This is a genomic window from Cellulomonas xylanilytica (assembly GCF_007989805.1).
GTDB classification, from domain to species: Bacteria; Actinomycetota; Actinomycetes; order Actinomycetales; family Cellulomonadaceae; genus Cellulomonas; species Cellulomonas xylanilytica.
In genome coordinates, this window is the sequence record NZ_BJUB01000003.1 from 1 (window position 1) to 230,686 (window position 230,686).

Here is a 230,686-nt window from a genome sequence, read left to right on the forward strand (position 1 = left end):
TCCTCAAGATCTTTCGATCTCGTCCGAGAGGCTTTGTCGTTCTGAATCTTACCTGGCTTTCCGGCCGCTTCCCGCCACCTGTTCGGGCAGCATCTGCGGGCCGGGAGCCCGTCCCCGTCCTGCTTCAGGGCGCACGAAGCGCCTGTCAGCACGAGCGGGGGTGGCCACCCTAGGGACCAGCCACCGTGGTTCGATCCGCGGTGTCCGTTCCTCCCTCTCGGGCGACATCGAGAACATTACGCGCGTGTTGCGGCAGGTGGCAAATCCCGTCCCGGTGACGCCGGTCACCAGACCTCCGCTCGGCACCAGATGCGCAGGTCAGTGGGCCGAAACGGCGACGACGGGCCCTCGTCGCCCCGGCGGGGACGAGAGGCCCGTCGTCGATCACGGCTCGCTCAGGCCTGCGCGTCGACCACCGCGAGAGTGCGCTTGCCGCGGCGCAGGACCGCCCAGCGACCGTGCAGGAGGTCGTCGGCTGTGAGCACCGCGTCCTCGGCGGCCACCCGGACGTTGTTCACCGACGCCCCGCCCTCGGCGATCGCTCGTCGCGCCGCACCCTTGCTCGCCACCACGCCCGTCGCCGCCAGGAGGTCGGCGATGCCGTCGCCCGCAGCGCCCGGCGCGGACGGCAGCTCGGCGACCGCGGCGGCGAGCGTCGTGGCGTCGAGCTCCGCCAACGAGCCGCGGCCGAACAGGGCCTGGCTCGCCGCGACGACCTGGTCGGCGGCCGCGGTGCCGTGCACGAGGGACGTCACCTCGTACGCGAGCGCGCGTTGGGCCTCACGGGCCGCCGGCCGGTCGGCGACGGCCGACTCCAGCTCCTCGATCTGCTCGCGCGAGCGGAAGCTGAACACCTTGAGGTAGCGCACCACGTCGGCGTCGTCCGCGTTGAGCCAGAACTGGAAGAACGCGTACGGCGTGGTCAGCTCGGGGTCGAGCCAGACGGTGCCGGACTCCGTCTTGCCGAACTTGGTGCCGTCGGCCTTGGTGATCAGCGGGGTCGTCAGAGCGTGCACGGCGACACCCTCGGCCTTGCGGATCAGCTCGACGCCCGAAAGGAGGTTGCCCCACTGGTCGCTGCCGCCGGTCTGCAGGGTGATCCCGTGGCGGCGGTGCAGCTCGAGGTAGTCCATGCCCTGCAGGATCTGGTAGCTGAACTCGGTGAAGCTGATGCCCGCGTCGCTGTTGAGGCGCCGGGCCACGGTGTCCTTGGCCAGCATGGTGCCCAGCCGGTAGTGCTTGCCGATGTCGCGCAAGAAGTCGATGGCCGACAGCGGGGCCGTCCAGTCCAGGTTGTTCACCATGGTCGCGGCGTGCGGGCCGTCGAACCGGAGCAGGGGCTCGATCTGCTTGCGGATGCGCTCCACCCACACGGCGACGACGTCGCGCTCGTTCAGGGTGCGCTCCCCCGCCATCTTCGGGTCGCCGATCAGGCCGGTGGCACCGCCGACGAGGCCGTACGGCGTGTGGCCGGCGTCCTGGAGGCGGCGGACGGTCAGGATCTGGACGAGGTTGCCGATGTGCAGGCTCGGTGCCGTCGGGTCGAACCCGCAGTACAGCGAGACGGGCCCGGCGGAGAGCGCGTCGCGGAGGGCGTCGAGGTCGGTGGTCTGGGCGATCAGCCCGCGCCACTCGAGCTCGTCGAGGATGTGGTTCACCAGGTCTCCAGGCAGTAGGCCGGCTCGGCGCCGGCGACGAGGGTGGGCAGGTGCGTACGGCCGGCGTCGTCGTCCCTCACGGGACGTCTACCGACGCCGGCGCGCGATACGCCGGGCGGTACGCCGAGACCGTGCGCTCGTCCGTCAGCCAGTAGCGCCAGGGGAACCTGCCGCCCTCGCCCCCGGCGCCGGAGACGCCGACCCGGGGACCGGTCTTGTGCGTGGGCTGGGCCACGACCTGGTGGCGGTGCAGCACGATGTCGCCGCCCGCCTCCGTGATGTCGGCGCCGTTGGCGCGCAGGTCGATCCCCAGTGCCACGGCGAGCCGCCCGGGGCCCCGGGCGAGCTGGCGCTCCGAGTCGACGACGCCGACGGACTCGCGCCGTCGCCAGGCCAGGTCGGTGCCCTCGACGATCTCCCCCGCACGCAGCAGCACGGCGGACGGGCTGCCGGTGGGCTGGGTGACGATGTTGAGGCAGTGGTGCAGGCCCAGGTGGCGGTAGACGTACAGGCGGCCGGGCTCGGCGAACATCACCGCGTTGCGGGCGGTCCGGCCGCGGAAGGCGTGGGAACCCGGGTCGTCGGCACCGCCGTAGGCCTCGACCTCGGTGATCCGCAGCGTGACGTCGCCCTCCGGCGAGCGGGCGGTGAGGTAGGCGCCCAGCAGGTCGCGCGCGACGGCGTGCACCGGCCGGCTGAACCAGACCCGCGCCGGGACGACCACGGGCGCGCGCCGACCGGCGGCATCCGGGCTCTCGAGCGGTTCCGACGGGCTCACCCGCTCATCTTGCCGCACGCCCCGGCTCATCTGCCGCCGGAATCCGTCGATGCCCCGGGTACGGACCCGTCCGTCAGGACGTCACCGAACGCGTCGAGGCGGACGTCCGCGCGCTCCCGCGTGCGTTCGCGGGCGAAGTGGGCGGCCTCGTCGGCCATCCACCTGACCCAGTGCGCACGCATCTCGGCGCCGTCGCGGGCGAGGCCGCGCGCGAGCCGCAGGTCCGCCGGTGCCTCGACCCAGACGCGGAGCACGGCGACCGGGTCGACCTGCCGGCGCGCCGAGCCGCAGCCCTCCAGCACGAGGACGTCGGGGACCGGGACGTCCACCCACTCGGCGAACGCCTCTAGGGACCAGTCGTAGCGCTGGTACCGGCCCGGGACGCCACGGCGCAGCGGCTCCAGGACCTGGACGGAGAGGCGCGGCCACAGCGAGCCCTCGAGGCCCGACCAGCCCTCGTAGAGGTCGTCGAGGTGCAGCACGGTCGCGCCCGCCGACGCCAGGGAATCCGCAAGGGTCGTCTTGCCGGAGCCCGCCGGACCGTCGACGGCCACGACCTGCACCCGGCCCAGCCGCGGACGGGCCGAGCGTGCTCGAGCGAGGAGCTCGTCGGCGATCACGACGCCCAGGTGCGCAGCTCCGCCGCGCGTGCGCGGGCACGTCCCAGCTGCTCCGCGACCCGGACCGGGGCCGTACCGCCGTACGCGGAGCGCGACGCGAGCGACCCCTCGACGGTCAGCACGGCGCGGACCTCGGGGGTCAGGTGCGGTGAGATCGCGGCGAGCTCGTCGTCGGTGAGGTTCCACAGCTCGATGGCCGGCTCGTGCTCCTCGCACGCGCGGACGCAGGCACCCGCGACCTCGTGCGCCACCCGGAACGGCACGCCGCTGCGGACCAGCCACTCGGCGATGTCGGTCGCGAGCGAGAAGCCCTGCGGTGCGAGCGCCGCGAGCCGGTCCGTGTCGAACTCGAGCGTCTCGATCATCCCGGCGAACGCCGGCAGGAGGACGGAGAGCTGGTCCACCTGGTCGAACACCGGCTCCTTGTCCTCCTGCAGGTCGCGGTTGTACGCGAGCGGGAGGCCCTTGAGCGTGGTCAGCAGGCCCGTCAGGTCACCGACGAGGCGGCCCGCCTTGCCGCGCGCGAGCTCCGCGACGTCGGGGTTCTTCTTCTGCGGCATGATGCTCGACCCCGTGGAGTAGGCGTCGTGCAGCCGGACGAAGCCGAACTCCTTGGTCGCCCACAGGATGACCTCCTCGGCGAGCCGGGAGACGTCCACGGCGAGCATCGCCGCGACGAACGCGAACTCGGCCACCACGTCGCGCGACGCGGTGCCGTCGATCGAGTTCTCGACCGGACCGTCGAAGCCGAGCTCCGCGGCGACCGCGGCGGGGTCCAGACCGAGCGACGAGCCCGCCAGCGCACCCGACCCGTACGGCGAGCGGGCCGCCCGCGCGTCCCAGTCGACCCAGCGCTCGACGTCGCGCAGCAACGGCCACGCGTGCGCCAGCAGGTGGTGCGCGAGCAGGACCGGCTGGGCGTGCTGCAGGTGGGTGCGGCCCGGCATCGGCGCCTCGCCCGCCCGGTCGGCCTGCGCGACCAGCGCGTCGACCACGTCGAGCACCAGGCGCGCCAGACCACGCGCCTCCTCGCGCAGGTACATGCGCACGAGCGTCGCGATCTGGTCGTTGCGCGAGCGGCCCGCGCGGAGCTTGCCGCCGAGCTCCGTCCCCGCACGGTCGATCAGCCCGCGCTCGAGGGCCGTGTGCACGTCCTCGTCCTCGAGCACCGGCAGGAAGGCGCCGCTCGCCACGTCGGCGCGCAGCCGCTCCAGCGCGTCGACCATCCCGGTCAGCTCGTCGTCCGTGAGCAGCCCGGCACCGTGCAGGACCCGGGCGTGCGCGACGGAGCCGGAGATGTCGTGCCCGGCGAGCCGCCAGTCGAAGTGGGTCGACTGCGACAGCGCCTGCAGCGCCTCCGACGGGCCGCCCGCGAACCGGCCGCCCCAGAGCGAGACGCCGGGGGTCGTCGTGACGTCGTCAGCCACTGATCCCGCCCTGGGTGCCGAGGTCCACCCCGTTGCCGAAGCGCACGTCGCGCGCCGCGGCCAGCTTGGAGGACAGGCCGTAGATCTCGATGAAGCCCTTGGCGGCCGACTGGTCGAACGAGTCGCCCGTGTCGTACGTCGCGAGGTTGAAGTCGTACAGGCTCGCGTCCGACCGGCGGCCCGTGACCGTCGCGCGACCGCCGTGCAGCACGACGCGGACGTCGCCGGAGACGTAGCGCTGGGTGTCGTCGACGAACACCTCGAGCGACTTCTTCAGCGGCGAGAACCACTGGCCGTCGTAGACCAGCTCGGTCCAGCGCTGCTCGACGCCCCGCTTGAACCGCGCCTGCTCGCGCTCGACCGTGACGTTCTCCAGCTCCTGGTGCGCGGCGATGAGCGCGATCGCGCCCGGCGCCTCGTAGACCTCGCGGGACTTGATGCCGACCAGGCGGTCCTCGACGATGTCGATCCGGCCGATGCCCTGGGCACCCGCGCGGCGGTTCATCTCCTGGATGGCCTGCAGCGGCGTGACCGGGATGCCGTCCAGCGCGACCGGCACGCCGGCCTCGAACGTGATGACGACCTCGTCGGCGACGGGCGGGAACGTCGGGTCGTCCGTGTAGGTGTAGACGTCCTTGGTCGGGCCGTTCCAGATGTCCTCGAGGAAGCCGGTCTCGACGGCGCGGCCCCACACGTTCTGGTCGATGGAGAACGGGTTGTGCTTGGTGGTCTCGATGGGCAGCGCGTTGCGCGTCGCGAACTCGATCGCCTTGTCGCGGGTCAGCGCGAGGTCCCGGACGGGAGCCAGGCACGTCAGGTCGGGCGCGAGCGAGGTGATGCCGACCTCGAAGCGGACCTGGTCGTTGCCCTTGCCGGTGCAGCCGTGCGCGACGGTCGTCGCACCGAACTGGCGGGCCGCGCGGACGAGGTGCTTGACGATGACGGGTCGGGACAGCGCCGAGACCAGCGGGTAGCGGTCGAGGTAGAGGGCGTTGGCCTTGAGTGCCGGCATGCAGTACTCGGTGGCGAACTCGTCGCGCGCGTCGGCGACGTACGCCTCGACCGCGCCGCAGTCGAGCGCACGCTGGCGGATCACCTCGAGGTCCTCGCCGCCCTGGCCGACGTCGACCGCCACGGCGATCACCTCGGCGCCGGTGGCCTCGGCGATCCAGCCGATGCCCACGGAGGTGTCCAGGCCGCCGGAGTAGGCGAGGACGACGCGCTCAGTCATTGTTCTTCTCTCTTCGGGGGTGCGTACGAGGGTGCGGAGGAGTGCGGGGTCAGTCTGACGGACGGGTGCGCGACGGCGTGTCGGTGGCCAGCGCGAGGAAGCGGGCGGCCAGCGCGGCGCCGGTCTCCCCCTCGCGCGCGATGACCAGGACCGTGTCGTCGCCGGCGATCGTGCCGAGCACGGCGGGCAGGACGGAGTGGTCGATGGCCGACGCGAGGAACTGCGCGGCGCCGGGTGGCGTCCGCAGCACGACGAGGTTGCCCGACGCCTCGGCCGTCACGAGGAGCTCGGCGCACAGCCGGGCGAGGCGGGCGGCGAGCATCTCCTCGTCGGGCCCGGCAGCGGCCGGGCGCAGGCCGCCCTCGGCGGGGACGGCGTAGGCGAGGGCCCCGGACGGGGTCCGGATCTTGACGGCGCGCAGCTCGACGAGGTCACGCGACAGGGTGGCCTGGGTGACCGTCACGCCCTCCGCGGTGAGCAGCTCGGCGAGCTGCTGCTGGGAGTGGACCGTGCCGCGCGTGAGCAGCGACGTGACGAGCGCGTGGCGCGCCGCCTTGGTGTGCGGGACCGTGACGCTCATCGGCCCTCCACCAGCCACGACAGGAGGGCCTTCTGCGCGTGCAGCCGGTTCTCGGCCTCGTCCCACACGACCGACTGCGGTCCGTCGAGCACCTCGGCGGTGATCTCCTTGCCGCGGTAGGCGGGCAGGCAGTGCAGGACGAGGGCGTCCGGCTCTGCGAGGGCCATTGCGGCGGAGTCGACGCGGAACGGCACGAACGGCGTCTCGCGGTCGGCCGCCTCCGACTCCTGACCCATCGACACCCAGGTGTCCGTCGCGACGACGTCCGCTCCGGTGACCGCCTCCGCCATCGTGTGCACGACCGAGACCGAGCCGCCGGTGTCGGCGGCGATCGCGGCGGCGTCCGCGAGGATCGCCGCGTCGGGCAGGTAGCCGTCGGGCGTGCCGATGCGCACGTGCATGCCCGCCGTCGCGCCGCCGAGCAGGTACGAGTGCGCCATGTTGTTGGCACCGTCGCCGACGTAGGCGAGCGTCAGCCCGGCCAGGTTCCCGACTCCCCCGCGGTGCTGGGCGACCGTGGCGAGGTCGGCGAGGATCTGGCACGGGTGGAAGCTGTCCGTGAGCGCGTTCACGACCGGCACGCCCGCGTTCGCGGCCATCTGCTCGAGCCGCTGCTGGGAGAACGTCCGCCACACGATCGCGGCGACCTGCCGGCCGAGGACGCGCGCGGTGTCCTCGATCGACTCCCGCTCACCGATGCGCGCGAGCTTGCCGTCCACGCTCAGCGGGAACCCGCCGAGCTCCGCGATGCCGGCCGTGAACGAGACCTGGGTGCGCAGGGTCGGCTTGTCGAAGATGACGGCCACCGCCCGCGGTCCCGTCAGCGGCGTGCGGATGAACCTGTCGTCGCGGAACGCGAGGGCGAGCTCGAGGACGTCCCGCTGGTCGCGGGGGCTCAGGTCGTCGTCCCGCAGGAAGTGCCGGGTCATGACAGGTCCTCGGGGACGGCCGCGAGGAAGGCGACGAACTGCGCCGCCTGGTCCGCGGTGAGCAGGAACGGAGGCGCGAGGCGGAGGGTGCTGGGCGTGCAGGGGTTGACGATGAACCCCGCCTCGAGCGCGCGGGCGGCGACCGCAGCGGCCACCGGCGCGGTCAGCTCGATGCCGATGAGGAAGCCCTCGCCGCGCACCTCGCCGACGAGCGGGTTGCCGGTGCCGGCGAGCCGCTCGCGCAGCGTCGCGCCGAGCGCGCTGACGTGGTCGAGGAGCCCGTCGCGCTCGATGACGGCGATGGTCGCGAGCCCGGCGGCCGACGCGACAGGATTGCCGCCGAACGTGGTGCCGTGCTGGCCGCGGCCCAGCAGGGTCGCCGTCTGCTCGCCGTAGGCGATGAGCGCGCCGACGGGGAACCCGCCACCGAGCCCCTTGGCCACCGTCACGGCGTCGGGCACGATCCCACCGCCGACGTGCGGGAGCTGGTGGGCGAACCAGGTGCCGGTCCGGCCCATGCCGGTCTGCACCTCGTCGAGGACCAGCAGGGCGCCGTGCTCGGCCGTGAGCCTGCGGGCCAGGGCGAGGTAGCCGGGCGGCAGCGGCCGAACCCCGGCCTCGCCCTGGATCGGCTCGACGAACAGCGCCGCGACCCGGTCGCCGTCCACCGCGAACGCCGCCTCGAGCGCCTCGGTGTCGCCGAACGGCACGAACTCCACCCCCGCGGGCAGGGGCTCGAACGGCTCGCGGTACGCGGCCTTGTGCGTGAGCGCGAGGGCGCCCATCGACCGGCCGTGGAACGAGCCCTCCAGCGCGAGGATCCGCGGCCGGTCCGGGCCGCCGTTGCGGCGGGCCAGCTTGAACGCCGCCTCGTTGGCCTCGGTCCCGGAGTTGGTCAGGAAGACCCTCGACCCCTGGGGGGCGCCGGCGAGCGCGAGCAGCCGCTCGGCGAACGCGATCTGCGTCGGGCTGCCGAAGAAGTTGGAGACGTGCCCCAGCGTGCCGAGCTGCGCGCTGATCGCGGCGGTCAGGGTCGGGTGGGCGTGACCGAGCGAGTTGACCGCGATCCCGCCGAGCAGGTCGAGGTACCGCGTGCCGTCGGCGTCCCACACGTACGGGCCCTCACCGCGGACGAGCACGCGCTGCGGGGCGCCGAACGTGTCCATGACGGCGTGGCTGTAGCGGTCGGTCCACTGCGCGACGGAGCCGTCCGCGGCCAGGACCGGCAGCGACGCGTCGGCGCTCTCGGCGGACCGGTGCCGGGCCCGGGCAGTATCGAGGGTGCCCCTTTCCATGGTCATGCGGTCACCTCGGGGTCGGCGTGCGGCACCACAGGGATCGGTGCGGTGAAGGGGGCGTCGGCAGGCTCCTCGTCGGGCAGGACCATGGTGCCGATGCCGTCGGACGTGAAGACCTCGACCAGGATCGAGTGCGGTGCTCGGCCGTCGATGACGTGCGCGCGGCCGACTCCGCCCTCGACCGCCCGCCAGCAGGCCTCCATCTTCGGGCGCATGCCGGCGTCGAGGCCGGGCAGGAGCTCCGCCAGGGCGCTCGCGCCGATCCGGCGCACGAGAGAGCCCGTGTCCGGCCAGCTGGTGTAGAGACCCTCGACGTCGGTGAGCACGATGAGCTTGCGCGCTCCCAGCGCGACCGCGAGCGCGGCGGCCGCGGTGTCCGCGTTCACGTTCAGCACCGTGGTCGGGTCGTCCAGGTCGGGGGCGACCGTCGAGACCACCGGGATGCGACCGGCGTCGAGCAGGTCCAGCACGGCGCCGGGGTTGACCTTGACGACGTCGCCGACGAGGCCGATGTCGACGTTCTGGCCGTCCACGAGCGCGGTGCGCCGGCGGGCCTGGAACAGCCCGCCGTCCTCGCCCGACAGGCCGACGGCGTGGGGTCCGTGCGCGTTGAGCAGACCGACGAGCTCCCGGGACACCTGCCCCGTGAGCACCATCCGCACGACCTCCATCGCCTCCGGGGTGGTGACGCGCAGCCCGCCGCGGAACTCCGACTCGATGCCGAGCCGGTCGAGCATGGCGTTGATCTGGGGTCCGCCGCCGTGCACGACGACCGGCTTGAGCCCGACCTGGCGCAGGAACACCATGTCCTCGGCGAACGCGCGCTTCAGGTCCTCGTCGATCATCGCGTTGCCGCCGTACTTCACGACGACGAGCGCGCCCGAGAACTTCTGCAGCCACGGCAGCGCCTCGACGAGGACCTCGGCCTTCTGGTCCGCGCGCAGGTCGGTGCGGGTGTTGAACGTGAAGTCGCTCATGTGGAGTACGCGCTGTTCTCGTGGACGTAGTCGTGCGTGAGGTCGTTGGTCCACACGGTGGCCACCTCGCCGCCCGCGTGCAGGTCGATGAGCACGTGCACCTCGCGGTTCGCGGCCAGGTCGACCTCGGACCGGGGCCGGAACGCGCCGCCGGCCTTGCACACCTGGACGCCGTTGATGGTGACGTCGAGCTGGTCGGGGTCGAACGCGGCGACGCTCTCCGGCACCGTCCCCACCTGCGCGAGCACGCGGCCCCAGTTGGGGTCGTTGCCGAACATCGCGGCCTTGAAGAGGTTGGAGCGGGTCACCGCACGGGCCACCGCGAGCGCCGCGTCCTGCGTCTCGGCACCCATGACGGTCACGGCGATGTCGTGGGTCGCGCCCTCCGCGTCGGCGACGAGCGCGCGGGCGAGCTCGCCGCACACCTGCGTGAGCGCGGCGGTGAAGCCGGCGGGGTCCGGGACCGCGCGGCTGGCGCCCGAGACCATGAGCGTGACCGTGTCGGAGGTCGACATGCAGCCGTCGGAGTCGACGCGGTCGAACGTCTCCGAGACCGCCGTGCGCAGGGCGGCTGCCGCGGTCTCGGCGTCGATGACCGCGTCGGTGGTGATCACGCAGAGCATGGTGGCCAGCCCGGGGGCGAGCATGCCCGCTCCCTTGGCCATCCCACCGACGGTCCAGGCTCCCCGGTCGCCGTCGACGTGCAGGTGCGCGGTCTTGGCGACGGTGTCCGTGGTCATGATCGCGACGGCTGCGTCCGGACCGCCCTCGGAAGAGAGCGCCTCCACGGCGACGCCGATCCCGTCGAGGATCTTGTCGATGGGCAGCCGCTCCCCGATCAGGCCGGTGGAGCAGACCACGACGTCGCCCGCGGAGACCTCCAGGGCCGCACCGACCGTCTCGGCGGTCAGGTGCACGTCGAGGAAGCCCTCGGGTCCGGTGCACACGTTGGCGCCGCCCGAGTTGAGCACCACGGCGCTGACCACACCGTCGGACACCGCCTGGCGCGACCAGACGACCGGCGCGCCCACGACCCGGTTGGTGGTGAACACGGCCGCGGCAGCCTGCGAAGGACCGTCGTTGACGACCAGCGCGAGGTCCGGTCGGCCGGAGGCCTTGAGGCCCGCCGTGATCCCGGAGGCGCGGAAGCCGGCCGCCGCGGTGACGCCGGGTGAGGGCAGGTCCGTGGTCTCGATGGTCACGGTGCGACTCCGTCCAGGGGAAGGCCGAGCGTCTCGGGGAGCCCGAGCGCGAGGTTGAGGGACTGCAGCGCGCCACCGGCGGTGCCCTTGACCAGGTTGTCGATCGCCGTGACGGTCACGACGCGCCCGGCGCGCTCGTCGACCGCGACCTGCACGAGGGCGGTGTTGGCGCCGAGCGTCGCCGCGGTGGTCGGCCAGTGGCCCTCGAGTAGCAGGTGCACGAACGGCTCGTCGGCGTACGTCTGCTCCCACGCGGCCCGGACGGTTGCCGGGTCGACGTCGGGTGCGAGGCGGGCCGTGGCGGTCGCGAGGATGCCGCGCGCCATGGGCACGAGCGTGGGCGTGAAGGAGATGGTCACGTCGGCCGCCCCCGCGGACCGCAGGTTCTGCGCGATCTCGGGGATGTGCCGGTGCGTGCCGCCGACCGCGTACGGCTGCGCGGCGCCGAGCCCCTCGCTGGCGAGCAGGTGCGTCTTGAGGGACTTCCCCGCGCCGGAGTAGCCGTTGGCGAGCACGGCCACGAGGTCGGTGGGCTCGATCAGCCCGGCCGCGATGCCCGGCTGGAGACCGAGCGAGACGGCGGTGACGTTGCAGCCCGGGACGGCGATGCGCCGCGCACCGGCGAGCGCGGCCCGCTGCCCGCTCGCGGTCCGCTCCCCCGGGTGCAGCAGCTCCGGCAGGCCGTACGGCCACGTGCCGGCGTGCGCGCTGCCGTAGAACTGCTCCCAGTCGGCGGCGTCGACGAGCCGGTGGTCCGCGCCGAGGTCGACGACGACCGCGCCGTCGCCCCGTGCCTCGAGCTCCGCGGCGATCGCCCCGCTGGCGCCGTGCGGCAGGGCGAGCACGACGACGTCGTGACCGGCCAGCTCGTCGACCCCCGTGGGCGCGAGCACCCGGTCGGCGAGCGAGCGCAGGTGCGGCTGGTGCGCCCCGAGGAGCGTCCCGGCGTTGGAGTGCGCGGTGAGGGTGCCGATCCGTGCCTCGGGGTGCGCGAGCAGCACGCGGAGCATCTCCCCGCCGGCGTACCCGCTGGCACCCGCGACCGCGACCGTGAACGTCATATGCATGAACATACACAAGGCTGCACGAAGATACGAACGGCATCCCGGGGAAGATCGCCGCGCGCGTTCGCGTTCCTCCCGACGTGCGCGCCATCCGAGCCACCGCCGCGGGCGGTCCCGACGTCCTCGAGCTGACCGAGCTCCCCGACCCCGAGCCCGCGGCCGACGAGGTCCTCGTCCGCGTCGCCGCGGCGGGCGTCAACTTCATCGACACCTACCGACGGTCCGGCGTCTACCCGATGCCGTTCCCGCACGTCGTGGGCTCCGAGGGCGCCGGGACGGTCGTCGCCGTGGGTGCCGACGTGAGCGAGATCGCCGTCGGGGACCGTGTCGCGTGGTCGTCGGCACCCGGCTCCTACGCCGAGGTGGTCAACGTCAAGGCGTCGAAGGCCCTGCTGGTGCCCGACGGTGTCTCCGACCAGGTCGCCGCCGCCCTCCCCCTCCAGGGTCTGACGGCGCACTACCTCGTCACCTCGACGTTCCCCGTCCAGGCCGGTCACGACGTGCTCGTGCACGCGGCGGCAGGCGGTGTCGGCCTGCTGCTCACGCAGCTGGCGGCGCAGCGCGGTGCCCGCGTCATCGCGACCGTGGGCAGCGCCGAGAAGGAGCGCCTGGCCCGCGAGGCCGGTGCCACCGACGTGATCCGGTACCGCGAGCTCGACGACCTGACCCGCGACCTCCCGGCCGAGGTGCGCTCGCTCACCGACGGCCGCGGCGTCCACGCCGTCTTCGACTCCGTCGGCAAGGACACGTTCGACGCATCGCTGGGCTCCCTGCAGCGACGCGGGATGCTCGTCCTGTTCGGCGGCTCGTCCGGCCCCGTCCCGCCGGTCGACCCGCAGCGCCTCAACGCGGGCGGTTCGCTGTTCCTGACCCGCCCCACGCTCGACGACCACGTCGCCACGCGGGACGAGCTGACCTGGCGGGCCCGTGAGCTCTTCGACGCCGTCCGTGCCGGCGAGCTCGACGTGCGCGTGGGCGCCACGTTCCCGCTGGCCGACGCGGCCGACGCCCACCGCGCGCTCGAGTCGCGCTCCACCACCGGAAAGGTCCTGCTGCTCCCGTGACGACCGACGTCCTCCGTCCTGTCCGTACGCTGAACGTCGAGATCTGGTCGGACATCGCGTGCCCGTGGTGCTACATCGGGAAGCGACGCTTCGCGACGGCGCTGGCCGACTTCCCGCACCGCGAGCACGTCGAGGTGACGTGGCGCGCCTACGAGCTGTCGCCCGGCACGCCCGCGGGCCCGGGCATACCCGAGATCGAGGCGCTCGCCCGCCACAAGGGCATCCCACGCGACCAGGTCACGAGGATGTTCGCGCAGGTGACGGGCGTGGCCGCGGGCGACGGCCTGGCCTACGACTTCGACCGGGCGATCGCGGCCAACACGTTCGCGGCGCACCGTCTGGTGCACCTGGCGCGCACGACCGGCGGCGCAGAGCTGGCGGAGCGGACGCTCGAGGCCCTGTTCTCGGCGCACTTCGAGCACGGCGCCGACCTCGGCGACGACGAGACCCTCGTGCGGATCGTCGGCGACGCCGGTGTCGACGCCGACGCGGCACGTGGCGTGCTGGCCGGTGACGCGGGAGCCGACGCGGTCCGCGCCGACGAGGACGAGGCACGTGCCCTGGGCGTCACCGGCGTCCCGTTCTTCGTCGTCGACCGCCGGATCGCGGTGTCCGGCGCCCAGCCGGCCGGCGTGTTCACGCAGCTGCTGGAGACGGCGTGGCGCGACGCCCACCCGATCCAGACGCTGGCCACCGCCGACGGCGCCGACGGGGCGGCCTGCGTCGACGACTCCTGCGCCGTCTGACCCCTCGACAGCCGGGACGAACCGGGCGATACGGTGACGCTGCGCACAGACGCGCGCCGCCCACCCGGAGGCTCTGATGACGACGTCGCTCCTCGACACGCTCGGCGTGACCGTCCCCTCGACTGTCCCCACGCACTGGTACAACCTGGCGGCGGACCTGCCGTCACCGTGCCCACCGGCGCTGCACCCGGGCACGCGTGAGCCGCTGGACGCCAGACGACCTGGCGCCGCTGTTCCCGATGGCGCTGATCATGCAGGAGGTCAGCACCGAGCGGTGGATCGAGATCCCGGAGCCGGTGCGGGAGATCTACGCCCTGTGGCGGCCCTCCCCGCTGATCCGGGCGCGTCGCCTCGAGCGGGCGCTCGGCACCCCGGCGCACATCTACTACAAGTACGAGGGCGTCAGCCCGGTCGGGTCGCACAAGCCGAACACCGCCGTCGCGCAGGCGTACTACAACGCGGCCGAGGGCATCACGAAGCTGACCACCGAGACCGGCGCCGGGCAGTGGGGCGCGTCGCTGGCCATGGCGTGCGCGCTGCTCGGGCTGACGTGCGAGGTGTGGCAGGTCCGCGCCTCGTTCGACGCCAAGCCGTACCGGCGCATGCAGATGGAGACCTACGGCAGCATCTGCCACCCGTCACCGTCGGACCTCACGAACGCCGGCCGAGCCATGCTCGCGGCCGATCCCGGGACCACGGGCTCCCTGGGCATGGCGATCAGCGAGGCGGTCGAGGCGGCGGCGACCGACCCCGACGCGCACTACTCGCTGGGCAGCGTGCTCAACCACGTGCTGCTGCACCAGAGCGTCATCGGCCAGGAGGCCCTGGCCCAGCTCGACACGATCGAGGAGACCGCCGACGTGGTCTTCGCGTGCGCCGGGGGCGGTTCGAACCTCGGCGGGATCGCCTTCCCGTTCCTGGGCCGCAACCTCCGGGACGGCACCTCCACCCGCGTCGTCGCCTGCGAGCCGGCGGCGTGCCCGTCGCTGACGCAGGGCGAGTACCGGTACGACTTCGGCGACGTGGCCGGTCTGACGCCCCTGCTGAAGATGCACACGCTGGGCAAGGACTTCGTGCCGCCGCCCATCCACGCGGGTGAGCTGCGCTACCACGGGATGGCACCGATGGTGTCGCACGCCGTCGAGCTCGGCCTGATCGAGGCGATCGCCGTCGACCAGCAGACCGCGTTCGCCGCGGGGATCGAGTTCGCCCGGGCCGAGGGCATCATCCCGGCGCCGGAGTCGACGCACGCCGTCGCGGGAGCCATCGCGCACGCCCGCGCGGCCACCGACGCCGAGACCATCGTCATCGGCCTGTCCGGCAACGGTGTCCTGGACCTGCCCGCCTACCACGACTACGTGTGACGACGACGAAGGCCCGCGCCCCGTCAGGGACGCGGGCCTTGGTCGTGCGGTCAGCGGGTGCTGACCGGCGCGCTCGTGCTCGGGCTCACGTTCGCGGCGTCGCTCGGGACGAACGTCGCCGTGTACGTGTGCCGGCCCGACGGGACGGTCCCGATCGCGATGCCGAGCACCACGTTCAGGCGCTTGACCACCGTCGTGCCCTCCCGGATCTCGACCGTGCCCGACGGCACCCGCCCGTTGTCGGTCGCGACCGTCACGAACGCGACCGACGGGATGAACAGGAACCCGCGGGTGACCGACAGCCCGGTCGTCGTGGTGACCTTCTCGACGACCACCGTCACCGCGTCCGACTCGGACCCGGACACGGTGTCGTCCCCGGCGAACCGGGCGACCACGTCGTAGCTGCCGGCCGGCGTGGACGACGGGAGCCGCAGGGTCGCCGTGCCGCCCCGGAGCGACGCCGTGCCGAGCACGGTGTCTCCGGCGACGAACTCGACGGTCCCTGCCACGGCCACGTCGGCCGTCACCGTGGCGGTCAGGGTGACCCGCGACGACGAGCCGAACACCTGGCTCGACGGCGCTGCCGTCAGCGTGGTGGTCGACGACGGGGTGCCCGCCTCGACGGTGAGCGGGAGCGTCACCGTGGTGTTGCTCGGGCTCGCCACGAGCGTGAGCGTGTGAGCCCCTGCGCTCGTGCCCGCCGGGATCGTCACCGAGACGTCGGCGTTGCCGCCGCTGACCGGTGCGGTGCCGATGGACGTCCCGTCGAGCCGGACGTCGAGGCTGGCGTTCTGCGGCGAGCCGATGCTCGTCAGGTCCAGCTTGGTGACCGGGAACGCCAGCGTGTCACCCGCGGTGACCGTCGACGGGACCGTCGGCACCCCGACCGCCTGGCGGGCGTAGTCCGGGGCCAGCCCGGGGTGCGTCTGCAGGTAGGCGATCCAGCCGTCGCGGTCGACGAGCCCCGAGTCCTGCTGGTCCGTGCTCTGCGTGAACACCCGGAAGTTGTCCCCACCGGTGAGCAGGAACGAGAAGGTGCCCACCCGGTAGCTCGCGGCCGGGTCGATCGGTGCACCGTCCACGGTGATCGACGTGATGTGCGACCCCAGAGGTGCGGCGGCGTCGTACGTGTACGTCACGTTGTCCGACAGCCCGAGCTGCAGGTACGACCGGCTCGGGACCGTCCCGTCGGGGAGCGTCTGCCACTGCTGCTCGAGCATCGTCTTGAACTGCGCGCCCGTCAGTGACGTGGTCCACAGGTTGTTGGCGAACGGCAGGACGCCGTTGGCCTCGGCCGTCGTCACGACGCCGTCCGGCGCGTAGTACAGCTCGTCGCGCAGGCCGCCGGGGTTGACCACCCCGATCTCGGCACCGCCGAGCTGCTCCGGGGCCAGCGTGTCCCGCAGGGCGTTCGCCACGAGGTCACCCAGGGTGGACTCGCTCGCCCGGTCGTCGCGGGCGGTGGCGGGCGCCGTGTAGCCGGTGGGCCCGTAGGTGCCGCCGGTGAACGCGGTCGTGATGTCGCCCACGACGGAGCCGACCGGGACCGCGCCGACCTCCTTCGCGTACGCCAGGGCCGCCTGGACGATGGTGTTCACCTCGGCCACGCGCGGGTACGTCGCGACCAGCTGAGCCGCGAACGCCGCCTCGTTCTGCGCCGGGGTGTTGCCGGCGACGACCGGTGCGACCAGGCGCGGGACGTTCTGCTGGGTGTGTGCGACGACCTCACCGCTGGCCGGGTCGAACGTCAGGACGACCTTGCCGATGAACTCGCCGTAGCTTCCCGTCTGCACGACCGGGCGCGTCGCGCCGGCCTCGCCGGGGACCGGCGCCTCCCACGCGTACTGCTGGTGCGTGTGGCCGGTGAAGATCGCGTCGACGGCCGCTGCGGTCTCCTCGACGATCTTGGTGAACGCGCCACCCTCGGCGAGCTCCTCCTCGAGCGTGCCGCCCGGCAGACCCTCGCCTGCGCCCTCGTGGTAGCTGGCGACGAGCACGTCGGCCTCGCCGTTGGACTCGTCCCCGTCGCTCAGCTGCGCGGCGACGCGGTTCACGGCGTCGACCGGGTCGCCGAACTCGATCTGGGTGATGCCGCCGGGCGTGACCAGCGAGGGGGTCTCCTCGGTGACCGCGCCGATGACACCGACGGAGACGCCGGCCATGTCGAGGATCGCGTACTCCGGCAGCGCCGGCGTCGTCGTCCCCGTGAGGTAGACGTTCGCGCCCAGGTAGTCCCACTCGGCGTTGGTGCCGCCGGCGATGACCCGGTCGGTGAGGTCCTGGAACCCCTTGTCGAACTCGTGGTTGCCCACGGCCGACGCGTTGAGCTCCAGGGCGTTCAGCACGTCGATCGTCGGCTGGTCGTCCTGGACGGCCGAGGCGAACAGCGAGGCGCTGATGTTGTCACCGGCCGAGATGAACGCGACCGGGCCGCCGGCCGCGATGGCGGCCGCCTTCTCCTTCTCGACGGTGCCCGCGAACTTCACGGTGTTGGCGTCGATGCGGCCGTGGAAGTCGTTGATGTCGAGCAACGTCAGGTCGACCGGCACGGCCGCACCCTCGACCAGCCCGACGACCACCGGGTCGTGGTCGGAGGAGCGGTACACGTCCGGCGCGTAGAAGAGCGTGCCGTGGTAGTTGTACCGGTCGTACTCCAGGGCGATGGCCTCTTCGGCGTTGATCTCCCAGATGTCGGCGCCGGTGGCGCGCTGCATGGCTGCCTCGTTGAGCAGCACGTGGTCCAGCGAGCCCGACAGGCCGCTGAACGAGTACGAGAACTGGCCGTCGGCGAGCGCCGTGGCGGCGTCGGTGTACCCGGCGTCATACAGCGTCTGCAGGGGGTCCTCGAGCGTGTACGCGTTGAAGTCACCGACCAGCGCGACCGCCTCGGCGTCGCCCTGGACCGTCGGGACCCAGTCGCGCAGCGCGGTGGCCTGCCGGACCCGGGACTCGTTCGAGGCGCCCTGGCCGTCGCCCGCGTCGGCGTCGCCGGGCCACGGGCCCGCCGATCCCTTGGACTTGAAGTGGTTCACCGCGACGAAGAACGGCTCGCCGCCACCGACCGGCGTGAACACCTGGCCGATGGGCTCGCGGGCGTTGCCGAACGCCTGGTCGTCGCCGCTCTGGTCGCCCAGCGCACGCGACTGGCCCGTCCGCTCGACGGCGGCGGGCTTGTAGATCAGCGCGTTGGTGATGACGTCCTGCCCGGCGGCCGGCGGCAGCTCCGCCGACGACGGGACGAACGCCCAGACGTCGGAGCCTGCCGCGGCGTTGAGCGCGTCGACCAGCGTGCCGAGCGCCTCGTCGGCGACCCCGTCCACGCGCGCCGAGTTCTCGATCTCGAGCAGCCCGACGACGTCCGCGTCGAGCGCGTTGATCGCGGCCACGATCTTGTCCTGCTGGCGCTGCAGGTCGTCCGGGTCCCAGGCGCCACGCGGGTCGCAGCCGCCGTTGACCGTGACGGGGTCACCGGTGCGGTCCTTGAAGGACGTGCAGCCGGCGGTCGTCGCGCCGAGGGTGGTGAAGTAGTTGAGGACGTTGAACGACGCGACCTCGAGGTCGCCGCCGACGGCCGACGGGGCTGCCGTGCGGTCGTTCTCGAACGTCACCGACGCCGGCCCGGGGGCCGTGGGGTTCAGCTTCCACACGTTGTTGCGGAAGTCGACGACCACGGGCGCGGTGATGGTCGCGGCCGCACCCACCCGGACGGGGTTGGCGAGGGACACGTAGGGCGGGGTGAGGCCGGAGTTCGCCGCCGTGAGGAAGTTGGTGGACGACCCGTCGTCCAGGACCACTCCGCGCGCCGCGTTGTCCGCCGCGGCGGCAGCCGCCTCCGCGGAGCCGGGGCGCCCGACCTCGGTGGGCTGCAGGAGCGGCAGCGTGCCGGCCGCGAGGCCGACCTCGCCGTACTGGTTGGTGGAGAACGTGTTCGTGATCGTGAGGTCGCCGGTCGGCTGGAACAGCATCGACTCCAGCGCCTCGCGCGCGGCGTCCGTCGTGGGCCACGACGCGGACACCGGGGTCACCGGGTCGGCCGCGGGCAGGTCGACCAGGTCGGCCGTCGACGCCACCGTGATCTCGGTGAGGCCGTTGAACTCGGAGACCGCGCCGGTCACGCGCACGTGGTCACCGACGGCCACGGCACCGGCCGTCGCCGACGAGAACACGAAGACCGCGTCGGAGGCGCCCGGCGTCGCGTCGGTCGCGCCGCCCGTCCCGGGCGTCTGGATGACGTACCCGTTGAGGCCGCCCGTCGGGTACGCCGCCGTGACGACGCCCTCGGTGGTGACGGTCTGCCCGGCCAGCGGAGACGTCGCGCCCGCGCCCTGGACCTCGGCGATCGTGGCGGCGACGGGGGTCGGGTCCACGGGTCCGCTGCCGGCGACGCCCGGGGTCGGGGTCGCGCCGGCGAAGTCGGCCGCGTTGCTCGCGGTGTTGGTCAGCGTGGCGTTGCGCGTCACGGCCTGGGTGTTCGAGGCGCCGAGGGCGGGCCCGCTGCCCGCGTACCCGGATGCGGTCGCGCCGTACCCGACGAGGTCGACGACGGGGTCGAGAGCCGCGCACTCGACGCCTCCGCACGCGAGGGCGGTGGTCGAGGAGACGAGGGCGACCTTGCCGGCCGTCCCGCTCATCGGGATCGTGCCGGTGACGTTCCCGGTCACGGGCGTCGTCCCGCCGGCACCCGCCGCCTCCACGACGACGTAGGCGGCGCCGGGCGCGATCACGCCCGTCAGCGGCGTCGTCTGCCAGGTCGCGCCCGCGGCGGACGCGTACTGCACGGACCACCCGGTGACGTCCACGGGGGCCGGGCTCGCGTTCACCAGCTCGACGAAGTCGTTGGTGTAGGTGGCGCCGCTGTTGCCGCCGCCGCCGTACACCTCGTTGATCAGGACGCGTGGCGTGGTGCCGACCGCGGCCTGCGCAGCGCCCGCCGTGATCACACCGCCCGTCAGGGCGAGAGCGAGGGCTGCGACGCCCCCGCTGATCGACTTCATCGCAGGACGCACGTCGAGCTCTCCTTCGTCGGAAACGCAAAGTGGCCGCTCGTGACGGCCTGGACAACTGTCGCGGTTCGTCCGGATAGAGGCAACTACTACCTGGTAACTATTGAGTGAACACATCCGATGATTTGTCCGGGTACGACGCAGCCCTCGCCGACCACGGGTCGACGAGGGCTGCGGACCGGCCTCAGGCGCGCAACGACGCCCCGAACCGGCGATGGGCCTCCGCCACGATCGACTCCCGCACGGCCGCCGCCTCCTGCGCGGTCAGGGTCCGGTCGGCGGCGCGCAGCCGCAGCGCGAACGCCAGCGACTTGTGGTCCTCGCCGACCTGCGGGCCCGTGTACACGTCGAACAGCCGGACCTCCTCGACGACGTCGCCGACCGGGCTGCCGGCAGCACCGACCCGGACCGCGTCGAGCACGTCGGCCGCCGGGACCTCGGACGGGACGACGAGGGCGACGTCCTCCTTGTTCACGGGGAACGTCGAGACCGGCACCGCCTGCACGGGCTCGGGTGACGCCGCGGCGAGCACCACGTCGAGGTCCAGCTCGAACGCGGCGGCACGTGCCGGCAGGCCGAGCGCCGTCACGACGTTCGGGTGCAGCTCGCCCGCGTGGCCCGCGAGGGTGCCGTCCGCCGTGCTCAGACGCGCGCACCGGCCCGGGTGCCAGGGCGCGTGGTCGGCGTCCGCGGACACGACGAGCTCCACCCCGACGACCTCCGCGACGAGCAGCGCGGCCGCGATCGCGTCGGAGTGGTCGACCCGGCGCCCCGGTCCCCACCAGCCTGCGGGCTCGCGCAGGCCGGCGAGGACCCCCGCGACCCGCCGCGGCTGCGGCGGCACGGCGGCGTCGATCGCCGCGAGCTCCTCGTCGGACGGGCGGACCCCTCCGGGCAGGCGCGGGGCCACGGGTGCACCCGGTTCCGGTCGCGTGACCAGGCCCAGCTCGAAGATCGCCACGTCGCTCTCGCCCCGGCTCACGTTGCGCCGGGCCGTGTCGAGCAGCGTGACCAGCAGGTTGGTCCGCAGGTACGGCTGCTCGTCGGAGAGCGGGTTGACCAGCCGCACGGCACGACGGCGGGCGTCGTCCGCGGGCAGGTGCAGCGCGTCGAGCTGGTCCGTCCCGACGAACGGGTAGCTGAGCACCTCGACGAGACCCGCCTCGGCCAGGGCCCGGGCGATCGAGCGCCGGGCACGCTGGCCGTCGGTGAGGCCCGTCCCGGCGGGCGCGACGGGCAGCGTCGACGGGATCGCGTCGTACCCGCGCAGGCGGGCCACCTCCTCGACCAGGTCCACCCCGGCGACGAGGTCGGGTCGCCACGACGGCGGCGTCACCGTGATCGCGTCGGCGCCGGCGTCGGCGACCTCGCAGCCGATCGACCGCAGCGTCGCGCGCACCTCGTCGGCCGAGAACGGCAGGCCGACGAGCCGGGTCGGCAGGTCGAGAGCCAGCTCGAACGACGCGACGGGAACGCGGCGGTCGACGTCGGTCAGCGGCCCGGCGACGCCACCGCCGTGCTCGACCAGGAGCGCGACCGCGCGTGCGACCGCCACCGGCGGCAGCTGGGGGTCGGCGCCACGCTCGAACCGCTTCGCCGCCTCGCTGGGCAGCTTGTGCCGACGTGCCGTGCGCGCGACCGTGATCGGGTCGAAGTGAGCGGCCTCGACGAGCAGGTCGGTCGTCGTCGCGCTCACCTCGGTGTCCCCCCCACCCATCACGGCCGCGAGCCCGATGGGCCGCGCACCGCGCACCCCGTCCGGGCTGTCGGTGATGAGCAGGTCCTCCGGGTCCAGCGCACGGTCGACGTCGTCGAGGGTCCGGATCCGCTCGCCGGGGTTGGCCCGTCGCACGACGATCGGCTCGGCCAGGTGCGCCAGGTCGTACGCGTGCAGCGGCTGGCCCAGGTCGAGCATGACGTAGTTCGTGACGTCGACGGCGAGGCTGATGGGCCGCATGCCCGCCTGCTGCAGCCGACGCTGCATCCACGCGGGCGACGGGTCGTTCGCCCGCACCCCGCGGACGACCTGCGCGACGAAGCGGTCCGCCCCGGGCACCCCGTGGATGGGCGCCGCGTCGTCGATCTCGACCGCGAAGCCGCCGCCGGCGGGACGCTCGTCGCCCGAGGGCAGGCCGTGGTCGGTGAACGCGGCGCCGGTCGACAGCCCGTACTCGCGGGCGACACCGCGCATCGAGAAGCAGTACCCACGGTCGGGGGTCACGTTGATCTCGAGGACCTCCTCGCCGAGACCGAGGAGGTCGCGCGCGTCCGTGCCGACCGGAGCGTCCAGCCCGAGCTCGGACAGCACGATGATCCCCGCGTGGTCCTCGCCCAGGCCGAGCTCGCGCGCCGAGCAGATCATGCCGTCGGACACGTGCCCGTACGTCTTGCGCGACGCGATGGGGAACGGCCCGGGCAGCACCGCACCCGGCAGCGCGACGACGACGCGGTCGCCGACGACGAAGTTGTGCGCGCCGCAGACGATGCCTCGTGGTTGGCTGCGGCCCTCCACAGCGGGCTCGTTGTGCTCCGGACCCACGTCGACCCGGCACCAGTTGATCGTCTTGCCGTTCTTCTGCGGCTCCGGCGACAGCTCCACCACCTCGCCGACGACCAGCGGACCGGTCACGGCGGCGGCGTGGATCGCCTCCTCCTCGAGGCCGACGCGGACGAGGTCCACCGCCAGCTGCTCGGCGGTGAGTCCCGCAGGGAGCTCGACGTGCTCGGCGAGCCACGTCAGGGGGATGCGCGGCATCAGATCTCCGTCCCGAACTGCGTGGAGAAGCGGACGTCGCCCTCCACCATGTCGTGCATGTCGGCGATGCCGTGGCGCAGCATCAGGGTGCGCTCGATGCCCATGCCGAACGCGAAGCCGGAGTAGACCTCGGGGTCCACGCCGACGGCGCGCAGCACGTGCGGGTTGACCATGCCGCAGCCACCCCACTCGATCCAGCCTGGCCCGCCCTTCTTCTGCGGGAACCAGAGGTCCATCTCCGCGCTGGGCTCGGTGAACGGGAAGAACGACGGACGCAGGCGCGTGCGGGCCTCGGGGCCGAAGATCGCCTGCGCGAAGTGGTCGAGCGTCCCCTTGAGGTGCGCCATCGTCAGGCCCTTGTCGATCGCGAGGCCCTCGACCTGGTGGAACACCGGGGTGTGCGTGGCGTCGAGCTCGTCGGTGCGGAACACCTTGCCGGGGCACGCGATGTACACCGGGAGCTCGCGCTCCAGCAGCGTCCGGGCCTGCACGGGCGACGTGTGCGTCCGCAGCACCAACCCCGAGGGCGACCCGTCCTGCCCCTCGACGAAGAACGTGTCCTGCATCTGCCGCGCCGGGTGGTCCACGCCGAAGTTCAGCGCGTCGAAGTTGAACCACTCGGCCTCGAGCTCCGGCCCCTCGGCGATCTCCCAGCCCATCGCGACGAAGATGTCGGCGATGCGCTCGGACAGCGTCTCCAACGGGTGCCGGGCGCCGCGGAGGCGACGGTCGGTGGGCAGCGTGACGTCGACGGACTCCTCGACGAGCACGCGCTGGTCACGCTCGGCCTCGAGCTCGGCCTGCCGCTCCGCGAGCGCGCGGGCGAGCCGGCCCTTGGCCTGACCGAGGAGCTTGCCGGCGACGGCCTTGTCGGCGGGCGCGAGGCCGCCGATGGCCCGGTTGGCGAGCGCCACGGGGCTGCGCTCCCCCACGTGCTCGAGGCGGGCGGACTTCAGGGCGTCGAGGTCGGTGGCGGCCGCGAGGGCCTTCAGCGCGTCCTCGACGGCGGACTCGATGCCGTCGGCGTCGAGCGGGGACAGGGCGGTGTCGTCGGACATCCTGACCTTCCAGTGCGTTCTGGGCGGCCTGCACGCGAGGGCGCACGGCCATGGCGCGCGCACGACGGCGCGGCCAGCGGACAAGTCTAGAGGCGCCCGATCCGGGTCGTGGCGGCCGGTCCGTCGGCGGACGGCCTGCTCACGTGCGCGTCAGTGGCGCGGCCCGGGAACGGGCCCGGGAAATCGGCGACCGCCGGCCGCCTGCGCACGCGCTGTCATGGTCGCCATGATGCCACGGCCCGCGCTATCGCCCGAGCGCAAAGCGCTGCACCCGCTCGTACAGCGGTCCCCCGCCGCGACCCGCACCCGGCTGCGACGAGACGAGGGTCAGCTCGTCGACGAGCCAGCGCGGACCCTCGTAGACAGCCAGGGCGCGCACGAGGCTCGCCGCGACGTCCTCGTCCTCCGGGCCCGACCCGTGCAGGTCCGGCCGCTGCCCCGGCCGGTCCGGTCGCGACGAGCGCCGTCGCGGTGGCCGGCTCCCCGGACGCACCCGCCCGACGGTGAGGTGCGGACGGTCGCGCGGCCGGTTGTCGGTCACGCCGACCGCCGCCTCCCCCGCCTCGACGCACCCGCGCGTCACCGCACGCTGCGTCTCCACGTCGCCACCGACACCCACCCACAGCGTCCGGTGCGAGAACACACCTGCGCCGCGCAGGGCCAGCTCGTACGGCTCGACCCCGACGGCGAGCTCCGCCAGGTCGGCCGCCAGGGCCGGGACCGCGCCGTCCGGGACGTCGCCGTAGAACGCCACGGTGAGGTGCCACGTCTCCCGGGCGGACCAGCGCACCGCCGACGAGGAACCGGCCGGCGCACCGCGCACGGAGGCGAGCGCAAGGTCGAGGTGGTCGAGGACGTCCTCGGTCGGCCACACCGCCGTGAACAGCCTCATCGCTGGCCCGTCATCGCTGGGCCCGCGAGCTGGCGTACAGACAGACCGTCGCCGCCGTCGCGAGGTTGAGCGACTCCGCCCGCCCGCGGATGGGTACCCGCACGACGGCGTCCGCCAGCGCGCGGTCCTCGTCGCGCAGACCCCACGCCTCGTTCCCGAACAGCCAGGCCGTCGGCCGCGCGAGGTCGGGCACACCGTCCGGGGCCCGACCGGCGACGTCGAGCAGGTCGTCGAGGTCGTGCTCACCCGCGCCGTCGGCCGCGAGCACCGCCAGCCCCGCGGACCGCAGTGCGGTGACCGCCGCCGCCAGGTCGGCGCCGGTGACGACCGGCAGGTGGAAGAGGGAACCGGCCGTGGACCGGACGACCTTCGGGTTGTGCACGTCGACGCTCTCCGCGGTGAGCAGCGCGGCATCGGCACCCGCGGCGTCGGCGGCCCGGATGACCGTCCCGGCGTTGCCGGGGTCCCGCACGTTCGCCAGCACGGCGACCAGCCGGGGGCCGACCAGCTCGGACAGCGTGTGAGACATCAGCGACGCCACCGCCACGACCTGCTGCGCGTCCGGGCTCATGGCGTCGAGCACCTCGACCGTCCCGACCGACACGCGGATGCCCCGCTGGTGAGCACGGTCCACGATCTCCGCGTAGCGCTCCGCCGCCTCGACGGTCACGTACACGTCGTGCACCTCGGCGGCGAGCACCGCCTCACGGACCGACTGCGGCCCCTCCACCAGGAACCGACCCGCCCGCCTCCGGGCAGAGCCGCTGGTGAGGGACCGGACCGCCTTCACCCGCTCGGCCCGCGGGTTGGTCAGGGTGGGTTCGCTCACCGGGACATCATCGCGTGCCCGCGGACGCGACCGCGTCCATCAACGTGCGCCGGGACGGGTCGAGCAGCGCCCGGAGCACAGCGAGCACGTCGAAGCCCCCGCGAGCCAGTGGCTCCGGGGGCTCCGGGTTCACCGAGCCACCGCCCGGCCCCGCGGCGAGGCGGGTCGGGCGGTCGGGCTCAGCAGCGAACGAGGGTCACGCAGCCTTCGGCGCGTTGACGTCCTCGGGCAGCGCGGCCTTGGCGGCCTGGACGAGCGTCGCGAACGTCGCGGCGTCGTTCACGGCCAGGTCGGCCAGCACGCGGCGGTCCACCTCGATGCCGGCGAGCTTGAGGCCCTGGATCAGGCGGTTGTAGGTCAGACCCTGCTCGCGGGACGCAGCGTTGATGCGCTGGATCCACAGCTTGCGGAAGTCCTGCTTGCGCACCTTGCGGTCGCGGTACGCGTAGACGAGGGAGTGGGTGACCTGCTCCTTCGCCTTCCGGTACAGGCGCGACCGCTGACCGCGGTAGCCCGCAGCGCGCTCGAGGGTTGTACGGCGCTTCTTCTGGGCGTTGACCGCCCGCTTCACGCGTGCCACGTGATGCTCCTTGCTTGTCTCAGGCTCGGGCCGGGTGACCGGGGCGCAGCAGCGCCCCCGGGGTCACTTGCCGAGCAGCTTCTTGATACGGGGGGCGTCGGCAGGGGAGACGACGAGGTCGCCGGCGATGCGGCGGGTGCGGCGGCTCGACTTGTGCTCGAGCAGGTGGCGACCGCCGGCCTGCTCGCGCATGACCTTGCCGGTCCCGGTGACCCGGAAGCGCTTCTTGGCACCGGAGTGCGTCTTGTTCTTCGGCATGGCTGCCGTGTCTCCTTGTCCTTCACATCGCACGGGTTCGTACGACTCGTCTGGTGCGGTCCGACCGGAGGCCGGTCCGTCCGTTCGTGCGGGCTAGCTCGCCTCTTCCGAGGCGGTCGTGCTGGTCTGTGCCTTCGCCGGAGCGGCCGGACCAGGTCGCGGCGCGGGCCGCGGCGTGGCGGTCGGCCGGGGTGTGGCCGGCTTCGGTGTCGCCGGCTTCGGGGCCGACGACGCCGCGGGCTGCGGAGTCGCCGCCGGGGCGGGCGTGGGTGCGGCTGCCGGTCGCGCGGCGGCGGGACGCGGTGCTGCGGCGGCCGGACGTGCAGCCGCCGCGGGACGCGGCGCTGCCGCGGGTCGTGCAGCAGCGGCCGGACGGGGTGCGGCGGGACGAGAGGCAGCCGGACGCGGTGCGGCGGCGGGCTTCTCGGCCGGAGCCGCGGCGTCGGCCGGGGTCTCGACCGGAGCCGACGTCTCGACCGGAGCCGACGTCTCAGCCTGCTCCGGGGCGACCTCGGCCGGTGCCTCGACCGCAGCAGCGGGCTCGACCACCGGGGCTGCCTCGGCGGCAGCCGGCGCGACGGGCTCGACCTGCTCGACCGGGTTCGCTGCCGCGGCGGCAGCAGCGGCAGCGGCCGCCGCGTTCTGCTCACGGGCGGCAGCAGCCTGCGCCGCGCGGCGCTGCTCCTGCTTCTGGTCGGCCTTCTTCTTGTTCGGGCCGAGCACCATGATCATGTTGCGCCCGTCCTGCTTGGGCATGCTCTCGATGAAGCCGAGCTCGGACACGTCGTCCGCCAGCCGCTGCAGCAGGCGCACGCCCATCTCCGGGCGCGACTGCTCGCGGCCACGGAACATAATCATGACCTTGACCTTGTCGCCGGCGGTGAGGAACCGCTCGACGTGGCCCTTCTTGGTGCCGTAGTCGTGCGGGTCGATCTTCAGCCGGAAACGGATCTCCTTGAGGACCGTGTTCGTCTGGTTCCGCCGGGCCTCACGGGCCTTCATGTCTGCTTCGTACTTGAACTTGCCGTAGTCCATGATCTTGCAGACGGGCGGACGAGCGTCAGGCGCCACCTCGACGAGGTCGAGGTCGGCGTCCTGGGCCAGGCGCAAGGCGTCCTCCACGCGGACGATGCCGACCTGCTCGCCGTTGGGGCCGACCAGGCGGACCTCGGCGACGCGGATCCGATCGTTGATGCGGGGCTCGCTGATGTGGTGCTCCTCAGGTTCGTCGTCGGTGACCGCCGGGAACGAGGAAGGCCCCCGTCCTGGTCACAGGAGGAGGCCTCGAGGTCCGCGCGGTCGCATGGCCGGGGGCCATGCTCACGCCACCGGGGGCGGCTTGCGCCGTCCGGTGCGGACTGTGACCCGGTCTCTGTCGACGATGCACGTCCAGCGCATCGCACGGTCGAGGCCCAGGTGGGAGGGACTCCACTTGTGAGCCTGGGCCGCGTGCGTCGAGTCTCTCGCGAGATCGGCTCAGCACCACCCAGGTCAGTCGACTGCCAAGGTTACCAGAGGACGACCGAACACCCGAATCCACGTCGGGTGCGCGGCGACGGCCGCCGGTGGATGCCGGCGCCGGTGAGAGGATCACCGCATGAGCGAGACCAGCCCGGGCACCGACCCCACCACGACCGCCACCCGCGACATCGCGGACGTCGCCGCCGTCGAGGTCATCACGACCGCCGCCGTCCACCTCATGAGCGCGGCGGCGGTGAAGTGCGGGCTCGCGGAGGACGGCCCGACGGGTGCCGGCGCCGACTTCCTCGACCTCGACGAGGCCCGCAAGCTCATCACGGCCCTCGCCGCGCTGGTCACGGCCTCGGCGCCCGACATCGGCAACCAGCACGCACGGTCGCTGCGCGACGGGTTGCGTTCGCTCCAGCTGGCGTTCCGCGAGGCCTCGCCTTTCCCCGACGCGCCCGGCGACGGGCCGGGCGAGAAGTTCACCGGCCCGGTCGTCTGACCCCGACGCGTCGCGTCGACGCGGTCCCGCGTCGACGGACGGCACGCACCGTCGGCACGTGCCGCGGTGCGGGACGGTCCACGACCTCGGCGACGGCCCGGCCGCGCCGCCCACGGCTCAGCGCGAGCACGACCAGGCCGCCGACCGCGAGCCCACCTCCGACCACGGCGGCGGTGAGGAAGCCCGCACCAGGGCTCACGCGGTCGATCACGGCACCGCACAACGGGGCGCCGAGCGCGTTGCCGACCGTCGACATCGTGCCGCTCCACCCCATGACCTCGCCCCGCCGGTGCTCGGACACCAGCCGCACGAGGCTCGCGTTGATCGAGGAGAGCGCCGGCGCGCACGGCAGCCCGGCGACGACGACCGCGACCGCCAGCCACACCGGACCCGTGGCGAACGCGGCGGGGACGGTGGCCAGCGCCAGGAGGGCGACGAGCAGCAGCGGCGACGGGTTGCGGTGGCCGGCGCCGTGGACCAGCCCGCCGACGACCGAGCCGCCCGCCCACAGCGCGATCATCCAGCCGACGTCGGCCGACCGGCCGGAGTCGTTCAGCGTCGCGACCAGGGCCACGTCGGTCCCGACCAGCACGAACGACGCCGCCACCCCCGCCAGGAGCAGGACGACGAGGGCGGGACTGACCAGCCGCTGCTTCGGGAGCGTCGCGACGGGCTCGGACGGACGCGCGCTGCGGGTCGGCGGGTTCGCCCACATGAGCAGCACCCCGCCGCCGACCGTCAGTGCCCCGACGACCGTGAGCGCGACCGAGGTGGATGCCTGCGTGGCCAGCAGCACGCCGACCACCGGCGAGAGCATGAACGTCAGCTCGACGGCCACCGAGTCCAGCGAGAACGCCGCCTTCTGGTGCGCGATCGGGACCAGGACGGACAGCGACTGCCGGCTGACGGAGAAGACCGGGACGAGGAACAGCCCGGCGACCGCGGCAGCCACGATGAGCAGCTCGTACGACAGGTGCGGCGCGAGCAGCCACACGGCCGACTCCACGACGACCGACGGCGCGAGCGCACGCCGCAGGCCGAGCCTGTCGACCAGCCGACCTCGCCAGGGTGCGCCGATCGCCATGCCGACGGTCGCGGCCCCGACCACGAGACCCGCCTGGCCGTAGCCGCGGTCGAGCGTCGAGACCACGTGCAGGGTCAGGACGACGCCCACCATCGCCGCGGGGATGCGGGCGAGGAAGGAGACGACGAAGAGCCGCGCGACGCCGGGCAGGCGCAGCACGGCTCCGTAGGTCGTCGAGAGCATCCGACGATTGTCCGTGCTGGGGCCTGGCGTCCTCGCCCTGATATCTGCCCCGCAGTCGGGCTCGGCCGACGAGGCACGCCCGAGGAGGTGCGCGGACGTGCCTCGTATCCTGGGCAGATGCAGCCCGACGAGCCGCAGCCTCGTGACCCGATGCCTCCCCGCGCGGACCCCCCGGTGACGGAGATCACCCGCGTGAGCCCGGCCACACCGTCCGGTTCGTCGTGGTATCCGGGGGCGTCCGTCCCACCGGTGTCGGTCCCGGCGGAGCCGCCGGGCGTCACCCGACGGCGCCGTCCCGGCGCGGCGACCGTCGTGCTCGCCTCCCTTCTCGTCGTCACCCTCGTCGGCGCGGGCCTCGTCCTCGCCCGCATGCTCACGACGAACGAGGCCTGGCAGGACTCCGCCCAGCAGTGGGAGAGCCTCGCCCGCTCGACGGGAGACCAGCTCGCGACCGCGCAGGCCGACCTCGCCGCGACGCAGGCCGAGCTCGACGCCACGACGACGCAGCTCGCCACGGCCCAGGAACGGATCACGCAGCTGGCGGACGAGAAGGCCCAGCTCGGGGACACCAGCGCGTCCCAGCAGCAGCTGGCCGACTACCAGTCACGCGTGTCCCAGGCCGCCGGCCAGGTGGCGACGGCGCTGGCCAGCTGCGTGGACGGTCAGCAGCGGCTCATCGGCTACCTGCAGAACTCCGACCAGTACGACGCGGCCGACCTCGAGCGGTTCACGACCGACGTGCAGACGGTGTGCGCCCGGGCGACCGACGCCAACGCCGCCCTGCAGAGCGAGCTCGAGCGATGAGGACCCGCACCGGGCGGGCGGTCCTCGTCGCCACGCTCCTGCTCCTCACCGGCGGCTGCAGCATGCTCCCCGGGATGCCGGCACCGGTGCCGACCGACGTCGTGCCCACCGACCTGCCGCAGCAGACCCCCACCTCGAGCGGCAACCTCTCCCCCGACGGCTTCGACGCGGCCCAGCGGATGGCGGTGCGGATCCGGAACATCGGCTGCGGCACGCTGTCGACCGGCTCCGGGTTCGCGCTCGACGACCACACCCTGGTGACCAACCGGCACGTCGTCAGCGACTCCTCGACGCTCCAGCTGAGCACCTACGACGGTCGCGACATCACGGCGGCAGCCGCGAGCACGGCGGCCCTGGCGGACCTCGCTGTCGTCCGCACCGACGACGCGCTGCCGGCCGCGCCCGAGCTCGCCGAGGCCGACCCGGCCCTCGGCGACCTGGTCACCGTCGTCGGGTACCCGCTCGGGCGCGCGCTCACCGTGACCACCGGGCACGTCCTGGCGAGCCAGACCGACCCGCTCAACGCGAACCTGGGTGCCGTGCTCGTCACCGACGCACCCGTCGAGCACGGCAGCTCCGGGTCGGCGGTGCTCGACAGCGAGGGGCGCGTGGTCGGCGTCGTGTACGCGAAGGACCTGAACGGGCACAGCTTTGTGGTGCCCGTGAGCACGCTGCGGTCCATGCTGGACGACGAGGCGTCGTTCACGCCCACCGCGCCGTGCTCCGGCTGACCGATCCCGGGAGGATCCCATGGCTGTTCCGCACTTCGACCCCGCCACCCTGACGCACGCCGCGAACGACACGTTCACCGTGCGCCGGGTCTTCGGGGAGGCGTACGAGCGCGACGGGACCCTGGTCATCCCGGTCGCACGGCTGTGGGGCGGGACCGGCTCCGGGTCGGGCGGCGGCGAGGCCGGGGCGCCGTCCGGTGGCGAGGGCGGCGACGCCGACCGGACCGGCGCGACGGAGGGCCACGGCGGCGGCGGTGGCTACGGCGTGCACGTCAAGGCGGTCGGCGTGTTCGTCGTCGACGAGACCGGTGCGCACTGGCAGCCGGCGCTGGACCTCAACCGGGTCATCCTCGGCGGTCAGCTGGTGCTGGCCGCGGTCCTCAGCACGTTCGCGCTCGCGTGGGCGGTCAAGAGGCGCGGCTAGCGGGCGGGGTCCGACGGACGCAGCCGGAGCTCGAGGGAGTCGACGCGCACCGCGACGAGCTCCGAGTCGGCCAGCGCAGCGTTGACCTGGGCGAGCACCGCGTCCAGCGCGGTCCGGTCCAGGCCGGCGACCAGCCCGACGACGACCGCCACCTCCGCGCGCGTCCCCGGCACGGCGGCGGCCGTCACCACGCCCGCCACCGGGGTCACGGCCGCGACGATCGCGTCGCGCACCTCGGGGTCGACGCCCTGGGCGGTGACCGCGGCACGCCACGGCACCTGCTGCGCGAGCGCCCACACGGCCGGTCGCGGGACGAGCACGGTGGTGGGGCCGCCGGGGTCGACGACGAGCACCGCCCAGCCCTCGGTCACCGCGGACAGCGCGGCGCGCGCGACGTCCGACGGCACCGGCCGGGCGTCCGTCCGCCACGCGGCCATCGTCGCGACCGACGTGAACACCGGCAGCGCGGTCCTGCCGTCGGGTGCGCGCAGTGCGACGATGCCTGCGGACGCCTCCTTGTCCACGGTGTGCTCGTGGCCGCCGTGCACCACGACGTCCTCGACCTCGAGCTCCGCGAGGACCGGGACGAGCACCCGGGTGCCGGCCAGGGCGTCGACCAGCCCGCGCACGGTTCCCGAGCCGTCCTCGATCGCGGCGAGCGCGGCAGCGACCGCCGGGGCCGCGGTGCCGTCGTCGCCCGCGAACGGGGACGACGGCGGGAGCTCACGTCCCGTCACGGGCGTCCGGCGACGTCCAGCGCCTCGGGCAGGGTGAACGCGCCCGCGTAGAGCGCCTTGCCGACGATCGCGCCCTCGACGCCGAGCGGCACGAGGGTCCGCAGCACGCGCAGGTCCTCCAGGCTGGACACGCCGCCGGACGCGATGACCGGGGCGTCCGTGCGCGCGCACATCTGCTGGAGCAGCTCGACGTTCGGGCCGTTGAGCATCCCGTCCTTGTTGACGTCGGTGACCACGTAGCGGGAGCACCCGGCGTCCTCCAGGCGCGCGAGCACCTCCCAGAGGTCACCGCCGTCCTTCGTCCAGCCCCGGGCGGCGAGCGTCGTGCCCCGCACGTCCAGACCCACCGCGATCTGCTGACCGAACGACCCGATCACGCGCGCCGTCCACTCCGGGTTCTCCAGCGCGGCCGTGCCGAGGTTGATCCGGGTCGCCCCCGTGCCGAGCGCCCGCTCGACCGACGCGTCGTCGCGGATCCCGCCCGACAGCTCGACCTTCACGCCCTTGCCGACGAGCTCGGCGGTCACCTCGGCGAGCAGGTCGGCGTTGGACCCGCGGCCGAACGCGGCGTCGAGGTCGACGAGGTGGATCCACTCCGCGCCGCCCGTGAACCAGTCGAGCGCGGCCGACAGCGGGTCGCCGTAGCCCGTCTCGGTGCCGGCAGCCCCCTGGGTCAGGCGGACGGCCTGACCGTCGGCGACGTCGACGGCGGGCAGCAGCTCGAGGCGGTCGGTCATGCGGTGGCTCCAGGGGTGTCGGGGGTGTCAGGGGGGCTGTCGTCGGGGGTGGAGAGGGCGACTGCGGGCAGGGACGAGACCCAGCGGGCCAGCAGCTCGGCGCCGGCCGGGCCGGACGACTCGGGACGGACCTGGAGCCCGACCAGCGGGCCGTTCTCGATGGCGGCGACGTAGCGCACGTCACCGGCCGTCCAGGTGACGACCGGGACGACGAGGCGGGTCTCCGCGGGCCAGTCGTCCAGGAGCGGGAAGGTGCGGGCCGCGTGCGCGTGGACGACGTCGAACCGGGAGCCGCCGAGACCGGCGAACAGGGCGGAGCCGTCGTGGACGTCGACGGTCGCCGCACCGGGAGGTGAGCCGAGCGCGTCGACGACGCCCGCCCACTCCCCCAGTCCCTCCGTGACGGTGCCGTCCTGGACGACCTCGGCGAACATCAGGTGCATCCCGACGCCGATCGCGAGCACCGCGCGGCCCCCGGCGAGGCGGCGGTCGACGACCTGGTCGGCGCCGATCGCCCGCAGCGCGGGCATGACGTCCGCCGCCGGGGCGCGGCCGGCGATCACCAGACCGTCGGCGAGGAGGGCGGTCCGCTTGTCGGCGGTGACGACCACCCGCGCGCCGGCGCTCGTGAGCGCCTCCGCCAGCGCGGTGTGGTCGTCGGCGCCGTGGTCGAGCACGACGACGAGAGGCTGAGCAGGCACCGGCCAACGGTACCCGTGGCCGCGGGGCTGACCGGAACGGGCGCCGGTCCGCGAGACGACCGTGGGCTCACAAGAGCTCGCGGGCGGCTACTTGCGCTTGGCCGAGCTCGCGATGGTGCGCATCGCCTGCCAGCGGGACATGCCGACGCTCGTCACGACACCCTCGACGTCGCTCGCCTGCACCGACCCGAGGAGCAGGTCCTCGAGGACGGGCGGTGCGTCGGACAGCACCAGCCCGGCGGGCAGGTCGCCGTCGCGGTCCCCGGCCACCCAGCGCGACGCGGAGATCTGCCCCTCACGCCGCTCCAGGAGGATCACCGGGACGGTGCGCAGCAGCTTCGAGATCGCGGCCGCGCCGTCCGCCGCAGCCCGCGGGTCACGCAGGGCCGCGATCGCACCGATCGGCGTCGGGACGACGTCGACCTCCACCTTCGCGATGGCGCAGGCCGCCGCGAGGGGCGCGGGCGCGGCGACCTGCGTGACCACCAGGACCACCGACGGGTCCTCCGCCGGGCCGTCCAGCAGCGACGACAGGTCGTCGGGGACCTCGAAGTCGTCGGGCAGGTTCTCGTCGGCCATCACAGCGCGCCCTTCGTCGACGGGATGCCCTCCACCCGCGGGTCGAGCGCGACGGCGAACCGCAGCGCCCGGGCGAGGGCCTTGAACTGCGCCTCGACGATGTGGTGCGGGTCCCGGCCGGCGAGCACCCGCACGTGGATGCTGAACGCCGCGTGGTGCGCGATGGACTCGAGCACGTGCCGGGTGAGCGAGCCCGTGAAGTGCCCGCCGATCAGGTGGTACTCCTGCCCGGGAGGCTCTCCGGTGTGCACCAGGTACGGACGGCCGGACACGTCGACGACCGCCTGGGCGAGCGCCTCGTCGAGCGGCACCGTGGCGTCGCCGAACCGCGAGATCCCCCGCTTGTCGCCCAGCGCCTGCCGCAGCGCCTCACCGATCGTGATCGCGACGTCCTCGACGGTGTGGTGCGCGTCGATGTGGGTGTCCCCGGTGGCCTTGACCGTGAGGTCGATCAGCGAGTGCTTGCCCAGGGCCGTGAGCATGTGGTCGTAGAACGGCACCGTCGTCGAGATGTCCGTGCGACCGGTGCCGTCGAGGTCGAGCTCGACCAGCACGCTCGACTCGCTCGTCGCACGCTCGATGCGCGCGGTACGCCCCTTCGCTGCACTCACAGTCCCGCCACCTCGCTCAGGGCGTCCTTGAACGCCGTCATGTCCTGCGGCGTGCCCACCGACACCCGCAGCCACCCGTCCGGTCCGACCTCGCGGATCAGCACGCCACGGTCGAGCAGACCCTGCCAGATCGCGTGGCGGTCGTCGAACAGGCCGAACAGCACGAAGTTCGCGTCGGACTCGGCGACGGTCAGGCCGCGCTCCCGCAGCCAGACCACGAGCGCGTCACGCTCGTCACGCAGCGAGCCGATCTGAGCCATGAGCGCGGGCGCGTGCCGGAGCGCTGCGCGCGCGACCGCCTGCGTGACGCCCGACAGGTGATAGGGCAGCCGGACCACGCGGAGGGCGTCGACCAGCGCGGGCGACGCGGCGAGGAAGCCGACGCGCGCCCCGGCCAGGCCGAAGGCCTTGGACATGGTCCGGCTCACCGCGAGGTGCGGGTGGTCGGCAAGCAGCTCGAGGGCGGACGGGACACCCGTCCGCCGGAACTCGCCGTAGGCCTCGTCGACGACGACCACGCAGCCGCCCGGCACCTGCGCCGCGGCGTCGAGGACCGCGAGCACCGTCGCGGCGGGCAGGGCCGTCCCCGTGGGGTTGTTCGGGCTGGCCAGCAGCACGACCGACGGCGCGTGCTCGGCGATCGACGCGCGGGCGACGTCGGGGTCGAGGGTGAAGTCCGCCTCGCGCCGGCCGGTGACCCACCCCGTGAACGTGTCGCGGGCGTACTCGGGGTACATCGAGTAGGTGGGCGCGAAGGAGAGCACGGTGCGACCCGGGCCACCGAACGCCTGCAGGACGTGCAGCATGATCTCGTTCGAGCCGTTGGCTGCCCACAGCTGCTCGGGAGCCAGCTCGACGCCGGACTCCACCCGCAGGTAGCCGGCCAGGTCGGCGCGGAGGTCCTCGAAGTCGCGGTCGGGGTAGCGGTTCAGGCTCGACGCGGCCGTCGCGACCGCCGCTGCGATGTCGGCGACGACGTCCGGGGCCGGCGCGTACGGGTTCTCGTTGACGTTGAGCAGGTGCGGCACGTCCAGCTGAGGGGCGCCGTAGGGCTCGAGCCCGGCCAGGTCCGGGCGCAGCGGCAGCGCGCCGCGGGCGAGGTCAGAGGTCACCCGGCAGAGTCTAAGGAGCCACGGCGGGAGCCTGTCGCGCCGTCCACCCCGCCAGCCGCTCCAGTCCCTCGTCCAGACCGACCAGGGGCGTCCAGCCGAGCGCGTCGCGCGTCCGACGCTGGTCGAACCAGTGCGCGGTGGAGAGCTGCTCGGCGACGAAGCGGGTCAGCGGCGGCTCGCCGGCCAGGGGGAACGTGCGCCACGCGACGTCGAGGACCGACCCCGCGGCCCGTGCCAGGCCGGCGGGGACGTGCCGCCGCGGGACCGGCACGCCGCTCGCCGCGCAGATGCCCGCGAGGAGCTCGACGACCGGACGGGGCTCCCCGTTGGTGACGACGTACGGCGAGCCGTAGGCGGCCACGTCGGCGTCCAGGGCCGCCACCAGGGCGTCCACCGCGTTGTCGACGTAGGTCGTGTCGATGAGCGCGGCACCGTCGCCGAGCACCGGCAGGCGGCCCGACCGGGCCCGGTCCACGATCCGACCGACCAGCTGGGTGTCGCCCGGCCCCCACACGATGTGCGGTCGGACGGCGATGACACGCAGACCGGCCGGGTCGTCCGCCGCGAGCGCCAGGAGCTCGGCGGTGGCCTTGGTCCGCGCGTAGCTGCCGCGCGCGTGCCCGGGGTCGGCCGGGCCGGCGCCCGCACCCGTCAACGACCGGCCGTGGTGCGCGACCGACGGCGTCGAGACGTGCACGAAGCGCGCCACGCCCGCGGCCCGTGCCTCGTCGAGGAGCAGCCGGGTCCCGCCGACGTTGACCTCCTCGAACTGGGCGAGCGGTCCCGTGATCGTGACCTTGGCCGCCAGGTGCACGACCGCGTCGCGGTCACGCAGCGCGGACCGCACGCACCCGGCGTCGGTGATCGAGCCGCCGATGTCGTGCGCACCGGCGACCCGCGACGCGCTGCGCTGCAGCGTGCGGACGTCGTGGCCGTCCGCGACGAGCCGTGCGGCGACCGCCCGCCCGAGCATGCCGCTCGCCCCCGTGACCAGCAGGCGGCTCACAGCCGCGCCCGCTCCCCCGCCAGGACGCGCTCGGCCCACGCCGCCACCCGGGTGCGGTCGATCTTCGAGCTGTGCCGGACGTCCGTCGGCAGCTGCTCCACGACCAGCACCGCGGCGACGGCGGTGCCGTCGAGCGCCGCGCGGACCGCGGCGGCCAGGACGGGGTCCGCGACGACCGGGCCGTGGGACCAGACCTCCGGCTGGACGACCACGACGACCTGCTGCGCGCCGCGCGGCCCCACCCCGACCACGGCGGCGGACACGACCTGGTCGACCGTCTGCGCCCGCTGCTCCAGCCCGACGGGGGTCCGGACGCCGTCGGCCGTCACCAGCACGTGCGCGAGCCGGCCCTCGATCCAGAGCCGGCCGTCCGGGTCCAGGTGACCCACGTCGCCCGTGCGGTGCCAGCCCGCGTCCCGGGCGGACGCCTGCTGGGTGACCCAGAGGGCGTCGTACCGGTCCTTGACGTGGGCGGCCGCGACGAGCACCTCCCCGGTGACACCGGCCTGGTGGTCGGGCGCGCCTGTCGGCTCGCCGCCCGCGTCGAGCGCGCTGAGCGCGACCCGGACGCCCGCGACCGGTCGCCCGACGCACACGCCGTCCCCGGCGCCGAGGTCGCGCAGCTCGTCGAGCGACATGTCGGCGACGACGAGCGCCTCCGTCATGCCGTACGGCGTGTGCGCGTGCGCCGACGGCATCAGGGTCGCGGCGGCCTCGAGCAGGTCCAGACCGACGGGCGCACCGGCGGACAGGAACAGCCGGACGTCCGCGAGCGCGGCGAGCTCCGACCCGTCGGCGGTGCGGACCACCGAGCGCAGCGCCGCGGGTGACGCGAAGACGACCGCGGCGTCGATCGCGCGGACGGCCTCGGCCAGCGCCCGGGCCGTGAGCGTGCCGGGCGACGTGACGTCCATGTCCGGGCTGGCGCTCGTCGCGCCCAGCGCGGGACCGAGCAGCACGAACGGCGCGAAGGCCGCGACGAGCGGGCTGTCCGGGCCGATGCCGTAGGTACGGGCGACGACGTCGCGCATCGCGGCGAGCCGACGGTGCGTGTAGACGACGCCCTTGGCGGGACCGGTCGACCCCGAGGTGAACAGGACCGCCGCGTCCGCGTCGGGGTTGGGCCACGCGAGCTCTTCGGTGGAGCTTCGGCCGAGGGCGGCGAGGTCGTCCAGGGACGCGCTGACCCCCAGCGACCGGGCCACCCCGGCGCGCAGGGGTCCGGCGCTGACCAGGGTCGGGGCCCAGCGCAACCATCGCGCGGCCACCAGGGCCCTCTCGATGCCGATGACGACGGTCGGGTCCGCGGCGCGGACCGCGCGGGTCAGCCCTTGGACCCCGAGCCCGGCGTCAGCGACGACGACCACCGCCCCGAGCCGCAGGCACGCGTAGAGCACGGCCGTCAGGTCCGCCCCCGGCGGCACGAGGAGGGCGACCCGATCGCCCGGTCGCACGCCGCTCGCCGCGAGCCCGCGGGCCAGCTGCTCCGTCCGGGCCGCGAGCGCCGCCCACGTCACCCGGCGCGACCGGGGGCCGGCCAGCTCGATCAGGGCGGTGCCGTCGTCGCCGGCCCGCTCCTCGAGGGTGGCCCCGAGTGCTCGGTAGGGCTCGTCGGACGCCGTCGGTGCGTCAGGGGCGTCGCGCGTGTCCAGCCAGCGCAGGACCGCGCCGGCGACGTCCGCGTCCTCGACCACCAGGTGGCCGGCGCCCTCGAAGCGGTGCACGTCCGCGTGCGGCAGGCGTTCGCGCAGGTCCCGCAGGTACCGGGCGGAGAACACCGGGTCGCGCGGACCCCACAGCAGGAGGACCGGGACGTCGAGGTCCGGGATGCCCGCGGCGATCCGGTCGAGCTCCGGGCGGCTCGGGTGGTCGGCGGCGGCGGGGATGTCGGCGACGAACCCGCCGATGCCGGAGCGCCGCTCGGCGGTCCGGTAGGGCGCGCGGAAGCCGTCGGCGACCGCGGGCTCCAGCCGCGGGTGGGCGAGCGCGAGCGTGGTCTCCAGGAACGCCGGGGTGGTGACCGTGCCCACCGGCAGGACGCCGCGTGCCGTCGCGACGCGCAGCGGGGCCGGCAGCGTGTCGGCGGGCTCGTGGTGCACGGCCGTGTTGGTGAGCACGACACCGGCCAGCAGGTCGGGGTGGTCGAGCGCCCAGCCGAGGCTGACCAGACCGCCCCAGTCGTGCCCGACCGTCACGACGGGTCCGGCGAGCCCCAGGTGGTCGGTCAGTGCGCCGAGGTCGGCGACCCGGCCGGCCAGGCGGTGCTGCTCGCCGGTCCGCTCCGAGTAGCCCATCTCGAGCTGGTCGACGGCGACGACGCGCCAGGGGCGCTCCGCCCGCGCACCGGCGGCGAGCAGGCGGCGCCACAGGAACGACCACGTCGGGTTGCCGTGCACGCACAGCAGGGTGCCGACGGGTTCGGCGTCCAGCGTCGGGCCGTTGTCGAGCAGGTGCCACGACCGCGGTCCCACCTCGAGGGTCCGGGACCAGCGCGGGTCGATCCCCCCGGCTGCCAGGACGTCCGCGGGTGGTCTCGACGCCCCCGTCACCAGACGATCTCGGCCATCGCGGTGTGCAGGCCGGAGCCGACGCCCATGCACAGCACCCGGTCCCCCGTGCGCAGCGAGTCCGCCTGGGCCGCCAGCGTCATCGGCAGCGCGGCCGGACCGACGTTGCCCCAGCGCGGGAACGTCGTCGGCACCTTGTCGACGTCCAGGCCCAGCGCGTCGACGATCGAGCCGGTGTGCACGGAGGAGACCTGGTGCGTGACGATGCGGTCGACGCCCGCCCAGTCCCACTCCGGCTGCGCCTCGTTCCAGGCGTCCACCACGAGCTCGAGCCCGCCGGCCAGGAGCCCGGCCGGATCCGTCTTCATGCCCTCGACGCCACCGACGCACAGCTCGTGGTGCTGCGTCGCGGAGCGGGCGACGCCGCCGACGAGCCGGTGCGCTCCGGGGTGCAGGTGCGCCGGACCGAGGACGGCTGCTGCGGCGCCCGCGCCGAGCGTGAGCGTCGCGAACTCCTCGAGGAACTGCTCGCGGGTGGTCCCCGGCGCGGTGAGCCGGTCCAGCGTGGCCTCCTGCGTCGGGCGCGGGTCCTCGCCGTTGACGATGACCGCGTACCGGACCTGCCCCGAGTCGATCAGCTGCGCCGCGAGCGTCATGCCGTTGACGAAGCCGAGGCACGCGTTGGTCAGGTCGAAGCCGAGCGCGCTCGACGGCAGGGACAGGCCGGAGTGGATGCGGGAGGCGACCGACGGCTCGAGGAACGTCCGGGTGACGGACGTGTTGATGAGCAGACCGACGTCGCCCGCGTCGATGCCCGCCTCGGCCAGCGCCTTCGCACCGGCCGCGGTGGCGGCGTCGTCGAACGTCATCTCCTCGTCCCACCAGCGACGCTCGTGCACGCCGGCCACGCGGGAGAGCAGGCCGCGCGGGAGGCGGAGCCGCTGCAGGGTCGGTGCGAGGCGCTCGTCGAAGACCGTCGAGGGCACCACGACGGGTGCCTCGATGCCGACGACGGCCAGGAGCGCGACGTCACGATGGCGGAACGTCGCGTTGCCTGTCACAGGCTGTCCTCTCGACGATGGGCGGTGGTCGCGGGTGCGAGGTCGGGGCGTACGGCCACCGGCGCGCGGGTGGAGTACCTCAGAATCTGGCCCGCACCGCCTCGCCGTGCGCGGGGAGTCCTTCGGCGTCGGCGAGCGCGACGATCTTGTCCGCGACGTCCGAGAGCGCGTCGGCGTCGTACTCGATCACCTGGACGGCGCGCAGGAACGAGTGCACCCCGAGACCGCTCGCGAAGTGCGCGCAGCCCCCGGTCGGCAGGACGTGGTTGGACCCGGCCATGTAGTCGCCCAGCGAGACGGGCGAGTAGGCACCGACGAAGATCGCCCCGGCGCTGGTCACGCGCTCGGCGAGCGCCGCCGCTCCGACCGTCTGGATCTCCAGGTGCTCCGCGCCGTAGGCGTTCACCACGTCGAGGCCCTGCTCCAAGTCGTCGACGAGGACGATCGCTGACTGCTCGCCGCGCAACGCCGTCGAGACGCGCTCCCGGTGCATCGTGGCGTCCACGCGGTCGACGAGCTTGGCCTCGACCGCGCCCGCCAGCTCGACGGACGGCGTCACCAGCACGGCGGCGGCCAGCGGGTCGTGCTCGGCCTGGGAGACGAGGTCGGCGGCGACGTGCGTGGCGTCGGCGGTGCCGTCAGCCAGGATCGCGATCTCGGTCGGGCCCGCCTCGGCGTCGATGCCGACGATCCCCCGCACCAGCCGCTTGGCGGCGGCGACGTAGACGTTGCCGGGTCCGGTGACGACGTCGACCGGCTCGCAGAGGGTGTCGCCGTCGACGGCGTCCGAACCGGCGGCGCCGTAGGCGAACATCCCGACCGCCTGGGCCCCGCCGACGGCGTAGACCTCGTCGATCTCGAGCAGCGCGCACGTGGCCAGGACGACCGGGTCCGGCAGACCGCCCTGGTCCTTCTGCGGGGGCGACGCCACGGCCAGCGACCCGACACCGGCTGCCTGGGCGGCGACGACGTTCATCACCACGGACGAGGGGTACACGGCGAGCCCGCCCGGGACGTAGAGGCCGACGCGGCGCACGGGCAGCCAGCGCTGGCGCACCTGCGCACCGGGGGCGAGCTCGACGGTGAAGTCGGCCGGTCGCTGGGCGCCGTGCACCTGCCGGACGCGGCGGATGGTCTCCTCGAGCGCGGACCGGACGTCCGGGTCGAGCGCGCCGACCGCGGCGGTGATCACGTCCGCGGGGACGCGCAGGTGCTCCGGGCGCACGCCGTCGAAGCGCTCCGCGAGGTCGCGCAGCTCCGCTGCCCCGCGGGCACGGACGGCGGCCAGGATGGGTGCGACGATCTCGGCAGCGTGCTCGACGTCGACCTCGGCACGAGGAAGCTCGTCCAGGAGCTCGCGACGCGACAGGGCGCGACCGCGCAGGTCGATGCGGGTGATCACGTTCCCGAGCATAGGACGGACGCCAGCACGTGGCCTGACCACGACCACGGGCCGGGCCGTGCGCTGCGCCACAGTGCTGCGGGGAGGCAGACTGCTCCCATGACTGCTTCCTCGGCCGAGGTCCCCATCTCCGACGACTCGATCCGGCTCGGCCAGTTCCTCAAGCTGGCGGACCTCGCCGACTCCGGCGCGCACGCCCGCGAGCTCCTGGAGGACGGGGCCGTCACGGTGAACGGTGAGGACGAGACCCGGCGCGGCCGTCAGCTGGTCAAGGGCGACGTGGTCGAGGTCGACCTGCCGACGGGCTACAAGGAGGCCACGGTCGGCTGACCTCAGGCCTGCCGGTACCGCGGCAGCGCGGCGGCGAAGAGGTCGTCCCAGTCACGGACCGCCCGGCCGGCGACGTGGTCGTCGAGCTGGTCCAGCGAGGCGTGCCACCCCCCGCCGTAGCCGCGAGCCGCCGCCTCCTCCAGGTCCAGGTGCTCCAGCACGAGGAGCGCTCCGTCGTCGTCGCCGGCGATGTCGACCGTCACCCTGCTCTCGGGCTCGCCGGGGAACTGCCACACCAGCACCATCCGGCGCGGTGCGTCGCACGCGAGGATCTCGCCGGTCGCGTTCTGGTCCGACCCGGCGACGTCCTCGCCCATCCGCAGCTCGTACCGGCCGCCCACGACCAGGTCCCCGTAGACCGGGCCGAGCCAGCGGGCCAGCCGCTCGGGGTCGGTCACGCACGACCAGAGGTCCTCGGGCGTCGTGGCGTACCGCCGCTCGAACCGGACCGTCGTGCCGGTCGGCGTCGGTGTCAGCACCCCCCACAGGTCAGTCGTCATCTCGCATCCTCCGCTTCCGCGCCCCGCGGGCGACCTCGGTCTCCAACGCGTCCAGGTGCCCGTCCCAGAACCGGCGGATGCGCCGCGCCCAGACCTCGACCTCGTCGAGCGCCTCGGGCCGGACCGAGTAGAGCCGGACCGCACCGTGCGGCACCGAGTCCACGACGCCGGCCTCGCGCAGGACGCGCAGGTGGCGCGACGCGGCGGGCTGGCTGATGCCGAACTCCGCCCCGACCGCGCTGGCCAGCTGCCCGGCGCTGCGTCCACCGTCGGCGAGCAGCTCGACGAGCCGCCGCCGGACCGGGTCTCCCAACGCATCCATCACCTGCACACGGCCGATACTTCCACTCTCGGTTATATAACGCAACTGCTATATGAACAGGCCCGTTAGCCTCGGCCCGTGGACCTCAGCCGCCTCCCGGACGACCTGCCCGCCCCCGCCGCAGACGGCGCGGCCGACCACCTGGCCGGAGCACGGCTGCCGGCGCTCGGCCTTCCCGCGACCGACGGGTCGACCGTCACCCTCGACACCCTGGGTCCCGGCCGCACGGTCCTCTACGCCTACCCGCTCACCGGCCGACCGGGCACCGACCTGCCCGACGACTGGGACGCCATCCCCGGTGCGCGCGGCTGCACCGCTGAGGCGTGCGCGTTCCGCGACCACCACGCCGACCTGCTCGCCGCCGGTGCGGCAGCGGTCTACGGGCTGTCGACGCAGGACACGGCGTACCAGCGCGAGGCCGTAGAGCGCCTGCACCTGCCGTTCGCGATGCTGAGCGACGCGGCCCTCGCCGTCACGCGCGCGATGGACCTGCCCACGTTCGACGCCGCCGGCCGGACGCTGCTGCGCCGGCTCACGATGGTGGTGCGCGACGGCGTCGTCGAGAAGGTCTTCTACCCCGTCTTCCCGCCCGACCGGCACGCGGCCGAGGTGCTCGCGTGGCTGGTCAGGACGCCAGGCAGCTAGGCCCGAGCAGCGCCTTCAGATCCCCGAACAGGGACGGCGACCGTTCGACGCGCAGCCCGTGGTCCAGTCGCATGACGGTCGCCCGACCGGGGCTGGTCAGGCGCAGGTGAACCTCCGTCACGCCCGGGTGCGTGGACAGCACCTCCCGCAACCGCTCCACCACCGGCGGCGTGCACCGCGAGACCGCCATCGACACCACGACGGGTGCGTCGGCCGCCTGCGACACGTCCGGCAGCGACACCTCCATGGCCTGCAGCTGCATGGTCTCGTCGCGCCGCCGGACCCGACCGCGGACCACCACGACCGCGTCCTCGGCCAGCGCCGTGGAGTACGCCAGGTAGGTCTCGCCGAAGAACATGATCTCGACCGAGGCCTCCATGTCCTCGATCGTGACCGCGGCCCACGGGTTGCCTTGCTTCGACATCTTGCGCTGCAGCGACGTGATGAGGCCGGCGATGACGACCGTCGAGCCGTCCGGGCGCTGCTCGTCCTGCAGCAGCGTGGCGATCGACACGTCCGCCGCGGCGGCGAGCACGTGCTCGAGCCCCGACAGCGGGTGGTCCGAGACGTACAGGCCGAGCATCTCCCGCTCGAACGCCAGGCGCTGCTTCTTGTCCCAGTCGGGGAGGTCCGGCACGACGACCGCGAAGCCCTGCCCGCCGTCGTCACCGCCCATGAGGTCCGCGAACAGGTCGAACTGGCCCTCCGCCTCCTTGCGCTTCACCCCGATCACCGAGTCGACAGCCTGCTCGTGGACCAGCAGCAGCGCGCGCCGCGCGTGGCCGAGCGAGTCGAACGCCCCGGCCTTGATCAGCGACTCGATGGTCCGCTTGTTGCAGACGACCGCGGGCACCTTGTCCAGGAAGTCGGTGAAGGACGTGAACGCGCCCTTCTCCTCGCGCGCTCGCACGATCGCGTCGACCACGTTGGCGCCGACGTTGCGGATAGCCGTCAGCCCGAAGCGGATGTCCTTGCCGACGGCCGTGAAGTTGGCCGACGACGAGTTCACGTCCGGAGCCAGGACGGTGATGCCCATGTGCCGGCACTCACCCAGGTACAGCGCCGACTTGTCCTTGTCGTCGCGGACGCTGGTGAGCAGTCCCGCCATGTACTCGGTCGGGTAGTTCGCCTTGAGGTAGGCGGTCCAGTAGGAGATGACGCCGTACGCGGCGGAGTGCGCCTTGTTGAAGGCGTACCCGGCGAACGGCACCAGCACGTCCCAGACGGCCTGGATGGACGCGTCCGAGTAGCCGCGCTCGCGCATGCCGGCCTGGAAGGGGACGAACTCCTTGTCCAGGACCTCCTTCTTCTTCTTGCCCATCGCGCGGCGCAGCAGGTCGGCCTGGCCCAGCGTGTAGCCGGCCAGCTTCTGCGCGGCGCGCTGCACCTGCTCCTGGTAGACGATCAGCCCGTGGGTGATGCCCACGACCTCCTCGAGCGGCGCCTCCAGCTCGGGGTGGATGGGCTCCACCTTCTGCAGACCGTTCTTGCGCAGCGCGTAGTTGATGTGGGAGTTCATCCCCATCGGGCCCGGGCGGTACAGCGCGATGACGGCCGAGATGTCCTCGAAGTTGTCGGGACGCATCTGGCGCAGCAGCGACCGCATGGGACCGCCGTCGAGCTGGAACACCCCCAGGGTGTCGCCGCGGCCGAGGAGCTCGTAGGTCGCCGGGTCGTCGAGCGGGACCTCTTCGATCTTGATGGCCGGCTTGCCGTTCATCTCGATGTTCTCGAGCGCGTCGTCGAGGATCGTGAGGTTGCGCAGACCGAGGAAGTCCATCTTGATCAGGCCCAGGGCCTCGGACCCCGGCTGGTCGAACTGCGTGATGATCGCGCCGTCCTGGGGGCGCCGCATGATCGGCACGATGTCCACGAGGGGCTCGCTCGACATGATGACGCCGGCCGCGTGCACGCCCCACTGCCGCTTGAGGTTCTCCAGCCCCTTCGCGGTCTCCAGCACGCGCTGCGCCTCGGGGTCGGCCTGCACCACCTGGCGGAACTCGTCGGCCTCCGCGTAGCGGGCGTCCTGCGGGTTGTAGATGCCCGACAGCGTGATGTCCTTGCCCATCACCGCGGGCGGCATCGCCTTGGTGAGCTTCTCCCCCATCGCGAACGGGAAGCCGAGCACGCGGGATGCGTCCTTGAGCGCCTGCTTGGCCTTGATCGTGCCGTACGTGACGATCTGGGCGACGCGGTCCTCGCCGTACTTGTCCGTCACGTACCGGATGACCTCACCGCGCCGACGCTCGTCGAAGTCGACGTCGACGTCGGGCCAGGACACGCGCTCGGGGTTGAGGAACCGCTCGAAGATCAGGCCGTGCTCGAGCGGGTCCAGCTCGGTGATGCCCATCGCGTACGACGCCATCGAGCCGGCGGCGGACCCACGGCCGGGGCCCACGCGGATGCCCTGGTCCTTGGCCCAGTTGATGAAGTCGGCGACGACGAGGAAGTAGCCGGAGAACCCGAGCTGGGTGATGACGCCCGTCTCGTACTCGGCCTGCGTGCGGACGTCCGACGGGATCGTCCCGTGGTACCGCTTCTGCAGGCCGGTCTCGACCTCCTTGATGAACCAGGAGTCCTCGCTCTCCCCCGCCGGGACGGGGAAGTTCGGCATGAAGTTGGCGTCGGTGTTGAACTCCACCTCGCACTGCTCCGCGATGAGGACCGTGTTGTCGCAGGCCTCCGGGATCTCCGCCCACGTGCGCCGCATCTCCTCGGCGGACTTCAGGTAGAACTGGTCGGTGTCGAACTTGAACCGGTCGGGGTCGGCCAGGGTCGAGCCCGACTGGACGCACAGCAGCACCTCGTGCGCGTGGCTGTCCTCGTGCTTCGTGTAGTGCAGGTCGTTCGTCGCGACGACGGGGGCCCCGATCGACTCGGCGAGCCGCCGCAGGTCCTTGATGACCCGCGTCTCGATCTCGAGCCCGTGGTCCATCAGCTCGACGTAGTAGTTCTCCTTGCCGAACAGGTCCTGCATCTCGCCCGCGGCCCGCACGGCCTCGTCGAACTGGCCCAGCCGGATGCGCGTCTGCACCTCGCCCGACGGGCAGCCGGTGGTCGCGATGAGCCCGTCGCTGTAGGTGCTGAGCAGCTCGCGGTCCATGCGCGGCCACTTGCCCATCTGGCCCTCGAGCGACGCCAGCGACGACATCCGGAAGAGGTTGTGCATCCCCTTCGTGGACTTGGCCAGCAACGTCATGTGCGTGTACGCGCCGCGCGCCGAGACGTCGTCGGCCGCCTGGTGCGACTCGCCCCACCGCACGCGGTTCTGGTCGAACCGGCTGGTGCCCGGCGTGACGTACGCCTCGACGCCGATGATCGGCTTGATGCCGTGGCTGCGGGCCTTCTGCCAGAAGTCGAACGCCCCGAACAGGTACCCGTGGTCGGTGATGGCGACAGCCGTCTGACCGAGCCGGTTGGCCTCGGTGAACAGGTCGTCCAGGCGCGCCGCGCCGTCGAGCATCGAGTACTCGGTGTGCACGTGGAGGTGGACGAAGTCGGAGCCTCCAGCTGATGCCATGCGGGCGATCCTACGTGCCCGCACCGACACCCAGACCGCCGCCGACCGTGTCGCCAGGGTGCACGGCGTGTCGCCCTGAGGCGTGTCGTGACCTACGCCGGAGCCGACACGACCTTCACCGCGTCGCGGTGCCAGATGGCCTCGTCGAGGTACCGCTCCTCACGCGCGACGTAGCCGAGTCTTGCGTAGAAACCGAGCGCCTGCTCCTGCGCGCTGAGCTCGACCGACACCGTGCGGACGCCGTCCACGACGTCCCCGAACCGCTCCAGCGCCGCGGCCTCGAGGGCGGTCATCAGCACCGCACCGACGCCGAGGCCCCGGGCGGTGGCGCTCACGGCGACCCGACCGATGTGGGCAGGCTCACCGGCGTGGTGCGGCGGCAGGAGCCGGGCGGTGCCGAGCGCCGAGCCGTCGTCGCCGAGCGCAAGGACGTGCAGCGTCGCCGGGTCGTCGTCGAGCGCGTCCATCTCGCGCTCGGGAGCCACGTTCTGCTCCTGCACGAACACGGCCATGCGGATCGCGGTCATGGCCGCGCGCTGCTCGGGCGTCTCCACCCGGACGACGCGCACGCTCACGCGTACCCGTCCTGCAGCACCGCCAGCGACCGCGACAGGTCCTCCGGGTACTCGCTGGTCAGCTCCAGCCACTCGCCGGTGGTCGGGTGGTGGAACCCGAGGCGCATGGCGTGCAGCCACTGCCGTCCCAGCCCCACCCGTGCGGCGAGCGCCGGGTCCGCCCCGTACATGAGGTCACCGACGCAGGGGTGCCTCGTCGCAGCGAAGTGCACGCGGATCTGGTGGGTGCGACCCGTCTCCAGGTGGACCTCGACCAGGGAGGCCGCGGGCAGCATCTCGAGCACCTCGTAGTGCGTGACCGACGGCTTGCCGTCCGCGACGACCGCGAACTTCCAGTCCGAGCTGGGGTGTCGGCCGATGGGGGCGTCGATGGTGCCGGTGGTCGGCTCCGGATGGCCCTGCACGAGCGCGTGGTAGACCTTCTCGACCGTGCGCTCCTTGAACGCCCGCTTGAGCACGGTGTACGCGTGCTCGGACTTGGCGACGACCATCAGGCCGGACGTGCCGGCGTCCAGACGGTGCACGATCCCCTGCCGCTCCGCGGCCCCCGACGTCGAGATGCGGTAGCCGACGGCCACGAGCGCACCGACGACGGTCGGGCCCGTCCAGCCCGGCGACGGGTGCGCGGCGACGCCGACGGGCTTGTCGATGACCACCAGGTCGTCGTCGTCGTACACGATCCGCATGCCGGGCACCGGCTCCGCGACGACCTCGATCGTCTGCGCCGGGACGACGTCCGGGATCTCGACCTCGAGCCACCCGCCGGCGGACAGCCGGTCGGACTTGCCCAGCTCCTTGCCGTCGAGCTGCACGCCCCCGGCCTCGGCGATCTCCGCGGCCCGCGTGCGCGACAGGCCGAGCAGCCGGGCCAGCGCCGCGTCGACCCGCTCGCCGACCAGCCCGTCCGGCACGGGCATCGCGCGCGTGTCAGGCATTCTGCTCGGTGCTCGTCGGGGGGGCGACGGCGGTCGCGGCGGTCGGCGCGGCGGCGTCCTGGTCGAGATCGGCCGGGTCGGTCGCGCTCTCGTCGTCAGTCTCCGGCTGCTGCTGACCGTCGCGCGTGCCGTCGATGTGCACCCCCCGCGCGGCGAGGATCACGACGAGGACGGCCGCGGACACGATCGCGATGTCCGCGACGTTCCCGACGAACCAGTCGGCGTACGCGATGAAGTCGACGACGTGCCCCCGGGCGATCCCCGGCTCGCGGACGAGCCTGTCGACCAGGTTCCCGAGCGCGCCTCCGAGCAGCAGGCCCAGCGCGACGGCCCAGGCCCGCGACCCGATACGCCGGCTCGCGCGGACCACCACCACGATGACCGCGGCCGCCACGATGGTGAGCAGCCAGGTCATCCCCGTCGCGATCGACAGCGCCGCGCCGGGGTTGAACACCAGCTGCAGACCCAGCAGGTCGCCCACCAGGTCCCGACGCTCACCCTCGACCAGCGAGCTGATCGCCCACGCCTTCGACACCTGGTCGAGGACCAGCACGACGGCGGAGATCGAGAAGAGCGTGATCAGCAGGGCGCGCCGACGGGTGCTCGCAGGCGCGTCAGGCTGGTCGTCCGTGGTGGTGGGCACCGCAGGAGTCTACGTGCGCGTCAGCGACGCTCTTCGCGCTGCTTGCACTCCACGCAGAGGGTCGCCCGCGGGAATGCCTGGACGCGCGCCTTGCCGACGGCCTTGCCGCACGACTCGCACGTGGCGAACGTGCCGGCGGAGATCCTCGACAGGGCGCGGGTGGTCTGCGCGAGCAGGTCCCGGGTGTTGTTCACCAGCGTGAGCTCCTGCTCACGCTCGAGCGCCGACGAGCCGGAGTCGGCCTGGTCGTCCCCCGCGCCGTCGCCGGAGTTGCGCAGCAGGTCCGACAGCTCCGCGTCGGCGGCGGCGAGCTCGCTCGTCAGCCGGTCGATGTCGCTGGTCAGCTCGTCGGCGATGTCCTTCACCTCGCGGGCGGTCCACGGCTTCTCGCCGTCCCGCACCGGGAACTGCTTGACCAGCTTGGTCAGGTCCTTGATATCCGTGCTGACGTCGACCGCGCTGAGCGCGTCATTCATGGCCACGAGCGGGCCCCCCTGTCCTCGAAGTCACGCGACTGTATGCGGGTGAAGTCAGGGACACAACACGCCACGCCGGGTGAAACCCGGCGTGGCGTGTCGGAATTGTCGGCCTGACCTGTGGTGATGCAGGGCGCATCAGTTCCGGCGGGTGGTCGCCGGGGAAGGCTGTCAGAGGTTCTGGCCGTCTCCGACCGTCTGCGGCTGACCCGAGCGGGGCGGCAACGCGTTGCCCCGGTTGTCCAGGTCGCCCAGCAGGTTCTCCAGGTAGCTCTTGAGGCGGGTCCGGTAGTCGCGCTCGAACACCCGCAGCTCGTCGATCTTGCGCTCGAGCAGCGACCGCTCCTGCTCCAGCTGGCCGAGCGTGCGCTGCGACGTCTCCTCGGCCTCGCGGACGATGCGGTTGGCCTGGCTCTTGGCCTCGCCGACCAGACGGTCGGACTCCTCCTGGCCGCTGCGCACGTAGTCGTCGTGCAGCTTCTGGGCCAGGGCGAGCATCCCGGTGGCGGACTCCGGCTCGCTCGTGCGCTGGCCGCCCTGCACCGGCGCGACGACGGGCGCCTGCTGCGCGACCGGCGCGGCGAGCACCGGGGCGGGAGCGGGGACCGGCTCGGGCGTGGGCTCGGGCTTCGGGGCCGGCGCGGCCTGCTGGGCGCCTGCACGGCTCAGCTCGGCGATGCGGCGCTCGGCCGCGGCGAGCTTCGTCTTCAGGTCGTCGTTCTCACCCTGCAGGTCGCGCAGCGTGTTGACGACCTCGTCCAGGAAGTCGTCGACCTCGTCCTGGTCGTAGCCCTCGCGGAACTTCGTGGCCTGGAACTTCTTGTTCAAGACCTCGTCTGCGGTCAGCAGAGCCATCGTCATCACCTCAGTCGGTAGTGCTGGGTCGGGCCGGCGGCAGTCCACCGACCGCCTCGGGCCACGGTAGCGGAGAATGCGGCGCCCGCACGTCCCCGCGACACGCGCAGAGACGCCGTGGGGGTCGGATCAGATGCTGCTGAGGATGCTCATCAGGATGGAGCAGCCGAGCACCAGCACGAGGAAGGCCAGGTCCAGGCGGATAGACCCGATGGTCAGCGGCGGGAGGATCCGTCGCAACGCCTTCAGCGGCGGATCCGTCACCGTGTAGGTCGCCTCGGCGATCACCAGCGCGACGCCGGAGGGGTGCCAGTCCCGCGCGAAGAACTGCACCCAGTCCAGCACCAGCCGGATGAGCAGCAGGATGAAGAACGCGAGGACGACGTAGAAGAGCAGTGCTGCGACGAGTTGCACGCGTCAGCTCTGGTTGTAGAAGCCTGCGCGCGTCGGCGGCTCGGCGACCGGACCAGCGGCCTCGCCGGCGACCTCGACGTGGGCGGGCGAGAGCAGGAACACCTTGCTCGTCACACGCTCGATCGCGCCGTGCAGCCCGAAGATCAGGCCCGCGGAGAAGTCGACCAGACGCTTGGCGTCCGCGTCGTCCATGTCCGTGAGGTTCATGATCACCGGGGTGCCCTCGCGGAACGCCTCACCGATCTTGCGGGCGTCGTTGTAGGACCGCGGGTGGATCGTGGTGATCCGCCGCAGCTCACCGGCGACCGGAGCGGCCTGCGGCGCGGCCTGCGTGGGCAGGGTCGTGCGCGTCGGCCGGTGCAGCGGCGTGACCTGGGCCTCGTACTCCTGCGGCACCGCGACCTCCTGGTCGTCGAACTCCTCGAGGTACTCCTCGTGCTCCGACCGGTCGTCGGCCAGGCCGAGGTACAGCATCGTCTTGCGCAGCGCTCCGGCCATCGCGTTGGCTCCCTCCCCGGATCCCTCCGGACCATCCCGGAGCCCGTGCCGGTCCAGCCGGCGACGATGGGCTCCCTCTGCCGGTCACGCTAGCAACGCCGCCGTTCCGCCCGCCTCGCGACACGCCCGACGGCCACGCGTTGTTCCGTGTTCACCTCAGGGGTGCTCCACGCGGCGGCCGGACCACACCGGCGAACCGCCCCGTGCGCTGCGAGCGCCGGAACGAGAAGAGGGCCGGGTCCGTCCAGGTGTCCCTCGCCAGGTGGACGACCTGCTCGACACCGGCGGCGCCCAGCACCGCCGAGACGCCGGCGGGCAGGTCCAGCGCGGGGGTCCCCCATGACGTCGTCGCCCTCGTCTCCGGGACCGAGGCCGTGACCTCGTCCTGCAGGTCCGCGGGCACCTCGTAGGACCGTCCAGCGATCGCCGGACCGATCGCGGCACGCACCCGCTCGACCGAGGCGCCGTGCTCGACCATCGTCGCGACGGCCGCCTGCACCACCCCGGCCACGAGCCCCCGGCGGCCGGCGTGCACGGCGGCCACGACGCCCGCCCCGGGATCCGCGAGCAGGACCGGGACGCAGTCGGCCACGAGCACCGCGACCGCGACGTCCGGCGACGTCGACACCAGCGCGTCGGCCTCGCCCACGGACGTGGACCCGGGTGCGGGCGGCCGCGACAGGACCAGGACGTGGCTGCCGTGCACCTGCGTCGCGTACGCCACCGGCGCACGGGCCCACCGCTCGACCCCCGCCCGGTTGCGCTCGACGGCCGACGGGTCGTCGCCGACCGCGTAGCCGAGGTTCAGCGCGTCGTACGGCGGTCGGCTGACGCCGCCGCCCCGCGTGCTGAACCCGGCGCGGACGCCCGCACCGAGGTCGACCTCGACGACGGGCGGGACGTCCGTCCCCGGCGGGCGACCGCTCACTTGAGGAAGTCGGGCACGTCCAGCTCGTCGCGGTCCCGGTCGCGACGGGGGGCGTCCTCGGTGAAGATCCGGGGCACCTCCAGCGCGCCGGTGATGGGCGTCGGCTCGGCCTCGGTGGACAGGAAGGCCGGGACGTCGGGCTGCGTCGGCGCGGCGTGGTTCGGCGTGTACGCGCCGACGGGCACCAGCTGCTCCTCCGGGTCGAGCACCGGGCGCGGCGCCGGGACGCGCGGGGCAACCGACGGCACCTGCCGGGCGGCGGAGGAGTTGCCGCTCACCTGGCCGAGCGCGCGCGCGTCGCGTCGGACCGTCGGTGAGCCCGAGTCGAACCCGGCCGCGATCACCGTGACCCGCACCTCGTCGCCGAGGGCGTCGTCGATGACCGCGCCGAAGATGATGTTGGCCTCGGGGTGCGCGGCCTCCTGCACCAGACGGGCCGCCTCGTTGATCTCGAAGAGGCCGAGGTCGGAGCCGCCCTGGATCGACAGCAGGACGCCGTGGGCGCCGTCGATGCTGGCCTCCAGCAGCGGTGAGGAGATCGCCATCTCGGCCGCCTGCACCGCGCGGTCGTCGCCGCGGGCGAAGCCGATACCCATGAGGGCCGAGCCGGCACCCTGCATGACGGACTTCACGTCGGCGAAGTCGAGGTTGATGAGGCCCGGCGTGGTGATGAGGTCCGTGATGCCCTGGACACCGGAGAGCAGGACCTGGTCCGCCGAGTGGAACGCGTCGAGCACCGAGACGGACCGGTCGGAGATCTGCAGCAGCCGGTCGTTCGGGATGACGATGAGCGTGTCGACCTCGGCACGCAGCGCCTCGATGCCGCTGTCGGCCTGCACGGAGCGGCGGCGGCCCTCGAACGTGAACGGCCGCGTGACCACACCGATGGTGAGGGCGCCCAGCGAGCGAGCGATCCGAGCGACGACCGGCGCGCCACCGGTGCCCGTCCCGCCGCCCTCGCCCGCGGTGACGAAGACCATGTCGGCGCCCCGCAGGACGTCCTCGATCTCGTCCTTGTGGTCCTCGGCGGCCTTCTTGCCGACCTCGGGGTCGGCGCCGGCGCCGAGGCCGCGGGTGAGCTCGCGGCCGACGTCGAGCTTCACGTCGGCGTCCGACATGAGCAGGGCCTGGGCGTCGGTGTTGACGGCGATGAACTCGACACCCTTGAGGCCGACCTCGATCATGCGGTTCACGGCGTTGACGCCGCCGCCGCCGATGCCGACGACCTTGATGACCGCCAGGTAGTTCTGCGGAGCTGCCACGGTGGGTGCCTCTCGTTCTGTGCCGGTCGCGGCCGGGGCCACGGGGTCCGTCCGCGACCCGCGGGGCGGCGGGTCGGCGTCGGGGTGAAACCTTCACCCTCTACTTGAGGGTTATAGTTATGTCAGGTGTGCTGTCAGTGCGTGACGCTAGGTGTCGTCCGCACCGCGATCAACGACCGCGCCGCGCGTGTCGGGACTTGCCGGCGAAACTCGCCCGCGGGCCTACTTCGTGATCGGCAGCCGAGGGGCGGACACGTCGATGACGGTCGCACCCGCGGCCGCCGGCGACGTGCGCAGGGCCGAGAGCACCGCGATCTTCAGCGGCGTCTCGCTCGCGCTCCCCCAGTCGACGCGGACCCCGTCGCGCAGGTTCATCGTCACCGTGTCCTGCGTACGGGCCGACACGTCGCCCACCTGCGCGAGCAGGTCGGCGGGCAGCCGCTGGAGCACGCTCAGCACGGCACGCAGCGTCCGCTTGTCCCCCACCGGCACGTCCACCACCGGCAGCCCCTCGGGAGCCGCGTCCACGCGGCCCACCTGCACGCCGTCCATGTCGAGGAGCGCGAAGCCGGGCTGGGCCGGCACGGCCCCCGGCGTCGCGGGGTCGACCTGCTCCGGCACCGCGGCCACGGGTTCCCGGGCGACGAGCACCACGGCGAGACCGTGCGGCCACTCGCGCGTCACCCGCGCCTCCCGGACCCCGGGCACCTCGAGCACCTCGTCGCGCAGCCCCACCGTGTCCAGCCGCGGCAGGGGTGTCGTCGCGTGCGCACCGACGACGCCGAGCACCTGGTCGACCGCGACCACGGTGCCCGCGCCCTCGACGCGCACCTTCGCCGGGTCGAGGGCGAGCACCGGGGAGAAGAACAGCAGCCACCCGAGCGCGGCGACCACGACCGTCGAGCCCGCGACCAGCAGCACCTGGCGCCGGGCGAGGTTGCGGCGCGCGCGCGAACGCTCGGCGAACCGGGCCGCCGAGCTGGTGGACACCACCGGCGCGGCCACCGGACCGGCGTACCGCCGGGCGCCACCGGCGCTGTACGTCGTGACCGCGCGGCTGAACGGCGCCTGGTCCTCCTCCGGCACGGCGGGGGTCGGAGCAGTCACCGGCTTGCCGCGGGGCGCCGGCGTCGGCTTCGAGGCCGGGGTCGGCCTGGCGACGGGTGTCGGGGCCGACGCCGGTGCGGTCCGACGCGGGGCGGCGGGGCGGCCGGGCGCCGGGCTGCGTGGACCGGCCGGGCGCGACGGGCTCATGCGCTGCGTCCTGCCTCGCCGGCGAGCGCGTCGAGCACCACGGACGCCAGCAGCGTCACGTCGCCGGCCCCCACCGTGAGCACCAGGTCACCGGGGCGTGCCGCCGCCGCGACCGCGCGGGCCGCCTCGAACCGGTCGGGCACGAACGACGCCTTGCCGGGCGTCGGGACGTTGTCCACGATCAGCGCCCCCGTCACGGACGGGTCGGGGTCCTCCCGGGCCCCGTACACGTCCGTGACGACCACCACGTCCGCCAGGTCGAACGCGGCTCCGAACTCGACGGCGAACGTGCGGGTGCGCGAGTACAGGTGCGGCTGGAACAGCGCGACGACGCGGCCGTCACCGACCACCGAGCGCGCGCCGCGCAGCAGCGCCGCGACCTCGGTCGGGTGGTGCGAGTAGTCGTCGACCACGCGGACGCCGTTGACCGTCCCGCGGTCCTCGAAGCGCCGCCCGGTGCCGCGGAACGCCGCGAGACCGTCGGCGGCGTCGGGCACCCCCAGGCGCCGGGCCGTGGCCCACGCCGCCGCCGCGTTCAGGGCGTTGTGCGCGCCCGGGAACGCGAGCCGCACAGTGGTGGTCACGTCGCCCGCGGCGAGGTCGAACGCCCATCGCCCGGCGTCGGCACGCAGCTCGCCCACGACCACGTCGGCGGCCGGCGCCGTGCCGTAGGTGACGACCGAGACGTCCCGGGCAGCGAGCGACTCGCGGACGCGCTCGACCAGCCGCACCGCGCCGGCGTCGTCGGCACAGGCGACGAGCGTGCCACCCGGCCGGATGCGCTCGGCGAACCGCACGAACACCTCCTCGAACGCCTCGGCCGAGCCGTAGTGGTCGAGGTGGTCCGGTTCGACGTTGGTGACGACGGCCACGAGCGGCGCGTACGCGAGGAACGAGCCGTCGGACTCGTCCGCCTCCGCCACGAAGGCCGGGCCGGCGCCGTCGCGCCCCCCGCCGAGCGGTCCGTCGGCGGAGAACACCGTGCCGCCGATCGCGAATGAGGGGTCGGCTCCCGCGTGCAGCAGAGCCGTCGCGATCATGGCGGACGTCGTGGTCTTGCCGTGCGCGCCGGCCACCGCGACCGCGTCCCGGTCCACCATGAGCGAGGCCAGCGCCTCGGAGCGGTGCAGCACCCGCAGGCCCCGCTCGCGGGCCCGGGCCAGCTCGGGGTTGGACTCCCGGACGGCCGACGAGATCACGACGGTGTCGACCTCGTCGACGAGCGACGCCTCGTGGCCCACGTGCACGTCGACGCCCGCCGCGCGCAGTGCCGGCAGCGCGGGGCCGTCGGCGGCGTCGGACCCGCTGACGGCCACGCCCCGGGCGGCGAGCAGCGCGGCGATCGCCGACATGCCGGCACCCCCGACGCCGACCAGGTGCACGCGGCCGAGGTCCGCGGGCCGCAGCCCGCCCGTCACGGCAGCTCCTTCTCGACCAGCCGGGCGACCCGCGCCGCGGCGTCGCGGACGCCGACGCCCGCGGCGGCGCGGCCCATGCGCTCCCGCGTCTCCGCAGCCGCGTCGCCGACCAGCAGGACGGGCAGGTGCGCACGGATCCAGGCGGGGTCCAGGTCGGCGTCGTCGACCAGGAGCCCGCCACCGGCCGCGACGACCGCCGCGGCGTTCAGCCGCTGCTCACCGTTGCCCACGGGCAGCGGGACGTAGACCGCCGGGATGCCGAGCGCCGCCTGCTCGCACACCGTGCCGGCGCCGGACCGGCCGACGACCACGTCCGCGACCGCCAGCGCGAGCTGCATCTCGGTCAGGTACTCCCGTACGTGGTACCGCTCCGCACCCGGCACCCCGACCAGCGCGGCGCGGACCGCGTCGGCCTTGCCGGCACCCGTGAGGTGCAGCACCTGGACGCCGGCCGCCAGCAGGTCGGCAGCGGCCCCGGCGACCGCCGTGTTGACGCTCACCGCACCGAGCGACCCCCCGGACACCAGGAGCGTCGGGAGGGCCGGGTCGAGGCCGAGCTCCGCCGCGGCGGCGGCACGCGTCCCGGCGCGGTCATCGAGGCGCTGCTCCACCAGCCGCGCGATCGGCGCGCGCAGCGGCAGGCCGGTGACCTGCGCGCCGGGCAGCGCCGTGCCGGGGAAGGTCACCGCGACCGCACGGGCCCACCGGGCACCCAGCCGGTTGGCCAGCCCCGCGCGGGCGTTCTGCTCGTGGACGACGACCGGGATCCCCCGGCGGCGCGCCGCGAGGTAGGCCGGGGTCGCGACGTAGCCGCCGAAGCCGACCACCACCTGCGCGCCCGAGTCGTCGATCGCGGTGCCCGCCGCGCGGACCGCGTCGCGCAGGCGCGTCGGCAGGCGGAACCAGTCGAGGGTCGGCCTGCGCGGCAGCGGGACGCGCGGGACGACGGCCAGCGGGAGGCCGTGCTCCGGGACCAGGCGGGACTCCAGGCCCTCGGCGGTGCCGAGGACGGTGAGCCGGATGGTCGGGTGACGCCGGACGAGCTCGTCGGCGACGGCGAGCAGCGGGTTGACGTGTCCCGCGGTGCCGCCGCCGGCGAGGAGCACGGCGGGTCCCGTGGGCACGGCGGGGACGGGGTGGGGCTCAGCCACGGGACCGCCCGATCACGGCCAGCGACCGACGGACCACCCCGGGCCGGGCCGCTAGGGCCTCCGCCGCACCGGGCTCCGAGCGCGCGAACGAGATGAGCACGCCCAGGGCGGCCATCGTCATGATCAACGCCGAGCCGCCCGCCGAGACGAGCGGGAGCGGGACACCGATCACCGGTGCCAGGCCGATGACGACCGCGACGTTCACCAGCGCCTGGCCGATGATCCAGCACAGGATCGCGCCCGTCGTGATCTGGACGAACGGGTCGGGGTGCCGGCGGATCACCCGGATCATGGCGAACGCGAGCAGGCCGAACAGCCCGAGGACGAGGAGGGTGCCGATGAGACCGAGCTCCTCACCGAGGATCGCGAAGATGAAGTCGTTGTGCGCGGCCGGCAGGTAGGACCACTTCTCGCGGCTCTCCCCCAGACCGAGCCCGCCCCAGCCACCGCTGGCCAGTCCCCAGCCGCCGTGCAGCGTCTGGTAGCACGACGACGCGGCGTCGCACTCGTCCGAGAGCCAGGACAGGATGCGCGCCGTGCGGTTCTTGCTGCTGACCGTCAGCAGGAACGTCAGCCCGCCCGCGAGCAGCGCGGCGAGGCCGAACATCCGCATCGGCACGCCGGCGACGAACAGCGCGCCCGCCACCAGCATGATGAGCACGAGCGCGGTGCCCAGGTCGTGCCCGGCGAGCACGACGAGGATCGCCAGACCGGCGACCGGGACTGCCGGGATGAGGGCGTGCTTCCACTCGCGCAGCAGCGACAGCTTGCGGGTCAGGACCGCCCCGAGCCAGATGGCGAGCGCGAGCTTGATCGTCTCGGACGGCTGCGCGGAGAAGCCCGGCAGGCACACCCAGTTGCGGTTGCCGCCCGTGCCGCAGCCGAGACCGGGGACGAACACGAGCAGCTGGAAGACGATGGCGAGGCCGAGCGCGGGCCACGCGACGGCCTGGAAGAACTTCACCGGCGCCCGCGACAGCCCGAACAGCAGGGGCAGGCCGATGAGCGCGTACTTCGCCTGGTCGAGGAACACGGCGTAGGGCGAGTCCCCGTCGTCCAGCGACTCCACGCTCGAGCTGGACAGCACCATGACGAGACCGATGACGAGCAGGAGCGCCGTCGCACCGATGAGCACGTAGTAGCTGGTGACCGCGCTGTTCCACTGCCCGAGCAGCGAGCTGGTCGGGGGTGCGGGCTCCGCCGGTCGGCGCGCGTCGGGGCGCGGGGTGGTCGTCGTCATCGCTCCCCCTCCCGGCGGGTCACTCGTCCCCGCCGAGCGCACGCACGGCAGCGGCGAACGCCTCGCCGCGGGCGGCGTACGACGTGAACTGGTCCATCGACGCGCACGCGGGGGCGAGCAGCACGGTGACCGGCGCGGGCGCGCCCGGCTCGGCGGCGAGCCGCCTGGCCTGGTCCACGGCACGGGTCATCACCGAGCCAGTCTCACCGGCCTCGACCTCGACCACGGGGACCTCGGGTGCGTGTCGGGCGAGAGCGTCGCGCAACGGCGCCCGGTCGGCACCGATCAGCACCACGGCCCGCAGGCGGTCGCGCCGCGCGGCCACGAGCTCGTCGAAGTGCGCGCCCTTGGCCAGGCCGCCCGCCACCCACACGACGCTGCCGGACGGGAAGGCCCCGAGCGCCGCCGCCGCCGCGTGGGCGTTCGTGGCCTTCGAGTCGTCGACGTAGGCCACACCGTCCACCACGGCGACGGCGGCGAGCCGGTGCTCCCCCGGTCCGTAGGCGCGCAGGCCCTCGCGCACCGCGGCCGGCGTGACGCCGTGCGCGAGCGCGAGCGCCGCCGCGGCCAGCGCGTTCGCCACGACGTGCGGCGGCACGGTCCCGTCCGGCCCGGCCAGCTGCGCCAGGTCGTCGAGCGTGCCGAGCTCGGCCGCGTGCGTGTGCCGCAGCCGCGTGAACCCGCGGTCGACGAGCACGTCCTCGACCAGGCCGACCTGCCCGACCAGCGGCGTGCCCGTGGTGAACCCGACGGCGACGCAGCCGTCGACGACGTCCGCCTCCCGGACCAGGTCCTCGGTCGCGCGGTCGGCGAGGTTGTACACGCAGGCGACCTGGGCGCGCTCGAAGATGCGCCCCTTGTCGGCCGCGTAGGCGTCGAGGGAGCCGTGCCAGTCCAGGTGGTCGGCGGCCACGTTGAGCACCGCGGCCGCCTCCGCCGACATCGAGGACGTGTGGTGCAGCTGGAAGCTCGACAGCTCGACCGCCAGGACGTCGAGGGTCGGGTCGGTCGCGGCGAGCACCACCGGGGTGCCGACGTTCCCGACCGCTGCGGCGTTCTGTCCCGCCGCACGCAGGATCGACTCCAGCATGCCCACGGTGGTCGTCTTGCCGTTGGTCCCCGTGACCGCGAGCCACGGCGCCGGTCCGCCGCCGGCCGCACGGTCGACCCGGACGTGCCAGGCGAGCTCGACCTCGCTCCAGACCGGCACGTCGTGCTCGCGGGCCGCCACGAGCAGCGGGTGGTGCGGCGCCAGCCCCGGGGACGCGACGACCAGGTCCGCCCGGTCCAGCACCGAGCCCGCGAGCAGCTCCGCGGTCCCGATGACCTCGTCGGCGTGGTCGTCGACGGGGACCACGCGCGCCCCGCGGGACGCCAGCACCTCGGCCGCGGCGCGACCGGAGATCCCGAGCCCGGCGACGACCACCAGGGCGCCCTCCAGCACGAGCGACGCCACCTACCCGGCCACCCACTCGGCGTAGAAGATCCCGACGCCGAGGGCGACGAAGAGCCCGGCGATGATCCAGAACCTGATGACGATCGTCACCTCGCCCCACCCCGACAGCTCGAAGTGGTGGTGCAGCGGCGCCATCTTGAAGACCCGTCTCCCGGTCATCTTGAAGAAGCCGATCTGGATGACGTCGGAGAGCACGACGAGCACGAACAGGCCGCCGATGATCGCGGCGAGGATCTCGGTCCGGGACAGGATCGACAGGCCGGCGAGGGCTCCGCCCAGCGCGAGCGAGCCGGTGTCCCCCATGAAGATCTTGGCGGGGCTGGCGTTCCACCACAGGAACCCGAAGCACGCGCCGGTGATGGCGGCCGCGACGACCGCGAGGTCGAGCGGGTCCCGCGCCTCGTAGCACCGCGGTCCGGCGCTGGCCAGGAACTGGCAGCTCTGGTTGAACTGCCAGACGCCCACGATGACGTAGGCACCGAAGACGATGAGCGAGACGCCGGTGGCCAGCCCGTCGAGGCCGTCGGTGAGGTTCACCGCGTTGGACCAGGCGGTGATGAGGAAGTTGGCCCAGATGACGAACAGGATGGTGCCGACGGTCACGCCCCAGAACGCGAGGTCCAGGTTGGTGTCGCGGATGAACGAGATCCGCGTCGACGCCGGCGTGCGGAACTTGTCGTTGGGGAACTGCAGCGCCGCCACCGCGAACGTGATGCCCACGATGCCCTGGCCGATGATCTTCCAGCGCGCGTTGAGGCCCAGGCTGCGCTGCCGCGAGATCTTGATGAAGTCGTCGAGGAACCCGACGACGCCCAGGCCGGTCATGAGGAACAGGACGAGGACCGCGGACGCGCTGGGCGGCGTCCCGGTCGCGATCAGGCCACCGACCCAGCCCGCGAGCGTCGCGCCGATGATGACGACGCCACCCATGGTCGGCGTCCCGCGCTTGGTGAAGTGCGCGGTCGGACCGTCCTGGCGGATGAACTGGCCGTACTGCTTGTGGACCAGGAACCGGATGAACAGGGGCGTGCCCAGCAGCGCGATGAGCATCGCGAGGCCGCCGGAGATCAGGACCGCCCTCATCGGGCGCCCCCCTCGACCAGGGCGTCGCCGAGCCTCCAGAGCCCGGCGCCGTACGACGACTTCACCAGGACCACGTCACCGGGGCGCAGCTCGCTCTCGAGGAACGCCGTCGCCGCGGCCAGGTCGTCGGCGAGCACGACCTCGTCGCCCCAGGACCCCTCGTGGTTGGCGCCGTCGCGGATCGCCCGCGCACCCTCGCCGACCACGATCGTCAGCCCGATGTTCAGCCGGACGCAGAGCCGGCCGATGGCGTCGTGCGCCTCCCGCGCGCCGGGCCCCAGCTCGAGCATCTCCCCGAGCACCGCGATCGAGCGCCGGTCCCGCCCGGCCAGGACGGCCAGCGCCTTGAGCGCGGCGCGCATCGAGTCCGGGTTGGCGTTGTAGGAGTCGTCGACGACGGTGACGCCGTCGGGCCGGTCGACCACGTGCATGCGGTGCGGGCTCAGGGCGTCGGCGGCGCTGAGCCCCGCGGCGACCTCGTCCAGGTCGAGCCCGACGGCGAGCGCGGCGGCCGCGGCGCCGAGGGCGTTGTGCACGTGGTGCTCGCCGACGAGGCGCAGCGACACCTCGGCGGTGCGCTCGACCTCACCCCGGCGCACGAGGGTGAACGTCGCCCGACCCGTGCGGTCGAGGCGGACGTCGCGCACCCCGACCGTCGCGTCGGGCGCCGCACCGAACGTCACGACGTCCCCCGGGGCCAGCGCGGCCATCGCGGACACGCGCGGGTCGTCGGCGTTCAGGACGGCGACGCCGTCGGCCACCAGTCCCTGCACGATCTCCGCCTTCGCGACGGCCACGGCCTCGATGCCGCCGAAGCCGCCGAGGTGCGCGTGCCCGACGATCAGGACCACCGCGACGTCCGGCGGCGCGATGTCGGTCAGGTAGGTGAGGTGGCCCGGGCCGCTGGCGCCCATCTCGAGCACCAGGAAACGCGTCGACTCGTCGGCACGCAGCACGGTGAGCGGCAGGCCGATCTCGTTGTTGAACGAGCGCACCGGCGCGATCGTGGGCCCGACGCTGCCGCAGAGCTGGGCCAGCAGGTCCTTGGTCGTCGTCTTGCCCACCGACCCGGTGATCCCCACGACGCGCAGGTCACTGCCGCCCGGCTCGAGCGCCGCCTCACGCAGCCGCTCCAGCACGACGCGCGCGAGGTCGCCGAGAGCCTTCTCGACGTCGTCGACCACGACGCTGGGCAGCACGGCCCCGCCGGCCCCGACGACGTCGCGCGCGGCCAGGACGAGCGCGGCCCCGGCGGCGACCGCCACGGCGGCGTAGTCGTGCCCGTCGACGTGCTCACCGGGCAGGGCGACGAACAGGCCCCCGGAGACGTCGTCGCGCGAGTCGACCACGACCGGTCCGCTGACGACGAGGGCCGGCTCGGTGGCCGCAGCGCCGCGCAGCACACCACCGGTCGCGGCCGCGATCTCGGCCGCCGTGAGGGCGATCACGCGTGCTGCTCCCGCCGGCTGGTGCGCGCTGCGATCAGCACGTCGCGGTCGTTGTACCGGTGGAACACGCCGGCGATCTCCTGTGTGGGCTCGTGCCCCTTGCCCGTGATGATCACGGTGTCCTGCTCGGAGGCGAGGTCCAGGGCGTCGCGGATGGCCTGCGCACGGCTGGTGGCCTCGTGCACGTCGACCAGGTCCGGTCGCACCGACCGGACACCGTCGAGGATGGCGGATCGGATGACCGCCGGCTCCTCGGACCGGGGGTTCTCGTCCGTGACGACGATCACGTCCGCGAGCCGGGCCGCGATCTCGCCCATGATCGGGCGCTTGCCCTGGTCCCGGTCGCCGTCCGAGCCGAAGACGAGCACGAGCCGGCCGGGGGTGATCGGGCGGACGGCGTCGAGCGCGAGGACGAGCGCGTCAGGGGTGTGGGCGTAGTCGACGATGGCGAGCGGGAACCCGTCGCCGCGCTCGATGACCCGCTCCATGCGCCCGGGGATCTCGTGCGCGACCGCGACGGCCGAGATCGCCACGTCGAGGTCCACGCCGGCCGCGTGCGCGAGCACGATGGCCAGCGCCGCGTTCGACACGTTCACCATGCCGGGCAGCGGGCTCGCGGCGGTGTGCAGGGTCCCGTCCGGGCCACGCAGCGTGAACGTGGAGCCGACCCCGTCGAGGCCGATGTCGGCCGCGACCACAGCCCAGTCAGCGTCGACGCCCTCGGGAGCCCCGACGTGCGTCGCGACGGACTCGACGGGGATGGGTGACTCCGCCGCCAGCCGGCGGCCCCACTCGTCGTCCACCACGACCACGCCCCGACGCGCCTGACCGACGGCGAACAGCCGGGACTTGTCCCGGAAGTAGCCCTCCATGTCGCCGTGGAAGTCGAGGTGGTCCCGCTGCAGGTTGGTGAAGCCGACGACGTCGAACGTCAGCCCACCGACCCGGCCCAGCGCGAGCGCGTGCGAGGAGACCTCCATGGCGAGCGCCGTCGCGCCGCGCTCGACGGCCAGCGCGAGGATCGCCTGCAGCGCGGGCGCCTCGACCGTGGTCCGGGGGCTCTCGACCGCGTCCTCGCCGATGCGGAGCTCGACCGTGCCGAGCACGGCGGTCGTCGGGTGCGCGGCACGCAGCGCCGCGTCGAGAAAGTACGCGGTGGTGGTCTTGCCGTTGGTGCCGGTGACGCCCACCGCGACCAGCCGCTCGCCGGGTGCCTCGTGCGCCCAGGCGGCGACCGGTCCGGCGATCGCGCGCGGGTCGTCGGCGACCAGCACCGGGACGCGTCGGGCGACGCCGGACTCCTCGAGCAGCGCGGCGCCCGCCTCGTCCGTGAGGACCGCCACCGCCCCGGCGTCGACCGCCTGCGGGGCGTACGCGGCGCCGTGCACCGTGAACCCGGTGACCGCGATGAACACGTCGCCGGGGACCACGTCGCCGCTGGCCAGGCTCACGCCGGTCAGCACGGCGTCGGCGGGGAGCGCTGCACCGCGCGCGACCAGGCCGAACGTGGAGACGAGGTCGGCGACCAGGTGGGCCGCGGGATGCAGCGGACGCATCCGAGCGGGGGTCGTCATGGGGAGAATCTACCCTGCACGGGGCGCCCCGCCGCTCGTTCGCGGCGGCTCACGGCTCCGTCACCACGTCGTCGGGAAGAGCGTCCCCGTGGTGCCCGACGGCGCGACGCCGAGCTCGCTGAGCGTGTACCCGGCGACGTCGCTGAACACCGGCGCGGCGACCGTCCCGCCGTAGACTGACGTCTTCGGGTTGTGCAGGATCACGGCCACCGCGATGCGGGGGTCGTCGGCCGGTGCCACCCCGATGAACGACGACGTGATGCCCTGCACCCCGCCGACCCAGTTCTGCGCCGTGCCGGTCTTGCCGGCCACCTGGTAGCCGGGGATCGCGGCGTTCGAGCCGGTGCCGTCGTCGACGACGCTCTGCATCATGGTGAGCACCGTCTTGGCGGTCTCCGGCGACACCACCGGGGTGGCCGCCGCGGCGGGAGCCGGCGTGTAGGTGCCGTCCGGGGACGTCCAGCCCTTGACGATGTGCGGCTGCACGCGCACCCCGCCGTTGGCGATCGTGGCGAACACCTGGGTGGCCTGCAGGGCGGTCACGGACACCGCCTGGCCGAACAGGACCGCGAACTTGTCCCGTCGCTGCCAGCTGTCGACCGGGTGCAGGATGCCCTTGGACTCCCCCGACATCTCGATCCCGGTCAGCGCGCCGAAGCCGAACTTGGCCAGGTAGTCGTACCGCGTCTGCACCGGCAGGTGCTGCCCGATCATCACGGTCCCGGTGTTCGAGGACTCCGCGAGCACCCCGGTCGTCGTGAGCCGCTGCACGTCGTGCTCGTGGGAGTCCTTGAACGTCTCCTTCCCGTCGGGCGAGTACGTGTACGGCACCTCCCACTGCGAGAGCGGGTCGGCGATCTTGTTGTCGAGGATGGCCGCCATCGTGATGACCTTGCCCGTCGACCCCGGCTCGAAGACGTCCGAGACGGCGCTGGACAGCGAGCCCGCCGCCTCGCCCGGGTGGTTCGGGTCCACGGACCCCGAGTCGGCCAGCGCGTAGATCTCGCCCGTCCTGGTGTCCATCACGATGAGCGAGCCGGACGACGACCCGGTGGCGGCGACCTGCGCGTCGAGCGCGGACTGGGCCTTCCACTGCACGTCGGACAGCAGCGTGAGCTGCACGGAGTCGCCCTCCGTCGCCGGGGTGTCCTCGGAGTACCCGCCCGGGATGGCCTGCCCCTTGCGCCCACGCTCGTACGTCTCGCTGCCGGCGGTCCCCGTGAGGCGGTCGTCGAGCGACGCCTCGAGGCCGGCGAGGCCGACCCCGTTGGAGTTGACGAAGCCGATGACGTTCCCGGCGAGGTTGGCGTTGGGGTACACCCGCTCCGTGACCCGGTCGACGTTGACGCCGCTGAGGCCGAGCTTGCGGACCTCGCGCGCCACCTCGGGCAGCACGCCCTTGCGGATGTAGACGAACTGCCGGTCGCCGACGAGGGCACCGCCGAGCTCGGCGGCGTTCATGTCGAGCAGGGGCGCCAGGATCGCCGCGACACCGGCGGCCCCCGGCGGGACCGGCGGGTTGTCGGAGCCCTTGAAGCTCGCGACGAGCCGCTGGTTGACGGAGATCTCGTACCGCTCGACCGACGTCGCCAGCGGTGAGCCCTTCGCGTCGGTGATCTCGCCGCGCCCGCCCAGCAGCTCGACGGAGGTGAGGCGGGCGTTCCGGGCCTCCTCGGCGATGGCGGCCCCGCGCAGACCCTGGACATACACCAGACGCCCGCCGAACACGGCGAGCGTCACGATGATCAGGGCGGTGAGGAACGCCATCCGCCCGCGCGACCCCGGCTGGACGGTCCGCGTCGGCGGCCGGCCACCGCCGGTGCGCGACGGCACGACGACCGTCCGCGGGCCCGTCGTGGGCCGCGGACGCGGGACCGTCGTGCCGGTGGTGCCCCCGACGCGGTTGCCCGCCGCCGGACGACGGGTCTGATCGGTGCGCACGCGCGGGCGCGCGACCGGTGTCGTCATCCCCCGGCTCCCGCCGGCTCCGGGACACCCTGCACGCTGCCGTCGGAGAGCCGCAGCCAGCCGGTCCCGTTCGTGGGCACCATGCCGAGCGCGGCGGCGGCCGCCGCGAGCTGGGTGGGCGACGCCTTGGCGTCGAGCTGCGCGGTGAGGTCCTGCTGGTCCTGGTTGAGCTGCCCGAGCTCGTTGGACAGGTCGTACTTGGCGTACGCGCTGGCCGCCATCGAGGTGTTCAGGAGCAGCGCGGACAGGAGCGCGCCGGCGAGGACGGACATGCAGGCAAGGATGAACGGCACCCGCGTCCTGGCGTGCTCCGGCGCGCGGACGACGCGAAGCCGCGGTGCGGGCGCCGGGGTCGCCGTCGTCGGGCGAGGACGGGACGGTGCCGGGTAGGCAGTTGCTCGGGCAGCGGTCTGGGCGCTCATGCTGCCCTCCTTCCGGTCTGGCGTGGCTTGAGGTGGTCGGGAGTGGGACGGACGCGCTCGGCGGCACGGAGCCGGACCGACTGCGAACGGGGGTTGTGCGCGAGCTCGGCCTCGTCGGCCTCCTCGGCGCCGCGGGTCACCAGGCGCAGGAACGGGGCGTGCGTGGCGGGCTCGACGGGCAGGTCCGGCGGGGCGCTGGACGTGGCCCCGACGGCGAGCGCGCGCTTGACCGCGCGGTCCTCCAGCGAGTGGTACGCCTCGACGACGATCCGGCCGCCGACGGCGAGCGCCTCGATCGACTGCGGCAGCGCGCGCTCCAGCACCTCGATCTCGCCGTTCACCTCGATCCGCAGCGCCTGGAACGTGCGCTTGGCCGGGTTGCCGCCGGTCTTGCGCGTCGCCGCAGGGATGTTCGCGCGCACGATGCTGACCAGCTCGCCCGTGCGGGCCAGAGGACGCGTCGCCCTCTGGGCGACGATCGCCCGGGCGATGCGCGGCGCGAACCGCTCCTCGCCGTAGACCCGCAGGATCCGCGCGAGCTCGCGCTCGTCGTACGTGTTGAGCACGTCGGCCGCGGTCTGGCCGGTCGTCGCGTCCATGCGCATGTCGAGCGGCGCGTCGGCCGAGTAGGAGAACCCTCGCTCGCGCTCGTCGAGCTGCAGCGACGAGACGCCGAGGTCCATGAGGACGCCCTGCACACCGGGGATGCCGAGCCGGTCGAGCACGTCGTTGATCTCGTCGTAGACCGCGTGCACGCCGGTGAAGCGCTCCCCGAACGGGGCCAGGCGCCGGCCCGCGAGCTCGAGCGCCTGCGTGTCACGGTCCAGGCCGATGACGCGCACGTGCGGGAAGGCCTGCAGGACGCCCTCGGTGTGGCCGCCCATGCCGAGCGTCGAGTCCACCAGGACCGGGTTCTCGACGTCGAACGCCGGGGCGAGCAGGTCGAGGCAGCGCTGCAGCAGCACGGGGGTGTGCCGGGAGGCGGCGTCGTTCCCGATGTGCTCAGGCGTGCGCTCGTTCAGCTCCTCGGTCATCGCTGCTCCCCTCCCCAGGCGGCACGGATGAGTGTGGTCAGGCGGCCCCTCCGCCGTCCGACCAGATCCCCCACCGACCCTCTGACACCGGGGAAGTGCGTCAGAGATTCGGGAGGAGGTCTGGCCGGGCGGTGCTGCGATCGGGACCTGATCTCTAGAACGGACCGTTCGGGAAGACCTCCTCCGCGGTGTCGGCGTACCCGGCCTCCTGCTCGGCCAGGTACGTCTCCCACGCGGTGAGGTCCCAGATCTCGACCCGGGTACCGGTGCCGATCACGGCGACGTCGCGCTCCAGCCCCGCGTACTTGCGGAGCATCGGCGGGATGGAGATGCGTCCCTGCTTGTCGGGCAGCTCGTCGCTGGCACCGGACAGGAAGACACGGAGGTAGTCGCGGGCCTGCCGGCTGGTCACCGGCGCCTGCCGGAGCTGGTCGTGCATGCGCTGGAACTCCTGCATCGGGAGCAGGAAGAGGCAGCGCTCCTGCCCACGCGTCATGACGAGACCCGGGGCGAGCTGACCGCGGAACTTGGCCGGGAGGATGAGCCGGCCCTTCTCGTCGAGACGGGGTGTGTACGTGCCCAGGAAGGGCGCGAAGGAGCCGAAGACGCCGGCAGACGACTCATGCGACACCTCGCCTCCCTCCGGTCCCTCGGTGCGGCTCCAGCCGCGACTGCTGGTGCGACTTTCCCCGCCTCACCACGTGCCTCCACGCTACTCCACTTCACTCCACCAGCAACCTCAGATAAGCACTATTCACCCGATCGTAGGGCTATAACTGCAGGTCACAGCGGTGGTGCAGAGTGGAGGGAAAGTCGCTCCGCCGGCAGCGCCGGGGCGTGTCGGCAGGCAGACGGGAGCCCCGATCCAGGAGAGACCGGACGATTCGCCCAGGCCCACCGGCCAGCCGCTGCTGCGCCGCGCGGGTGGTGGAGGGAAGTGGGGGCGCCGTGGGCGATGAACTCCTGGCGCCCGACCTTTACGATCGGACCCAGATCCGCCAAAGGAGGCGTCATGCTGCAGGCCGTCCCGTCGTCGAGTGAGCTCGAGGACGTCGTCGACACCACCCACCGGATGCGCACGGCCGTGGAGGGCGTCGTCACCGGTCGTCCCGAGCTCGTCCGGGTCACCGTCGCCGTCCTGCTCGCCGAGGGGCACCTGCTCCTCGAGGACGTGCCCGGGGTCGGCAAGACCACGCTCGCCAAGGCGCTGGCCAAGACGATCGACTGCACGGTGGGCCGGATCCAGTTCACGCCCGACCTGCTGCCCTCCGACCTCACCGGCGTCAACATCTTCCGGTCGCAGACCCACGAGTTCGAGTTCCGGCCCGGGCCCGTGTTCGCGCACGTCGTCATCGGCGACGAGATCAACCGCGCCTCGCCCAAGACGCAGTCCGCGCTGCTGGAGTGCATGCAGGAGGCGCAGGCGACGGTCGACGGCCGCACCTACCCGCTGCCGCGACCGTTCCTGGTCGTCGCCACCCAGAACCCTGTCGAGATGGAGGGCACCTACCCCCTCCCCGAGGCGCAGCGCGACCGGTTCATGGCGCGCCTGACGGTCGGCTACCCGAGCGTGGAGTCCGAGCTCGACATGCTCGACCTGCAGGAGACGTCCGACCCGCTCGACACCCTGCGGCCGGTGACCGACGCCGCGCAGGTCAAGGAGCTCATCGAGACGACGCGCCGGCTGTTCGCGGCACCGGGCATCAAGCGGTACGTGGTCGACCTCGTGACCGCGACCCGTGAGGACTCGGGTCTGCGCCTCGGCGCCTCCCCCCGCGCGGCGATCCAGCTGTTGCGGGCCGCGAAGGCACTGGCCGCGATGGACGGTCGCGACCACGTGCTGCCCGACGACGTCCAGCAGCTCGGGGTGCCGGTCCTGGCGCACCGCCTCCTGCCGAGCACCGAGTCGCGGCTGTCCGGGCGCAGCACGTCCGACATCGTCACTGACATCCTCGACCGGGTCCCGCTCCCCTCCGCGGCGGCCACCACGCGCTCCCGCCGCGCGATCGGCTGATGCGCCTCCGGCCCACCCCCCGCGGGATCGCCCTCGGGATCGCGGGGATCGTGGCTCTGCAGCTGGGCGTCGCGCTCGGCGCCGTCGACCTGGTCCGCATCGGCACCCTCGCGCTGCTGCTCGTCGTCGGTGCCGCCGTGGCGGTCGGTGTGCTCGACCCGGGCCGCGGCAGGCACCGCCTCAGCGTGCAGCGGCACGCGATCCCCAACCCGGTGCACGCCGGCGAGGAGGCCCTGATCGAGGTCGTGATCACCGCGACCGACCCCGCAGCCCGCGTCCGACTGGCGGGACTGAAGTTCGCCGAGCAGGCGGCCACCGAGCTCTCCGGCGGGAGGCCGCTGCGCGCCCGCGTGACCCGGGCACCGCGCCGCGTCACGGTGACCTACTCCGTGCAGGCCGCCCGGCGCGGTCGCTGGCCCCTCGGTCCGCTCGTCGTGACCCGCGGCGACCCGTTCGGCGTCGTGCGGACGTCCGCCACGCTGGGCGAGCAGGCCGAGGTCTCCGTGTGGCCCGCCGTCGTCCCGCTGCCGACGCCGAGCGACGTGCTGGTGGGCGAGCCCGACCGCGTCGCCCTCGGCGCCCGCAGCCCGTCCACCGACGACGCGTCCCTGCGCGACTACCGCGAGGGCGACGACCTGCGGCGCGTGCACTGGAGCAGCAGCGCCCGCAAGGGCGCCCTCATGGTCCGCTCCGACGAGCGCGCCGGGATGCGGCCCGTCTCGGTGCTGCTCGACCTTCCCGTGCGCGCGACCAGCCTCGAGTGGTCCATCTCGCTGGCCGCCTCCATGTCGCTGGCCATGCTCGACGGCGGCCACCCCGTCCGGCTGGTCAGCGGCGGTCGGGACAACGTCGCCGCGTCGCCGCTCGGCTTCGTCCACGACCGTTCCGGCCCCGGCGCCCGCAGCGCCCTCCTCGACCGCACCATCGACCTGGAGGCGCCGCGCTCGGCGGTCCAGGGCGAGGCCGCCCTCGTGTCGGCGGCGCACCTCCTGCACACCACGGAGGCGGGGGGCGAGATCGTGCTCGCGGTGCTGGGGCCCCTCGGCGCCTCCGCGCGCGCGGCCCTCGCCCACGTCGCCGACACCGCGCTCGCCTGGGCGGTCGTCCGCGCCGACACGCCCGCGCAGGAGGCGGAGGCGGAGCACACCGTCAAGGCCCTGCGCCGCGCCGGCTGGCGCGCGTGCCGGGTGACGCCCGGCGAACCGGTCGTCGACTGCTGGCTGCGCCTCCTGGGGTCGGCCCAGTGACCGGCCGCGTGCAACGCATCCCCCGCGGCCCCCGGTCCGCGCTCGGCTCCGCCCTGTGCGCGGCCGCGACCTGCGCGAGCCTCTTCGCGCTCACCGGCCTGATCGTGCGCGGCAGCTGGCTCGTCGCGACGTGGTTGCTCGTCCTCGTCGTCGCCGCGGTCGTGATCGGTGTCCGCGCCGTGACGCGGTCCTGGTGGGCTCCCACGCTCGCCGGCACGCTCGTCGCCGCCGGCATCGTCCTGGTCCGGTACGGGGCACCTCCGGGGCGTCTCCAGGTGCTGCCCGACGCCGACTCGTTCGACCGGACGCTGGCGACCGCACGCGAGGGCGTCGCCGTCATCAACGCGTCGCTGGTGCCGATGCTCGGGGTGCGGCCCACGGAGCTCCTCGTCGCCGTCGGTGCGGTCGCCGTCTTCCTGGTGGCCGACCTCCTCGCGATCGGCCTCGGCGCGCCCGCACTGTCGGGGCTCGCGTTCGCCGCCCTGTGGACGCCCGCGATCATCCTGGGGTTCCCGGCCAGCGGCTGGTCGATCGCGTGGACCAGCCTGTTCTACCTGCTCCTGCTCGCCCTCAGCGCCGCGCCCCCCACCGCGCACAGCGACCGGGGCCGTCGGACGGGCGTGGCGGTGCTGTGCTCGGTCTCCCTCATCGTGGCCACCCTCGTGGCCGGTCCAGCGGTCGCCGCGTTCCCCGGCTGGGCGACCATGCGGATGCCCACCTTCGGCACCGGCCCCGTCGGGCCCATGTCCCTCAGCGACGACCTCGACCTGCGCGAGAGCCTGGGCACCCGGTCGGGGCAGATCGTGCTGCGGTACTCCGTCACCCCCGTGGAGGGCGCACCGCAGGAGGACACGGCGACCGACCCGTCGGCCTCGCCCAGCGCGTCCAGCGCACCCGCCGTGTCCGCCAACGACGTCGGACCGCTGCGTGCCTTCACGCTGACCACGTTCGACGGCGCCACGTGGGACCGGTCCGACTCGCTCGACCTGACCACGTGGGACCCGGCGACCCTCCTGTCGTCCGACCCGGAGATCCGCGGGACCTCACCGGACGCCGACCGCGGGTCGCTCGCGGACGTCCAGGTCGAGGTCGCCAACCTGCGCGAGCGGCGCCTGCCGGTGAGCACCTTCCCGCGCACCGTGGCCGTGACCGGCGGCTGGGAGTACGACCCGGCCCGCGACGAGGTCGTCGGCCGGCGCGGCACGTTCGACGGCATGACGTACGCGATGCAGGTCGAGGTCCCCTCGCTCACCAAGGACGACCTCGCCGACGCCGAGGTGGGCGACCCGGACGACGGCGGTGCGTCGCTCGAGGTGCCGCAGACCTCCCGCACGGACGACGTCGCCGCGCTGGCGCGCGAGATCACCGCCGACGCCACGACCCCCTACGAGCAGGCCATGGCGCTGCAGACGTTCTTCCGCGCCACGACGAACTTCACGTACGACACGCGCGTGGCCCCCTCCCGGTCCGACGACGCCGTCTGGGACTTCATGCAGTCGACCCGCGGGTACTGCGTGCAGTTCGCCACCTCGATGGCGATCATGGCGCGCACCCTCGACATCCCCGCCCGGGTGGGCGTCGGGTTCCTGCCGGGCGAGTCGGACCGCAACGGCAGCTACGTCGTCTCGGGCCAGCGGTCGCACGCCTGGCCGGAGCTGTTCTTCGAGGACTACGGGTGGGTCCGGTTCGAGCCGACGCCCGCCGTGCAGACGAGCGCGCCGCCCACCTGGGCCGACCCGTTCACCGGCGTCTCCGCGCCGGACAGCCGACCGGACGAGATGATCCCGGCGCCCGCACCCGGCGTCACATCGTCGGCCGCGCCGGGTGGGCAGTCGACGTCCACCGGCACGCAGGACGAGGAGCAGGCCTGGCTGCCGGTCGCGATCACCGTCGCGATCGTGCTGGCGGTCGCGTCCCTCGGTCTGGCGCTGGTCCGTCGCCGCTCCCTGCTGCGCGGCGACCTCACCCCGGAGCGTGCGTGGCTGCGTGCCCGCCGCCGGCTGGGTGCGCGCGGGGTCACCTGGACGGACGCCGACTCACCGCGCACGGTCGTCGCGTCCGTGCACGAGCAGCTGCGCCAGGCGGCGGGGGCACCGCTGACGGGCGCGTCGGCCGAGGCTCTGGAGTCGTTGGCCCGGACGGTCGAGCGCGAGCGCTACGCGCGGGTCCAGCCCGAGGTGGACCCGGCCGTCCTGGCTGGGTGGGTCGACGAGGTGATGAGCGGGGTGGAGACCCTGCTCAGCGACCGCTCTCGCCGCGGCGCCGTTCCCAGCGCTCCTCGAGACGGGACATGAAGCCCGGCTTCTGACGTGCCGTCGGCTTGACCTTGCCGTCGCTCTGCACGACGCCGTGCGGACCCGACCGGGGGCCGGACGCGCGGTGCGGTGCGGCGAACGCGAACGCCACGGCGGCGAACATCACCACGAAGCCGATGACCCCGAGCCACGGCAGGCTGTTCGCAGCGCCGAGCACGAGCAGCAGCAGACCGACGGACGCACCGACTCCCGCGATGACGTATCGGCCGAACGGGCGGTGCCCGCGCTGGGTCAGCGTGTTCGCGAGCCGAGGATCGTCAGAGGTCAACTGCCGTTCCATCTGCTCGAGCACGCGCTGCTCGTACTCGGAGAGAGGCATCCTGACCCCCGTTGTCAGCTAGTGGACCTGTCTTCCGGCTCAGGATAGATCCGCCGGAACGAAGGTGGTAGTCGAGCGGGAGGATACTCCACCTGCCTGGGAGGCTCCGGCGCGGACCGGTCGGCTCGAGGGCACCCCGCGCACCCGGTCCACGGGCTGTCCTGCCGTCCTGCGCTCCCCCGCCGGCTCCTCCGCCGCCTCGTCCCACCGGGGCCGCCGGACGGTCGTCGGGACCCGGGAGAGCTCGCCCGCACGCACCCCCACGAGGCGGACGTGCAGCCCGCGCAGGTCGACGCCCGCCATCAGCTCACGGGCGACGAGGAACAGCTCCCTGCCGCCGTCCGTCGGGGTCACCAAGGTCCGGGAGCGCGCCAGCGTCCGGGCGTCGCTGGTGCCGATCTGCACGATGATCGTGCGCGTGACCAGGCCCTTCGCACGCATCCGGGCGGCACACCGGTCCGTGAGCTCCCGCACCTTCTCCTCCACGACGGTGAGGTCGGACACGTCGGTCGGGAAGGTCTCGTCGACGCCGATCGACCGCTCCCGGCAGCCCGGGGTGACCGGGCGCGGGTCCCTCCCCCACGCCAGGTCGACGAGGTGCGCACCCGCCACCGTGCCGACTGCGCGCTGGACGATCGACACCTCGGTGTCCGCCAGCTCCGCGAGCGTCGTGATCCCCCGGCGCGCCAACGCTGCCTCCGTCTTTTCACCCACGCACCAGAGTGCCCCGACGGGCAGCACGCGCAGGAACGCACGCGTCGCCGGTCGAGGGACCACCAGGACGCCGTCCGGCCGAGCGTGCGCCGACGCGAGCCGGGCGACCAGCTTGGTGGAGCCGATCCCGACGGAGCAGGTGATGCCGAGCTGCTGCCGGACCCGGGTCCGGATCAGCTCCGCGATCGCCGTGGGTGGTCCCCACCGGCGGCGGGCTCCCGTCACGTCCAGGAACGCCTCGCCGACACCCACGTGCTCGACCAGCACCGTGATGTCACCGAGCAGCCGCAGGAAGCCCGCGGAGACCTCGGCGTACGCGTGGTGGTCCGGGGTGACGACGACCGCCTGCGGGCACAGCTGCAGGGCCGTCGCCATCGGCATCTCCGGCCGGACGCCGAACGCCCGCGCCTCGTCCGTCGCCGCGACGACGACGCCTCGGGAGGCCTCGCCCACGATCACCGGCCGGCCACGCAGCTGCGGCCGACGAGCGAGCTCGACCGAGGCGACGAACGCATCGAGCTCGACGTGCAGGATGGCGCGACCCGGAGTGCCGCCTGTCCCCTCGCCCTGCTGCCCCGAGGCCTCTGCCCGGGGTCCGCGGCTCATGGCGCGGCGGGAACGTCGGACCCGGCACGGAGACCGCTCCTGGCGCTCACGACGCCCGGGAGACGCGCATGCTCAGCGTGCGGCCTGCGACGGCACCCGCCCCACCGAGCACGAGGTCGCGGACCGCGTCGACGAAGTCCTCGGCCGCGCAGACGGCCTCCTCGGCCCGGGCCGGCCCGACCAGCTCGAAGCGTCCGGCATCGACCGCCGCACGAAGGGCCGCCGCCTCGGCGAAGTACGTCGACCAGGAGCCGAGCTCCGGCGCGACCGCTCCGAGCATGCTCCAGACCGTGCGTGGCGCACGCCGTCCCGACGGCGTCCCGCGGGCGGCGACGACCGCCGCCCCGGCGCGCAGCGCCGCGAGGTGCGCGTGCGAGAGCTGCTCCCACGGTTCGGGCGAGAACTGCGCGGCGACGAGCTCGGCGTCCGCACGGGCGAGGAGCTCGATGACGCGCGCGGGAAGCGGCGCGACGATCGACTCTGCCGAGTCCCGCCGCTCGAGCTGCTGCTGCATCTCGACCTCTCCTCTCGCCGTTGCCGTCGTGTGTCTCACCAGTATCGAACACCTGTTCGATCGCGTCAAGCGCCCGGTCGGGCGCCGTAGCGTGGGGTCATGGCCGCCCGCGACCGCTCCGCCCGACGCACCTCAGCCTCGCACCGGCCACCCACACGCACCGCGGCCAGAGGGCTCTGGCCGACCGGCCCGGTGACCATTCCCACCGGCACCGTCGAGCTGGTCCGCGACCTCGACGACCCGGACGGCGTCACCGTGCTGGTCAACGGGGTGCCCAGCTCCTACCTCGACCTCGTCGACCCCACCCGGCTGGTGTTCGAGTACATGCAGCAGATGGCGGCGGTCATCGACCGGGTCGGCGACGCGGGCGGCGCCCTCGACGTGGTCCACCTCGGCGCGGCAGGCTGCGCACTGGCGCGCGCGGTCGATGCCACACGCCCCGGCTCACGTCAGCTGGCCGTCGAGCTCGACACCGGTCTGCCGGAGCTGGTGCGCGGCTGGTTCGACCTGCCACGCTCCCCCGCGCTGCGGATCCGCGCCGGCGACGCCCGGGCCGAGCTGTCGGGGCTGCCCGACGCGTCCGCGGACGTGGTCGTGCGGGACGTCTTCGCGGGCAGCACGACGCCGGACCACGTCCGCACGCGCGAGATGGTCGCGCAGGTGGCACGGGTGCTGCGCCCCGGTGGGGTCTACCTGGCCAACTGCGCGGACCGGCCGCCGCTGGCGGGCGCCAGGTCCGAGGCCGCGACGCTGCGCGAGGCGTTCGCCGACGTCGCGGTGATCGCCGAGCCGGGGCTCCTGCGCGGTCGTGGCTACGGGAACGTCGTCCTCGCGGCCACCGACGACCTCGACGTCCTGGGCACGGCAGCGCTCGCGCGCGCCGTCCGCAGCCTCCCCGCACCCGCGCGGCTGCTGCACGGCGACGAGGTCATCGCGTTCGTCGGCAGCGCCGTACCGCTGAGCGACCCACCGGCATGACGAAGGGCCGCACCCGGACGGGTGCGGCCCTTCGACACGAGATCAGATCGGGCGGACGCTCTCGGCCTGCGGCCCCTTGGCGCCCTGCGTGATCTCGAACTCGACGCGCTGGCCCTCGTCGAGGCTGCGGTAGCCCGAGGAGTCGATCGCGGAGTAGTGGACGAAGACGTCGGCACCGCCGCCGTCCTGGGCGATGAACCCGAAGCCCTTCTCAGCGTTGAACCACTTGACAGCACCCTGTGCCATGTTCGTTTCCTTCTGTCCCACCGGTGACGGCGCGGACCTTCTGCCTACGCCGTGCCGCAATGCCTCACGTCCTGCACCGGGTGGCCCAGCCGAGGACGACTGGTCGGAACCGACCCCCGGGCGTGGCCCGGATCGCGGCGCCTGTCGAGCGTGCCGGTCAAGCGAGTACGTCACTGCAACGTGTGCATCCTTCCATCGGGGCTGCGGCCTGCGCCACGCTTTCGCCCTGTCGGCTCACACGCTTTGACAACGATCTGGTAAAGGTCCGGCCTCAGGCGGGGCCGCTGTCGTCGCCCTGCTGGGCCAGGAACCGCTCGAACTCGGCCCCCAGCTCGTCGGCGGTCGGCAGCTCGGTCGAGCCCGCGAGCAGGCTGGTGCGGCCGATGTTGCGCGTGAACGAGTCGTACTGCTCCTCCAGCGCGTGCACCACGGCGGCGACGTCCTCCGAGCCGGTGACCTGCCGGTCGATCTCCTGCATCGCCTCGTCGGCGGCCGCGGTCAGCGCGGCGACCTGCAGGTCCAGACCCGTCGCACGCTCGACGTTGGTCAGCGCCGCCTGGCTGGCCTGCGGGAAGGCGGACTGCGCGAGGTAGTGCGGCACGTGCACGGCGAACCCGACGGCGTCGTGCCCGGACTGGCCCAGCCGCAGCTCCAGCAGCGCGCTCGCGCTGGCGGGCACCTGGACCGTGCCGAACCATGACGTGTGGTCGGCGACGAGCTCGGGCCGCGTGGCGTGCGCCGTGACGGAGAGCGGCCGCGTGTGCGGGATGCCCATGGGGATGCCGTGCACGCCGACGGTCAGCGGGACGTCGAACCGCTCGACGATCTGCCGGACGGCGGCCACGTATCGCTCCCACTGCACGTCGGGCTCGACGCCGTGCAGCAGCAGGAACGGGACACCGGCGGCGTCCTGGACCAGGTCGACGACCAGCTCGGGCTCCGCGTACGACGACCAGGTGGTCTGGTCGAACGTCATGACCGGCCGTCGCGACCGGTAGTCCAGGAGCTGGTCGACGTCGAACGTCGCCAGGCGCGTCGTGGGCAGCTCGTCGACCAGGTGCTCGGCGGCCAGCTGGCCGGCGTTCCCTGCGTCCACGAACCCGCGCACGGCGTGCACGAGCACGGGACCGGCGCCGTTGACCGTCCGCGCCTCGACCTGGGCGGCGACCTCGGGGTCGACGTCGTAGATCTCGCTCGGGTTCAGCATGGGTGTGCGCTCACTTCCGTCCGGGTTACCCGGGACAACGCCCACCCGCCACGAGTTCTTCCCGCTCGACCGGTTCCGGTCAGCGACCGGGCAGGCGGACGACCTCGACGAAGAACTCGTCGATCTGCCGGACGACCTCGATGAACCGGTCGAAGTCCACCGGCTTGGTGACGTAGGCGTTGGCGTGCAGCGAGTAGCTGCGCACCACGTCCTCCTCCGACTCCGAGGTGGTCAGCACGACGACCGGGATCGAGCGCAGGTTGGCGTCCGCCTTGAGGGCCTGCAGGACCTCACGGCCGTCCATCTTCGGCAGGTTGAGGTCGAGCAGCACGAGGTCCGGCGTGGGCGCGTCCGCGTGCTCTCCCTCCTTGCGCAGGAACTGCAGGGCGCTGACGCCGTCGGAGACGACGGAGAGGCGGTTGCGCAGCTTGTTGTCCTCGAACGCCTCGCGGGTCATGAGCACGTCGCCCGGGTCGTCCTCGACCAGGAGGACGTCGATGATCTTGGTGCTGTTCGGCACGGGGGTGTCTCCGTTCACGGCTCAGTCGGCAGCCGCGGGGAGGGTCCAGTGGATGCTGGTGCCCTCGCCGTCGGGCTGCTCGATCCAGATGCGACCGCCATGGAACTCGACGATCTTCTTGCACAACGAGAGACCGATGCCGGTGCCCTCGTAGATGTCCTTGGCGTGCAGTCGCTGGAAGATGACGAACACCCGTTCCGCGTACTGCTGGTCGATCCCGATGCCGTTGTCTCGACACTCGAGCTCCCAGGAGTCTGCCACGCGACGCGCGCTGAGGTGCACGGTCGGAGGACGCGAGGGGTCCCGGAACTTGATCGCGTTCCCGACGAGGTTCTGGAACAGCTGCACGAGCAGCGGGTGCTCGCCGCGCACGACGGGCAGCTCGTCGTGCGTCACCACGGCCCCGGACTCCTCGACCGACTCGCTGAGGTTCACGAGCGACTCCGTGAGCGCCGACGCGAGGTCGACGTCGCTGACCTCCCCGCCGACGCGACCCACCCGGGAGAAGCCGAGCAGGTCCTGGATGAGGCGCTGCATGCGCTTGGCGCCGTCGACGGCGAACGCGATGTACTGGTCGGCCCGCTCGTCCATCTGGCCGCCGTAGCGCTTCTGCAGGAGCTGGGTGAAGCTCGCGATCTTGCGCAGCGGCTCCTGCAGGTCGTGGGACGCGACGTAGGCGAACTGCTCCAGGTCGCGGTTGGACCGGCGCAGCTCCTCGGCCTGCTCCGTGAGCAGCTCGTGCGCGAGCGCGATCTCCGCGCGCGACGCCTCGAGCACCTGCACCTGGTCCACGAGCGCGACCCGCATGCGTTCGACGTCGCCGGCCAGCGCGGCGATCTCGCCTGGCCCCACGGTCGCGACGGCGTGCTGCAGGTCGCCCGACGAGACCGCGCGCGCGTCGGCGGCGAGCGAGTCGAGCGGCTCGAGGATCCACCGGCGCAGGGTGACCCACAGCGCGACGCCCAGGGCGATCGCCGCCAGGACGAGCAGCGCGACCGTCCCCGCTGCCACGTACGTCCAGGCCCCGAGCTCGGCGACGGCGTCGTCCCGGCGGTCCCGCAGCAGGTCGATGTAGTCCTGGGCCGCCGCGCGCGCGTCGTCGAAGATGACCCGGCCGTCCTCGATCTCCTCGGTCGTCACCGCGCTCACCCCGCCGGTACGGACCTGGTCGATCACCGGCGTGGCGAACTCCTCGTGCCAGCGCCGGCCGGCGTCCGCCGCGGCCTTCGCGGCGGACGCCAGCTGCTCGTCGTCGCCCTCCGCCTCGCGTTGCGCGAGCGTGCGGAACGAGAGGTCGTCGGCCGCCGCCCGCTCGTACGGCTCGAGCGTGACGGGGTCACCGGTCAGCGCGAACCCGCGCACCGCCGTCTCCGCGTCGATGAGCTGGATGAACGCGCCGTCGGCCTGCGTGATCGCCGTGAAGTACGTCTCGGTGACCGCCTCCTGGCGGTCGACGAGGCGGACCAGCACGAGCACGGTGCCCAGGACCACCACGGCGAGCGCGGCGCCGGACGCGATGATGACGGTGCGCAGGCGTCGGCGCAGCGTCGAGGTGCGCCTCTGCGGCGCGGGGGCAGCAGCGCTCACGCACGCCACCCGAGCACGACGACGGCCGCGTCGTCGACGAGGTCCCCGCCGTGCAGCTCCCGCACGTCGTGCAGGACTCTGTCGACCAGGTCACCGCGGGCCGCGACGGCGCCGTCCACGATGCGCAGCAGGCCGGTCTTGCCCACGCGGTCGGAGCTCTGGCCGATCGTGGCCTCGAGGACCCCGTCGGTGTACAGCAGGATGCGCCACGACGGCGAGAGCTCGAGCCGCACCGGCGCCCAGCCCCCCGGAACCGGGATGCCGAGGGCGCGACCACGGCCGTGGGTCGGCAGCAGCGTGGAGGGTTCGCCGAGCAGCAGCGGCACGGGGTGCCCGGCGAGGTAGAGGTCGACCGAGCTGCGGTCCGCGGTGACGTCCAGCATCGAGACGGTGGTGAACACCTCGGGCCGCGCACGCTCGGAGATCAGAACGCGCTCGAGCAGCCCGAGGATCTCGACCGTCGGCACCTCGGCGAGCACCAGGGTCCGCCACGCCGTGCGGAGCGTCGCACCGAGCGCGGCCTCGTCGGGCCCGTGCCCGCAGACGTCGCCGACCAGCGCCAGGACGGAGCCGTCGGGCCGTTCGACGACGTCGTAGAAGTCCCCACCCAGCACCCCGTCGCGGCCGGCGCGGTAGCCGACGCGCACCTCGAGCCGCTGGTCGACCACCGACGGGGTCGGCAGCAGCGCCCGCTCGAGCCGGTTGACCTCCTCAGCGCGCACCAGGCTCCGGTACAGCGCACGGTCCGTGTCCTCGAGGCGACGGCGCTGGATGGCGTAGCGCACCGAGCGGCCGAGCATCTCACCGTCGACCTCGCCCTTGACGAGGTAGTCCTGCGCGCCGGCGGCGACGGCCTGCAGCCCGATGTCCGTGCCGGCCAGGCCGGTGAGCACGACGACCGCGGGTGCGCCGGCGGCCAGCAGCCTCTCGAGCGCGGCGATGCCCATCGCGTCCGGCAGACCGAGGTCGAGCAGCACGAGGTCGACGCTCAGCCTGTCGATGGCCTCGTCGAGCGTGCGGGCCCACACCAGGTCGACGTCCAGGCCCGCGTCCGCGAGGTGCTCACGGACCAGGACCGCGTCACCCTCGTCGTCCTCGACGAGCAGCAGCCGGATGGGGGTCGGTCTCGTCACCGTGCCGCCGCGGATGTCGTCGGGGGCGGTGCGTGCGTCGCTCAACGGGCCTCTCCTCCCGACGGTCCACCTGCCTCGTCTCGACAGGTCACCCGAAGCGTAGGGGGCTCGAACCCCTCTCGCGCGCCATCTCACCCGCCTGCCTCACGGCCCACCCGGTCGGCTGTGTGCGGCAGGGCCGCGCAGGCCGGATAATGGACGGCCGCTCCGAGCGCCACGTCGTCCCTCGACGTGCGCCGTGGCGGAGGTACGCGCGGCCGGTGTCCCGGCGGAACGGAGATCGCCCAGGTGGCAGGCATGGACAACGAGCTGGCCGTCGAGCAAGGCGTCGTCGACCAGCTGTACGGCCGGCTCGACGACCTGCGCGCGCAGACGCGTGCCCGGCTGGCCGACGTGCGGCGGGAGGGCCCGTCGGGCTCTCCCCAGAACCGCAGCGAGCGGGACGCGTTCGCGACCCTCTACGAGGACCGCATCGCCCAGCTCGAGGCGGTCGAGGAGCGACTCGTCTTCGGGCGTCTCGACCTGGACGACGACAGCCGCCGCTACATCGGCCGCCTCGGTCTCACGGACACCGAGCAGACCCAGCTGCTGACCGACTGGCGCGCACCGGCTGCGCAGGCGTTCTACCGGGCCACCGCTGCGCACCCCGACGGGGTGGTCCGTCGCCGGCACGTCGTCACGCGCGGACGGACGGTGACCAGCGTCGAGGACGAGGTGCTCGACCTCGACCTGCTGACCGGCGACTCCGACGCGCGCCTGAGTGGGCTCTCGGGCGAGGGCGCGCTGCTGGCCGGGCTCGCCGCGGGCCGCACCGGCCGGATGGGCGACATCGTCGCGACGATCCAGGGCGAGCAGGACGCGATCATCCGCTCCGAGCTGGGCGGGGCGCTCGTCGTGCAGGGTGGCCCCGGCACCGGCAAGACGGCCGTGGCCCTGCACCGCGCCGCGTTCCTGCTGTACGCCCACCGGCGCCTCCTCGAGCGCTCGGGCGTCCTGCTCGTCGGCCCGAGCCGCACGTTCCTGCGCTACATCGACCAGGTTCTGCCCTCCCTCGGCGAGACGGGTGTGGTCACGACGACCGTCGCGGAGCTGTACCCGGGCATCCAGGCGACGGCCACGGAGGACGAGGCCGTCGCCGAGCTCAAGGGCAGGGCGCTGTGGGGCAGCGTCATCGCCCGGGCGGTGCGCGACCGCGAGCGCATCCCCGCGCAGCCCGTGCACGTGCGCGTCGACGGGCACGACCTGGTCATCCGGCCGAACGACGTCGCGTCGGCGATGGCGCGGGCTCGTCGCAACCACAAGCCGCACAACCAGGCACGCGTCTCGTTCGTGCGCGACATGCTCGGCCGGCTGGCCGAGCAGTACGTGCAGCAGCTCGGGCAGGAGGTGCCCGCCGACGAGCGCGGCGAGATCGTCGAGGAGCTGCGCACCACCCGGGAGATCCGGATCGCGCTGAACCTGGCGTGGATGCCGATCACGCCGCAGAAGCTCGTCTCCGACCTGTGGTCCAAGCCGCACCGGCTCGCGTCGGCGGCCCCGCAGCTGAGCGCGCAGGAGCGGGCGATGCTGGTGCGGGAGCCCGACGCGCCGTGGACGCCCGCGGACGTGCCGATCCTCGACGAGGCCGCAGAGCTGCTGGGCGAGGACGACCAGGCCGCCCGGGCCGAGGCGCGGGCCGCCACCGAGCGCCGGGCCTCCGAGCTCGCGTACGCCCGCCAGGTGCTCGAGTCGACGGGCAGCGGCGGGATGGTCTCCGCGGAGATGCTCGCGGACCGGTTCGCGACCACGGGCCCGACGCTGACGACGGCCGAGCGCGCCGCCGCCGACCGGTCGTGGACCTACGGTCACGTGGTCGTCGACGAGGCGCAGGAGCTGTCGGCCATGGCGTGGCGGTCGCTGCTGCGACGGGTCCCGACGAGGTCGCTGACCATCGTCGGCGACGTCGCGCAGACCACCGCGACCGCCGGCGCGCGTAGCTGGGCGGCCCAGCTCGACCCCGTGCTGCGCTCGTCGTGGCGCCTCAACGAGCTGACCGTGAACTACCGGACCCCTGCCGAGGTCGCCGACACGGCCCGTCGGGTGGCCGTCGCGGCGCACCTGCCCGTGAGCCCCCTGACGTCCGCGCGGGACGTCGAGGACTCGCTCGTGGTGCAGCGGGTCGGCAGCTTCCCGGAGGCGGTCGCCGAGACGACGGAGAAGCTCGTCGCCGACGTCACGGACGCCTCGGGCGCCGGCCGGATCGCCGTGATCGCCGTGGACGCGCGCCTGGACGTGCTCGCCGGCGCCCTGCGCGAGGCCGGCCTGCGTCCGGCGCTCGGCACCGGGTCGAGCGCCGCGGACCTCGACGCGCCGCTCGTGGTGCTGAGCCCGCGCGAGGCCAAGGGGCTCGAGTTCGACGTGGTCGTCCTCGTCGAGCCCGCCGAGGTGATCGAGGCGAGCGCGGGCGACCTGTACGTCGCGATGACCCGCCCGACGCGTGCGCTGCACGTGCTGCACGACCGCCCGCTGCCCGCCGGCTGGGCCTGAGCCGCACGTCACGCGCGTCTCACGCGTGTCCGAGGGCCGGACCGCAGTAGGCCCGGGGGGCCGTGGGGCGCACCATAGGGGCGTGCTGAAGGCCCTGCTCCTCGAGAACCTCCACCCTCAGGCCCGCTCGATCCTCGAGACGGCCGGCTTCGACGTGACGACCCGCACCGGGGCGCTCGACGAGGCCGAGCTGATCGAGGCCCTCGACGGCGTGCACCTGCTGGGCATCCGCTCCAAGACGCACGTCACCGCGGAGGTGCTCGCGGCTGCCCCCTCGCTGGTGGCCATCGGTGCCTACTGCATCGGCACCAACCAGATCGACCTCGCGGAGGCCGCCGCGCGGGGCGTCGCCGCGTTCAACGCGCCGTTCTCCAACACCCGCTCGGTCGTGGAGATCGCGATCGCGGACATCATCTCGTTGACGCGCCGCCAGACCGAGCTCGACCGGGCCATGCACGACGGCATCTGGAACAAGTCGGCCACGGGCGCGCACGAGATCCGCGGCCGCACGCTCGGCATCATCGGCTACGGCAACATCGGCACCCAGCTGTCGGTGCTGGCGGAGAACCTCGGCATGTCCGTCGTGTTCTACGACACCGCCGAGAAGCTCGCCCTGGGCAACGCCCGGCGCATGAGCACGCTCGACGAGCTGCTCGAGACCGCGGACATCGTCACGCTGCACGTCGACGGCCGCAGCGGGAACGCCGGGCTGTTCGGCGCCAAGCAGTTCGCGCGCATGCGCCCGGGTGCTGTGTTCCTCAACCTGTCGCGCGGGTTCGTCGTCGACTACGCCGCCCTGCGGGACGCCATCGTCGCCGGGCACGTGGCCGGTGCGGCCGTGGACGTGTTCCCGGTCGAGCCCAAGCGCAAGGGCGACCCGTTCGAGTCGGAGCTGCGCGGGCTGCCCAACGTGATCCTCACGCCGCACACCGGCGGGTCCACGGAGGAGGCGCAGGAAGCCATCGGGCAGTTCGTCTCGAACAAGGTGCGCGACTACCTGGCCACCGGCTCCACCACGCTGAGCGTCAACGTGCCGAACCTCGCGCTCGAGCAGCAGCCGGGCGTGCACCGGCTCGCCTACCTGCACCGCAACGTGCCCGGTGTGCTGGCCGCGGTCAACGCGACCCTCGCCGAGCACGGCGTGAACATCGAGGGTCAGCTGCTGGCGACCCGGGGCGAGCTCGGCTACGTGGTCACCGACGCCGGTGCGCGGGTCGACCCCGCCGTCGTCGAGGCGCTCTCCACCCGCCCCGAGTCGGTGCGGCTGCGCCTGCTGTCCTGAGCGGACGACCGAGGGGCCCGACCAGCACCTGGTCGGGCCCCTCGGTCATCGGGCTCAGGCGGAGCCGGACTTGCGCTGGAAGCGGCGCTGCGACGGTCCTGCGGTCTCGGACCCGTGCACCTGTCCCGTGTTGGTCGAGCCGTCCGCGGTGCGGTGCTGGTTCGACTTCTTGCGCTCGAGCGCCTCGCGGAACTTTGCCTTCGTGTCCTCGCTCACCGCCGCCTCCGTGGTCGCCGTGTCGTCGTCCTGGGCCATGGGCGTCTCCTTCGATGCTGTGTGCCGGCGGACGTCTGCGCCCGCGACCTGCTCAGCCTGGCCGACTCGGGGCCGCCGCGCCAACTCTTCTCGCTGCCGGGTAGCGTCGGGACGTGCTCGCCGCCTCCGACCTCCCGCACCGGCGCGCCGGCGGACTCTCGTGGCCGGTCGTGTCGCTGGGGCTGTGGCAGAACTTCGGCGCGACGACGCCGTTCGCGGACCAGCGCGCCCTCGTCCTGCACGCCGTCGACCGCGGGGTGGTGCACCTGGACCTCGCCAACAACTACGGCCCACCCCCGTTCGCCGCCGAGGAGTCCGTGGGCCGGCTGCTCGCCCGTGACCTGCGCGGCCACCGTGACGAGCTGCTCCTCACCACCAAGGCGGGGTACCGCGCATGGCCCGGTCCGTACGGCGAGCACGGGTCGGCGAAGTACCTGCGGGCGTCCCTCGACGAGTCGCTGCGCCGGCTGGACGTCGACAGCGTCGACGTGTTCTACAGCCACCGGTTCGACCCCAGCACTCCCCTGGAGGAGACGCTCGGTGCGCTCGACCGTGCCGTCCGCGCCGGAAAGGCCCGGCATGCGGGCATCTCGTCGTACTCGGCGGACCGGACGGCCGAGGCGCTCGCCGTCGCCCGGTCGCTCGGCCTGCGGCTCGCGGTGCACCAGCCCGCCTACTCGATGCTCAACCGGTGGGTCGAGCAGCCCGGCGCGGACGGGCGGTCGCTGCTCGACGTCGCCACCGACGCCCGGATGGCAGTCGTCGCGTTCTCCCCGCTGGCGCAGGGCATGCTCAGCACGCGGTACCTGCACGGGGTGCCGGCCGACTCCCGGGCGGCCCGCGGAGGTCCGCTGCGCCCGGAGTGGCTCACCGACGAGGCGCTCGGGCACGTGCGGGCGCTCGACGCGATCGCCCGGGCGGGTGGCCGGACCCTGCCCCAGCTGGCGCTCGCGTGGGTGCTCCGGGACCCGCGCGTGGCGTCGGTCCTGGTCGGGTCGCGCACGACCGCGCAGCTCGACGAGAACCTGGCCGCCGTCGCCCTCCCGCCGCTGACGGACGAGGAGCTGGCCGCCATCGAGCCGCACGCCGTCGACGCGGGCATCAACCTGTGGGGCTCGCGCTCGAGCGACCGCTGACACAGCCGGCCACCGGCAGGTGCGTCGACCACCACCGCAGCACGTGCTCGAAGCGCACCGCGCGGTGCTTCGGGTTCCCCGACCGGGTGAGCTCGTGGCCCTCCCCCGGGAACAGCAGCAGCTCCGCGTGGACGCCGCGGCGCTTCAGCTCCACGAACCACCGCTGCCCCTGCTCGACCGGGCACCGCCAGTCCTGCTCCGAGTGGATGACCAGGGTCGGCGTGCGGACCGTGCCGACGTGCGCCATCGGCGACTGGGCGGCCACGGCGGCCGCACCGCCCCCGGGCGTCTCGTCGCCGGCGTCCCCGAGGTACTCCAGCCCGAAGAACCAGCCGATGTCGCTCGACCCCACGAAGCTGACCGGGTCCAGGAAGCCGCGCTCGACGATCGCACCGACGAACCTGTCCGTGCGCGTGGTCAGCCAGGCGGTGAGGTAGCCGCCGTACGAGCCACCCATGACGCCGACCCGCTCCCCGTCGAGCGCGGGATCCTCCAGCGCCGTGTCGAGCAGGGCGAGCACGTCGTCGGTGTCGACGGTGCCGAATGCGCCGCGGATGGCGAGGCCGTGGGCACGCCCGTACCCGGACGACCCGCGGGGGTTGCCGAAGACCACCGCGTACCCGGCCTCGGCCAGGACCTGCACCTCGTCGAAGAGCGCGTGCGTGTACTGCGCGAACGGGCCGCCGTGGATCATGAGGATCGTGGGGTGAGGGCCGGAGCCGTACCGCTGCGGGTCGGGCGTCACCACCCAGCCGTGCACCTGGTAGCCGTCCGGCGACGTGGCGGCGAGCTCGACGGGCACCCGGGTGCGGCCCGTCGCACGCAGCGTGGCCGAGAGGTCGGTCCGGGGCTCGACCGCACCCGACGACACGTCGACCAGGACGACCTCACCGGAGGACGTCGGGGTCGCCACCGTCGCGACGAGCCGACCCGCCGAGGCGGCGACCGCCGCACCGATCGTGACGTGCGTGCCGCCGACGAGCGTGGTCGCCGTGCCGTCGGCCGCGACCCGGACGAGGTGCGCCGCGCCACGTCGCTCGACGACGACCAGCGGGTCGCCGTCGAGCTCGGCCAGCACCGCCGTGACCTGGTCCGCCTCCGGGTCCGTCAGACGCTCGGGCACCGCGTCGTCGCGGTCGAGCGCCAGCCGGTAGAGGCCCGACTGGCTCGCGACGAAGTCACGGCCGCTCGGTCCGAGGTCGCTAGCCAGGAGCCAGAGCGTGCGGGCGTCCGCGGACGGCAGGACCGCGTCGACGCCGAGCGTGCTCCCCCCGTCGGCGTCGGTGAGCGGCACGGGCGCGACGGGCTCGCCGCTCGGCGACGCATCGATCCGCACCGCGTCGCTGCGCAGGTCCGACTCCCGCGCCGCGTGCCGCGACGAGACGGCGACCAGGGCGTCGCCCGACGGCAACCACCGGGGCCCGCTCACCGCGACGTCGCCGGCGGTCAGCGCGACCGGCTCGGGAAGCGTGGACGGACGCTCGGCGTCCTGCGGGACGTCGACGACGAAGACGTGCTGGGGCCGGTCGCGGAAGAAGCCGACGCCGTCCGACCGGTACTTCAGCTCGGTGACGTGGCGGGGGGCCTCGGAGCCGGGCTTGCCGTCGGGGGCGTACCGACCGTCGTCGGGCACGCGTGCCACGTACGCGATCCGGGTGCCGTCCGGGGAGAACCGGGGCTCGGACGCCCCCAGGGGCGCGTCCGTCAGCCGGATCGGCTCACCGCCCGTGGACTCGACGACGTGCACCTGTGGCTTGCCCTCGGGCTCGGCCCGCAGGAACGCCACCCACCGGCCGTCGGGGCTGACCTCGGGCGACGTGTCCCGGTGACCGCGGGTCAGCGGGCGTGGTGCGTCGGCGCCGTCGAGGGCGACCGACCACAGAGGGCCGACGTACTCGTCGGCGGCCAGGTCGGGGTGGAGGACCGACACGACGGCGCGGGTGCCGTCGGGCAGGACGGCGGGCGGACCGGGGACACGGAGGAGCTCGAGGTCGTGAGGCTGCACCCGACGAACCTACGTGGTGCCGCAGGCACGCGCAGTCCGCCCGTCACCCCGTTCAGACGGTGCGTACGTCCTCGCCGGTCGGCGCGCTCTCGTCGTCGCCCCCGTCCAGGTCGGCCTCCGACCCCGGGTCCTGCCCGGAGTCGCGCTCGGCGCGCAGCACCGTGATCGCCGCCTCGAAGTCCTCGAGGGAGTCGAACGCCTGGTACACGCTCGCGAAGCGCAGGTAGGCGACCTCGTCCAGCTCCCGCAGGGGGCCGAGGATGGCCAGACCGATCTCGTACGCGTCGATCTCCGCGGAGCCGGCCCCGCGAAGCGTCTCCTCGACCTTCTGCGCGAGCAGAGCGAGGTCGTCCTCGCTCACCGGCCGACCCTGGCACGCCTTGCGCACGCCGCCGGCGATCTTCTCCCGGCTGAACGGCTCGGTGGCTCCGGAGCGCTTGACCACCGAGAGGCTCGCCGTCTCCACCGTCGTGAACCGGCGGTTGCAGTGCGGGCACTGGCGACGGCGCCGGATGGTGGAACCGTCGTCCGAGGTCCGCGAGTCGACGACCCGCGAGTCCGGGTGGCGGCAGAACGGGCAGTGCACGGTGGGCCCCCTTGGTGCTGGCGCGTCGAGACCGCGACATCTGGCCAGACGTCTGTCGGCGGCGATCGCGTCGTGAACGCCTCCGTGACGCTAGGCCACCGGCCCCGGCGTCGCAAGGCGCCTCGTCGAGCGCCCTGCACCGGATCTGTCGTGACGTCGGCAGCGCGCCGCGCGTCTGATGCGTACTGTCACCGGACCGCCTGCGATGAGGCGGACCGGGACGCACGAGGGCGGCCACCCGAAGATGGCCGCCCTCGCGGGGACGCCCCCGTCCCTGGTCACGGACCGACTCGCCTCGGCCGCGCTGTACAGCGCGTGACCTCACAGATGTGTACCCGTGGATCGCGCACCTCAGGCAAGCCCCCCAGCTCGCCGTGTGAGGTAAGCCTAACCTAGCCGGAGGACGTCGGCGATCGCAACATCGACTCCGACCGTCCCTCAGTCCGCCGGGACGACGATGACCTGACCGGCCATCAGACCGGCGTCCGGGAGCTCGTTCAGGGCGACGAGCTCGACCACCACGTCGCGCACGTCCTGCGACGGCGCCGAGACGGACTCGGCGATCTGCCAGAGCGTCTCCCCCGGCTGCACCACGTGCCGCACGACCTCCTGCGCGGCGACGGGGGCGTCGGCGGAGGCCTGGCTGGCGAACAGCGTGACGGCGGCGACGACGACCGCGGCCAGGATCCACAGCACCGCACGACCGCGCGCCGTCAGGTGCAGGTGCGCGGTGGCCGGCCCGGTCGTCGCGGCCGGTGCAGGGTTGACGGCGCGCGCCGGCACGACGGGGCCGCCACCGGTCCGCCGACCGCTCGACCTTCCGACCGACACCTGGCTCCGCACTGCCGGTCCCACGACCATCGCGCTCATGAGTCTCTCGTTCCTGCTCGGCCCGGTTTCCCGGGGTACCGCCCTGTCGACGCATCGCCGTCGAACGCCTGTTCGTCGAACGTCTGTACGATGTCTACCAGCATCCGGTGACACTGTCGAGACACGATCGAACAGATGTTTGATCTTCAGCCGCGACTTCCCTAGGCTGGCGATGCAGCACAAGCGCACCACGAGGCACTGACACGGCCGCCGGGATCCTCCGTCGTCGCTGGTCAGGACGTCGCGGGCGTGAGCTGGTACAGGCGGAGAAGGCCGGGCGCGCTGCGCGGCGGCCGCCGGACGGAGGAGGAGCGCAGTGACGGACTCAGGGGACGCGTCCCAGCCCGAGAAGGACCTGGCGACGGTCCACACGCTCCCGGACGGAGCGCCGGGCGCCGACGGCCTCACCGCGCGCCAGCGGCTCGTCCTCGACACCATCCGGACGTCCGTCGAGTCCCGCGGCTACCCGCCCAGCATGCGAGAGATCGGCGAGGCGGTCGGCCTCACCAGCCCGTCCAGCGTCAAGCACCAGCTCATGGCGCTCGAGCGCAAGGGCTACCTGCGCCGCGACCCCAACCGGCCCCGGGCCATCGAGGTCGTGCAGGCGGACGACTCCCGCGGCGTCGGCACCTGGACGGCGCCCGACGGCAGCCGGTCCGCGTTCCCGGACCAGGGCGACGGCGAGCGCCTGCCGGCACCGTCCTACGTCCCGGTCGTCGGCCGGATCGCGGCGGGCGGACCGATCCTGGCGGAGCAGGTGGTCGAGGACGTCTTCCCGCTCCCCCGTCAGCTCGTCGGCGACGGCGACCTGTTCCTGCTCAAGGTCAGCGGCGAGTCCATGATCGACGCCGCCATCTGCGACGGCGACTGGGTCGTGGTCCGGCGTCAGCCCGTCGCCGAGAACGGCGAGATCGTCGCGGCGATGATCGACGGCGAGGCCACGGTGAAGACCTTCAAGCGCGTCGACGGGCACGTCTGGCTCATGCCGCACAACCCCGCGTACTCCCCGATCCCGGGCGACGAGTCCACGATCCTGGGACGTGTCGTCAGCGTCCTGCGCAGCCTCTGACCGACCCTCCTCGGGCCGCACCTCGCCGGAGGTGCGGCCCGAGGCGTGTCAGAACCCGAACCGGCGGGCTACCGACCGCACCGCGTCCGCGGAGGCGCGCAGCCCGGCGAGCTCCGTGTCGGACAGCGGGACCGGCAGCCTCTCCCCCACGCCGTGCGTGCCGACGATGGCAGGCACGGACAGGCAGACGTCGCTGATCCCGTAGTAGTCGTCGAGCAGCGACGACACCGGCAGCACGCGCTGCTCGTCCTTGAGCACGGCCTCGATGATCCGCGAGCCGGCCAGGGCCACCGCGTAGTTCGTCGCGCCCTTGCCCTCGATGATGCGGTACGCGGAGTCGACCACCTCGTGCGCGATCCGCTCCCGCACCTCCTCGGTCAGGGGCCCGCTGCCGCCGGTCCCGGTCCACTCCAGCAGCGGGACGGAACCGATGCTCGCCGAGCCCCACAGCGGGAGCTCGGTGTCACCGTGCTCCCCGGCGATGTACGCGTGCACGTTCTGCACCGCGACCCCGGTGTGCTGCGAGATGAGGTAGCGGAGCCGGGACGAGTCCAGCACGGTGCCGGAACCGAACAGCTGCGAGGGCGGCAGCCCGGAGATCTGCAGGGCCGCGTACGTGACCACGTCCACGGGGTTGGTCACCATGACGTAGACGGCGTCCGGCGCGACCTCCACGAGCGCCGGAAGGACCGTGCGGACCAGCCCGATGGTCGCCTCGGCGAGGTCGAGGCGCGACTGGCCGGGCTTCTGCTTCGCGCCGGCCGTGAACATGACGACGTCGGCGTCGGCGCACACCGCGATGTCGTCCGACCCGAGCACCTCGGCCATCGGCATGAACTGGATGCCGTGGCCCAGGTCCAGCGCCTCGGCCCGGACCTTCGCGGCGTCGATGTCGTAGAGCGCCACCGTCCGGGCCGCACCGCGCAGGAGCGCCGCGTAGGCCATCGTCGAACCGACGGCACCCGCTCCCACGATCGCGAGCTTCGAGGTGCGCCGGCTGCTGCGGAACGGGGGCATGCCGACGTCTTCGGAGTCCAGGCTCTCGGTCATCTCCCGAGGCTAACCAGGCGGGCCGGGCTCAGCGAGCCGCTGCAGGGCGGAGATGGCCACAGCACGGTCCGTCGTGCGCCAGAACGCCGGCAGCGAGCGGGTCAGGAAGCTCCCGTAGCCGGCCGTCGCCAGGCGGGGGTCGAGCACGGCGACGACGCCGCGGTCCTCCGCGGTGCGGATCAGGCGGCCGGCACCCTGCGCCAGGAGCAGGGCCGCGTGCGTCGCGGACACCGCCAGGAAGCCGTTGCCACCGGCCTTCTCGATCGCGTCGGACCGTGCGGAGCTCACCGGGTCGTCCGGCCGGGGGAACGGGATGCGGTCGATGATGACGAGCCGGCAGGTGGCGCCGGGTACGTCGACGCCCTGCCACAGCGACAGCGTCCCGAACAGGCACGTGGCCTCGTCGGCGATGAACTGCGAGACGAGGGTGGGCAGCTGGTCGTCGCCCTGCACGAGGATCGGGACGTCGAGGCGCTCCCGCATCGCGGCGGCGGCGGCGTTCGCGGCCCGACGCGACGAGAACAGGCCCAGGGTCCGTCCACCGGCCGCCGTGACGAGGTCGGCGATCTCGTCGAGCTGGGCGTCCGTCGCGGGCTCACGACCGGGCTTCGGCAGGTGCCGCGCGAGGTAGAGGATCCCCTGCCGTGGGTAGTCGAACGGGCTGCCGACGTCGAGCCCGCGCCACGGTGCCCCGGTCGGGGCCGCAGCCGGCTTTCCCGCCAGGGACGTCGGACCGACGGGCTCGGCGTCGGGGCGGACCTCGAGGCCGACCGCCCGGGCGATCGGGTCGAACGAGCCGCCGAGCTCGAGCGTCGCGGAGGTGAGCACGCCCGAGCGCCCGGCCAGCAGGTTGGTGCGGATCAGGCCGTTGACCGCGAGAGGTGCGGCGTACAGACGGGTGAGCACGGAGCCCCGACGATCCTCGCTGCGGCTGCACCACAGCACGGTGTGCCGGTGGTCCTCGGGGTCGGCCGCCATGCGGTCCGCCACCTCGTGCAGCGCGAGCATCGTGGCCTGCGCGACCTTGCGGCCCCCTTCCGCCGGGGTGTTCGGACCGCTCTCGGGCTTGAGCACGGTGAGCAGCGCGCGGGTGGCGTCGCGCACGCTGGCGACGGCGTCCCGCGCCGCCGGGGGCAGGCCGTCGCGGAAGCGGGTCTCCGGCAGCCCGACGAGCACGGACGCGAGGGCCTGGCTGGCCGAGTCGAGGTCGGTGGTGGGCACCCCGCCGTGCCGACGCGCCAGCCGCGCGGCGTGCTCGATGGTGGCGACGGACAGCTCGGAGGTCGCCTGCGCCGTGACACGGTCGGTCAGCTCGTGCGCCTCGTCGACGATGATCACCTGGTGCTCCGGCAGCACCCCCGGGGAGCCGGAGGCGGCGATGCCGAGCATCGCGTGGTTGGTGACGACGACGTCGGCCTCCCGCGACGCCGCCTTGGCCCTCTCCGGGAAGCACTCGGCGAGCATCGGGCACTTGCCGCCCAGGCACTCCAGGGACGTGACGGACACCTGCCGCCACGCGCGGTCGGTGACACCGGGCACCAGGTCGTCACGGTCGCCGGTGTCGGTCTCGTCGGCCCACTCCCGCAGCCGCAGGACCTGCTCGCCGAGGCTCTCGGACAGGGCCGAGGCTCCCGTCCGCGCCGGCGCGGGGTGCTCGGCGGCACCGGCGTGGTCCCCGAGCTCGAACAGCGTGCCGGCGTCGTCCTCGGGGTAGCCCCCGGCGACCTTGTGCACGCACACGTAGTTGTGCCAGCCCTTGAGCAGGGCGATCGCGGGCGTGCGGGGCAGGTGCGGCTCGAGGGCCTTCGCGACGAGCGGCAGGTCGCGCGTGATGATCTGGCGCTGCAGCGCGAGGGTCGCGGTGGAGACGACGACGTGCTCGTTCTCGAGGACGGCGTGCCGCAGGGCGGGCACCAGGTAGCCGAGCGACTTCCCGGTGCCCGTGCCCGCCTGCACGAGCAGGTGCTCGCCCTTGTCGATGGTCTCCGCGACCGCCACGGCCATCTGGTGCTGGCCGTCACGACGGACGCCGCCGAGGGCGCCGACCGCGACGTCGAGGAGGTTCTCGACGGAGGGGTCGGCGTCTGGCACCGCGTCAGCCTAGTGGCGGTCGAGCGGCGTCACGGACGGCTCACCGACGGTGCTGCGCGACCGCTTCCAGCTCCGCGGCGAGCCCGGCGTCGACGCGCGCCCGCAGCGCCGTGCCGTCCGCGGTGTGCTCCTCGGCCTGGATGTCACCGTGCTCGTGCACCCGGCTGACCAGGTCTCCCCGGTCGTACGGGATGACCAGGTCGACGGTCACGCCGGGCCGCGGAAGCTGGTCGGCGACGAGCGCCTGCAGCTCCTCGATCCCCTCGCCGCTGTGCGCCGAGACGACGATGGAGTGCACCTCACGCGAGCGCAGGCGAGCGATCGCCTCGGGCGACGCGAGGTCGGCCTTGTTGAGCACGATGATCTCGGGGACGTCCATGGCGCCGGGGATGTCCGCGAAGACGTGCCGGACGGCCGCGATCTGCCCCTCGGGATCGGGGTGGGAGGCGTCCACGACGTGCAGGATCAGGTCCGCGTCGGCGACCTCCTCCAGCGTGGACCGGAAGGCCTCGACCAGCTGGTGCGGCAGCGCCCGGACGAACCCGACGGTGTCCGCGAGCGTGTAGACGCGCCCGTCGGCGGTCTCCGCCCGGCGGACGGTCGGGTCGAGGGTCGCGAACAGCGCGTTCTCGACGAGCACGCCCGCGTGCGTCAGCCGGTTGAGCAGGGACGACTTGCCGGCGTTGGTGTAGCCGGCGATGGCGACCGACGGGATCGCGTGCTTCTTGCGCGACGCACGCTTGGTCACCCGACCGGGCTCCATCGCCGCGATCTCGCGACGCAGCTTGGCCATGCGGTTGCGGATGCGCCGCCGGTCGAGCTCGATCTTGGTCTCACCGGGACCACGCGACCCCATGCCCGCGGCCGCACCGCCCACCTGGCCACCCGCTTGCCGGGACATCGAGTCGCCCCAGCCGCGCAGGCGCGGGAGCAGGTACTCCAGCTGCGCGAGCTCGACCTGCGCCTTGCCCTCACGGGACTTGGCGTGCTGGGCGAAGATGTCGAGGATCAACGCGGTCCGGTCGATGACCTTGACCCGGACGATGTCCTCGAGCGCGCGGCGCTGCGACGGGGCGAGCTCGCCGTCGACGACGACCGTGTCCGCGCCGACGCTCGCGACGAGGGTGGCCAGCTCGGCGGCCTTGCCCGAGCCCAGGTACGTGCCCGGGTCGGGCTTCTGGCGGCGCTGGAGCAGGCCGTCGAGGACCTGCGAGCCCGCCGTCTCGGCGAGCTGGGCCAGCTCGCGCAGCGAGATCTCCGCGTCGGCGACGGTGCCGGAGCCCCAGACGCCCACGAGGACGACCTTCTCCAGGCGCAGCTGGCGGTACTCGACCTCGGTGACGTCCTCGAGCTCGGTGGACAGGCCCGCGACGCGGCGCAGCGACGTGCGCTCCTCGAGCTCGAGCTGGTCACCGTCGTACGAGGAGTGCACCGTGGCGCCGTCGTGCAGCGTGGCCCCCGCCCGGGCGAGCACACGGGCCACGACGTCGTCGGCCACCTCCTGCGCGGAACGCGCCTGCGGGGTGTCCTCGGTCTGGCTGGTGGTGTGCTGCTGGTCGGTCAAGGTGCTCTCTTCTTCGTCGAGGGTCCGTCGGGTGTTTCCAGGGTCGCACGGGGTACCGACGAGCGCCGAGGTATTTCGCTGCGGGCCGAGACGGTCGGCGTCGGTATCGTCGGCGCCGTGAGCGAGCAGGACCACTACTTCACCGCACAGCCGGCCTCCCCCGACGAGCGCCGGCTGCTGCACGTCCACCTGGCGGGCCGGGAGGTCCAGGTGGAGACAGCGGGAGGGACCTTCTCCCCGGACCACGTCGACCTGGGCACGCGGGTGCTCCTCGACCACGTCCCGGCGCCGCCGGCGTCCGGGGACCTGCTCGACCTGGGCTGCGGGTGGGGTCCGATCGCGCTCACGCTCGCCCTCGAGTCTCCGGGCGCGCAGGTGTGGGCCGTGGACGTCAACGAGCGCGCGCTCGACCTGACCCGACGCAACGCGGAGCGCCTCGGTGCGTCGAACGTGCGCGCGGTCCGTCCGGAGCAGGTCCCGGACGACGTGCTGTTCGCCGCCATCTGGTCGAACCCGCCCATCCGCGTGGGCAAGGTCGCGCTGCACGCGATGCTCACGCGCTGGCTCGGCCGTCGGGCACCGGGCGGCGAGGCGCACCTGGTGGTCGGCAAGAACCTGGGCGCCGACTCGCTGCAGCGGTGGATCGCCGCCGAGCTCGACGTCGCCGTGGACCGGACCGCGAGCGCCAAGGGGTTCCGCGTGCTCGCCGTGCACGACCGATGAGCGACTGGCGGGAGCTGCGCACCACCACCTGGAGCATGGTCGCGCTGATCTTCATGGTCGCGTTCGAGTCGCTGGCCGTGACGACCGTCATGCCCACGGTCTCCGACGCGCTCGACGGCGCCTCCCTGTACGCGTTCGCCTTCGCGGGTCCCCTGGCGACCGGGGTCGTGGGCATGGTGCTGGCGGGCCCGTGGAGCGACCGCAGCGGGCCCCGGACGCCCCTGCTGGTCGCGGTCGGGCTGTTCACGGCGGGCATCCTCGTCGCCGGGGCGGCCCCGTCGATGGAGCTGCTCGTCGCGGGACGGCTGCTCCAGGGGTTCGGAGGCGGGGCGATGACCGTCGCGCTGTACGTCGTCGTCGCGCGGCTCTACCCGCCGATGCTGCACCCCCGCGTCTTCGCGTGGTTCGCGGCGGCGTGGATCATCCCGTCGCTCGTCGGCCCGGCGGGTGCCGGTGCGGTCGCGCAGCACGTCGGGTGGCGCTGGGTGTTCCTCGGCGTCGCGCTGCTCGTGGTCCCGACGACCCTCATGCTCGTCCCGGCGCTGCGCCGGATCGGACCACCGCAGTCGCCCGGTGAGCCCGCTCCGCGCGGTCGGCTCCCCTGGGCCGCGCTCGCCGCGGCCGCGGTGCTCGGGCTGAACCTCGCGGCGCAGGTGCGGCTGCCGTGGTCCGTGCTCGTGGCCGTGGGAACAGGGGTCGTCGCCCTCGTCGCGCTCCGTGCGGTGGTGCCCGCCGGCACCCTGCGCGCGGCGCGCGGGCTGCCGAGCGTCGTCGCGACCCGCGGCCTGGTGTCGGGCGCTTTCCTCGGCGCGGAGGTGTACCTGCCGTACCTGCTCACCGAGCGGTACGCGTTCTCGCCGACGACCGCCGGCATCGCGCTCACGTTCGCCGGTGTCGCGTGGGCGGCCACGTCGTGGCTGCAGGGCCGCCTCGGCGACCGTCTGCCGCACCGGACGGCCGTGGTGGCCGGGTCGCTCCTCGTGGTCGTCGGGGTCGCCGGTGTCCTCGTCACCGCCGCCGGGCATCTCCCGCCGGTGGTCGCGATCTCGTCGTGGGCCGTGGCGGGAGCCGGGATGGGGCTCGTCTACTCCCGCCTGACCGTCCTCGTCCTGGCCTGGTCGCTGCCGGGCACCCAGGGCGTGAACAGCTCGGCGCTCTCCATCGCGGACTCGATCGGCGCGGCCCTCGCGCTGGCGCTGACGGCGCTCGCGTTCGCGGCCGCGGACGCCGGTCCGGACTCGCCGTTCGTCGCGGCCCTGGCGGTGGCGGTGCTCTTCGCGCTCGGCGCGGCTGCGGTCGGACCCCGGGTGGGCGCCGGTCGGCGTCAGGCGGAGGGGTCCACCGACGACGCGGAGTCGAGCGCGCTGCGCAGCTGAGCGAGCGTCGGCACCCCGGTCGCGCGACGGACCACGTCGCCGCGGGCGTCCAGCACGAGGACCGTCGGCGTGACGTCGACCGCCAGCCGCTCCCCGAGCGCGAGGTGGTCCGCGATGTCCAGGTCGGCGTACGCGACCCCGTCCCTGGTCGCGACGGCACGCTCCACGACGTAGCGCGTCGAGCGGCAGGGGGCGCAGAAGGTGCTGGAGAACTGGACCACCGTGGCGCGCTCACCGAGCGGCACGCCGAGGTCCGACGGGGCCAGCCGCACGGCCGTCAGCGTCCGCCGACCAGGACCGCGAGGTCCACGTCGGCAGCGGCGACGAGGACGGCCGGCCCGGCGAGCTCGACGTGCCCGTCCGGCAGGACGCTCACCCGGACCGTCCCGCCCGGCACGTCCACGAGCCAGACGTCGGGGGCACCCACGCCGGCCCACGTGCGGACCGCCAGCGCCGCCGCGCAGGCCCCCGTCCCGCAGGACCGCGTCTCGCCGACGCCACGCTCGTGCACGCGCATCCGGACGCGACCGACCAGCGACCCGTCCGGGGCCTCGTGCTCCCCGAGGGGGACGACCAGCTCGACGTTGGTGCCGTGCGGCGGCTCCGGCGTCACCTGGGGCGCACGGGTCAGGTCGGCCGCGGTCAGCTCGTCCTCGTCCCCGAGCGCGAGGACGACGTGCGGGTTGCCGACGTCCACGCTGAGCCCGGCGCGCGCGACCTCGAGCCCCGCGACGTCCACCTCCGCGTCCGCGCCGGCGCGCACCGCCTCCGGTCCGCCGGGCAGGTGCCAGCGCCCCATGTCGACCGCGTACCAGACGTCGTCGCCGACGCCCGCGGGCACCGGGACCCTGCGGACGCGTCGCACCCCCGCGCGGGTGCCCAGCGCGAGCTCGCCGTCGGCGGCGTCCCACAGGCCGAGGCGCTCCAGGTAGGCCGCGAACACCCGCACCCCGTTGCCGCACATCTCCGCGACCGAGCCGTCGGCGTTGCGGTAGTCCATGAACCAGCGGGCGTCCGGGTCGTCGACGAGCGCCGCGACACCCTCCGGCAGGTGCTCGCTGGCGACCACCCGGATGACCCCGTCGCCACCGACGCCGGCGCGGCGGTCGGCGAGCCCGCGGACCAGCACGGCGGACAGGTCCACGAGGCCGTCGCGGTCGTCGAGCAGCACGAAGTCGTTCTGGGTGCCGTGACCCTTGGTCACGTGCAGGGTCGGGGCGGCCACCACGGTCATGAGCCCAGGCTACGTCGTGGGGCGGGGTCGTCGGTGGCCGGGCCCAGGTCGCCGGCGTCGGCGGCGGCGACGAGCCGGAGCGCCCGGTCGAGGAGGTCGGGGTCCCGGGCGTCCAGCCAGTGCACGCGCGGGTCACGGCCGAACCAGCCCATCTGCTTGCGTGCGAGGCGCCGGGTGCCCGCGGCGACGGCCGCCCGCGCCTCGTCCTCGGAGAGCTCGCCGCGGAGCATCGCGAGCACCTCGGCGTAGCCCACGGCCCGCGACGCCGTCCGCCCCAGCCCGTGCGCCCGCAGGTGCTCGACCTCGTCGACGAGACCGCGCGCCCACATCCGCTCCACGCGCTCCGTGATCCGCGCGTCCAGCACGCCCCGGTCGCAGTCCAGGCCGATCTGGACGGCCGGCACCTCGTAGACGTGCTGCGGGAGGCTCGCGGAGTAGGGGCGGCCGGTGAGCTCGATGACCTCGAGCGCGCGCACGATCCGTCGGGCGTTGCGCGGGCCGATGCCCTCGGCCGCGACCGGGTCCGCGCCCGCCAGCTCGGCGTGCAGCGCCCGGGCACCCTCGGCCTCGACGCGCTCCTCGAGCCGCGCCCGGACCTCGGCGTCCGTCCCGGGGAACTCCATGTGGTCGAGCAGCGCGCGGACGTACAGCCCGGAACCACCGACGGCGACGGCACGGTGGCCCCGACCCTCGATCTCGCCCAGCGCGGAGCGGGCCCGCACCTGGTAGTCCGCCACGGACGCGTCCTCGTGCACGTCCAGGACGTCCAGGAGGTGGTGCGGGACCCCCTCCTGCTCGTCGGGGGTGAGCTTGGCGGTGCCGATGTCCATGCCGCGGTACAGCTGCATCGCGTCGGCGTTCACCACCTCGCCCCCGAGGGCGTGCGCGAGCGCCAGCCCCAGGTCGGACTTGCCGGTCGCCGTCGGGCCGACGACCGCGACGACGAGCGCCACCCGGTCAGTCCAGGGTCGGTCGGGCGGGGTCGTGGTACGCGATCGGCGCGGCGGGCGGGTCGGCGGGCCGCTCGACGGGCACCGTCGGGACCGCCTCGGGGTACCGCTCGTCGAGCTGGGCGAAGAACCGCAGCGCGCTGGCGATCCCGATGGTCAGGTGCAGGTCGAGCTGCTCGTCGGTGACGCCGTGCTCGTAGTCGACCGTGTGCTCCGTGTAGACGGCGACCTGCTCGGCCTCGATCCGCACGAAGACCTTGGGCCACACCATGGTCTCCGACCAGGCGTTCGCCCCGAGGAGCACGTTCCCGAACTCCGTGCCGGGCACCTGGCGCGCCCAGCGGCCGCGGACCTGCAGGTACTCCTTGCTCTGGCCCAGGGTGATGAACCAGAACGGGTGACCGTCCCAGCGGCCCACCAGGTCGCCGTCCTTGTCGGTGCCGTAGACCGACCCGCGGGCGTCGAGCCGCTGGGCGATCCGCGCCGCGGTGAGGGCGGGCAGGGAGGTGGGCTCGTGCTCGGCGGATGACATCGGTACCTCGGCGTGTCGGGGGCGGACCAGCGAGACCCTACCGGGCGTCCCACACGAGCACCGCGTGCTGCGCGCCGAGCTCCGTCGACTGCGCCAGCAGGCGCGCGCGCACGGGACGCTCGCCCGTCGCGCCGAGCAGCACCTGCCATGGCGCCCACCCCCGCACGGCCAGCGCGTCGGCGAGCTCCCCGTCGTCGGCCGCGAGCCTGGCCCGCGCCTCGGTCCCCGCGTCCGCGAGGTCGGCGAGCACGCGCGCGTCGTGGTCGGGCGCCCGTGGGTCGTCGGCGAGCGGGGCGTCGGGGCCGTGCCGGGCGCTGCCGGAGCCGACCACCACCAGCCCGGTCGGGCCGTCGTCGACCAGGGCACGTCCGAGGGCCGCCAGCGTGGCGACACCCTGGTGGCCGGTCACCTCGACCACGCGCAGGCTCCGGCGTCGCCCGGCCTGCAGCAGGAGGTGCAGGCCGACGGCGCTCGGGACGGACGGGACGTCGACACCCTCGCCCGGCAGCGTCACCGCGTCCGCCGCCCACCCGACCAGCCCGTCGGGAACGCCGGCCGCCGCGAGCGACGGTCGCACCGTTCCCCGGAGCTCACGCGGCACCGGCCCGGGCGCGACGACGACGATCGCTTCGACGTCCGCCGCGACCACGTCGGCCACGGCGGCGACGGCGGCATCACGGACGTCGACGAGCACCTCCGCGCCTCCCGCCACGCCAGGAACCAGCAGGGCGGTGTCCGGCACGAGGGCGGCGACGACGAGCATGCCCCGAAACCTACGCCGGAACCCCGCCACCCGATTGACGGCACCCCTGTGTGGCCGACCGCCGGTACTGTCGTGCGCATGGGGTCGCTCGGGGATCGTGCACGGCGCTGGTGGCAGGGGCGTCCACGCCCCGGCGCCGTCCCGGACGCGGGTACCGGCTCCGAGCCCGCCGACGACGAGCTGCACGACCGTGTCGCGGAGCTGCTGGCCCGTGAGCTGGGCGTCGCCGAGCCCGCCGCGGACCTCCCCTCCGACGTGACGCCGGCGCGGATCGCCGCGTGGATGACGAACAACCAGTTCAGCTACTTCGTGGACAACGACGGCGACCTGGGCGGCCTGTGGCGCGGCCGGCTCTTCTACTTCTTCCTGTTCGGTGAGAAGTCGGAGATCCTCCAGGTGCGCGGTCAGTGGCACCGGGAGGTCGCGATCGAGCGGCTCGAGGAGGTGCTCGACGTCTGCAACGAGTGGAACGCCGACCGGATCTGGCCCAAGGCCTACGTGCGCGTCCGGGACAACGGCCGTGTGCACGTGGTCTCCGAGGTGGCGACCGACCTCGAGCACGGCGCGACGGACGCCCAGCTGAGCCAGATGCTCTTCTGCGGACTCTCCACCGGCAGCATGTTCTTCGACGCGCTGGACGAGCGGTACCCCGACCCCGCGGGGGTGGCACCATGAGCGGGCCCGGGTGGCTGCTGCGGGTGCTCGGCGGGCTGCCGAAGCCGACCAAGCGACCGACCCCCGACGACGAGCCGCCCCGTGCGCTGACCCGGGAGCGGATCGCGGACTACCTGGTCGCCCGCGGCTACCGCTTCGTCGTCGACGACGACGGTGACCTGACGGGTACGTGGGACGGCAGCCGGTTCTGGTTCCTGCTCCTCGGCGAGCAGCAGGAGATCCTGCAGGTGCGCGGCCGCTGGCACCGCAGCCTGCAGCTGGACCAGCGCGAGATCGCGTCCCTGGCGGTCAACGACTGGAACCGCGAGCGCATCTGGCCCAAGGCGTACCTGCGCGAGGAGGAAGGCGTGCTGGCGCTGTACAGCGAGGTGTCCGCCGACTTCGAGCCGGGCGTGACCGAGCCGCAGCTGGCTCAGCTGCTGGCCTGCGGGCTGGGCACGGGCGTGCAGATGTTCTCGTCGCTCGAGGCGGTGCTCCCCCGCGACGACGTCGCGCCGCCGGACGTGCCGGACAACTGACGCGTCAGCGGCGCACGAGCGTCGGCAGGCCGAGGACCACCGGACCGGTCGGTCCACCCGTCCCGCAGGCATCGCCCGCACCGCCGTGGCTGTGCTCGTCGGTGCCCGTGCGGCGCCGGTCCCACGCGTCGCCCGACGCGGTGCGGCGGACGAGGAACGTCCCCCCGGTCAGGGCGGAGTCCGCGACCAGGTGGTACGGCGCTGCGTGCGTGACCTCGACCGTCACCAGGTCGCCCGGGCGCGGGGCGTCCGACGCATCGGCCGGCAGGGCGAGGTGCACGAGGCGGTTGTCGGCGGCGCGGCCCGTGACGCGGTGCGTCGAACCGTCCTTGCGCCCCTCGGTCTCCGCGACGAGCACCTGGACGGTGCGGCCGACCTGGGCCCGGTTCTCCTCGTGGGAGATGCGGTCCTGCAGGGCCGTCAGCCGCAGGAACCGCTCCTGCACGACGGCCTTGGGCAGCTGGTCGGGCAGGTCGAACGCGGCCGTCCCCGGGCGCGGCGAGTACTGGAACGTGAACGCCGACGAGAACCGCGACGCCTCGACCACGCGCAACGTCTCCGCGAAGTCCTCCTCGGTCTCCCCCGGGAAGCCGACGATGATGTCGGTCGTGATCGCGGCGTCGGGCATCGCGGCCCGCACCCGGTCGAGGATGCCCAGGAACTTCTCCGAGCGGTACGAGCGGCGCATGGCCCGCAGGATGCGGTCGGAGCCCGACTGCAGCGGCATGTGCAGCTGCGGCATGACGGTCGGCGTCTGGGCCATCGCCTCGATGACGTCGTCGGTGAACGCGGCGGGGTGCGGAGACGTGAAGCGGACCCGCTCGAGACCCGGCACCGCACCTGTGGCGCGCAGCAGCCGGGCGAACGCGCCGCGGTCCCCGAACTCGACCCCGTAGGAGTTGACGTTCTGGCCCAGCAGCGTCACCTCGATCGCGCCCTGGGACACGAGCGCCTCCACCTCCGCGAGGATCTCCCCCGGCCGACGGTCCCGCTCCTTGCCGCGCAGGTGCGGGACGATGCAGAACGTGCACGTGTTGTTGCAGCCGACGCTGATGGAGACCCAGCCGGCGTAGACCGACTCGCGCCGGGTGGGCAGCGTGCTGGGGAAGACCTTGAGCGACTCCTCGATCTCGACCTGCGCCGCGGCGTTGTGGCGTGCGCGCTCCAGGAGGGCCGGCAGGACGTCGAGGTTGTGCGTGCCGAACACGACGTCGACCCACGGCGCGCGCTCGACGATGCCCGAGCGGTCCTTCTGGGCGAGGCAGCCCCCGACCGCGATCTGCATGCCGGGCCGCGCCCGCTTGGCCGCGGCGAGCCTGCCGAGGTTGCCGTAGAGCTTGTCGGCGGCGTTCTCGCGGACCGCGCACGTGTTGATGACGATGACGTCCGCGTCCTCGTCGGCGGCCTGGGCCGGGCTCGCCGCGACGTAGCCCGCCTCCTCGAGCATCCCGGCCATGTGCTCGGAGTCGTGCACGTTCATCTGGCAGCCGAGCGTCTTGACCAGGTAGGTGCGTGCGGCGTCGCCGGAGGGCACCGGGTGCAGGTCCGGCAGGGCGGCGGGCAGGGTCGTGGACATCACCGACAAGGGTACGGCCGCTCGCCGTGAGCCCCTCACCTGGGATCTTGCTTGACGGGTGCGTTGCCGAACCGTGACCCTCGCGGCTCGCCAGATCAGGCGATCCCCCCATAGGTTCATCCAATGGTGGACATCTCAGCCGCACCGCCCGCCCCGACCGGCACGACGACCGACGCCCTCGTCGAGCTCCGCGGGGTCGACAAGCACTTCGGCGCCCTGCACGTGCTCCAGAACATCGACCTGACCGTGCGACGCGGTGAGGTCGTGGTCATCATCGGGCCGTCGGGGAGCGGAAAGTCGACGCTCTGCCGCACGATCAACCGGCTCGAGACCATCGACTCCGGCACCATCGTCCTCGACGGCGTGCCGCTCCCGGCCGAGGGCCGCGCGCTCGCCCGGCTCCGGGCGGACGTCGGGATGGTCTTCCAGTCGTTCAACCTCTTCGCGCACAAGACCGTGCTGGACAACGTCGTGCTGGGCCAGGTCAAGGCCAAGGGCGTGAAGCCGGCCAAGGCCAAGGAGATCGCGCTCGCCCTGCTCGACCGGGTGGGGGTGCGCAACCAGGCCGACAAGCTCCCCGCCCAGCTCTCCGGCGGCCAGCAGCAGCGCGTCGCGATCGCGCGCGCCCTGGCCATGCAGCCGAAGGTCATGCTGTTCGACGAGCCGACGTCGGCGCTGGACCCCGAGATGATCAACGAGGTGCTCGACGTCATGGTCGGCCTCGCCAAGGACGGCATGACGATGATCGTCGTCACCCACGAGATGGGCTTCGCCCGCCGGGCCGCGAACCGCGTCGTCTTCATGGACGGCGGCCAGATCGTCGAGGAGTCCGACCCCGAGACGTTCTTCACCGCCCCGAAGAGCGAGCGCGCGCGTGACTTCCTCTCGAAGATCCTGACCCACTGACCCTCACCCCCACTGAGAACGACCCGACACTGCACACCACACGAAGGGGACACACCATGCGCAGAGGACGACTGGTCCTGGCACTCGCTGCCGCGGCCACGCTCACGCTCGCCGGCTGTTCGAGCGGCGACGGCGGCGACACCGACACCGACGCCGGCGCGACCAGCGAGGAGACGGAGGCGACCGGCGGCGCCGAGGGCACCATCAAGATCGGCATCAAGTTCGACCAGCCCGGCATGGGCTTCCAGGACGGCAGCGAGTACACCGGGTTCGACGTCGACGTCGCGAAGTTCGTGGCGGGCGAGCTGGGGTACGGCGAGGACCAGATCGAGTGGGTCCAGGCACCGTCGGCACAGCGCGAGACGCTGCTGCAGAACGGCCAGGTCGACATGATCTTCGCGACCTACTCGATCACCGACAAGCGCAAGGAGGTCGTCTCCTTCGCCGGTCCGTACTTCGTCGCCGGGCAGGACCTCCTGGTCGCCGCGGACGACGACTCCATCAGCGGCCCCGAGGACCTCGAGGGCAAGAACCTCTGCTCGGTCACCGGCTCCACGTCCGCCCAGCGCATCAAGGACGAGTACGCCGCGGGCACCAACCTGCTCGAGCAGCCGGGCTACGCCGAGTGCGTCACGGCCCTGACCGCCGGCACGGTCGACGCGGTCACGACGGACGACATCATCCTGGCCGGCCTGGCCGCCGTCCCCGCCAACGAGGGCAAGGTCAAGGTCGTCGGCAACCCGTTCTCCGAGGAGAACTACGGCGTCGGCCTCCCCAAGGAGAGCGACCAGTGCGAGGCCATCAACGAGGCCATCACCAAGATGGTCGACGACGGCACCTGGCAGGAGCTGCTCGACAAGAACGTCGGCGCCTCCGGCTACAAGGCGAACGAGGACCTGAACCCTCCGACGCCCGCCGCCTGCGCCTGACCCCCTGACGGACCGGTGGCTCGCGCGTCAGCCGCGCGAGCCACCGGTCCCTCCAAGAGCAAGGAGCGTCGGTGGACGACGGCTACTTCCAGCAGTTCCTGTCGCTGTTCGACGAGTTCGACGTACCCGCGGCGTTCTGGGTCAACATCCAGCTGACGTTCTTCGCGGGCATCCTGGCGCTCATCCTCGGCACCGTCCTGGCGACGATGCGCATCTCCCCTGTGCCGAGCCTGCGCTGGGCCGGGTCGACGTACGTGACGCTCCTGCGGAACACCCCGCTGACGATCATCATGGTCTTCTGCGTGCTCGGGCTCTGGGGGCAGCTGGGCGTCACCCTCTCCCCCGACTTCCAGACCAACTTCTTCCGGCTCGCGGTCGTCGGCCTCACCGTCTACCACGCGGCGTTCGTCTGCGAGGCCCTGCGCTCGGGCGTCAACACGGTGCCCGTGGGACAGGCCGAGGCAGCCCGCGCCATCGGGCTCTCGTTCTGGCCCGCCGCCCGGCTGATCATCCTGCCCCAGGCCTTCCGCGGCTCGGTGGCCCCCCTGGGCAACGTGCTGATCGCGCTGACCAAGAACTCGACCGTCGCCGCTGCCGCGTCCGTCGCTGAGGCCTCCGGGCTCATGCGCACCATGATCGAGTTCCGGCCCGACGTGATCCTCGCGATCTTCCTCACCTTCGCCTTCGGGTTCGTCCTCATCGTCGTGCCGATCGGCCTGGCGACCACCGCACTCTCGCGACGACTGGCGGTGGCCCGATGAGCACCCTGTTCGACGTCCCCGGACCCGTCGCCCGCCGACGCATGGTGTGGGTCAACATCGCCGCGACCATCGTCGTCGCCGGCATCGCCGTGTGGGTGCTCCTGCGCCTCCAGGAGAAGGGTCAGCTCGACCCCGCCCTCTGGAAGCCGTTCCTGACGGCGAGCCCGTGGGTCAACTACCTGATCCCCGGGCTGATCGACACCCTCACGGCTGCCGGCATCTCCATCGTCACCTCAGCGGTGTTCGGGTTCGTCTTCGGGCTGGGTCGCCTGTCCGGATCCCGCGCCGTGCGCGCGGCCAGCGGCGCGATCGTGGAGTTCTTCCGCGCCGTCCCCGTGCTCCTGATGATGATCTTCTTCTACCTCGGTCTCGGTCAGCTGAGGATCCTCGACCCGTCCGACGTCCCGCTCGTCGCCGTCGTGCTCGGCCTGACGTTCTACAACGGCTCCGTGTTCGCCGAGCTGGTGCGCTCCGGCGTGCACGGCCTGCCCCGCGGTCAGCGGGAGGCCGCCCTCGCCGTCGGGCTGCGCGACGGTCAGTCGCTGCGCCTCGTCGAGGTGCCGCAGGCCCTCATCGCCATGCTCCCCGCGATCACCAGCCAGCTGGTCGTCATCCTCAAGGACACCGCGCTCGGCGTCATCATCACGTACCCCGACCTGCTCGACGCGGCCCGCCGGTTCGGCTCCGGCAACGGCAACATCCTGCAGTCGCTCGTCGTCGCCGCGCTGATCTTCATCGTCATCAACTACGCCATCACCAAGTTCGCCGACCGGCTGGCGGGACGCGTGGGTCGCCGCACGGCGGGCAAGCCGCGGGCGGAACCGCCCAGCCTGGTCGTGGCGACCGGGAACGACTAACCAGCGGTCGCGCTGGCGCGCATCTCCCGGACGACGGTCACGGTGATCTCGCCCGGGTACGCCAGGTCGGCCTCGATGTGGCGGGCGATCGCGACCGCCAGCTGCGGCAGGGCACGGTCGTCGACCTCGGACGGCTCCACGATCACGCGCACCTCGCGGCCCGCGGACATCGCCAGCGCACGCCGCACACCGGCGTGGGCGGCCACGAGCTGCTCGAGCTTGTCGATGCGTTCGACGTACTGACCGAGCTCCTCGCGCCGGGCTCCAGGGCGAGACGCCGAGATCGCGTCCGCGACCTGCACGAGCACCGCCTCCACCGTCTCCGGTGGCACCTCGTCGTGGTGCGCGGCGATCGCGTTCACGATCGACGCGGACTCCCCGTGCCGGCGAGCGAGGTCGGCGCCGAGCTTGGCGTGCGTACCGGGCAGCTCCGCCGTCAGGGCCTTCCCGAGGTCGTGCAGGAACGCGCCCCGACGGGTGATCTCGACGTCCGCACCGATCTCCGCGGCGAGGGTGGCGGCGAGCTGTGCCGTCTCCACCAGGTGCTCCAGCACGTTCTGCCCGTAGGACGTGCGCAGACGCAGCCGGCCGAGCGTGCGGACGAGCGTCGGGTGCAACCCGCTCACGCCGGCCCGCTCGGCGGCGTCGTGACCCGCGGAGTCGGTGCGCTCGTCCGCGCCGGCGAGCGCCTCGGCGTACGCCTGCTCGATCCGCTGCGGGTGGATGCGACCGTCCGCCATCAGTGCTTCGAGGGTGACCTGGGCGACCTCGCGACGTTCCGTGTCGAAGCACGAGAGGACCACCGCGTCGGGCTGCTCGTCGACCAGGACGTTCACGCCGGTGAGAGCCTCGAAGGACCGGATGTTGCGGCCCTCCTTGCCGATGATCCGGCCCTTCATCTCGTCCGTGGGCAGCGCCAGGACGGTCAGCGGCGACTGGGTGCTCGTCGGCACGGCGAGGCGCTGCACGGCCGTGGTGACGATCCGTCGCGCACGGGCGTCCGCGGTCCGCCGGGCCTGCGCCTCGGCGCGTCGCACCTGTGCGGCGGCGTCGTTCTGCGCCTGCTCGACGAGCCGGCGGGTCAGCTCGGCGCGGGCGTCGTCGGCGGTGACGCCGGTCACCGACTCCAGCTCGGCGAGCGCCTCCCGTTCCGCCGCGGCCGCGCGTGCGGCTGCCGCGCGCTCCGACTCCTCCAGGACCCGCGCGCTCGTCCGGCGTGCCTCGGCTGCGGCCTCGAGCTCGACCCGGGCCCGCCGCTCGAGCTCGTCGATCTCGGCCCGGTCGCGGGCAGCCGACTGCTCGCGCTCGGTCAGCCGCTTCTCGCGCCGTTCGACGTCCTCACGCATCGCGCGTGCGGCGTCCTTGATGGAGGCGACGTCGGCCTCGGCACGGGAGCGCTGCAGGCCGGCCTCCCGCCGGGCGACGAGGACGAGGACGAGGGCCACGAGGCACGCGCCGAGCAGTCCGACGATCGTGCCGATGGCGCCTGCATCCACAACGTCCTCCTGGTCCGACCGCACGTCGCGCAGCGGTGCCGGTGCGCGGGGTGCGGCCATTGTCGCGCACAGTCACCGCCGTTCGGTCACACGGCCCTCGGAGTCGGGACCGGTGTGTCCCGAGCCGTCCGAAAGGTCACCGTGTCTCGTCGAACCCGTCCACGTCGAGGTCAGACGGCGCGTCCTGCGCCGCGAGCTCCTCGCGCACGAGCTGCGCCACGAGCCCCGGTGGGTAGCCCCTGCGCCCGAGCGCCGCGAACGTCCGCCGGGACCGCGTCTGCGGGTCCAGGCCGGCGGTCGAGGCGAGCTTGCGCCGGACGAGGGCCCGCGCGGCCGACTCCTCGTCATCCGCGTCGACCTGCGCCAGCGCGTCGCCGGCCACCTCCTCGTCGATCCCCCGACGCCGGAGCTCGACCGCGATCGCCCGGCGGGAGAGCCCGCGCTCGGCGTGCCGCGTCCGGACGACCATCCGGGCGTACTCGACGTCGTCGATCAGCCCGACCTCGGTGAACCGGTCGAGCACCCGCTCCGCGACCTCGTCGGGAACGTCCTTGCGTGCCATCGCCTCGGCGAGCTGCGCGCGGCTGCGGGGCGAGGAGGTCAGGAGCCGCAGCGCGATCGCCCGCGCCACGGACTCCTGGTCCGGCTCCGCATCCTGTGCCGCTGCACCCGTCGAGGGCGGCTCGGTGCCGAACCGCCCTCGACGTCGGGTACTGCTGGTCATGAGGCTGCTCAGAAGTCCACGGCCGGCACGGCGTCCGCGGGCGCGTCGACCCGGGCACCGATGCCGAGCTTCTCCTTGATCTTCTTGTCCAGCTCGATGGCCAGGTCGGGGTTGTCACGCAGGAACCCGCGGGCGTTCTCCTTGCCCTGGCCCAGCTGGTCGCCCTCGTACGTGTACCAGGCGCCGGACTTGCGCACGAAGCCGTGCTCCACGCCCATGTCGATGAGGCTGCCCTCGCGGGAGATCCCGACCCCGTAGAGGATGTCGAACTCCGCCTGCTTGAAGGGCGGGGCCATCTTGTTCTTGACGATCTTCACGCGGGTCCGGTTGCCGACGGCCTCCGTGCCCTCCTTGAGCGTCTCGATACGACGGATGTCCAGGCGCACCGACGCGTAGAACTTCAGCGCCTTGCCACCCGTGGTGGTCTCGGGCGAGCCGAACATCACGCCGATCTTCTCGCGGAGCTGGTTGATGAAGATGGCCGTGGTGCCGGACGAGTTGAGCGCCCCCGTGATCTTGCGCAGCGCCTGGGACATGAGCCGGGCCTGGAGGCCCACGTGGCTGTCGCCCATCTCGCCCTCGATCTCGGCCTTGGGCACGAGCGCGGCGACCGAGTCGACGACGATGATGTCGATGGCGCCGGAGCGGATCAGCATGTCCATGATCTCGAGCGCCTGCTCGCCGGTGTCCGGCTGGGAGACGAGCAGCGCGTCGGTGTCGACGCCCAGCTTCTTGGCGTACTCCGGGTCCAGCGCGTGCTCCGCGTCGATGAACGCGGCGATGCCACCGGCCTTCTGCGCGTTGGCGACCGCGTGCAGCGCGAGCGTGGTCTTGCCGGAGGACTCCGGGCCGTAGATCTCCACGACCCTGCCGCGCGGCAGCCCGCCGATGCCGAGAGCGACGTCCAGGGCGATGGAGCCGGTGGGGATGACCTCGACCGGCGCGCGGCCGTCGTCCCCGAGCCGCATGATCGACCCCTTGCCGAACTGGCGGTCGATCTGGCTGAGCGCGGCCTCGAGGGCCTTCTCGCGATCCTTCGGTGCGGGCATGTCGACCTCGTCTGTCTCGAGCAGCTGCTGCTGCGGTACGGGGGCTGGTCTTTGTCACGAGCGACGCTATGTCCGACCACCGACATACCGACCGCTCCGCCCGCACCCCGGGGGCCGGCGGCTGCCGGCGGGGGCTGTGGGCGGGTCGGTCGTGCACCCGCGTCCGTCAGCCTAGCCGAACAGGTGTTCGATGCACGCGACACGCCGTCAGCGTGTCGGCACCAGCTCGATCTGGTCGCCGGGCTCCACCACGTGCACCTGCACGGACGGCGCGACCCGTGCGGCCGCGTGCGCGAACGCCGGCCCCGCGCGGTCCATCCAGCCGGGCGGGAGGCGTCGCGACACGGGGGCGTGCAACGTCCCCCAGTGCACCGGGACCGCGGCCCGCGCCCCGACGACGGCACAGGCGCGCGCCGCCTGCACGGCATCCATGTGCCCCCCGGACAGCCGCGGTCCCCAGCCGCCCACGGGCACCAGCGCGAGGTCGATCGGACCGCCCGCGAGCGCGGGGATGTCCGCCATCGCCGCGAACGGCGCGGTGTCCCCCGCGAACCAGACACGGAACGACCTGGTCGCCACCACGAACCCGTGCGTCGCGTTCGGCCGGTGGGGCATCGGCCGGTGCACGTGCACGGCGGGGACCAGCCGCAGCCGGACGTCGGAGCCCGGGACCTGCCACCAGTGCGTGTCGGAGAGCCCGACGGCCGCGCCGACGCCCCGGCCGCGCAGCCACCGGGCGTTCGCGGGTGCGGTCAGCACCGGGACGTCGGGCAGCAGACGCAGCGAGCCGAGCTCGGCGTGGTCGTGGTGCAGGTGGGACAGCAGGACCGCGTCGGCGCCCTGCCAGTCCTGGCGCCGGGGTGCCGCGCCCCGGCGGCGCAGCAGCCCGGCGTGGCGGAGCAGGAGCGGGTCGGTGAGCAGGCGGACGCCGTCGACGTCGAGCACGGTGCTCGCGTGCCCCAGCCAGCGCAGCCGCAGGGTCATGGGCGCAGGCCGGCGGCGTCCGCCCAGCGGACCAGCTGCTCGTGCACCAGCTCGGCGCCCACCAGGATCTCGACGTCGCCGACGGGCTCGCGCAGCTCGTCGGCCATCTCCCAGCGGGTCGGGTGCAGCAGGAAGGCGTGGTTCTGCGCGCCCCCGATGCCGCCGTGCGACCCCACCTGCCCCTCGAAGGCGTGCACGTGGCCGCTGCCCGTGACGGTGGAGATGAGGAGCAGGTCGCCGGTGTGCGGCAGCCGTGCCGCCCGCAGGAGGTCCGCGTGCCCGCGCGGACCGTACGGCAGCAGCGGGTCCTCCCCCTCGGGCACCGCGCCGTCCTGCTCCAGCAGCACCAGCCCGCGCGGGCCGATCGCGACGAGGCCCTGCTCCTCGGTGTCGACCACGACGACGCCGACCCCCGGCCGGGCGGCGAGCCCGGTCACGAGGCCGGGCCAGCGCTCCTGGAAGTCCTCGAGCGTCAGGCGGTGCGGCACCTGCGGGAACCAGACCAGCCCGAGGTTCCCCGAGCCCACGGTGACCACGTCGGGCAGGTCCCCCGGCCCGGACGGCTGCTTGGCACGGCCCTGGTCGGGACCGAGGACCGCCGACCCGCGGGAGAGGTTCAGCGCGCTGTTCACCAGCGCGTTCAGCAGCCCCCAGTCCTCGCCGGTGTCGCTCTCGACACCGTCGGCGGCAGGCTCCGCCATGAGCGCGCGCACCGAGTCGAGCAGGGTCTCGCCCCCGAGCTGCTCGTAGGTCGCGCCCAGAGCCTGGCCGTGGTCGGAGACCACGACGATCTCGTAGTCACGGGGAGCGACCGCCACGACGCGCTCCAGCGTGCCGAGCACGCGGTCGAGGCCCTCGAGCGACCGGAGCGACTCGGGGCGCGTCGGTCCGGCGTGGTGGGCGATCTCGTCGTAGTCCACGAGGTCGACGTAGATGGTGGGGGCACCGCGCAGCAGCGCCTCGGCCACCAGGGAGGTGTTGAGGTCCCGCAGCAGCACGTTGGTGATCCCCCGGAGCACCACGTACCAGCCGGCGCGCGAGATGCGCGGCTGAACGTCCCGGATGCGCTGCCGGTGCGCCTGGTAGAGCTCCTTGAGCATCTCTCCCACGGACAGGGTCACCGCGCGGGCCAGCACGAACGGGCTGGCGAAGAAGCGCACGTACGCCGGCCCCGGGCCGAGGCCGCCGTCGGGGCCCTTGGTCCGCGACCGGCTCATCACCACGAAGCTGGTCTCGGCATCACCGGAGAACATCGTCGAGACGGCCGTGCCGCCGCCCGCGAGCAGGCCCTTGCCCGTGGTCAGGCGCTGCTCGACCAGCGCGGCGTCCTCCGGGTGGTTGGTCACGACGAGCCGACCGAGGTCCCGGTCCCACCAGCGGAACGCGGGGATCTGGGAGGAGTCGCCGTGCAGCAGACCGGCCTGGCTCGCCGGCGTCGTCGACGGGATCCGGGCCCACCAGTCCTCGAGCGTGTGGCTGCCGCCTTCGACCCAGCGCTGCACGTTGGGTGCCAGGCCCGCCTCGATGGCCTCGCGCAGCACCGGTGCGGCGACGCCGTCCAGCTGCACGACGAGCATCCCGGCAGCGCGCGGCTCGCCCGCGGACGGCGCACGGACGCCCTCGCGACGGGCCTGCCGACGCGCACGCCGCACCAGGTCCGAGACCACGTAGTCGCTGTTGCTCGCGCCGATCAGCCACCGCCCGACCGCCATGACGAGCGCCGTGAGCACCAGGACGCCGAGGACGGACCACAGGTTGTCGGCACCGATGCCGGGGACGAACGAGAGCGCCAGCCACAGCACCGCGACCTGCGCGAGCAGACCGAGGCCGAGGGCGAGCGCGGCGCTCCCCCGACGGGCGAGGAACCGCAGCGGAGCCCGCAGGAGCAGGTCGCCGACGGCCACCACGACGGCGGCGAGCACGACCGCCCACGCGGTGTCGGAGTCGACGCCGTCGATGATCGCGACCGCGACCGCGAGGCCGAGGGTGGTCGTGAGGAGGGTGAGCACCGCCTCGCCGACGTCACGCAGCGTGGGCATCCAGGCGGGGGTGCGTGGTCGGCTCGGCGACGTCATCGGTCCTCTTTCCTAGGCCCGTGGTGGCGCGGGGCGGCGGGCGTCGGCACCCCAGCGTGCGTTCTCCGGTATCTCGAGCTCGTCGCAGAGGGCGTGCCAGACGGTCCGGGGCTCGACGCCGTCGTCGAGCGCCCGGACCGCGGTGCGCTGGTCGAGCTTGCGGAGGACGAGCTCACGCGTGAGCTCGCGGCCGTGCGCGCTGCCGAGGACCTCGTCCACCAGCAGCCAGAACTCTCGTAACCTCACGCCCCCCAGCCTGCCACCCCCCGACGGCTCTGCGGGCGCGCAGCTGTCAGTGGGCACCGACACAATGGCCGGGTGGTGCTCGAGCGGTTCTCCGACCCGACCAGGTCCTGGTTCACGGGGGCGTTCGCCGAGCCCACGACCGCACAGCTGGGCGCGTGGACCGCGATCTCCGGTGGCGAGCACGCGCTCGTCGTCGCGCCCACCGGTTCCGGCAAGACGCTCGCCGCGTTCCTGTGGGCCCTCGACGGCCTGCTGACGGGCGAGCGACCCGACGACCCCGTCGAGCGCTGCCGCGTCCTGTACGTCTCGCCGCTCAAGGCGCTCGCCACGGACGTCGAGCGCAACCTGCGCTCACCGCTGGTGGGCATCCGGCAGGCGGCGACCCGGCTCGGCCTGGAGCTGCCGGACGTGACGGTCGGCATCCGCACCGGCGACACGCCCCCGAACGAGCGCCGGGCCTTCGCGACGAAACCGCCGGACATCCTCATCACGACGCCGGAGTCGCTCTACCTGGTGCTCACGTCCGGTGCGCGGGCCGGGCTGACGGGCGTGCGCACGGTGATCATCGACGAGATCCACGCGGTCGCGGGCACCAAGCGGGGCGCCCACCTCGCCGTCTCCCTCGAGCGCCTCGACGCGCTGCTCGACCAGCCCGGCGGCCCGGGTCCGGCCCAGCGGATCGGGCTGTCGGCCACCGTCCGGCCGGTCGACGCGGTCGCGGAGTTCCTGGGCGGCGCGCGGACCCAGGAGGACCGTGGCCGCACCGTCACCGTCGTCCAGCCGCCGTCGACCAAGAAGATCGTCGTCGACGTGGTGGTGCCCGTGCCGGACCTGTCCGACCTGCGCGGCAACGACGTCACGCCCGACGACCTCGACCTGTCGGGCGCCGCCGCCGGACAGCTGCCCCGCCCGTCGATCTGGCCGCACGTCGAGGAGCGGGTCGTCGACCTGGTCGCGGAGCACCGGTCGACGCTCGTGTTCACCAACTCCCGCCGCGGCGCGGAACGCCTGACCGCGCGGATGAACGAGGTCTGGACGGAGCGGTCGGGCGAGGACGTGCCCGACCCCGCGACGCTGCGCGCGGCAGCCGTCCCGGCGCAGTCCGGCACGGCCGTGGGCATCGACACGCGGCACGCCGCGACGATCCTCGCGCGGGCGCACCACGGCTCCATGAGCCGGGCGGAGCGCACACGGACGGAGTCGGAGCTCAAGGCCGGGCTGCTGCCCGCCGTGGTGGCCACCAGCTCCCTCGAGCTCGGGATCGACATGGGGGCCATCGACCTGGTGGTGCAGGTCGGGTCGCCGCCGTCCGTGGCGAGCGGGCTGCAGCGCGTCGGTCGGGCGGGTCACCAGGTGGGCGCCGTGTCCCGCGGGATCGTGTTCCCGACGTTCCGCGGCGAGCTGGTGCCCGCCGCCGTGACGGCCCAGCGCATGCGGGACGGCTCGCTCGAGGCGATGCGGATCCCGCGCAACCCGCTCGACGTGCTCGCGCAGCAGATCGTGGCGATGGTCGCGGTCGAGGACTGGTCGCTCGACGAGCTGTCCGCCGTGGTGCGTCGCGCGTCGCCGTTCTCCGGGCTGGGAGAGGCCACGCTGCGCGCGGTGCTCGACATGCTGGCCGGTCGGTACCCGAGCGAGGAGTTCGCGGAGCTGCGACCCCGGATCGTGTGGGACCGGGTGCGGGACGTGCTCAGCGGGCGGCCGGGGGCGCTGCGGCTCGCGGTGACCAGCGGGGGCACCATCCCCGACCGCGGGCTCTTCGGCGTCTTCCTGGCCGGCGGCGCGACCACCAGCGACGTGCCGGTCGACTCCGAGCGCTCGGGCGGCACGGTCCGCGGCGGCAAGCGCGTCGGCGAGCTCGACGAGGAGATGGTCTACGAGTCGCGCGTCGGCGACATGTTCACGCTCGGCTCCAGCACGTGGCGGATCGACGACATCACGCCCGACCGCGTCCTGGTCACGCCCGCCCCCGGGGTGCCGGGCCGGCTGCCGTTCTGGAAGGGCGACTCCCCCGGCCGGCCTGCGGAGCTCGGCCAGGCGATGGGAGCCTGGGTCCGCGAGCTCGGCGCGCTGTCCGACGACGACGCCCGCCCGCGCGTCGAGGCGGCGGGGCTGGACCCCTGGGCCGCGGACAACCTGCTCACCTACCTGCGCGAGCAGCGCGAGGCGACCGGTGAGCTCCCGTCGGACGTCGTGCTGGTGGTCGAGCGGTTCCGGGACGAGCTGGGCGACTGGCGGGTGGTCCTGCACTCGCCCTACGGCGCACGCGTGCACGCGCCGTGGGCCATCGTCATCGGGGCGCGGCTGCGCGAGCGGTACGGCGTGGACGCCGCCGCCATGCACTCCGACGACGGCATCGTCCTGCGCCTGCCGGACATGCTGGACACCGGCGACGGCTCGCTGGTCGACGACCCCTGGGCGGAGTCCACGGGCCCGGGCGTCGACCTCGCGGACCTCATGATCGACCCCGACGAGGTGCTCGACTCGGTCAAGGCCGAGCTCGGCTCGTCGGCCATGTTCGGCGCCCGGTTCCGCGAGGCTGCGAGCCGCGCCCTGCTGCTCCCCCGGCGTCGGCCGGACCGCCGCCAGCCGCTGTGGCAGCAGCGCCAGCGGTCCGCACAGCTGCTGTCGGTGGCCTCCGAGTACCCGGACTTCCCGATCCTGCTCGAGGCCGTGCGCGAGTGCCTGCAGGACGACTTCGACACCGAGGCGCTGACCACGCTCATGCGCGACGTGGTGGCGCGCCGTGTCCGGGTCGTCGAGGTGACGACCACGCAGCCGTCGCCCTTCGCGCAGTCCCTGCTGTTCGGCTACACCGCGCAGTTCCTCTACGACGGGGACGCCCCGCTGGCCGAGCGCCGCGCCGCCGCGCTGACCCTCGACCCGACGTTGCTGGCCGAGCTGCTGGGTCAGGGCGGTGAGTCGCAGCTGGCGGACCTCCTCGACCCCGAGGCCGTCGTCCGCACCGAGGCCGAGCTCAGTGGTCGCGCCCCGGACCGGCAGGCGGGCACGCTCGAGCAGCTGGCCGACGCGGTGCGCCGGCACGGCCCGCTCACCACGTCCGAGGCGGCGGAGCGGGTCAAGGCCGAGGTGCGCGACGAGGTCCCCGGCTGGCTGGTCGAGCTCGAGGGCGCCCGTCGCGTGATCCGGGTGCGGCTCGGCGGTGTGGTGCCCGAGCGCGCCGAGCAGTGGGCGGCGATCGAGGACGCCGGCCGCCTGCGCGACGCCCTGGGGGTCGCGCTGCCCGTCGGCGTGCCCGAGGTCTTCACGGAGGTGGTGCCGGACCCGGTGGGCGACCTGCTGCGCCGGTACGCCCGCACGCACGGGCCGTTCACGGCCGCGCAGGCCGCTGCGCGCTACGGCTGGGGCGTCGCCGTCGTGACGGAGACGCTGCGCCGCCTGGAGGGCCGCGGCGTGCTGGTCCAGGGCCGGCTGCGACCGGACGTCCTGGGCGGCACGGGCGACGAGTTCTGCGACGCGGACGTGCTGCGGACGCTGCGCCGCCGGTCCCTGGCCGCGCTGCGCGCGGAGGTCGAGCCGGTCGACCCGCAGGCGCTGGGGGTGTTCCTGCCGCGCTGGCAAGGCGTGCAGCCCGTCGGACGGTCGGGCCGCGGCTCGGCGACGGGGACCCTGCGCGGGGTCGACGGCGTCGCGCGCGTCGTCGAGCAGCTTGCGGGTGCCGTCCTGCCGGCGTCGGCTCTCGAGACGCACGTCCTGCCCGCGCGCGTGACGGACTACCAGCCCGCGATGCTCGACGAGCTGACCGCGGCGGGCGAGGTCGTCTGGGCCGGTCACGGCGCGCTCGCCGGGCACGACGGGCTGATCTCGTTGCACCCGACCGCCGTCGCGGACCTCACGCTGCGTGCCGCGGAGGCCGCCCCGGACACACCGCTGCACGAGGCCCTGCTCGAGGCGCTCGGTGGCGGCGGTGCCTGGTTCCTGGGCGCGCTCACGGACCGCGTCCGCCAGCTGCGCCCGGACGAGGCCTTCCCGAGCCAGGCGGACGTCGCGGACGCCGTCTGGGACCTGGTGTGGACCGGGCACGTCACCAACGACGGGCTCGCGCCCCTGCGCGCGTGGCTGGGCAGCGGGAGCACGGCGCACAAGACGCGCGCGGCCGCACCGCGCGGCCGTCCGCTGCGTCCGCGGCTGGGCCTGCGGGCGGCGGTCCAGCTGGCCGGGGACCCGGGCACGCGGTCGAGCTCCCTCGGGCTCAACGGTGCCGCGAGCGGTGGGCGATGGTCGTTGCTGCCCGGCCGGGAGCCGGACCCGACGCTGCGCGCGCACGCGCTGGCCGCCCAGCTCCTCGACCGGCACGGGATCCTCACGCGGGCGGTCGCTCCGGCGGAGGGCATCGGCGCCCGGTTCACCGACGTCTACCGCGTGCTGTCGGCGCTGGAGCAGGGCGGGCAGGTGCGCCGCGGCTACTTCGTCGAGCGGCTCGGCGGGTCGCAGTTCGCGCTGCCCGGTGCGGTCGACCGGTTGCGCGTCGACGCCCAGGTGGTCGAGCGGTCCGCCGACGAGGACGGCCCGACCGACCTGCAGGTCGTCGTGCTCGCCGCCACGGACCCGGCCAACCCGTACGGCGCCTCGCTGCCGTGGCCCGTCGCCGGACCGGACCCGACGGACGCCGGCGCGGGTCGGCACCGACCGGGCCGCAAGGCCGGCGCGCTCGTGGTGCTCGTCGACGGGGCGCTCGTGCTCTACCTGGAGCGCGGCGGGCGGACGGTCCTCACGTTCGGCTCGGACGCGGGCGTGCTCACCGCCGCAGCCGAGGGACTCGCCTCGACCGTGCGCACGCGGCGCACCGGCCGGCTCACCATCGTCCGGATCGACGGGGTGGAGGTGCTCGACGGTGCCCTGCGGGGCACGCTGTGCCAGGCGCTGGTGGCCGCAGGGTTCGCCGCAACGCCCCGCGGGCTGCGTCTGCGGGACCGACCGTGACGGCGAGCAGCCGTGCCTGAGGGCGACGTCCTGAGGCGCACCGCCGACCGCTTCCAGCTGGCGTTCGCCGGCAAGACCCTCGTCCGGTCCGACCTGCGCTGGCCGTCGGCCGCCACGGTCGACCTGGTCGGCAGGGCCGTGGTGGAGACCGTGTCCTACGGCAAGCACCTGCTGACGCGGTTCGACCACGGCTGGACGCTGCACACGCACCTGCGGATGGACGGCTACTGGCGGATCTGGCGGACGGGGACGTCGGCAGCGGCGGGCCGGGCGACGAACGTCCGGGCGGTGCTGGCGACCGCCGAGTGGACGGCGGTCGGGCACCACCTCGGCATGCTCGACGTCGTGCGGACGCGGGACGAGCGCACGCTCATCGGCCACCTCGGGCCGGACATCCTCGCCGACCCGGTCGACGCCGACGAGATCCTGCGCCGGTGGGCGGCGCGCGGGTCGACGCCGGTCGCCGAGGTGATGCTCGACCAGACGGTGGTCGCGGGGATCGGGACGCTCTTCGCAGCCGAGTCCCTGTGGGCGGAGCAGCTCTGGCCGTGGACGCCGGCCGACCAGGTCGACGCATCGCGCCAGCTCGCCGTGGCCCGTCGGCAGATGCGGCGCTCCGTGATCGACGGGCGCTCCCCCGAGCGCGTGCACGCCCGGACGCGTCAGCCGTGCCACCGCTGCGGGACCCCGATCGCGGTCGGCCAGGCGCGCAAGCCGCCCATGGAGAGGCCGATCTTCTACTGCCCGCGCTGTCAGGCCGCGCGGGACTGACCCCGGCAACCGCCGAGGTCCCGCCGGCCTGCCTCAGCACTGGCAGCGCACGGCGCCACAACGAGCAACGGCCCGCGGACGGGGAGTCCACGGACCGTGCAGGACGACGACCGGACATCGCTGTCCGCCGTCGCGGGCGCAGATCGGCGCCCGCCGACCGGACCGACACACCGGTCCGGTCATCCAGGGATGGGCGATGCCATCCGATCAGCTGATGGCAGCGAGCTCCGACCGCGACCGCGCCCATCCGAGGTCGGCGGCACCGGCCACCGACGCCGCGAGGTCCGCGGGCACCGTGTCGGGGATCAGCAGACCCTCGGCGACAGCGACCCGGTCACTGACCTCACGCAGGACGAGCGACATCGGGACGTCGAGCGCCTCGCAGATGCTGTTGAGCAGCTCCGACGACGCTTCCTTCTGACCCCGCTCCACCTCGCTCAGGTACCCGAGCGAGACACGGGCTGCCGACGACACCTCGCGCAGGGTGCGCCCCTGGCGCTGTCGCGCGTCCCGCAGCACATCGCCGATCTCTCGACGGAGTACAACCATTCGGGCTCCCCCTCTCGCGTCACGTGCCACATCCGGTCCGGGAACCGAGGTCCGTCGCGGACCCTGCTCCCCGGAGCTCTTCATCGCGGGACTCTTGACTGCCGAAACCGCCCCCGGCTGTCCCTGTGCCGGGAGGATTCCACCGTACCTTGCACCGCCGACACGCGAAGGCATGCGTCGTGCCGGGGGTCGAGTGCTCATCACGGTGGTTCCAACGATGTGACTCTCCACAGTGTTCCCGCTCGCGGGCGCACTACCCAGCCGATGCCGCAGATTCACCCCGATCGGCTCTCAGCAGGTCCACAGCCAGGGTGAGCACGGCGTCGACCGACCGGGCGCGGACCTCCCCGCGGTCGCCCGGCAGGAGCAGCGACCGCACGGTCGTGCCGTCCGGCGTGCACACCGCGACGTGCACGGTGCCCGGCGGGTTCCCGTCCTGCGGGTCGGGCCCGGCCACGCCCGTCGTCGCGAGACCGACGTCGGCCCCCAGACGCGCCCGGACGCCGGATGCCATCGCGCGGGCGACGTCGGGGTCGACGGCTCCGCGTGCGTCGAGCAGCCCACCGTCCACGCCGAGCAGCGTGCCCTTCAGCTCGGTGGCGTACGCGACCACCCCGCCCCGCAGGACGCTCGAGGCACCCGGCACGTCGACCAGCGCCGCCGTGACGAGCCCGCCGGTCAGCGACTCGGCGACGGCCACGGACCAGCCCCGGGCGCCGAGCGCCGCCAGGAGGTCCGAGGCCGTGGACACGTCAGAGCCCGGCCGCGGGTGGGCGGCTTGCCGTTCGCCGGATCCGGAGGCCCGTCCGCGCGTAGTCGAGCCCGGTCACCACCGTCACCACCAGGGCGGCGGCCATGAGGACCACCGCGACCACGGAGACGAACCCGGGCAACGCGTCGAGCGGGAGCAGGTACAGGCCGATCGCGACCGACTGCAGCACGGTCTTCAGCTTGCCGCCGCGCGACGCGGGCAGCACCACGTAGCGCAGGAGGAAGAACCGCATCGCCGTGATGCCGAGCTCGCGCACGAGGATGACGACGGTCACCCACCAGGCCAGGTCCCCCAACCACGACAGCAGCACCAGGGCGGTGCCGATGAGGACCTTGTCGGCGATGGGGTCCAGCAACTTGCCGAGGTCGGTGACCTGGCCCGACCGGCGGGCGAGCCACCCGTCGAGGCGGTCCGTCGCGGCGGCCGCCACGAACAGGGCGGTCGCGATCAGCCGGCCCGAGGTGGTGTGCCCGCCGTCGGCGAGGAGAGCCCAGGCGAAGAACGGCACCAGCGCGATGCGCAGCACCGTGAGCACGTTCGCCAGGTTCCAGGCGGAGGGTACGGCGTCGACCACCCGGACAGCCTAGATGCGCGCAGGAGATGCCCCGTCCACCCCATAGAGTCCGCTCGTGACCCGCCACGTCCGCGCCGGGCGGCAGACTCCCGTCGTCGTCGCCCTCTCGATCCTGCTGCTGCTCGTCGCCAGCCTCGGCGCGGTGGCAGCGGCACTCCGACCGCCGGTCGGGCAGGACGAAGCGGCGCCGGTCACGTCCCGGTCGTCGAACCCGAGCCCCACCCCGACCCTGACGCCGACCCCCACCCCCGATCCTGATGTGGAGCTCTCGCTGGTGGCCGCCGGCGACGTCCTGCCCCACCTGCCGGTGCTGTCGAGCGCCCGTTCGGCGGACGGCGGCTACGACTTCGGGCCGCTGCTCGAGCCCCTCGATCCCTGGGTCCGGGGCGCCGACCTCGCGCTGTGCCACCTCGAGGTACCCGTGGCACCGGCCGGCACCGCGCCGAGCGGCTACCCGATGTTCGCCACGCCGGCGGCGATCGCCTCGGGGCTGCGGGACCAGGGCTGGGACGGCTGCTCGACGGCGTCGAACCACTCCGTCGACCGCGGGTTCGCCGGGATCACGGCGACCATCGACGCGCTCGACGCCGCGGGGCTCGGGCACGTGGGCACCGCCCGGAGCGCCGGCGAGCAGACCCAGCCGCAGGTGTACACGCTCGACCGGGCCGGCCGGACGGTCACCGTCGCGCACATCGCCGCGACCTACGGGACCAACGGGATGCCGGTCGACAGCGACAAGCCGTGGTCGGTGGACCGCATCGACGTCCCGGCGATGGTCGCGCAGGCCACCGCGGCCCGGGCCGCCGGGGCCGACGTCGTCATCGCGAGCGTGCACTGCTGCGTGGAGTACCGCATGGAGCCGTCGCCCGAGCAGGTCGCCGTCGACCAGGAGCTCGCCGACTCGGGGGTGATCGACCTGGTCATCGGGCACCACGCGCACGTCCCGCAGCCGGTGACACACCTGCCCGGCGGCCCGGACGGAGCGGGGATGTGGGTGGCGTACGGGCTCGGGAACTTCCTCTCCAACCAGGACGGCGAGTGCTGCACGGAGAGCACGGACTCCGGGCTGCTGCTGTCGGCGCAGCTCCGCGGGGAAGGAGCCTTCCCCGCGCAGGGGCGCCCCGCCGGGCCCGTGCGCGTGACCGGCGTGACGTGGACCCCGATCACGGTCGACCGGCTGGGCGGCCACCGGGTGTACGCCCTCACCGACATCCTGGCCGGTGCCGGGTCGCTCAGCGGAGGCCAGGTGGCGGACCGGAAGGCGCGCGCGACGGCCGCAGCCGGGACCGAGGCGCCCGAGCGCACCACCCCGCTGGTCGCGACCGGGCCGGACCCCGTGGTCGTCCGACGCGTCAGCGGGTGATGTCGCCCGGCTGGGCGCTGCCGTACAGCCAGCCCTGCCCGTAGCGCCAGCCGTTGCGGTGCAGGTACTCGGCCTGCTCCTCGTGCTCGATCCCCTCGGCGATCGTCACCATGGCGAGCTCGCGCGCCAGCGCACCCAGCGCGCGGGCGACCTTGCCGGCGGTCGGGTCCTCGGGGATGCCGGAGGTGAACGACATGTCGAGCTTCACCCCGGCGACGGGCAGGTCGCGCAGGTAGGACAGCGGCGACACGCCGGTACCGAAGTCGTCGAGCAGGATCGGCACCCCCGCCGCGGACAGCTGCGTGAGCTCGTGCCGGATCCGGGTGCCCGACGCGACGAGCGACGACTCCGTGAGCTCGACGACGATCCGGCCCGCGGTGAGCCGGTGCCGGGAGATCTCCGACAGCAGGGTCGTCGCGAACTCCCCGTCGCCGAGCTGGTCCGCGGACACGTTCACCGAGACCCACCGGGTGCGGTCGTGGATGGAGGCGACGAACTCGACGACGCGCCGGGCGACCAGCTGACCGAGGGCGACGGACATGCCGGCCTCCTGGATCAGGCTGAGGAACGACGCGGGCAGCAGGAGCCCCCGGTGCGGGTGCTCCCAGCGCACGAGCGCCTCGTACCCGACCACCCGGGCGTCGGCCAGGTCGACGATCGGCTGGTAGTGGACGACGAGCTGGTCCTCCGCGATGGCGGCGACGAGCTCGCGGTGCAGGTCGGACGGCGAGCCCATGGCCATCGACGCGTCGTAGACCTCGGTCCGTCCGCGGCCCGCGCCCTTGGCGCGGTAGAGGGCGGCGTCCGCGGCCGCCAGGAGGCCCGGGGCCCCGCCCTCGATCGACTCGGGGTCGGCGAGCGCGATCCCGATGCTGGCGGCGACGTTGAGCCGTCGGCGGGCCACCCGGACGGGCTCCTGCAGACCGGCGTGGATGGCCGCCGCGACCTCGAACACCGCGCGGGGGCCGTCGAGGTCCTGCACGACGACCACGAACTCGTCACCCCCGAGCCGTGCCACGGTGCCCCGGCGGGCCGTCGCCGCGCGCAGCACGCCCGCCACGTGCACGAGCACCTCGTCGCCGGCGGCGTGGCCGTAGCGGTCGTTGATCTCCTTGAACCCGTCGAGGTCGCACGCGAGCACCGCCACGCGGTCGACGACGCCGGGCTGCTCCAGCACCGACTGGAGCACCTCCTGGAGCAGGGTGCGGTTGGCCAGCCCCGTCAGTGGGTCGTGCATCGCCCGGTGCGTGAGCATCTCCGCCTGGAGCCGCGACTCCGTCGAGTCGCGCACCTGGACGACGAAGTGGTCCGGGGCGCCCGTCGGGGTGCGAACGAGCGCGGCGTCGAGCGCGACCCAGACCTGGTGGCCGTCGGCACGCTGGTACCGCTTCTCGAGCGAGAACCGGTGCTGGCCGCCGCCCAGCAGGTGGTCGACCTCCAGGCGCTCCGCGGGCCTGCCCTCCGGCGTGCTGAGATCCTCCATGCGGTACCCGCGCAGGGCACCGACGCTGGTGCCCAGCAGCTCGGCGAACGCGGCGTTGGCCTCGACGATCCGCCACTCCAGGTCGACGAGCGCCATGCCGATCGGCGCGTTCTCCATCGCGACCCGGAACTGCATCTCGCTGCGCGTCAGCGCCGCCTCGACCTCCCGGCGCCCGGTCACGTCGACCAGGGTCGTGAGCACCGCCGCCGCGTCCCCGTCGCCGGCCGGCACCAGCTGGCTGGCCACCTGGACCATGCGTGCCTGGGTGGTGTCGGTGCCGGGCAGGGCCACACCGACGAGCTCGGAGTCCACCGTCCACCCCGCGCGCGCCACCCCCGTGCGGTGGCCCAGCACGGCCGCCGGGTTCATCGCGAGACCCATCTCGTTCACCAGCACCACCGGCAGGTCGGCGACGGACCTGCCCACCGACGACGTCGCGTCGATGCCCAGGATCGCCGCCGCGCGCTCGGAGATGTCGAGCACCCGCCCCGCCAACGACTGGACGAGCACGCCCTCCTTGGTCACGGCCTGCAGCGCGTCGTAGCGGTGCCGCAGCTCGCGCGACAGCTCGAGCAGCTCGTTCGCCCGCCGGACCTGTGCGCGCTGCCTGCCGAGCAGGATGAGGACGGCGACGAGCGCCAGGATCGCGACGGCGGCGATCACCACGCTGACGACCCCCCAGGGGCCGGGGAACGCGGCGCTCACCGACCCCCGCCGGACCAGCGTCCGGCGTCGTCCTCCTCAGCGCCGTCGAAGTAGTCGGTCGCCACCGGCGGCTCGCCCGGCAGGGCACCGTCCGTCGTGGCGTACCGGTCGTCCTCGTCCTCGCCGGGCGCCCCGCGCAGCATGGCGAGGGTGGCCGGCAGGTCGTCGGCCTGCACCATCACCTCGCGTGCCTTGGACCCCTCCGACGGACCGACGATCTCGCGCGACTCGAGCAGGTCCATCAGCCGGCCCGCCTTCGCGAACCCGACCCGCAGCTTGCGCTGCAGCATCGACGTCGAGCCGAACTGGGTGGTGACCACGAGCTCCGCGGCCTGCAGCAGCAGGTCGAGGTCGTCGCCGATGTCCTCGTCGACCTGCTTCTTTACCGGTGCCGCGGCCACGTCCTGGCGGTACACCGGCTTGAGCTGCTTCTTGACGTGCTCGACGACGGCGTGGATCTCCGACTCGGACACCCAGGCACCCTGCGTGCGCATCGGCTTCGCGGCACCCATCGGCAGGAACAGCGCGTCACCCTGGCCGATGAGCTTCTCGGCGCCCGGCTGGTCGAGCACGACCCGGGAGTCCGTCAGCGAGCTGGTCGCGAACGCGAGGCGGGACGGCACGTTCGCCTTGATGAGGCCGGTGACGACGTCGACGCTGGGGCGCTGCGTGGCGAGCACCAGGTGGATGCCGGCGGCGCGCGCCAGCTGCGTGATGCGCTGGATCGAGGCCTCGACGTCACGCGGCGCCACCATCATGAGGTCGGCCAGCTCGTCGACGACCACCAGCAGGTACGGGTAGGTCGCGATCTTGCGCTCGGACCCCGGCAGCGGCTTGACCTTGCCCGCGCGCACCGCGGTGTTGAAGTCGTCGATGTGCTTGAAGCCGAAGTTCGCCAGGTCGTCGTAGCGCGCCTCCATCTCGCGCACCACCCACTCGAGCGCCTCGGCGGCCTTCTTCGGGTTCGTGATGATCGGCGTGATGAGGTGCGGGATGCCCTCGTAGAGCGTGAGCTCGACGCGCTTCGGGTCGACGAGCACCAGGCGGACCTCGTCGGGCGTCGCCCGCATGAGGATCGAGACGATCATCGAGTTGACGAAGCTCGACTTGCCCGCGCCCGTGGCGCCGGCGACGAGCAGGTGGGGCATCTTGGCCAGGTTGGCGACGACGTACCCGCCCTCGACGTCCTTGCCGACGCCGATGACCATGGGGTGCTCGGTGCGCTTGGCGGCGCTGGAGCGCAGCACGTCGCCGAGCGAGACGGTCTCGCGGTCGGTGTTGGGGATCTCGATGCCGATCGCGGACTTGCCGGGGATCGGCGACAGGATGCGGACGTCCGCGCTGGCCACCGCGTACGCGATGTTCTTGCTCAGCGCGGTCACCCGCTCTACCTTGACCGACCTGCCGAGCTCGACCTCGTACCGGGTGACCGTCGGCCCTCGGGTGAAGCCGGTGACCTGGGCGTCGATCTCGAAGGCCTCGAGCACGGAGGTGAGGGACTCGACGACGCGGTCGTTCGCCGCCGAGCGCACCTTGTGCGGCGCTCCCTTGGCCAGGGCGTCCTCGGCGGGGAGCGTGTAGAGGACGTCTCCCCCGAGCATCGGCTGCTCGCCGCGCGGGACGGGGGTCGGCTCGGGCGCGCTCAGGGGCGCCTTGCTCACCACGGTCGTCGGCACGGTGTCGGGTGCGGCGTCGCGGGCCGCCTGGGCCTCCGCCTCGGCCTCGGCGGCCGCGACGATGGCGGCGCGCTCGAAGGCCTCGTCGCCGTCGTACGCGTCGAGGCGCGTGTCGTCGGGGTCGTCCGGCTGGTCGGCGCGCTTGCGTCGACGGCCGATCAGCTTGCGCTTGGCGGGCGGCGCCTCGATCTCGGCGACGGCCGTGTGCCCGGCGTTGATCACCAGGGGCGCGTCGTCCTCGGCCTCGTCGGCCGGCGCCCGGGTGTTCCCCGTCAGCCTGTCGTACACGCCGCGCAGGCGCGGGACGATCTGGTGCACGGGGGTCGCCGTGACCACGAGCACGCCGAAGAACGCCAGCAGGATCAGGAGCGCGACGGCGACCCCGGGGGTCAGCAGGCTCGCCAGCGGCGTGCCCACGAGGAACCCGACGATCCCGCCGGCCACGCGCAGGGCCGCCATGTCGTCCGTCCCGGGCAGCCCGGCGCCGATCTGGACGAGGCCGCAGACGGCCAGGGTGATGGCGCCGATCCCGATCGTGATGCGCCCGTTGGCCTCGACGCGCTCCGGGTGCCGCATGAGGCGCACCGCCAGCCCGAGCAGGACCAGCGGCACCGCCACGCCGACCTTGCCGAACGTCCCGGCCACCACGTTGTGCACGACGGCACCGGCGGTCCCCGACAGGTCCCACCACTCGCGCGCGGCGATGACGATCGCGAGCCCGAGGAGCGTGAACGCGAGGCCGTCACGGCGGTGCGCGGGGTCGAGGTCGCGGGCACCGTGACCGACGCGCCGAGCCGTCCCGCCCACGAGGTGGGCGGTCCCCATGAACATGCCCTTGACGATGCGGACCGGGAGGGCGGGTCGCGGCGGCGGCGGTGCGGGCCGTCGCCCCTGCGGACGGGAGGAGCCGCTCGTCTTGCCGGTCGCGCGCGACGTCGCCGGCGCACCGGCGCGGGCGCGTGGGGTGGACGTGCGAGTGGCCATGGTCCTCAAACTAGTCGGGGCCACCCGCGACACGTCGGCGGTCGGGCGCGTGTCGGGCGCCCGTTCACCCGAGCAGCAGGCCGACACCCAGGGTGACGACCCCGGCGGCGAGCAGGACGGCGCCCACGCCGAGCAGGATCACGGCCCGGTTGGGCTGCTGGCGACCGCGTCCGACCGCCGCGAGGAAGAACCCGGCCGACATGACGATGGCGGCGAGCAGCACCCCCGTCTGCGCGAGCCACCGCCAGAAGCCCGTCAGCGTCGTCGCCTCGCCGAGCACCAGGCACACGAGCCCCAGCGTCACCAGCACGCCCGCGTGGGCGTGCCCGGCGCGGAAGAAGCTCTTCTGGAACTCGGTGACCTCCTCCTTGCCCGTCACGACGCGCAGCAGGAACGCGCCACCGGACTCGATGGCGACCACCGACAGGGCGACGATGCCGGCGGTGACCCGAGCGGCCTCGGTGAGCTCGATCATGGCATTCCTCCTCGTTTGCGAACGGTGTTATAGAACACTGTGCGGAAACCGGGGTCAAGAGCCTAGACTCGCCGCATGGCCCGTCCCCGCGTGCACGACGACGCCCTCCGCGCCCGCCTGCTCGAGGAGGCCTCGGCGGTCGTCGCCACCGCGGGAGCGGTCGCGCTGACGGTGCGTGACCTCGCCGTCCGCGCGGGCACCTCGCCGTCCGCCGTGTACTCGCTGTTCGGCAGCCGCGAGGACCTCGTCCGCGCCGTCGGCGACGAGGCGTTCGCCCGGTTCGCCCAGCGGCTCGCCACCGTCCCCCGCACCGCCGACCCGGCCGCCGACCTGCTCGGCCTCGGGCTCGCCTACCGGGAGAACGCCCTGGCCGACCCGCACTTCTACCGCGTGATGTTCGGCGCGGTGGGCGCGGGCCTGCAGGACGGCACCCGCGGCCCCGCCACCGCGAGCGCGACGTTCCTCGTCCTGCGTGACGCCGTCGCCCGGGTGCTGGGCGACGAGACCACGGCGCAGGAGCCGGCGCTCGGCCTGTGGGCGCTCGTGCACGGCCTGGTGGAGCTCGAGCTCGACGGGCTCCTGCCCGACGGCGCGGATCAGCGGTACGTGCAGGTGCTGCGCGCGGCGGGCCAGGGCATCCTCGACGGCTGACCTGCCCGTGTCGGTCCTGCGTGCCACGGTGGGTCCATGACCGTGAGCCGATCCCAGGTGCTTCGGTACCGCGTGCACGCCCAGCAGCTCGACCGGCCGGTCCGGGAGGACCGACGGCCCGACGACGCCGCGGTCCTCGACCTGGGGGTGCAGGACACCGGTCCCGACGGGGCGCTCTGGGCGCTGGCGCTGCGGGGCGTGCCGGTCCGCGCCACGCAGTGGCCGAGCGAGCTCGCGCTGGCCTGGACCGTCCGCATGTCCCCGCACGCCTACCGTCGCGCGGACCTGAGAGCGGTCGAGAAGGCCGTGCGCCCCTACTCCGAGGCCGATGCGGCCAAGCGGGTCATCAACGCGTCGGCTCCCCTGGCGGCTGCCGGCATCTGCGTCCTCGACGCGCTCGCGACCGCGTCCCGGACCATGCACGAGGTGGTCGACGAGCCGATGGTGAAGGGCACGCTCTCCACCCGGATGACCGCGCGGATGAGCGAGCCGTACCTGCGCTGGTGCCCCGGCTGCCAGGCCACCCACATGTACGAAGGGATGTTCCGGCTCGCCGCGCTGCACGGGGGTCTGGAGCTGGAGCCCGGCACGTCACCCCCGGTCCTGCGTCGCATCGCGCGCTGGCCCGCGAGCCAGGTGGGCGACCTCGAGCGCGCGGACGACGGCGACGACGGACCCGTCGACCTGCTGCGCGGCCTGCTGCACCTGCTGGGTCCGCTGACCCCGAAGCAGGCCGCCGAGTATCTCGACTCGGCCGTCCGGGACGTCAAGGAGCGGTGGCCGAAGGACGCCGTGGAGGTCGAGGTCGACGGGACGCGCGCCAGCATCCTGGCTGCCGACCGCGCTGCGCTGGAGGACCCACCGGACGAGCCGCTCGTCCGGCTGCTCGGCCCCTACGACCTCTTCCTGCAGGGACGGGACCGCGAGCTCGTCGTCCCCGACAAGGCGCGCCACAAGGCGCTCTGGCCGAGCATCGGCCGGCCGGGTGCCGTGCTGGCCGACGGCGAGGTCGTCGGCACGTGGCGACCGCGCGCGAAGGGCAAGCGGCTCGCGCTCGAGCTCGACGAGTGGGTGCCGTGGACCAGCAGGACCCGGGCGGCGGTCGAGGTCGAGCACGAGCGGCTGGCGGAGTTCCGGGGCGTGACGCCGGACTGACCGGACCCGCTCGAGACCTCCCGGGCACGGTGTCGGCGGGCGGTCCTACGGTGGGCGCATGCGTCCTCGTCGTCCCCTGCCGACGTCCTCATGAGCCGCCGCGGCTGGTTCCTGCTCGTCACCGTCGGGATCATCTGGGGCGTCCCCTACCTGCTCATCAAGATCGCCGTCACCGACGTCACGCCCGTCATGGTCGTGTTCGTGCGCACCGCGCTGGGGGCCCTGCTCCTCCTGCCCTTCGCGCTGCGCGGTGGTGGCCTGCGGGTGCTGCGCGGCCACTGGCCAGCCGTCCTCGGGTTCGCCGTGCTGGAGATCGTGCTGCCGTGGATCCTGCTGTCGAACGCCGAGCGCACCCTGTCGAGCTCGACCACGGGGCTGCTCGTCGCGACCGTCCCGATCGCCGCGGTGATCCTGGGCCGCCTGGTGGGCGACCGGCGGCCGGTCGCGCTCGTGCGCTGGATCGGTCTGCTCGTCGGCCTCGGTGGCGTGGCGCTGCTGCTCGGGCCGGGCGCGGCCGGCGGAGACCCCTGGGCCGTCGCCCAGGTGCTCCTCGCGGCGCTCGGGTACGCGGCCGCACCGATCATCGCGGACCGGTCGCTGCGCGAGGTCCCGGCCATCCCGCTGACGGCCACGTGCCTGGGCATCACCGCGCTCGCGTACGCACCCGTCGTGCTGGTGACCGGCCCGCACGCGTGGCCGCCGGTGGACGCGGTCCTGGCACTCGCCGGCCTCGGCGCCCTGTGCACCGCGCTGGCGTTCGTGCTGTTCTTCCGGCTGATCGTCGAGGTCGGGGCCGCCCGGTCCACCCTCGTCGCCTACCTCAACCCCGTCGTCGCGGTCGCCCTTGGCGCCCTGGTCCTCGACGAGGTGATCACGATCACGGTGCTCGCGGCGACCGGCCTGATCCTGGCCGGCTCGGCGGCAGCGTCACGGCGGACCGGCGATGCTGACGGGACGCCACCCACCGCCGACGACGACGTTCCTACGGCCGACGAGGTCACCGGGGTGACGCCGGCCTGACGAGCGACGGCCCCCGGCCTGCGGACAGGGCGGGGGCCGTGCAGGCCGAACGGCGGACCGAGCGTGCTCAGGCCTCGACGACCACCGGGATGATCATCGGACGACGACGCAGCCGGTTGGACACCCAGCGGCCCACGACCCGGCGCATGACCTGCTGCAGGACGTGCGCGTCGGAGTTCCCGTTGCGTGCGGACTCCTCCAGCGCGGCGGTGAGCTCGGGGAGGATGTCGTCGAAGACGGCGTCCTGCTCGGCGAACCCGCGGGCGTGGATCTGCGGTCCCGCCAGCACCTTGCCGTCGGCGGAGCTGACGACGGCGAAGATCGAGATGAAGCCCTCGTCGCCCAGGATCCGGCGGTCCTTGAGCTCGACCTCGGTGATCTCCCCGACGCTGGAGCCGTCGACGTAGACGTACCCGCACGGCACGGCGCCGACGATCCGGGCGCGGCCGTCGATCAGGTCGACGACGACGCCGTCCTCGGCGAGCACCACGCGGTCGGCCGGGATGCCGGTCTGCACCGCGAGCGCCGCGTTGGCCACGAGGTGCCGGATCTCGCCGTGCACGGGCATGACGTTGCGCGGCTTGAGGATGTTGTAGCAGTAGAGGAGCTCACCGGCGCTGGCGTGGCCGGAGACGTGCACCTTGGCGTTGCCGGAGTGCACGACGCGGGCGCCGAGCCGGGTGAGGCCGTTGATCACGCGGAAGACGGCGTTCTCGTTCCCGGGGATGAGCGACGACGCCATGATCACGGTGTCGCCGGGGCCCACGGAGACCTTGTGGTCGTTGTTCGCGATCCGGGACAGGGCAGCCATCGGCTCGCCCTGCGAGCCGGTGCACATGAGCACGATCTCGTCGTCGCGCAGGGAGTCGACCTGCTTGAGGTCGATCAGCACACCCTCCGGGACCTTGAGGTAGCCGAGATCCGCGGCGATGCCCATGTTCCGCACCATCGACCGGCCGACCAGGGCGACGCGGCGCTGGTGGGTGTACGCCGCGTCGAGCACCTGCTGGACCCGGTGCACGTGGGACGCGAACGACGCGACGATGATGCGCTTGGTCGAGTCGGCGAAGACCTGGTCCAGGACCGGGCCGATCCCGCGCTCCTGCGCGACGAACCCGGGGACCTCGGCGTTGGTGGAGTCCACCATGAAGAGGTCGACACCGCGCTCACCGAGGCGTGCGAAGGCCCGCAGGTCGGTGATCCGGCCGTCGAGCGGCAGCTGGTCCATCTTGAAGTCGCCGGTGTGCAGCACGGTCCCGGCGGCGGTGTGCACGGCCACCGCGAGCGCGTCGGGGATGGAGTGGTTGACGGCGACGAACTCGCACTCGAACCCGCCGAACGTCGCGGTCTGCCCCTCGCGCACCTCGCGCGTCACGGGCTGGATGCGGTGCTCCTTCAGCTTGGCCTCGATGAACGCGAGCGTGAGCTTGGAGCCCACCAGCGGGATGTTCTTGCGCAGGCGCAGCAGGTACGGGACGGCGCCGATGTGGTCCTCGTGGCCGTGCGTGAGGATGATCGCCTCGATGTCGTCGAGACGGTCCTTGATGTACTCGAAGTCGGGGAGGATCAGGTCGACACCGGGCTGGTGGTCCTCGGGGAAGAGGACGCCGCAGTCGATGACGAGCAGACGTCCGGCGTGCTCGAGGACGGCCATGTTGCGGCCGACCTCTCCGAGCCCTCCCAGTGCGACGACGCGCAGGGCGCCGGCGGGCAGCGCCGGCGGCAGGGTGAGCTCGGGATGCGGGTGACTCATGTGGCTCCTGGTGGGATCAGATGCGATCGCCGACGCTGAGCTCGAGCAGCCCGGCGGCCCGCAGGCCGTCGCGGATCTGCGCGAGCTCGTCGTCGGTCGCGGGGACGAGCGGGAGGCGCACCGAGCGCTCGGGCAGGACGCCCAGCACCTGGAGCGCGGCCTTCGCGGAGACGGTCTGGAAGCCGGCACCGTTGAGCGCGTCGATCACGGAAGTGATCGATCGGAAGGTCTGGAGGGCAGCGGCGTGGTCGCCGGCGTCGAACGCGGCCACGATCTCGGACACCTGCCGCCCGACGACGTGGGTCGAGACACCCACGATCCCGACGGCGCCGTGCGCCAGCAGGGTCAGCAGGGCGCTGTCGTCGCCGGAGTACCAGGCCAGGCCCGTCTCGGCGATCGACTTGGCGGCGGCGTACGCCTCACCGCCGGCGTCCTTCATGGCGACGACCCGGTCGTGGCGCGCGAGCGCGGCGATCGTCGCGGGGGCGAACCGCACGGCGGTCCGGCCGGGCACGTCGTACAGCATGACGGGGAGCTCGGTCGCGTCGGCGACCGCCTCGACGTGCCGGCGGATCCCCTCCTGCGAGGGTCGCGAGTAGTACGGGCTCACGACGAGCAACCCGTGCGCGCCGGCCTCGGCGGCCTGCTCGGCCATGCGGACCGCGTGCGCGGTGTCGTTGGACCCGGCACCGGCGACGACCCAGGCGCGGTCGCCGACCGCCTCGACGACAGCCTGGACCAGCTCGGCCTTCTCGGGCGCGTGCGTCGTCGACGCCTCTCCCGTGGTGCCGTTGAGCACGAGCCCGTCGTTGCCGTGGTCCACCAGGTGCTTCGCGAGCTGCACGGCCCGGGCGAGGTCGACCGCGCCGTCCGCCGTCATCGGCGTGACCATCGCGGTGAGCACGGACCCGAACGGGCGGGCGGGCGTGGAGGTGCGCGGCATGGGGCCACGGTACCGCCCCGCGTGCGCACGTCGCGGTGCGGTTCCGCCCCTCAGGCGCGCAGGTACGACTCGAACCGGTACCGCGTGCCGCCGGCCGACGAGACGTGCCACCCGTGGTCGGGGTCGACGTTCGCGCGCCGCCAGGTGCCGCGGTCGAGGGCCGGGGCACGCGTGTCGCCGCCGACGTCGAGCGACACGACGGTGAGCTCGACGCGCTGCGCGAGCGGGAGGAACGTCCGGTAGACCTCTCCCCCGCCGATGACCCAGGCGTCGCGGTCCCCGACCAGCCGGAGCGCCTCGTCGATGCCGTGCACGACGAGCGCACCGGCGGCCTCGAACCCGGGTGTGCGGGTGAGGACGACGTTGTCGCGGCCGGGCAGCGGCCGGAACCGGGCCGGCAGCGACGCCCACGTGGCCCGGCCCATGATCACGGGGTGCCCGCGGGTGAGCTCGCGGAAGTGGGCCATGTCCTCGGGGACGTGCCACGGCAGGGTGCCGTCGCGCCCGATGATCCCGGTGGGGGTCTGGGCCCAGACGAGCGCCAGGCTCACACGGCCACCGGCGCCTTGATGGCGGGGTGGTACCGGTAGTCGACCACCTGGACGTCGTCGAACGTGTAGTCGAACAGCGAGTCGGCCTGGCGCAGCTCGAGGGTCGGCGCCGGGTACGGCGTCCGGCTGAGCTGCTCGCGGACCTGGTCGACGTGGTTGTCGTAGATGTGGCAGTCCCCGCCGGTCCACACGAAGTCGCCGACCTCGAGGCCCACCTGCTGGGCGACCATGTGGGTCAGCAGCGCGTAGGAGGCGATGTTGAACGGCACGCCGAGGAACAGGTCCGCGGACCGCTGGTAGAGCTGGCAGGAGAGCCGGCCGTCGGCGACGTAGAACTGGAAGAACGCGTGGCACGGCGCGAGCGCCATCGAGGGGATGTCCGCGACGTTCCAGGCCGACACGATGTGCCGGCGGGAGTCGGGATCACGGCGCAGGTTGGCCAGCAGCTCGCTGATCTGGTCGATGTGCCCGCCGTCCGGCGTCGGCCAGCTGCGCCACTGCACGCCGTACACCGGCCCCAGCTCGCCGTCGGCGTCCGCCCACTCGTCCCAGATCGTCACGGCGTTCTCGTGCAGGTAGGCGACGTTCGACTCGCCCCGCAGGAACCACAGCAGCTCGTGCACGATGGAGCGCAGGTGGACGCGCTTCGTCGTCACGAGCGGGAACCCCGCCGACAGGTCGAAGCGCATCTGGTGGCCGAACACGCTGCGGGTCCCTGTGCCGGTGCGGTCCGCCTTCGGGGTGCCGGTCTCCAGCACGAGCCGCAGGAGGTCCTCGTACGGCGTGGGCGTCTCCGTCATGCGCGCCATCGTAGGTCGCCGCCGGCGGCGGCTCGTCGCGCCGACGCGCCGTGGACGACATACTGCTGGGTATGACGCCGCCGTCCCTGCCCCCGACCGTCGCCGCCCACGTCCCCACCGGGGTCCTGATCGACGGGGCATGGCGCCCTGCGTCCTCGGGCAGGACGTTCGAGGTCGCCGACCCCGCCACCACCGAGACGCTCTTCGACGTGGCCGACGGCGGTGAGCAGGACGCGCTCGACGCCCTCACCGCGGCGTCCGCTGCGTTCCCGCAGTGGCGCGCGACCGCCCCCCGCGTGCGCGCCGAGCTGCTGCGGGCGGTCTTCGAGACGCTGACCGCGCGCACGGAGGACATCGCCGCGCTGGTGACGGCCGAGGGCGGCAAGCCGCTCGCCGAGTCGCGCGCCGAGGTCGCGTACGGCGCCGACTACGTCCGGTGGTACTCCGAGCAGGCCGTCCGCTTCGAGGGTCTGGCCCGGCGTGCACCGTCGGGGACGAACCACCAGCTCGTCCTGCGGCGCCCCGTCGGACCGGCGCTGCTCATCACGCCGTGGAACTTCCCGATCGCGATGATCGCGCGCAAGGTCGCCCCGGCGCTGGCCGCGGGGTGCACCGTCGTCATCAAGCCGGCCCAGCTCACCCCGCTGACCACCTCGTACGTCGCGGAGATCATCCGCGAGGAGCTGGAGGGACGCGGCCTGCCGACGGGCGTCATCAACGTGGTGCCGTCCGCGTCGGCGCGCACGATCTCCGGTCCCCTCCTGGCGGACCCGCGGCTGCGCAAGCTCTCCTTCACCGGCTCCACCGAGGTCGGTGCCGCGCTGCTCAAGGCGTCGGCCGACAACATCCTGCGCACGTCGATGGAGCTGGGCGGCAACGCGCCGTTCCTCGTGTTCGAGGACGCCGACATCCCCGCCGCGGTGCAGGGTGCCGTGCAGGCCAAGATGCGCAACGCGGGCCAGACGTGCGTCGCCGCCAACCGCTTCCTCGTGCACGCGTCCGTCGCGGAGGAGTTCACGGCGGGGCTCACCGAGGCGTTCGACCGCCTGGTCGTCGGGCACGGTGCCGACGAGGGCACCACGGTCGGTCCCCTCATCGAGTCCTCGGCCGTCGACCGCGTCGAGGAGGTCGTCGCCGAAGCCGTCGACGCGGGCGCCCGCGTCCGGATCGGCGGCGACCGGCCCGACCGCCCGGGGTACTTCTACGCGCCGACGGTCCTCGACCGGGTGTCCGCCGACCTGCGCGTGATCACCGAGGAGACGTTCGGCCCCGTCGCCCCCGTGGTGACGTTCGGCTCCGAGGAGGAGGGCGTCTCGCTGGCGAACTCGACCCCGTTCGGCCTGGTGGCGTACGCCTACACGCGGGACATCGCCCGGGTCATGCGGCTCGCGGAGTCGGTCGACACCGGGATGCTCGGCGTGAACCGCGGGATCGTCTCCGACGCGAGCGCACCGTTCGGCGGTGTGAAGTCCTCGGGCCTGGGCCGCGAGGGCGGCGAGGCGGGCCTCGAGGAGTATCTCGACAGCGTGTACGTCGCGATCTGAGGACGAGAGCCTGTGTCACAGTTGCCCGCGTGACGCAGGACGCGGAGGGACGGGCAGCCATCCGGCAGGCCGTCTCGGTCTCCCTGGCCACCGGCCTGTACGGCGTCTCGTTCGGCGCCCTGGCGGTCGCCGCCGGGCTGTCCGTCCCGCAGGCCATGGCGCTGAGCCTCCTGATGTTCTCGGGCGGCTCGCAGTTCGCGTTCATCGGCGTCGTGGGCGCAGGTGGTCTGCCCGGCGCAGCCATCGCGACCGCCGGGCTGCTCGGCGTCCGCAACGGCCTCTACGGCCCGCAGGTGGCACCGCTCATCGACTCGCGCGGCTGGCGTCGTCCGCTCGCCGCCCAGCTGACCATCGACGAGTCGACGGCCGTGGCGACCGCCCACGAGGCACCGCACGCGGCCCGGCTCGGCTTCTGGTGGACGGGCGTGGGTGTCTTCGTGCTCTGGAACGTGTTCACGCTGGTCGGCGCCCTCGCCGGCGACCGCATGGGTGACCCGGCGCGGTACGGGCTCGACGCCGCCGCGGCCGCCGCGTTCCTCGGCCTGGTCTGGCCGCGCGTGACCGGCCCGGCCTCGCGCCTCGCGCAGACCGTGGCCGTCGGCGCCGTCGTCGTCGCGCTCGCGCTCACTCCCCTGGTGCCCGCCGGGATCCCCGTGCTGCTGGCCGCCGTCGTCGCGATCGTCGCGGGCCTCGTCGCCCGCGAGCCGGAGCCGGCCGCATGAGCGCGGCCGCGACCTGGGTCGCGCTGATCGTCGCCAGCGCCGTCGTCTTCGCGCTCAAGCTCGCGGGGCACCTCGTGCCCAAGCACTGGCTCGCCGAGCCGCGCGTCGCCCGCACCGCCGCGCTCGTGACCGTCGCCCTGCTGTCGGCGCTCGTCGCCGTGCAGACCGCCACGCGCGGCAACGAGCTCGTGCTCGACGCACGGCTGCCCGCGCTCGTCGTCGCCGCGATCGCGCTGGCCCTGCGCGCACCGTTCATCGTCGTCGTCCTGCTCGCCGCGGTCACCGCAGCGGTGCTCCGCGCACTCGGCATGCCCTGAGACCATGGGCACCATCGACGGCCGTCGGCCGTTGGGTGTCCGAACCCGCCTCGTCGGGCGCTGCAGTCGCGCGTCCGCACCTCGTCACCCCGGAGGAACCCCCTCGTGGCCACTGCCGCCCAGCGCAGCTCGCTCGGCTCCATCATCTTCCTGTCGCGCTGGCTGCAGGTGCCTCTCTACCTCGGCCTGATCGTCGCCCAGGCGATCTACGTCTGGCAGTTCATGGTCGAGCTGGCGCACATCTTCGACGAGGTGTTCCTGCACGGCGGGATGGACGAGTCCGCGATCATGCTCGCGGTCCTGGGCCTGGTCGACGTCGTCATGATCGCGAACCTGCTGATCATGGTGATCATCGGCGGCTACGAGACGTTCGTGTCCCGGATCAAGCTCGACGACCACCCGGACCAGCCGGAATGGCTCTCGCACGTCAACGCGAACGTGCTGAAGACCAAGCTCGCCATGTCGATCATCGGCATCTCCTCGATCCACCTGCTGGCCAGCTTCATCCGGGCCGAGGCCATCCTCGAGGAGCCCCAGGGCAACGCCGTCCTCCTGTGGCAGACGGCGATCCACCTCGCCTTCATCCTGTCGGCGGTCGCGCTGGCCTGGATCGACAAGATCTCGGCCAAGCACCCGCCGAAGTCCGTCCCCGTCGCCGGCGACGCCCGCGGGCCGGTCACCAACCCGCCCAAGGCGTCGGACGACCAGCGCGAGACGGTCGGCGTCCTCTAGTGCCCCTGTTCACCGACAACGCCGACGTCTCGGTCCGCCCCGCGGTCCGGGGCGACGAGCACGCGATCGCCCGCATCCAGGTCGAGGCGTGGCAGCTGTCGCACGTCGAGGTCCTGGGGCAGGGCGCGCTGGACCTGCTCGACGCGTCCGCGATCGAGGCGCAGTGGGCGTCGGCGGTCTCGTCCCCGCCCGGTGCGGGCTACCGCGTGCTGGTCGCGTGCGACGGACCGACCGTGGTCGGCGTCGTGTCGGTCGCGCCGGTCCCCGCCGCGGAGGACCGGCCGTTCGACGCCCCGGGCGGCGCGATCCTCGCGCTCGAGGTCGAGCCCGCCCACCAGCGCGTGGGCCACGGGTCGCGACTCCTCGCCGCTGCCGTCGACACGCTGCGTGAGGACGGCGCCGACCAGGTGCACACGTGGGTGCTCGACGGCGACGACGCGCGCGCGCAGTTCCTCGCCTCCGCCGGGCTCGGTCCCGACGACGTGGTCCGCGAGCTGGTCTCGGGCCGCATGCCCGACGGCTCGGTGCGGACCGTCACCGAGCACCGCTGGTCCGCCTCGATCTAGGCGCGGTGCAGCCGGCTGGCCGTCCGCAGCGACTCGCGGGCGCGCCGCCGGTCCCCCGCCGCGTCGTAGGCGAACGCCAGGTGGTACCAGGAGCGCCAGTCGTCGGGCTGCGCCTCGGCCTGCGCGCGAGCCGGCTCGAACGCCTCCCGTGCGGCGGCACGGTCGATGCGTCCGCCCGGCGACCGCGGCAGGTCGTCGACGGGCAGCTCGTCGGCGTCAGCCAGCTCGTCGGCCATCCGCTGCACGTCGATGGCGAGGCGCCATTCGCGGGCGACCAGCCAGATGACGAGCGGCGGCAGGATCCAGAACGCGATGCCCAGGCCGACCCCCACGGGCTCACCGGTGCGGATGAGCGCGGTCGCGCGGCTGGCCACCAGCCACACGTACAGGCCGAGCAGCCCGGTGAGGGCGACGGCAGCGGCGACGGACGTCCAGCGCAGCCGGCTCGATCGGGCAGCCACGGTCACGCCAGGTCGAGCAGCTGCTCGAGGCCGACCGTCAGCCCGGGCCGCGCACCCACCTGGCGCACGGCCAGCAGGACGCCCGGCATGAAGCTGACGCGGTCGAAGGAGTCGTGCCGGATGGTCAGCTGCTCGCCGGCGTTGCCCAGGAGGATCTCCTCGTGCGCGACGAGCCCGCGCAGCCGCACCGAGTGCACCCGCACGCCGTCGACGTCGGCCCCGCGCGCCCCGTCGAGGCTCTGCGTGGTCGCGTCCGGCACGGGACCGAGGGCAGCGGCGGCGCGCGCGGCCGCGATCGCGGAGGCCGTGTGACGCGCGGTCCCCGACGGCGCGTCGACCTTGTCCGGGTGGTGCAGCTCGATCACCTCGACCGACTCGAACCAGCGCGCGGCCCGCGCCGCGAACGCCATGGCCAGCACGGCGCCTAGCGCGAAGTTCGGGGCCACCAGCACGCCGACCCCGGGCCGGTCGGCCAGGTGGTCCCGCACCCGCGCGAGCGAGTCGTCGTCCCAGCCCGTGGTGCCGACCACCAGGTGGACCCCGGCGTCGACGAGCGCGTGCACGTTGCCCTCGGTCGCCGACGGGACGGTGAAGTCCACCGCCACCTGCGCCCCGGCGTCGACGACCGCCGCCAGGTCCGCGCCGGCGTCGACCGCGGCGACCAGCTCCAGGTCGGGAGCGTCCTGCACCGCGCGGACCACCGTCGACCCCATGCGTCCCGCCGCACCCAGCACGGCCACCCTGATGCGCTCGCTCACGAGGTGAAACCCTAACGTCAGGCGGCGACCCCGAGCGCCGCAGCGATGCCCGACTCCAGCCGTCGCAGCTCGAGGTGGCTCAGCCCCGTGAACCGCTCCACCTCCCGGGGCGGGTAGCCGGCGCGCAGGTACCACTGCAGGACCGCGAGCACGTCCTGGGGCCGCACCGGGCCGGGCCCGACGGCGTCCCGCACGAACGCCGAGAACCGCACGGCCGCCAGGAACGCCTCGGGGGTGATCCCGAGAGTCTCGACGACCTCCCGGTGCAGGACCCCGACGGCGAGGTCGGCGTGCCGGGCCAGGTCGGAGGCCCGGACGAGCCCGCGCTGCTCGACGACGCTGCGCAGCACCGGGCCGAGCGCCTCGAGCGGCGACCCCACCGGCACCGGCACGGCGTGCGCCACGAGCGTCGAGCCGAGGAGAGCGGCGGCATCAGCGTCCCGTCCCTGCTCCAGAGCGGTCGCGCACACGTCCTCCACCTCCGCGCCGAGCACCGCCGACACAGCGACGGGCTCGTGAGCGCCTGCGCGCACGCCCATGCGCGCGAGGCCCACCGGGTCCAGCTGCGCCCCCAGACGGACCGACGGACCGCGCTGCTCCCGGACGAATGCGCGGTCGGCCAGCCCCCGGATTCCGCTGCGGTCCGGCGTCCGCGCCTGCGTCAACGGGTCGATGTGCTCCCCCGGCACGCCGACGGACACCGTCACGAGCCCGTGCCCGTCCGGCAGCAGCACCTCGCGCTCGACGACGCCGTCAGGCAGCCGGACCACCCACAGGTGCTCGACGATCCCGCGGGCGCTCGGCGGGGGCGCGTAGCGCCGGTAGACGACCTGGTCGGGAGCCACGCCCCATCATCGCGCGCCGCACGTCGCTGCGGGTCAAGATCGTCCCTGCACGTCCCGATGTGGTCTGGATGGACCCGGCCCGCCAGCTCATCGACCTGCGACGGCGACCGGAGGCTCTCGTCGCGGCCGTGGGCGTCGTCGTCCTCGCACTGACGTACGCGATGGTCGTCTGGAACAACGTCCTGGAGAGCCGCTCGTCGGCCGGGTACGGCTGGCCCGAGGACCAGGTGGTCCTCGTCACGGTGCGCTGGACGCTGACCGTCGTGCTGTGGTGCTCGGTCGTGTGGGTCGCGTCCCGCCGCCAGGCCCGGCTGGGCCACCCGTGGCGGGTCCCGGCGATCGCCCTGGGCGTGATCGCGCTCTGGGTCGTCACGTCGTGGAGGTCGGACTATCAGCAGGGCCTGCTCGCGATCGCCGTCCCCTGGCCCGGTCCGGTGCCGGGCGTCGTCAGTCTCGTCCTCCCCGAGAACGACCTCCTGTCGTCCTGGGCCGTCCGACCCGGGATCGTGACGCCGTTCCTCCTCGCCGTGGCCGTCACCGTCGTCGCGCGCGCGGCGGCCCGACGCGCGACCGCGGACGGCCGACCTGACCCGTCGGTCCCGTCGAGCGCAGCGACGCGTACCGCCCTGGTGGTCCTCGCTCCGCTCACCGTCGCCGCCGTCGTCACAGCGACGTCCCTGCTGTGGTCCCGCTCCCGCCGCGAAGGGACGTCGGACCTCGTCCTGAGCATGCTCGTCGACCCCGGCGCCCGCCTGGCCGTCGCGATCACTGCCGCGCTGCTGCTCGGCGGGACCGGACGGGTCGGCAGGGTGCTGACCGGTCTGGTCACGGTCGTCGCTGTCGGTCCGCTGGTGCTGACCTGGTGGGCCGGGGCTCCCGGCGAGAAGCTGGCGGGCGCGGCGCTCGGAGCGCTGGCCGTCTGCCTGGCGGCGGCCGTCCATCCCGTGTCGACGGCCCTGTCCCGGACGGACCGCGTCGAGCCCGGGTCGGCGCCCATCGACGCTCAACCGGTGCGGGGCCGGCAGGTCGGCCCTGCTCACACGGCTCCCGACCTCGTGCAGCCCGTCGTCGGCCTCGTCCTCGCGCTCGTGGTCGCCGCGTTCGCGATGCTGGCCGCAGAGCCGGTCCTCCGGGCCGCGGCGGGCGACCACGCGGACAGCGTCACGCGCGGCATGGTCTGGGACGAAGGTTCCGGCTGGGCGTGGTCCATCGGGGTGTGCCTGCTGCTCACCTGGTCCGCGACCCGGGGGCTCGCCCGCCGCGGCTCCCGCTTCACGGCGGCGCCCCTCGTCCTGGCCCTGGCGATCGTCGTGAACGACGCCCTGGTCTGGCACACGAACGAGCTCGACGTCCGCACGCCGCTGTCCACGGCGATCGACCCCGGCAGGTACTACGGCTCACCGTCGTGGGCCTTCACTGCAGCCGCCCCCTTCGTCGTCGGCGCGCTGCTGGTGGTCGCCTGGTGGCTCGGTCGCCGCGTCGCGCCGGTCGCCCCACCGCCACGCTCCGCGCTCGTACCCGCCGCCATCGTCGTCGCGCTTCCCGCGCTGGCGGCCGCCGCACTCGTCGTCGCCGTCCTGGCGGTGAACGCAGGCGACGTGATCACGGACGCGCAGCGCGGGCAGCTCCTCACGCTCGCGCTGATGGCTCTCCTGGTGCTCGGGTTCCCGCTCCTCGCGTCGGGCGGGGGTCGCGCCGGCGTGGTGGCGACGCTCGCCGGGGTCCTCGCGATCCCCGGCATCATGACGATCCCGCTGTCGTCGGCGCCCCTCGCCGCGCTCGCCGTGACGGGGTCCTCGCTGTCCCTGGTGCCCCTGGCTCGGGCGATTGCCCGGGCGCGATCTCGACGAGCGACGACGACACGAGAGATCGCACCGGTGCCCGACCGGGCGCCTGCCGCCAGATGACGGCACCGTCGACGGTCGCACGGCCCGCAGATGGCCGGCAACTGCTGCGACGCTCGCCATCACGCTGGCGACTGCCGTCCATCCGCTCGCCTCGGTCTCACGCCTCGACCTCCGGGACGACGTCGCGGGCGACCGCGCCGGACCTGGCCGGGCCGCGTCGTCGTGACGTGACGTGACGGGACGTGACGTGACGTGACCTCAGACGAACCGCCAGAGGTGGTCGGCGGTGCCGCTGTCGTCCCAGACGAGGACCTGGGCACCCTGGGTCGTCGACATCGCGTCCACGCCCAGGACACGACCCGTCGCGTTCTGCAGCCGGAAGTACCCGTCGGAGCCGTACCGCAGGCGCCACCGCTGGGTCGTGGCGCCCGTGTCCGTGGTGGACACCGCACGGCCGCCGTTGCCGGTGCCGTCGACGGCGAGCACCTTGCCGGTGTGCTGGTTCCGCAGCCGCAGCAGCCCGTCGGTGCCGAGGACGGCCGACCACAGGTGGTCCGCCGTGCCGGTGTCGACCCACTGCACGACGAGCGCCCCGTCCGCGGTCGACATGCCGGACACCCCGAGCACCAGGCCGCTGTTCCGGTTCTGCAGTCGTCGCGCACCCGTGGGCACGACGCGCCAGCGGTTGTCGGCGCTCCCGTCGTCGCCCGACATGACGGCCTGGGCCCCCTGCGCGGTGGCGTTGCCCTGCATCCCCAGGACCCGTGACGTGTGGACGTTGCGGACGCGGTGGGTGCCGTCGCCGGCGTCCACCAGCACCCAGCGGTGGTCGGCCGTCCCGGTGTCGCCCCACTGCAGGACGCGAGCGCCGTCCGCGGTGGACATGTTCTCGACCCCCAGCACCTTGCCGCTGTGCACGTTGCGCAGCTTGAGCGCGCTTCCGTCGGGCACGAGCACCCAGTCGTGGTCGGCGGTGCCGTTGTCGGCCCACTGCAGCGCCAGGCCTCCGTCGGCCGTGGACATGGTCGAGATGCCGAGCACCATGCCGCTGGCGGCGTTGACCAGGCGGTACGGTCCCGACGTCCCCGCGGCACCTCCACCCTGGCCGCTGGTGCGCCAGTACACCGTGTAGTTGTGGCCGTGGGCGTCGTAGAACGGGCCGAGCCCGACGTCCTGGCCGTCGGCCCGCGCGGTGAACGCCAGCGAGGAGGCGCCGGTGCGCGTGACGGACGCGACGTCGAGCGTCGGCGGCCCGGACAGCGCGCGGTCACCGTAGTTGCCCGAGAGCACGACCGGACCGTAGAAGACCGCGCCCGTGCGCGGGTCGTCGTTGGTCGGCTCGACCCGGACGCTCATGGGGAGCCGGACGGTGAGCGCGTCGCCCGCCGCCCACGTGCGGGTGACCGCCGCGTAGGTGCCGGGTGCCGCCGCCGTGCCCAGCGGGGTCCCGTTGAGGGTCATTGAGGCGCCCGCGGCCCAGGACGGGATCCGCACCCGGACCGTCCAGGACCCCGACGGGCTTCCACCGATCGTCAGGGTCGTGGTGTCCGCGACGGGGTACGACGTGGCCTGGGTGACCGTCAGGTTGCGGGACGTCCACGTCAGGGTGGACGGCATGAACAGGTTGACCGTGAGCGTGGTGCCCTCGGAGAAGTAGATGGAGTCCATGAGCTTGGTGCTGGTCTCGATTCCGGTGCCCTGGCAGCACCAGAACGTCGTGTACGGCGTGGAGAACGTGCCGCCGCCCCAGGCCGGTCCCGCGGACACACCGCGCCGGCCGCCGGGACGCAGCGGTGTGAAGTAGGAGAAGCCGCCGAGGGGGTCGCTCGGGTTCTGCGCGCCGAGCAGGTGGTTGAGCAGCGCCCGTTCGTAGAAGTCGAAGTACCGCGGGTCGTCGGGGTCCAGCGACCACAGCTCGCGCGTGAGCTTGAGCATGTTGTACGTGTTGCACTGCTCGCACGTGTCGGTGTCGAGGTACGTCGAGATCGCCCCCGCGGGCCGGAAGTGCTCGGCCTCGCTGTTGCCGCCGATCGCGTACGTGTGCGCGCCGACGGTGATCGCCCAGGCGTTGCGGGCGATGTCCCGGTAGCGCGTGGTGCCGGTGGACTTGTACTCGCGCGCCGCGCCCACCCACTTGGGCACCTGCGTGTTGGCGTGCGAGCCGTTGAGCTGGTCGCGGTTCGCGGCGAGGGGGTCGAACGACGACGCGTGGTCGAAGCGCTGCGCGACGGTGAGCCAGCGCCGGTCGTCGGTCATGAGGTAGAGGTCGGCCAGGACCGCGTTCATGCCGCCGAACTCGACCCGCAGACAGGTCTGCATCTGCGTCAGGGACAGCCGGGCGGTGCGGACGTCCACCCAGGCGGCGAACCGCAGCAGGACGTCGCGCGCCTGCGTGCTGCCCAGCAGCCGCCAGACGTCCAGCAGCCCGGCCAGCGTCTTGTGGATCGCGTAGTACGGCACGTTGCCGTTGCCGGTCCCCGTCTCGACGACGGAGAACTCGGACTCGGGGAAGCCCGACAGGTACCCGGCGGCGAACCCGGCGGCGCCGTTGTTGGCCTGGCACCTGGCCAGCTCCGCCACCATCGTCGCGGCCCTGTCGCGGCACGTGGTGTCGCCCAGCACCGCCCACGCCTGTGCCCAGGCCGTGAGGAAGTGGCCCTGGCTGTGGCTGCGGAACGGGAACGTCGGGGCCTCCCAGCCGCCGAGCGGCTGGGCGTTCTGCGTCGGGAGCCGGTGGTTGGCGCGGAAGTTGTAGAGCAGGCGGTCGACGTCGACGCTGCGCAGGTACGCGAGCGTCCGGTCCTGGTTCTGGGTCCAGCGGCTCGCAGCAAGGCGCACCTGGCCGAGCTCGAAGGGCCGGGCGCGGGTGCCGATCTCGGCACGGGCCTGGGCCAGCTCGGCGGCGTACGACCGGGCTGCCGGGCCCAGGTGCGGGCCGGCGGCGGCGGCCAGTCCCGCCACGCCCGCCAGCTGCAGCAGCCGGCGACGGGAGAGGGACGTGCTCGGGCGGGGGTGTTCCGGTCGTCCCGGCTCCTGGCTCATGCCGAACCTCTCCGTCGAGGTGATGTTAGCGCTCACAATTCGTACCGGAGCGACGCTAGGTGGTGCGCGGCCCCGCGTACACGGCCTCGACGGTTGCGAAACGCTTCGTATTCGCGCACGGGGGCGCGAGCCACGGGCACCGTCCACAGCGGGACGCGACGTGGCAGAGACGGACGGCGCCGACCTGTCAGGAGCCGGTCGGAGGGCGACGGCCGGCGCGGACGACCGGTCGGGTCACGAACACGTCGCGCCGGGCCTGCGCGGACGAGCACGCGTCGACGGACGGGAGGTCGATCAGTCCCCGAACGGCCCGACGCGGACGATCGAGCGCGGACGGGATGCCAGCTCCCCGGCCAGCTCCTGCACGTCCTGCACCGTGACGGCGCGGATCAGGTCGAGCGACTCGTCGATGCTCAGCAGCGAGCCGTGGACCAGCTCGGACTTGCCCAGCCGGCTCATCCGCGACCCGGAGTCCTCCATGCCGAGCACGAGGCCGCCGGCCAGCTGACCCATCGACCGTTCGAGCTCGGCCTGCGTGATCGGCGCGTCGGCCATCCGCTCCCACTCCGCGACCATCAGGGCGACGACCTCGTCGACCTTGCCGGGGGTGCAGCCCGCGTAGAGACCGAAGACCCCGGTGTCGGCGTGCCCGGACGCGAACGAGTACGTGGAGTAGGCCAGACCGCGGCGCTCCCGGATCTCCTGGAACAGGCGCGACGACATGCCGCCACCGAGCACCGCGTTGAGCACCGAGAGCGTGAACCGCTTCGGGTCCGTCGCGGTCAGCGAGGTGCCGCCGATGATGACGTTCGCCTGCTCGGTGTGCCGGCGGATGGTCAGCTCGACGCCCTCGGCGGGGATGCCGCCCTGTCCGGCCTGCACGGCGACGTCCGTCGGCACGCGGCGGCTGCGGGGCTCGGCGCCGGCGTCGAGGGACCAGCCACCCGTGGTGAGCGCCTCGCTGACCTGCGCGCAGAGCACGTCGTGGTCGACTCCCCCGGCGGCGGTCACGACGAGCGTCGACGGACGGTAGTGCTCCCGGTAGTGCTCCCACACCGCGTCACGCGGGACCGCGCGGATGGTGTCGGGGGTGCCACCGATGGGTCGGCCCAGCGCGTGGGCGCCGAGGACCGCGGCGGCGAACTGCTCGTGGACGACGTCGCTGGGGTCGTCGTCGTTCATCGCGAGCTCTTCGAGGATCACGCCGCGCTCGGTCTCGAGCTCGTCGGTGTCCAGGCGCGCGGACGTGACCATGTCCGCGATGACGTCGACCGCCATCGGGAGGTCCGTGTCGAGCACACGGGCGTAGTAGCAGGTGTGCTCCTTGCCGGTGGCGGCGTTGGCCTCACCACCGACGGCGTCGAACGCCTCCGCGATGTCCATCGCGGTCCGGCGTGCGGTGCCCTTGAACAGCAGGTGCTCGAGGAAGTGCGTCGAGCCGTGGTGGCCGTCGGACTCGTCGCGCGAGCCGACCCCCACCCACGCGCCCACGGTCGCCGAGCGCAGGCCCGGCATGTGCTCCGTGAGCACCCGGACCCCGCCGGGCAGGACGGAACGACGCACGATGGCGTCGCCGTCCTGCCCGACGGACTGCTCGGCCCCGGGCTGACCCGGGCGGACGAGCGGGAGGTCCAGAGGCATCGTCAGGCGTCGACCGGCTCGGACGCGGGAGCGGCCTGCTCGTCGCCACCCTCCGTGCCCTCGTCGATGACCGCGTGCAGCGACAGCTTGCCGCGCGGGTCGATCTCGCCGATCTCGACCTGGACCTTCTGGCCCACGGCCAGGACGTCCTCGACGTTCTCGACGCGGCGACCGCCGACGAGCTTGCGGATCTGCGAGATGTGCAGCAGGCCGTCCTTGCCCGGCGACAGGGAGATGAACGCACCGAACGTCGTGGTCTTGACGACCGTGCCGACGAAGCGCTCCCCGATCTCGGGCATGTGCGGGTTGGCGATCGCGTTGATCGCCGCCCGCGCGGCCTCCGCCGACGGACCGTCGACGGCGCCGATGTAGACCGTGCCGTCGTCCTCGATGGAGATGTCGGCGCCGGTCTCCTCCTGGATCTGGTTGATCATCTTGCCCTTCGGCCCGATGACCTCGCCGATCTTGTCGACCGGCACCTTCACGGAGATGACGCGAGGAGCGAACGGGCTCATCTCGTCGGGCACGTCGATCGCCTCGGCGATGACGTCGAGGATCGCGAGGCGAGCCTCCTTGGCCTGGGTGAGCGCGCCGCCGAGCACCGAGGCGGGGATGCCGTCGAGCTTGGTGTCGAGCTGGATGGCCGTGACGAACTCGCGGGTACCGGCGACCTTGAAGTCCATGTCACCGAACGCGTCCTCGGCACCGAGGATGTCCGTGAGGGCCGCGTAGCGCGTCTCACCGTTCACCGTGTCGGACACGAGGCCCATCGCGATGCCCGCGACCGGCGCGCGCAGCGGCACACCGGCGTTGAGCAGCGACAGCGTGGACGCGCAGACCGAGCCCATCGAGGTCGAGCCGTTGGAGCTCAGCGCCTCGGAGACCTGGCGGATGGCGTACGGGAACTCCTCGCGGCTGGGCAGGACCGGCATGAGCGCACGCTCGGCGAGCGCCCCGTGACCGATCTCGCGACGCTTCGGCGAACCGACGCGGCCCGTCTCGCCCGTGGAGTAGGGCGGGAAGTTGTAGTTGTGCATGTAGCGCTTGCGCGTCTCCGGGGAGAGCGTGTCGAGCTGCTGCTCCATGCGGAGCATGTTCAGCGTGGTGACACCCAGGATCTGGGTCTCGCCGCGCTCGAAGATCGCGGAGCCGTGCACGCGGGGCAGGACCTCGACCTCGGCGGACAGCGTGCGGATGTCCCGCAGGCCACGGCCGTCGATGCGGAAGCCGTCCGTGAGGATGCGCTGGCGGATGAGCTTCTTCTGCACCGAGCGGTACGCGGCGGAGAGCTCCTTCTCGCGACCCTCGAACTGCGCGGAGAGCTGCGCGACGACCTCGGCCTTGATCTCGTCGAGGCGGTTCTCGCGGGTCTGCTTGTCCGCGATGCTCAGCGCGTCGCTCAGCGACTGCGTCGAGGCGCCCTCGACGGCGGCGTAGGCGTCGTCCTGGTAGTCGGGGAACGTCGGGAAGACCTGGGTCTCCTTGGCGGCCTTCGCGGCCAGCTCCTGCTGGGCCTGGACGAGCACCTTGATGAACGGCTTCGCGGCCTCGAGGCCCTGGGCGACGATCTCCTCCGTGGGGGCCACGCCACCCTCGAACTTGATGATGTTCCAGGACTTCTCGGGCGCCTCGGCCTCGATCATCGCGATGGCCACGTCGTCGCCCACGACGCGGCCGGCGACGACCATGTCGAACGTGGCGCGCTCGCGCTCGGAGTAGCGCGGGAAGGCGATCCACTGGCCGTCGACGAGCGCGATGCGCACGCCACCGACGGGGCCGGAGAACGGCAGGCCGGACAGCTGCGTCGAGATCGAGGCGGCGTTGATGGCCAGCGTGTCGTACGCGTCGTCCGGGTGGATCGACAGGACGGTGATGACGACCTGGACCTCGTTGCGCAGGCCCTTGACGAACAGGGGGCGCAGCGGGCGGTCGATCAGGCGGCACGCGAGGATGGCCTCGGTGCTCGGGCGACCCTCACGGCGGAAGAACGAGCCGGGGATCTTGCCCGCGGCGTACTGCCGCTCCTCGACGTCGATCGTCAGGGGGAAGAAGTCGAACTGCTCCTTCGGGTGCTTGCCGGCCGTCGTGGCGGCGAGCAGCGTCGTCTCGCCGTCCAGGTAGGCGACAGCGGCACCGGCGGCCTGCTTGGCGATGCGGCCGGTCTCGAAGCGGACGGTGCGGGTGCCGAAGCGACCGTTGTCGATCACTGCCTCGGCGAACTGGATCTCGGGACCCTCCACGGGTGCCCTCCTCTGTGGTGAAGGCGCCGGCCGTCCGCGAGCGATCTTCGATCGAGGCCACCGGACTCCCCTCGCGGAGCTTCCGGAAGCCACTACCGAGGACCGAACCGAGCGGACCGACGCGGTGTGGTGGTACTGGTCGTGCTGGGTGGGCCCGTGCGGGCCCGACGCGGCACCAGCCCGGACCCTGAGCGGGTCCGGGCTGGTGCGAGGCGTTATCGGCGCAGGCCGAGCTTCTCGATGAGGCTGCGGTAGCGGTTGATGTCGACCTTCTGGAGGTACCCGAGCAGGCGACGACGCTTCCCGACGAGCAGCAGCAGTCCGCGGCGGCTGTGGTGGTCGTGCTTGTGGGTCTTGAGGTGCTCCGTGAGGTCCTTGATGCGCTGCGTGAGCATCGCGATCTGGACCTCGGGGGAACCGGTGTCACCCTCGTGGGTGGCGTGTTCGGTCATGATGGACTGCTTGACGGCACTTTCGAGCGGCACGGTTCTCCAGGTTGTCTCGTTGCGCGGTGCGCCGGGGCATGTCCACCCGGGCTCTCTCTGTCCGCGGCCGTTCGTACGGCGCCCATAGACTATCAGGCTGCGGGCGCGCCCCCGGCCCCCGTGGTCGTGCCGGCCGGCGTGACGAGGATCTCCCGCACCCGCTCGACGTCCTCGCCCATGCGCACCAGCAGCTCGTCCACCGAGTCGAACCGCAGCGTCGGCCGCAACCGCTCCACCAGCTCGAGCACCACCACCTCGTCGTAGAGGTCGAGGTCCGTGCGGTCCAGCACGTACGCCTCGACGCGGCGCTCGACGCCGTCGAAGGTCGGGTTGGTGCCGATCGAGACGGCGGCCGGGAGGACGTCGCCGGCGCCGGACGTGCGTCGCAGCCAGCCCGCGTACACGCCGTCGGCGGGCACCATCCCCGTCGCGTCGGCCGCGAGGTTGGCCGTCGGGTAGCCGAGCTCGCGACCACGCGCGTCGCCGTGCACGACGACGCCGCGGATGCGGTGCGGCCGGCCCAGCACCCGTGCCGCCTGGACGACGTCACCGGCATCCAGCAGCTCGCGCACCCAGGTCGACGACCAGCGCCGCCGCAGCGGGTCCGCAGCCCGGTCCTCGGCGCTGCCCGGGTCGGCCGACTCGGCGGGGGTCACGTCGTCGATGACCTCGACGTCGAACCCGTGCTCGCGGCCGAGCGCGACCATCGTCGACAGGTCCCCGGAGTTGTTCCAGCCGAACCGCACGTCGCGGCCCACCACGACCGTGCGTGCGCGCAGCACGTCGACCAGGTAGCGGCGGACGAAGTCCTCGGGGGTCTGCCGCGCGAACTCGAGCGTGTACTCCAGCAGCAGCACCGCGTCCAGGCCCGTCTGCTCCAGCAGCTCGAGCCGGTCGGCGTCGCCGGTGAGCAGCGGCGGCGCGGTGTCCGGCCGGTGCACCTGCTGCGGGTGCGGGCTGAACGTCACCGCGACCGACTGCGCACCCACCGTCGCGGCGTCCGCGCACATGCGGCGCAGCACGCTCACGTGACCGCGGTGGACGCCGTCGAAGTTGCCGATCGTCACCACCGACGGACCGAAGTCCGCGGGCACGTCGGACAGCTCCCTCCAGACCTGCACACCTGCTCCTCGTCGTCCGTGCCCCGCTCACGATCGAGGGCTCGACGGACAAGCCTGCCATCCCGGCCACCCGGCGCACGCCATCGAGGCGCGCGCCGGGTGCCGGACCAGGTCCTACGAGGGGTTGCGGTGGTGTCCCGGCAGGGTGAGCGTGAGCCGCGCGGGCTTCGTCGCCGTCGAACCCGCCGAGTTGCTGAACACGGCCCGGTACTCCGTGCCGAGGCTCAGCACGGTGGCCCTGAAGCTCAGCGTGGTGCTCTTCGCGCCCGGCACCGTGACCCACGGGCTGCCGAACCAGCGCACCTGCCACTTCACCGTCGGAGCCGGGTAGCCCGTCGCGGCCGCCGTGAAGGTAACGGTCTTGCCGAGCGCCACGCGGGCCGGAGCCGGGTGCTTGGTGATGACCGGTGCGGACTTCGCCACCGTCAGCGTCGCCCCCTGCGTCGTGGCCGAACCCGCCGCGTTGGTGAACACGGCGCGGTACGAGGCACCGGCGGTGACCACCACGTCGAGCGTGGTCCCCGTGGCGCCCACGACGTCCTGCCACGGCCCCGCCTGCTGGACCTGCCACTGGACGGTCGGTGCCGGGGTGCCGGACGCCGCCGCCGTGAAGGTCGCCGTCGACCCGTAGGCCGCCGTCACCGACGCGGGCTGCTGCGTGACGACGGGAGCCACCTGCACCGGCGCACCTGCACCCAGGTCGGCGACGAACGACGCCACCCAGGACATCGACGAGTTCCAGTTGATCGTGATCTCGTTGGACGCCCAGGACGAGATGACGTCGAGGTAGCACATCGAGGGCGCGCAGCCCTCGGTGAACGTCGCCTGCATCGTCGGGTCCCACGTGCCCGTGACCGAGTTCGGGCCGCCCGCCAGCGAACCCGGCGGGGGCTCGGGCAGGCCCGGGTCGAGAGAGTTCGCGAACCAGCGGCTGTGCTGCTGGTGCGAGGCCACCTCGCCCCACCCGGTGACGTAGGACTGGTTGAGGCCGTTGCGGCCCAGCAGGTAGTCCATGCCCTCGAGCACCGCGCGGCTGTACGTCGTGTCCCCGGTGAGGTCGTAGGCCACGCCGAGGACGACCAGGTTGTTCGTCACCGACGAGTTGGAGCCCCAGTCGTAGGTGCCCGAGACGGGCGAGTAGACCGAGCCCCACGGCTGCGCCGCCTGGCTGGCGACGTACTCGTCGGCACCGGCGACCACCGAGGCCTTGACCTCGTCGAGGCCGGGCAGGTCGTTGGGCACCGTGGCCAGGTCGATGCGGCCGAGCGCCGCGACGCTTCCCCAGTTGAACCCCCCGGCCGTGAACACGTCCGCGGTGTGCTGCGGGCTGGCAAGGACGTACTCCTCGAACGCGTCCTCACCCGTGGTGAGGAACAGCTCCGCGGCCGCCCAGTAGAACTCGTCCGTGACGACCGCGTCGTCGTACGGGCCACCACCGTCGGAGCCCGCCGCGGCGGGTGCGTAGACGGCCGGGTGCTCGAGCGCGGCGGCCCAGGTCGACCGCGCCGTCGCCAGCAGGGAGTCGGCGAACGCGGCGTCGTACTCACGGAACAGGCGGGCACCCTGAGCCGCTACCGCGGCGACATTGAGGGTCGCGGCCGTGGACGGGCGGTGGAGCGAGCGCACCTGCGGGTCGTCCGCAGGAGCCAGCGGCAGGCCCGTCCAGCCCTCGTCGTGGACCTTGTGGTGCACCATCCCGGCGTACTCGCCGGAGGGCGCGATCATCTTCTGCATCCACTCGAGCTCCCAGCGCGCCTCGTCCAGCACGTCGGGCACGTCGTTGCCGTGCTCGGGAACGTCGAGGGTGCCGTCGCCGAGCGCCCCGGGCGTCGCCGACGACGCCGTCAGGGTGCGCTCGTACGTGCTGAGCAGCTGCGCCACCGAGATGCCGCCGTTGACCACGTACTTGCCGTGGTCGCCGGCGTCGTACCAGCCGCCCGAGACGTCGAGCGTGTAGTCGCAGGTCCAGCCGTCGTAGTAGTCGCGCGGCCCGATGCACGGCACCTCGGTGTCGCCCTGGTTGGGTGCGAGGCCGACGTGGCCGGCCTCGCGGGCGTACTCCTCGCCGACGATCGCACCGTCGATGGGTGTGCCGGAGCGAGCGAGGTAGAAGTAGTCGAGCGCGTCCTGGCGGAGCTGCTGGTAGAGGTCGGCGTCGATGTCGAACGGACGGCTCGTCTCCCCGTCGGCGACCAGCGTGTAGCCGGCACCGGCCGTGGTCACCTCAGAGAAGTCGATGACATGGACGTTGAGGTCGGTCGACGCGTCCGTGCCGGCGGGAGCGGTGGTGCCGGACGTCACGACGGCGTCGGCCGCATCGTGCAGCTCCCACGGCAGCGCCTCGGTCGACTCGGTCACCAGGGTGGCCCGCTTCGGGCCCTCGGGCACGTAGCCGACCTGGTTGACGCGCACGCGCGGCCCGGTCTCGGGTTCGTACGGCGGCGGCGGGCTGGCCGTCGTCCGCAGCGACACGTCAGTGATGCAGAACTCGTACCCGACCGACTTGCCCAGGTGGAAGGCCAGCTGGCCGGGCGCCGTGCCGTCGGCGGGGAACGTGAGGTTCGCCGTGAACGGGTAGGTGTACGTGGTCAGCTCGCTGGTCAGCGGCGCGGACGCCTGCTCGAACGTGGTGCGGTAGGCACCGCCGCCCTCACCGACGATCACGCGCACCGGGGTGTCGGGCGTCGCCTTCGCGGTGAAGGTCAGGACGTAGTTCTGGCCCTCCTCGATCGGGATCCCCGTGAAGGCCAGGCCCGCGTCCCAGGGGTTGGGCTGGCCGCCCGGCAGGGTGGTGCAGACGCCGCCGTCGACGAACACCGGGTCCGACCCGCCGTACAGGCCCCACGGCCCGAGCGACTCGGCGAACGAGGTCTGCGGCAGGAGCTCGACGTCGGAGGACAGCGACACGTCGTCGAGGCAGAAGGTCCAGGCGTCGGGGCTGAACCCGCCGAGCTGGAAGGCGATCTGGCCCTCGGGCTCGTCCGCGGTGGCGGTCGCGGGGTAGCTGTCGGCCGCGGTGAACTCGTAGGAGAACTCCGTCAGGTCCGAGGTCAGCGCCGGGCTCTTGTCCACGACGGTGCCGTACGGGGCGCCGTTCTGGCCCACCAGCGCCCGGACGGTGACGTCGGTCGTCGCCGAGGCCGAGAACGCGAACGTGTAGGTCGACCCCTCCTCGACCTCCACGCCGTTGAGCAGCACACCGACCCCGTACTGCGCCGAGCCGGCGGGCACGTCGACGCAGAAGCTGCCCCCGCTGGTGTCGATCGCCCCCTCGTGCCCGTACGCGACCCACGATCCCGGGCCGTCGTCGAACGACTCGGTCGGGACGGCGGCGACCGTGGGAGAGATACCCACGATCGCGAGTGCGGCTGTAGCGGTCAAGACGGCGCCTGAGCGCCAGGTGCGACGAGAAACCACGGTGTCTCCCTTGGTAGGAGCGCTCCCACAACCCTGTGGGACGCTGTGACGCTCCGCGCAGAGTAGCCCCGGAAGCGGACATATCGGAAGAGCCTCGAAACGGTTCGTCCGAACGAGCGGCCCGGCACCGCTCAGGCGGGCGAGAACACCAGCGCCGGGCGGACCGTGCCGCCGCGCTCCTCGAGCAGGGCCACGAGCCGGCCGTCGGGACCGATACCCGCCACCGTGGTCCCGGGCGCGTCGTCGGCCACCCCGATCGACTGGCCGTAGGACAGGGCGCGGGCCTCGTCGTCGGTGAGCTCCCGCACGGGGAACGTCGCCCGCGCGGAGTCCGCCAGCGACACGACGTCGATCGGCTCGTCCACCGGCAACGCACCCAGGTCGTCGAGCGACCTGGCGACGTCGAGCGAGTAGCCGCCGACCCGCGTGCGCCGCAGCGCGGTCAGGTGGCCGCCCACTCCCAGCGCCGCTCCCAGGTCACGCGCGAGCGCGCGGACGTAGGTCCCCGAGGACACCACGACGGTCACGTCGACGTCGAGCACCGGCGAGCCGTCGGCGGTGAGCGCCGGGCGCACGTCGTGCACGTCGAACCTGCTGACCGTGACCGGCCGCGCCGCGAGCTCGACGTCCTCGCCCGCGCGCACGCGCGCGTAGGCGCGCTGGCCGTCGACCTTGATGGCGGACACGGCGCTGGGCACCTGCTGGATCGCACCCGTGAGGGCGGCCGCGCCCGCGGCGACGTCGGCCGTCGTCACCCCCGAGGCGTCGACCGTGGCGACGGCCTCGCCATCGGCGTCGTCCGTGGTCGTCGCGACGCCGAGCCGGATCGTCGCGGTGTACTCCTTGTCGGCGCCGACGACGTACGTCAGCAGCCGCGTCGCTCGACCGATCCCCACCACGAGGACGCCGGTCGCCATCGGGTCGAGGGTTCCGGCGTGCCCGACCTTGCGGGTGCTCGCCAGGCGGCGCATGCGCGCGACGACGTCGTGGCTGGTCCACCCGGCGGGCTTGTCGACGACGACCACGCCGTCCGCAGCGGTCGGCCGCCGGGGTCCCGGCTCCCCCGACCTCGTCACGCGGTGCGCCGCTCGGAAATGCCGTCCTCGACGCACTGCACGAGCGCGTCCAGGCCGGCGTCCTCGCCGCGGTGCGCCGGCGCGTCGACCGCGAGGAGCACGTTGATGAGCATGCCCTGCGCGACGAACGCGCGAGCGGTCTCGTCGTCGGCTCCCGACCGCTCGCGGAAGAGACGGAACGCCTCCCCCAGCGTGTGTCGCGCGACGCGCCCCACCTCCTCGTCGGCGCCGGCGATGAACCCGTGCATGACCAGACGCAGCAGGTCGCGGTCCGCCAGGAGGCCGACGTAGGCGTCGCCCATCGCGTGCCCGGCGTCGGGCCCGGCCGGGACCGCGCCGAGCGTCGCGAGGATCTGCGCGCTGGCCTCGGAGTACGCCTCGAGGAAGAGCTCGCGCTTGGTGCCGAACAGCCGCACCACGTAGGGCTGGGAGACGCCTGCCGCGCGGGCCACCTCGTCCGTGCTGGCCGCGTACCCGCGCTCCGCGAACACCCGGCGCGCGGCGACCAGGATCTCCGCACGTCGCTGCGCTCCGGACATCCGCTGTGCCGGCTTCTTCGCCGCCCACGCGACCTGCTGCTCCTGAGACATGGTTGACATGTTATCAGCCGATGCCTACGGTCCGTCTTGTTAGTAATCAGTCAATGCCAACAAGGAGACCTCCCGTGACCGCCACGTTGCCGGCACCGGCCCAGCTGCCCGTCGCGCCACCGTCCGCGCGCCGCCGGGGCACCGCCGTCGCGCTCATCGCCGCGTCCGTCCCGATGTTCATGGCCACGCTCGACAACCTGGTCATGACCACCGCGCTGCCCGTCCTGCGGACCGAGCTGTCCGCCACCCTCGAGCAGCTCCAGTGGATGGTGAACGCCTACACGCTGAGCTTCGCCACGCTCATGATCGCCGCCGCCACGCTGGGCGACCGGTGGGGGCGCCGTCGTGTGTTCGTCGCCGGGATCGTGGTGTTCGCCCTCGCCTCGATCGCGTCCGCCCTGGCCACCAGCGCCGAGCTGCTCATCGCCGCCCGCGCGGTCCAGGGTGCCGGCGCCGCGGCGATCATGCCGCTGTCCCTCACCCTGCTCGCCGGCGCGGTCCCCGCGGCTCGGCGCGCGATGGCGATCGGGATCTGGGGCGGGGTCTCCGGCCTCGGCGTAGCCCTCGGACCGGTCATCGGCGGCGCCGTCGTCGACGGCATCTCGTGGGAGGCGATCTTCTGGATCAACGTCCCCGTCGCGGTCGTCGCCATCCCGCTGGTGTTCTGGGCGCTGCCCGAGTCGCACGGCCGGCGCCAGCGGCTCGACCTCGCCGGGCTCGTCCTCGCGGGTGCCGGCATCCTCTCGCTCGTCTGGGCGATCATCCGCGGCAACGACGACGGGTGGGGCTCCCTCACCGTGGTCGGCGGCATGGCGCTCGGCGCCCTCCTGATCGTCGCGTTCCTGTTCCGCGAGTCCCGCACCGACCACCCGCTCATCCCGCTGCGCCTGTTCCGGGTGCGGTCGTTCGCGGTGGCCAACGGAAGTGCGCTGGTGTTCTCGTTCGGCGTCTTCGGGCTCGTGTTCCTGCTGGCCCAGTACCTGCAGATCGGGATGGGCTACACGCCCCTGGAGGCCGGGATCCGCACCCTGCCGTGGACCGCCGCGCCGATGGTCTTCGCGCCGATCGCCGGCATGCTCGCCCCTCGCGTCGGGGTCCGTCCGCTGCTCGCCGCCGGTCTGGCCCTGCAGGCCGCCGGCCTGGCGTGGATGGGGCTCGTCGTCACCAGCGACACCCTGGTCTACACCGACCTGGTCCCTGGGCTCGCCCTCGCCGGCATCGGCATGGGCCTGACGTTCGCGCCGAGCGCCACCGCCGTCCTGTTCGACATGGCACCCGACGACCACGGCACCGCCAGCTCGGTGAACTCGACCATCCGCGAGATCGGCGGCGCCCTGGGCGTCGCGGCGCTCGTCGCGGTGTTCACCGCGTCGGACGGCACCCTGACACCCGAGGGCTATGTCGCGGGCCTGCAGCCGGCCGCCCTGGTGGCCGCGGTCGTCGTGGCGCTCGGCGCCCTGATGGTGCTGGCGTGGATGCCGCGCGAGACCGGCCGCCAGCGCGCCTGACCGACAGCACGACGGCGCCCCTCCGACATGTCGGAGGGGCGCCGTCGACTGTGTGCGTCAGTCGTCCGACTCGTCCTCGTCGGGCTTCTTGTACGGGTCGGCGTCCCCGGCGAAGCTCGCCTGGGCCGCCAGCGCGGCGACCTCGCGGTCCCGGCGTGCCGCCTCGAGCAGCGCGGCGTCCAGCTGGGCCGAGGTGTCGGGCAGTGCGTCCAGGTGGAAGTCCAGCGACGGCGTCAGCCGGATGCCGGTCTGCTTGCCCACCTCGGAGCGGATGATGCCCTTCGCGCTCTCCAGCGCGGCGGCGGTGTCGGTGCGCGCCGCGTCGTCGCCCAGCACCGTGTAGAACACGTCGGCGTGCTGGAGGTCACCGGTGACGCGCACGTCGGTCACGGTGACGAACCCGAGCCGCGGGTCCTTGATCCGGGTGTCGAGCATCTGCGCGACGACCTGCTGGATGCGCTCGCTGAGCTTGCGGGCGCGGGCGGTGTCCGCCATCGGGGGCAACCTTTCTTCCTCGTGAGAGACCGCGGGGCGGGCGAGGAGCATTCCTCGCCCGCCCCGCGGGCGTTGATCACCGGGTCAGGCGCGAGGCTTCTCGCGCATCTCCCAGGTCTCGATGATGTCGCCGGTCTCGACGTCGTTGAACGACCCCAGGCCGATACCGCACTCGAAGCCCTCGCGGACCTCCGTGGCATCGTCCTTGAACCGCTTGAGCGACTCGATCGACAGGTTGTCGCCGATGACCTTGCCACCACGCGTGATGCGCGCCTTCGAGTTCCGTCGGATGAGGCCCGACCGCACGATCGACCCGGCGATGTTGCCGAACTTCGACGAGCGGAAGACCTCGCGCACCTCGGCGGTACCGAGCTGCGTCTCCTCGTACTCCGGCTTGAGCATGCCCTTGAGGGCCGCCTCGACGTCGTCGATCGCCTGGTAGATGACCGAGTAGAAGCGCACGTCGACGCCCTCGCGGTCCGCCAGCTCCTCGACGCGCTCCGCGTACTTGACGTTGAACCCGATGATGATGGCCGAGTCGACCGTCGCCAGGTTGACGTCGTTCTGCGTGATCGCACCGACGCCGCGGTGGATGACCCGCAGGTCGACCTCGTCGCCCACGTCGATCTTGAGCAGCGCGTCCTCGAGCGCCTCGACGGCACCCGACACGTCGCCCTTGAGGACCAGGTTGAGGGTCTCGACCTTGCCCTGCTGGAGCGCCTGCGTGAAGTCCTCGAGGCTGATGCGCTTGCGACGCTTGGCCAGGAGGGCGGCACGCTCGGCCGCCTCGCGCTTCTCACCGATCTGACGCGCGGTGCGGTCGTCCGGCGCCACGATGAACGTGTCACCGGCGCGCGGCACCGAGGTCAGACCGAGGACCTGCACCGGACGCGACGGACCGGCCACCGTGACCGGCTCGCCGTGCTCGTCGAACATCGCACGCACGCGGCCGTAGGCCGTGCCCGCCACGACGGCGTCGCCGACCTCGAGCGTGCCCGACTGGACGAGCACCGTCGCGACGGCACCGCGGCCCTTGTCGAGGTTCGCCTCGATGGCGACACCACGAGCAGCCTTGTCGGCGTTGGCCCGCAGGTCGAGCGCGGCGTCCGCCGTGAGGAGGACCGCCTCGAGGAGCTGGTCGATGCCCTGGTTCTGCTTGGCGGAGACGTCGACGAACATCGTGTCGCCGCCGTACTCCTCGGCCACCAGGTTGTACTCGGTGAGCTGCTGGCGGATCTTGGCGGGGTTGGCCCCCTCCTTGTCCACCTTGTTGACCGCGACCACGATCGGCACGCCGGCCGCCTGGGCGTGGTTGAGCGCCTCGATGGTCTGGGGCATCACGCCGTCGTCGGCCGCGACCACGAGGATCGCGATGTCGGTCACCTGCGCACCACGGGCACGCATGGCGGTGAACGCCTCGTGGCCCGGGGTGTCGATGAACGTGACGGCACGGTCGGCGCCCTCGTGCACGGTGTGCACCTGGTAGGCACCGATGTGCTGGGTGATCCCGCCCGCCTCGCCCGCGACGACGTCCGTCTGGCGGATGGCGTCGAGGAGCTTGGTCTTTCCGTGGTCGACGTGACCCATGACGGTGACGACCGGCGGCCGCGCCGTCAGGTCCTCGTCGCCCTCGGCCTCGAGCTCGGCGTCCAGGTCGATGTCGAAGGCCCCGAGCAGCTCGCGGTCCTCCTCCTCGGCCGAGACCATCTCGATGGTGTAGCCCAGCTCCGCAGCGAGCGTGCCGAACGTGTCCTCGTCGAGCGACTGGGTCGCCGTGGCCATCTCACCGAGGTGGAACAGCACGGTGACCAGCGAGGCCGGGTTGGCGTCGATCTTGTCGGCGAAGTCGTTCAGCGACGAGCCGTGGCGCAGGCGGACGACGGTCTTGCCGTTGCCGCGAGGAACCTGCACGCCACCCAGCGAGGGGGCCTGCATCTGCTCGAACTCTTGACGCTTCGCCCGCTTCGACTTGCGGCCACGGACGGGACGACCCCCCGCGCGACCGAAGGCACCCTGCGTGCTGCCACGACCGGCACCACCGGGACGACCGCCGCCGCCACCGGGACGACCGGCGAAACCGCCACCGCCACCGGGAGCGCCACCGGGCGCACCGCCGCCGCCACCGGGACGACCGGCGTAGCCGCCGCGCGCACCGCCACCGGCGCCGCCGGGGCCACCACGGCCGCCACCGGGACCAGCAGGACGCTCGCCGGGGCGACCGACACCGCTGGACGTGCGACCGGGCATCATGCCCGGGTTGGGACGGGGGCCACCGGGACGGGGACCTCCGGGACGGGGACCGCCCGGACGCTCGCCGGCCGAGGCGGCCGGAGCACCCTCGGCGGCAGGACGACGGTCACGGTCACCCGGACGCGGCATGCCCTGCGAGGGCGCGAACGGGTTGTTGCCCGGACGCGGCGGACGGGGACCGCCGCCACCGGGGCGCTCGCCCTGGCGGGGCATGCCCTGCGACGGCGCGAACGGGTTGTTGCCCGGACGGGCGGCAGGCGGGGCCTGACGCGGGCCGGGACGGACGGCCGGGCTCGTGGAAGCGGCCGGTGCCGCAGCAGCGGGCGCCGGAGCCGGACGCGCCGGAGCCGGTCGGGCCGGAGCGGGAGCCGCCGGGGCCGCGGGGGCGGCCGGCGCGGGAGCCGCGGGGGCTGCGGCGGCGGGGCGCGGGGCCTCGACCGGTGCCGCAGGAGCGGGTGCTGTGGGGGCGGCAGCGGCCGGGGCGGGCGCCGGACGTGCCGGTGCCTTCGGGGCGGGTGCTGCTGCGGGGGCGGAACCTCCGCCACCGACCGGGTAGGTGTCGCGCAGCTTGCGGACGACCGGCGGTTCGATGGTCGAGGATGCCGAGCGGACGAATTCACCGAACTCGTTCAGCTTGGTCATGATGGTCTTGCTGTCGACCCCGAGCTCTTTGGCGAGCTCGTAGACGCGGACCTTGGCCACATCTCTCCTGTCTCGGTCCGCCCGGACAGGGTCGGACCGTCGTTAGTGCTGGGTACTCATCGCTGGGTACTCATCGGTGCGTGCTCATCGGGCAGCCATCGGCTTCCAACCCGCTTTCCGTATCGACGATCGGCCTCGCCGCCGGGAACTACCCGACGACGTCCTGCTCCTGCTGCTCCTCGAGGTGGCGGTGGACCGCGCTCGTGCCGGGCTGCCCCGCAACTCGCAGGGCGCGCCCGAACGCTCGTCGGCGTTCGGCCTTCTCGAGACATCCAGGATCGGGGTGCAGCCATGCCCCCCTGCCCGGCATCCGGCGGGCGACGTCCACGACGAGCACGGGTTCTCCCGTGACCTCCTGGTCGACGACCACCCTCAGCAGGGCTGACCTCGGGCCGGTGGCTCGGCACCCCACGCACGTGCGCACCGGACCCATGCCAGAGACACGTTCGGGTGTCTGTGGGGTCCGCCGGCTCGACGGGAGGAGCCGGACATCCGGCCCAGCCGCAGCAAGTCTACCGCGCCGAGGCTCCGGCGGCGTCACACGTGAGGTCACTCACTGCCGTCCGCTCCGTCACGACCGCCCGAGGAGGCCGTCTCGGGCACCTCGGCGTCCGAGCGGATGTCGATGCGCCAGCCGGTCAGCTTGGCGGCGAGGCGGGCGTTCTGCCCCTCCTTGCCGATGGCGAGCGACAGCTGGTAGTCCGGCACGATCACGCGGGCCGCGCGCGCCACCGGGTCGACGACCGTCACGGACAGCACCCGGGCGGGCGACAGGGCGTGCGCGATCATCTCCGCGGGGTCGTCGGCGTGGTCGACGATGTCGATCTTCTCGCCGTGCAGCTCGGCCATGACGGCACGCACGCGGCCGCCCATCGGGCCGATGCAGGCGCCCTTGGCGTTGACGCCGGGAACGGTCGCGCGGACCGACATCTTGGTGCGGTGGCCCGCCTCCCGTGCCATCGCCGTGATCTCGACGGTGCCGTCCGCGACCTCGGGGACCTCGAGCTCGAACAGCTTGCGCACGAGGTTGGGGTGCGTGCGGGACAGCGTCACCTGCGGGCCACGCTGACCGCGGGCGACCTCGAGGACGTAGCCGCGGATCCGGTCGCCGTGCACGTACTCCTCTCCGGGCACCTGCTCGTGGGCGGGCAGCACGGCCTCGGTGCCGCCGACGTCGACGAGCACGGTGCGCGGGTCCCGGCCCTGCTGGATGACTCCCCCCAGGACCTCGCCCTCCTTGCCGCGGAACGCACCGAGCACCTGGTCGTCCTCGGCGTCGCGCAGGCGCTGGACGATGACCTGGCGGGCCGTCGCCGTGGCGATCCGCCCGAAGCCGGCCGGGGTGTCGTCGAACTCGGGCCCGTCGGGACCGGGCGGCGGCATGACGCCCTCGTCGTCGGGCTCGCCCGCCGGCGCGGCCTCGCGCGCCCAGACGGTCACGTGGCCGGTCTTGCGGTCCACCTCGACGCGGGCACGCGTCTGCGCGCCCGGCGTGCGGTGGTAGGCGGACAGCAGCGCCTGCTCGATCGCGGAGACCAGCACGTCGAGGCTGATCTCCCGTTCGCGCTCGAGCAGCCGCAGCGTCTGCATGTCGATGTCCATCTCAGCTCTCCTTGCCGGCAGCGGCGTCGGGGCCGGCCATCTCGTCGTCGTCCACGCCGTCCACAGGGCCGATGCCCGACAGGTCCACCTCGACGTGCGCGTGCCGCACGTCCGACAGGGGCACGCGCACGGGCGCGCCCACCACCGGCTTGCGCCCCTTGAGGCCGGGTGTCACGGGCACGACGACGATCGCGTCGTCGGAGCGGTCCACCTCCGTCAGCCGGCCGGCGAGCGACCCACCGTCCGCGAGCGACACCGTGACCAGGCGGCCGACGGCGTGCGTGAAGTGACGGCGCTCCGTCAGGGGACGGTCCACGCCCGGGCTCATCACGTCGAGCGTGTACTCGCCGACGATGACGTCGGCGGCGTCGAGCGCGTCGGAGACTGCACGCGTGGCCTCGGCCACGCGGTCGAGGTCCAGGCCGCCCTCGTCGTCCTCCGTCACGTCGAGGACCACCTCGACGACGGAACGCGGTCCCGCCTTGCGCACGGTGACGTCCTCGAGCACGAGACCCCCCGCCACGACGGCGGGTTCCACGACGTGCCGGACCCGGTCGGCGTGTGTCGGGTGTGCTGGCGCGACCATGTCAGCCTCCTGTCGGTCCAGCGGGTCGTCGGCGAGCGACGGTGCGACCCTGTGATGTTGTGGGACCACAGTAACGAGTCCGGGCGTGCCCGACGGCCGCGGCCCCGCGGCATGGCAGGATCACCGGCGATGAGCATGGACCAGAACGCTGCAGGCCACCGGGATCACACGCGGGAACATGCGCGGGATCACGCGCGCCGGGGCCGGCGACTCGTGCGCGCGCTGGCCGCGGCAGTGACGGTTCTCACGCTCGGGGCGTGCGGTCTGCGGGCGGAGACGCCACCGCCCGTCGAGCCCAGCCCCGACGCCGTCGAGCAGGTCCGCGCCCGGACGGTGGCCGACTCGCTCGCCCTGTCGGCCGCGGCGAGCGCGGCCGCGGTGCTCCCCGACGGCGCCGCCGAGCCCGTCGCCCCGGTGCTCGCCGACGTCACCGGCTTCTCCGACCAGCACGCCGACCAGCTCGGTGGCGTCTACGTCTCGGGGCTCCCGGCGCCCACGGGCTCCCCCACCGCGACCGCGACGACGACCGCATCCGTCGCCGAGGTCCTGGACCGGCTCGCGGAGGCGACGCGCACCGCGCGCACCGACGCCGACGCCGTGACCGACGGCCCGCTGGCCCGGCTCGTCGCGTCGGTCGCCACCTCCCGCGGGGAGCTGGCGACGCGGCTCGCGCTCGCCACGGGTGCCGAGGTGCCGGTGCTCGTCCCCGACGAGACGACAGCGGAGCCCGACCCGACGCCGAGCCCGAGCACCTCCGCAGCCGAGGGCGACAGCCTGTCCACCGCCGAGGTCGGTGTGCTCGCCCTCGTGCACGACGAGGCCGGGTACGGGTTCGAGGTGATCGCCGCGAAGCTCTCCGGGGACCAGCGCGCGGCGGCGCGGTCCGCCGCGGCCGCGCACCGTTCCCGGAGCGAGGACTGGGCTGCGGACGCGGGGATCGACGGCTCGGCGCAGGATCCCCGCCGCGCCTCGTACACGCTGCCCGCCGGCCTGGACGACCCGGCCGTCGCGACCGCCCTCGGACGCACCCTGGAGACGGCTGTCGCCGACGCCTACGCGAACGCGGTGGCCCAGGCGCCCGCGGGTGCCCGGTCGCCGCTGGTCGAGGGTCTGCGCCGGGCCACCGTGGACGCCGCCGTCTGGGGCGCGACGCCGGTCCCGTTCCCGGGCCTGCCGGAACGCGCCCAGCAGCCCACCGGCTGACGATCGCCAGGGACGTCCGCGCCCGCACGACGCGGACGTCCGAGCACCAAGGTCGCCGTGGCGACCGGGTGCTCGGACGTCGCGGAGCGATCAGGCGGTGAGCAGGGACGTGACCAGCGCGGACACGTGGTCGGCCGCCTCCGTGACCGGGACCTGCTCGGTGGAGCCGCCGACGCGCGGACGGACCTCGACCACGCCCTCGGCCAGCCCACGACCGACGACGACCACCAGGGGCACGCCCAGCAGCTCGGCGTCGGCGAACTTGACCCCGGGCGAGACCTTGCCCGGCCGGTCGTCGTAGAGCACCTCCACGCCGCGCGCCGACAGCTCGGTGGCGAGCGCGTCGGCGGCCTCGAACACCGCCGGGTCCTTGCCCGTGGCGACGACGACGACGTGCGCGGGCGCCACGTGGGCGGGCCAGGCGAGCCCGCGCTCGTCGTTGTTCGCCTCGGCGAGCGCGGCGAGCACGCGGGTCACACCGACGCCGTACGAGCCCATCGTCACGACCTGCGCCTTGCCGTTCTGGTCGAGCACCGTCAGGCCGAGCGCCTGGGCGTACTTGCGCCCGAGCGCGAAGATGTGGCCGATCTCGATGCCGCGCGCGAGCTCGAGCGGACCGGACCCGTCGGGAGCGGGGTCACCCGCGCGCACCTCGGCCGCCTCGACGGTGCCGTCGGCGGTGAAGTCGCGGCCCGCGACGAGGTCGAACACGTGCTTGCCGTGCTCGTTCGCGCCGGTGATCCAGCGGGTGCCCGGCACGACCCGCGGGTCGAGCAGGTAACGGATGGCGACGCGCTCGGCGCCCTCGGCGACCGGGACGTTCGGACCCAGGACCCCGGGTCCGAGGTACCCACGGACGAGCTCGGGGTGCGGGGCGAAGTCGGCGTCACCGGCGGCCTCGACCTCCGACGGCGCCACGGCCGCCTCGAGGCGCTTGAGGTCCACCTCGCGGTCACCGGGCAGCCCGACGACGAGCAGCTCGCGCTCGCCGCTCGGGTGCACGAGGGCCAGGACGACGTTCTTGAGCGTGTCCGCGGCGGTCCACGGCCGGTCGGGGCGCGCGAACCGCTCGTTGGCGACGGCGACCAGGGTGTCGATGGTCGGGGTGTCCGGGGTGTCCTCGACGTGGGCCGCCGGCGCGTCGTCGAACGGGATCGCGTCGGGCACGACCGTGGTGACCGCCTCGACGTTCGCCGCGTACCCGCCGGGCGAGCGCACGAACGTGTCCTCGCCGATCGCGGTCGGCGTGAGGAACTCCTCCGAGCGCGAGCCGCCCATCGCACCGGACGTGGCCGCCACGATGACGTACTCGAGACCGAGCCGGTCGAAGATGCGCTGGTAGGCGTCGCGCTGCGCCTGGTACGAGGCCTCGAGCCCGGCGTCGTCGACGTCGAACGAGTAGGCGTCCTTCATGATGAACTCGCGCCCGCGGATGAGCCCGGCGCGCGGACGCGCCTCGTCGCGGTACTTGGTCTGGATCTGGAAGAGCGTCAGCGGCAGGTCCTTGTACGACGAGTACAGGTCCTTGACCAGCAGCGTGAACATCTCCTCGTGCGTCGGCGCGAGGAGGTAGTCGCCGCCCCTGCGGTCCTTGAGCCGGAAGATGTTGGGGCCGTACTCGGTCCAGCGGCCCGTCGCCTCGTACGGCTCCTTGGGCAGCAGCGCCGGGAAGTGGACCTCCTGCGCGCCGGCCGCGGTCATCTCCTCGCGGACGACCTGCTCGACCTTGGCGAGCACCCGCAGGCCCAGCGGCAGCCAGGTGTAGATGCCGGGCGCGGCGCGACGGATGTAGCCCGCGCGCACGAGCAGACGGTGGCTGGCGACCTCGGCGTCGACCGGGTCCTCACGCAGCGTGCGGAAGAAGAGCTGGGAGAGGCGGATGAGCATGGGAGGGAGCCTAGTGTGGAGGTTCGGTCCCGGAGTGCAGCGGAGGGTGGGGGCGCGCCAGCGCACCCGCCCGGAGCGGAGCGCAGGGCCGAACCGACCGAAGATCCAGCTGTACGCGATTCCGTGGGGTTGGATGGTGCCCGTGCCAGAGCTGCCCGAGGTCGAGGCGCTCGCGCAGTTCCTGCGCGGGCGCGCGGACGGCCACGCCGTCACCGAGGTGTCGATCGGTGCGATCAGCGCCCTGAAGACGTTCAGGCCCCCGCCGGACGCGCTCGTCGGCGGCACCGTGGTCGACGTGCAGCGGCACGGCAAGTGGCTGGACCTCATGGTCGCCACGCCGACGGGTGAGCCGCTGCACCTGGTCTGGCACCTGTCCCGCGCGGGCTGGGTGCGCTGGTCGGAGCAGCTGTCGACCACCCCCGTGCGGCCCGGCAAGTCACCGCTCGCGCTGCGGGTGCGGCTCGACGACGGCTCCGGGTTCGACCTGACGGAGGCCGGCACCCGCAAGAGGCTCGCCGTGCACGTGGTCGAGGACCCGACGGACGTCCCGCAGATCGCGACGCTGGGCGTGGAGCCGCTGTCCGACGAGTTCACGGAGGACCGCCTGGCCGAGCTGCTGGCGTCCCGCAACCAGCAGGTCAAGGGTCTGCTGCGCGACCAGGGGACGATCGCCGGCATCGGCAACGCCTACTCGGACGAGATCCTGCTGGCCGCCCGGATGAGCCCGTTCGCGATGACCAAGTCGTTCGACGCCGACCGCACCCGCATCCTGTGGGAGGCGATCCGCGAGGTCCTCACCGGTGCCGTCGCGTCCGCGTCGGGGAAGCCGGCCGCCGAGCTCAAGGACGCCAAGCGTCGCGGCATGAAGGTGCACGGCCGGACGGGTCAGCCGTGCCCCGGGTGGGACGACGTGCCGTGCGGGGACACCGTGCACGAGGTGTCGTTCGCGGACTCGTCCTTGCAGTACTGCCCGACCTGCCAGACCGGCGGCAAGCCCCTCGCGGACCGGCGGATGTCGCGCCTGCTCCGCTGAGCGGGTCAGAACAGGACGGTCGCGTAGGTGCCGACCTGCCGGAAGCCCACCGCGCGGTACGCCGCGAGCGCCCGCGTGTTGTAGCTGTTGACGTAGAGCGACACCAGCGGCGCGACCTCCCCGCGGGCGATCTGGACGACGGCAGCCATCCCGGCCTCCGAGAGCCGCTCCCCGCGCCGGTCCGGTGACACCCAGACGCCCTGCACCTGCGCCACTCCCCCGGCGACCGCGCCGAGCTCGGCCTTGAACACGACGCCACCGGGCTGGTCGATGCGCACGAACGACCGGCCCTGGCCGATCAGGCCGTGCACCCGCGTCTCGTACGGCCCCCCGGGTCCGCTGACCGGCGAGTAGCCCACCTCCTCGGTGAACATCCGCACGCAGGCCGGGAGCACGGCGTCGAACTCCTCCGGCCGGGACCGGCGGACGCGGGGGTCGGCCGTGACCAGCGGCGCGTGCTCGATCACCATCGAGGGCTGGTCGTCGCGGACCTCACGGGCGGCCGGCCAGTAGTAGCGGAGCCTGCCCCACAGTCCCAGCACCGCCTCGGCGGGTCCGACGATCGACGAGCAGCGTCGACCCTGGCCCCGGGCGAGCCCGGCGAAGGCGTCGAGCGCGCGGCTCGCCACCTGGGGGTCGTCCACGGGAACGATCGGGACCATGTTCGCCCCGGCGTAGCAGACGGCGACCAGCTCGCCCGCTTCCTCGTAGCCCCAGAGCGTCCCGCCCGCCGCGCGCAGCGTCCGCCCGACGGCCTGCTCGAGCCGGGCGGTCGCGAGGACCGACCCGACGGCGTCGCGCGCGCAGACGGCGAGGGCTGCCGTGAGGTCGACGTCCCCGAGGACCCGGCCTCCGGTCCGCCCGTCGAGCAGAGCAGCGCGGCGTTGCACCATGGGTAGATCCTGCACCACTGGCGTCCGCTTCACCCCCTGCACGACACGACGATCGAGTGAACGCTGGGCGCCAGCACCCTGTCAGCCGACGGTGACGACCGGCGCACCGTCGCCGGACTCGACCGGGTCCATGGTCTCGGCGAGGCGCATGGCCTCCTCGATGAGGGTCTCGACGATGAGCGCCTCGGGCACGGTCTTGATGACCTCGCCCCGCACGAAGATCTGCCCCTTGCCGTTGCCGGACGCGACCCCGAGGTCCGCCTCGCGGGCCTCGCCGGGTCCGTTGACGACGCAGCCCATGACGGCCACGCGCAGCGGCACCTCCATGCCCTCGAGGCCCGCGGTGACGCGCTCGGCGAGGGAGTAGACGTCGACCTGCGCGCGCCCGCACGACGGGCACGAGACGATCTCGAGCTTGCGGGGGCGCAGGTTGAGGGACTGCAGGATCTGGATCCCGACCTTGACCTCCTCGACCGGCGGCGCGGACAGGGACACGCGGATGGTGTCGCCGATGCCCTTGCTCAGCAGCGCGCCGAACGCGGTCGCGGACTTGATGGTGCCCTGGAAGGCCGGCCCGGCCTCGGTCACGCCGAGGTGCAGCGGCCAGTCGCCGCGCTCGGAGAGCAGCTCGTAGGCGCGCACCATGATGACGGGGTCGTTGTGCTTGACGGAGATCTTGAAGTCGCGGAAGCCGTGCTCCTCGAACAGCGACGCCTCCCAGACGGCGGACTCGACGAGTGCCTCCGGGGTGGCCTTGCCGTACTTGGCCAGCAGGCGCGGGTCGAGCGAGCCGGCGTTGACACCGATCCGGATCGACGTGCCGGCGTCGGCCGCCGCGCGGGCGATCTCCTTGACCTGGTCGTCGAACTTGCGGATGTTGCCGGGGTTCACGCGGACGGCCGCGCAGCCGGCGTCGATGGCGGCGAAGACGTACTTCGGCTGGAAGTGGATGTCCGCGATCACGGGGATCTGCGACTTGTGCGCGATGGCGGGCAGCGCGTCGGCGTCGTCCTGCGTGGGGACGGCGACGCGGACGATGTCGCAGCCGGCGGCGGTCAGCTCGGCGATCTGCTGGAGGGTCGCGTTGATGTCCGTCGTCTGCGTGGTGCACATGGACTGGACGCTGACCGGGGCGTCGCCGCCGACGTCGATCTTGCCGACCTTGATCTTGCGCGTCTTGCGCCGGGGGGCCAGGACCAAGGGGGGCGCCTCCGGCATGCCGAGGCTGATCGGGATGCTCACGCGTTCATCATCGCACCCGGCACGCGCCTCGCCGGCCCCTGGAGGCCGGTGTGCACGAGATCACCCCAGGGTCCCCACGCGGCTGCTCCGGTCAGATCTGCACCGGGTTGACGATGTCCGCGTAGATGAGCAGCAGCCCGACGGCGCCGAGCAGCACGAACACCGAGTAGGCGAGCGGGACCAGCTTGGCGGAGTCGAACGGCCCGGGTCGGGGCAGCCCGCGCAGCCGCGCCACCTGCCGGCGTGCCCCCTCCCACAGGGCAGCGGCGACGTGCCCCCCGTCGAGCGGCGGCAACGGGATGAGGTTGAAGACGAACAGCGCGACGTTGAGCGCGGCGAGCATCTGCAGCAGCGAGGCGGCCTTGAGCTGCCACTCGACGCCGTCCGTGGAGGCGATCTCGCCGGCGAAGCGGCCGATGCCGACGACGCCGATGATGCTGTTCACGTCCCGCGGCGTGCCGTTCACCTGGGACTCGACGAGGTCCGTGACCCGGGCGGGCAGCGTGGCGACGACCTTGATCGTCTGCCAGGTGGTGTCCGCCACGACGCCGGGCACGCTCAGCGGGGACTGCCGGACCATCTCCTGCGCCGGGGTGATGCCGAGGAACCCGACGGGCTTCGTCACGGGGTCACCGGCGCTGTCGACCACCAGCTCGTCGTTCTCGTCGTACACAGCACGGTCCGCGACGACCGGCGTGATGGTGAGGTCCACGAGCTCGCCGTCCCGCTCGACGACGATCGGGACCTCCTGCTCACCCGTGCCACGGATGAGGCCCGAGAGCTGGTCCCAGGACGTGACTTCGGTGCCGTCGTAGGAGACGACGGTGTCCCCCGGCTCGATGCCCGCCGCGGCAGCCGGCGCCGCCTGGTCGGACGGGGTGCACTCGCGCAGCTCGTCGGCGCCGACGGGGATGACGCACTGGGAGACGCTCGACAGGGTGGTGGTCAGCGTCGGTAGACCGATCCCGACGAGCACGATCGCCATGAGGAACACGGCGATGAGCAGGTTCATCACCGGCCCGCCGAGCATCACGACCAGCTTCTTGGGCGTCGACAGGTGGTAGAAGGCGCGCGCGTCCTCGCCGGGGCGGATCTCCTCCGCGCTCGCCTGCCGGGCGTCGCGCGCGAGCCGCCCCAGCCAGGAGCGGGCCGGCGGGTTGCCGACGGCGGCGTCGGGCGGGTACATGCCGACGAGGCGGACGTAGCCGCCCAGGGGGATCGCCTTGAGGCCGTACTCGGTCTCGCCGCGGGTGCGCGACCAGAGCGTCGGACCGAAGCCGACCATGTAGTGGCTCACCCGCACGCCGAAGCGCTTGGCGGGCACCATGTGGCCGACCTCGTGCAGCCCGATGGACAGCAGGAGCACGACCACCACGATGAGAACAGCGACCAGGTACTCCATCGACCCCTCCGTCGGAAGCCCGCGCACGCGCGAGGACGGGCTCTCGATCGACTCCCGCGGGGGACATCTTGCCTCCTGCGGCTGGGAACCACCTGGACGCACGCCCGGCTCACCCGATCAGCAGACGCGCTCCGGACCCGCCGGGCGACGGATCTCGTCGTGCCGTGCTTTCCCGGGCACGGGATCGGCACTAGCGTCCCCTCATGACCACCGTTTCCGCCCCGACGGCTCCGCTCGAGCAGCGCCGTGTCCTGCGCACACCGATCCCGGGGCCGCGGTCGGTCGCCCTGGGCGCCCGGCGGGCCGCGGCGGTCGCGGCCGGCGTGTCCTCGACGCTGCCGGTGTACGTGAGCCGGGCGGCGGGTGCGGTGATCGAGGACGTCGACGGCAACGTGCTGATCGACCTGGGCTCCGGCATCGCGGTGACGTCCGTCGGGGCGAGCGCGCCCGAGGTCGCCGCGGCGGTCGCGGCGCAGGCGGCCGACTTCACGCACACCTGCTTCATGATCAGCCCGTACGAGGAGTACGTCGCCGTGTGCGAGGCGCTGGCGCGGGTCACGCCCGGCACCCACGACAAGCGGTCCGTGCTGGTCAACTCCGGCGCCGAGGCCGTCGAGAACGCGGTGAAGATCGCCCGCCGCGCCACCGGGCGCCCGGCGGTCCTGGTGCTCGACCACGCCTATCACGGTCGGACCAACCTCACGATGGCGATGACCGCGCGGGCCATGCCCTACAAGACCGGCTTCGGCCCGTTCGCCGGCGAGGTCTACCGCGTGCCCGCGTCCTACCCGCTGCGCGACCCCGCCGGGATGACCGGCGAGCAGGCGGCGCTGCGGGCCATCGACGTCGCCGAGCGCCAGGTGGGTGCCGACCAGGTGGCCGCGCTCGTCGTCGAGCCGGTCCTCGGAGAGGGCGGCTTCGTGGTCCCCGCGCCCGGGTTCCTGTCGACCCTCGCGCAGTGGGCGGCCGACCGCGGGATCGTGCTGGTCGCCGACGAGGTGCAGACCGGTTTCGCCCGGACCGGCGCGATGTTCGCCCTCGAGCACGAGGGCGTGGTGCCCGACCTCGTCGCGATGGCGAAGGGCATCGCCGGCGGGCTGCCGCTCGGTGCCGTCACCGGGCGCGCGGAGCTGCTCGACGCCGTGCACGCCGGCGGGCTCGGCGGCACGTTCGGCGGCAACCCGCTCGCGTGCGCAGCGGCCCTGGCGGCGCTCGAGATCTACGAGCGCGACGACCTGGCGGCTGCCGCGCGGGCGATCGAGGCGATGGTCGTCCCCCGGCTGACGGCCCTGCAGACCGAGGTGCCGGCCGTGGCGGACGTGCGCGGACGCGGAGCGATGCTCGCGCTCGAGCTGGTCCTGCCCGGGACCCTCGAGCCCGACAAGGCGGCCGCCCAGCGGGTCGCCGCGGCGTGCGCGGCGCAGGGCGTCCTGGTGCTCACCTGCGGCACGTGGGGCAACGTCCTGCGCCTGCTCCCGCCCCTGGTGATCGGGCACGACCTCCTCGACGAGGCCCTGACCGTGCTCGAGGACGCGCTCCGCGCGCTCTAGGCCGGGTCGCGCTCCTCCATCCCCCACGGCGAGCCGTAACCCTCCGGGGTCGGGGCGGCGAGGAGCTCGAGGAACGGGACGGCGTCGAACGCCTCCGGGCCCAGCACGCCCGCGCCGGACCAGGTGCCGGCCGCCAGGAGCTCGAGCGCGACGACCGGGTTGACGGCGGTCTGCCACACGACGCACTGGGCGCCGTACTCGGCCATCGACCACGCGTTGTCGACCAGGTGGTAGAGGTACACCTCGCGCGGTGCGCCGTCCACGCCGGTGCCCGTCACCAGCAGGCCGGCGCACGTGGACCCCGTCATGCGCGGGCCGATGGTCGCCGGGTCGGGCAGGGCCGCGGCCACCACGTCGCGCGGGCTGACCGGCACCCCCCGAACCGTCACCGGCTCCGTCCGGTCCAGCCCCAGACGGTGCAGCGTGCGCAGCACGCCGATGAACTCCTCGCCCAGCCCGTACTTGAACGTCACCTTCCGCGCGTCGACCCACCGGGGCATGAGGAGCACCTCCTCGTGCTCGACGTGCACGCACTCCACCTCCCCGACCGGCTCGGGGAACCGGAAGACCTCCGGCTCGTGGAACGGCTCGACCGTGAACCAGCCGTCCGCCAGGCCGGCACCCGCCTCCGCGCGGTCCGCGGACCAGATGACCGGCGGGTTGAGGCACTCCTCGATCGTCGTCCAGATGGAGAAGGACGGCGCGAAGATCGGCTGGCCCTCGTCGTCGAGCACCTCGAGGTTGGCACCGTCGCGCACGCCGAGCTCGTCGATCGCCGAGAACAGATGGTCGGCGGCGTACCGGGCGAACACGTCCGACAGGCCCGGCTCCACGCCGATGCCCACCAGGGCCAGCTGCCCGTCGGCCTCCCAGCCGGCGGCCTGCGCGAACTGCTCGTCACCCAGCTTCACGCCCGGCAGCTCGTAGGGGCGCTCGGGGTGCGCGCGCGACAGGGACATCGCCATGTCGAGGTAGTGCGCACCCGCCGCTCGTACCCCCTCGAAGATGGGCAGCACGAACCGCGGGTCGACGGCGTTGAGCACGTGCGTCGCGCGGTGCTCACGCACGAGCGCCTCCACGGCGGACGCGCTCGACGCGTCGACCTCCACCGCCTCGAACCGACCGCCCACGACGTCGTGCGCGCTCGCCGCCTCGACCGTGCGCCGCGACCGGCCCAGGTCGACGTCGGCCACGACGAGCCGCTCGAAGAAGCGCCGTCGCGCCGCGATCCGGGCGACCGCGTCGCCCACCCCGCCACTACCCACCACGAGGATCCGCACCAGACCGCCTCCGACCTATCGAGCCCCGAGCCGCTTGCTCCGGGCGTAGCCGAGCACCTGGACCAGGACCACGATCACGAGGGCCAGGACGAACATGAACGAGCTGATGACGTTGGCCTGCGGCGGGATGCCGCGGGTGGCCGACACGTACACGAACTTGGGGAACGTCGTGTACGAGCCGGACGTGAAGCTGGTGACGATGAAGTCGTCGAAGCTGAGGCTGAACGCGAGGAGCGCCGCGGCGGCGATCCCCGGGACGAGCAACGGGAACGTCACCCGCCAGAACGCCTGCCACGGCGACGCGTACAGGTCGGCGGCGGCCTCCTCCAGCGCGGGGTCCAGGCCGGCGACGCGCGCCTTCACGGTGACGACGACGAAGCTGATGCAGAACAGGACGTGCGCCGCGACCACCGTCCCGAACCCGAGCGGGACGCGCAAGGTCAGGAACTGCGCGAGCAGGGCTGCACCGAGCACGACCTCGGGCGTCGACATCGGCAGGAAGATCAGCAGGTTGGTCGTCGCGCGCCCGCGGAACCGGAACCGGACCAGCGCGATCGCCACGAGAGTGCCCAGCGCGGTGGCGATGATCGTCGAGACCACGCCGACCTGCAGGGAGTTGGCGAACGCCTCGCACACCTGGGGAGCGCCGCAGGGGTTCTGCCAGTTCTCCAGCGTGAAGCCCTGCCACACGAGGTTGGTCTTGCCGGCGTCGTTGAACGAGAACACGACGGTGTAGGCGACCGGGACCAGCAGGTAGACGAACGCCAGCGCGGCGAAGACCGGCACGATCACGTCGCCGAGCCGGCGGCGTGCACGACGCGGCGTGCGCACCGGGGCATGCGCGGACGTCGACTCCCCGGCCCGGTCGAGCACCGCCGTCACAGCAGGTCCTCCGTCCCCGAGCGCCGGATGTATGCGCCCACGAGCAGCAGGATCGCCACCATCAGCACCACCGACAGGGACGCCGCGGTCGGGTAGTCGAGGACCTTGAAGAACCGGGCGTCGATCACCTGCCCGATCATCGTGGTGTTCGTGTTGTTCCCCAGCAGCGACGCGTTGACGTAGTCGCCGGCGGCCGGGATGAACACGAGCAGCGTGCCGGCGACGACCCCGGGCAGCGACAGCGGCCAGGTGACCGTGCGGAACGTCGTGGCGGGCGACGCGTACAGGTCGGCCCCGGCCTCCAGCAGCCGGGAGTCGAGCCGCTCCAGAGCCGCGAAGATGGGCAGCACCATGAACGGCAGGAAGTTGTAGGTCAGGCCGCTGACCACCGCGAACGGGGTAGCCGTCAGCCGGGCGTCGGCGGGCAGCAGGTGCAGGACGTGCAGGGCCGTCACCACGAAGGCGTCGTCGGCGAGAATCTGCTTCCACGCGATCGTGCGCAGGATGAAGCTGGTGAAGAACGGCGCGACGACGAGCACGAGCAGCAGCCCCTGGAGCAGCCTGCGCCCCCGGGCACGCACCGCGATGACGTAGGCCATCGGGTAGCCGATCACCAGCGCGGCGAGCGTGGCCAGGAACGCGAACCAGAAGGACCGCAGGAGCGCCGGCCAGAACTGGGCGAGCGCGTCGACGTAGTTCTGCCAGTGGAACGCCGGCTGGTACTCCCCCACGTCCCCGCCCGGCACCGGGACGTACAGGGACGTCGCCAGCAGCGCGCCGACCGGGACCACGAAGAAGAGGACGAGGTAGACCACGCCCGGTCCGAGCAGGACCAGGTGGGCACGACGCGCGCGGCGGCGCGGCGGCTCGGCAGCGACCCCCGCGACGCTGTCGCCGAGCGCGGCCGCGATGCTCACCGGAGCCTCACAGCTCGTCGTCCAGGTCGACGGCGCCCTCGTCGGGGGCCTGCGCGCCGTCGAGCCCGAACGTGAAGTCGACCGCCCAGGCCAGCCGCACGGACGTCCCGACGGAGACCGTCGCACCCCCGAGCAGGTTCTGCGCGAACACGCCGAACGTGCCCAGACCGGGGATCTCCACCTGGTACTGCGTGCTCACGCCCATGAACGACACGTCCGTCACGGTGCCGGGACCGAGCACGTTCTCGGCGGGTCCGGGCTCCTGGTCACCGACGAGCAGCCGCATCTTCTCCGGTCGGGCCCCGACGAGGACCGCGCCGTCGGTGCGCACGGCGCGGTCCTCCGGGACCAGGACGCGGGTCCCGCGCACGTCCACCCCGAGCAGCCCGCGCTCCGTCAGCCGTTCGGTCACCGTGCCGGCGACCAGGTTGGACTGGCCGAGGAAGTTGGCGACGAACGCGGTCCGCGGCAGCTCGTAGAGGTCGGCGGGCGAGCCGAGCTGCTCGATCCGCCCGTGGTTCATCACGGCGACCGTGTCGGCCATCGTCATGGCCTCCTCCTGGTCGTGCGTGACGTGCACGAACGTGAGGCCGACCTCCGTCTGGATGCGCTTGAGCTCGAGCTGCATCTGGCGGCGGAGCTTGAGGTCGAGCGCACCCAGCGGCTCGTCCAGCAGCAGGAGCGCCGGGCGGTTCACCAGCGCGCGGGCGAGGGCCACCCGCTGCTGCTGCCCGCCGGACAGCTGGGCGGGCTTGCGGTCGGCCAGGTGACCGAGCTCGACGAGGTCGAGGCCGTCCGCCACCCGGGTCGCGACGTCCTTCGCCCGCGAGCGCCGGAGCCCGAACGCGACGTTCTCACCGACGGTCAGGTGCGGGAACAGCGCATAGCTCTGGAACACCGTGTTCACCGGGCGCTGGTGCGCGCGCGTCCCGGTCACGTCCTGACCGGCGAGCGAGATCGTCCCCGCGGTGGGCTCCTCGAGCCCGGCGACCATCCGCAGCGTCGTCGTCTTGCCGCAGCCGGACGGCCCCAGCAGCGCGAAGAACGAGCCCGACGGAACCGTCAGCGTGAGGTCGTCGACCGCGACGAACGAGCCGAAGGCCTTGGTCACACCCTTGACCTCGAGCGCGGCTCCACCGGCGGACGTCCGGTCCGCCGACGACGCCCGCGGACCGGGGTCGACGGTGGTCGTCATGCGCCGATCACGGTGAGGAACTCGCCGTTGTAGCGCTCCTCCTGGTCGGGGCTGAGCGTCCGGAACACGCTGACCCGGGCCAGGATCTCGTCCGTAGGGAAGATCATCGGGTCCTCGGCGAGCTCGGGGTCGATCGCCGCCATCGCCTCCTGGGCGCCCTGCACCGGGGTGATGTAGTTGACCCAGGCCGCGACCTGCGCGGCGACCTCCGGGTCGTAGTAGTAGTTCATGAGCTCCTCGGCGTTGCCCAGGTGCGGGGAGCCGACCGGCACCATCAGGTTGTCGCTCCAGAGCGTCCCGCCCGCCTCCGGGATGGCGAACTCGAACCGGTCGTCCGACTCGTAGTTCAGCGACGTGATGTCGCCCGACCAGCCGATGACCGCGACGGCGTCGCCCGAGGCCAGGTCCTGCGTGTACGCGTTGCCGCGCACCTGCCGGATGTGGCCGGAGTCGATCTTCTCCTTGAGCACCTCGAGCGCCGCGTAGAAGTCGTCGTCGCTCCAGTCCCCCGACGGGTCGACGCCCTGGTCGAGCATGATGAGGCCCATCGTGTCGCGCATCTCCGAGAGCACCTCGACGCGGCCGGCCAGCTCCGGCGCCCACAGGTCCGACAGCGTGTGGAGACCGCCGGGCACCTTCTCCTTGTCCCACGCCAGCCCCGCGAAGCCGGACTGCCACGTCAGGGAGTGCTTGCGGCCCGGGTCGAAGTCGACGTTCGCCAGCCCGGGCAGGATGTTGTCCGCGTTCGGCATGCGCGTCCTGTCGAGCGCCTGGGTGTAGCCCAGCCGGATCATCCGGGCAGCCATCCAGTCCGTGAGCGTGACGATGTCGTAGCCGATGTCCTGACCGTTCTTCAGCTGCCCGGAGACCTTGCCGAAGAACGCGTCGTTGTCGTCGATGTCCTCGGCGTAGGTCGCCTCGAGCCCGGACCGCTCCTCGAACGCCCGCAGCGACGGGTATCCGGTGCCCTCCTCGTCCTGGTCGAGGTACTGGGTCCAGTTGGCCCAGCGGACGAGCCTGTCGCTGTCGGAGAGGTCCTGCGCGGACGACGCGGAGGCGGACGGCGACCCGGTGCCGCACGCGGCGAGCAGCGCGCCGGCGCCTGCGGTGCCCAGGGCGCCGACGAGGAAGGATCGCCGGGACAGACCGCCACGGTGCGACGCCTGCGCGACGAGCGCCCGGACCCGCGGGTCGGCGGGGGCGGTACGACGGTGGGGGCTCATGGGGCTCCTAGGTGCCGACGGGCGCGCCGCCGGGCGCGGCGGATCGTCGGATCTTCGCAAACGGACGGCCGTCCAGCAAGGAATCCGTCGCACCAACCCTCGCCCGCAACGAAAATGTTGCACGGATGGAACATCCAGCCCCGGGATCCGTCGACTTACGCGTCGAAAGCAGACATCACGTGCTTGATCCGGGTGTAGTCCTCGAAGCCGTACATCGAGAGGTCCTTGCCGTACCCCGAGTGCTTGAAACCGCCGTGCGGCATCTCCGCGACGAACGGGATGTGGGTGTTGATCCACACCACCCCGAAGTCCAGCGCACGGGACACCCGCAGCGCCCGGCCGTGGTTCTGCGTCCACACCGAGCTGGACAGCCCGTACCGCACGCCGTTGGCGAGGGTGATGGCCTCGTCCTCGTCGGTGAACGTCTGGACCGTGATCACCGGGCCGAAGATCTCGTCCTGCACCGCCTCGTCGTCCTGCTTCAGCCCGGCCACCACGGTCGCCTCGACGAAGTAGCCGACGTCACCGACGCGGTGCCCACCGGCCACGACCGAGGCGTGGTCCGGGAGCCGGTCGAGGAAGCCGGTGACCCGGTCGAGCTGCAGCGCGTTGTTCACCGGTCCGAACGCGACGTCCGGGTCGTCCGGCACGCCCGTGCGCTGGCCTCTGGCCGCCTCGGCCAGGGCCGCGACGAAGTCGTCGTGGACGCTCGCGTGCACGAGCACGCGCGTGGCCGCCGTGCAGTCCTGCCCGGCGTTGTAGTACCCGGCACCTGCGATGCCCTCCGCGGCGGCGGCGAGGTCCGCGTCGGCGAACACGATGACCGGCGCCTTGCCGCCGAGCTCCAGGTGGACGCGCTTGACGTTCGCCGCCGCGGCGGCGGCCACCTGGGAGCCGGCACGGACGGACCCGGTGATGGCGACCATGTCGGGCCGCTGGTGGGAGACGAGGGCGCGACCCGTGTCGCGGTCACCGCAGACGATGTTGAGCACGCCCGGTGGGAGCACCTCGCTGGCGACCTTCCCCAGCAGCAGCGTCGAGGCCGGCGTGGTGTCGGACGGCTTGAGGACGATCGTGTTGCCGGCCGCGAGCGCGGGGGCGATCTTCCAGATCGCCATCATCAGGGGGTAGTTCCACGGCGTGACCTGGCCGACGACGCCGACGGGCTCCCGGCGCACCCACGAGGTGTGGCCCGCCATGTACTCCCCCGCGCTCAGCCCGTCGAGCACGCGGGCGGCGCCGGCGAAGAACCGCAGCTGGTCGACGCAGGGCGGCACCTCGTCGGTGGCGGTCAGGTGCAGCGGCTTGCCGGTGTTGCGGGACTCGACGGCGACGAACTCGTCGGCCCGCTGCTCGATCGCGTCCGCGAGGCGCAGCAGGGCCAGCTGGCGCTCCGCCGGGGTGGTCCGGCCCCAGCCGACGAACGCCTCCGACGCAGCCCCGTAGGCCGCATCCACGTCCTGCGTCCCGGACAACGGCGCGCGGGCGTACTCCTGGCCCGTGGACGGGTCGACCACCGACGTGGTGCGGCCGTCCGCGGCGGGCCGCTCGGCGCCTCCGATCACGTTGCGCAGCTCGATCAGGTCGGCGGTCTGGCTCACGGGTGATCTCCTCACAGTCGGTGCGCCGCACGCTACGCCGCAGAACGTCCGTGCGGGAGCCCCGGGTGGTCCGTTCGGCGTGCTGGGCGACCGCCGACGCCGGAATCAGAAGTTTCTGCCGCCTCTCACGACGAAATCCTTCGCTCCATGCGGGGTCGTCTCTTGCCATGGGACCCGCCGCGCACCACCATCGGCACGTGGGCACACGTAGACCGGCGCCGGGGCACCCGGCGCTCGACGACGTCTCGAAGGCGATCGTCGAGCAGCTCCAGGAGGACGGTCGGCGACCGTACGCCTCCATCGGCAAGGCGATCGGGCTGTCCGAGGCCGCCGTCCGTCAGCGCGTCCAGCGCCTGACCGACTCCGGCGTCATGCAGATCGTCGCCGTGACGGACCCGTTGCAGGTCGGGTTCTCCCGGCAGGCCATGATCGGGCTGAAGTGCGAGGGTGACCTCTCGCTGGTGGCGGACGCGCTGGCCGCGATGACGGAGGTCGACTACGTCGTGATCACCGCCGGCGGTTTCGACCTGCTGTGCGAGGTCGTCTGCGAGGACGACGACCACCTGCTCGAGGTGCTCAACCAGAAGATCCGCACGCTCCCCGGGGTGCGGACCACCGAGACGTTCGTCTACCTGAAGCTGCGCAAGCAGCTCTACAACTGGGGGACCAGATGAGCACGACTCCCGCCGGAACACCGCGTTCCGAGGCGGCTCGCTCACACCTGTGGGGCCACTTCACCCGGCAGAGCGCGTGGGAGGACGGCGTCCCGACGATCGTGCGCGGCCAGGGCCACCACATCTGGGACGACCAGGGCCGCCAGTACATCGACGGGCTGTCGGGGCTGTTCGTCGTGCAGGCCGGGCACGGTCGCACCGAGCTGGCCGAGGCGGCACGGGTGCAGGCCGAGCAGCTCGCGTTCTTCCCGCTGTGGTCCTACGCGCACCCGCAGGCCATCGACCTGGCGGAGCGCCTGGCCGCCTACGCGCCGGGCGACCTCAACCACGTGTTCTTCACCACCGGCGGCGGCGAGGCCGTGGAGACCGCCTGGAAGCTGGCGAAGAACTACTTCAAGCTCACGGGCAAGCCGAACAAGTACAAGGTGATCTCCCGGTCGATCGCGTACCACGGCACCACCCACGGTGCGCTGTCGATCACCGGCCTGCCCACCCTCAAGCACCCGTTCGAGCCGCTCGTGCCCGGCGCCCACAAGGTGCCCAACACCAACGAGTACCGCGCGCCAGACCACCTGCGCGACGACCCGAAGGCGTTCGGGCGGTGGGCGGCGGACCGCATCGCCGACGCCATCGAGATGGAGGGCCCCGAGTCGGTGGCCGCCGTGTTCCTCGAGCCCGTGCAGAACGCGGGCGGCTGCTTCCCGCCGCCACCGGGGTACTTCGAGCGGGTCCGTGAGATCTGCGACGAGTACGACGTGCTGCTGGTCTCCGACGAGGTCATCTGCGCGTTCGGGCGGATCGGGTCGATCTTCGCGTGCGACGACTTCGGCTACGTGCCGGACATGATCACGTGCGCGAAGGGCATGACGTCGGGCTACTCCCCCATCGGCGCCCTCATCGCCTCCGACCGGCTGTACGAGCCGTTCGCGACGGGCAGCGCGTCGTTCGCCCACGGCTACACGTTCGGCGGTCACCCGGTGTCCGCCGCCGTGGCCAACGCGAACCTCGACCTCTTCGAGCGCGAGGGCATCACCGCGCACGTCAAGGAGTCGGCGCCCGCGTTCCGGCGCACCCTGGAGACCTTGCTCGACCTGCCCATCGTCGGCGACGTGCGCGGCGAGGGGTTCTTCTACGGGATCGAGCTGGTCAAGGACAAGGTCACGCGCGAGACGTTCGACGACGACGAGAGCGAGCGGCTGCTGCGCGGGTTCCTGTCGGGCGCCCTCTTCGACGCCGGCCTGTACTGCCGCGCGGACGACCGGGGTGACCCGGTCATCCAGCTCGCCCCGCCCCTGACGTGCGGGCAGGCCGAGTTCGACCAGATCACGGGCATCCTGCGCAGCGTGCTGACCGACGCCTGGGCGCGTCTGTGACGGGACGGTCGCTCTGGTCCGACCAGGTCGAGGAGCGTTCCCCGCACGACCCGCTCGACGGGGACGCCCAGGCCGACGTCGTCATCGTCGGGGCCGGCCTGACGGGTCTGTGGACCGCGTACTACCTGCTCGAGGCGGACCCGTCGATCGACGTGCTGCTGGTCGAGGCGCAGGTCGCCGGGTTCGGCGCCAGCGGCCGCAACGGCGGGTGGTGCTCCGCCCTCCTGCCGGTCTCGGCCGACGAGCTGGCCCGTCGCCACGGCCACGACGCCGCGTCGGCGATGCGCGCCGCGATGCGGGACACGGTCGTCGAGGTCGGCGGGGTGGCCGCCGCGGAGCTGATCGACTGCGGGTTCGCGTTCGGCGGCACCGTCACCGTCGCGCGCAACCGCCCCCAGCTCGAGCGCGTGGCCGAGGCCGTCGCCGCCGACGCCCGGTGGGGCGACGAGTCGCACCTCCTCGACGCGGACGGGGTCGCCGAGCACGCCCGCGTCGCCGGTGCGGTCGGCGGCTCGTACACGCCCGACTGCGCCCGGGTGCAGCCGATGCGCCTCGTGCGCGGGCTGCTGGACGTCGTGCTCTCGCGCGGCGCCCGCCTGGCCGAGGGGACGCGCGCCCTGCGTCTGTCCCCCCGCGCGGTCGTCACCGACCACGGCACCGTCCGCGCCCGCTTCGTGGTCCGCGCGACGGAGGCCTGGAGCGCGCACCTGCCGGGGGCGCACCGCGACGTCGTCCCGGTCTACTCGCACATGATCGCCACGGAGCCCCTGCCTCCCGAGGTCTGGGCGCAGATCGGGCTCGACCGCGCGCAGACCTTCACCGACGCCCGGCACCTCATCGTCTACGGCCAGCGCACGACGGACGACCGGCTCGCGTTCGGCGGGCGGGGGGCGCCGTACCACCTGGGCTCCGCCATCCGGCCGTCGTTCGACCAGGTGGACGCCACCGCGGCGCACCTCGTGCGCGAGCTGATGGACCTGTTCCCCGTGCTCGAGCGGGCGGAGATCACCCACCACTGGGGCGGGCCGCTCGGCGTGCCCCGGGACTGGCACCCGTCGGTCGGGCTCGACGCCGAGACCGGGATCGCGTGGGCCGGCGGGTACGTCGGGGACGGCGTCGCGCTGACCAACCTCGCGGGCAGGACGCTCGCGGACCTGCTCACCGGCACGGACAGCGCGCTGGTCCGGTTGCCGTGGGTGGACCACCGCTCGCCCGCCTGGGAGCCGGAGCCTGTGCGCTGGGTCGGCATCAGCGCGACCCGGCGGGCGTCGGCGTGGGCGGACCGCACCGAGGCCCGGACCGGCCACCCGAGCCGGCTGGGCGGTCTGCTCAGCCAGGTCCTCGGGCACTGAGCGGTCAGGTGCGCGTCAGGATCTCCTGCGCGCGGGCCCTCGCCCAGACCTCGGCGGACAGCACGGCGTCCAGCGTCAGGTCGTCGGGCGCGGTGCCGTCGTGCTCGTCCAGCACCCGCTCGACGGTGGTCACGATGTCGAGGAACCCGATGCGTCCGGCGAGGAACGCCTCGACGCACTCCTCGTTCGCCGCGTTGTAGACCGCCGGGTGCGTCGCGGACGCCGCCACGGCCTCCCTGGCCAGCCGGACGGCCGCGAAGACGTCCTCGTCGAGGGGCTCGAACGTCCAGGCCACGGACTGCGACCAGTCGCACGGGGGCGCGACCGCCGGGACCCGGTCGGGCCACGACAGCCCGAGGGCGATCGGGAGCCGCATGTCGGGAGGCGATGCCTGCGCCAGCGTGGAGCCGTCGACGAACTCGACCATCGAGTGCACCACCGACTGCGGGTGCACCACCACCGTGATGTCCGCGACGGGCACGTCGAACAGCAGGTGCGCCTCGATGAGCTCCAGGCCCTTGTTCATGAGCGTCGAGGAGTTGATCGTCACCACCGGGCCCATGGACCACGTCGGGTGCGCGAGCGCCTGCTGCGGCGTCACCGCCTTGACGTCGTCGTGGGACCAGCCGCGGAACGGCCCTCCCGACGCGGTGAGGATCAGGCGCCTGACCTCGGCGTGCGTCCCGCCGCGCAGCGCCTGCGCGATCGCCGAGTGCTCGGAGTCGACCGGCACGATCTGGTCGGGGCGCTGCCGCGCGGCGTGCACCAGGCGGCCGCCCACCACGAGCGACTCCTTGTTGGCCAGCGCGAGCGTGCTGCCGGCCCGCAGCGCCGCGAGCGTCGGCCCGAGCCCGACCGAGCCGGTGACGCCGTTGAGCACGACGTCGGCGCCGCGACCGGCGAGCTCGGTGGACGCCTGCGGGCCGACGAGGATCTCGACCCCGGGGAGGGCGTCGCGCAGCAGCGGCTCCGCGCGCGGGTCGGCGACGGCCACCGTCGAGACGCCGAGCTCGCGGGCCTGCCGGATCAGCAGACCGACGTCCCCGCCGCCCGCGGACAGGCCCGTGACGGTGAACCGGTCGGGGTTGCGGACGATGACGTCGACCGCCTGGGTGCCGATGGACCCGGTCGAGCCGAGGAGGACGACGCTGCGCTGTGTCACGCTGCCCATCTTCGTGCATCGCGCGTGACAGGATCGCCGCATGCCCGGTCCTGCCACGCCCCAGGGGTCCTCGACGCGCCTGCTCGTGCTCGGCTGCGTGCGGATCTTCCAGCCCGTGCACGGCTACTTCCTGCGCCGCGAGCTGGTGAGCTGGGAGGTCGACCAGTGGGCGCACGTGCACCCGGGGTCGATCTACAACGCGCTGAAGTCGCTCACCCGCTCGGGGCTGCTGGAGGAGGTCGGTGTCGTCGCGGACGGGCCGCGCCCGCAGCGCACCACCTACCGGCTGACCGACGCCGGTGAGGACGAGTTCCTCGCCCTGCTCCGTGCGGGGCTGCTCTCCGTCGACGACCCGACGTTCTTCCTCACGGCCGTGAACATGGCGTTCGCGCTCCCCCGTGACGAGGTCGTGCGCACCCTCGAGACGCGGGTCGAGGTGCTGGAGGAGTACCTGCGCGTGCTCGCCGCCCAGATCCAGCAGATCCTCGGCGAGAAGGACACGCCCGACACGGCGACGGAGGTCGCCCGGCTGATCAGCGCGCGGACCCGCGGCGAGCTCGAGTGGGCGCGGGACTTCCTCGACCGCGTCCGGGCCGGGGCCTACGCGTTCCAGGGCGAGCCGCCGCTGTGGACGCCGACGCCCGAGCAGATCGAGGTCGCGCGGCTGGCGGGGGTCGGGCCGGGGGTCGTGGCGGCGCACGACGTAGACACGTAATAGTCAAGGTTGACGAGTAATAGTCAATCTTGAATACTGGGGACTCCACCCGAAGGAGACCCCGCATGATCCATGCCCGCGGCCTGGCCCGCACCTACAAGACCCGACGAGGAGACGTCGACGCCGTGCGCGGCGTGGACCTCGGCGTCGACGCCGGCGAGATCGTCGGCTTCCTCGGCCCCAACGGCGCCGGCAAGACGACGACGCTGCGCATGCTCACCACCCTCCTGCGCCCCACCCGCGGGGAGGCCACGGTGGCGGGCGCCGACCTGCGTCGTGACCCCGGCACCGTCCGTCGGCGCATCGGCTACGTCGCCCAGTCCGGCTCCACCTCCGGCGAGGCCCGCGCCGGCGAGGAGGTCGTCGACCACGCCCTGCTCTACGGCGTCGACCGTGCGACCGCCACGACGCGCGGCCGCACGCTCTTCGAGCAGCTGGAGCTCGACGGCCTCTGGGACCGCAAGTGCTCGTCCCTGTCCGGCGGACAGCGCCGCCGGCTCGACATCGTCACCGGCCTGATCCACACCCCGCGGCTCGTGTTCCTCGACGAGCCGACCACCGGGCTCGACCCGCAGGCGCGCGCCAACCTCTGGACCCACGTCCGCGGCCTGCGCGACGAGCGCGGCAGCACCGTGTTCCTCACGACGCACTACCTCGACGAGGCCGACGCCCTCTGCGACCGCATCCTCGTCATCGACCACGGGCAGATCGTCGCGCAGGGCTCGCCCGAGGACCTCAAGCAGCGGGTCAGCGGGGACGCGGTCCTGCTCAGCGCCGCACAGACCGCCGACGTCCCCCGCATCGCCGCGATCGCCGCCCAGCTGTCCGGCGCCGACGCACCCACCGTCGACGGCACGCTCGTCGAGGTCCGCGTCCCGGCGGGCCGCACGCTGCTCGCCGGCCTGCTGCGGTCGCTGGACGCCGAGGGCATCGAGCTGGACGGCGTCGAGCTGCGCCGACCCACCCTCGACGACGTCTTCCTCACCCTGACCGGTCGATCCCTGCGCGACGGCGAGAGCCGGCAGGTCCCCACGGACGGAGCCGCAGCATGAGCGCCACCACCGCGACGTCGCCCACCGTCACCGACGAGCAGGGCACCCGGAGCACGTTCGTCCGCGACGCGCTCACGGTCTTCCGGCGCGCCATGCGGATCTCGCTGCGCAACCCCGTGTGGGCCGTCATGGGCCTGCTCCAGCCGGTGCTCTACCTGTCGCTGTTCGGTCCGCTGCTCGAGCCGCTCGCTCCCTCGCTGGGAGCGACCAACGCCTACCAGCTCTTCGTCCCGGGCCTGCTCGTCCAGCTCGGCATGTTCGGGGCCCTGTTCGTCGGCTTCGGCCTCATCGGCGAGTGGCGCGACGGGGTCATCGAGGCCGAGCGCGTCAGTCCGGCACCCCGGTCCGCGCTCGTGGTCGGACGTGTGCTCCGCGACGTCATCGTCGTCGCCGTGCAGGGCGTGGTCCTCGTGTCCGTGGCGTTCCTGTTCGGGCTCGAGGCGCCGTTCTGGGGGATCGTGCTCGGCATCGTCACCGCCGCCCTGCTCGCCGCCGCGTTCGCCTCGGCGTCCTACGCCGTCGCGCTGACGCTCAAGAGCGAGGACGCCCTGGCGCCGCTGATGAACGGGGTCGCCCTCCCGCTGCTGCTGCTGTCCGGGATCCTGCTGCCCATCACCGCCGCCTCGGCACCGGCCTGGCTCAACACGCTGTCGAACCTCAACCCGATCAAGCACGTGGTCTCGGGCATCCGCGCCCAGTTCGACGGCGCCATCGGCAGCTCCACCGCGCTCTGGGGCTCCGCGCTGACCATCGTGCTCGCCGCCGTGGGCCTCTGGTTCGGCGCACGCACGTTCAAGCGCGAGGACGGCTGACACCACGCACGACGGCCGCGCCCCCGGCAGGGAGCGCGGCCGTCGTCGGCGTCGGGACCCGGCCTACTCGACCCCGAGAAGCACCTCGACCGCGCGGGACAGGAACGCGTCCACCGGGCCCTCGGCGTACGCGTTGTGGCCCTTGCGGCGGCGGAACGTCGCCGACCGGACCTCGGCCGCCGACAGGGGCGTGCCCTTGTCGAAGTAGGCGACGAGCCGCTGGCACAGGTCGTCGACGTCCGCCGGCTCGTAGCCCTGCTGGCGGCCCTCGGGGGGCGCGAACCGGTCCCCGTCGGGACGGCCCAGACGCCCGTACAGCGTGCGGGCCTGCTCGCTCAGGTGGTCCATCCAGCCCTGCTGACCCTGCGTCGCGATGAACTCCGCGCGGGAGCGGGCCACGAACGCGGCCTCGAGCCGGTCGAGGGCAGCGTCGACCGCTGCGGTCACGTAGCCGCCGCGGACCATGTCGAACGCGACGCTGCGGACGTCCTTGCTGGCCAGGGCCGAGGCGGGGCCCTGCTCGTAGACGGCTCGTGCGTGGGCGAAGAAGTCGTCGACCTCGTCGGGGTCGTACCCCTGCTTCAGACCGGAGACGGTCCGGAACATCCCGTCACTCACTCGTCCTCCTCCGCTGCCAGCTGTCCGCAGGCGCCGTCGATCTCGCTGCCGCGCGTGTCCCGGATCGTCGTCGGGATCCCGTGCGCACGCAAGCGTGCCATGAACTCCTGCTCGACCCGCGGATCGCTCGCGGTCCACTTCGAGCCCGGCGTCGGGTTCAGCGGGATCGGGTTGCAGTGCACCCAGCCGCGGCCGCGGGCGTTGAGCTTCTCCCCCAGGAGGTCCGCACGCCACGCGTGGTCGTTGATGTCCCGGATGAGCGCGTACTCGATGGAGACGCGCCGGCCGGTGACCTCGAAGTAGCGGTGCGCGGAGTCCAGCGCCTCGTCGACGCTCCACCGGGTGTTCACCGGCACCAGCTCGCTGCGCAGCTCGTCGTCCGGCGCGTGCAGGGACAGCGCGAGGGTCACCGGGATGCCCTCCTTCGCCAGGCGGTCCATCGCCGGCACCATCCCGACGGTCGACACGGTGACGTTGCGCGCCGACATGCCCAGCCCGTCCGGCGCCGGCGCCACCAGGCGCCGCACCGTCTCCATCACGGACTTGTAGTTGGCCAGCGGCTCCCCCATGCCCATGAACACCACGTTGCTCAGGCGGGTGGGGCCGCCGGGCACCTCGCCGTCCGCCAACGAACGTGCTGCCGCCCGCACCTGCTCGACGATCTCCGCGGTCGACAGGTTCCGCGTCAGGCCCAGCTGGCCGGTCGCGCAGAACGAGCACGCGAGGCCGCAGCCGGCCTGGCTCGAGACGCACAGCGTGGTGCGGTTGGCGTACCGCATCAGCACGGACTCGACCTTGGCGCCGTCGAACAGGTGCCACAGCGTCTTGACCGTGGTGCCCTTGTCGGCGGTCTGGGTGCGGTGCGCCGTGAGCAGCTGCGGGAACAGGCCCTCGACCAGCTTGTCGCGCGTCGCCTTCGGCAGGTCCGTCATCAGGGCCGGGTCGTTGGTGAGGTGCGTGAAGTAGTGCGTCGCCAGCTGCTTGGCGCGGAACGGCTTCTCACCGAGCTCGGTGACGGCCTCGACCCGCTGCTCGGGCGTGAGGTCGACGAAGTGCTTGGGCGGCTTGCCCCGAGGTCCCCGGCTGGGCGAGGACAGGTCGAGGCGCACGGGTGTACCGGTCATGCCAGGTACCCCCTCTCGGGTAGGGCTGCGACGAAAGCAGGGTCAGGCGGGCTGGAACACCGTGAGGACGACGTACACGGCGGGGGCGGTCAGGACGAGCGAGTCGAGGCGGTCCAGCAGGCCGCCGTGGCCCGGCACCAGCCGGCCCATGTCCTTGAGCTCGAGGTCCCGCTTGAGCATCGACTCCGCGAGGTCCCCGAGCGTCGCGGTGACCACCGTGGCGAGCCCCAGGATCACGCCGACCAGCGGCTCCCCGCCGAACGCGAGCTGCACACCCACCACACCCACCACGCACGCCAGGATCAACGAGCCGGCCAGACCCTCCCAGGTCTTCTTCGGGCTCACGGACGGGGCGAGCGGGTGCCTGCCGAGCAGGACGCCGACGGTGTAGCCACCGACGTCGCTGGCGACGCACAGCAGGATGAAGAGCATCACGCGGGACGCGCCGTCCGGCTCCGCGAGCAGCAGCATGACGAAGCCGCCGAGGAACGGCAGGTACGCCGCCGCGAACGCACCCGCGGTCGCGTCGCGCAGCGCCGGCTGGCCGCTCCCGTCGAGCACGCGCCACACGACGACACCGCCGACGGTCAGCATGAACGCGACGAACAGCGCCTCCGGTCCCGCCGTGTAGGCGGACACGAGGATGCCGATCGAGCCGACCAGCAGCGGGAGCAGCGGCAGGTGGATGTTGCGCCGGGTGAACGCCTGCGCCAGCTCCCACAGGCCCGCGCTCACCGCCAGGACGGCGACGACCGCGAAGGCCTCCTTGCGGATGAACAGCGACGCGACCACCGCCACGAGCATGGCGACGCCGACGACGATCGCGACCGGGAGGTCACGACCGGGGCGGGGGGTCCGGGTGGCGGCGATGGCTGTCTGGCTCATCAGACCTCGAGGAGCTCGTTCTCCTTGGACGCGAGCAGGTGGTCGATGAGGTCCACGTGCTTCTTCGTCAGGGACTCGAGCTCCTTCTCGGCACGCCCGACCTCGTCCTCACCGGCCTCGCCGTCCTTGACGATGCGGTCCAGCTCCTCCTTGGCACGGCGGCGCACGTTGCGCACCGAGATGCGGGCGTCCTCCGCCTTCGTCTTGGCGAGCTTGACGAAGTCCTTGCGGCGCTCCTGCGTGAGGGCGGGCAGCACGATGCGGATGACGTTGCCGTCGTTGGTCGGGTTGACGCCCAGGTCCGAGTCGCGCAGCGCCTTCTCGATCGCGGCGGTCGACGACTTGTCGAACGGCGAGACGAGGATCGTGCGCGCCTCGGTGACGTTGAACGACGCCAGCTGCTGCAGCGGCGTCGGGGCGCCGTAGTAGTCGACGAACACCTTGGAGAACATCGCGGCGTTCGCCCGACCCGTGCGGATCGTCGAGAAGTCCTCCTTGGCGACCTCGACGGCCTTGTCCATCTTCTCTTCAGCCTCGAAGAGGGTCTCGTCGATCACCGGAGCTCCTTCGTGTCGTCAGTTCAGGGTCGTGCGTCCAGCGTCAGCACCGTCAGCTGGCCGTGATCAGCGTGCCGATCTTCTCACCCTGCAGCGCCCGCGTGACGTTCCCGGCCTCCTCGAGGCCGAACACGCGCATGCGCACGTCGTTGTCCCGGCACAGGCTGAGCGCCGAGCCGTCCATGACGCCCAGGTCGTTGACGAGCGCGTCGGTGTAGGTCAGGTGGTCCAGCTTGACCGCGTCCGGGTCCGTCCGCGGGTCTGCGGAGTACACCCCGTCGACCCCGTTCTTGCCCATGAGGACCTCGTGGCAGTGCGTCTCCAGGGCGCGCTGGACGCTGACCGTGTCCGTCGAGAAGTACGGCATGCCCGCGCCCGCGCCGAAGATGACGACGCGGCCCTTCTCCAGGTGCCGGATGGCACGCAGCGGGATGTACGGCTCGGCCACCTGACCCATCGCGATCGCGGTCTGCACGCGGGTGCTCACGCCGGCCTGCTCGAGGAAGTCCTGGAGCGCCAGGCAGTTCATCACCGTGCCCAGCATGCCCATGTAGTCGGCACGCGCACGGTCGAGGCCGCGCTGCGAGAGCTCGGCGCCGCGGAAGAAGTTGCCACCGCCGACGACGATCGCCACCTGCACACCCGCCCGGACCGCGACGGCGATCTCGGCGGCGACGCGCTGGACGACGTCCGCCGCGAGGCCGACGTCACCGCCCCCGAACGTCTCGCCGGACAGCTTGAGCAGGACGCGCCGGTCCGGCGCCGCTCCGCGGGTCGACTCGGGGTCCAGGGTCACGGTGCCTCCACGAGAGTTGGATCGGGCTGGTTGCGACGGTGGCCCCGACCCCGCAGGGCCGGGGCCACCGTCGATCACCTGAGGTCAGGCTCCCACGCGGTAACGGACGAAGCCCGTCAGCGTGCCGCCGGACTCGGCGAGGACCTGGGCGACCGTCTTCTTGTTGTCCTTGGCGAACGCCTGCTCGAGCAGGACGTTCTCCTTGAAGAAGCCGTTCAGGCGGCCCTCGATGATCTTCGGCAGCGCGGCCTCGGGCTTGCCCTCGTTGCGGGCCGTCTCCTCGGCGATGTGGCGCTCGTTGGCGACGACGTCGGCGGAGACCTCCTCGCGCGTGAGGTACGTGGGCGAGAACGCCGCGATGTGGGTCGCGATGTCGCGGGCCACGCCGGCACCGGCCGCGTCGGTCGCGACGAGCACGCCGACCTGCGGGGGCAGGTCCTTGCTGACCTTGTGCAGGTAGACCTCGACGTGCTCGCCGGCCACGCGGGCCAGGCGGCGCACGACGACGCGCTCACCCAGGGTGGCGGCCGTCTCGTCGACGATCGTCTGGACGCTCGTGCCGTCGACCTCGGTGGCCAGCAGCGCGTCCGCGTCGCGGGCCGGCGAGTCGACCGCGGCCGCGAGGACGCGGTCCGCCAGCGCGATGAAGTTCGGGCTCTTGGCGACGAAGTCCGTCTCCGAGTTGACCTCGACGAGCACGCCCGTCTGGCCCTCGCCGTCGGCCGTCGGGCCGACGTGAGCGGCGACGAGGCCGTCCGAGGCCGCGCGGCCCTCACGCTTGCCGACGCCCTTGAGGCCCTTGACCCGGATGAGCTCGAGCGCCTTCTCGGAGTCGCCCTCGGCCTCCTCGAGCGCCTTCTTGACGTCCATCATTCCGGCACCGGTCTTCTCGCGCAGCGCCTTGATGTCTGCGAGCGAGTAGTTCGCCATCAGTCGTGTCCGTTCCTCGTGTGTCGTGACGTTGGTGGGGACCGCAACGGGTCCGGTGACGTGCCGCGGTGCCGGCGGTCCCGTGCGGGGACCACCGGCACCGGCAGGATCACTTGGAGTCGGCGTCGCCCTCGGTGGCGGCCGGCTCGGCTGCCTCGGTCTGGACGTCCTCGGCGACCTCGGTCGCGGCGGACTCGACGTCCTCTGCGACAGCCTCGGTCGCGACCTCGTCGGCCACGGCCTCGGTGACGGCCTCCTCGGCGACCGTCTCGGTGGCGGCCTCGTCGGCGGCGACCTCCTCGGCGATCTCGGTCTTCGCCTCGGCGACCTCGGCGGTGGCGTCGGCGGCGACCGCGGTGCCGGCCAGGTCGGCCTCGGCACCGGCGAGCAGCTCGCGCTCCCACTCGGCGAGGGGCTCGGCGTCGGCCGGCGCACCCTCGGCGGCCGCGGTGCGACCCGAGTGGCGCTTCAGCAGACCGTCGGCGGCCGCGTCCGCGATGACGCGGGTCAGCAGCTGGACGGCGCGGATCGCGTCGTCGTTGCCCGGGATCGGGTAGTCGACGACGTCGGGGTCGCAGTTGGTGTCCAGGATCGCGACGACCGGGATGCCGAGCTTGCGCGCCTCGTTGACCGCGAGGTGCTCCTTGTTGGTGTCCACGATCCACACGGCCGAGGGGACCTTGGCCATGTCACGGATGCCACCGAGCGTCTTGGCCAGCTTGTCCTTCTCGCGGCGCAGGACGAGCAGCTCCTTCTTCGTGAGGTTGGAGCCCGCCACGTCGTCGAAGTCGATCTGCTCGAGCTCCTTGAGGCGCTGGAGACGCTTGTGCACCGTGCTGAAGTTGGTGAGCATGCCACCGAGCCAGCGCTGGTTGACGTAGGGCATGCCGACGCGGGCGGCCTGGTCGGCGACCGGCTCCTGCGCCTGCTTCTTGGTGCCGACGAACAGGATCGTGCCACCGTGCGCGACGGTCTGGCTCACGAAGTCGTAGGCGTTGTCGATGTACGACAGCGACTGCTGCAGGTCGACGATGTAGATGCCGTTGCGCTCGGTGAAGATGAAGCGCTTCATCTTGGGGTTCCAGCGGCGGGTCTGGTGCCCGAAGTGGACACCGCTCTCGAGCAGCTGGCGCATGGTCACGACGGCCATGGCACGTCCTTCCGGCGCGCACCGGCGGGTGCACGCGTCAAGGCGGACCCCGTTCCGGGCCCGCATCTCGGTTGTCGGCTCCGACCAGCTGGCCGGCGCCCCTGGCGTCATGTCGTCGCCCGCTCCGGTACCTGCCACGTGGGCAGGTGCTCGGACCGCTGCGGAGATCGACCCCGTCCTGGGCCGCGTCGGCGGTGAGGCCGACGGTCCGGTGATCGGGTGGATGACGCGCGAAGTCGACCGGTACGGACCGGTCGCACCCGAAGTCTAACTGATCGCCGGTGCTGGTCCGCACCGCGCCGCCCGCGACGAGCCCAGCGCCACGCCCGCACGCCGAACCGACCACAGCCCACCCGCGGCGCCCGACCGTCCACGGACTCGTCCGGCACCGCCGCCGCCACGGCACGCACCCACAACCATCGCGCCATGACCCGACGACCTCTCGCCGCTCGCCTCGCCACCGGGCTCGGCACCGCCGCCCTGCTGCTGACCCTGCTGGTCGCGGTCGCCGCGACCGGCTCGGCCGGACCTCCCGGTCCCCCACCACCGGCCGGCACCTACCGACTGCCGCTCGCGGGGACGCCGGAGGTCGTCCGCGGCTTCGAGCGACCACCCGAGCGCTGGGCGGCCGGGCACCGCGGTGTCGACCTGCGCTCGACCCCCGGCAACCAGGTGCTCTCCCCCGTGGCCGGCGTCGTCACCTTCGCGGGCGTCGTCGGCGGTCGACCGGTGGTGACGGTCACGGACACCGACGGGCGCCGGTCGACGGTCGAACCCCTGGTCCCCGCCGTCGGCGTCCGTGACGTCGTCGCCGCAGGAGCGCTCCTCGGGACGCTGGTCCACGAGGGCTCGCACTGCGCGCCGGCCGCGTGCCTGCACTGGGGCGTGCGGGTCGGGGACGACTACGTGGACCCGCTCAGCCTTCTCGCGGGCGCGGGGCCGGTGGTCCTGCTCCCCCTCGACCGCACCGGCTAGGACGCTCTGCGCCGAGCGCCTCCCGAGCTCCTCGGCCGAGGGGCAGCACGCTCGACAGCGTCGTGCACCGCGCCCCGCGCTGCTCGGCCGACGGGCGACGCACGCTCGACGGTGCGGTGCAACGTGCCGCGCTGCTCGGCCGACGGGCGACGCACGCTGGACGGTGCCGTGCACCGTGCCGCGCGCTGCTCGGTCGTCGATGCGCGTGCGCTCAACGGTGCCATGCTCTGTTCGGCTGACAGGGAGCCCGCTCTCGACGGCGCAGCGGACCGTGCCGCGTGGTCGGTCAGGCGCGCTCGGCCTCGACCAGGCGGGTGCGGAGCCGGACCATCGCAGCGGTGTGCATCTGGGAGATCCGGGACTCGGTGACACCGAGGACCCGACCGATCTCGGCGAGGGTCATGCCCTCGTAGTAGTAGAGGACGACGACGATGCGCTCCCGCTCGCCGAGACACTCGATCGCGCGAGCCAGCAGGAACTTGGTCTCCGCCGCCTCGATCGAGCTGGCGGGGTCGAGCGTGCGCTCGTCGCCGAGGGTGTCGCCGAGCGAGACGCCGCCGGGGCGGTCGTCGCCGCCGCCGAGCAGCTCGTCGAGCGCCGCGACGTTCACGGTCGAGAGCTGCGAGTAGATCGCGCGCAGGTCCTCGACCGGCATCGCGAGGTGCTGGGCGACCTCGTCCTCGGTCGGCGTCCGGTGCAGCTTGGCCTCGAGCTCGGCGTAGGCGCGGTCGACGGACCGGGCCTTCGTGCGGACCGAGCGCGGGACCCAGTCCATCGCGCGCAGCTCGTCGATGATCGCGCCGCGGATGCGGGAAGAGGCATAGGACTCGAACTTGACCGAGCGGTCCGTCTGGTACTTCTCGATGGCGTCGATGAGGCCGAACATGCCGTAGGAGACCAGGTCGGCCTGCTCGACGGTGCTGGGCAGGCGCATCCCGACCCGGCCGGCGACCGCAGACACGAGCGGGGCGTAGTGCAGGATCAGGCCCTCGCGAGCACGGGCGGACGGCGTCGCCTTGTACTCCTCCCACAGGGCGTCGACCTCGTCGACGGAGCGGCTCGGCGCGACGGGGGTCCGGGGGGCCGGCACACCGCGCGTGATCGGGACCGACGCAGGTGCGAGCAGGTCCACCTCGGCCGACCGCGGCTGCGGGATGACGCCCTCGGGCGCGGTGCTGGTCAGACGGGTGTGCACCGGGAAGGCGGTGTCCAGCTGCGTCGTCATCGTCGACTCCATTGTCTTCCTCATGCTCCGGGGTGCACGTGCTCGAGCACCGAGCGGAGTCGCTCGGTGAAAAGGTGGTCGACATCACCGAGATATGCACCGTTGCCGGACCGCGACATTTCTCGCGGAGCACCCTGGTGCGCCGAGAACTCCGACGTCTGGAGCGCCGAAAAAGGCGTCCCCGTCGCGGTCTCGGTGATGTTCATGTGAGTACGGTGACCTGAAACACAGCAGGTCACAAGGAGCACTTTCACCTGCGCGGCCTAACGGTGGGCGAATCCCGGTGCAATGTCCGATTCGCCGACGAACAATGGCCCGATTGCGCGAGTTTTTCACCCTCCCGACTCCTCACCCCCTCTCGGCGTCGACCGCTCTCGGCGCGCCTTCTGGACACCGCGCCGCCGTCATGGTGAGGCGACCGGCGCAACCACCCAGCCGGCACCACGGCGGACTGCCCACCCGTCGAGCTCCAGGAGCCCCACCGCGCCCCGTGCCTCCGCGACGGTGACGCCCGCGAGGCTCGCGAGCCGGTCGACGTCGGTGGGCACGCGACGCGACAGTGCGTCGACGACGCGCAACGACACCGGGTCGAGGACGTCCCGCCGTCGGGCAGCTCGGTCGTCGGCCGAGCGCGCTGCGTCGGCCGCGGCCACGAGTCCCGAACCGATGGCTCCGGCGAGCTCCCGGACCTCGGCCGCATCCGTGACGCACACCGCGACACCCTCCCGCAGCAGCCGGTGGCACCCGGCGGACGCCATCGACGTCACCGGGCCCGGCACGGCGCCGACGGGTCGCAGCAGCCGTGCCGCATGGTGCGCGGTGCTCATCGCGCCCGAGCGCCACGCGGCCTCGACCACCACCGTCGCCTGTCCGGCTGCGGCGATCAGCCGGTTGCGCTGCAGGAACCGGCTCTTGGTGGGCAGGCTGCCCGGCGGCACCTCCGAGACGAGCGCACCCCCGCAGCCCACGACCGTCTCCAGCAGGCGCGCGTTCCCCGCCGGGTAGGCCCGGTCGACGCCGCCGGCGAGGACGACCAGGGTCCGCCCACCGCGGGCGACAGCTCCCCGGTGCGCCGCCGCGTCGATGCCGTACGCACCACCCGAGACGACGCACAGGCCCTGCGCCGTCAGCTCGTCGGCGAGGTCGAACGCGACGCGTTCGCCGTAGGACGTCGCCGCCCGGGACCCGACGACGGCTGCCGACAGCGCGAGCACGGCACCGAGGTCCGGCTCACCGCGGAGCCACACGCAGAACGGCGCCGTCGTACCCAGGTCGTCGAGCGCGGACGGCCACCGAGGGTCTCCGGGGACCAGCAGGCTCCCCCCGAGGCGGTCGAGGTTCCCGAGGTCGCGGTGCGGGTCACAGTCGGGCAGCCGGACCGCCCACCGCGCGACGGCCGTCACCACCCGCCTCCGGTCGGCGTCGCCCAGGGGGCCGTGCCGGTCCTCGAGAGCGGCGAGATCGGGTCCGTCGCGGAGGGCCGCGCGAACCCACTCCAGGGCCTGCACGGCGCCGAGCAGGCCGACGAGCGTCCCGGCCACCGCGTCGCCGGGCTCCACCAGGGCGCTCCACGTAGCGCGCGCCAGCAGCTCCACGTCGTCGGCGCTCATGCGCGACCCCCCCGGGTCCACGGCGTCAGGGCGTGCCCCTTCTCGGCGCTCATGCGCCGTTCCCTCGGGTCCGCAGCAGCAGGGCGTGCCCCACCTCGGCGCGGCCGGGTGCCGGGCGCCCGGCGAGGTCCGCCAGCGTCCACGCGACGCGCAGCACGCGGTCCACGCCGCGCAGGCTCAGGGTGCCGCGGTCGAGCGCGCGGTCCAGGTCGGCGACGAGCGTGCGGTCAGGTCCCAGCCGCTCCCGCAGCCAGCTCCCCGGGACGTGGCCGTTGGTGCGCCAGGGCGTCCCGGCGAGCCGTCGCGCCTGCGCGGTGCGCGCGTCGAGCACCCGTGCGGCGACGGCGGCCGAGGACTCCCCGACCCCCGGTCCCGACCGCGCGGGGTTCAGCTCGACCTGCAGGTCCACCCGGTCCAGCAGCGGACCCGACAGCTTGCCGAAGTACCGACGCCGCTGCTCGCTCCGGCACGTGCAGGCCAGTCCCTTGCCGACGCCCTGCCCGCACGGACACGGGTTGGCGGCGAGGACCAGCTGGAATCGCGCGGGATAGCGGGCGGTCCCGGCAGCCCGGTGGAGCACCAGCTCGCCGTGCTCCAACGGCTGCCGCAACGTCTGCAGCACCGCGGTCGAGAACTCCGGAGCCTCGTCGAGGAACAGGACGCCGCGGTGCGCGCGGGAGGCCGCCCCGGGGCGCGGTACACCCGATCCCCCGCCCACGACGCTCGCCGGTGTCGCGGTGTGGTGCGGGTCCTCGAAGGGTGGCCGACGCAGCAGTCCCCCACCGGGGTCGAACGCACCGGCCACGGAGTGCACCGCCGTGACCTCGACGGCATCCGCCTCCGACAGGTCCGGCAGCAACCCCGGCAGACGAGCCGCGAGCATGGTCTTGCCGGTCCCCGGCGGCCCGACCATCAGCAGGTGGTGCCCGCCCGCTGCGGCGACCTCGAGACACGTCCGGGCTTCGTCCTGCCCGACCACGTCGGCCAGGTCCAGCGACGTGCCGACCGGCGGCCGTGGCACGGCCTCCGGGGACACGGCCGCCACGTCCGGCACGTCGACGGTGGCGCCGTAGCCCGCGGCCACCTCGGCCAGGCTCGTCGCGCCGACGACCCGTGCGCCCGGCACGAGGCGCGCCTCCGCCGCGTTGGCCTCCGCGACGACCACCCGGCACCACCCCGCGGCGACAGCGGCCGCCACCGCGGGCAGCACGCCACGCACGGGCCGGAGCCGACCGTCGAGCCCGAGCTCCGCGAGGTGCACCACCCCGTGGGGCGCGGTCGGGTCGATCGCCTCGGCGCCGGCCAACGTGGCCACGGCGATCGCCAGGTCGAAGCCCGAGCCCGACTTGGGCAGCGTCGCCGGTGAGAGGTTCACCGTGATGCGCCGGTTGGGCCACGCGAGGCCCGAGGACGTCACGGCTGCGCGCACACGGTCGCGCGACTCGGCCAGCGAGGCGTCCGGCAGACCGACGAGCGTGAACGCCGGCAGTGACGGCGCGAGGTGCGCCTCGACGTCGACCACGTGCCCGGTCAACCCCACGAGCGCGACGCCCAGCGTCCGGCCGAGCACCACTAGACCACCCCCTCGAGGTGGTCGACCTGGGCGGCGCCGCGGGCGGGGAGCAGCACCGCGATCACGTCGATGCGCACCGACCCCGGGTGCACGTCGTGCGCGGCGAGCCACTGCGCCGCCAGCCGCCGCACGCGCGCGAGCTTGCGGAGGGTCACGGCCTCGGCGGGGTGGCCGAACGCGATCGACCGTCGCGTCTTGACCTCCACGACGACGAGCTCGTCGCCGTCGAGCGCGACGAGGTCGAGCTCGCCGTCCCGCCCGCGCCAGTTCCGGTCGAGCACGTCCCATCCGCGGGAACGGACGTGGGCTTCCGCCACGTCCTCCCCGTACCGCCCCACTGCGTCCTTCGCGCGCACCGGACCACCTCCGCACAGGACGCTGCCAGCGTGGAGCTGCCGGCGGGGCCGGCATGCCGTGTCTCGTGGAGGTGCTCACCTCCGTGCGGGCTGTGGGCGGCTCGGCGAGCGAGGACGTGACCGGAGGTCAGCAGGGACCCGTGCTGCGAGGCGCGCGCTACAGGCTCCTCGCCTTCGGAGTCGCCGGCGTCAGCGAGCCCTCCGGGCGTCGCGCCGATCCTGTCCGGTCGGTGTCAGCGGGCGAAGCCTGCGCTGCCGCCCAGGTCGAGCTCGGCCTTGGCCAGCTCCTCGACGTTCACGTCCTTGAACGTGACGACGCGCACGGACTTCACGAACCGAGCCGAGCGGTACACGTCCCAGACCCACGCGTCGGCGAGCGTCAGCTCGAAGTACACCTCACCGGCCGCGGACCGGACCTGCAGGTCCACCTGGTTGGCGAGGTAGAACCGCCGCTCGGTCTCCACGACGTAGGAGAAGAGCCCCACGACGTCGCGGTACTCGCGGTACAGCGCGAGCTCCATGTCGGTCTCGTAGTTCTCCAGGTCCTCCGCGCTCACCGGGACATCATCCCCCATGCGTGCGCCCGGGCGACGCGACGCCACGGCAGGGACCGTCAGAACACCTCGTCGGGACCGGTGCCCGGTCCGAGGAACGCCTCGCCGCCGAGGGGCTCGCCCTCCAGTATCTCGTCCGCCACGGTGCCCGGCAGCCGCCAGGAGCGGCGGTGCAGCACGCACGGTCCGAGCTCGCGCAGCGCCGCCATGTGCTCGGGCGAGGCGTAGCCCTTGTTCTCGTCCCAGCGGTACGCGGGATGCTCCGCGGCGAGGCCGACCATGAGGGCGTCCCGCTCGCACTTGGCGAGCACGCTCGCCGCCGCGACGGACGCGCACGTCCGGTCGGCCTTCACCTTCAGGTGCACCCGCGGAGCGGGCAGCGTCGGCTCTGCCTCGAGCGTGAACAGGTCGGCCTGCGCCGGCTGGCTGAGCCAGTCGTGCGACCCGTCCAGGAGCACCACGTCGACGGGTCCGACGACCTCGGTGACGGCGGTCAGCGCACGCGTCCCCGCGAGCCGCAGGGCCGCGATGATGCCGACCTCGTCGATCTCCGCGGCGCTCGCGTGCCCGACCGCACGGGCGAGCCCCCAGCGCCCGAGGGCGGGGAGCAGCCGCGTGCGCGCGGCCGGAGCGAGGAGCTTCGAGTCCGCGACGCCCTTCGGGGCGGACCGGGTGCTCACGTCCACGACGACGACCCCGACGCTCACCGGGCCGGCCAGCGAGCCGCGGCCGACCTCGTCCATGCCGGCCAGGAGCCGTGCGCCGTCCCGCAGGAGCACCCGCTCGTGGCGCAGGTGCGGGGCGGCCCGCGGAGCGGTCGACCTGGGTGCGGCGAGCAGGGTCACGGCTGGTCGGGCACGTCCGCGAACGTGCTGGTCGGGTTGCGGAGGAGCCCCATGCGCTCGATCGGCCACACGGTCACGAAGGCGGTGCCGACGACGTTGTCGATCGGGACCGACCCGCCGCCGGGCTTGCCCTGGTTGTAGCGCGAGTCGGACGAGCGCGAGCGGTTGTCTCCCATGACCCAGATGCCGTTGTCCGGGACGGTCACGTCGAACGCGATGTCGCTGGGCGCCACGCCCGCTGCCAGGTACGGCTCGTCGAGCGGCTCGCCGTTGACCACCACGGGTCCACCCGCCTCGGCCGTCACGTGGTCTCCGGGGAGGCCGATCAGGCGCTTGACCAGGTGCTCGTTGGCGTCGGCCGGGTAGAGCCCGATGAAGGTGAGGACGTTGTTGATCGCACCGCGCACGGGCCCCGGGTCCGGGACGGTGCCGGACGGCAGCCACCCGCCCGGGTCCTTGAAGACGACGATGTCGCCGCGGCGCAGGTCGAACGGCCCCGGCGTGAGCTTGCTGACGAGGATCCGGTCGTCCTCGATGAGCGTGTCGTGCATCGACTGGCTCGGGATGAAGAACGCCTGCACCAGGAACGTCTTGACCAGCAGCGACAGCACGATCGCGCTGACCAGGATGATGACGGTCTCGCGCAGCAGCGACCCCGCGCCGTTCGGGCGCCGCGCGGCGGCGTGCCGACGCGTGTCGGAGTGCGCGGACCCGTCGTCGGGCGCCGTCACGTCCGGCATCTGGGGCCCGTCGCGGCCCTGCTCGGGGCCGTCGGTCGACTCCCGGCCCGGCCACGACGTGGCCGACGAGTCCTCGTCGAGGTCGCGGGAAGGTCGGTCGATCACTCGCACACTCTCGCATGCGGCGGGCCCTGCCGTGCACACGACCAGCCGTCGAGATCGGCCGTCGTGACCGGGTCAACGTCGTCGTGACCCGGTTCCCGGCGCCCCCGTGCCTCTGACCAGCGCGGGCGCTGCCGGACACACCGACGGGCGGCCACCGAGATCGGTGACCGCCCGTCGGGACGCGCGTGCGAGAAGGGTCAGGCCTTCTTCGCGGCGGGGGTGAAGTCGCGCTTCTCCTTGATCTTGGCCTTCTTGCCACGGAGCTTGCGCAGGTAGTACAGCTTCGCGCGGCGCACGTCGCCGCGCGTCACGACCTCGATCGACTCCAGGCTCGGGGAGTGCACGGGGAACGTGCGCTCGACGCCGACCTGGAAGCTGACCTTGCGGACCGTGAACGTCTCGCGGACACCGTCACCCTGGCGGGCGATGACGACACCCTGGAACGCCTGGATGCGGGAGCGGTTGCCCTCGACGACCTTGACGTTGACCTTGAGCGTGTCGCCGGCGCGGAACTCCGGGATGTCGGTGCGCAGCGATGCTGCGTCGACCTGATCGAGCGTGTGCATGTGATGTCACTTCCCCGCCCTGCCACAGGTCAGGAACGTCGTCGAGGGCGTCTCGGCCGCCCCGTGCAGGGCAGGACCGGCGTCCTTGGTCTGATGGTCCGGTGCGTCCGGGCGGAACCCCGGGTGGTCGTGAGTCGTCTCCCCTGTGGCAGAGACGCGACCTGCGCGCACCAACGGGCAAGTCTGCCACACCGGCGGCAGCCACGGTAAATCAGGTGCTGCAGGTCACGCGCGTGCGAGGCGTCCGTCCACCGGGAGCCACCCGAGCGACTCCAGGAGGGACAGGTCGTGCCTGTCGAGCTCGTCGACGGGCATCGCCGCGATCAGGTCCGGCCGACGTGCGGCGGTCCGCTCGAGCGCGGTGTCCCGGCGCCACCGGGCGATCCGTGCGTGGTGTCCCGACAGGAGCACCTCGGGGACGTCCAGACCCTCCCACGCCGGCGGCTTGGTGTAGACGGGGTACTCCAGCAGGCCCGCCGCACCGTGGGACTCCTCGACGAGCGACTCCGGGTTGCCGACGACCCCGGGAAGCAGGCGCGCGACGGCCTCGACCACGACGAGCGCGGCCACCTCGCCGCCGTTGAGCACGTAGTCGCCGAGGGAGAACTCGGTGACGCGTCCGCGCGACCGGTAGTGCTCCGCCACCCGGGCGTCGATCCCCTCGTACCGGCCGCAGGCCAGCACCAGGTGCTCCTCGTCGGCGAGCGCCTCTGCCGTGCGCTGCGTGAACGGCTCGCCCGACGGCGTCGGCACCAGCAGGTGCGCGTCCTCGTCGAGCAGCTGGTCCAGCGCGGTCCCCCACACGTCGGGACGCATGACCATGCCGGCGCCACCGCCGAACGGGGTGTCGTCGACCGTCCGGTGCCGGTCGGTGGTCCAGTCCCGGAGGTCGTGCACGCGCAGGTCGAGCAGACCGCTGGTGCGGGCCTTGCCGACGAGTGAGAGCTCGAGCGGCGCCAGGTACTCGGGGAAGATCGAGACGACGTCGATGCGCACGTCAGTCGTCGTCTCCCACGGTCTCCTCGGACACCACCAGGTTCGCGGCGTCGGACGCCAGCAGACCACCGGGCGGGTCGAGCACCACGCGGCCGCCGGCGACGTCGACGACCGGCACGATGACCTTCACGAACGGGACGAGCGTCCGGGCGCCGTCGGGCTCCCGCAGCACGAGCATGTCGTGCGCGGGCAGGTGCTCGAGGCCGACGATCTCGCCGAGCACCCGGCCGTCCACGTGCTCCGCACGCAGCCCCGCGAGCTCGTGCGGGTACCACGCGTCGTCCTCGTCGGAGCTGTCCTCCTCCACGACCAGCTCGGTGCCACGCATCGCCTCGGCCGCCGTGCGGTCCGAGATCTCCGCGAACGTCACGTACCAGCGGTCCTGCTGCGTGCGCGTGCTGACGACCGTCAGCGGGCCACGTGCCGCAGGCTCGGTGGCGAGCACCGCGCCGTCACCGAAGCGGTCCTGCGGGTTGTCGGTCCGCAGGTCGAGGGCGACCTCTCCGCGCAGGCCGTGGGCACGGCCGATCCGCGCGACGGTCAGCTGCATGGTGGTCCTCACGATCGAAGTGGGCGGTCATGGCGAAGGCCCGGTCCCCAGGTTAGGGGACCGGGCCTTGCGCAGGAGTTCAGCGCCGGTCGACGTCCACGACGTCGACGCGGACCGCGCCGTCCGTCGAGAGCGCACCGACGACGGTGCGCAGCGCACGGGCCGTCCGACCGCCACGGCCGATCACGCGGCCGAGGTCGTCGGGGTGCACGCGCACCTCGAGCAGGTCGCCACGACGCAGCGTCGACGCGTTCACGCGGACGTCGTCCGGGTGGTCGACGATGCCACGCACCAGGTGCTCGAGAGCGTCGGCGAGCATCAGGCCTGCTCGTCCTCGGCGGGAGCCTCGGCAGCAGCGGCCTTCTGCGAGGCAGCCTTCTCGGACGCCTTGGCCTTGGCCTTCTCGGCGTCGAGCGCGACGGCGTCGATGGCGGCCTTCGGGTCGACCTTGTCGGCCTTGGTGCGCAACGTGCCCTCCTGGCCGGGAAGGTTCTTGAACTTCTGCCAGTCACCGGTGATCTTGAGGAGCACGGCGACCTGCTCGGTCGGCTGCGCGCCGACGCCGAGCCAGTACTGGGCACGCTCGGAGTTGACCTCGATGAACGAGGGCTCCTCGGTGGGGTGGTACTTGCCGATCTCCTCGATCACGCGGCCGTCGCGCTTGGTGCGCGAGTCGGCGACGACGATGCGGTAGTACGGAGCGCGGATCTTGCCGAGACGCTTGAGGCGGATCTTGGTGGCCACGGTGTGGTCTTCTCCTGATGTCTGCTGTGGGTGACCTCTCCGCGCATTGCCCGTGGGGTGGGCGCGCCGGGAAGGTCGGGGACACGGTGAACGCAGGTAGAGGGGCTGCAGACGCCGGGTACAGCCGACCATTGTGCCAGATGTGCAGGCCCGGTCCCAACCATGTCGCCCAGGTCACGAGCGCGTCAGACGACCGCTCCCCGCAGCACCACCGCGCGGGGTGCCGCCAGCACGCCGACGTCCTCGCGCGGGTCGGCGTCGAAGACGACCAGGTCGGCCGACGCACCCTCGTCGAGCCCCTCGGCGCCGAGCCAGGAACGGGTGCGCCAGCTCGCTGCGGCCACCACGTCCTGGGCGGGGATGCCGGCGCGGACCAGCTCCGCGGCCTCGTCGGCGATCCTGCCGTGCGCGATCGTCCCGCCGGCGTCGGTGCCGAGGAGCACGGGCACGCCGGCGTCGTGCAGGTCGCGGACGAGCGCGTACCGGTGTGCGTGCAGGGCGCGCATGCGCGCGGCGAACACCGGGAAGCGGGAGCCCTGGGCGGCGATCGCCTCGAACTGCGCGACCTGGAGCAGTGTCGCCGTGACCGGGATCCCGGCGGCGGCGATCCGGTCGATGTGGTCCGGTGTCGCACCGGTGGCGTGCTCGAGACAGTCGATGCCGGCGTCGAGGAGCGCGTCGAGCGACTCCGTCGCGAAGGTGTGGGCGGTCACGCGCGCACCGGCGTCGTGGGCGGCGGCCACCGCGTCGGCCAGGACGTCGGCGGGCCACAGCGGGCGCAGGTCGCCCTCGTCACCGAGGTCGCGGTCGATCCAGTCCGCGACGAGCTTGACCCACCCGTCTCCGCGGGCCGCCTCCTCGCGCACGGCGTCGGGAAGCTGGTCGACGGACTCGAGCTCGCGCCCGTAGTGCCGCAGGTACCGCTTGGGCCGGGCGAGGTGCCGGCCGGCGCGGATCAGCCGCGGGAGGTCGTCGCGGTCGTGCACCCACCCCGTGTCGGCGGGTGAGCCGGCGTCCCGGACGAGGAGCACGCCCGAGTCGCGGTCCGCGAGCGCCTGCTTCTCGGCCGTCGCGTCGTCAACGGGACCGTCCGACGCCAGACCGATGTGGCAGTGCACGTCGACCAGGCCGGGCAGGACCCAGCCCTCGAGCACCGTGTCCTGCGCGTCCCGCGCGGACGACGGACGCTCGAACGTGATCCGGCCGCCGACCACCCACGCCTCGCCGACCTCACGCTCGTCGTCGAGGACGACCGTGCCGCGCAGGTGCAGGACCACGGGGTCAGCGTCCGCCGAGGAACCGGTCCAGGCCGGCGGGCAGCTCGATGTCGGTCGGCGAGGTGGGCTCGGCCTTCGGGGCGATACCGAACGCCGACCCCTGGGGCGCCGCCGGCTTGCTCGTGATGCCGCGCTCCTGCTCGGCGCGCTTCGCCGGGTTGCCCGACTTGCCCTTGACCTTGCGGACCGGCGGCGCCGTGCGCCCGCGCGACTTCTTGCCGCCCATGCCGGGCAGGTTGCCCATGCCGGGAGGCATGCCGGGCACGCCGCCACCCTTGGCCATCTGGCGCATCATCTTCTGCGCGCCGTCGAAGCGCTCCAGCAGCTGGTTCACGTCACTGGGCTTGGTACCCGAGCCTGCGGCGATGCGGGAGCGGCGTGACCCGTTGATGATCTTTGGGGTCCGGCGCTCGGCCGGGGTCATCGAGCGGATGATCGCCTCGATGCGGTCCACCTCGCGCTCGTCGAAGTTGTCGAGCGCCTCCCGCATCTGCCCCATGCCGGGCAGCATGCCCATCATCTTCTTCAGCGGCCCCGCGTTGCGCAGCTGCTGCATCTGCGTCAGGAAGTCCTCGAGCGTGAGGTCCTTGCCGGACGCCAGCTTGTCGACCATCTCCTCGGCCTGGCCGGCGTCGAACGCCTTCTCGGCCTGCTCGATGAGCGTGAGGATGTCGCCCATGTCGAGGATCCGCGACGCCATGCGGTCGGGGTGGAAGACCTCGAACTCGGTGAGCTTCTCCCCGGTGGACGCGTACATGATCGGCTTGCCGGTGACGCTGGCCACCGACAGGGCCGCACCACCGCGCGCGTCACCGTCGAGCTTGGACAGCACCACCCCCGTGAAACCGACACCGTCCGCGAACGCCTGCGCGGTGGTGACCGCGTCCTGGCCGATCATCGCGTCGATGACGAAGAGGATCTCGTCGGGGTCGAGCGCGTCGCGGATGTCGGAGGCCTGCTGCATGAGCTCGGCGTCGACGCCGAGGCGGCCGGCCGTGTCGACGATGAGAACGTCGTGCAGCTTGCTCTTCGCGGTGGCCAGGCCCTCGCGCGCGACCGCGACGGGGTCGGCGCCGAACGGCAGCACGTCGTCGCTGCCCTGGTTGCCGGGGTGCGGGGCGAACACGGGCACGCCCGCGCGCTCCCCCACCACCTGGAGCTGCGTGACGGCGTTCGGTCGCTGGAGGTCGGCGGCGACGAGCAGCGGCGTGTGGCCCTGACCCTTGAGGTGCAGCGCGAGCTTGCCGGCGAGCGTCGTCTTGCCCGCACCCTGCAGACCCGCGAGCAGGATCACGGTGGGCGGGTTCTTGGCGAGGTTCAGCGTTCGCGTCTGGCCACCGAGGATGGCGACGAGCTCCTCGTTGACGATCTTGACGACCTGCTGCGCCGGGTTGAGCGCGCCGGACACCTCGGCCGAGAGCGCGCGCTCGCGCACCGCACCGGTGAACGACCGGACGACCGGGACGGCGACGTCGGCGTCGAGCAGCGCCCGGCGGATCTCGCGCACGGTGGCGTCGATGTCCGCCTCGGACAGCCGGCCCTTGGTGCGCAGGTTCTTGAAGGTCGACGTCAGTCGGTCGGACAGGGTGGCGAACACCTGCGGGTCCTCACGCTTCGGGATTCACGGACGATCTAGCGTACCTGCCAGCTCCCGGGTGGCCCGTGCCGTCAGGTCGTCGACGAGGGTCGCGCGCCAGGTGCTCCACGCCTGCGGACCGGCCGCGCCGGCGTCGGCCTCGGTCAGCGCGCGCAGCAGCGTGAGCAGGTCGGGCCGGTGGTCGACCGCGTCGAGCAGCCGGGCCAGGGTCGCGGGGTCGTCGGGATCGGCCGTCGTGGCGAGCTCCGCGAGCGTCAGGTGCTCCCGCACGAGACGCGTGACGTCCGCGGCGACCTGCTCGTCGAACCCCATCCGCAGCACGATCGGTCCGGCCAGCCGCGCACCCTCCGTCGAGTGGTCGCCGGCACCGGCGCGCTTGCCGATGTCGTGCAGCAGCGCCGCGAGCAGCAGCGTCTCGCCGTGCTCGACCACGCGCTTGTCGCGGCCTGCGCGGGCGACGGTCTCCACCAGGTGCCGGTCGACGGTGTGCCGGTGGATGGCCGAGCGCTGCGGCCGGTTGCGCACACCCGCCCACTCGGGGATCCACGTCGTCACGACGCCGGCCAGGTCGAGGGCCTCCCAGATGGGCACCTGGGCCGTGCCGGAGCCGAGCAGCTGCAGCAGGTAGCCGCGTGCCGCCTTGGGCCACGGGGTCGGCAGCGCGGGCGTGGCCGTCAGGCTGGCGACCGTGACGGGCGAGAGGCTCAGGCCGGTGCGGGCTGCCGTGGCCGCGGCACGCAACGACAGCAGCGGGTCCTCGGCCGGGCGCGCCTCGACGGCGAGGACGATCTCGCCGTCGTGCTCGACGAGGTCCTCGGCGATGGTCCGCAGGCGCGGCGCCGTGCGGCGACCGCGCACGAGCATCGACTTCACCGCCGGTCGCTGCAGAGCCTGGCGCGCGTTGCGGACGGTGGTGTCGAGGGCGTAGGAGATGACCCGGGCGGCCTCGGCGATGCTCGCCAGGAGGTCGTCACGGTCGTCGAAGCCGACGAGCGCAGCCACCTCGTCCTGGTCCGCGAGCAGGAGCCGGTTGGTGTGCCGGCGCGTGACCACCTGGACCGTGTCGCGCACGTCGAGCAGGTGGGCGTAGGCCATGTCGACCGCACCGTGCGGGCGGTCGGTGAGCCAGGTCGCGGCCAGGGCGCTGAGCACGACCGCGTCACGGATCCCGCCGCGCGACTCCTTCAGCTCCGGCTCGATCAGGTAGGCCAGCTCGCCGTGCCGCTCGGCCCGCTGGCGCGTGGACGCCAGCAGCTCGGGCAGGCGCCGACGCGCGGCCGAGCGCCAGTCCTCCAGCAGGGCCGACTTGGCGCGGGCGATCACGACGGCGTCGCCCGACACGGGCTGCAGGTCGAGGAGCCCGACGGCCGCGGGAAGGTCCTTGGACGCCACCTGGCGGCACTGCGCCAGCGAGCGCACGGAGTGGTCCAGGTCGAGGCCGGCGTCCCAGATGGGGTACCAGAGCTTCTGCGCGAGGGCGGAGAGCGCCTCGGTCGAGTGGCCGCGGCCCTCGTGCACCAGGAGGAGGTCGAGGTCGCTGACCGGGCTGGCGTCGCCGCGGCCGACGCTGCCGACGGCCCCGAGCGCGATGCCCGAGACGTCCTCGCCGTCCGTCGCCAGCTCCCACTGCTCCCGGAGCCGGCCCACGACGAGCTCCACGATCGCGGCCCGACGGGCGATGCCGTCGGAGCCCGGGCCGGTCAGGCCGGCAGCGAGCTCGAGCCGCTCAGAGCGGAGGTCCCGCACCCCGATCGCGGGGTGCGGGACCTCGGGCGACCCGTTCGCGGCCGCGCCCCCCGCGGGCGGCCGTTCCTGTGTCATGTGTGTCTGGTGACCGTCCTGATCAGAGGGCGTCGTCGCCGTGCTCACCGGTGCGGACGCGAGCCACGTCCTCGACCGGCACGACCCAGACCTTGCCGTCACCGATCTTGCCGGTCTGCGCCGCGCGCACGATGACCTCGGTCACGCTGGCCGCGTCCTCGTCGCTCACGAGCACGTCGATCTTGACCTTGGGAACCAGGTCGACCGTGTACTCCGCGCCGCGGTAGACCTCCGTGTGACCGCGCTGACGGCCGTAGCCGCTCGCCTCGCTCACGGTCAGGCCACGGACACCCGCGGCCTCGAGGGCCGACTTGACGTCGTCCAGCCGGTGCGGCTGGATGACCGCCGTCACGAGCTTCGTCATCACTTCACCTCCGTCACGACGCGGGCGCCGACGCCCAGCGTCTCGTATGCGGTCTCAGCGTGGACAGCCAGGTCGATACCGCCGACCTCGGCCTCGTCGGACACCCGCAGACCGATGGTGGCCTTGAGGATGAGCGCGATGACGTACGTCGCCGTGAAGCTGAACAGGACCGCGGCGAGCGCCACGATCGTCTGCGTGGCCAGCTGAGTGAGGCCCCCACCGTAGAACAGACCGTTCTGGGCCCCGTCCGGGTACCAGGTGCTGTTGGCGTCGGTGGCGAAGAAGCCGATGAGGATCGTGCCGACGAGGCCACCGACGAGGTGGACACCCACGACGTCGAGCGAGTCGTCGTAGCCGAACCGGAACTTCAGGCCCACGGCGAGGGCGCAGAGCACACCCGCGACGATGCCGATGGCGATGGCACCCCAGGTGTCGACAGCCGCAGCGGCCGGCGTGATGGCCACGAGGCCAGCGACGATGCCGGAGGCGGCACCGAGCGACGTGGCGTGACCGTCACGCACCTTCTCCGTGGCGAGCCAGGCGAGCATCGCGATGCCCGTGGCGAGCAGCGTGTTGAGCCAGGCGCGACCGGCCACGTTGTCCGCGGCGAACTCCGAGCCGGCGTTGAAGCCGAACCAGCCGAACCACAGGAGGGCTGCGCCCAGCATGACGAACGGCAGGTTGTGGGGCCGCATGGCCTCCTTGCCGAAGCCGCGGCGCTTGCCGAGCACGATGGCGAGCACCAGGCCGGCCGTACCGGCGTTGATGTGGACGACCGTCCCGCCGGCGAAGTCGATGGGGGTCGACAGGCCCTCGGTGAGGCCGGTCGCGCTGAGCAGACCGCCGCCCCACACCCAGTGCGCCAGCGGCAGGTAGACCACGGTGACCCAGACGGCCGTGAAGACCAGCCAGGCACCGAACTTCATGCGGTCCGCGACGGCACCGGAGATCAGCGCGACCGTGATGATCGCGAACGTCGCCTGGTAGCCCGCGGCCACGAGGAACGGCACACCCGACGCCGCCATCAGGCTCTGGTCGTCGGTGGCGCCCTGCAGGCCGAAGAACTCGAACGGGTTGCCGAGCCACCCGCCGCCGAGGTCCCCGCCGAAGACGGCCGAGTACCCGTACAGCACCCAGATGAGCCCGGCGACGCCGATCGCGCCGAAGCTCATCATCATCATGTTCAGCACGCTCTTGCCGCGCACCATGCCGCCGTAGAAGAACGCCAGCCCCGGCGTCATCAGCAGCACGAGCGACGCGGCGGTGAGCATAAACGCCGTGTTCCCGCTGTCCAGCTCGAATTCCATCGAGATCGCCTCTCCACTCGCCAGCCGGGGGTGGCTGGTCCGGGATCACAGTCGACGAGGCGGGTTTCCGTCAGAGGCGAAGGACGTTACGTCGGTGTGACAAGCCTCACCCGCACGTAAACGTTCGGTTTCGTGGTGAGCGGACGTCCAGGAGCGGACGAGCGGTCCTCAGCCGAGGAGGAGAGCGTCGACGAAGGCCTCCGGGTCGAACGGCGCCAGGTCGTCCGGGCCCTCTCCCAGGCCCACGAGCTTGACCGGGACGCCCAGCTCGCGCTGCACGGCGACGACGATCCCGCCCTTGGCGGTGCCGTCGAGCTTGGTCAGGACGATGCCGGTGACCCCGGCGACCTCGCTGAACACGCGCGCCTGGTTCAGGCCGTTCTGGCCGGTCGTCGCGTCCAGGACGAGCAGCACCTCGGACAGGGGCGCCTCCCGCGTGATGACGCGCGTGATCTTGCCGAGCTCGTCCATCAGGCCGGCCTTGTTCTGCAGGCGCCCGGCGGTGTCGACGAGCACGACGTCGGTGCCCTCGGCGCGGCCGGTGCGGACGGCGTCGAACGCGACCGCCGCGGGGTCGGCACCGTCGCGGTCCGAGCGGACGGTGTGCACACCGACGCGCGAGCCCCACGTCTGCAGCTGGTCGGCGGCGGCGGCGCGGAACGTGTCGGCGGCGCCCAGGACGACGGTCCGCCCGTCGGCGACGAGCACGCGGGCGAGCTTGCCGACCGTGGTCGTCTTGCCCGTGCCGTTGACGCCCACGACGAGCACCACCGCGGGGACGCGGGAGCCGTCGGCCGCAGTGCCCGGGTCGGTGTGCAGGCTGCGGTCGAGGGTCGGGTCGACGAGCGCGACCAGCTGCTCGCGCAGGAGTGCGCGGACCTGGGCGGGGTCCTTGAGGCCCTCGACCCGGACGCGGGTGCGCAGCGCGTCGATGAGCTCCCCTGTCGGGCCGGCGCCCACGTCGGCGAGCAGGAGCGTCTCCTCGAGCTCGTCCCAGTCGTCCTCGGTGAGGTGGTCCTTGGACAGGACCGCGAGCAACCGGGCGCCCAGCGGCGAGCCGGACCGCGACAGCCGGTCGCGCAGCCGGGAGAGCCGGCCGGCCACCGGGGCGGGCACCTCGAGGACCGGCGGGGCCTCGGCCTCCTCGGGGAGCACCTCCACCGGCGCGGGGGCGGGGGTGGCCGGCGCCTCGTCGGGGGCGGGCGCGAGAGTCGGCTCGTCGAGGGCGGTCGGGGCCTCGTCCACGTCCGACCGACGGCGCCGCCGGACGAGCAGGGTGCTGAGGGCGACGACGATGGCCGCCGGGATGCCGGCGGCCAGGAGGATCTCGAGCGTCTCGTTGGTCACCGGGACAGTGTGTCTGGCGGCGGCCTCAGGACGCGAACCGACGCGTCAGGACCGACGGTCGCGCCGAGCGTGAGTCGCCGTCAGCGAGCGCGGTGGCCGGGCAGGACGCCGGCGGCCTTCTCCTTGGCGCGTTGGAGGGTCGCGGCCAGGTCGTCGACCTGGAGGTACGCCTCGCCCTCGTCGACCGTCTCCCGCAGGAACTGCGCGAGCGACAGGTCGACGGGCGCGACGGCGGCCGCCTCGGCGGCAGCCCGCTGGTCGGCATCGGGGTTCGTGCGGCCGGCCCAGCCGCTGCGGAACGTGGCGAGCGGTGACTCCCGGCGGTCCTGGGCCGACGCGTGGAGGCTGGCGGCGACCAGGACGGCTGCGGCGACGAGGACGGCGAGAAGGATCGCGACGAGGACAGCCATGACACCAGTGTCCGTGCCCGCGGGCGGTCAGTCGTCGCTCGACGCACGAGGAGTGGCAAACGCCACACAATCTCCACAGCCGAACCGGGAGGGACCGGTCAGACGGCGACGTCCTCGCGCATCCGCTGGCTGATCACCGTGGTGACACCGTCGCCGCGCATGGTCACGCCGTACAGCGCGTCGGCGATCTCCATGGTCCGCTTCTGGTGGGTGACGACGATGAGCTGGGAGTCCTCCTGCAGCTCACGGAAGATCTCGAGCAGCCGGCCCAGGTTCGCGTCGTCGAGTGCCGCCTCGACCTCGTCCATGACGTAGAACGGGCTGGGCCGCGCCTTGAAGATGGCCACCAGCAGCGCGACCGCGGTCAGCGAGCGCTCGCCACCGGACAGCAACGACAGCCGCTTGACCTTCTTGCCGGCCGGCCGGGCCTCGACGTCGATGCCGGTGGTGAGCATGTTGTCGGGGTCCGTCAGGACGAGCCGGCCCTCGCCGCCGGGGAACAGGCGCGGGAACACGACGTCGAACGCGGCGGCGGTGTCCCGGTAGGCCTCCGCGAACACCTGCTCGACGCGCTCGTCGATCTCCTTGACGATCTCGAGCAGGTCGGCACGGGACTTCTTCAGGTCCGCCAGCTGCTCGACCAGGAACTGGTGACGCTCCTCGAGGGCGGCGAACTCCTCGAGCGCGAGCGGGTTGACGCGGCCGAGCAGCGACAGCGCCCGCTCGGCGGCCCGCAGGCGCTTCTCCTGCTGCTCGCGCACGTACGGGACCACGGTCGGCGCCTCCGGGTCGACCTCGGCGCCGGGCAGCGGGATGACGGGAACGTCCTGGTGGGGCCCGTACTCCTCGAGCAGGACCGCCGGGTCGAGGCCCAGGTCGTCCACGGAGCGGGCCTGCAGGGCCTCGATGCGCAGCCGCTGCTGGGTGCGGGCCACCTCGTCGCGGTGGGCGACGTCGGTGAGCTGCGCCAGCTCGGCGGCGCGGACGTCCACCTCGGCGCGCGCGGCGGCGACCTCGCGGTCACGCTCGCCGCGGGCGGCCTCGGCGGCGTCGCGCTCGGCGGACGCCCGCCGGAGCGACTCGTCGAGCACGAGCAGCGCCTGCGTCGCGCCGTCCCGCACGGCCTGGGCCACGCCTGCCTGATGGGACCGGGCGCGCTCACGCTCGGCGGCCCGCTCGCGGGCGACGCGCTCGGTCTGGGCGGCCCGTTCCAGCGACTCCGCACGGCCGGACAGCGCGCGCGCCCGCTCCTCGCCGGTCCGCAGGGTCAGCCGGGCCTCGGTCTCGCGGGCGCGGGCAGCCGTGGCGAGCTCGGCCAGGCGGTCCCGGCGGGCGCTGCCCTCGACGATCGCCGCCTCGCTCTCGGCGGGCTCCACCTCCGCGGCGGCCAGCCGCTCGGCCAGCTCGGTGAGCTCGGCGGTGTCGGCCTCCAGCGTGCGGGACGCAGCCTCGAGCGACTGCTGCAGCCGCGCTGCCTCCGCGTTCGCGGCGCGGGCCGCGGAGCCCAGGTGACCGAGCTGCTCGGCGACGGCGGCGAGCGCGGCGTCGGACTCGTTGAGCCGGTCGAGGGTGCGCTCGTGCGCCTCACGAGCAGCGGTCAGGGCCTCGGTGGCGCCGGTGAGCTCGAACCGGACGCGCTCGGCGTCCGCCGTCGCCGCCGCCGCGCCCGAGCGTGCCTGGTCGAGCGCCGACTGCAGGTGCAGGGCGCTCGGGGCCGTGGCGGAGCCGCCCGAGGCACGGTGCTGCGACAGCACGTCACCGGTGCGGGTGGCGACGACGAGGTCGGGGCGGGTGGCGACGATCGCCCGGGCTGCGGCCAGGTCGTCGACGACGACGACGTCCGCGAGCAGCGTCTCGACCGCCGCGCGGACGTGCTCCGGTGCGCGGACGAGGTCGACCGCCCGTGCGGCTCCGGCGGGGATGTCGGCGGGTGGCGTACGCATCGTGGACGCACCGCTGACCAGCAGCGTCGCGCGGCCGGCGTCCTCGGTGCGCAGGTAGCGGATGGCGTCGACGGCCGCGTCCACGGAGTCGACCGCGACGGCGTCGGCCACGGCACCGAGCGCGGCGACGATGGCCTCCTCGTTCTCCGGGTCGACCGCGAGCAGCGCCGCGACCGAGCCGACGAGGCCGGGCTGGCCGTCCGCGGCGAGCAGCGCGCCCACGCCGTCCTTGCGCGTGAGGCTGAGCTCAAGGGTCTCGGCGCGGGACTCCAGCGCGGCGCGCTCGCGCTCGGCGGCGCTCAGCTGCTCCTGCAGGGCGGTGAGGCGCTCGGTCGCCCGCTCGAGGGCCTCGACGGCGGCCTCGTGCTCGGCGTCCAGCCCTTCCTCGCCCTCCTCGACACCGGCGACCTGCGACTCGAGGACCGCGAACTGCGTCGTCGCCTCCTGGCCCCGCTGCTCGGCGGCGGTCAGCGACTCGCGCAGGCGCCCGAGCTCGGCCTGGGTCGCCTCCACGCGGCTGCGGCGGGCGGCCACCTGGCCCGCGAGCCGGGCGACGCCCTCGCGGCGGTCGGCGGCACCGCGCAGGGCGGTGGCGACCTCCTTCTCGGCCGCCGTGGCCTCCGCCTCGGCCTGCTGGCGGGCGGTCACGGCCGCCTCGAGCGCGGCGCGGGACAGCTCGACCTCGCTGGCCAGCTCGGCCTCGGCGGAGCGCACGCGCTCGGCCTGCGCGGCCAGGTCGTCGGGGTCCGAGCCGCCGGTGCGCTCCGGCCCTGCGCTGCCGAGCAGCCGGACCCGGTCCGCGGCCAGCGAGGCCGTCCCGCGCAGACGCTCGCGCAGCGACGACAACCGGTACCAGACCTCGCTCGCCTCGCTCAGGGCCGGCGCCGCCTCGGCGGCCTCCCGCTCGAGCGTGGCCAGGCGGGCGCGGGTGGCGGCGAGCGCACCCTCGACCTGCTCGCGGCGCACCCGCAGGGCGCTCTCGTCGGCGATCTCCTGCTCGAGCGTGGACGTCAGCTGGGCCAGGTCGTCGGCCAGCAGACGGGCACGCGAGTCGCGCAGGTCCGCCTGGACGACCGCGGCCTTGCGGGCGACCTCCGCCTGCCGGCCGAGCGGGCCGAGCTGGCGCCGGATCTCGCCCGTCAGGTCCCCGAGCCGGGTGAGGTTCGCCTGCATGGCCTCGAGCTTGCGGAGCGCCTTCTCCTTGCGCTTGCGGTGCTTGAGAACACCGGCGGCCTCCTCGATGAAGCCGCGGCGCTCCTCGGGGGTCGCCCTCAGCACGGCGTCGAGCTGGCCCTGGCCGACGATGACGTGCATCTCCCGGCCCAGGCCGGAGTCGGAGAGCAGGTCCTGGATGTCGAGGAGCCGGCAGCCCTGCCCGTTGATCGCGTACTCGGAGCCCCCGTTGCGGAACAGCGTCCGCGAGATGGTGACCTCGGAGTACTCGATCGGCAGGGCGCCGTCGGCGTTGTCGATGGTGAGCGCCACCTCGGCGCGGCCCAGCGGCGGACGCCCAGCCGTGCCGGCGAAGATGACGTCCTCCATCTTGCCGCCGCGCAGCGACTTGGCGCCCTGCTCCCCCATGACCCACGCGAGGGCGTCGACGACGTTGGACTTGCCCGAGCCGTTGGGCCCGACCACGCAGGTGACGCCCGGCTCGAAGTTCAGGGTCGTCGCCGAGGCGAACGACTTGAACCCCCGCAGGGTGAGGGTCTTGAGGTGCACCCACGAAGCCTAAGGCGCGCGCGACGCAGCCCCGGGGACGTCCACCCGCTCGGCGGTGCGGTTCCGCCCCCGGGGCTCGGCGCGGCTCAGCTCAGAGGGCGGGGAACCAGAGCGCGATCTCGCGGGCCGCCGACTCCTCGGAGTCCGAGCCGTGCACGAGGTTCTGGATGACCTTCAGACCCCAGTCGCGGCCCAGGTCGCCGCGGATGGTGCCGGGTGCGGCGACCGTGGGGTCGGTGGCGCCGGCCAGCGAGCGGAAGCCCTCGATCACGCGGTGACCCTCGGCCACGACCGCGAGGACCGGCCCGGAGCGCATGAACTCGACGAGCGGCGTGAGGAACGGCTTGCCGGCGTGCTCGGCGTAGTGCTCGGCCAGCAGCGCCTCGTCTGCCTCGCGCAGCTCGACGGCGACGAGGGTGTAGCCCTTGGCCTCGATGCGGCGGACGATCTCGCCCGACAGTCCGCGGCGGACTCCGTCCGGCTTGACCAGGACGAGGGTGCGCTGTGTCGTGGGGGCGTCGGGTGCGTCAGTCATGACGTGAACCCTATGTCGACGCGCAGGCCTTCAGGGCCCGACCGCTCCGGGGTTCGCGGCGTCGTACTCGGCCCGCTCCCGGTCGATCCTGCCCCCGAGCCGCAGCGCCACGAGCCACAGCACGACGAAGATCCCGCCCACGACGAACATCATCGGGACGAAGAACCCCACGGCCAGCACGGGCACCTGGACGACCGAGCCGGCCAGGTAGCCGCCAGGGCGGGACATCATGCCGGACAGCAGGATCAGGACGAGGGACAGGACCCCGCCGACCCACCAGATCGCCGCCGGCTCGGCCAGCCGCAGGCCGTACGCCACGAGCGTCGCGAAGAACACCAGGAGCGCCTCGAGGACGAGGATCGCCTGGGTGAACTGGACTTTCGCGGGGCGCTTGCGGCGTACGGCCGGGCCATCGTCCGGGACGGTGGAGCTCATGCGTGAAGGTTACCGGCGCTCAGCCGCGCGCTGACGCGTCGACGTGGTCGGCGGCGCCGTCGCGCTGCGTCGGGAGCTCGCCGGCGGAGAGGTCGTCGACCACGACCGCACCGTCGACCCGCTCCGACGCGATGCCGGAGCCGTCCGCCGCGAGGGCCTCGCCGCGGGCGACCATGCCGGCCACGTCGGACAGCTTGACCTCGCGCAGGAACAGGGCCAGGACGAAGCCGACCGCGATCACCGGCACGAGGTACCAGAACGAGGGCGCGAGCGCGTTGGTGAACGCGTCGATGACCCCGGTCTTCAGCGGCTCGGGCAGCGCCTGGACCGCGGCGGGCGTCAGGCTCGACGCCTCTCCCCCAGACCCGGCGGGCGCACCGGCGAAGACCTCGGCGAGGTTGTCGGCCAGCTTCGACGTGAACATCGTGCTGAACAGCGCCGTGCCGACGGCCGCGCCGATCTCGCGGAAGAAGTTGTTCGTGCTGGTGGCGGTCCCGATCTCGTGCGGGTCGACCGAGTTCTGCACCGCGAGCACGATCGTCTGCATGACCAGGCCCATGCCGGCGCCGAGCACGAAGATCATGGCGCCGAAGAGCCACATCGACATGTCCCCGGTGATCTGCGTGAGCCACGCGACGCCGCCGGTGGTGATGGCGAGGCCGACCACGGGGAAGATCTTGTAGCGGCCGGTCTTCGTGATCGCGAGGCCGGACCCGATCGCGGTGATCATGACACCGACCATCATCGGGAGCAGCAGGAAGCCGGACTCCGTGACGCCCGCGCCGGTCGACATCTGCAGGAACGTCGGCAGGAACGCGAGGGCGGCGAACATGCCCATGCCGAGGATGAGGCCGATGGCCGTGGCGATGGTGAACGTCGGGTTCTTGAACAGGCGTAGCGGGAGCAGCGGCTCCTGCGCCCGGAGCTCGACCATGATGAACGCCGCGATCGAGACGAGCGTGCCGATCACCAGGGCCAGCAGGCCGGGGTCGGACCAGTCGTAGCCGCGGTTGCCCGTCCAGCTGTCCCAGCTGGTGGCCAGGACGAGGCCGGACGTGGCGACGACCATGAAGAAGATGCCGGCGACGTCGATCTTCTTGCCGGAGCGGTGCGTGGGCAGCTTCAGGGTGAACCAGGCCACGGCGAACGCCGCGAGGCCGATCGGGATGTTGATCCAGAAGCACCAGCGCCAGTCGGCGTGCTGCGTGAACAGGCCGCCGAGGAGCGGGCCGATGACGGCGGAGATGCCGAACAGCGCACCCATCGGGCCCATGTACTTGCCGCGGTCCTTGGCGGGCACGATGTCCGCGATGATCGCCTGCGAGAGGATCATCAGGCCACCGCCGCCGAGGCCCTGCACGCCGCGCCAGAACACCAGCTCGCCGAACGACTGGGCGAACCCGGCCCCGGCCGACGCGATGGTGAACAGGCCGATGGCGATGAGGAACGGCCACCGCCGGCCCCAGAGGTCACCGAACTTGCCGTACAGCGGCATGACGATCGCGATGGCCAGGATGTAGGCCGTCACCACCCAGCCCTGGTGCTCGACCCCGTTGAGCTCGCCGACGATCGTGGGCATCGCGGTGCCGACGATCGACTGGTCGAGCGAGGACATGAACATGCCCGCCATGAGCGCACCGAAGATGAGCCAGACGGTCTTGGGGGTCAGGTGGATCAGCGGCTTGTCGGCCGCTGGTGCCTGCGGTGCTGCGGTGGCCATGCGGAAGGACCTCGTTCTGCGGGGTGGGGGCGGGGGCGGTGGTGCGGGGGGGTCAGTCGGTGAGGATGGAGCGCAGGTCGGCGACGACGGCGGCGACGTGCTCGTCGGCCGTGCCGGTGCCGCCGGCGGCGTCCCAGCGCATGAACGTCGCGTGGGTGAGGAAGAGCAGCGTCGAGCCGACGATCTCCGAGGAATAGGGAGGCGCCCCCACTGTGCTGTCCTGGAGGCGCCTCTCGATCAGCGCCGACAGCTGACCCTTGTGCTGCTCCATCCAGGCGAGGTGCCGGGCGAGCAGCCGCGGCTCCTTGGCGGCGAGCTCGAGGGCACGTGCGACCCGCTGGCGACCGATGGGGGCGTCGGTGAGGAACGAGCTGACGAGCGTCTGGAGGTCGGCGAGCAGGTGCCCCGTCGGTCCCCCGGTCGCGAACGTCTCGGTCGCTGCCGAGTCGAGCGGCCACGGGGTGTGGCCGAGCACGGCGTCGTCCTTCGTCTCGAAGTAGTTGAAGAACGTGCGTGCGGAGACGCCGGCCTCCTCGCAGATGGCCTCGACGGTCACGGCGTCGAGGCCGTGCTCGGCGACCAGCCGGTGGGTGGCGTCGATCAGCGCCTCGCGGCGCGCGCGCTTCTTGCGCTCACGCAGCCCGAGGGCGGGCTCGTCGAGAAGAGAGTTCTGCACGAGGTGCAACTTTACACACACTGCAACTTTGCAGTGGACGCAGAGTCTTGTGTGGTTGCTCACAGCAACCACCCACGAGGTCAGACCTCGCCGAACCCACCCTCGACCGCGGCGACGAGAGCGTCCCGCGCCTCGGCGGCCTGCGGACCCTCGGTCTCGATCTCCAGCGTGACGCCCTGCTTCGCCCCGAGCTTCATCAGCTCGAGCACGCTGGCGGCGTTCGCACCGTTGACGCGCACCCGCGCGTCGTAGGCCGCCAGCATGCGGGCGACCACCGCGGCGGGCCGGGCGTGCAGCCCCAGCGGGTTGCGCAGCACCGCGGTCGCCCGCAGGACACCGTCGTCCGGGCTCCCCGACGACGACGCCGAGGACTCGTCGGCGGTGCCGAAGGTGGACCCCGCGTGCACCGCGGACGCCAGGACCGTGGTCAGGTCGGCGCCGCCGTGCGCCGTGACGGCCGCCGCGACGGCCCCCTCGACGAACGGCGCGTCCGCGATGCGCACCCGGGCCGCCACGTCCTCGTCGAGCAGGTCGAGCACCGACTCCGCCGTGAGCACCGCCGAGCCGAGGTCCGTCAGCACGACCGCGGAGCGGCCGTCCTGCGTGGCCTCGACGACGGCGCCCTCGACCGTGTCGTAGCTGGTGCCCAGGCCGCCGTCCTGCATCCCGCCCGCGGCGATCAGCAGCACGCCCGGCGCCATCTGACCGGCCAGCTCGACCGCACCCTGGGCCAGCGCGCGGGAGTGGGACACCAGCACGAGCGCGACCGGGGCGGGCTCGCGGGTCACGCGGCCGCCTGGGCGGCCGCGCGAAGGATGAGCTCCGTCGAGCGTGCGCCGGGGTCGAGGTGCCCGGCGGACCGCTCCCCCAGGTAGCTCGCGCGGCCCTTGGTCGCCACCAGCGGGACGGTGGCCTCGGCACCCTCGTGCGCGGCATCGGCGGCGGCGGCGAGCACCTGCGCCGGCGACGCTCCCCCGTCCGCGGCCGCGACGGCGGCCTCGGTGGCGGGCGTCCACGCGTCGACCATCGTCTTCTCTCCGGTCGTCGCCTTGCCCCGGGCGACGATGCCCTCGAGCGCCGCCTCGAGCAGCGCGACGACGCCGTGGCTGTCCAGCTGGGCGACGCCCGTGGCCTTGGCCGCGCGCAGATAGGCCGTGCCGTACAGCGGGCCCGCGGCACCGCCGACGGTCGACATGAGGGTCGTCGCGACGAGCCGGAGGACCTCGCCGATGTCGGCGGGCTCGGCGGGGAGCGCGTCGAGCTTGGCGACGACGGCCGTGAAGCCGCGGAACAGGTTCTCGCCGTGGTCGCCGTCGCCGATCTGCCGGTCGAGCTCGATGAGCTCCTGCCGGTGCTCGGCGACGGTCTGCGCCGAGCGGCGCACCCAGTCGACCGCCCACGCCACGTCCAGCGTCATGCCCACGCTCCCTCGAGCCGTTGAGTCCCCGTACCGGCCGCGCCCGGTGCGGTCACCACCGCAGGGCGGTCGTGTGCACGGGGGCGTCCCACAGGGCGGTCAGCTCGTCGTCCAGACGGAGGACCGTGACCGACGCGCCCTGCATCTCCAGCGATGTCACGTAGTTGCCGACGAGCGAGCGGGCCACCTCGACCCCACGCCCCTCGAGCAACGCGCGGGCCTGACGATAGACCACGTAGAGCTCGGAGGCCGGGGTGCCGCCCATGCCGTTGACGAACAGCAGGACCTTCTCGCCCCCGACCAGTCCCAGGTCGTCGGCGACGGGCGTCAGGAGCATCTCCGTGATCTCGTCGGCGCCCGCCAGCGGGATGCGCCGGCGACCGGGCTCCCCGTGGATGCCGATGCCGATCTCGATCTCGTCGTCGGGCAGGTCGAAGCTCGGCTTGCCCGCGTGCGGGACCGTGCAGGCGGTCAGCGCCACGCCCATCGAGCGCACGTTCGCGATGACCTTCTCGGCGACCGCGACGACCGCGTCGAGGCTGTCCCCCCGCTCCGCCGCCGCGCCCGCGATCTTCTCGACGGCGACCGTGCCGGCCACCCCGCGGCGGCCCGCGGTGTACAGGGAGTCCTCCACGGCGACGTCGTCGTTGACCACGACGGTCCGCACCTCGGTGTCCTCGGCCACCTCGGCGGCCATCTCGAAGTTGAGGACGTCGCCCGTGTAGTTCTTGACGATCGCGAGCACGCCCGCGCCCGCGTCGGCCGCCTGGAGCGCCGGGGCGATCTGGTCGGGGGTCGGCGACGTGAACATCGCCCCCGGGACGGCCGCGTCGAGCATGCCGACGCCGACGAAGCCCCCGTGCAGCGGCTCGTGCCCGCTGCCGCCACCGCTCACCAGCCCGACCTTGCCGGCCGACGTGCCTGCGGCCCGCGTGACGAACCAGGGGTCGCGATGGATCGCCACCACGTCCGGGTGCGCCGCCCCGAACCCCTCGAGCGACTCGGCCACGACGGTCTGCGGGTCGTTGATGAGCTTCTTCACAGCGGCCATCCCTTCCACCGGGCGCCCGGGGCGGGGCCCACGTCCGTCGCGACCTTCGACGTCCCGACTGGTCTCACCGTGGTGTCGCTTCGAGGGGTCGTCAAGGGAAGGACGTGCGCCGTCGGTGCACGTTCGTGCAACGTGCGCCACCACCTCGACGGATTCACCCGGACGGGCGACCAGGTCTCAGAGGCGTCCGAGCAGCCGCCGCGCCTCGGCGACGAGCAGGATCGACCCCGTGACGAGCACGCCGGACCCGCGCTCGACCTCGCTCTCCGCGCGCGCGACCGCCAGGTCGAGGGCGTCGTTCAGGCGCTCCGCCACGTGCACGCGGTCCTCGCCGAAGATGTCGACCGCGACCTCCGCGAGCTCCTCGACCTCCAGCGCGCGGGTGTTCGACGCACGCGTGATCACCACCTCGGCGAGCACCGGCTCGAGCAGCGCGAGGATGCCCTCGGGGTCCTTGTCCGCCATGACGCCGACGATGCCGACGAGCCGGTGGAACTCGAACGCCTCCTCGATCGCGTCGACGAGCGCCTCGACGCCCGCGGGGTTGTGCGCGCCGTCGACGATGATCGTCGGGCTCGAGCGCACCACCTCGAGGCGGCCCGGCGAGTCCACGTCGGCGAACGCGGCCTCGACGACGCCCGGGTCCAGCGCCCGGCCGCCCGTCAGGAGCGCCTCGGTCGCGGTCAGGGCGAGCAGGGCGTTGTGCGCCTGGAACTCGCCGTGCAGCGGCAGGAAGATCTCCGTGTACGTGCCGCCCAGCGTCTGCAGGGCGATCAGCTGGCCCCCGACGGCGACCTGGCGCTCGCCCACCTCGATGTCCACGCCCTCGCGGACCACCCGCGCGCCCTTCTCGGCGGCCGCGGCCAGGACCACGCCCTCGACGTCCTCGGACTGGGCGGCCAGGACCAGCGTCGCGCCGTCCTTGATGATCCCGGCCTTCACCGACGCGATGTCGAGCAGCGTGTCGCCCAGGTAGCGCTCGTGGTCCATCGAGATCGGCGTGATGATCGCGACCTCGCCGTCCGCGACGTTGGTCGAGTCCCAGAGGCCGCCCATGCCGACCTCGATGACCGCGACGTCCACCGGGGCGTCCGCGAACGCCGCGAACGCCATCACCGTGAACACCTCGAAGAACGACAGCTGCGGCTTGCCCTCCGCGGCCGAGCGCTGGTCGACCAGGTGCACGTACGGCGCCACGTCCTGCCACACCTCGACGAACCGCTCGTCGCTGATGGGCTCGCCGTCGATGACGATCCGCTCGTTGACGCGGGACAGGTGCGGGCTGGTGAACCGTCCGGTGCGCAGCCCGTGCTCACGGACCAGGCGCTCGACCATCCGGGACGTCGACGTCTTGCCGTTGGTGCCCGTGACGTGCACCACCCGGTACGCCTTCTGCGGGTCCCCCAGCAGCTCCATGACCGCGAGCGTCCGGTCGAACGTCGGGTCGATCTCGTGCTCGGGGGCGCGCGCCACGATCCCGCGGTACACCTCGTCGGCGGCCTCGCGGGCCTCCTTCTCGGCCTCCGTGCGCAGGTGCTCGGCCCCTCCGTGCTCGCGCGGGCTCATGCCTCGTACCCTCCGGCGTCGACGGCCTCCACGGTCGCCCGCAGCGCGGACCCCGTCTCGATCTCGACCGAGAGCGCCAGCGTCTCGCGCGCGATCGTGTCCTGGTGCTGCTCGACCGCGGCCACGTGCTCGGCCGGCACGTCCAGCGTGAGCAGGATCCGGTCCCCCACCTGCAGGCCGGCCGCCTTCCTGGCGTCCTGCACCACGCGGACGACGTCGCGGGCGTAGCCCTCGGCCCGCAGCGCGTCGTCCAGGGTCAGGTCGAGCACGACGAAGCCGCCACCGGGCAGGACCGCGGCAGCGCCGCCCTCGCCGCCCACGACGGTCGTCAGCTCGTACTCCGCCGCCTCCAGCGGCACGTCACCGTCGTCAGTGGTCACCACGACCGTGTCCCCGTCCACCCGCCACGCCTCGGCACGGGCGGCCTTGATGACCGCCTGCACACCGCGGCCCAGGCGCGGGCCGGCAGCACGGGCGTTGACCGCGAGCCGCTGCGTGATGCCGAACTGCTCGGCGGTGCCCGCGTCGGCCGTGACCAGGTCGACCCGCTTGACGTTGAGCTCCGCCGCGAGCAGGTCGCGGTACGGCGCCAGGGCGTCGGCGTCGGCCACCGCGACGGTCAGCGTGTGCAGCGGCTGCCGGACGCGCACGCCCGCGGCCTTGCGCAGCCCGAGCGCGGTCGAGACCACGGCGCGGACCTGGTCCATCGCGGCGACGAGCGCCTCGTCGGCGGCCTCGTCGTCGACGGTCGGCCAGTCGGCCAGGTGAACGCTGCGACCACCGGTCAGCCCACGCCACACCTCCTCCGTGACCAGCGGCGCGAGCGGCGCCATGACGCGCGTGAGCACCTCGAGCGAGGTCCACAGCGTGTCGAAGGCGTCCGCGTCCTCCGCCCAGAACCGGTCGCGCTGCGTCCGCACGTACCAGTTGGTCAGCACGTCGAGGTGCTCGCGCACGCTCTCGCACGCCGCCGAGATGTCGTACGCGTCCAGCTGGGCGGTGGTCGTCGCGACGAGGTCCCGCGTGCGCGCCAGGACGTAGCGGTCCATCGGCGCCAGCGTGGCGGCGCGTGCGGCGTCGACCGCCGTGGCCGTGTAGCCGGCCCCACCGTCCGCCGCACCCGCGTACAGGGAGAAGAAGTAGTACGTGCTCCACAGCGGCAGCAGCACCTGACGCACGCCGTCGCGGATGCCCTCCTCGCCGACGATGAGGTTGCCCCCGCGCAGGATCGAGCTCGACATGAGGAACCAGCGCACGGCGTCGGAGCCGTACAGGTCCCACATCTCGGCGGGGTCGGGGAAGTTCCGCAGCGACTTGCTGGCCTTGCGGCCGTCGTCGCCGAGCACGATGCCGTGGCACAGGACGTTGCGGAACGACGGGCGGTCGAACAGCGCTGTGGCCAGCACGTGCAGCGTGTAGAACCAGCCGCGGGTCTGGCCGATGTACTCGACGATGAAGTCGCCCGGGTAGTGGTGCTCGAACCAGTCCGCGTTCTCGAACGGGTAGTGCACCTGGGCGAACGGCATCGAGCCGCTGTCGAACCACACGTCGAGAACGTCGGGGATGCGGCGCATCGTGCTCCGCCCGGACGGGTCGTCCGGGTTCGGGCGCGTCAGCTCGTCGATGAACGGCCGGTGCAGGTCCGGCTCGCCCGCCTCGTTCGTCGGGACCCGCCCGAAGTCCGCCTCCAGCTCCGCCAGCGAGCCGTAGACGTCCACGCGCGGGTGCGCGGGGTCGTCCGAGACCCAGACCGGGATGGGCGTGCCCCAGTAGCGGTTGCGGCTGATGGACCAGTCGCGTGCGTTGGAGAGCCACTTGCCGAACTGGCCGTCCTTGATGTGCTCCGGCGTCCAGCTGATGTCCTGGTTGAGCTCGACCATGCGGTCCCGGAAGCCGCTCACGCGCACGAACCAGCTGGTCACCGCCTTGTAGATGAGCGGGTTCCGGCAGCGCCAGCAGTGCGGGTAGGAGTGCTCGTACGTCTCGTGCCGGACGACCACCGAGCGCCGGTCCGCGGGCACCCGCTCGAGCGGACCGGTGCCCGCCTTGAGGTCGGCGATGATCGGCTTGTTGGCGTCGAACACCAGCTGGCCGAGGTAGTCAGGCACCTCGGTGGTGAACTTCCCCTGCGAATCCACAGGCACCGCGGGCACGATCCGTGCCGCGTCGCACGCGACCATGTCGTCCTCGCCGAACGCGGGCGCGAGGTGCACGATGCCCGAGCCGTCCTCGGTGGTCACGAAGTCGGCGAGCAGCACCTGGTGGGCGTTCTCGCGGCCGGCGAAGTAGTCGAACGGCGGCGTGTACCGGCGGCCCGCCAGGTCGCGACCCGTGACCGTCGCCACGACGGTGGCCTCACCGAGCTCCTTGGCGTAGGCGCCGAGGCGTGCGGCCGCGAGCACGACGAGCTCGCCCTGGAGCGTCGAGCCGGGTCCGGGCTCGACCGTCACGTAGTCGACGTCCGGCCCGACCGCGACGGCCAGGTTGCTGGGCAGCGTCCAGGGCGTCGTCGTCCAGATGAGCGCCAGCTCGCCGGTCTCCAGCCGCAGCCCGACCGTCAGCGCGGGGTCCTGGCGCGACTGGTAGACGTCGTCGTCCATCCGCAGCTCGTGGTTGGACAGCGGGGTCTCGTCGCGCCAGCAGTACGGCAGGACGCGGTAGCCCTCGTAGGCCATGTCCTGGTCGTACAGACGCTTGAACGCCCAGATGACCGACTCCATGAACGTCACGTCGAGCGTCTTGTAGTCGTGGTCGAAGTCGACCCAGCGGGCCTGACGCGTCACGTACTCGCGCCACTCGCCCGTGTACCGCAGCACGGACTCGCGGCACGCCTTGTTGAACGCCGCGAGACCCATCTCCTCGATCTGCGACGTGTCCGTGATGCCGAGCAGCCGCTGTGCCTCCAGCTCGGCCGGGAGCCCGTGCGTGTCCCAGCCGAAGCGGCGCTCGACCCGACGGCCGCGCATCGTCTGGTAGCGCGGCACGACGTCCTTGGCGTAGCCGGTCAGCAGGTGGCCGTAGTGCGGCAGGCCGTTGGCGAAGGGCGGGCCGTCGTAGAAGACGTACTCGTTGCTGCCGTTCTCGCCGGCGTCGCGGGCGTCGATCGACGCCTGGAACGTGCCGTCCTCCGCCCAGAAGGCGAGCACGTCCTTCTCGAGGGCGGGCAGGTCCGGCGACGCGGGCACGGACGAGGCGGGGCGGTGCAGCGGGTAGCGCGGTGCGGCAGTCACCGTCGGTTCTCCTGGTCGATCTCGCTCACGGCCGCGAGGACGACCAGCCCCGGGACGGGGACGACCGCGGTACCACCTCGCTTGCCGGCGTCCCCGGGGGGTCGTCGACCACTCTCTGCGGCTGTGACGGGCCTGCCCCGTCCGGTTCTACTGAGGGTGCTCGCGCACCCCGTTCTTCCGGAGGCTCACCGGTGATGGCCGGGTCGATGCCTGTGCCGACCAGGATACCCAGGTGTCTACCGGTTTCCGACCCCGGCCAGGTACGCCGCCACCCACGCCAGCGCCGAGTTCCAGTTGATCGTCATCTCGTTGACGCCGTACGCACCGATGTCGTCGACGAAGCAGCACTGCGCCGGGCTGCCCGCGAGCGCGGCCGAGACGGGGTCCGGGCAGTCGGAGTTCGGGCCGCCCGAGAGGGTGCCGCGTGGTGGGTGCGGGAGGCTCGGGTCGAGCTGGTGGGCGTACCAGCGGCTGTGCTGGTTGCGGACGTCGCGCGTGCCGTAGCCGGTGACGTAGGAGACGCCGAGGGCGTTGCGGCCGAAGAGGTAGTCGACGCCGCCGAGCACGGCGTCCCGGTAGGACGCGTCGCCGGTGATCTCGTGCGCCGCGGCGAGCACCGCGACGTTGTTCAGGAGCAGGCCGTTGGACCCCCAGTCGTACCGGCCGGTCGACGGGACGTACGGGTGACCGAAGGGCTGGGTGGCCTGCTGGGCGACCAGCGCGTCGGCGGCCTGGACCACGGAGGCGCGGACGGCGTCGCGCTCCGGCAACGCGCTCGCGACCGTCGCGAGCTGGAGGCGCGACCACGCCGCGACGTGGTTCCAGTCGAAGCCCTCGGGCCGGAACGCGGGGGTGTCACCGGTGACGTGGTAGCGGTTGGCCCGCAGGTCCGCGGCGAACCGCTCGTCGCCCGTGGTCAGGTACAGCTCGGTGGCCGCCCACAGGCGGTCGTCGTCGACGTCGGTGTCGTCGTACGGGCCGCTGCCCGCGTTCGCGAGCGTGTTGGTGTCGGGGGCGAGCAGCACGGGGTACTCGTGGGCCGCGTCGTAGGCGTCGAGCGCGACGGTCCGCAGCAGCGCCGCGTACTGGTCGTCGTGCTCGGTGAACAGCCGGGCGCCGTGCGCCGCGACGGCCGCGAGGTTCAGCGTCGCCGCGGTCGACGGCCGGTGCAGGAACCGGGGCTGCGGGTCGTCGGCGGGCAGCATCGGCAGCGGCACCCACCGCTCGTCGGACACCTTGTGATGCGCGAGGCCCGCGTACCGCTCCCCGGCCGGGACGCGCATCCGGAGCATCCAGTCGAGCTCCCAGCGCACCTCGTCCAGGACGTCCGGCACACCGTTGCCCCGCTCCGGCACCCGCAGCGAGCCGTCGCCGAGCGCGTCGGCGGTGCCGGCCCGCACGGCCCGCTCGTACAGGCCGAGCAGCTGCGCGACGGCGATGCCGCCGTTGACCACGTACTTGCCCTGGTCGCCCGCGTCGTACCAGCCACCCGTCACGTCGAGCGCGTAGCCACCGGTCCAGCCCTCGTAGAGGTCGACCCCGTCGGCCGTCGTCGCGTGGCCCGCCGGCAGGCACGGGACCGCGCCGTCGCCACCGTTGGGGGCCACGTCCACGTGACCGGCCGCGCGACCGTAGCCGGGGCCGAGCAGCGCCTCGTCGATGGCGACGCCGCTGCGCTGGCCGTAGAACACGACGAGGGAGTCGGTGCGCAGGTCGTCGTAGAGGGCCGGCCCGACGGCGAACGGGTCGGACGTCGCACCGTCGGCCTCCAGCACGAACCCGACGCCCTCCACCCGTACGTCGTCGAACGCGACGACGTGGACGTCCAGCCCGGCGGACGGGTCGTGACCTCGGGGCTGCGACTCGCCCTCGGCGACGACCACCGCGTCCCGCAGCAGCCGCCACCGCACGGGCGCGGTCGCCCCGGTGACGAGCGTGGCCGCCTTGGGGCCGTCGGTCAGGTACCCGACCTGGTTCACGCGGACGCGCGGTACGGCGGACATCAGCTCTCCTCCTGGAGGTCGCAGCGGAAGCGGCGGGGCTTGCCCGGGCCGAGCGCCGCGGGGTCGGTGACGACGTCGACGTGCACGGGACGGTCGAGCCAGCGACCGATGGCGGCGGCGGCCTCGCCCGCCATGGATATGGGGTCGACCGCCGCGCCCGTGAGTGGCAGCGCGGTCAGCCGGACCGTGCCGTCGGCGGCCTGGACCAGCTCCCACCCGGCCAGACCGTAGGCCTGGAGCAGCTGGGTCGCGTCGATCGACGAGTGCCACGACCCGTCGGCCGCGCCGAACCGCACGGGCGCCCGGCCCTGCAGCCCGACGAGCACCGTCCCGCGGTGGTCGCGGACCAGTGCGGCGGTGTCCCCGGTGCGGTAGCGCAGCAGCGGCAGGTACGGGTTCTCGTCGACCGTGACGACGACCTCGCCGCGTCCGCCGTCCGGCACGGGACGGCCGTCCTCGTCGAGGATCTCGACCCAGACCCGGCGCGGCACGACGACGTGCCCGTCGCCGTCGGACGACGCGGCCACCGGTCCGGTCTCGCGCAGCCCGTACAGGTCGATGACGGGACAGCCCCAGGTGGCGCACACGGCGTCGCGGACCGCCGGCGGGAGGTCGGTCGCGCCGTTGACCACGGCGACGGGGTGCAGGTCCAGGCCGCCGCGTGCGAGGTCGAGCAGCCGCAGGAGCGGGAGCGTCGACGCGCTGAGCACCTGCGGGTCGGCCGCCGCGAGGTAGCGCTCACGGTCACCGTCCGCCCGCCACGCCGACCGGTCGAGGTTGACCCGCGCCATCACCGGGACAGGCTCGCCCGCCGCCCGCCCGAACGCCGTCATCGCCGAGACGTACGTGAACGACGCCCGCTGGTCGACCACGTTCGCCAGCCCGAGGCGGTCCGGGTCGGGCCGCCAGTCGGCACCCGCCGCGGCCACGAGGTGCTGGAGCAGGACGAGGTCAGCGGCCACGGACACCGGGTGCAGCGGCACGTTCAGCGCCGCTCCGGTGTGACCCGAGCTGCTGCCCTCCAGCACCCGGTCCAGCGGCACGTCCAGCGGCACGTGCTCGGCCACGTCGGCCAGGTCCGCGCGGCTCGTCGTCGGCAGGTCACGCAGCGGGGTGGTCGGGCTGCTGCGCCCCTCCCGCGCCGCCCGGCGCCAGCGCGGCACCGTCGTGTGGGCGCGGGCGACCAGCTCGGCGACCCACGTCGGTTCACCGGGAGCCTGCGCCCACCGGGTGCGGGTCTGCTCGAGCGTGGCGAGGTCGGCGGCGTCCAGGCGGTCCCCCGTCGCGTGCACCCAGACCGGCGCGTCGGGACGTCCGCGCCACGCTTCGACCCGCGCGAGCCCGTCGGCGTCGAGCGTCGGCCAGCGCTCCGCGTCCGTGAGCGCGACCGAGCCCATCGCCGCGTACTCGCCGAGCGCGGGGTCGGGGACCTCCGGGCCTGTCCCGTCAGTAGTTCGCATACTGCGCCGCCGCCTCCTTCGCCCGCTGCTCGGCGAGCGCCCGGGCGAGCTCCTCCGCACGCGCGACCTCACCCGCCATCGACTGCGCGACCTTGCGCTGGTACGCCGAGCTCACCGCGAGCCAGCGGTCGTCGGCCGTCTCGGCTCGCTCGCCCGCGGGCAGCACGCCGCCGAGCCGGCACACCGCACGGGCCAGCTCCTCCCGTGCGTCGTCGTCCTGCACCCACGCACGGTCCGGGCGCTGCCCGGCCAGGACGGCCTGCACGCCCTCGACGACCCGCAGGAACCAGCCGGCCGGCCCGCCGAGGCCCGCGGCGGCCGCACGGACCCCGGGGGCGCCCTGCACCGCCGGGTCGAGGACCACCCAGCACACGAGCCCGACGAGCGCCCGGTGCGCCGGGTCCGTCAGGTCCGCGTCGAGCGCGCGCAGCACCTTCCGGTCCAGGACCGAGCCGTCGAGCGACACCGCGACGTCCGCGACCAGCGCCGACACGCTCACGGACGGCTCGAAGAGGTCCGGCGGGGCGAGCGTCAGGCGGTGCACGAGGGCGGCGAGCGCCGGCCCGTCGGGCTGTCCGGCGCGCGCCCGCTCCAGGTCATCGGGTCGACGGTCCACGGTCACCTC

General features: G+C 73.3%; 206 protein-coding genes (1 of these 206 cut by a window edge). 48 read left to right on the forward strand and 158 right to left on the reverse strand.

From position 1 onward, the window contains the following. Positions 1-395: 395 nt before the first annotated feature. From tyrS to argC, 11 genes are all read right to left on the reverse strand, one after another. The gene (gene tyrS / locus CXY01_RS05455; protein ID WP_146926111.1) at positions 396-1,658 is read right to left on the reverse strand and encodes a tyrosine--tRNA ligase; all 1,263 of its coding nucleotides are present in this window, start codon (positions 1,656-1,658) and stop codon (positions 396-398) included. Between the two features lie 76 nt (positions 1,659-1,734). Further along, complete coding sequence (locus tag CXY01_RS05460) at positions 1,735-2,466, reverse strand: DNA-3-methyladenine glycosylase (RefSeq protein ID WP_146926112.1); 732 nt, start codon at positions 2,464-2,466, stop codon at positions 1,735-1,737. After that, positions 2,463-3,056, reverse strand: coding sequence for a nucleoside/nucleotide kinase family protein (locus CXY01_RS05465; protein ID WP_307724382.1), 594 nt, complete (start codon positions 3,054-3,056; stop codon positions 2,463-2,465). Before CXY01_RS05465 ends, CXY01_RS05460 begins: the two co-directional genes overlap by 4 nt. Next, complete coding sequence (argH, locus tag CXY01_RS05470; protein ID WP_146926113.1) at positions 3,053-4,483, reverse strand: argininosuccinate lyase; 1,431 nt, start codon at positions 4,481-4,483, stop codon at positions 3,053-3,055. The genes CXY01_RS05465 and argH overlap by 4 nt, the downstream gene beginning before the upstream one ends. Next, a complete protein-coding gene (locus CXY01_RS05475; RefSeq protein ID WP_146926114.1) occupies positions 4,476-5,714 on the reverse strand; it encodes an argininosuccinate synthase in 1,239 nt (412 codons plus the stop codon). Before CXY01_RS05475 ends, argH begins: the two co-directional genes overlap by 8 nt. Before the next feature lie 49 nt (positions 5,715-5,763). Then, on the reverse strand, positions 5,764-6,294 hold the full coding sequence (locus tag CXY01_RS05480) for an arginine repressor (protein WP_146926115.1): 531 nt from the start codon (positions 6,292-6,294) through the stop codon (positions 5,764-5,766). Then, positions 6,291-7,223 carry an ornithine carbamoyltransferase gene (gene argF, locus CXY01_RS05485; protein WP_146926116.1) on the reverse strand — a complete coding sequence of 311 codons (933 nt, stop codon included), beginning with the start codon at positions 7,221-7,223 and terminating at the stop codon, positions 6,291-6,293. The genes CXY01_RS05480 and argF overlap by 4 nt, the downstream gene beginning before the upstream one ends. Next, complete coding sequence (locus CXY01_RS05490; RefSeq protein WP_146926459.1) at positions 7,220-8,518, reverse strand: acetylornithine transaminase; 1,299 nt, start codon at positions 8,516-8,518, stop codon at positions 7,220-7,222. The genes argF and CXY01_RS05490 overlap by 4 nt, the downstream gene beginning before the upstream one ends. Positions 8,519-8,520: 2 nt before the next feature. Next, entirely contained in the window at positions 8,521-9,498 is a 978-nt protein-coding gene (gene argB / locus CXY01_RS05495) for an acetylglutamate kinase (RefSeq protein WP_146926117.1), read from the reverse strand. Further along, positions 9,495-10,700 (reverse strand): bifunctional glutamate N-acetyltransferase/amino-acid acetyltransferase ArgJ, encoded by a 1,206-nt coding sequence (gene argJ / locus CXY01_RS05500; RefSeq protein ID WP_186813307.1) that lies wholly within the window; start codon positions 10,698-10,700, stop codon positions 9,495-9,497. Before argJ ends, argB begins: the two co-directional genes overlap by 4 nt. Continuing rightward, positions 10,697-11,761 (reverse strand): N-acetyl-gamma-glutamyl-phosphate reductase, encoded by a 1,065-nt coding sequence (gene argC / locus CXY01_RS05505; RefSeq protein WP_222594496.1) that lies wholly within the window; start codon positions 11,759-11,761, stop codon positions 10,697-10,699. The genes argJ and argC overlap by 4 nt, the downstream gene beginning before the upstream one ends. A gap of 83 nt (positions 11,762-11,844) precedes the next feature. Here argC and CXY01_RS05510 point away from each other — a divergent pair, with 83 nt between their 5' ends. The 3 genes from CXY01_RS05510 (at position 11,845) to CXY01_RS05520 (ending at position 14,938) form a co-directional block, all read left to right on the forward strand. Next, positions 11,845-12,828, forward strand: a complete 984-nt coding sequence (locus CXY01_RS05510; protein ID WP_146926119.1) for a quinone oxidoreductase family protein — start codon at positions 11,845-11,847, stop codon at positions 12,826-12,828. Further along, positions 12,825-13,574: a DsbA family oxidoreductase gene (locus tag CXY01_RS05515; RefSeq protein WP_246125071.1), complete on the forward strand. Its 750-nt coding sequence runs from the start codon at positions 12,825-12,827 to the stop codon at positions 13,572-13,574. Before CXY01_RS05510 ends, CXY01_RS05515 begins: the two co-directional genes overlap by 4 nt. Positions 13,575-13,771: 197 nt before the next feature. Beyond that, positions 13,772-14,938, forward strand: coding sequence for a TrpB-like pyridoxal phosphate-dependent enzyme (locus CXY01_RS05520; RefSeq protein WP_246125072.1), 1,167 nt, complete (start codon positions 13,772-13,774; stop codon positions 14,936-14,938). Positions 14,939-14,988: 50 nt separating this feature from the next. Here the strand turns inward: CXY01_RS05520 and CXY01_RS05525 are convergent, their stop codons facing one another. The 8 genes from CXY01_RS05525 to infC form a co-directional block, all read right to left on the reverse strand. After that, positions 14,989-19,932, reverse strand: coding sequence for an ExeM/NucH family extracellular endonuclease (locus CXY01_RS05525; protein WP_146926465.1), 4,944 nt, complete (start codon positions 19,930-19,932; stop codon positions 14,989-14,991). Between the two features lie 193 nt (positions 19,933-20,125). Next, a complete protein-coding gene (gene pheT, locus CXY01_RS05530) occupies positions 20,126-22,696 on the reverse strand; it encodes a phenylalanine--tRNA ligase subunit beta (RefSeq protein WP_146926120.1) in 2,571 nt (856 codons plus the stop codon). Continuing rightward, a complete protein-coding gene (gene pheS, locus CXY01_RS05535; RefSeq protein ID WP_146926121.1) occupies positions 22,696-23,754 on the reverse strand; it encodes a phenylalanine--tRNA ligase subunit alpha in 1,059 nt (352 codons plus the stop codon). Before pheS ends, pheT begins: the two co-directional genes overlap by 1 nt. 244 nt (positions 23,755-23,998) lie before the next feature. After that, complete coding sequence (gene thpR / locus CXY01_RS05540; protein ID WP_146926122.1) at positions 23,999-24,646, reverse strand: RNA 2',3'-cyclic phosphodiesterase; 648 nt, start codon at positions 24,644-24,646, stop codon at positions 23,999-24,001. Between the two features lie 10 nt (positions 24,647-24,656). Further along, the gene (locus tag CXY01_RS05545; RefSeq protein ID WP_246125075.1) at positions 24,657-25,475 is read right to left on the reverse strand and encodes a TrmH family RNA methyltransferase; all 819 of its coding nucleotides are present in this window, start codon (positions 25,473-25,475) and stop codon (positions 24,657-24,659) included. A gap of 196 nt (positions 25,476-25,671) precedes the next feature. After that, positions 25,672-26,055, reverse strand: a complete 384-nt coding sequence (gene rplT / locus CXY01_RS05550) for a 50S ribosomal protein L20 (protein WP_146847295.1) — start codon at positions 26,053-26,055, stop codon at positions 25,672-25,674. Between the two features lie 63 nt (positions 26,056-26,118). Then, positions 26,119-26,313 carry a 50S ribosomal protein L35 gene (gene rpmI / locus CXY01_RS05555; protein ID WP_028046910.1) on the reverse strand — a complete coding sequence of 65 codons (195 nt, stop codon included), beginning with the start codon at positions 26,311-26,313 and terminating at the stop codon, positions 26,119-26,121. 93 nt (positions 26,314-26,406) lie between these two features. Next, positions 26,407-27,522 carry a translation initiation factor IF-3 gene (gene infC, locus CXY01_RS21385; protein ID WP_146926123.1) on the reverse strand — a complete coding sequence of 372 codons (1,116 nt, stop codon included), beginning with the start codon at positions 27,520-27,522 and terminating at the stop codon, positions 26,407-26,409. Positions 27,523-27,910: 388 nt separating this feature from the next. Between infC and CXY01_RS05565 the strand changes: the two genes are divergently transcribed. Then, positions 27,911-28,279 carry a DUF1844 domain-containing protein gene (locus CXY01_RS05565; RefSeq protein ID WP_146926124.1) on the forward strand — a complete coding sequence of 123 codons (369 nt, stop codon included), beginning with the start codon at positions 27,911-27,913 and terminating at the stop codon, positions 28,277-28,279. On the opposite strand, the gene CXY01_RS05570 is transcribed toward CXY01_RS05565, so the two are convergent. Then, on the reverse strand, positions 28,260-29,546 hold the full coding sequence (locus CXY01_RS05570) for an MFS transporter (RefSeq protein WP_146926125.1): 1,287 nt from the start codon (positions 29,544-29,546) through the stop codon (positions 28,260-28,262). The genes CXY01_RS05565 and CXY01_RS05570 overlap by 20 nt on opposite strands. A 117-nt stretch (positions 29,547-29,663) precedes the next feature. On the opposite strand from CXY01_RS05570, the gene CXY01_RS05575 reads away from it, so the two are divergent. From CXY01_RS05575 to CXY01_RS05585, 3 genes are read left to right on the forward strand one after another with little or no spacing between them, the layout of a single operon-like run. Further along, positions 29,664-30,350 (forward strand): hypothetical protein, encoded by a 687-nt coding sequence (locus tag CXY01_RS05575; protein WP_246125076.1) that lies wholly within the window; start codon positions 29,664-29,666, stop codon positions 30,348-30,350. Further along, entirely contained in the window at positions 30,347-31,081 is a 735-nt protein-coding gene (locus CXY01_RS05580) for a trypsin-like peptidase domain-containing protein (protein ID WP_146926126.1), read from the forward strand. Before CXY01_RS05575 ends, CXY01_RS05580 begins: the two co-directional genes overlap by 4 nt. 19 nt (positions 31,082-31,100) lie before the next feature. Continuing rightward, positions 31,101-31,505 carry a spore germination protein GerW family protein gene (locus tag CXY01_RS05585; RefSeq protein ID WP_146926127.1) on the forward strand — a complete coding sequence of 135 codons (405 nt, stop codon included), beginning with the start codon at positions 31,101-31,103 and terminating at the stop codon, positions 31,503-31,505. On the opposite strand, the gene CXY01_RS05590 is transcribed toward CXY01_RS05585, so the two are convergent. From CXY01_RS05590 to hisD, 10 genes are all read right to left on the reverse strand, one after another. After that, positions 31,502-32,242: an SseB family protein gene (locus CXY01_RS05590; RefSeq protein ID WP_146926128.1), complete on the reverse strand. Its 741-nt coding sequence runs from the start codon at positions 32,240-32,242 to the stop codon at positions 31,502-31,504. The genes CXY01_RS05585 and CXY01_RS05590 overlap by 4 nt on opposite strands. Then, positions 32,239-32,979: a bifunctional 1-(5-phosphoribosyl)-5-((5-phosphoribosylamino)methylideneamino)imidazole-4-carboxamide isomerase/phosphoribosylanthranilate isomerase PriA gene (priA, locus tag CXY01_RS05595; protein ID WP_146926129.1), complete on the reverse strand. Its 741-nt coding sequence runs from the start codon at positions 32,977-32,979 to the stop codon at positions 32,239-32,241. Before priA ends, CXY01_RS05590 begins: the two co-directional genes overlap by 4 nt. Beyond that, positions 32,976-33,680, reverse strand: a complete 705-nt coding sequence (locus tag CXY01_RS05600) for a type 1 glutamine amidotransferase family protein (protein WP_246125078.1) — start codon at positions 33,678-33,680, stop codon at positions 32,976-32,978. The genes priA and CXY01_RS05600 overlap by 4 nt, the downstream gene beginning before the upstream one ends. Positions 33,681-33,767: 87 nt before the next feature. Beyond that, on the reverse strand, positions 33,768-34,259 hold the full coding sequence (locus tag CXY01_RS05605; RefSeq protein WP_146926130.1) for a hypothetical protein: 492 nt from the start codon (positions 34,257-34,259) through the stop codon (positions 33,768-33,770). Continuing rightward, a complete protein-coding gene (hisB, locus tag CXY01_RS05610) occupies positions 34,259-34,870 on the reverse strand; it encodes an imidazoleglycerol-phosphate dehydratase HisB (protein WP_146926131.1) in 612 nt (203 codons plus the stop codon). Before hisB ends, CXY01_RS05605 begins: the two co-directional genes overlap by 1 nt. Continuing rightward, complete coding sequence (locus CXY01_RS05615) at positions 34,867-35,982, reverse strand: histidinol-phosphate transaminase (RefSeq protein ID WP_146926132.1); 1,116 nt, start codon at positions 35,980-35,982, stop codon at positions 34,867-34,869. Before CXY01_RS05615 ends, hisB begins: the two co-directional genes overlap by 4 nt. A gap of 10 nt (positions 35,983-35,992) precedes the next feature. After that, a complete protein-coding gene (locus CXY01_RS05620) occupies positions 35,993-36,988 on the reverse strand; it encodes an NAD-dependent epimerase/dehydratase family protein (RefSeq protein WP_281285294.1) in 996 nt (331 codons plus the stop codon). After that, positions 36,985-39,537 (reverse strand): alpha/beta fold hydrolase, encoded by a 2,553-nt coding sequence (locus CXY01_RS05625; protein ID WP_246125080.1) that lies wholly within the window; start codon positions 39,535-39,537, stop codon positions 36,985-36,987. Before CXY01_RS05625 ends, CXY01_RS05620 begins: the two co-directional genes overlap by 4 nt. Next, positions 39,534-40,556: a 3-oxoacyl-ACP synthase III gene (locus CXY01_RS05630; protein ID WP_146926134.1), complete on the reverse strand. Its 1,023-nt coding sequence runs from the start codon at positions 40,554-40,556 to the stop codon at positions 39,534-39,536. Before CXY01_RS05630 ends, CXY01_RS05625 begins: the two co-directional genes overlap by 4 nt. A 79-nt stretch (positions 40,557-40,635) precedes the next feature. Next, positions 40,636-41,958, reverse strand: coding sequence for a histidinol dehydrogenase (gene hisD, locus CXY01_RS05635; RefSeq protein WP_146926135.1), 1,323 nt, complete (start codon positions 41,956-41,958; stop codon positions 40,636-40,638). 99 nt (positions 41,959-42,057) lie between these two features. On the opposite strand from hisD, the gene CXY01_RS05640 reads away from it, so the two are divergent. Then, positions 42,058-42,288 (forward strand): RNA-binding S4 domain-containing protein, encoded by a 231-nt coding sequence (locus CXY01_RS05640; RefSeq protein WP_146926136.1) that lies wholly within the window; start codon positions 42,058-42,060, stop codon positions 42,286-42,288. Positions 42,289-42,290: 2 nt separating this feature from the next. On the opposite strand, the gene CXY01_RS05645 is transcribed toward CXY01_RS05640, so the two are convergent. Together CXY01_RS05645 and CXY01_RS05650 are read right to left on the reverse strand one after the other, a co-directional pair. Next, positions 42,291-42,788 (reverse strand): SRPBCC family protein, encoded by a 498-nt coding sequence (locus CXY01_RS05645; RefSeq protein ID WP_146926137.1) that lies wholly within the window; start codon positions 42,786-42,788, stop codon positions 42,291-42,293. After that, complete coding sequence (locus CXY01_RS05650; RefSeq protein WP_146926138.1) at positions 42,778-43,110, reverse strand: ArsR/SmtB family transcription factor; 333 nt, start codon at positions 43,108-43,110, stop codon at positions 42,778-42,780. The genes CXY01_RS05645 and CXY01_RS05650 overlap by 11 nt, the downstream gene beginning before the upstream one ends. A gap of 78 nt (positions 43,111-43,188) precedes the next feature. Here CXY01_RS05650 and CXY01_RS05655 point away from each other — a divergent pair, with 78 nt between their 5' ends. Further along, positions 43,189-43,755 carry a peroxiredoxin gene (locus CXY01_RS05655; protein WP_146926139.1) on the forward strand — a complete coding sequence of 189 codons (567 nt, stop codon included), beginning with the start codon at positions 43,189-43,191 and terminating at the stop codon, positions 43,753-43,755. Here the strand turns inward: CXY01_RS05655 and dnaE are convergent. From dnaE to mraZ, 22 genes are all read right to left on the reverse strand, one after another. Next, positions 43,736-47,275, reverse strand: coding sequence for a DNA polymerase III subunit alpha (gene dnaE / locus CXY01_RS05660; protein ID WP_146926140.1), 3,540 nt, complete (start codon positions 47,273-47,275; stop codon positions 43,736-43,738). The two genes, CXY01_RS05655 and dnaE, sit on opposite strands and share 20 nt — an antisense overlap. 92 nt (positions 47,276-47,367) lie before the next feature. Then, on the reverse strand, positions 47,368-47,850 hold the full coding sequence (locus tag CXY01_RS05665) for a GNAT family N-acetyltransferase (RefSeq protein WP_246125082.1): 483 nt from the start codon (positions 47,848-47,850) through the stop codon (positions 47,368-47,370). Further along, positions 47,847-48,785, reverse strand: coding sequence for an RluA family pseudouridine synthase (locus CXY01_RS05670; protein ID WP_146926141.1), 939 nt, complete (start codon positions 48,783-48,785; stop codon positions 47,847-47,849). The genes CXY01_RS05665 and CXY01_RS05670 overlap by 4 nt, the downstream gene beginning before the upstream one ends. Next, positions 48,778-49,428 carry a signal peptidase II gene (locus CXY01_RS05675; protein ID WP_146926142.1) on the reverse strand — a complete coding sequence of 217 codons (651 nt, stop codon included), beginning with the start codon at positions 49,426-49,428 and terminating at the stop codon, positions 48,778-48,780. Before CXY01_RS05675 ends, CXY01_RS05670 begins: the two co-directional genes overlap by 8 nt. Before the next feature lie 20 nt (positions 49,429-49,448). Next, complete coding sequence (locus CXY01_RS05680; RefSeq protein WP_146926143.1) at positions 49,449-49,904, reverse strand: TraR/DksA family transcriptional regulator; 456 nt, start codon at positions 49,902-49,904, stop codon at positions 49,449-49,451. Between the two features lie 171 nt (positions 49,905-50,075). Further along, positions 50,076-50,759 (reverse strand): DivIVA domain-containing protein, encoded by a 684-nt coding sequence (locus tag CXY01_RS05685; protein ID WP_146926144.1) that lies wholly within the window; start codon positions 50,757-50,759, stop codon positions 50,076-50,078. Between the two features lie 129 nt (positions 50,760-50,888). Next, entirely contained in the window at positions 50,889-51,173 is a 285-nt protein-coding gene (locus CXY01_RS05690) for a YggT family protein (RefSeq protein ID WP_146926145.1), read from the reverse strand. Positions 51,174-51,176: 3 nt separating this feature from the next. Beyond that, positions 51,177-51,671 (reverse strand): cell division protein SepF, encoded by a 495-nt coding sequence (locus tag CXY01_RS05695; protein WP_146926146.1) that lies wholly within the window; start codon positions 51,669-51,671, stop codon positions 51,177-51,179. Between the two features lie 151 nt (positions 51,672-51,822). Continuing rightward, positions 51,823-52,599 carry a peptidoglycan editing factor PgeF gene (pgeF, locus tag CXY01_RS05700; protein WP_146926147.1) on the reverse strand — a complete coding sequence of 259 codons (777 nt, stop codon included), beginning with the start codon at positions 52,597-52,599 and terminating at the stop codon, positions 51,823-51,825. Continuing rightward, the gene (ftsZ, locus tag CXY01_RS05705; RefSeq protein WP_146926148.1) at positions 52,596-53,861 is read right to left on the reverse strand and encodes a cell division protein FtsZ; all 1,266 of its coding nucleotides are present in this window, start codon (positions 53,859-53,861) and stop codon (positions 52,596-52,598) included. Before ftsZ ends, pgeF begins: the two co-directional genes overlap by 4 nt. A 222-nt stretch (positions 53,862-54,083) precedes the next feature. Then, the gene (locus CXY01_RS05710) at positions 54,084-55,115 is read right to left on the reverse strand and encodes a cell division protein FtsQ/DivIB (protein WP_146926149.1); all 1,032 of its coding nucleotides are present in this window, start codon (positions 55,113-55,115) and stop codon (positions 54,084-54,086) included. Then, positions 55,112-56,533 carry a UDP-N-acetylmuramate--L-alanine ligase gene (gene murC / locus CXY01_RS05715; RefSeq protein ID WP_186813308.1) on the reverse strand — a complete coding sequence of 474 codons (1,422 nt, stop codon included), beginning with the start codon at positions 56,531-56,533 and terminating at the stop codon, positions 55,112-55,114. Before murC ends, CXY01_RS05710 begins: the two co-directional genes overlap by 4 nt. Continuing rightward, positions 56,530-57,684: an undecaprenyldiphospho-muramoylpentapeptide beta-N-acetylglucosaminyltransferase gene (murG, locus tag CXY01_RS05720; RefSeq protein ID WP_246125083.1), complete on the reverse strand. Its 1,155-nt coding sequence runs from the start codon at positions 57,682-57,684 to the stop codon at positions 56,530-56,532. The genes murC and murG overlap by 4 nt, the downstream gene beginning before the upstream one ends. Beyond that, positions 57,677-58,924 (reverse strand): putative lipid II flippase FtsW, encoded by a 1,248-nt coding sequence (gene ftsW, locus CXY01_RS05725; protein ID WP_146926150.1) that lies wholly within the window; start codon positions 58,922-58,924, stop codon positions 57,677-57,679. Before ftsW ends, murG begins: the two co-directional genes overlap by 8 nt. A 19-nt stretch (positions 58,925-58,943) precedes the next feature. Next, positions 58,944-60,380, reverse strand: a complete 1,437-nt coding sequence (murD, locus tag CXY01_RS05730; protein WP_146926151.1) for a UDP-N-acetylmuramoyl-L-alanine--D-glutamate ligase — start codon at positions 60,378-60,380, stop codon at positions 58,944-58,946. Beyond that, on the reverse strand, positions 60,381-61,463 hold the full coding sequence (gene mraY / locus CXY01_RS05735) for a phospho-N-acetylmuramoyl-pentapeptide-transferase (RefSeq protein ID WP_146926152.1): 1,083 nt from the start codon (positions 61,461-61,463) through the stop codon (positions 60,381-60,383). Further along, positions 61,460-62,911, reverse strand: coding sequence for a UDP-N-acetylmuramoyl-tripeptide--D-alanyl-D-alanine ligase (locus CXY01_RS05740; protein WP_146926153.1), 1,452 nt, complete (start codon positions 62,909-62,911; stop codon positions 61,460-61,462). Before CXY01_RS05740 ends, mraY begins: the two co-directional genes overlap by 4 nt. Continuing rightward, positions 62,908-64,485: a UDP-N-acetylmuramoyl-L-alanyl-D-glutamate--2,6-diaminopimelate ligase gene (locus CXY01_RS05745; protein WP_146926154.1), complete on the reverse strand. Its 1,578-nt coding sequence runs from the start codon at positions 64,483-64,485 to the stop codon at positions 62,908-62,910. Before CXY01_RS05745 ends, CXY01_RS05740 begins: the two co-directional genes overlap by 4 nt. Before the next feature lie 60 nt (positions 64,486-64,545). Further along, positions 64,546-66,453 (reverse strand): peptidoglycan D,D-transpeptidase FtsI family protein, encoded by a 1,908-nt coding sequence (locus CXY01_RS05750; RefSeq protein ID WP_146926155.1) that lies wholly within the window; start codon positions 66,451-66,453, stop codon positions 64,546-64,548. Continuing rightward, positions 66,450-66,875 carry a cell division protein FtsL gene (ftsL, locus tag CXY01_RS05755; RefSeq protein WP_146926156.1) on the reverse strand — a complete coding sequence of 142 codons (426 nt, stop codon included), beginning with the start codon at positions 66,873-66,875 and terminating at the stop codon, positions 66,450-66,452. Before ftsL ends, CXY01_RS05750 begins: the two co-directional genes overlap by 4 nt. Beyond that, positions 66,872-67,909 (reverse strand): 16S rRNA (cytosine(1402)-N(4))-methyltransferase RsmH, encoded by a 1,038-nt coding sequence (gene rsmH / locus CXY01_RS05760; protein ID WP_146926157.1) that lies wholly within the window; start codon positions 67,907-67,909, stop codon positions 66,872-66,874. The genes ftsL and rsmH overlap by 4 nt, the downstream gene beginning before the upstream one ends. 154 nt (positions 67,910-68,063) lie before the next feature. Next, positions 68,064-68,540: a division/cell wall cluster transcriptional repressor MraZ gene (gene mraZ, locus CXY01_RS05765; protein WP_146926158.1), complete on the reverse strand. Its 477-nt coding sequence runs from the start codon at positions 68,538-68,540 to the stop codon at positions 68,064-68,066. A gap of 381 nt (positions 68,541-68,921) precedes the next feature. Here mraZ and CXY01_RS05770 point away from each other — a divergent pair, with 381 nt between their 5' ends. The 3 genes from CXY01_RS05770 to CXY01_RS05780 are packed head-to-tail and all read left to right on the forward strand — an operon-like array spanning position 68,922 to position 73,464. After that, positions 68,922-69,923, forward strand: a complete 1,002-nt coding sequence (locus CXY01_RS05770; RefSeq protein WP_146926159.1) for an AAA family ATPase — start codon at positions 68,922-68,924, stop codon at positions 69,921-69,923. Then, complete coding sequence (locus CXY01_RS05775) at positions 69,923-71,170, forward strand: DUF58 domain-containing protein (protein ID WP_146926160.1); 1,248 nt, start codon at positions 69,923-69,925, stop codon at positions 71,168-71,170. The genes CXY01_RS05770 and CXY01_RS05775 overlap by 1 nt, the downstream gene beginning before the upstream one ends. A gap of 8 nt (positions 71,171-71,178) precedes the next feature. Then, entirely contained in the window at positions 71,179-73,464 is a 2,286-nt protein-coding gene (locus CXY01_RS05780) for a transglutaminase TgpA family protein (protein WP_146926161.1), read from the forward strand. Here CXY01_RS05780 and CXY01_RS05785 read toward each other — a convergent pair. The 3 genes from CXY01_RS05785 to CXY01_RS05795 are packed head-to-tail and all read right to left on the reverse strand — an operon-like array spanning position 73,409 to position 75,638. Then, on the reverse strand, positions 73,409-73,804 hold the full coding sequence (locus CXY01_RS05785) for an SCO2097 family morphological protein (RefSeq protein ID WP_146926162.1): 396 nt from the start codon (positions 73,802-73,804) through the stop codon (positions 73,409-73,411). The two genes, CXY01_RS05780 and CXY01_RS05785, sit on opposite strands and share 56 nt — an antisense overlap. A gap of 39 nt (positions 73,805-73,843) precedes the next feature. Next, positions 73,844-75,124: a DNA polymerase IV gene (dinB, locus tag CXY01_RS05790; RefSeq protein WP_146926163.1), complete on the reverse strand. Its 1,281-nt coding sequence runs from the start codon at positions 75,122-75,124 to the stop codon at positions 73,844-73,846. 46 nt (positions 75,125-75,170) lie between these two features. Then, positions 75,171-75,638 (reverse strand): SAV_6107 family HEPN domain-containing protein, encoded by a 468-nt coding sequence (locus CXY01_RS05795; RefSeq protein WP_186813309.1) that lies wholly within the window; start codon positions 75,636-75,638, stop codon positions 75,171-75,173. 99 nt (positions 75,639-75,737) lie between these two features. On the opposite strand from CXY01_RS05795, the gene CXY01_RS05800 reads away from it, so the two are divergent. Beyond that, on the forward strand, positions 75,738-76,616 hold the full coding sequence (locus CXY01_RS05800; RefSeq protein WP_146926164.1) for a spermidine synthase: 879 nt from the start codon (positions 75,738-75,740) through the stop codon (positions 76,614-76,616). Between the two features lie 42 nt (positions 76,617-76,658). On the opposite strand, the gene CXY01_RS05805 is transcribed toward CXY01_RS05800, so the two are convergent. The 5 genes from CXY01_RS05805 to CXY01_RS05825 form a co-directional block, all read right to left on the reverse strand. After that, positions 76,659-76,862: a cold-shock protein gene (locus CXY01_RS05805; RefSeq protein ID WP_055921997.1), complete on the reverse strand. Its 204-nt coding sequence runs from the start codon at positions 76,860-76,862 to the stop codon at positions 76,659-76,661. A gap of 271 nt (positions 76,863-77,133) precedes the next feature. Further along, complete coding sequence (locus tag CXY01_RS05810; RefSeq protein WP_146926165.1) at positions 77,134-78,069, reverse strand: PAC2 family protein; 936 nt, start codon at positions 78,067-78,069, stop codon at positions 77,134-77,136. Positions 78,070-78,148: 79 nt separating this feature from the next. Further along, on the reverse strand, positions 78,149-78,589 hold the full coding sequence (locus CXY01_RS05815; protein ID WP_146926166.1) for a response regulator: 441 nt from the start codon (positions 78,587-78,589) through the stop codon (positions 78,149-78,151). A 21-nt stretch (positions 78,590-78,610) separates the two neighbouring features. After that, the gene (locus CXY01_RS05820; protein WP_146926167.1) at positions 78,611-80,176 is read right to left on the reverse strand and encodes a sensor histidine kinase; all 1,566 of its coding nucleotides are present in this window, start codon (positions 80,174-80,176) and stop codon (positions 78,611-78,613) included. Next, positions 80,173-81,354, reverse strand: coding sequence for a PP2C family protein-serine/threonine phosphatase (locus CXY01_RS05825; RefSeq protein WP_146926168.1), 1,182 nt, complete (start codon positions 81,352-81,354; stop codon positions 80,173-80,175). The genes CXY01_RS05820 and CXY01_RS05825 overlap by 4 nt, the downstream gene beginning before the upstream one ends. A gap of 252 nt (positions 81,355-81,606) precedes the next feature. On the opposite strand from CXY01_RS05825, the gene CXY01_RS05830 reads away from it, so the two are divergent. Continuing rightward, entirely contained in the window at positions 81,607-83,835 is a 2,229-nt protein-coding gene (locus CXY01_RS05830) for a HelD family protein (RefSeq protein ID WP_246125087.1), read from the forward strand. A gap of 82 nt (positions 83,836-83,917) precedes the next feature. Beyond that, entirely contained in the window at positions 83,918-85,117 is a 1,200-nt protein-coding gene (serA, locus tag CXY01_RS05835) for a phosphoglycerate dehydrogenase (RefSeq protein ID WP_146926170.1), read from the forward strand. Between the two features lie 54 nt (positions 85,118-85,171). Here serA and CXY01_RS05840 read toward each other — a convergent pair whose 3' ends face one another. Next, positions 85,172-85,372: a DUF5302 domain-containing protein gene (locus tag CXY01_RS05840; RefSeq protein WP_146926171.1), complete on the reverse strand. Its 201-nt coding sequence runs from the start codon at positions 85,370-85,372 to the stop codon at positions 85,172-85,174. A gap of 113 nt (positions 85,373-85,485) precedes the next feature. Here CXY01_RS05840 and CXY01_RS05845 point away from each other — a divergent pair, with 113 nt between their 5' ends. Continuing rightward, positions 85,486-86,508, forward strand: coding sequence for an aldo/keto reductase (locus CXY01_RS05845; protein ID WP_146926172.1), 1,023 nt, complete (start codon positions 85,486-85,488; stop codon positions 86,506-86,508). Here the strand turns inward: CXY01_RS05845 and CXY01_RS05850 are convergent. The 3 genes from CXY01_RS05850 to CXY01_RS05860 form a co-directional block, all read right to left on the reverse strand. After that, positions 86,474-88,513 (reverse strand): S9 family peptidase, encoded by a 2,040-nt coding sequence (locus CXY01_RS05850; protein WP_146926173.1) that lies wholly within the window; start codon positions 88,511-88,513, stop codon positions 86,474-86,476. The two genes, CXY01_RS05845 and CXY01_RS05850, sit on opposite strands and share 35 nt — an antisense overlap. Positions 88,514-88,565: 52 nt before the next feature. After that, entirely contained in the window at positions 88,566-89,099 is a 534-nt protein-coding gene (gene nrdR, locus CXY01_RS05855; protein WP_146926174.1) for a transcriptional regulator NrdR, read from the reverse strand. Between the two features lie 438 nt (positions 89,100-89,537). Further along, the gene (locus CXY01_RS05860) at positions 89,538-89,969 is read right to left on the reverse strand and encodes a LysM peptidoglycan-binding domain-containing protein (protein ID WP_146926175.1); all 432 of its coding nucleotides are present in this window, start codon (positions 89,967-89,969) and stop codon (positions 89,538-89,540) included. 316 nt (positions 89,970-90,285) lie between these two features. Here CXY01_RS05860 and lexA point away from each other — a divergent pair, with 316 nt between their 5' ends. Next, the gene (gene lexA / locus CXY01_RS05865; protein ID WP_146926176.1) at positions 90,286-91,038 is read left to right on the forward strand and encodes a transcriptional repressor LexA; all 753 of its coding nucleotides are present in this window, start codon (positions 90,286-90,288) and stop codon (positions 91,036-91,038) included. A 48-nt stretch (positions 91,039-91,086) separates the two neighbouring features. Here lexA and CXY01_RS05870 read toward each other — a convergent pair whose 3' ends face one another. Genes CXY01_RS05870 through hflX form a run of 3 tightly spaced genes read right to left on the reverse strand, consistent with a single transcriptional unit; the run spans position 91,087 to position 95,743 of the window. After that, on the reverse strand, positions 91,087-92,088 hold the full coding sequence (locus CXY01_RS05870; RefSeq protein ID WP_146926177.1) for an L-lactate dehydrogenase: 1,002 nt from the start codon (positions 92,086-92,088) through the stop codon (positions 91,087-91,089). Between the two features lie 9 nt (positions 92,089-92,097). Then, positions 92,098-94,179, reverse strand: coding sequence for an ATP-dependent DNA helicase (locus CXY01_RS05875; protein ID WP_146926178.1), 2,082 nt, complete (start codon positions 94,177-94,179; stop codon positions 92,098-92,100). Between the two features lie 40 nt (positions 94,180-94,219). Continuing rightward, on the reverse strand, positions 94,220-95,743 hold the full coding sequence (gene hflX, locus CXY01_RS05880) for a GTPase HflX (protein ID WP_146926179.1): 1,524 nt from the start codon (positions 95,741-95,743) through the stop codon (positions 94,220-94,222). A gap of 117 nt (positions 95,744-95,860) precedes the next feature. Here hflX and CXY01_RS05885 point away from each other — a divergent pair, with 117 nt between their 5' ends. Together CXY01_RS05885 and CXY01_RS05890 are read left to right on the forward strand one after the other, a co-directional pair. Next, positions 95,861-96,466: a class I SAM-dependent methyltransferase gene (locus CXY01_RS05885; RefSeq protein ID WP_146926180.1), complete on the forward strand. Its 606-nt coding sequence runs from the start codon at positions 95,861-95,863 to the stop codon at positions 96,464-96,466. Further along, the gene (locus CXY01_RS05890) at positions 96,463-97,842 is read left to right on the forward strand and encodes an MFS transporter (protein ID WP_146926181.1); all 1,380 of its coding nucleotides are present in this window, start codon (positions 96,463-96,465) and stop codon (positions 97,840-97,842) included. The genes CXY01_RS05885 and CXY01_RS05890 overlap by 4 nt, the downstream gene beginning before the upstream one ends. Here CXY01_RS05890 and CXY01_RS05895 read toward each other — a convergent pair. The 5 genes from CXY01_RS05895 to CXY01_RS05915 are packed head-to-tail and all read right to left on the reverse strand — an operon-like array spanning position 97,791 to position 101,321. Beyond that, complete coding sequence (locus CXY01_RS05895; protein ID WP_246125088.1) at positions 97,791-98,114, reverse strand: thioredoxin family protein; 324 nt, start codon at positions 98,112-98,114, stop codon at positions 97,791-97,793. The genes CXY01_RS05890 and CXY01_RS05895 overlap by 52 nt on opposite strands. Before the next feature lie 5 nt (positions 98,115-98,119). Next, a complete protein-coding gene (dapF, locus tag CXY01_RS05900) occupies positions 98,120-99,076 on the reverse strand; it encodes a diaminopimelate epimerase (protein WP_146926182.1) in 957 nt (318 codons plus the stop codon). Beyond that, positions 99,073-100,029, reverse strand: coding sequence for a tRNA (adenosine(37)-N6)-dimethylallyltransferase MiaA (miaA, locus tag CXY01_RS05905; protein WP_146926183.1), 957 nt, complete (start codon positions 100,027-100,029; stop codon positions 99,073-99,075). The genes dapF and miaA overlap by 4 nt, the downstream gene beginning before the upstream one ends. A 4-nt stretch (positions 100,030-100,033) precedes the next feature. Further along, entirely contained in the window at positions 100,034-100,558 is a 525-nt protein-coding gene (locus CXY01_RS05910; protein ID WP_146926184.1) for a type III secretion system chaperone family protein, read from the reverse strand. 37 nt (positions 100,559-100,595) lie between these two features. After that, entirely contained in the window at positions 100,596-101,321 is a 726-nt protein-coding gene (locus CXY01_RS05915) for a class III extradiol ring-cleavage dioxygenase family protein (RefSeq protein ID WP_146926185.1), read from the reverse strand. A gap of 78 nt (positions 101,322-101,399) precedes the next feature. On the opposite strand from CXY01_RS05915, the gene CXY01_RS05920 reads away from it, so the two are divergent. Together CXY01_RS05920 and CXY01_RS05925 are read left to right on the forward strand one after the other, a co-directional pair. Beyond that, complete coding sequence (locus CXY01_RS05920; protein ID WP_246125090.1) at positions 101,400-101,996, forward strand: type III secretion system chaperone family protein; 597 nt, start codon at positions 101,400-101,402, stop codon at positions 101,994-101,996. Then, positions 101,993-102,514, forward strand: a complete 522-nt coding sequence (locus CXY01_RS05925; RefSeq protein WP_146926186.1) for a type III secretion system chaperone family protein — start codon at positions 101,993-101,995, stop codon at positions 102,512-102,514. Before CXY01_RS05920 ends, CXY01_RS05925 begins: the two co-directional genes overlap by 4 nt. Positions 102,515-102,518: 4 nt before the next feature. On the opposite strand, the gene miaB is transcribed toward CXY01_RS05925, so the two are convergent. Continuing rightward, positions 102,519-104,090: a tRNA (N6-isopentenyl adenosine(37)-C2)-methylthiotransferase MiaB gene (gene miaB, locus CXY01_RS05930; protein WP_146926187.1), complete on the reverse strand. Its 1,572-nt coding sequence runs from the start codon at positions 104,088-104,090 to the stop codon at positions 102,519-102,521. Positions 104,091-104,213: 123 nt separating this feature from the next. Here miaB and CXY01_RS05935 point away from each other — a divergent pair, with 123 nt between their 5' ends. The 4 genes from CXY01_RS05935 to CXY01_RS05950 all read left to right on the forward strand — a co-directional run bounded on the left by CXY01_RS05935 (position 104,214) and on the right by CXY01_RS05950 (position 107,543). Then, entirely contained in the window at positions 104,214-104,996 is a 783-nt protein-coding gene (locus tag CXY01_RS05935; protein ID WP_146926188.1) for an amino acid ABC transporter ATP-binding protein, read from the forward strand. A 56-nt stretch (positions 104,997-105,052) separates the two neighbouring features. Beyond that, positions 105,053-105,925: a glutamate ABC transporter substrate-binding protein gene (locus CXY01_RS05940; RefSeq protein WP_146926189.1), complete on the forward strand. Its 873-nt coding sequence runs from the start codon at positions 105,053-105,055 to the stop codon at positions 105,923-105,925. Positions 105,926-105,996: 71 nt separating this feature from the next. After that, the gene (locus CXY01_RS05945; protein ID WP_146926190.1) at positions 105,997-106,686 is read left to right on the forward strand and encodes an amino acid ABC transporter permease; all 690 of its coding nucleotides are present in this window, start codon (positions 105,997-105,999) and stop codon (positions 106,684-106,686) included. Then, positions 106,683-107,543 (forward strand): amino acid ABC transporter permease, encoded by an 861-nt coding sequence (locus CXY01_RS05950; protein ID WP_146926191.1) that lies wholly within the window; start codon positions 106,683-106,685, stop codon positions 107,541-107,543. Before CXY01_RS05945 ends, CXY01_RS05950 begins: the two co-directional genes overlap by 4 nt. On the opposite strand, the gene rny is transcribed toward CXY01_RS05950, so the two are convergent. The 6 genes from rny to CXY01_RS05980 all read right to left on the reverse strand — a co-directional run bounded on the left by rny (position 107,540) and on the right by CXY01_RS05980 (position 114,117). Further along, on the reverse strand, positions 107,540-109,099 hold the full coding sequence (gene rny / locus CXY01_RS05955) for a ribonuclease Y (RefSeq protein WP_146926192.1): 1,560 nt from the start codon (positions 109,097-109,099) through the stop codon (positions 107,540-107,542). The genes CXY01_RS05950 and rny overlap by 4 nt on opposite strands. 76 nt (positions 109,100-109,175) lie before the next feature. Further along, on the reverse strand, positions 109,176-109,763 hold the full coding sequence (locus CXY01_RS05960; protein WP_146926193.1) for a regulatory protein RecX: 588 nt from the start codon (positions 109,761-109,763) through the stop codon (positions 109,176-109,178). 8 nt (positions 109,764-109,771) lie between these two features. After that, positions 109,772-110,812 (reverse strand): recombinase RecA, encoded by a 1,041-nt coding sequence (recA, locus tag CXY01_RS05965; RefSeq protein WP_146926194.1) that lies wholly within the window; start codon positions 110,810-110,812, stop codon positions 109,772-109,774. Positions 110,813-111,019: 207 nt separating this feature from the next. Further along, positions 111,020-111,796 carry an MBL fold metallo-hydrolase gene (locus CXY01_RS05970; protein WP_146926195.1) on the reverse strand — a complete coding sequence of 259 codons (777 nt, stop codon included), beginning with the start codon at positions 111,794-111,796 and terminating at the stop codon, positions 111,020-111,022. After that, entirely contained in the window at positions 111,793-113,871 is a 2,079-nt protein-coding gene (locus tag CXY01_RS05975) for an alkaline phosphatase family protein (protein ID WP_146926196.1), read from the reverse strand. The genes CXY01_RS05970 and CXY01_RS05975 overlap by 4 nt, the downstream gene beginning before the upstream one ends. A 12-nt stretch (positions 113,872-113,883) precedes the next feature. Continuing rightward, the gene (locus CXY01_RS05980; RefSeq protein ID WP_146926197.1) at positions 113,884-114,117 is read right to left on the reverse strand and encodes a DUF3046 domain-containing protein; all 234 of its coding nucleotides are present in this window, start codon (positions 114,115-114,117) and stop codon (positions 113,884-113,886) included. Positions 114,118-114,189: 72 nt separating this feature from the next. Here CXY01_RS05980 and CXY01_RS05985 point away from each other — a divergent pair, with 72 nt between their 5' ends. Both CXY01_RS05985 and CXY01_RS05990 read left to right on the forward strand, forming a co-directional pair. Beyond that, positions 114,190-119,061 (forward strand): ATP-dependent helicase, encoded by a 4,872-nt coding sequence (locus CXY01_RS05985; RefSeq protein WP_146926198.1) that lies wholly within the window; start codon positions 114,190-114,192, stop codon positions 119,059-119,061. A 12-nt stretch (positions 119,062-119,073) separates the two neighbouring features. Next, positions 119,074-119,832, forward strand: a complete 759-nt coding sequence (locus tag CXY01_RS05990; RefSeq protein ID WP_146926199.1) for a DNA-formamidopyrimidine glycosylase family protein — start codon at positions 119,074-119,076, stop codon at positions 119,830-119,832. Positions 119,833-120,039: 207 nt separating this feature from the next. On the opposite strand, the gene CXY01_RS05995 is transcribed toward CXY01_RS05990, so the two are convergent. From CXY01_RS05995 to pgsA, 3 genes are all read right to left on the reverse strand, one after another. Then, positions 120,040-120,381 carry a helix-turn-helix domain-containing protein gene (locus tag CXY01_RS05995; protein WP_146926200.1) on the reverse strand — a complete coding sequence of 114 codons (342 nt, stop codon included), beginning with the start codon at positions 120,379-120,381 and terminating at the stop codon, positions 120,040-120,042. Between the two features lie 253 nt (positions 120,382-120,634). After that, positions 120,635-121,132 (reverse strand): CinA family protein, encoded by a 498-nt coding sequence (locus CXY01_RS06000; protein WP_146926201.1) that lies wholly within the window; start codon positions 121,130-121,132, stop codon positions 120,635-120,637. Between the two features lies 1 nt (position 121,133). Then, on the reverse strand, positions 121,134-121,727 hold the full coding sequence (gene pgsA / locus CXY01_RS06005; protein ID WP_146926202.1) for a CDP-diacylglycerol--glycerol-3-phosphate 3-phosphatidyltransferase: 594 nt from the start codon (positions 121,725-121,727) through the stop codon (positions 121,134-121,136). A gap of 55 nt (positions 121,728-121,782) precedes the next feature. Between pgsA and CXY01_RS06010 the strand changes: the two genes are divergently transcribed. Next, a complete protein-coding gene (locus CXY01_RS06010) occupies positions 121,783-123,090 on the forward strand; it encodes a CapA family protein (protein WP_146926203.1) in 1,308 nt (435 codons plus the stop codon). Here CXY01_RS06010 and CXY01_RS06015 read toward each other — a convergent pair. From CXY01_RS06015 to CXY01_RS06025, 3 genes are all read right to left on the reverse strand, one after another. Next, positions 123,080-125,278, reverse strand: a complete 2,199-nt coding sequence (locus CXY01_RS06015; protein ID WP_146926204.1) for a putative bifunctional diguanylate cyclase/phosphodiesterase — start codon at positions 125,276-125,278, stop codon at positions 123,080-123,082. The genes CXY01_RS06010 and CXY01_RS06015 overlap by 11 nt on opposite strands. Beyond that, entirely contained in the window at positions 125,275-127,938 is a 2,664-nt protein-coding gene (locus CXY01_RS06020; RefSeq protein WP_146926205.1) for an FtsK/SpoIIIE family DNA translocase, read from the reverse strand. Before CXY01_RS06020 ends, CXY01_RS06015 begins: the two co-directional genes overlap by 4 nt. Positions 127,939-128,002: 64 nt before the next feature. Continuing rightward, positions 128,003-128,413 carry a hypothetical protein gene (locus tag CXY01_RS06025; RefSeq protein WP_146926206.1) on the reverse strand — a complete coding sequence of 137 codons (411 nt, stop codon included), beginning with the start codon at positions 128,411-128,413 and terminating at the stop codon, positions 128,003-128,005. Between the two features lie 75 nt (positions 128,414-128,488). Between CXY01_RS06025 and CXY01_RS06030 the strand changes: the two genes are divergently transcribed. From CXY01_RS06030 to CXY01_RS06040, 3 genes are all read left to right on the forward strand, one after another. Then, the gene (locus tag CXY01_RS06030; RefSeq protein WP_146926207.1) at positions 128,489-129,064 is read left to right on the forward strand and encodes a TetR/AcrR family transcriptional regulator; all 576 of its coding nucleotides are present in this window, start codon (positions 128,489-128,491) and stop codon (positions 129,062-129,064) included. 36 nt (positions 129,065-129,100) lie between these two features. Further along, positions 129,101-130,219: a DNA glycosylase AlkZ-like family protein gene (locus tag CXY01_RS06035; protein ID WP_146926208.1), complete on the forward strand. Its 1,119-nt coding sequence runs from the start codon at positions 129,101-129,103 to the stop codon at positions 130,217-130,219. Positions 130,220-130,309: 90 nt separating this feature from the next. Beyond that, positions 130,310-131,239 (forward strand): DMT family transporter, encoded by a 930-nt coding sequence (locus CXY01_RS06040; protein WP_146926209.1) that lies wholly within the window; start codon positions 130,310-130,312, stop codon positions 131,237-131,239. 67 nt (positions 131,240-131,306) lie between these two features. Here CXY01_RS06040 and CXY01_RS06045 read toward each other — a convergent pair whose 3' ends face one another. Genes CXY01_RS06045 through CXY01_RS06060 form a run of 4 tightly spaced genes read right to left on the reverse strand, consistent with a single transcriptional unit; the run spans position 131,307 to position 135,286 of the window. Then, positions 131,307-132,992, reverse strand: coding sequence for a ribonuclease J (locus tag CXY01_RS06045; RefSeq protein ID WP_146926210.1), 1,686 nt, complete (start codon positions 132,990-132,992; stop codon positions 131,307-131,309). A gap of 16 nt (positions 132,993-133,008) precedes the next feature. Further along, a complete protein-coding gene (gene dapA, locus CXY01_RS06050) occupies positions 133,009-133,935 on the reverse strand; it encodes a 4-hydroxy-tetrahydrodipicolinate synthase (RefSeq protein ID WP_146926211.1) in 927 nt (308 codons plus the stop codon). 50 nt (positions 133,936-133,985) lie between these two features. Next, positions 133,986-134,486 carry a dihydrofolate reductase gene (locus CXY01_RS06055; RefSeq protein ID WP_146926212.1) on the reverse strand — a complete coding sequence of 167 codons (501 nt, stop codon included), beginning with the start codon at positions 134,484-134,486 and terminating at the stop codon, positions 133,986-133,988. After that, positions 134,483-135,286 (reverse strand): thymidylate synthase, encoded by an 804-nt coding sequence (locus CXY01_RS06060; protein ID WP_146926213.1) that lies wholly within the window; start codon positions 135,284-135,286, stop codon positions 134,483-134,485. The genes CXY01_RS06055 and CXY01_RS06060 overlap by 4 nt, the downstream gene beginning before the upstream one ends. Positions 135,287-135,357: 71 nt before the next feature. Here CXY01_RS06060 and CXY01_RS06065 point away from each other — a divergent pair, with 71 nt between their 5' ends. The 5 genes from CXY01_RS06065 (at position 135,358) to CXY01_RS06085 (ending at position 139,167) form a co-directional block, all read left to right on the forward strand. After that, complete coding sequence (locus CXY01_RS06065) at positions 135,358-136,830, forward strand: NAD-dependent succinate-semialdehyde dehydrogenase (RefSeq protein WP_146926214.1); 1,473 nt, start codon at positions 135,358-135,360, stop codon at positions 136,828-136,830. Between the two features lie 29 nt (positions 136,831-136,859). Continuing rightward, a complete protein-coding gene (locus CXY01_RS06070) occupies positions 136,860-137,552 on the forward strand; it encodes an AzlC family ABC transporter permease (RefSeq protein WP_146926215.1) in 693 nt (230 codons plus the stop codon). Next, positions 137,549-137,869: an AzlD domain-containing protein gene (locus CXY01_RS06075; RefSeq protein WP_146926216.1), complete on the forward strand. Its 321-nt coding sequence runs from the start codon at positions 137,549-137,551 to the stop codon at positions 137,867-137,869. The genes CXY01_RS06070 and CXY01_RS06075 overlap by 4 nt, the downstream gene beginning before the upstream one ends. Before the next feature lie 105 nt (positions 137,870-137,974). Next, positions 137,975-138,601 (forward strand): TIGR00645 family protein, encoded by a 627-nt coding sequence (locus CXY01_RS06080; RefSeq protein WP_146926217.1) that lies wholly within the window; start codon positions 137,975-137,977, stop codon positions 138,599-138,601. Then, complete coding sequence (locus tag CXY01_RS06085) at positions 138,601-139,167, forward strand: GNAT family N-acetyltransferase (protein ID WP_146926218.1); 567 nt, start codon at positions 138,601-138,603, stop codon at positions 139,165-139,167. The genes CXY01_RS06080 and CXY01_RS06085 overlap by 1 nt, the downstream gene beginning before the upstream one ends. Here CXY01_RS06085 and CXY01_RS06090 read toward each other — a convergent pair. The 3 genes from CXY01_RS06090 to CXY01_RS06100 are packed head-to-tail and all read right to left on the reverse strand — an operon-like array spanning position 139,164 to position 141,231. Beyond that, positions 139,164-139,628, reverse strand: a complete 465-nt coding sequence (locus tag CXY01_RS06090) for a hypothetical protein (protein WP_146926219.1) — start codon at positions 139,626-139,628, stop codon at positions 139,164-139,166. The genes CXY01_RS06085 and CXY01_RS06090 overlap by 4 nt on opposite strands. A 2-nt stretch (positions 139,629-139,630) precedes the next feature. Then, on the reverse strand, positions 139,631-140,386 hold the full coding sequence (gene dapB / locus CXY01_RS06095; RefSeq protein ID WP_146926220.1) for a 4-hydroxy-tetrahydrodipicolinate reductase: 756 nt from the start codon (positions 140,384-140,386) through the stop codon (positions 139,631-139,633). Positions 140,387-140,403: 17 nt separating this feature from the next. After that, a complete protein-coding gene (locus tag CXY01_RS06100) occupies positions 140,404-141,231 on the reverse strand; it encodes a hypothetical protein (RefSeq protein WP_146926221.1) in 828 nt (275 codons plus the stop codon). Between the two features lie 68 nt (positions 141,232-141,299). Between CXY01_RS06100 and CXY01_RS06105 the strand changes: the two genes are divergently transcribed. Beyond that, on the forward strand, positions 141,300-143,138 hold the full coding sequence (locus tag CXY01_RS06105) for a hypothetical protein (RefSeq protein WP_146926222.1): 1,839 nt from the start codon (positions 141,300-141,302) through the stop codon (positions 143,136-143,138). Between the two features lie 198 nt (positions 143,139-143,336). Here the strand turns inward: CXY01_RS06105 and CXY01_RS06110 are convergent, their stop codons facing one another. The 8 genes from CXY01_RS06110 to CXY01_RS06145 all read right to left on the reverse strand — a co-directional run bounded on the left by CXY01_RS06110 (position 143,337) and on the right by CXY01_RS06145 (position 156,690). Then, on the reverse strand, positions 143,337-146,156 hold the full coding sequence (locus tag CXY01_RS06110) for a beta-L-arabinofuranosidase domain-containing protein (RefSeq protein ID WP_222594497.1): 2,820 nt from the start codon (positions 146,154-146,156) through the stop codon (positions 143,337-143,339). A 258-nt stretch (positions 146,157-146,414) separates the two neighbouring features. Further along, on the reverse strand, positions 146,415-147,761 hold the full coding sequence (locus CXY01_RS06115) for a M16 family metallopeptidase (protein WP_146926223.1): 1,347 nt from the start codon (positions 147,759-147,761) through the stop codon (positions 146,415-146,417). A gap of 2 nt (positions 147,762-147,763) precedes the next feature. After that, positions 147,764-150,001, reverse strand: a complete 2,238-nt coding sequence (locus CXY01_RS06120) for a polyribonucleotide nucleotidyltransferase (RefSeq protein ID WP_146926224.1) — start codon at positions 149,999-150,001, stop codon at positions 147,764-147,766. Between the two features lie 215 nt (positions 150,002-150,216). Continuing rightward, complete coding sequence (gene rpsO / locus CXY01_RS06125) at positions 150,217-150,486, reverse strand: 30S ribosomal protein S15 (protein ID WP_055922151.1); 270 nt, start codon at positions 150,484-150,486, stop codon at positions 150,217-150,219. Between the two features lie 92 nt (positions 150,487-150,578). Continuing rightward, a complete protein-coding gene (locus tag CXY01_RS06130) occupies positions 150,579-151,607 on the reverse strand; it encodes a bifunctional riboflavin kinase/FAD synthetase (RefSeq protein WP_146926225.1) in 1,029 nt (342 codons plus the stop codon). A gap of 114 nt (positions 151,608-151,721) precedes the next feature. Then, entirely contained in the window at positions 151,722-154,961 is a 3,240-nt protein-coding gene (locus CXY01_RS06135) for a glycoside hydrolase family 9 protein (protein ID WP_246125092.1), read from the reverse strand. 194 nt (positions 154,962-155,155) lie between these two features. Next, the gene (truB, locus tag CXY01_RS06140) at positions 155,156-156,100 is read right to left on the reverse strand and encodes a tRNA pseudouridine(55) synthase TruB (protein WP_146926227.1); all 945 of its coding nucleotides are present in this window, start codon (positions 156,098-156,100) and stop codon (positions 155,156-155,158) included. Next, positions 156,097-156,690: a TetR/AcrR family transcriptional regulator gene (locus tag CXY01_RS06145; protein WP_246125094.1), complete on the reverse strand. Its 594-nt coding sequence runs from the start codon at positions 156,688-156,690 to the stop codon at positions 156,097-156,099. The genes truB and CXY01_RS06145 overlap by 4 nt, the downstream gene beginning before the upstream one ends. A 74-nt stretch (positions 156,691-156,764) precedes the next feature. Here CXY01_RS06145 and CXY01_RS06150 point away from each other — a divergent pair, with 74 nt between their 5' ends. Further along, positions 156,765-158,198, forward strand: a complete 1,434-nt coding sequence (locus CXY01_RS06150; RefSeq protein ID WP_246125096.1) for a DHA2 family efflux MFS transporter permease subunit — start codon at positions 156,765-156,767, stop codon at positions 158,196-158,198. Positions 158,199-158,255: 57 nt separating this feature from the next. Here the strand turns inward: CXY01_RS06150 and rbfA are convergent, their stop codons facing one another. The 5 genes from rbfA to rimP form a co-directional block, all read right to left on the reverse strand. Beyond that, a complete protein-coding gene (gene rbfA, locus CXY01_RS06155; protein WP_146926229.1) occupies positions 158,256-158,693 on the reverse strand; it encodes a 30S ribosome-binding factor RbfA in 438 nt (145 codons plus the stop codon). A gap of 84 nt (positions 158,694-158,777) precedes the next feature. Then, entirely contained in the window at positions 158,778-161,645 is a 2,868-nt protein-coding gene (infB, locus tag CXY01_RS06160; RefSeq protein WP_146926230.1) for a translation initiation factor IF-2, read from the reverse strand. 148 nt (positions 161,646-161,793) lie between these two features. Beyond that, on the reverse strand, positions 161,794-162,078 hold the full coding sequence (locus CXY01_RS06165) for a YlxR family protein (protein ID WP_146926231.1): 285 nt from the start codon (positions 162,076-162,078) through the stop codon (positions 161,794-161,796). Positions 162,079-162,194: 116 nt separating this feature from the next. Beyond that, on the reverse strand, positions 162,195-163,247 hold the full coding sequence (nusA, locus tag CXY01_RS06170) for a transcription termination factor NusA (RefSeq protein WP_146926232.1): 1,053 nt from the start codon (positions 163,245-163,247) through the stop codon (positions 162,195-162,197). Between the two features lies 1 nt (position 163,248). Beyond that, entirely contained in the window at positions 163,249-163,833 is a 585-nt protein-coding gene (gene rimP, locus CXY01_RS06175) for a ribosome maturation factor RimP (RefSeq protein WP_146926233.1), read from the reverse strand. Between the two features lie 234 nt (positions 163,834-164,067). On the opposite strand from rimP, the gene CXY01_RS06180 reads away from it, so the two are divergent. Then, entirely contained in the window at positions 164,068-165,036 is a 969-nt protein-coding gene (locus CXY01_RS06180) for a DUF4439 domain-containing protein (RefSeq protein WP_146926234.1), read from the forward strand. Between the two features lie 90 nt (positions 165,037-165,126). On the opposite strand, the gene CXY01_RS06185 is transcribed toward CXY01_RS06180, so the two are convergent. Then, on the reverse strand, positions 165,127-166,923 hold the full coding sequence (locus CXY01_RS06185; RefSeq protein ID WP_146926235.1) for a proline--tRNA ligase: 1,797 nt from the start codon (positions 166,921-166,923) through the stop codon (positions 165,127-165,129). Positions 166,924-167,065: 142 nt separating this feature from the next. On the opposite strand from CXY01_RS06185, the gene CXY01_RS06190 reads away from it, so the two are divergent. Continuing rightward, positions 167,066-167,956: an Fpg/Nei family DNA glycosylase gene (locus tag CXY01_RS06190; RefSeq protein WP_146926236.1), complete on the forward strand. Its 891-nt coding sequence runs from the start codon at positions 167,066-167,068 to the stop codon at positions 167,954-167,956. Positions 167,957-167,961: 5 nt separating this feature from the next. On the opposite strand, the gene CXY01_RS06195 is transcribed toward CXY01_RS06190, so the two are convergent. From CXY01_RS06195 to CXY01_RS06205, 3 genes are all read right to left on the reverse strand, one after another. Next, the gene (locus tag CXY01_RS06195; RefSeq protein ID WP_146926237.1) at positions 167,962-168,849 is read right to left on the reverse strand and encodes a GNAT family N-acetyltransferase; all 888 of its coding nucleotides are present in this window, start codon (positions 168,847-168,849) and stop codon (positions 167,962-167,964) included. 81 nt (positions 168,850-168,930) lie between these two features. Further along, positions 168,931-170,091 carry a flavodoxin-dependent (E)-4-hydroxy-3-methylbut-2-enyl-diphosphate synthase gene (gene ispG / locus CXY01_RS06200; RefSeq protein ID WP_146926238.1) on the reverse strand — a complete coding sequence of 387 codons (1,161 nt, stop codon included), beginning with the start codon at positions 170,089-170,091 and terminating at the stop codon, positions 168,931-168,933. A gap of 91 nt (positions 170,092-170,182) precedes the next feature. Next, on the reverse strand, positions 170,183-171,493 hold the full coding sequence (locus CXY01_RS06205; RefSeq protein ID WP_146926239.1) for a M50 family metallopeptidase: 1,311 nt from the start codon (positions 171,491-171,493) through the stop codon (positions 170,183-170,185). A gap of 203 nt (positions 171,494-171,696) precedes the next feature. Here CXY01_RS06205 and gabT point away from each other — a divergent pair, with 203 nt between their 5' ends. Then, on the forward strand, positions 171,697-173,043 hold the full coding sequence (gabT, locus tag CXY01_RS06210; protein WP_146926240.1) for a 4-aminobutyrate--2-oxoglutarate transaminase: 1,347 nt from the start codon (positions 171,697-171,699) through the stop codon (positions 173,041-173,043). Here gabT and CXY01_RS06215 read toward each other — a convergent pair. From CXY01_RS06215 to CXY01_RS06240, 6 genes are all read right to left on the reverse strand, one after another. Beyond that, the gene (locus tag CXY01_RS06215; protein ID WP_146926241.1) at positions 173,040-174,323 is read right to left on the reverse strand and encodes a saccharopine dehydrogenase family protein; all 1,284 of its coding nucleotides are present in this window, start codon (positions 174,321-174,323) and stop codon (positions 173,040-173,042) included. The two genes, gabT and CXY01_RS06215, sit on opposite strands and share 4 nt — an antisense overlap. A 15-nt stretch (positions 174,324-174,338) precedes the next feature. Next, positions 174,339-175,115: an ABC transporter permease gene (locus CXY01_RS06220; RefSeq protein ID WP_371862755.1), complete on the reverse strand. Its 777-nt coding sequence runs from the start codon at positions 175,113-175,115 to the stop codon at positions 174,339-174,341. 86 nt (positions 175,116-175,201) lie between these two features. After that, positions 175,202-176,122: an ABC transporter permease gene (locus CXY01_RS06225; protein ID WP_307724383.1), complete on the reverse strand. Its 921-nt coding sequence runs from the start codon at positions 176,120-176,122 to the stop codon at positions 175,202-175,204. A gap of 7 nt (positions 176,123-176,129) precedes the next feature. Next, on the reverse strand, positions 176,130-177,317 hold the full coding sequence (locus CXY01_RS06230; RefSeq protein ID WP_146926242.1) for an ABC transporter ATP-binding protein: 1,188 nt from the start codon (positions 177,315-177,317) through the stop codon (positions 176,130-176,132). Beyond that, positions 177,314-178,540: a polyamine ABC transporter substrate-binding protein gene (locus CXY01_RS06235; RefSeq protein WP_146926243.1), complete on the reverse strand. Its 1,227-nt coding sequence runs from the start codon at positions 178,538-178,540 to the stop codon at positions 177,314-177,316. The genes CXY01_RS06230 and CXY01_RS06235 overlap by 4 nt, the downstream gene beginning before the upstream one ends. A gap of 155 nt (positions 178,541-178,695) precedes the next feature. Continuing rightward, entirely contained in the window at positions 178,696-180,141 is a 1,446-nt protein-coding gene (locus CXY01_RS06240; protein WP_146926244.1) for a gamma-aminobutyraldehyde dehydrogenase, read from the reverse strand. Between the two features lie 197 nt (positions 180,142-180,338). Between CXY01_RS06240 and CXY01_RS06245 the strand changes: the two genes are divergently transcribed. From CXY01_RS06245 to CXY01_RS06255, 3 genes are read left to right on the forward strand one after another with little or no spacing between them, the layout of a single operon-like run. Continuing rightward, the gene (locus tag CXY01_RS06245; protein ID WP_246125097.1) at positions 180,339-180,815 is read left to right on the forward strand and encodes an Lrp/AsnC family transcriptional regulator; all 477 of its coding nucleotides are present in this window, start codon (positions 180,339-180,341) and stop codon (positions 180,813-180,815) included. Beyond that, positions 180,812-182,188 carry an aspartate aminotransferase family protein gene (locus tag CXY01_RS06250; RefSeq protein WP_146926246.1) on the forward strand — a complete coding sequence of 459 codons (1,377 nt, stop codon included), beginning with the start codon at positions 180,812-180,814 and terminating at the stop codon, positions 182,186-182,188. Before CXY01_RS06245 ends, CXY01_RS06250 begins: the two co-directional genes overlap by 4 nt. Continuing rightward, entirely contained in the window at positions 182,185-183,540 is a 1,356-nt protein-coding gene (locus CXY01_RS06255; RefSeq protein ID WP_246125098.1) for an NAD(P)/FAD-dependent oxidoreductase, read from the forward strand. Before CXY01_RS06250 ends, CXY01_RS06255 begins: the two co-directional genes overlap by 4 nt. 4 nt (positions 183,541-183,544) lie before the next feature. Here CXY01_RS06255 and dxr read toward each other — a convergent pair whose 3' ends face one another. Next, entirely contained in the window at positions 183,545-184,702 is a 1,158-nt protein-coding gene (dxr, locus tag CXY01_RS06260) for a 1-deoxy-D-xylulose-5-phosphate reductoisomerase (RefSeq protein WP_222594498.1), read from the reverse strand. Positions 184,703-184,742: 40 nt separating this feature from the next. Here dxr and CXY01_RS06265 point away from each other — a divergent pair, with 40 nt between their 5' ends. The 3 genes from CXY01_RS06265 to CXY01_RS06275 all read left to right on the forward strand — a co-directional run bounded on the left by CXY01_RS06265 (position 184,743) and on the right by CXY01_RS06275 (position 187,281). Continuing rightward, a complete protein-coding gene (locus CXY01_RS06265; protein ID WP_146926248.1) occupies positions 184,743-185,417 on the forward strand; it encodes a PadR family transcriptional regulator in 675 nt (224 codons plus the stop codon). A gap of 65 nt (positions 185,418-185,482) precedes the next feature. Next, a complete protein-coding gene (locus CXY01_RS06270) occupies positions 185,483-186,469 on the forward strand; it encodes an ATP-binding cassette domain-containing protein (RefSeq protein ID WP_146926249.1) in 987 nt (328 codons plus the stop codon). Then, positions 186,466-187,281, forward strand: coding sequence for an ABC transporter permease (locus CXY01_RS06275; protein ID WP_146926250.1), 816 nt, complete (start codon positions 186,466-186,468; stop codon positions 187,279-187,281). Before CXY01_RS06270 ends, CXY01_RS06275 begins: the two co-directional genes overlap by 4 nt. Positions 187,282-187,344: 63 nt before the next feature. Here CXY01_RS06275 and CXY01_RS06280 read toward each other — a convergent pair whose 3' ends face one another. From CXY01_RS06280 to rpsB, 7 genes are all read right to left on the reverse strand, one after another. After that, entirely contained in the window at positions 187,345-187,899 is a 555-nt protein-coding gene (locus CXY01_RS06280; protein ID WP_146926251.1) for a DivIVA domain-containing protein, read from the reverse strand. Further along, positions 187,896-189,023 carry a dual-specificity RNA methyltransferase RlmN gene (rlmN, locus tag CXY01_RS06285; RefSeq protein WP_146926252.1) on the reverse strand — a complete coding sequence of 376 codons (1,128 nt, stop codon included), beginning with the start codon at positions 189,021-189,023 and terminating at the stop codon, positions 187,896-187,898. Before rlmN ends, CXY01_RS06280 begins: the two co-directional genes overlap by 4 nt. Before the next feature lie 42 nt (positions 189,024-189,065). Next, positions 189,066-189,908, reverse strand: a complete 843-nt coding sequence (locus CXY01_RS06290; protein ID WP_146926253.1) for a phosphatidate cytidylyltransferase — start codon at positions 189,906-189,908, stop codon at positions 189,066-189,068. Continuing rightward, complete coding sequence (frr, locus tag CXY01_RS06295) at positions 189,908-190,465, reverse strand: ribosome recycling factor (protein ID WP_146926254.1); 558 nt, start codon at positions 190,463-190,465, stop codon at positions 189,908-189,910. The genes CXY01_RS06290 and frr overlap by 1 nt, the downstream gene beginning before the upstream one ends. A gap of 52 nt (positions 190,466-190,517) precedes the next feature. Beyond that, entirely contained in the window at positions 190,518-191,261 is a 744-nt protein-coding gene (gene pyrH / locus CXY01_RS06300; protein WP_146926255.1) for a UMP kinase, read from the reverse strand. An 84-nt stretch (positions 191,262-191,345) separates the two neighbouring features. Continuing rightward, a complete protein-coding gene (gene tsf, locus CXY01_RS06305) occupies positions 191,346-192,191 on the reverse strand; it encodes a translation elongation factor Ts (RefSeq protein WP_146926256.1) in 846 nt (281 codons plus the stop codon). A gap of 109 nt (positions 192,192-192,300) precedes the next feature. Further along, positions 192,301-193,341, reverse strand: coding sequence for a 30S ribosomal protein S2 (gene rpsB, locus CXY01_RS06310; RefSeq protein WP_146926257.1), 1,041 nt, complete (start codon positions 193,339-193,341; stop codon positions 192,301-192,303). Positions 193,342-193,767: 426 nt separating this feature from the next. On the opposite strand from rpsB, the gene CXY01_RS06315 reads away from it, so the two are divergent. Then, the gene (locus CXY01_RS06315) at positions 193,768-194,316 is read left to right on the forward strand and encodes a M23 family metallopeptidase (RefSeq protein ID WP_146926258.1); all 549 of its coding nucleotides are present in this window, start codon (positions 193,768-193,770) and stop codon (positions 194,314-194,316) included. A gap of 286 nt (positions 194,317-194,602) precedes the next feature. Here CXY01_RS06315 and whiG read toward each other — a convergent pair whose 3' ends face one another. The 33 genes from whiG to CXY01_RS06480 all read right to left on the reverse strand — a co-directional run. Beyond that, a complete protein-coding gene (whiG, locus tag CXY01_RS06320) occupies positions 194,603-195,541 on the reverse strand; it encodes an RNA polymerase sigma factor WhiG (protein WP_246125099.1) in 939 nt (312 codons plus the stop codon). A gap of 404 nt (positions 195,542-195,945) precedes the next feature. After that, on the reverse strand, positions 195,946-197,151 hold the full coding sequence (gene dprA / locus CXY01_RS06325; protein ID WP_146926259.1) for a DNA-processing protein DprA: 1,206 nt from the start codon (positions 197,149-197,151) through the stop codon (positions 195,946-195,948). A gap of 49 nt (positions 197,152-197,200) precedes the next feature. Further along, a complete protein-coding gene (locus tag CXY01_RS06330; protein WP_146926260.1) occupies positions 197,201-198,724 on the reverse strand; it encodes a YifB family Mg chelatase-like AAA ATPase in 1,524 nt (507 codons plus the stop codon). Then, entirely contained in the window at positions 198,724-199,080 is a 357-nt protein-coding gene (locus CXY01_RS06335) for a YraN family protein (RefSeq protein ID WP_146926261.1), read from the reverse strand. The genes CXY01_RS06330 and CXY01_RS06335 overlap by 1 nt, the downstream gene beginning before the upstream one ends. A 233-nt stretch (positions 199,081-199,313) precedes the next feature. Then, complete coding sequence (locus tag CXY01_RS06340) at positions 199,314-199,637, reverse strand: DUF2469 domain-containing protein (RefSeq protein ID WP_055922267.1); 324 nt, start codon at positions 199,635-199,637, stop codon at positions 199,314-199,316. Between the two features lie 56 nt (positions 199,638-199,693). Continuing rightward, entirely contained in the window at positions 199,694-200,479 is a 786-nt protein-coding gene (gene rnhB, locus CXY01_RS06345; RefSeq protein ID WP_246125100.1) for a ribonuclease HII, read from the reverse strand. Then, on the reverse strand, positions 200,476-201,324 hold the full coding sequence (gene lepB / locus CXY01_RS06350) for a signal peptidase I (protein WP_246125101.1): 849 nt from the start codon (positions 201,322-201,324) through the stop codon (positions 200,476-200,478). The genes rnhB and lepB overlap by 4 nt, the downstream gene beginning before the upstream one ends. Positions 201,325-201,521: 197 nt before the next feature. Then, the gene (rplS, locus tag CXY01_RS06355; RefSeq protein WP_146926262.1) at positions 201,522-201,890 is read right to left on the reverse strand and encodes a 50S ribosomal protein L19; all 369 of its coding nucleotides are present in this window, start codon (positions 201,888-201,890) and stop codon (positions 201,522-201,524) included. A gap of 225 nt (positions 201,891-202,115) precedes the next feature. Further along, positions 202,116-202,886 (reverse strand): tRNA (guanosine(37)-N1)-methyltransferase TrmD, encoded by a 771-nt coding sequence (gene trmD, locus CXY01_RS06360; RefSeq protein ID WP_146926263.1) that lies wholly within the window; start codon positions 202,884-202,886, stop codon positions 202,116-202,118. 1 nt (position 202,887) lies between these two features. Next, a complete protein-coding gene (gene rimM, locus CXY01_RS06365; RefSeq protein ID WP_146926499.1) occupies positions 202,888-203,436 on the reverse strand; it encodes a ribosome maturation factor RimM in 549 nt (182 codons plus the stop codon). 79 nt (positions 203,437-203,515) lie between these two features. After that, on the reverse strand, positions 203,516-203,755 hold the full coding sequence (locus CXY01_RS06370; protein WP_055922281.1) for an RNA-binding protein: 240 nt from the start codon (positions 203,753-203,755) through the stop codon (positions 203,516-203,518). Next, positions 203,755-204,180, reverse strand: coding sequence for a 30S ribosomal protein S16 (gene rpsP / locus CXY01_RS06375; protein ID WP_055922285.1), 426 nt, complete (start codon positions 204,178-204,180; stop codon positions 203,755-203,757). Before rpsP ends, CXY01_RS06370 begins: the two co-directional genes overlap by 1 nt. A gap of 185 nt (positions 204,181-204,365) precedes the next feature. Then, positions 204,366-205,457 carry an amidohydrolase family protein gene (locus tag CXY01_RS06380; protein ID WP_146926264.1) on the reverse strand — a complete coding sequence of 364 codons (1,092 nt, stop codon included), beginning with the start codon at positions 205,455-205,457 and terminating at the stop codon, positions 204,366-204,368. A gap of 4 nt (positions 205,458-205,461) precedes the next feature. Further along, on the reverse strand, positions 205,462-207,054 hold the full coding sequence (gene ffh, locus CXY01_RS06385) for a signal recognition particle protein (RefSeq protein ID WP_146926265.1): 1,593 nt from the start codon (positions 207,052-207,054) through the stop codon (positions 205,462-205,464). 24 nt (positions 207,055-207,078) lie between these two features. Beyond that, positions 207,079-208,875, reverse strand: coding sequence for a [protein-PII] uridylyltransferase (locus tag CXY01_RS06390; RefSeq protein ID WP_146926266.1), 1,797 nt, complete (start codon positions 208,873-208,875; stop codon positions 207,079-207,081). Positions 208,876-208,897: 22 nt separating this feature from the next. Beyond that, complete coding sequence (locus tag CXY01_RS06395; protein ID WP_055922297.1) at positions 208,898-209,239, reverse strand: P-II family nitrogen regulator; 342 nt, start codon at positions 209,237-209,239, stop codon at positions 208,898-208,900. Continuing rightward, a complete protein-coding gene (locus CXY01_RS06400; protein ID WP_146926267.1) occupies positions 209,239-210,546 on the reverse strand; it encodes an ammonium transporter in 1,308 nt (435 codons plus the stop codon). The genes CXY01_RS06395 and CXY01_RS06400 overlap by 1 nt, the downstream gene beginning before the upstream one ends. Positions 210,547-210,714: 168 nt before the next feature. After that, positions 210,715-211,893 (reverse strand): signal recognition particle-docking protein FtsY, encoded by a 1,179-nt coding sequence (ftsY, locus tag CXY01_RS06405; RefSeq protein WP_146926268.1) that lies wholly within the window; start codon positions 211,891-211,893, stop codon positions 210,715-210,717. A gap of 80 nt (positions 211,894-211,973) precedes the next feature. Next, the gene (locus CXY01_RS06410; RefSeq protein ID WP_146926269.1) at positions 211,974-212,303 is read right to left on the reverse strand and encodes a hypothetical protein; all 330 of its coding nucleotides are present in this window, start codon (positions 212,301-212,303) and stop codon (positions 211,974-211,976) included. 98 nt (positions 212,304-212,401) lie between these two features. Beyond that, entirely contained in the window at positions 212,402-215,968 is a 3,567-nt protein-coding gene (gene smc, locus CXY01_RS06415) for a chromosome segregation protein SMC (protein ID WP_146926270.1), read from the reverse strand. A 91-nt stretch (positions 215,969-216,059) separates the two neighbouring features. Continuing rightward, positions 216,060-216,503, reverse strand: a complete 444-nt coding sequence (gene ndk, locus CXY01_RS06420; protein WP_146926271.1) for a nucleoside-diphosphate kinase — start codon at positions 216,501-216,503, stop codon at positions 216,060-216,062. Positions 216,504-216,533: 30 nt separating this feature from the next. Then, complete coding sequence (locus CXY01_RS06425; protein ID WP_146926272.1) at positions 216,534-216,938, reverse strand: DUF4233 domain-containing protein; 405 nt, start codon at positions 216,936-216,938, stop codon at positions 216,534-216,536. 19 nt (positions 216,939-216,957) lie between these two features. Further along, positions 216,958-218,658: an MDR family MFS transporter gene (locus CXY01_RS06430; RefSeq protein WP_146926273.1), complete on the reverse strand. Its 1,701-nt coding sequence runs from the start codon at positions 218,656-218,658 to the stop codon at positions 216,958-216,960. 52 nt (positions 218,659-218,710) lie between these two features. Continuing rightward, on the reverse strand, positions 218,711-219,334 hold the full coding sequence (locus tag CXY01_RS06435; RefSeq protein ID WP_246125103.1) for a TetR/AcrR family transcriptional regulator: 624 nt from the start codon (positions 219,332-219,334) through the stop codon (positions 218,711-218,713). Positions 219,335-219,414: 80 nt separating this feature from the next. After that, positions 219,415-220,122 (reverse strand): dihydroxyacetone kinase phosphoryl donor subunit DhaM, encoded by a 708-nt coding sequence (gene dhaM / locus CXY01_RS06440; RefSeq protein WP_146926275.1) that lies wholly within the window; start codon positions 220,120-220,122, stop codon positions 219,415-219,417. After that, entirely contained in the window at positions 220,119-220,751 is a 633-nt protein-coding gene (gene dhaL, locus CXY01_RS06445; protein ID WP_146926276.1) for a dihydroxyacetone kinase subunit DhaL, read from the reverse strand. The genes dhaM and dhaL overlap by 4 nt, the downstream gene beginning before the upstream one ends. A gap of 52 nt (positions 220,752-220,803) precedes the next feature. Beyond that, positions 220,804-221,793: a dihydroxyacetone kinase subunit DhaK gene (gene dhaK / locus CXY01_RS06450; protein WP_146926501.1), complete on the reverse strand. Its 990-nt coding sequence runs from the start codon at positions 221,791-221,793 to the stop codon at positions 220,804-220,806. 186 nt (positions 221,794-221,979) lie between these two features. Next, entirely contained in the window at positions 221,980-223,368 is a 1,389-nt protein-coding gene (locus CXY01_RS06455) for a bifunctional folylpolyglutamate synthase/dihydrofolate synthase (RefSeq protein WP_146926277.1), read from the reverse strand. After that, complete coding sequence (gene ileS / locus CXY01_RS06460) at positions 223,365-226,598, reverse strand: isoleucine--tRNA ligase (RefSeq protein WP_146926278.1); 3,234 nt, start codon at positions 226,596-226,598, stop codon at positions 223,365-223,367. Before ileS ends, CXY01_RS06455 begins: the two co-directional genes overlap by 4 nt. A 236-nt stretch (positions 226,599-226,834) precedes the next feature. Then, positions 226,835-228,601, reverse strand: a complete 1,767-nt coding sequence (locus CXY01_RS06465; RefSeq protein ID WP_146926279.1) for a glycoside hydrolase family 9 protein — start codon at positions 228,599-228,601, stop codon at positions 226,835-226,837. Next, on the reverse strand, positions 228,601-230,061 hold the full coding sequence (locus CXY01_RS06470; protein WP_146926280.1) for an AMP-binding protein: 1,461 nt from the start codon (positions 230,059-230,061) through the stop codon (positions 228,601-228,603). The genes CXY01_RS06465 and CXY01_RS06470 overlap by 1 nt, the downstream gene beginning before the upstream one ends. Further along, positions 230,048-230,677, reverse strand: coding sequence for a hypothetical protein (locus CXY01_RS06475; protein ID WP_146926281.1), 630 nt, complete (start codon positions 230,675-230,677; stop codon positions 230,048-230,050). The genes CXY01_RS06470 and CXY01_RS06475 overlap by 14 nt, the downstream gene beginning before the upstream one ends. Beyond that, positions 230,658-230,686, reverse strand: partial view of a hypothetical protein gene (locus CXY01_RS06480; protein ID WP_186813310.1) — the final stretch only. It continues 1,693 nt past the right edge of the window; only the last 29 of its 1,722 coding nucleotides appear in the window; the start codon falls outside the window, past its right edge; the stop codon is at positions 230,658-230,660. The genes CXY01_RS06475 and CXY01_RS06480 overlap by 20 nt, the downstream gene beginning before the upstream one ends.

Coding starts and splice junctions, on each gene's coding strand:
- CXY01_RS05805 (WP_055921997.1), bottom strand. CDS start 76,862: ATGGCACAGGGTGCTGTCAAGTGGTTCAACGCTGAGAAGGGCTTCGGG.
- CXY01_RS06390 (WP_146926266.1), bottom strand. CDS start 208,875: ATGACACAGGAACGGCCGCCCGCGGGGGGCGCGGCCGCGAACGGGTCG.
- pheT (WP_146926120.1), bottom strand. CDS start 22,696: ATGCCGCGCATCCCCCTGACGTGGCTCGCCGAGCACGTCGAGCTCCCT.
- recA (WP_146926194.1), bottom strand. CDS start 110,812: ATGCCCGCACCGAAGGATCGCGAGAAGGCCCTCGAGGCCGCGCTCAGC.
- CXY01_RS05645 (WP_146926137.1), bottom strand. CDS start 42,788: ATGACGACTGACCTGTGGGGGGTGCTGACACCGACGCCGACCGGCACG.
- CXY01_RS06030 (WP_146926207.1), top strand. CDS start 128,489: ATGGCCCGTCCCCGCGTGCACGACGACGCCCTCCGCGCCCGCCTGCTC.
- rlmN (WP_146926252.1), bottom strand. CDS start 189,023: ATGACCGGTACACCCGTGCGCCTCGACCTGTCCTCGCCCAGCCGGGGA.
- CXY01_RS05565 (WP_146926124.1), top strand. CDS start 27,911: ATGAGCGAGACCAGCCCGGGCACCGACCCCACCACGACCGCCACCCGC.
- dprA (WP_146926259.1), bottom strand. CDS start 197,151: ATGAGCGCCGACGACGTGGAGCTGCTGGCGCGCGCTACGTGGAGCGCC.
- CXY01_RS06060 (WP_146926213.1), bottom strand. CDS start 135,286: ATGACGGAGACGCCCACGCCGTACGAGGACCTCCTGCGGCTCGTGCTG.
- CXY01_RS06035 (WP_146926208.1), top strand. CDS start 129,101: ATGACCGTGAGCCGATCCCAGGTGCTTCGGTACCGCGTGCACGCCCAG.
- CXY01_RS06185 (WP_146926235.1), bottom strand. CDS start 166,923: ATGCTCATCCGCCTCTCCCAGCTCTTCTTCCGCACGCTGCGTGAGGAC.
- CXY01_RS06265 (WP_146926248.1), top strand. CDS start 184,743: ATGCCCGGTCCTGCCACGCCCCAGGGGTCCTCGACGCGCCTGCTCGTG.
- CXY01_RS05800 (WP_146926164.1), top strand. CDS start 75,738: ATGGCCGCCCGCGACCGCTCCGCCCGACGCACCTCAGCCTCGCACCGG.
- CXY01_RS06115 (WP_146926223.1), bottom strand. CDS start 147,761: ATGCCTCTGGACCTCCCGCTCGTCCGCCCGGGTCAGCCCGGGGCCGAG.
- CXY01_RS06395 (WP_055922297.1), bottom strand. CDS start 209,239: ATGACGAAGCTCGTGACGGCGGTCATCCAGCCGCACCGGCTGGACGAC.
- CXY01_RS05480 (WP_146926115.1), bottom strand. CDS start 6,294: ATGAGCGTCACGGTCCCGCACACCAAGGCGGCGCGCCACGCGCTCGTC.
- CXY01_RS05570 (WP_146926125.1), bottom strand. CDS start 29,546: ATGCTCTCGACGACCTACGGAGCCGTGCTGCGCCTGCCCGGCGTCGCG.
- CXY01_RS05870 (WP_146926177.1), bottom strand. CDS start 92,088: ATGACCGAGAGCCTGGACTCCGAAGACGTCGGCATGCCCCCGTTCCGC.
- CXY01_RS05795 (WP_186813309.1), bottom strand. CDS start 75,638: ATGCAGCAGCAGCTCGAGCGGCGGGACTCGGCAGAGTCGATCGTCGCG.
- argF (WP_146926116.1), bottom strand. CDS start 7,223: ATGACCCGGCACTTCCTGCGGGACGACGACCTGAGCCCCCGCGACCAG.
- dinB (WP_146926163.1), bottom strand. CDS start 75,124: ATGAGCCGCGGACCCCGGGCAGAGGCCTCGGGGCAGCAGGGCGAGGGG.
- CXY01_RS06145 (WP_246125094.1), bottom strand. CDS start 156,690: ATGTCTCAGGAGCAGCAGGTCGCGTGGGCGGCGAAGAAGCCGGCACAG.
- CXY01_RS06020 (WP_146926205.1), bottom strand. CDS start 127,938: ATGGCCACTCGCACGTCCACCCCACGCGCCCGCGCCGGTGCGCCGGCG.
- tsf (WP_146926256.1), bottom strand. CDS start 192,191: ATGGCGAACTACTCGCTCGCAGACATCAAGGCGCTGCGCGAGAAGACC.
- CXY01_RS05525 (WP_146926465.1), bottom strand. CDS start 19,932: ATGAAGTCGATCAGCGGGGGCGTCGCAGCCCTCGCTCTCGCCCTGACG.
- CXY01_RS05580 (WP_146926126.1), top strand. CDS start 30,347: ATGAGGACCCGCACCGGGCGGGCGGTCCTCGTCGCCACGCTCCTGCTC.
- CXY01_RS06065 (WP_146926214.1), top strand. CDS start 135,358: ATGACGCCGCCGTCCCTGCCCCCGACCGTCGCCGCCCACGTCCCCACC.
- CXY01_RS06045 (WP_146926210.1), bottom strand. CDS start 132,992: ATGAGTCACCCGCATCCCGAGCTCACCCTGCCGCCGGCGCTGCCCGCC.
- ftsW (WP_146926150.1), bottom strand. CDS start 58,924: ATGACGACGACCACCCCGCGCCCCGACGCGCGCCGACCGGCGGAGCCC.
- CXY01_RS05925 (WP_146926186.1), top strand. CDS start 101,993: ATGAGCGGGCCCGGGTGGCTGCTGCGGGTGCTCGGCGGGCTGCCGAAG.
- nusA (WP_146926232.1), bottom strand. CDS start 163,247: ATGGACATCGACATGCAGACGCTGCGGCTGCTCGAGCGCGAACGGGAG.
- CXY01_RS05840 (WP_146926171.1), bottom strand. CDS start 85,372: ATGGCCCAGGACGACGACACGGCGACCACGGAGGCGGCGGTGAGCGAG.
- dapA (WP_146926211.1), bottom strand. CDS start 133,935: ATGCCGCGCACCTCCACGCCCGCCCGCCCGTTCGGGTCCGTGCTCACC.
- CXY01_RS05745 (WP_146926154.1), bottom strand. CDS start 64,485: ATGACGACCCCCGCTCGGATGCGTCCGCTGCATCCCGCGGCCCACCTG.
- CXY01_RS06425 (WP_146926272.1), bottom strand. CDS start 216,938: ATGAGCTCCACCGTCCCGGACGATGGCCCGGCCGTACGCCGCAAGCGC.
- CXY01_RS05995 (WP_146926200.1), bottom strand. CDS start 120,381: ATGGTTGTACTCCGTCGAGAGATCGGCGATGTGCTGCGGGACGCGCGA.
- CXY01_RS06370 (WP_055922281.1), bottom strand. CDS start 203,755: ATGCTCGCCGACGCTCTCGAGCACCTGGTGCGTGGCATCGTCGACCAC.
- CXY01_RS05695 (WP_146926146.1), bottom strand. CDS start 51,671: ATGGCCGGAGCGCTGCGCAAGACGATGCTGTACCTCGGCCTGGCCGAC.
- rpsB (WP_146926257.1), bottom strand. CDS start 193,341: ATGGCCGTCGTGACCATGCGCCAGCTGCTCGAGAGCGGTGTCCACTTC.
- ndk (WP_146926271.1), bottom strand. CDS start 216,503: ATGACTGACGCACCCGACGCCCCCACGACACAGCGCACCCTCGTCCTG.
- priA (WP_146926129.1), bottom strand. CDS start 32,979: ATGACCGACCGCCTCGAGCTGCTGCCCGCCGTCGACGTCGCCGACGGT.
- CXY01_RS05750 (WP_146926155.1), bottom strand. CDS start 66,453: ATGACGACACCGGTCGCGCGCCCGCGCGTGCGCACCGATCAGACCCGT.
- argB (WP_146926117.1), bottom strand. CDS start 9,498: ATGAGCGACTTCACGTTCAACACCCGCACCGACCTGCGCGCGGACCAG.
- CXY01_RS05490 (WP_146926459.1), bottom strand. CDS start 8,518: ATGGAAAGGGGCACCCTCGATACTGCCCGGGCCCGGCACCGGTCCGCC.
- dhaL (WP_146926276.1), bottom strand. CDS start 220,751: ATGACGCTGGACGTGGCGTGGGCGGTCGACTGGGTGCGCCGCTCGGCG.
- CXY01_RS05935 (WP_146926188.1), top strand. CDS start 104,214: ATGGTGGACATCTCAGCCGCACCGCCCGCCCCGACCGGCACGACGACC.
- CXY01_RS06465 (WP_146926279.1), bottom strand. CDS start 228,601: ATGTCCGCCGTACCGCGCGTCCGCGTGAACCAGGTCGGGTACCTGACC.
- CXY01_RS05890 (WP_146926181.1), top strand. CDS start 96,463: ATGAGCGACTGGCGGGAGCTGCGCACCACCACCTGGAGCATGGTCGCG.
- CXY01_RS05970 (WP_146926195.1), bottom strand. CDS start 111,796: ATGACCCTGCGGCTGCGCTGGCTGGGGCACGCGAGCACCGTGCTCGAC.
- rpmI (WP_028046910.1), bottom strand. CDS start 26,313: ATGCCGAAGAACAAGACGCACTCCGGTGCCAAGAAGCGCTTCCGGGTC.
- ftsL (WP_146926156.1), bottom strand. CDS start 66,875: ATGAGCGCCCAGACCGCTGCCCGAGCAACTGCCTACCCGGCACCGTCC.
- CXY01_RS05585 (WP_146926127.1), top strand. CDS start 31,101: ATGGCTGTTCCGCACTTCGACCCCGCCACCCTGACGCACGCCGCGAAC.
- CXY01_RS06195 (WP_146926237.1), bottom strand. CDS start 168,849: ATGGTGCAACGCCGCGCTGCTCTGCTCGACGGGCGGACCGGAGGCCGG.
- CXY01_RS05975 (WP_146926196.1), bottom strand. CDS start 113,871: ATGACGTCGCCGAGCCGACCACGCACCCCCGCCTGGATGCCCACGCTG.
- rplS (WP_146926262.1), bottom strand. CDS start 201,890: ATGCACACGCTCGATCAGGTCGACGCAGCATCGCTGCGCACCGACATC.
- CXY01_RS06275 (WP_146926250.1), top strand. CDS start 186,466: ATGAGCGCCACCACCGCGACGTCGCCCACCGTCACCGACGAGCAGGGC.
- argC (WP_222594496.1), bottom strand. CDS start 11,761: ATGACGTTCACGGTCGCGGTCGCGGGTGCCAGCGGGTACGCCGGCGGG.
- CXY01_RS06040 (WP_146926209.1), top strand. CDS start 130,310: ATGAGCCGCCGCGGCTGGTTCCTGCTCGTCACCGTCGGGATCATCTGG.
- rsmH (WP_146926157.1), bottom strand. CDS start 67,909: ATGACCGAGGAGCTGAACGAGCGCACGCCTGAGCACATCGGGAACGAC.
- CXY01_RS06455 (WP_146926277.1), bottom strand. CDS start 223,368: ATGAGCCCGCGCGAGCACGGAGGGGCCGAGCACCTGCGCACGGAGGCC.
- CXY01_RS05775 (WP_146926160.1), top strand. CDS start 69,923: ATGCGCCTCCGGCCCACCCCCCGCGGGATCGCCCTCGGGATCGCGGGG.
- dnaE (WP_146926140.1), bottom strand. CDS start 47,275: ATGGCATCAGCTGGAGGCTCCGACTTCGTCCACCTCCACGTGCACACC.
- CXY01_RS05670 (WP_146926141.1), bottom strand. CDS start 48,785: ATGCCTGACACGCGCGCGATGCCCGTGCCGGACGGGCTGGTCGGCGAG.
- dapF (WP_146926182.1), bottom strand. CDS start 99,076: ATGACCGTGGTGGCCGCCCCGACCCTGCACGTGACCAAGGGTCACGGC.
- CXY01_RS06400 (WP_146926267.1), bottom strand. CDS start 210,546: ATGGAATTCGAGCTGGACAGCGGGAACACGGCGTTTATGCTCACCGCC.
- CXY01_RS05460 (WP_146926112.1), bottom strand. CDS start 2,466: ATGAGCCGGGGCGTGCGGCAAGATGAGCGGGTGAGCCCGTCGGAACCG.
- CXY01_RS05680 (WP_146926143.1), bottom strand. CDS start 49,904: ATGAATGACGCGCTCAGCGCGGTCGACGTCAGCACGGATATCAAGGAC.
- CXY01_RS05960 (WP_146926193.1), bottom strand. CDS start 109,763: ATGACCAGCAGTACCCGACGTCGAGGGCGGTTCGGCACCGAGCCGCCC.
- CXY01_RS05605 (WP_146926130.1), bottom strand. CDS start 34,259: ATGGCCGACGAGAACCTGCCCGACGACTTCGAGGTCCCCGACGACCTG.
- CXY01_RS06470 (WP_146926280.1), bottom strand. CDS start 230,061: ATGCGAACTACTGACGGGACAGGCCCGGAGGTCCCCGACCCCGCGCTC.
- CXY01_RS05910 (WP_146926184.1), bottom strand. CDS start 100,558: ATGTCATCCGCCGAGCACGAGCCCACCTCCCTGCCCGCCCTCACCGCG.
- CXY01_RS06270 (WP_146926249.1), top strand. CDS start 185,483: ATGATCCATGCCCGCGGCCTGGCCCGCACCTACAAGACCCGACGAGGA.
- mraY (WP_146926152.1), bottom strand. CDS start 61,463: ATGAGGGCGGTCCTGATCTCCGGCGGCCTCGCGATGCTCATCGCGCTG.
- CXY01_RS05685 (WP_146926144.1), bottom strand. CDS start 50,759: ATGGCTCTGCTGACCGCAGACGAGGTCTTGAACAAGAAGTTCCAGGCC.
- miaB (WP_146926187.1), bottom strand. CDS start 104,090: ATGTCCACGACCCTGCCCGCCGCCCTGCCGGACCTGCACCCGGTGCCC.
- CXY01_RS06165 (WP_146926231.1), bottom strand. CDS start 162,078: ATGGGTCCGGTGCGCACGTGCGTGGGGTGCCGAGCCACCGGCCCGAGG.
- CXY01_RS05950 (WP_146926191.1), top strand. CDS start 106,683: ATGAGCACCCTGTTCGACGTCCCCGGACCCGTCGCCCGCCGACGCATG.
- CXY01_RS05785 (WP_146926162.1), bottom strand. CDS start 73,804: ATGCCTCTCTCCGAGTACGAGCAGCGCGTGCTCGAGCAGATGGAACGG.
- CXY01_RS06230 (WP_146926242.1), bottom strand. CDS start 177,317: ATGACGACCACCGTCGACCCCGGTCCGCGGGCGTCGTCGGCGGACCGG.
- CXY01_RS05650 (WP_146926138.1), bottom strand. CDS start 43,110: ATGGATGCGTTGGGAGACCCGGTCCGGCGGCGGCTCGTCGAGCTGCTC.
- CXY01_RS06410 (WP_146926269.1), bottom strand. CDS start 212,303: ATGGCTGTCCTCGTCGCGATCCTTCTCGCCGTCCTCGTCGCCGCAGCC.
- CXY01_RS05770 (WP_146926159.1), top strand. CDS start 68,922: ATGCTGCAGGCCGTCCCGTCGTCGAGTGAGCTCGAGGACGTCGTCGAC.
- CXY01_RS06205 (WP_146926239.1), bottom strand. CDS start 171,493: ATGGAGTACCTGGTCGCTGTTCTCATCGTGGTGGTCGTGCTCCTGCTG.
- CXY01_RS06075 (WP_146926216.1), top strand. CDS start 137,549: ATGAGCGCGGCCGCGACCTGGGTCGCGCTGATCGTCGCCAGCGCCGTC.
- rbfA (WP_146926229.1), bottom strand. CDS start 158,693: ATGGCGGACACCGCCCGCGCCCGCAAGCTCAGCGAGCGCATCCAGCAG.
- CXY01_RS06105 (WP_146926222.1), top strand. CDS start 141,300: ATGGACCCGGCCCGCCAGCTCATCGACCTGCGACGGCGACCGGAGGCT.
- CXY01_RS06315 (WP_146926258.1), top strand. CDS start 193,768: ATGACCCGACGACCTCTCGCCGCTCGCCTCGCCACCGGGCTCGGCACC.
- CXY01_RS06235 (WP_146926243.1), bottom strand. CDS start 178,540: ATGAGCCCCCACCGTCGTACCGCCCCCGCCGACCCGCGGGTCCGGGCG.
- thpR (WP_146926122.1), bottom strand. CDS start 24,646: ATGAGGCTGTTCACGGCGGTGTGGCCGACCGAGGACGTCCTCGACCAC.
- CXY01_RS05640 (WP_146926136.1), top strand. CDS start 42,058: ATGACTGCTTCCTCGGCCGAGGTCCCCATCTCCGACGACTCGATCCGG.
- CXY01_RS05860 (WP_146926175.1), bottom strand. CDS start 89,969: ATGAGCGCGATGGTCGTGGGACCGGCAGTGCGGAGCCAGGTGTCGGTC.
- CXY01_RS05810 (WP_146926165.1), bottom strand. CDS start 78,069: ATGCTGAACCCGAGCGAGATCTACGACGTCGACCCCGAGGTCGCCGCC.
- CXY01_RS06290 (WP_146926253.1), bottom strand. CDS start 189,908: ATGAGCCAGACAGCCATCGCCGCCACCCGGACCCCCCGCCCCGGTCGT.
- rimP (WP_146926233.1), bottom strand. CDS start 163,833: ATGGTCGCGCCAGCACACCCGACACACGCCGACCGGGTCCGGCACGTC.
- CXY01_RS05920 (WP_246125090.1), top strand. CDS start 101,400: ATGGGGTCGCTCGGGGATCGTGCACGGCGCTGGTGGCAGGGGCGTCCA.
- CXY01_RS06430 (WP_146926273.1), bottom strand. CDS start 218,658: ATGGCCACCGCAGCACCGCAGGCACCAGCGGCCGACAAGCCGCTGATC.
- CXY01_RS05830 (WP_246125087.1), top strand. CDS start 81,607: ATGGACAACGAGCTGGCCGTCGAGCAAGGCGTCGTCGACCAGCTGTAC.
- CXY01_RS05940 (WP_146926189.1), top strand. CDS start 105,053: ATGCGCAGAGGACGACTGGTCCTGGCACTCGCTGCCGCGGCCACGCTC.
- whiG (WP_246125099.1), bottom strand. CDS start 195,541: ATGACGACGCAGCTGGACACCGCCTTCCCGGTGCACACCCGTCTGACC.
- CXY01_RS05915 (WP_146926185.1), bottom strand. CDS start 101,321: ATGCTCGTCGTCGCCGCCCTCGTGCCGGACACCGCCCTGCTGGTTCCT.
- rny (WP_146926192.1), bottom strand. CDS start 109,099: ATGGCCGCACCCCGCGCACCGGCACCGCTGCGCGACGTGCGGTCGGAC.
- rimM (WP_146926499.1), bottom strand. CDS start 203,436: ATGCAGCTGACCGTCGCGCGGATCGGCCGTGCCCACGGCCTGCGCGGA.
- CXY01_RS05575 (WP_246125076.1), top strand. CDS start 29,664: ATGCAGCCCGACGAGCCGCAGCCTCGTGACCCGATGCCTCCCCGCGCG.
- CXY01_RS05710 (WP_146926149.1), bottom strand. CDS start 55,115: ATGAGCCCGTCGCGCCCGGCCGGTCCACGCAGCCCGGCGCCCGGCCGC.
- pheS (WP_146926121.1), bottom strand. CDS start 23,754: ATGTCCGACGACACCGCCCTGTCCCCGCTCGACGCCGACGGCATCGAG.
- CXY01_RS06025 (WP_146926206.1), bottom strand. CDS start 128,413: ATGATCGAGCTCACCGAGGCCGCTCGGGTCACCGCCGGCATCGTCGCC.
- gabT (WP_146926240.1), top strand. CDS start 171,697: ATGACCACCGTTTCCGCCCCGACGGCTCCGCTCGAGCAGCGCCGTGTC.
- CXY01_RS05475 (WP_146926114.1), bottom strand. CDS start 5,714: ATGACTGAGCGCGTCGTCCTCGCCTACTCCGGCGGCCTGGACACCTCC.
- CXY01_RS06250 (WP_146926246.1), top strand. CDS start 180,812: ATGAGCACGACTCCCGCCGGAACACCGCGTTCCGAGGCGGCTCGCTCA.